This window comes from Paraburkholderia silvatlantica, assembly GCF_003096715.1.
Taxonomy (GTDB): domain Bacteria; phylum Pseudomonadota; class Gammaproteobacteria; order Burkholderiales; family Burkholderiaceae; genus Paraburkholderia; species Paraburkholderia silvatlantica.
This window is the reverse complement of sequence record NZ_QEOL01000011.1, coordinates 1-225831: the sequence shown is the minus strand read 5'-3', so window position 1 is coordinate 225831 and position 225831 is coordinate 1. Positions and strand designations below refer to the sequence as shown.

General features: G+C 65.0%; 189 protein-coding genes, 1 other RNA gene and 7 pseudogenes. 115 read left to right on the top strand and 82 right to left on the bottom strand.

Going from position 1 to position 225831, the window contains the following annotated elements; translation table 11 throughout:
- Window positions 1-292: 292 nt before the first annotated feature.
- Window positions 293-1846, bottom strand: a complete 1554-nt coding sequence (locus tag C7411_RS17025) for a Fic family protein (RefSeq protein ID WP_165822821.1) — start codon at window positions 1844-1846, stop codon at window positions 293-295.
- Window positions 1847-2406: 560 nt separating this feature from the next.
- Between C7411_RS17025 and arsN2 the strand changes: the two genes are divergently transcribed.
- The 5 genes from arsN2 to C7411_RS17000 all read left to right on the top strand — a co-directional run bounded on the left by arsN2 (window position 2407) and on the right by C7411_RS17000 (window position 8129).
- Complete coding sequence (gene arsN2 / locus C7411_RS17020; RefSeq protein ID WP_243413189.1) at window positions 2407-2958, top strand: arsenic resistance N-acetyltransferase ArsN2; 552 nt, start codon at window positions 2407-2409, stop codon at window positions 2956-2958.
- A 672-nt stretch (window positions 2959-3630) separates the two neighbouring features.
- On the top strand, window positions 3631-5298 hold the full coding sequence (gene hcp, locus C7411_RS17015; protein ID WP_110385408.1) for a hydroxylamine reductase: 1668 nt from the start codon (window positions 3631-3633) through the stop codon (window positions 5296-5298).
- A gap of 17 nt (window positions 5299-5315) precedes the next feature.
- Window positions 5316-6338, top strand: a complete 1023-nt coding sequence (locus tag C7411_RS17010; protein ID WP_110385430.1) for a 2Fe-2S iron-sulfur cluster-binding protein — start codon at window positions 5316-5318, stop codon at window positions 6336-6338.
- 154 nt (window positions 6339-6492) lie between these two features.
- A complete protein-coding gene (locus C7411_RS17005; RefSeq protein ID WP_243413188.1) occupies window positions 6493-7161 on the top strand; it encodes a helix-turn-helix transcriptional regulator in 669 nt (222 codons plus the stop codon).
- On the top strand, window positions 7158-8129 hold the full coding sequence (locus tag C7411_RS17000; protein ID WP_110385407.1) for a threo-3-hydroxy-L-aspartate ammonia-lyase: 972 nt from the start codon (window positions 7158-7160) through the stop codon (window positions 8127-8129). Before C7411_RS17005 ends, C7411_RS17000 begins: the two co-directional genes overlap by 4 nt.
- 6 nt (window positions 8130-8135) lie before the next feature.
- Here C7411_RS17000 and C7411_RS16995 read toward each other — a convergent pair whose 3' ends face one another.
- Complete coding sequence (locus C7411_RS16995; RefSeq protein ID WP_110385406.1) at window positions 8136-9011, bottom strand: LysR family transcriptional regulator; 876 nt, start codon at window positions 9009-9011, stop codon at window positions 8136-8138.
- Between the two features lie 136 nt (window positions 9012-9147).
- On the opposite strand from C7411_RS16995, the gene C7411_RS16990 reads away from it, so the two are divergent.
- The 5 genes from C7411_RS16990 (at window position 9148) to C7411_RS16970 (ending at window position 13923) form a co-directional block, all read left to right on the top strand.
- A complete protein-coding gene (locus tag C7411_RS16990; RefSeq protein WP_110385405.1) occupies window positions 9148-10470 on the top strand; it encodes an MFS transporter in 1323 nt (440 codons plus the stop codon).
- A gap of 153 nt (window positions 10471-10623) precedes the next feature.
- Window positions 10624-11265 carry a response regulator gene (locus tag C7411_RS16985; RefSeq protein ID WP_110385404.1) on the top strand — a complete coding sequence of 214 codons (642 nt, stop codon included), beginning with the start codon at window positions 10624-10626 and terminating at the stop codon, window positions 11263-11265.
- Window positions 11252-11773 carry a hypothetical protein gene (locus C7411_RS16980; RefSeq protein ID WP_116603289.1) on the top strand — a complete coding sequence of 174 codons (522 nt, stop codon included), beginning with the start codon at window positions 11252-11254 and terminating at the stop codon, window positions 11771-11773. The genes C7411_RS16985 and C7411_RS16980 overlap by 14 nt, the downstream gene beginning before the upstream one ends.
- Window positions 11774-12377: 604 nt before the next feature.
- Entirely contained in the window at window positions 12378-12812 is a 435-nt protein-coding gene (locus C7411_RS16975; protein ID WP_110385402.1) for a CHRD domain-containing protein, read from the top strand.
- 142 nt (window positions 12813-12954) lie between these two features.
- Entirely contained in the window at window positions 12955-13923 is a 969-nt protein-coding gene (locus tag C7411_RS16970; protein ID WP_110385401.1) for an alpha/beta hydrolase, read from the top strand.
- Here C7411_RS16970 and C7411_RS16965 read toward each other — a convergent pair.
- Window positions 13893-14768 (bottom strand): EcsC family protein, encoded by an 876-nt coding sequence (locus tag C7411_RS16965; protein WP_110385400.1) that lies wholly within the window; start codon window positions 14766-14768, stop codon window positions 13893-13895. The two genes, C7411_RS16970 and C7411_RS16965, sit on opposite strands and share 31 nt — an antisense overlap.
- 123 nt (window positions 14769-14891) lie before the next feature.
- Between C7411_RS16965 and C7411_RS16960 the strand changes: the two genes are divergently transcribed.
- Window positions 14892-16487, top strand: a complete 1596-nt coding sequence (locus C7411_RS16960) for an MDR family MFS transporter (RefSeq protein WP_110385399.1) — start codon at window positions 14892-14894, stop codon at window positions 16485-16487.
- Between the two features lie 87 nt (window positions 16488-16574).
- Window positions 16575-17051, top strand: coding sequence for a MarR family winged helix-turn-helix transcriptional regulator (locus C7411_RS16955; protein ID WP_110385398.1), 477 nt, complete (start codon window positions 16575-16577; stop codon window positions 17049-17051).
- A gap of 33 nt (window positions 17052-17084) precedes the next feature.
- Here the strand turns inward: C7411_RS16955 and C7411_RS16950 are convergent, their stop codons facing one another.
- A complete protein-coding gene (locus C7411_RS16950; protein ID WP_110385397.1) occupies window positions 17085-18365 on the bottom strand; it encodes an amino acid deaminase in 1281 nt (426 codons plus the stop codon).
- A gap of 127 nt (window positions 18366-18492) precedes the next feature.
- On the opposite strand from C7411_RS16950, the gene C7411_RS16945 reads away from it, so the two are divergent.
- The 3 genes from C7411_RS16945 to C7411_RS16935 all read left to right on the top strand — a co-directional run bounded on the left by C7411_RS16945 (window position 18493) and on the right by C7411_RS16935 (window position 21426).
- A complete protein-coding gene (locus tag C7411_RS16945; protein WP_110385396.1) occupies window positions 18493-19425 on the top strand; it encodes a MurR/RpiR family transcriptional regulator in 933 nt (310 codons plus the stop codon).
- Window positions 19426-19459: 34 nt separating this feature from the next.
- Window positions 19460-20941 carry an N-acyl-D-amino-acid deacylase family protein gene (locus tag C7411_RS16940; RefSeq protein WP_110385395.1) on the top strand — a complete coding sequence of 494 codons (1482 nt, stop codon included), beginning with the start codon at window positions 19460-19462 and terminating at the stop codon, window positions 20939-20941.
- Window positions 20942-21036: 95 nt separating this feature from the next.
- A complete protein-coding gene (locus tag C7411_RS16935; protein WP_110385394.1) occupies window positions 21037-21426 on the top strand; it encodes a RidA family protein in 390 nt (129 codons plus the stop codon).
- Window positions 21427-21473: 47 nt separating this feature from the next.
- Here C7411_RS16935 and C7411_RS16930 read toward each other — a convergent pair whose 3' ends face one another.
- Window positions 21474-21818 carry a helix-turn-helix domain-containing protein gene (locus C7411_RS16930; protein WP_110385393.1) on the bottom strand — a complete coding sequence of 115 codons (345 nt, stop codon included), beginning with the start codon at window positions 21816-21818 and terminating at the stop codon, window positions 21474-21476.
- The gene (locus tag C7411_RS16925; protein ID WP_110385392.1) at window positions 21815-22189 is read right to left on the bottom strand and encodes a type II toxin-antitoxin system RelE/ParE family toxin; all 375 of its coding nucleotides are present in this window, start codon (window positions 22187-22189) and stop codon (window positions 21815-21817) included. Before C7411_RS16925 ends, C7411_RS16930 begins: the two co-directional genes overlap by 4 nt.
- Before the next feature lie 469 nt (window positions 22190-22658).
- Here C7411_RS16925 and C7411_RS16920 point away from each other — a divergent pair, with 469 nt between their 5' ends.
- From C7411_RS16920 to pyrF, 11 genes are all read left to right on the top strand, one after another.
- Window positions 22659-23606, top strand: a complete 948-nt coding sequence (locus C7411_RS16920; protein WP_110385391.1) for an IclR family transcriptional regulator — start codon at window positions 22659-22661, stop codon at window positions 23604-23606.
- A complete protein-coding gene (locus C7411_RS16915; RefSeq protein WP_110385390.1) occupies window positions 23603-24628 on the top strand; it encodes a 2-dehydro-3-deoxygalactonokinase in 1026 nt (341 codons plus the stop codon). Before C7411_RS16920 ends, C7411_RS16915 begins: the two co-directional genes overlap by 4 nt.
- 124 nt (window positions 24629-24752) lie before the next feature.
- Window positions 24753-25430: a 2-dehydro-3-deoxy-6-phosphogalactonate aldolase gene (locus tag C7411_RS16910; protein ID WP_110385389.1), complete on the top strand. Its 678-nt coding sequence runs from the start codon at window positions 24753-24755 to the stop codon at window positions 25428-25430.
- Entirely contained in the window at window positions 25427-26206 is a 780-nt protein-coding gene (locus C7411_RS16905; RefSeq protein ID WP_110385388.1) for an SDR family oxidoreductase, read from the top strand. Before C7411_RS16910 ends, C7411_RS16905 begins: the two co-directional genes overlap by 4 nt.
- Before the next feature lie 152 nt (window positions 26207-26358).
- Window positions 26359-27360: an arabinose ABC transporter substrate-binding protein gene (locus tag C7411_RS16900; protein ID WP_110385387.1), complete on the top strand. Its 1002-nt coding sequence runs from the start codon at window positions 26359-26361 to the stop codon at window positions 27358-27360.
- Between the two features lie 114 nt (window positions 27361-27474).
- Window positions 27475-28983, top strand: coding sequence for an L-arabinose ABC transporter ATP-binding protein AraG (araG, locus tag C7411_RS16895; protein WP_110385386.1), 1509 nt, complete (start codon window positions 27475-27477; stop codon window positions 28981-28983).
- Window positions 28984-29006: 23 nt separating this feature from the next.
- The gene (araH, locus tag C7411_RS16890) at window positions 29007-30035 is read left to right on the top strand and encodes an L-arabinose ABC transporter permease AraH (RefSeq protein ID WP_110385385.1); all 1029 of its coding nucleotides are present in this window, start codon (window positions 29007-29009) and stop codon (window positions 30033-30035) included.
- A 78-nt stretch (window positions 30036-30113) separates the two neighbouring features.
- Window positions 30114-30926 (top strand): SDR family NAD(P)-dependent oxidoreductase, encoded by an 813-nt coding sequence (locus C7411_RS16885; RefSeq protein ID WP_110385384.1) that lies wholly within the window; start codon window positions 30114-30116, stop codon window positions 30924-30926.
- Window positions 30923-31843 (top strand): SMP-30/gluconolactonase/LRE family protein, encoded by a 921-nt coding sequence (locus C7411_RS16880; protein ID WP_110385383.1) that lies wholly within the window; start codon window positions 30923-30925, stop codon window positions 31841-31843. Before C7411_RS16885 ends, C7411_RS16880 begins: the two co-directional genes overlap by 4 nt.
- Window positions 31844-32134: 291 nt before the next feature.
- On the top strand, window positions 32135-33325 hold the full coding sequence (locus tag C7411_RS16875; protein WP_110385382.1) for an aldose 1-epimerase: 1191 nt from the start codon (window positions 32135-32137) through the stop codon (window positions 33323-33325).
- Between the two features lie 175 nt (window positions 33326-33500).
- A complete protein-coding gene (pyrF, locus tag C7411_RS16870; protein ID WP_110385381.1) occupies window positions 33501-34316 on the top strand; it encodes an orotidine-5'-phosphate decarboxylase in 816 nt (271 codons plus the stop codon).
- 64 nt (window positions 34317-34380) lie between these two features.
- On the opposite strand, the gene C7411_RS16865 is transcribed toward pyrF, so the two are convergent.
- From C7411_RS16865 to thiL, 4 genes are read right to left on the bottom strand one after another with little or no spacing between them, the layout of a single operon-like run.
- Window positions 34381-34929 carry a cupin domain-containing protein gene (locus C7411_RS16865; protein ID WP_110385380.1) on the bottom strand — a complete coding sequence of 183 codons (549 nt, stop codon included), beginning with the start codon at window positions 34927-34929 and terminating at the stop codon, window positions 34381-34383.
- 55 nt (window positions 34930-34984) lie between these two features.
- On the bottom strand, window positions 34985-35485 hold the full coding sequence (locus tag C7411_RS16860) for a CinA family protein (RefSeq protein ID WP_110385379.1): 501 nt from the start codon (window positions 35483-35485) through the stop codon (window positions 34985-34987).
- 53 nt (window positions 35486-35538) lie between these two features.
- Window positions 35539-36123: a phosphatidylglycerophosphatase A family protein gene (locus C7411_RS16855; RefSeq protein WP_243413187.1), complete on the bottom strand. Its 585-nt coding sequence runs from the start codon at window positions 36121-36123 to the stop codon at window positions 35539-35541.
- Complete coding sequence (gene thiL / locus C7411_RS16850) at window positions 36113-37102, bottom strand: thiamine-phosphate kinase (RefSeq protein ID WP_110385378.1); 990 nt, start codon at window positions 37100-37102, stop codon at window positions 36113-36115. The genes C7411_RS16855 and thiL overlap by 11 nt, the downstream gene beginning before the upstream one ends.
- 187 nt (window positions 37103-37289) lie before the next feature.
- On the opposite strand from thiL, the gene C7411_RS16845 reads away from it, so the two are divergent.
- The 3 genes and pseudogenes from C7411_RS16845 (at window position 37290) to C7411_RS16835 (ending at window position 40855) form a co-directional block, all read left to right on the top strand.
- Window positions 37290-39584 carry an NADP-dependent malic enzyme gene (locus C7411_RS16845; RefSeq protein ID WP_110385377.1) on the top strand — a complete coding sequence of 765 codons (2295 nt, stop codon included), beginning with the start codon at window positions 37290-37292 and terminating at the stop codon, window positions 39582-39584.
- Window positions 39585-40020: 436 nt separating this feature from the next.
- Window positions 40021-40290 (top strand): annotated as a pseudogene (locus C7411_RS16840) (ribonuclease); the annotation flags it as partial.
- Window positions 40291-40297: 7 nt separating this feature from the next.
- Window positions 40298-40855, top strand: a complete 558-nt coding sequence (locus tag C7411_RS16835; RefSeq protein ID WP_110385375.1) for a barstar family protein — start codon at window positions 40298-40300, stop codon at window positions 40853-40855.
- Between the two features lie 86 nt (window positions 40856-40941).
- Here C7411_RS16835 and C7411_RS16830 read toward each other — a convergent pair whose 3' ends face one another.
- The 3 genes from C7411_RS16830 to speE all read right to left on the bottom strand — a co-directional run bounded on the left by C7411_RS16830 (window position 40942) and on the right by speE (window position 43096).
- Window positions 40942-41694 carry a 16S rRNA (uracil(1498)-N(3))-methyltransferase gene (locus C7411_RS16830; RefSeq protein ID WP_110385374.1) on the bottom strand — a complete coding sequence of 251 codons (753 nt, stop codon included), beginning with the start codon at window positions 41692-41694 and terminating at the stop codon, window positions 40942-40944.
- Between the two features lie 19 nt (window positions 41695-41713).
- Entirely contained in the window at window positions 41714-42127 is a 414-nt protein-coding gene (locus tag C7411_RS16825; RefSeq protein WP_110385373.1) for a VOC family protein, read from the bottom strand.
- 105 nt (window positions 42128-42232) lie between these two features.
- Complete coding sequence (gene speE / locus C7411_RS16820) at window positions 42233-43096, bottom strand: polyamine aminopropyltransferase (RefSeq protein ID WP_110385372.1); 864 nt, start codon at window positions 43094-43096, stop codon at window positions 42233-42235.
- Between the two features lie 368 nt (window positions 43097-43464).
- Here speE and tkt point away from each other — a divergent pair, with 368 nt between their 5' ends.
- Together tkt and gap are read left to right on the top strand one after the other, a co-directional pair.
- Window positions 43465-45507 (top strand): transketolase, encoded by a 2043-nt coding sequence (gene tkt / locus C7411_RS16815; protein WP_110385371.1) that lies wholly within the window; start codon window positions 43465-43467, stop codon window positions 45505-45507.
- A 137-nt stretch (window positions 45508-45644) separates the two neighbouring features.
- Window positions 45645-46655 carry a type I glyceraldehyde-3-phosphate dehydrogenase gene (gap, locus tag C7411_RS16810; RefSeq protein WP_110385370.1) on the top strand — a complete coding sequence of 337 codons (1011 nt, stop codon included), beginning with the start codon at window positions 45645-45647 and terminating at the stop codon, window positions 46653-46655.
- 53 nt (window positions 46656-46708) lie between these two features.
- Here gap and C7411_RS16805 read toward each other — a convergent pair whose 3' ends face one another.
- Entirely contained in the window at window positions 46709-47434 is a 726-nt protein-coding gene (locus C7411_RS16805) for a FadR/GntR family transcriptional regulator (RefSeq protein WP_110385369.1), read from the bottom strand.
- Between the two features lie 354 nt (window positions 47435-47788).
- Between C7411_RS16805 and C7411_RS16800 the strand changes: the two genes are divergently transcribed.
- The 3 genes from C7411_RS16800 to C7411_RS16790 all read left to right on the top strand — a co-directional run bounded on the left by C7411_RS16800 (window position 47789) and on the right by C7411_RS16790 (window position 50745).
- Entirely contained in the window at window positions 47789-49132 is a 1344-nt protein-coding gene (locus tag C7411_RS16800; protein ID WP_110385368.1) for a C4-dicarboxylate transporter DctA, read from the top strand.
- Window positions 49133-49199: 67 nt separating this feature from the next.
- A complete protein-coding gene (alc, locus tag C7411_RS16795) occupies window positions 49200-50219 on the top strand; it encodes an allantoicase (protein ID WP_110385367.1) in 1020 nt (339 codons plus the stop codon).
- A 13-nt stretch (window positions 50220-50232) separates the two neighbouring features.
- Complete coding sequence (locus C7411_RS16790) at window positions 50233-50745, top strand: ureidoglycolate lyase (RefSeq protein WP_110385366.1); 513 nt, start codon at window positions 50233-50235, stop codon at window positions 50743-50745.
- Between the two features lie 107 nt (window positions 50746-50852).
- Here the strand turns inward: C7411_RS16790 and fur are convergent, their stop codons facing one another.
- The gene (gene fur, locus C7411_RS16785) at window positions 50853-51281 is read right to left on the bottom strand and encodes a ferric iron uptake transcriptional regulator (protein ID WP_110385365.1); all 429 of its coding nucleotides are present in this window, start codon (window positions 51279-51281) and stop codon (window positions 50853-50855) included.
- Between the two features lie 136 nt (window positions 51282-51417).
- Here fur and C7411_RS16780 point away from each other — a divergent pair, with 136 nt between their 5' ends.
- From C7411_RS16780 to C7411_RS16740, 9 genes are all read left to right on the top strand, one after another.
- A complete protein-coding gene (locus C7411_RS16780; RefSeq protein WP_110385364.1) occupies window positions 51418-52365 on the top strand; it encodes an outer membrane protein assembly factor BamE in 948 nt (315 codons plus the stop codon).
- Between the two features lie 167 nt (window positions 52366-52532).
- Complete coding sequence (gene dapB / locus C7411_RS16775) at window positions 52533-53330, top strand: 4-hydroxy-tetrahydrodipicolinate reductase (protein WP_110385363.1); 798 nt, start codon at window positions 52533-52535, stop codon at window positions 53328-53330.
- Window positions 53331-53384: 54 nt separating this feature from the next.
- On the top strand, window positions 53385-54113 hold the full coding sequence (locus C7411_RS16770; protein WP_110385362.1) for a MotA/TolQ/ExbB proton channel family protein: 729 nt from the start codon (window positions 53385-53387) through the stop codon (window positions 54111-54113).
- 12 nt (window positions 54114-54125) lie between these two features.
- A complete protein-coding gene (locus tag C7411_RS16765) occupies window positions 54126-54557 on the top strand; it encodes an ExbD/TolR family protein (protein ID WP_110385361.1) in 432 nt (143 codons plus the stop codon).
- A 154-nt stretch (window positions 54558-54711) separates the two neighbouring features.
- Window positions 54712-57306, top strand: a complete 2595-nt coding sequence (gene leuS / locus C7411_RS16760) for a leucine--tRNA ligase (RefSeq protein ID WP_110385360.1) — start codon at window positions 54712-54714, stop codon at window positions 57304-57306.
- A gap of 100 nt (window positions 57307-57406) precedes the next feature.
- Complete coding sequence (locus C7411_RS16755; RefSeq protein ID WP_110385359.1) at window positions 57407-57970, top strand: LPS-assembly lipoprotein LptE; 564 nt, start codon at window positions 57407-57409, stop codon at window positions 57968-57970.
- Between the two features lie 43 nt (window positions 57971-58013).
- Entirely contained in the window at window positions 58014-59207 is a 1194-nt protein-coding gene (gene holA / locus C7411_RS16750) for a DNA polymerase III subunit delta (protein WP_110385358.1), read from the top strand.
- 200 nt (window positions 59208-59407) lie between these two features.
- Window positions 59408-60679 carry a glutamate-5-semialdehyde dehydrogenase gene (locus C7411_RS16745; RefSeq protein ID WP_110385357.1) on the top strand — a complete coding sequence of 424 codons (1272 nt, stop codon included), beginning with the start codon at window positions 59408-59410 and terminating at the stop codon, window positions 60677-60679.
- Between the two features lie 75 nt (window positions 60680-60754).
- Window positions 60755-61177, top strand: coding sequence for a CopD family protein (locus tag C7411_RS16740; RefSeq protein WP_110385356.1), 423 nt, complete (start codon window positions 60755-60757; stop codon window positions 61175-61177).
- 154 nt (window positions 61178-61331) lie between these two features.
- Here C7411_RS16740 and C7411_RS16735 read toward each other — a convergent pair.
- From C7411_RS16735 to C7411_RS16705, 7 genes and pseudogenes are all read right to left on the bottom strand, one after another.
- Window positions 61332-61496: pseudogene (locus C7411_RS16735) on the bottom strand (HTH domain-containing protein); the annotation flags it as partial.
- A 256-nt stretch (window positions 61497-61752) separates the two neighbouring features.
- A complete protein-coding gene (locus C7411_RS16730) occupies window positions 61753-62301 on the bottom strand; it encodes a MarR family winged helix-turn-helix transcriptional regulator (RefSeq protein WP_110385355.1) in 549 nt (182 codons plus the stop codon).
- Window positions 62302-62510: 209 nt separating this feature from the next.
- A complete protein-coding gene (locus C7411_RS16725) occupies window positions 62511-62960 on the bottom strand; it encodes a hypothetical protein (protein ID WP_181431347.1) in 450 nt (149 codons plus the stop codon).
- A gap of 165 nt (window positions 62961-63125) precedes the next feature.
- Window positions 63126-63719, bottom strand: a complete 594-nt coding sequence (locus C7411_RS16720) for a carboxymuconolactone decarboxylase family protein (protein WP_110385354.1) — start codon at window positions 63717-63719, stop codon at window positions 63126-63128.
- 56 nt (window positions 63720-63775) lie between these two features.
- On the bottom strand, window positions 63776-64768 hold the full coding sequence (locus tag C7411_RS16715) for a hypothetical protein (protein ID WP_110385353.1): 993 nt from the start codon (window positions 64766-64768) through the stop codon (window positions 63776-63778).
- 354 nt (window positions 64769-65122) lie between these two features.
- A pseudogene (locus C7411_RS16710) lies at window positions 65123-66195 on the bottom strand (IS630 family transposase); the annotation flags it as partial.
- A 115-nt stretch (window positions 66196-66310) separates the two neighbouring features.
- Window positions 66311-67168: a MurR/RpiR family transcriptional regulator gene (locus C7411_RS16705; protein ID WP_110385352.1), complete on the bottom strand. Its 858-nt coding sequence runs from the start codon at window positions 67166-67168 to the stop codon at window positions 66311-66313.
- A gap of 289 nt (window positions 67169-67457) precedes the next feature.
- On the opposite strand from C7411_RS16705, the gene edd reads away from it, so the two are divergent.
- The 4 genes from edd (at window position 67458) to C7411_RS16685 (ending at window position 72209) form a co-directional block, all read left to right on the top strand.
- Window positions 67458-69380 carry a phosphogluconate dehydratase gene (edd, locus tag C7411_RS16700; RefSeq protein WP_110385351.1) on the top strand — a complete coding sequence of 641 codons (1923 nt, stop codon included), beginning with the start codon at window positions 67458-67460 and terminating at the stop codon, window positions 69378-69380.
- Between the two features lie 2 nt (window positions 69381-69382).
- A complete protein-coding gene (eda, locus tag C7411_RS16695) occupies window positions 69383-70024 on the top strand; it encodes a bifunctional 4-hydroxy-2-oxoglutarate aldolase/2-dehydro-3-deoxy-phosphogluconate aldolase (RefSeq protein WP_110385350.1) in 642 nt (213 codons plus the stop codon).
- Between the two features lie 298 nt (window positions 70025-70322).
- Window positions 70323-71684: a GntP family permease gene (locus tag C7411_RS16690; protein ID WP_110385349.1), complete on the top strand. Its 1362-nt coding sequence runs from the start codon at window positions 70323-70325 to the stop codon at window positions 71682-71684.
- A gap of 15 nt (window positions 71685-71699) precedes the next feature.
- Window positions 71700-72209 (top strand): gluconokinase, encoded by a 510-nt coding sequence (locus C7411_RS16685; RefSeq protein ID WP_110385348.1) that lies wholly within the window; start codon window positions 71700-71702, stop codon window positions 72207-72209.
- A gap of 111 nt (window positions 72210-72320) precedes the next feature.
- On the opposite strand, the gene purB is transcribed toward C7411_RS16685, so the two are convergent.
- Complete coding sequence (gene purB / locus C7411_RS16680) at window positions 72321-73709, bottom strand: adenylosuccinate lyase (RefSeq protein ID WP_110385347.1); 1389 nt, start codon at window positions 73707-73709, stop codon at window positions 72321-72323.
- 238 nt (window positions 73710-73947) lie between these two features.
- On the opposite strand from purB, the gene C7411_RS16675 reads away from it, so the two are divergent.
- The 6 genes from C7411_RS16675 to C7411_RS16650 all read left to right on the top strand — a co-directional run bounded on the left by C7411_RS16675 (window position 73948) and on the right by C7411_RS16650 (window position 79761).
- The gene (locus C7411_RS16675) at window positions 73948-74904 is read left to right on the top strand and encodes a LysR family transcriptional regulator (RefSeq protein ID WP_110385346.1); all 957 of its coding nucleotides are present in this window, start codon (window positions 73948-73950) and stop codon (window positions 74902-74904) included.
- A gap of 201 nt (window positions 74905-75105) precedes the next feature.
- Window positions 75106-76392, top strand: a complete 1287-nt coding sequence (locus C7411_RS16670; protein WP_110385345.1) for a Glu/Leu/Phe/Val family dehydrogenase — start codon at window positions 75106-75108, stop codon at window positions 76390-76392.
- 246 nt (window positions 76393-76638) lie between these two features.
- Window positions 76639-77532, top strand: coding sequence for a glutamate/aspartate ABC transporter substrate-binding protein (locus C7411_RS16665; protein WP_110385344.1), 894 nt, complete (start codon window positions 76639-76641; stop codon window positions 77530-77532).
- A gap of 89 nt (window positions 77533-77621) precedes the next feature.
- Window positions 77622-78362, top strand: a complete 741-nt coding sequence (locus C7411_RS16660; protein WP_069268437.1) for an amino acid ABC transporter permease — start codon at window positions 77622-77624, stop codon at window positions 78360-78362.
- Complete coding sequence (gene gltK, locus C7411_RS16655; RefSeq protein WP_110385343.1) at window positions 78362-79039, top strand: glutamate/aspartate ABC transporter permease GltK; 678 nt, start codon at window positions 78362-78364, stop codon at window positions 79037-79039. The genes C7411_RS16660 and gltK overlap by 1 nt, the downstream gene beginning before the upstream one ends.
- Window positions 79036-79761 carry an amino acid ABC transporter ATP-binding protein gene (locus tag C7411_RS16650; protein WP_042262564.1) on the top strand — a complete coding sequence of 242 codons (726 nt, stop codon included), beginning with the start codon at window positions 79036-79038 and terminating at the stop codon, window positions 79759-79761. Before gltK ends, C7411_RS16650 begins: the two co-directional genes overlap by 4 nt.
- A gap of 73 nt (window positions 79762-79834) precedes the next feature.
- Here the strand turns inward: C7411_RS16650 and C7411_RS16645 are convergent, their stop codons facing one another.
- On the bottom strand, window positions 79835-80743 hold the full coding sequence (locus C7411_RS16645; protein ID WP_110385342.1) for a class II glutamine amidotransferase: 909 nt from the start codon (window positions 80741-80743) through the stop codon (window positions 79835-79837).
- Window positions 80744-81110: 367 nt separating this feature from the next.
- On the opposite strand from C7411_RS16645, the gene pyrC reads away from it, so the two are divergent.
- From pyrC to rnpB, 3 genes are all read left to right on the top strand, one after another.
- Window positions 81111-82166, top strand: a complete 1056-nt coding sequence (gene pyrC, locus C7411_RS16640) for a dihydroorotase (RefSeq protein WP_110385341.1) — start codon at window positions 81111-81113, stop codon at window positions 82164-82166.
- Window positions 82163-83113 (top strand): DUF3025 domain-containing protein, encoded by a 951-nt coding sequence (locus C7411_RS16635; protein WP_373682598.1) that lies wholly within the window; start codon window positions 82163-82165, stop codon window positions 83111-83113. Before pyrC ends, C7411_RS16635 begins: the two co-directional genes overlap by 4 nt.
- 70 nt (window positions 83114-83183) lie before the next feature.
- Window positions 83184-83594, top strand: an RNA gene (rnpB, locus tag C7411_RS16630) — RNase P RNA component class A.
- Window positions 83595-83676: 82 nt separating this feature from the next.
- Here the strand turns inward: rnpB and C7411_RS16625 are convergent.
- Window positions 83677-84099, bottom strand: a complete 423-nt coding sequence (locus C7411_RS16625; protein WP_027795839.1) for an OsmC family protein — start codon at window positions 84097-84099, stop codon at window positions 83677-83679.
- Between the two features lie 635 nt (window positions 84100-84734).
- On the opposite strand from C7411_RS16625, the gene rplM reads away from it, so the two are divergent.
- The 3 genes from rplM (at window position 84735) to erpA (ending at window position 86155) form a co-directional block, all read left to right on the top strand.
- Window positions 84735-85163: a 50S ribosomal protein L13 gene (gene rplM, locus C7411_RS16620; protein WP_027795838.1), complete on the top strand. Its 429-nt coding sequence runs from the start codon at window positions 84735-84737 to the stop codon at window positions 85161-85163.
- Between the two features lie 11 nt (window positions 85164-85174).
- A complete protein-coding gene (gene rpsI, locus C7411_RS16615) occupies window positions 85175-85567 on the top strand; it encodes a 30S ribosomal protein S9 (RefSeq protein WP_028209425.1) in 393 nt (130 codons plus the stop codon).
- A 222-nt stretch (window positions 85568-85789) separates the two neighbouring features.
- Window positions 85790-86155, top strand: coding sequence for an iron-sulfur cluster insertion protein ErpA (gene erpA / locus C7411_RS16610; RefSeq protein ID WP_110385340.1), 366 nt, complete (start codon window positions 85790-85792; stop codon window positions 86153-86155).
- A 62-nt stretch (window positions 86156-86217) separates the two neighbouring features.
- On the opposite strand, the gene C7411_RS16605 is transcribed toward erpA, so the two are convergent.
- Complete coding sequence (locus C7411_RS16605) at window positions 86218-87372, bottom strand: anhydro-N-acetylmuramic acid kinase (protein WP_258365427.1); 1155 nt, start codon at window positions 87370-87372, stop codon at window positions 86218-86220.
- A gap of 261 nt (window positions 87373-87633) precedes the next feature.
- On the opposite strand from C7411_RS16605, the gene tyrS reads away from it, so the two are divergent.
- The 3 genes from tyrS to C7411_RS16590 are packed head-to-tail and all read left to right on the top strand — an operon-like array spanning window position 87634 to window position 90081.
- Entirely contained in the window at window positions 87634-88899 is a 1266-nt protein-coding gene (gene tyrS / locus C7411_RS16600; RefSeq protein ID WP_110385339.1) for a tyrosine--tRNA ligase, read from the top strand.
- Window positions 88896-89366 (top strand): D-aminoacyl-tRNA deacylase, encoded by a 471-nt coding sequence (gene dtd / locus C7411_RS16595; protein WP_110385338.1) that lies wholly within the window; start codon window positions 88896-88898, stop codon window positions 89364-89366. The genes tyrS and dtd overlap by 4 nt, the downstream gene beginning before the upstream one ends.
- 31 nt (window positions 89367-89397) lie before the next feature.
- Complete coding sequence (locus C7411_RS16590; protein ID WP_110385337.1) at window positions 89398-90081, top strand: histidine phosphatase family protein; 684 nt, start codon at window positions 89398-89400, stop codon at window positions 90079-90081.
- A gap of 162 nt (window positions 90082-90243) precedes the next feature.
- Here the strand turns inward: C7411_RS16590 and C7411_RS16585 are convergent, their stop codons facing one another.
- From C7411_RS16585 to C7411_RS16545, 9 genes are all read right to left on the bottom strand, one after another.
- Entirely contained in the window at window positions 90244-91188 is a 945-nt protein-coding gene (locus tag C7411_RS16585) for an oxygenase MpaB family protein (protein ID WP_110385336.1), read from the bottom strand.
- A 37-nt stretch (window positions 91189-91225) separates the two neighbouring features.
- Window positions 91226-92302 carry a Holliday junction branch migration DNA helicase RuvB gene (ruvB, locus tag C7411_RS16580; protein WP_110385335.1) on the bottom strand — a complete coding sequence of 359 codons (1077 nt, stop codon included), beginning with the start codon at window positions 92300-92302 and terminating at the stop codon, window positions 91226-91228.
- A gap of 98 nt (window positions 92303-92400) precedes the next feature.
- Complete coding sequence (gene ruvA, locus C7411_RS16575; protein ID WP_042262537.1) at window positions 92401-92982, bottom strand: Holliday junction branch migration protein RuvA; 582 nt, start codon at window positions 92980-92982, stop codon at window positions 92401-92403.
- Between the two features lie 107 nt (window positions 92983-93089).
- A complete protein-coding gene (gene ruvC, locus C7411_RS16570; protein WP_042262780.1) occupies window positions 93090-93632 on the bottom strand; it encodes a crossover junction endodeoxyribonuclease RuvC in 543 nt (180 codons plus the stop codon).
- 189 nt (window positions 93633-93821) lie between these two features.
- On the bottom strand, window positions 93822-95387 hold the full coding sequence (gene purH / locus C7411_RS16565) for a bifunctional phosphoribosylaminoimidazolecarboxamide formyltransferase/IMP cyclohydrolase (RefSeq protein ID WP_110385334.1): 1566 nt from the start codon (window positions 95385-95387) through the stop codon (window positions 93822-93824).
- Window positions 95388-95451: 64 nt separating this feature from the next.
- The gene (locus C7411_RS16560; RefSeq protein WP_028216158.1) at window positions 95452-95685 is read right to left on the bottom strand and encodes a Fis family transcriptional regulator; all 234 of its coding nucleotides are present in this window, start codon (window positions 95683-95685) and stop codon (window positions 95452-95454) included.
- Entirely contained in the window at window positions 95682-96749 is a 1068-nt protein-coding gene (gene dusB, locus C7411_RS16555) for a tRNA dihydrouridine synthase DusB (protein ID WP_110385333.1), read from the bottom strand. The genes C7411_RS16560 and dusB overlap by 4 nt, the downstream gene beginning before the upstream one ends.
- A 207-nt stretch (window positions 96750-96956) precedes the next feature.
- Window positions 96957-98270 (bottom strand): UbiH/UbiF/VisC/COQ6 family ubiquinone biosynthesis hydroxylase, encoded by a 1314-nt coding sequence (locus C7411_RS16550; protein ID WP_110385332.1) that lies wholly within the window; start codon window positions 98268-98270, stop codon window positions 96957-96959.
- Between the two features lie 53 nt (window positions 98271-98323).
- Entirely contained in the window at window positions 98324-99730 is a 1407-nt protein-coding gene (locus C7411_RS16545) for an aminopeptidase P N-terminal domain-containing protein (protein WP_110385425.1), read from the bottom strand.
- 271 nt (window positions 99731-100001) lie between these two features.
- Between C7411_RS16545 and C7411_RS16540 the strand changes: the two genes are divergently transcribed.
- Window positions 100002-100613 (top strand): glutathione S-transferase C-terminal domain-containing protein, encoded by a 612-nt coding sequence (locus C7411_RS16540; RefSeq protein ID WP_110385331.1) that lies wholly within the window; start codon window positions 100002-100004, stop codon window positions 100611-100613.
- An 87-nt stretch (window positions 100614-100700) separates the two neighbouring features.
- Here C7411_RS16540 and C7411_RS16535 read toward each other — a convergent pair whose 3' ends face one another.
- The 3 genes from C7411_RS16535 to C7411_RS16525 all read right to left on the bottom strand — a co-directional run bounded on the left by C7411_RS16535 (window position 100701) and on the right by C7411_RS16525 (window position 104276).
- On the bottom strand, window positions 100701-102308 hold the full coding sequence (locus tag C7411_RS16535; RefSeq protein ID WP_110385330.1) for an FMN-binding glutamate synthase family protein: 1608 nt from the start codon (window positions 102306-102308) through the stop codon (window positions 100701-100703).
- Between the two features lie 249 nt (window positions 102309-102557).
- A complete protein-coding gene (gene mnmA / locus C7411_RS16530; protein ID WP_243413186.1) occupies window positions 102558-103757 on the bottom strand; it encodes a tRNA 2-thiouridine(34) synthase MnmA in 1200 nt (399 codons plus the stop codon).
- Between the two features lie 12 nt (window positions 103758-103769).
- Complete coding sequence (locus tag C7411_RS16525) at window positions 103770-104276, bottom strand: NUDIX hydrolase (protein ID WP_110385329.1); 507 nt, start codon at window positions 104274-104276, stop codon at window positions 103770-103772.
- 287 nt (window positions 104277-104563) lie between these two features.
- On the opposite strand from C7411_RS16525, the gene C7411_RS16520 reads away from it, so the two are divergent.
- Genes C7411_RS16520 through C7411_RS16510 form a run of 3 tightly spaced genes read left to right on the top strand, consistent with a single transcriptional unit; the run spans window position 104564 to window position 107528 of the window.
- Window positions 104564-105715 (top strand): Re/Si-specific NAD(P)(+) transhydrogenase subunit alpha, encoded by a 1152-nt coding sequence (locus tag C7411_RS16520; RefSeq protein ID WP_110385328.1) that lies wholly within the window; start codon window positions 104564-104566, stop codon window positions 105713-105715.
- Between the two features lie 14 nt (window positions 105716-105729).
- Window positions 105730-106059 carry an NAD(P) transhydrogenase subunit alpha part 2 gene (locus C7411_RS16515; RefSeq protein ID WP_110385327.1) on the top strand — a complete coding sequence of 110 codons (330 nt, stop codon included), beginning with the start codon at window positions 105730-105732 and terminating at the stop codon, window positions 106057-106059.
- 14 nt (window positions 106060-106073) lie between these two features.
- Window positions 106074-107528, top strand: a complete 1455-nt coding sequence (locus tag C7411_RS16510) for an NAD(P)(+) transhydrogenase (Re/Si-specific) subunit beta (RefSeq protein WP_110385424.1) — start codon at window positions 106074-106076, stop codon at window positions 107526-107528.
- 80 nt (window positions 107529-107608) lie between these two features.
- On the opposite strand, the gene C7411_RS16505 is transcribed toward C7411_RS16510, so the two are convergent.
- The 7 genes from C7411_RS16505 to C7411_RS16475 form a co-directional block, all read right to left on the bottom strand.
- A complete protein-coding gene (locus C7411_RS16505; RefSeq protein ID WP_110385326.1) occupies window positions 107609-108295 on the bottom strand; it encodes a helix-turn-helix transcriptional regulator in 687 nt (228 codons plus the stop codon).
- An 83-nt stretch (window positions 108296-108378) separates the two neighbouring features.
- Window positions 108379-108771: a VOC family protein gene (locus C7411_RS16500; RefSeq protein WP_373682599.1), complete on the bottom strand. Its 393-nt coding sequence runs from the start codon at window positions 108769-108771 to the stop codon at window positions 108379-108381.
- Window positions 108772-108966: 195 nt separating this feature from the next.
- Window positions 108967-110295: a THUMP domain-containing class I SAM-dependent RNA methyltransferase gene (locus tag C7411_RS16495; protein ID WP_110385325.1), complete on the bottom strand. Its 1329-nt coding sequence runs from the start codon at window positions 110293-110295 to the stop codon at window positions 108967-108969.
- Window positions 110296-110616: 321 nt separating this feature from the next.
- A complete protein-coding gene (locus C7411_RS16490; RefSeq protein WP_110385324.1) occupies window positions 110617-111321 on the bottom strand; it encodes a PqiC family protein in 705 nt (234 codons plus the stop codon).
- Complete coding sequence (locus C7411_RS16485) at window positions 111318-112931, bottom strand: PqiB family protein (RefSeq protein ID WP_110385323.1); 1614 nt, start codon at window positions 112929-112931, stop codon at window positions 111318-111320. Before C7411_RS16485 ends, C7411_RS16490 begins: the two co-directional genes overlap by 4 nt.
- Complete coding sequence (locus C7411_RS16480) at window positions 112924-113586, bottom strand: paraquat-inducible protein A (protein ID WP_110385322.1); 663 nt, start codon at window positions 113584-113586, stop codon at window positions 112924-112926. Before C7411_RS16480 ends, C7411_RS16485 begins: the two co-directional genes overlap by 8 nt.
- Complete coding sequence (locus C7411_RS16475) at window positions 113583-114407, bottom strand: paraquat-inducible protein A (RefSeq protein ID WP_110385321.1); 825 nt, start codon at window positions 114405-114407, stop codon at window positions 113583-113585. The genes C7411_RS16480 and C7411_RS16475 overlap by 4 nt, the downstream gene beginning before the upstream one ends.
- A gap of 428 nt (window positions 114408-114835) precedes the next feature.
- Here C7411_RS16475 and C7411_RS16470 point away from each other — a divergent pair, with 428 nt between their 5' ends.
- Together C7411_RS16470 and C7411_RS16465 are read left to right on the top strand one after the other, a co-directional pair.
- Window positions 114836-115372 carry a YceI family protein gene (locus tag C7411_RS16470; RefSeq protein ID WP_373682597.1) on the top strand — a complete coding sequence of 179 codons (537 nt, stop codon included), beginning with the start codon at window positions 114836-114838 and terminating at the stop codon, window positions 115370-115372.
- A 54-nt stretch (window positions 115373-115426) separates the two neighbouring features.
- On the top strand, window positions 115427-115996 hold the full coding sequence (locus tag C7411_RS16465; RefSeq protein ID WP_110385423.1) for a YceI family protein: 570 nt from the start codon (window positions 115427-115429) through the stop codon (window positions 115994-115996).
- A gap of 87 nt (window positions 115997-116083) precedes the next feature.
- On the opposite strand, the gene secF is transcribed toward C7411_RS16465, so the two are convergent.
- The 5 genes from secF to queA form a co-directional block, all read right to left on the bottom strand.
- Window positions 116084-117034, bottom strand: coding sequence for a protein translocase subunit SecF (gene secF / locus C7411_RS16460; RefSeq protein ID WP_110385319.1), 951 nt, complete (start codon window positions 117032-117034; stop codon window positions 116084-116086).
- Between the two features lie 15 nt (window positions 117035-117049).
- Window positions 117050-119107 (bottom strand): protein translocase subunit SecD, encoded by a 2058-nt coding sequence (gene secD / locus C7411_RS16455; protein WP_110385318.1) that lies wholly within the window; start codon window positions 119105-119107, stop codon window positions 117050-117052.
- Window positions 119108-119274: 167 nt separating this feature from the next.
- Window positions 119275-119604 (bottom strand): preprotein translocase subunit YajC, encoded by a 330-nt coding sequence (yajC, locus tag C7411_RS16450; RefSeq protein WP_042262488.1) that lies wholly within the window; start codon window positions 119602-119604, stop codon window positions 119275-119277.
- A gap of 261 nt (window positions 119605-119865) precedes the next feature.
- Window positions 119866-121065: a tRNA guanosine(34) transglycosylase Tgt gene (tgt, locus tag C7411_RS16445; protein WP_110385317.1), complete on the bottom strand. Its 1200-nt coding sequence runs from the start codon at window positions 121063-121065 to the stop codon at window positions 119866-119868.
- 147 nt (window positions 121066-121212) lie between these two features.
- Complete coding sequence (queA, locus tag C7411_RS16440) at window positions 121213-122274, bottom strand: tRNA preQ1(34) S-adenosylmethionine ribosyltransferase-isomerase QueA (RefSeq protein WP_110385316.1); 1062 nt, start codon at window positions 122272-122274, stop codon at window positions 121213-121215.
- A 261-nt stretch (window positions 122275-122535) separates the two neighbouring features.
- Here queA and recG point away from each other — a divergent pair, with 261 nt between their 5' ends.
- The 6 genes and pseudogenes from recG (at window position 122536) to ubiA (ending at window position 128402) form a co-directional block, all read left to right on the top strand.
- Window positions 122536-124815, top strand: a complete 2280-nt coding sequence (gene recG / locus C7411_RS16435; protein WP_243413191.1) for an ATP-dependent DNA helicase RecG — start codon at window positions 122536-122538, stop codon at window positions 124813-124815.
- A gap of 150 nt (window positions 124816-124965) precedes the next feature.
- Window positions 124966-125925, top strand: coding sequence for a hydrogen peroxide-inducible genes activator (locus tag C7411_RS16430; protein ID WP_069268466.1), 960 nt, complete (start codon window positions 124966-124968; stop codon window positions 125923-125925).
- A gap of 395 nt (window positions 125926-126320) precedes the next feature.
- A pseudogene (locus tag C7411_RS16425) lies at window positions 126321-126491 on the top strand (catalase-related domain-containing protein); the annotation flags it as partial.
- A 36-nt stretch (window positions 126492-126527) separates the two neighbouring features.
- Complete coding sequence (locus tag C7411_RS37535; protein WP_165822820.1) at window positions 126528-126704, top strand: hypothetical protein; 177 nt, start codon at window positions 126528-126530, stop codon at window positions 126702-126704.
- A gap of 168 nt (window positions 126705-126872) precedes the next feature.
- The gene (locus tag C7411_RS16420; RefSeq protein WP_042262475.1) at window positions 126873-127361 is read left to right on the top strand and encodes a Dps family protein; all 489 of its coding nucleotides are present in this window, start codon (window positions 126873-126875) and stop codon (window positions 127359-127361) included.
- 177 nt (window positions 127362-127538) lie between these two features.
- A complete protein-coding gene (gene ubiA, locus C7411_RS16415; RefSeq protein ID WP_110385314.1) occupies window positions 127539-128402 on the top strand; it encodes a 4-hydroxybenzoate octaprenyltransferase in 864 nt (287 codons plus the stop codon).
- 73 nt (window positions 128403-128475) lie between these two features.
- Here ubiA and proC read toward each other — a convergent pair whose 3' ends face one another.
- The 6 genes from proC to C7411_RS16385 all read right to left on the bottom strand — a co-directional run bounded on the left by proC (window position 128476) and on the right by C7411_RS16385 (window position 135662).
- Window positions 128476-129291, bottom strand: a complete 816-nt coding sequence (proC, locus tag C7411_RS16410; protein ID WP_110385313.1) for a pyrroline-5-carboxylate reductase — start codon at window positions 129289-129291, stop codon at window positions 128476-128478.
- 22 nt (window positions 129292-129313) lie between these two features.
- Complete coding sequence (locus C7411_RS16405) at window positions 129314-130012, bottom strand: YggS family pyridoxal phosphate-dependent enzyme (RefSeq protein ID WP_110385312.1); 699 nt, start codon at window positions 130010-130012, stop codon at window positions 129314-129316.
- Between the two features lie 179 nt (window positions 130013-130191).
- Window positions 130192-131433 carry a glycolate oxidase subunit GlcF gene (gene glcF, locus C7411_RS16400; protein ID WP_110385311.1) on the bottom strand — a complete coding sequence of 414 codons (1242 nt, stop codon included), beginning with the start codon at window positions 131431-131433 and terminating at the stop codon, window positions 130192-130194.
- Window positions 131434-131451: 18 nt separating this feature from the next.
- Window positions 131452-132540, bottom strand: coding sequence for a glycolate oxidase subunit GlcE (gene glcE, locus C7411_RS16395; protein WP_110385310.1), 1089 nt, complete (start codon window positions 132538-132540; stop codon window positions 131452-131454).
- A gap of 152 nt (window positions 132541-132692) precedes the next feature.
- Window positions 132693-134198 carry an FAD-linked oxidase C-terminal domain-containing protein gene (locus C7411_RS16390; RefSeq protein WP_110385309.1) on the bottom strand — a complete coding sequence of 502 codons (1506 nt, stop codon included), beginning with the start codon at window positions 134196-134198 and terminating at the stop codon, window positions 132693-132695.
- A 48-nt stretch (window positions 134199-134246) separates the two neighbouring features.
- Window positions 134247-135662 (bottom strand): FAD-binding oxidoreductase, encoded by a 1416-nt coding sequence (locus C7411_RS16385; protein WP_110385308.1) that lies wholly within the window; start codon window positions 135660-135662, stop codon window positions 134247-134249.
- A gap of 192 nt (window positions 135663-135854) precedes the next feature.
- Here C7411_RS16385 and C7411_RS16380 point away from each other — a divergent pair, with 192 nt between their 5' ends.
- Both C7411_RS16380 and hmpA read left to right on the top strand, forming a co-directional pair.
- Entirely contained in the window at window positions 135855-136448 is a 594-nt protein-coding gene (locus C7411_RS16380; RefSeq protein WP_110385307.1) for a cob(I)yrinic acid a,c-diamide adenosyltransferase, read from the top strand.
- Between the two features lie 294 nt (window positions 136449-136742).
- Window positions 136743-137945: an NO-inducible flavohemoprotein gene (gene hmpA / locus C7411_RS16375; protein WP_110385306.1), complete on the top strand. Its 1203-nt coding sequence runs from the start codon at window positions 136743-136745 to the stop codon at window positions 137943-137945.
- Window positions 137946-138063: 118 nt separating this feature from the next.
- Here hmpA and C7411_RS16370 read toward each other — a convergent pair whose 3' ends face one another.
- From C7411_RS16370 to C7411_RS16360, 3 genes are all read right to left on the bottom strand, one after another.
- Window positions 138064-139068, bottom strand: coding sequence for a GlxA family transcriptional regulator (locus C7411_RS16370; RefSeq protein ID WP_110385422.1), 1005 nt, complete (start codon window positions 139066-139068; stop codon window positions 138064-138066).
- A 342-nt stretch (window positions 139069-139410) separates the two neighbouring features.
- Entirely contained in the window at window positions 139411-139863 is a 453-nt protein-coding gene (locus tag C7411_RS16365; protein ID WP_110385305.1) for a GDP-mannose mannosyl hydrolase, read from the bottom strand.
- A 190-nt stretch (window positions 139864-140053) separates the two neighbouring features.
- A complete protein-coding gene (locus C7411_RS16360; RefSeq protein WP_110385304.1) occupies window positions 140054-141979 on the bottom strand; it encodes a hypothetical protein in 1926 nt (641 codons plus the stop codon).
- A 661-nt stretch (window positions 141980-142640) separates the two neighbouring features.
- Between C7411_RS16360 and C7411_RS16355 the strand changes: the two genes are divergently transcribed.
- The 7 genes from C7411_RS16355 (at window position 142641) to C7411_RS16325 (ending at window position 152743) form a co-directional block, all read left to right on the top strand.
- On the top strand, window positions 142641-143645 hold the full coding sequence (locus C7411_RS16355; protein ID WP_042262450.1) for a GlxA family transcriptional regulator: 1005 nt from the start codon (window positions 142641-142643) through the stop codon (window positions 143643-143645).
- A 90-nt stretch (window positions 143646-143735) separates the two neighbouring features.
- The gene (locus tag C7411_RS16350) at window positions 143736-145271 is read left to right on the top strand and encodes a mannose-1-phosphate guanylyltransferase/mannose-6-phosphate isomerase (RefSeq protein ID WP_110385303.1); all 1536 of its coding nucleotides are present in this window, start codon (window positions 143736-143738) and stop codon (window positions 145269-145271) included.
- Window positions 145272-145314: 43 nt separating this feature from the next.
- A complete protein-coding gene (locus tag C7411_RS16345) occupies window positions 145315-146706 on the top strand; it encodes an undecaprenyl-phosphate glucose phosphotransferase (protein WP_110385302.1) in 1392 nt (463 codons plus the stop codon).
- A 62-nt stretch (window positions 146707-146768) separates the two neighbouring features.
- The gene (locus C7411_RS16340) at window positions 146769-149000 is read left to right on the top strand and encodes a polysaccharide biosynthesis tyrosine autokinase (RefSeq protein WP_110385301.1); all 2232 of its coding nucleotides are present in this window, start codon (window positions 146769-146771) and stop codon (window positions 148998-149000) included.
- A gap of 105 nt (window positions 149001-149105) precedes the next feature.
- Window positions 149106-150224: a GDP-mannose 4,6-dehydratase gene (gene gmd / locus C7411_RS16335; protein ID WP_110385421.1), complete on the top strand. Its 1119-nt coding sequence runs from the start codon at window positions 149106-149108 to the stop codon at window positions 150222-150224.
- A gap of 4 nt (window positions 150225-150228) precedes the next feature.
- Entirely contained in the window at window positions 150229-151188 is a 960-nt protein-coding gene (locus tag C7411_RS16330; protein ID WP_110385300.1) for a GDP-L-fucose synthase family protein, read from the top strand.
- Window positions 151189-151366: 178 nt separating this feature from the next.
- Window positions 151367-152743, top strand: a complete 1377-nt coding sequence (locus C7411_RS16325; RefSeq protein WP_110385299.1) for a glycosyltransferase WbuB — start codon at window positions 151367-151369, stop codon at window positions 152741-152743.
- 78 nt (window positions 152744-152821) lie between these two features.
- Here the strand turns inward: C7411_RS16325 and C7411_RS16320 are convergent, their stop codons facing one another.
- Window positions 152822-153463, bottom strand: a complete 642-nt coding sequence (locus tag C7411_RS16320; RefSeq protein ID WP_110385298.1) for a hypothetical protein — start codon at window positions 153461-153463, stop codon at window positions 152822-152824.
- Window positions 153464-153704: 241 nt separating this feature from the next.
- Between C7411_RS16320 and C7411_RS16315 the strand changes: the two genes are divergently transcribed.
- Entirely contained in the window at window positions 153705-154406 is a 702-nt protein-coding gene (locus C7411_RS16315) for a DapH/DapD/GlmU-related protein (protein ID WP_243413185.1), read from the top strand.
- A gap of 124 nt (window positions 154407-154530) precedes the next feature.
- Here the strand turns inward: C7411_RS16315 and C7411_RS16310 are convergent, their stop codons facing one another.
- The 3 genes from C7411_RS16310 to C7411_RS16300 all read right to left on the bottom strand — a co-directional run bounded on the left by C7411_RS16310 (window position 154531) and on the right by C7411_RS16300 (window position 158561).
- Window positions 154531-155673 carry a polysaccharide biosynthesis/export family protein gene (locus C7411_RS16310; protein ID WP_110385297.1) on the bottom strand — a complete coding sequence of 381 codons (1143 nt, stop codon included), beginning with the start codon at window positions 155671-155673 and terminating at the stop codon, window positions 154531-154533.
- Between the two features lie 264 nt (window positions 155674-155937).
- Entirely contained in the window at window positions 155938-157167 is a 1230-nt protein-coding gene (locus C7411_RS16305; RefSeq protein ID WP_181431345.1) for a glycosyltransferase, read from the bottom strand.
- A complete protein-coding gene (locus C7411_RS16300) occupies window positions 157164-158561 on the bottom strand; it encodes a sulfite exporter TauE/SafE family protein (protein WP_133253662.1) in 1398 nt (465 codons plus the stop codon). Before C7411_RS16300 ends, C7411_RS16305 begins: the two co-directional genes overlap by 4 nt.
- 313 nt (window positions 158562-158874) lie before the next feature.
- Here C7411_RS16300 and C7411_RS16295 point away from each other — a divergent pair, with 313 nt between their 5' ends.
- Entirely contained in the window at window positions 158875-160038 is a 1164-nt protein-coding gene (locus C7411_RS16295) for an acyltransferase family protein (protein ID WP_110385295.1), read from the top strand.
- Window positions 160039-160101: 63 nt separating this feature from the next.
- On the opposite strand, the gene C7411_RS16290 is transcribed toward C7411_RS16295, so the two are convergent.
- Window positions 160102-161325 (bottom strand): glycosyltransferase, encoded by a 1224-nt coding sequence (locus tag C7411_RS16290; protein ID WP_110385418.1) that lies wholly within the window; start codon window positions 161323-161325, stop codon window positions 160102-160104.
- Between the two features lie 412 nt (window positions 161326-161737).
- Here C7411_RS16290 and C7411_RS16285 point away from each other — a divergent pair, with 412 nt between their 5' ends.
- Window positions 161738-162985, top strand: coding sequence for an oligosaccharide flippase family protein (locus C7411_RS16285; protein ID WP_110385294.1), 1248 nt, complete (start codon window positions 161738-161740; stop codon window positions 162983-162985).
- Window positions 162986-163037: 52 nt separating this feature from the next.
- Here C7411_RS16285 and C7411_RS16280 read toward each other — a convergent pair whose 3' ends face one another.
- Window positions 163038-164234, bottom strand: coding sequence for a glycosyltransferase (locus tag C7411_RS16280; protein WP_110385293.1), 1197 nt, complete (start codon window positions 164232-164234; stop codon window positions 163038-163040).
- Between the two features lie 377 nt (window positions 164235-164611).
- Here C7411_RS16280 and C7411_RS16275 point away from each other — a divergent pair, with 377 nt between their 5' ends.
- Window positions 164612-165547 (top strand): glycosyltransferase family 2 protein, encoded by a 936-nt coding sequence (locus tag C7411_RS16275; RefSeq protein ID WP_243413184.1) that lies wholly within the window; start codon window positions 164612-164614, stop codon window positions 165545-165547.
- A 40-nt stretch (window positions 165548-165587) separates the two neighbouring features.
- On the opposite strand, the gene aroG is transcribed toward C7411_RS16275, so the two are convergent.
- The 4 genes from aroG to C7411_RS16255 form a co-directional block, all read right to left on the bottom strand.
- On the bottom strand, window positions 165588-166661 hold the full coding sequence (gene aroG, locus C7411_RS16270; RefSeq protein WP_110385292.1) for a 3-deoxy-7-phosphoheptulonate synthase AroG: 1074 nt from the start codon (window positions 166659-166661) through the stop codon (window positions 165588-165590).
- A gap of 441 nt (window positions 166662-167102) precedes the next feature.
- Entirely contained in the window at window positions 167103-168569 is a 1467-nt protein-coding gene (gene tldD / locus C7411_RS16265; protein WP_110385291.1) for a metalloprotease TldD, read from the bottom strand.
- Window positions 168570-168729: 160 nt separating this feature from the next.
- Window positions 168730-169557, bottom strand: a complete 828-nt coding sequence (locus tag C7411_RS16260; protein ID WP_110385416.1) for a carbon-nitrogen hydrolase family protein — start codon at window positions 169555-169557, stop codon at window positions 168730-168732.
- A gap of 152 nt (window positions 169558-169709) precedes the next feature.
- A complete protein-coding gene (locus C7411_RS16255) occupies window positions 169710-174173 on the bottom strand; it encodes a YhdP family phospholipid transporter (protein ID WP_110385290.1) in 4464 nt (1487 codons plus the stop codon).
- A gap of 325 nt (window positions 174174-174498) precedes the next feature.
- Here C7411_RS16255 and glnE point away from each other — a divergent pair, with 325 nt between their 5' ends.
- The gene (gene glnE / locus C7411_RS16250) at window positions 174499-177318 is read left to right on the top strand and encodes a bifunctional [glutamate--ammonia ligase]-adenylyl-L-tyrosine phosphorylase/[glutamate--ammonia-ligase] adenylyltransferase (RefSeq protein ID WP_110385415.1); all 2820 of its coding nucleotides are present in this window, start codon (window positions 174499-174501) and stop codon (window positions 177316-177318) included.
- A gap of 84 nt (window positions 177319-177402) precedes the next feature.
- Here the strand turns inward: glnE and recN are convergent, their stop codons facing one another.
- Together recN and C7411_RS16240 are read right to left on the bottom strand one after the other, a co-directional pair.
- Window positions 177403-179082 carry a DNA repair protein RecN gene (gene recN / locus C7411_RS16245; RefSeq protein ID WP_110385289.1) on the bottom strand — a complete coding sequence of 560 codons (1680 nt, stop codon included), beginning with the start codon at window positions 179080-179082 and terminating at the stop codon, window positions 177403-177405.
- 127 nt (window positions 179083-179209) lie between these two features.
- A complete protein-coding gene (locus tag C7411_RS16240; protein WP_028202022.1) occupies window positions 179210-180121 on the bottom strand; it encodes an NAD kinase in 912 nt (303 codons plus the stop codon).
- Window positions 180122-180444: 323 nt separating this feature from the next.
- Here C7411_RS16240 and hrcA point away from each other — a divergent pair, with 323 nt between their 5' ends.
- The 18 genes from hrcA to C7411_RS16155 all read left to right on the top strand — a co-directional run bounded on the left by hrcA (window position 180445) and on the right by C7411_RS16155 (window position 203926).
- Window positions 180445-181464, top strand: a complete 1020-nt coding sequence (gene hrcA / locus C7411_RS16235) for a heat-inducible transcriptional repressor HrcA (protein WP_110385288.1) — start codon at window positions 180445-180447, stop codon at window positions 181462-181464.
- Window positions 181465-181673: 209 nt separating this feature from the next.
- Window positions 181674-182741: a ferrochelatase gene (gene hemH / locus C7411_RS16230; RefSeq protein WP_110385287.1), complete on the top strand. Its 1068-nt coding sequence runs from the start codon at window positions 181674-181676 to the stop codon at window positions 182739-182741.
- Window positions 182742-182773: 32 nt separating this feature from the next.
- Window positions 182774-183181, top strand: coding sequence for an RNA-binding S4 domain-containing protein (locus tag C7411_RS16225; RefSeq protein ID WP_110385286.1), 408 nt, complete (start codon window positions 182774-182776; stop codon window positions 183179-183181).
- A 551-nt stretch (window positions 183182-183732) separates the two neighbouring features.
- Window positions 183733-184320, top strand: coding sequence for a nucleotide exchange factor GrpE (gene grpE, locus C7411_RS16220; protein ID WP_110385414.1), 588 nt, complete (start codon window positions 183733-183735; stop codon window positions 184318-184320).
- A gap of 251 nt (window positions 184321-184571) precedes the next feature.
- On the top strand, window positions 184572-186524 hold the full coding sequence (gene dnaK / locus C7411_RS16215) for a molecular chaperone DnaK (protein WP_110385285.1): 1953 nt from the start codon (window positions 184572-184574) through the stop codon (window positions 186522-186524).
- 294 nt (window positions 186525-186818) lie between these two features.
- The gene (dnaJ, locus tag C7411_RS16210) at window positions 186819-187952 is read left to right on the top strand and encodes a molecular chaperone DnaJ (RefSeq protein ID WP_110385284.1); all 1134 of its coding nucleotides are present in this window, start codon (window positions 186819-186821) and stop codon (window positions 187950-187952) included.
- 53 nt (window positions 187953-188005) lie between these two features.
- Window positions 188006-189937, top strand: a complete 1932-nt coding sequence (gene pabB, locus C7411_RS16205; protein WP_110385283.1) for an aminodeoxychorismate synthase component I — start codon at window positions 188006-188008, stop codon at window positions 189935-189937.
- Window positions 189938-190274: 337 nt separating this feature from the next.
- A complete protein-coding gene (gene frc / locus C7411_RS16200; protein ID WP_110385282.1) occupies window positions 190275-191525 on the top strand; it encodes a formyl-CoA transferase in 1251 nt (416 codons plus the stop codon).
- A gap of 46 nt (window positions 191526-191571) precedes the next feature.
- Entirely contained in the window at window positions 191572-193284 is a 1713-nt protein-coding gene (oxc, locus tag C7411_RS16195; RefSeq protein ID WP_110385281.1) for an oxalyl-CoA decarboxylase, read from the top strand.
- Window positions 193285-193368: 84 nt separating this feature from the next.
- Window positions 193369-194562 (top strand): CoA:oxalate CoA-transferase, encoded by a 1194-nt coding sequence (gene yfdE, locus C7411_RS16190; protein ID WP_110385280.1) that lies wholly within the window; start codon window positions 193369-193371, stop codon window positions 194560-194562.
- Window positions 194562-195245 carry a YoaK family protein gene (locus tag C7411_RS16185; protein ID WP_110385279.1) on the top strand — a complete coding sequence of 228 codons (684 nt, stop codon included), beginning with the start codon at window positions 194562-194564 and terminating at the stop codon, window positions 195243-195245. The genes yfdE and C7411_RS16185 overlap by 1 nt, the downstream gene beginning before the upstream one ends.
- Before the next feature lie 60 nt (window positions 195246-195305).
- Entirely contained in the window at window positions 195306-195434 is a 129-nt protein-coding gene (locus C7411_RS38630; RefSeq protein WP_258365426.1) for a hypothetical protein, read from the top strand.
- A gap of 114 nt (window positions 195435-195548) precedes the next feature.
- Window positions 195549-196823 (top strand): MFS transporter, encoded by a 1275-nt coding sequence (locus C7411_RS16180; RefSeq protein WP_110385278.1) that lies wholly within the window; start codon window positions 195549-195551, stop codon window positions 196821-196823.
- Between the two features lie 91 nt (window positions 196824-196914).
- Window positions 196915-198573, top strand: coding sequence for an NAD(P)-binding protein (locus tag C7411_RS16175; protein ID WP_110385277.1), 1659 nt, complete (start codon window positions 196915-196917; stop codon window positions 198571-198573).
- A gap of 11 nt (window positions 198574-198584) precedes the next feature.
- Window positions 198585-202163 (top strand): pyruvate:ferredoxin (flavodoxin) oxidoreductase, encoded by a 3579-nt coding sequence (gene nifJ, locus C7411_RS16170; RefSeq protein WP_110385276.1) that lies wholly within the window; start codon window positions 198585-198587, stop codon window positions 202161-202163.
- Window positions 202164-202206: 43 nt separating this feature from the next.
- Window positions 202207-203229 carry a dihydroorotate dehydrogenase-like protein gene (locus tag C7411_RS16165; RefSeq protein ID WP_110385275.1) on the top strand — a complete coding sequence of 341 codons (1023 nt, stop codon included), beginning with the start codon at window positions 202207-202209 and terminating at the stop codon, window positions 203227-203229.
- Window positions 203202-203594 carry a Rossmann-fold NAD(P)-binding domain-containing protein gene (locus C7411_RS38920; protein ID WP_110385274.1) on the top strand — a complete coding sequence of 131 codons (393 nt, stop codon included), beginning with the start codon at window positions 203202-203204 and terminating at the stop codon, window positions 203592-203594. The genes C7411_RS16165 and C7411_RS38920 overlap by 28 nt, the downstream gene beginning before the upstream one ends.
- Complete coding sequence (locus C7411_RS16155; protein WP_207786534.1) at window positions 203591-203926, top strand: GntR family transcriptional regulator; 336 nt, start codon at window positions 203591-203593, stop codon at window positions 203924-203926. The genes C7411_RS38920 and C7411_RS16155 overlap by 4 nt, the downstream gene beginning before the upstream one ends.
- A gap of 30 nt (window positions 203927-203956) precedes the next feature.
- On the opposite strand, the gene C7411_RS16150 is transcribed toward C7411_RS16155, so the two are convergent.
- A complete protein-coding gene (locus C7411_RS16150; RefSeq protein ID WP_221207019.1) occupies window positions 203957-204889 on the bottom strand; it encodes a LysR family transcriptional regulator in 933 nt (310 codons plus the stop codon).
- A 135-nt stretch (window positions 204890-205024) separates the two neighbouring features.
- Between C7411_RS16150 and C7411_RS16145 the strand changes: the two genes are divergently transcribed.
- Window positions 205025-205867 carry an oxidoreductase gene (locus C7411_RS16145; RefSeq protein ID WP_110385272.1) on the top strand — a complete coding sequence of 281 codons (843 nt, stop codon included), beginning with the start codon at window positions 205025-205027 and terminating at the stop codon, window positions 205865-205867.
- Window positions 205868-206536: 669 nt separating this feature from the next.
- Here the strand turns inward: C7411_RS16145 and C7411_RS16135 are convergent.
- Window positions 206537-207442, bottom strand: coding sequence for a LysR substrate-binding domain-containing protein (locus C7411_RS16135; protein ID WP_110385412.1), 906 nt, complete (start codon window positions 207440-207442; stop codon window positions 206537-206539).
- 162 nt (window positions 207443-207604) lie between these two features.
- On the opposite strand from C7411_RS16135, the gene C7411_RS16130 reads away from it, so the two are divergent.
- Genes C7411_RS16130 through C7411_RS16120 form a run of 3 tightly spaced genes read left to right on the top strand, consistent with a single transcriptional unit; the run spans window position 207605 to window position 209344 of the window.
- Window positions 207605-208147, top strand: a complete 543-nt coding sequence (locus C7411_RS16130; protein WP_110385271.1) for a sugar ABC transporter — start codon at window positions 207605-207607, stop codon at window positions 208145-208147.
- 6 nt (window positions 208148-208153) lie between these two features.
- The gene (locus tag C7411_RS16125) at window positions 208154-208480 is read left to right on the top strand and encodes a hypothetical protein (protein WP_110385270.1); all 327 of its coding nucleotides are present in this window, start codon (window positions 208154-208156) and stop codon (window positions 208478-208480) included.
- 18 nt (window positions 208481-208498) lie between these two features.
- Window positions 208499-209344: an MBL fold metallo-hydrolase gene (locus C7411_RS16120; RefSeq protein WP_110385411.1), complete on the top strand. Its 846-nt coding sequence runs from the start codon at window positions 208499-208501 to the stop codon at window positions 209342-209344.
- 244 nt (window positions 209345-209588) lie between these two features.
- Here the strand turns inward: C7411_RS16120 and C7411_RS16115 are convergent, their stop codons facing one another.
- The 5 genes from C7411_RS16115 to C7411_RS16095 form a co-directional block, all read right to left on the bottom strand.
- Window positions 209589-210080 carry a GNAT family N-acetyltransferase gene (locus C7411_RS16115; protein WP_110385269.1) on the bottom strand — a complete coding sequence of 164 codons (492 nt, stop codon included), beginning with the start codon at window positions 210078-210080 and terminating at the stop codon, window positions 209589-209591.
- Window positions 210077-210379 (bottom strand): type II toxin-antitoxin system TacA family antitoxin, encoded by a 303-nt coding sequence (locus C7411_RS16110; RefSeq protein ID WP_110385268.1) that lies wholly within the window; start codon window positions 210377-210379, stop codon window positions 210077-210079. Before C7411_RS16110 ends, C7411_RS16115 begins: the two co-directional genes overlap by 4 nt.
- A gap of 592 nt (window positions 210380-210971) precedes the next feature.
- Complete coding sequence (locus C7411_RS16105; RefSeq protein ID WP_110385267.1) at window positions 210972-213290, bottom strand: hypothetical protein; 2319 nt, start codon at window positions 213288-213290, stop codon at window positions 210972-210974.
- A 130-nt stretch (window positions 213291-213420) separates the two neighbouring features.
- The gene (locus tag C7411_RS16100; protein ID WP_116603288.1) at window positions 213421-218823 is read right to left on the bottom strand and encodes an autotransporter-associated beta strand repeat-containing protein; all 5403 of its coding nucleotides are present in this window, start codon (window positions 218821-218823) and stop codon (window positions 213421-213423) included.
- Window positions 218824-218975: 152 nt separating this feature from the next.
- Window positions 218976-220733 carry an ATP-binding protein gene (locus tag C7411_RS16095; protein ID WP_165822822.1) on the bottom strand — a complete coding sequence of 586 codons (1758 nt, stop codon included), beginning with the start codon at window positions 220731-220733 and terminating at the stop codon, window positions 218976-218978.
- A 142-nt stretch (window positions 220734-220875) separates the two neighbouring features.
- Here C7411_RS16095 and C7411_RS16090 point away from each other — a divergent pair, with 142 nt between their 5' ends.
- From C7411_RS16090 to C7411_RS16075, 4 genes are all read left to right on the top strand, one after another.
- Entirely contained in the window at window positions 220876-221508 is a 633-nt protein-coding gene (locus C7411_RS16090) for a response regulator (RefSeq protein WP_110385265.1), read from the top strand.
- A 31-nt stretch (window positions 221509-221539) separates the two neighbouring features.
- Complete coding sequence (locus tag C7411_RS38755; protein ID WP_110385264.1) at window positions 221540-222034, top strand: DMT family transporter; 495 nt, start codon at window positions 221540-221542, stop codon at window positions 222032-222034.
- A gap of 356 nt (window positions 222035-222390) precedes the next feature.
- Complete coding sequence (locus C7411_RS16080; protein ID WP_110385263.1) at window positions 222391-222636, top strand: AbrB/MazE/SpoVT family DNA-binding domain-containing protein; 246 nt, start codon at window positions 222391-222393, stop codon at window positions 222634-222636.
- Complete coding sequence (locus C7411_RS16075; protein WP_110385262.1) at window positions 222633-223031, top strand: PIN domain-containing protein; 399 nt, start codon at window positions 222633-222635, stop codon at window positions 223029-223031. The genes C7411_RS16080 and C7411_RS16075 overlap by 4 nt, the downstream gene beginning before the upstream one ends.
- A 697-nt stretch (window positions 223032-223728) precedes the next feature.
- Here the strand turns inward: C7411_RS16075 and C7411_RS38915 are convergent.
- From C7411_RS38915 to C7411_RS16055, 3 genes and pseudogenes are all read right to left on the bottom strand, one after another.
- Window positions 223729-224222, bottom strand: a pseudogene (locus C7411_RS38915) (DDE-type integrase/transposase/recombinase); the annotation flags it as partial.
- Between the two features lie 83 nt (window positions 224223-224305).
- Complete coding sequence (locus tag C7411_RS16060) at window positions 224306-224683, bottom strand: type II toxin-antitoxin system VapC family toxin (protein ID WP_110385261.1); 378 nt, start codon at window positions 224681-224683, stop codon at window positions 224306-224308.
- Window positions 224683-224916, bottom strand: a complete 234-nt coding sequence (locus C7411_RS16055) for a type II toxin-antitoxin system Phd/YefM family antitoxin (protein ID WP_110385260.1) — start codon at window positions 224914-224916, stop codon at window positions 224683-224685. Before C7411_RS16055 ends, C7411_RS16060 begins: the two co-directional genes overlap by 1 nt.
- 213 nt (window positions 224917-225129) lie before the next feature.
- Between C7411_RS16055 and C7411_RS38165 the strand changes: the two are divergent.
- Window positions 225130-225306 (top strand): annotated as a pseudogene (locus C7411_RS38165) (IS6 family transposase); the annotation flags it as partial.
- A gap of 61 nt (window positions 225307-225367) precedes the next feature.
- Here the strand turns inward: C7411_RS38165 and C7411_RS39120 are convergent.
- A pseudogene (locus C7411_RS39120) lies at window positions 225368-225523 on the bottom strand (AAA family ATPase); the annotation flags it as partial.
- Window positions 225524-225831 lie beyond the last annotated feature (308 nt).

The window sequence follows — 225831 nt, the reverse complement described above, 5'->3', positions numbered from 1 at the left end:
GCCCGGAATTCCGCAGGGTATGGGGTACGATGCTTGCCCATTTCCGGCACCTCCTTCTCAAAAGAATAGGTGTCCGTTTTTCTGGGTCAATCTCACTTCTGCAGGCCGGACGTCATCTTGTGCGCACCACCCGCTAACGATTTCGACGAGGGTGTCCTGTTGATGAGGGCCGGCCTGATGGAGCGAGCGGCGGCCGAGAGAACGCCGCCAGCCGCCGGTGGTCGCGCCCGGCGCACTCATTGTGCAACACCACGCCGCGGGTGGCTGGCGGGCTCCAGCTATCGGCGGCGAATCACTTGCGCGTGGGCGTCCACTGCGCCATCTCTTCGGCGATGAACTTCGCGAGCGGGGCGATTTCCCCGCCGACACTCGCCTGTTCGAGCGCCTTCATGTACTCGGTGCGCCGGCCAACGCGAACCACCGTCCACGGGTAACCGCCCGACGCGAGCAACACGTTCATCAGGAATCGGCCGATCCGCCCATTCCCGTCGAAGTACGGGTGAATGAACACGAACAGGTGATGCCCGAGAACCGCTCGAACCGCCGGGTGCGGCTCGTCTCTGATAAGGTCGAAGAGCGCCTCAAGGCAGTCGAGGATCGCGTCGCGCGGCACCGGCGTGTGCATCGAGTTGCGGATGAAAATCGGCCCCGTGCGGTAGCCCGCCAGCTGATGCGCTGCGAGTATGCCTGCCTGCACGGACGGCCCGAAAAGTTGCGCGTACCAGTGGTGGTGGTCGTGCTCCACAATGTCGCCCGCGTTATCCCCGGGGAACAGGCGCGCGATGCTCTCCTTGATCGACTGAAACGCAAGGTAATATCCGCGCGCTGCGAGCGTGTTCTTTTCCTTCTCGTGTTCCGGATCGCCTTCAGGGTCCCAGTCGCCACGGGCTACACGCTCGATGAGTTCGTCCGTGACCTGGTAGCCCTCGATGGAGAGCGAGTTATACGCGTCAGAGACGTAGCGCTCATCGACCTGCGTCAGATAGCCGGCGGCGTCCTGCCCGATCCCCGGCGGCGGTGGAAACGCGGCAATCACGGCGTCGCGCCATCTCGTCCACATGGAGCGCAGCCGGAGCACATAGGGCGAGCGCTGGCGGCTCGGTGTGAGCGACGGCTCCTGCCGCTCGAACGGGTTGACCGGCTTGATGGGGCGGCCCGCGGCCGCGAAGCTATCAACGATGCGTTTCGTCTCCTCCGGACGATTCATGAACGTGAACGCACCCGCCAGCCGCGCGGCAGCGGCGCTCTTCCCGTCGTCAGCGAGGAGCGTGGTCAGGACCTCGCTCGCATTGCGCACGAGCATCAGCGCAATTTCCGCATCGGACGCGTTGTTCACGAAGAACTGCGGGCCGACCAGACACAGCGCCTCGGCGACCGGCCACACCTGAAGGCCGCGGACCTCCACCCGGGATTTAGGCACGCGGTTCTCGTCGGCGTAGACGAACACCGACTTGCTGGCGGGCAAGTTGAGGTAATACGAGCTTCCTTCCTTGACCACCGCGACCACCTGCGCCGGTATCGTGGTGTTCCCCGTGTGCAGCAGCAGCGAAGCTTCGGGGTTCAGGCAGTAACGCTTGGCGAAGCGCTTGCCCAGGTAGCGCGAGATGAATGCCCAGTACGTTGCGTACCAGCTCGTCGACTCGCCGTCGCCGTCGCCTGGATTGCTGCAGAAGTACCAGCCCTTCATGATCGAGCGCAGAAAGCCGGTGTCGACGAGCAGGGTGCGCTGCTCGTCGGTCAGCTCCGTGTGCTCGACAACGCCGTGGTGCTTGTCCTGCAGCTTCTTGAGGGTCTTGAGTGCAGACGCGAGCTTGGCGGACCGTTTGGTCTTGGAAGAGGTGGCCATGGATGACATCGTGGGGATGGGGCGCGAAAATTACCTTGAAATACGCCGAGCTTTTACATTGATATGTCGGGACGGTTTACATTGACATAGCTGGCGGCGTTTACATTGTTATACCGCCATACGTTTACATTGATATGTAATCTGAACCCGTTTATAAGTACATGATATAACGTAACTTATGTCATTTCAACGCGGGCGATTTTCCAGACCTGTCGCGGCAAAAATTTAGGCCGAAAACAAGGTGGTTTTTGGACTGACGGGAGCGTAAATTTGCGAAAGCGAGGCTTCCGGGAACGGCCATGACTGTATTGGCCCCGTTTATTTGAACGCCAAGCCGCGACCTCTGGGCCGCCGCCGCGGCACACCGGCTCGCTGCATTTCGCCGTCGAAGTCGGCGAACGGCTGTGGTGTAGCGGTCCCCGGTTGTCAGATACTTGTACGTGTAACCGCAATTCGCAGCCTGGAGATGCGCGCTCCAGTAACCTCTTGATTTTGGTCCTAACATTGGTGTCTCCTGCTTCCGCTACTCATAGTGACGAACCGACGTTACACGGAAGCAGTTGCTCAATGCGGTTGATCGGATGCTCTGCGATGCCGGCGAGGACGTGGCGCAAACGGAGCACGCTATGAAAATAAGGTCCGCCAAAGATGACGATCTCGTCGGGATCAAAAGCCTGCTGGCGACGTGTGAGTTGCCAACAGAGGACGTCACGACCGGGCTGCTACCGGGCTTTCTCGTTGCAGTCGACGAAGGGGCAGCGATAGTTGGAAGCGTCTGTCTGGAGCCTTTGGGTGCTGATGCGTTGCTCAGATCGCTGTCTGTCGCCTTGCATCTTCGAGCAACGGGGCTCGGCAAGTCTCTGCGTCTGGCCATCGAACGGGAAGCCAGGGCGAGCAACTATGGCAGCTTGTGGTTGCTCACTACGAGCACGCCACAGTTTTTCGAGAATCACGGCTACAGCGCAGTCAAGCGGACCGATGTGCCGGATGAGGTACGTGAAACGGCGCAGTTCATGCGACTCTGCCCGTCTACCGCCGTGTGTATGAGGAAGCACTTCGCGTGCGCAATCACGCTACGCGCCATCGAGCGTGACGAACGGCTCGCTCGCTGATCGTCGACGCCAATGTATCGGGCAGGGATCGGAGGTTGTGTGGCGGACCGGCGCATGTCTTTCAGCTAACACGGGCTTCCTTTTGCTGATGGGCACGCGTGATCGCCGCGGCAATTGCTTGGGGATAACTTTTGCGCATTATTCCCCCGCACCCCCTCGTGCCAAGGAGAGATATTGTTGCTTAAACGTCCAAAACAACAAAATGCCGCAGACACCCGCTGCGCGGGCATTTGCGGTAAACGAAATGCTACCCACAGTGTGATGCTTCTCGTCGATTTTTGCGCGGAAAATGCGCTTCTAGCTACATGTACCCGCATTGTTCGAGGATATGAGATGGAGCGAAACCGCCAAATTATTGGCGCTGACTCATCTACCAACACTTTTAGTGTGGGTAACCGTTCTAATTCTGACTAACGCAGTTTTCTGTTGGTAGAAGCCCGCCCTCCCATGGAGCGCGGGCTTTTTTCTTTGCACGCACAATCTGTGCGAGTCGGGCGCCGACCCGCTGCGACGTTTTCGCACACACAGTCGCTTCTCCGCCTCGGACGACACGTTTTCTGATTTTTGTCACGGCAAAACGCCTGCCGGCGCGCCATCATTTAAAAGATGCATTTATTTTGAATCTTAAAAGATTGCTCGCGCTGTCACCCCACAAGGAAAAAGGAGAAAGCCGTGTTTTGCTATCAATGTGAACAGACCGACCGCACCCAGGCCACACCGGGGTGCGCCTCGGCCAAGGGCAACTGCGGCAAGGACGCCACGACTGCGGATTTGCAGGACCTGCTGATTTACGCGGCCAAGGGCGTCGCACAGTATGGCGCGCTCGCGCGCGGCCTCGGCAGCCCCGATCGCGAAGCCGGCCGCTTCCTGCTCTATGCGCTGTTCACAACGCTCACCAACGTCAACTTCAACGCCAGCCGTTTCGTGGCGATGCTGCGCGAGGCCGCGCAACACCGCGATCGCGTGAAGTCGGCCTGCGAGGCGCTCGCGCTCGCGCAAGGCGTCGCCGCGGCGCAGCCGGGTGGCGCAGCGCTCTGGCAACCGGGCAACGATCTCGCCGAACTGCAGGCGCAGGCCGCGCTCGTCGGCATCAAGGCCGGGCTCCCGAAGGTGGGCGAAGATGTCGTGGGCTTGCGCGCGCTCGTGCTCTACGGTCTCAAAGGCGTGTGTGCCTACGCCCATCACGCGCGCGTGCTCGGCTACGAGAGCGAAGAGGTCTATGCGGGCGTGGAGGCGGCGCTAGTGTTTCTCGCGAGCGAACCCACGCAGGCCGGCGATCTTCTCGAGCATGCGCTCGCGCTCGGCAACCTGAACCTCAAGGTGATGGAACGGCTCGATGCGGCGAACACGGGCCGCTTCGGCATGCCCGAACCCACTGCCGTGCGCGTGACGCCGGCGGCGGGCAAAGCCATCCTGGTTTCGGGCCACGACCTCGGCGATCTCGAGGCACTGCTCGAAGCCACCCAGGGCACCGGCGTGCAAATCTACACGCACGGCGAGATGCTGCCCGCGCATGCTTACCCGAAGCTCAAGGCTTATCCGCATCTGGCAGGCAACTACGGCGGCGCATGGCAGGACCAGCAATCGGACTTCGCGAACTTCCCCGGCCCGATCCTGATGACGTCCAACTGCCTGATCGAGCCGCTGCCGCAGTATCGCCAGCGCATTTTCACGACGGGGCCGGCAGGCTGGGCCGGCGTGCGCCATCTCGAGCATCATGCGTTCGCGCCGGTCGTGCAGGCCGCGCTCGCGCTGCCGGGCTTCCGGGAAACGGTGCCGGAGGAAACCATCACCATCGGCTTTGCGCGCAACACGGTGCTCGGCGTGGCCGACAAGGTGATCGACGCGGTGAAGGCCGGCCAGATCCGCCACTTCTTCCTGATCGGCGGCTGCGACGGCGCCGCGCCGGGCCGCAACTACTACACCGAGTTCGCCCAGGGCGCGCCCGACGACACCGTCGTCATGACGCTCGGCTGCAACAAGTACCGCTTCAACCGTCACGAGTTCGGCGACATCGGCGGCATTCCGCGCCTGCTCGATCTGGGTCAGTGCAACGACAGCTACTCGGCGATCCAGATCGCCGTCGCGCTCTCGAAGGCCTTCGACTGCGGCGTGAACGATCTGCCGCTCACGCTCGTGGTGTCATGGTTCGAGCAGAAGGCCGCCGCGGTGCTGCTCACGCTGCTCGCGCTTGGCCTGCGCAACATCCATCTCGGACCGACGTTGCCCGCCTTCCTCACGCCGAACGTCCTCGACATTCTCGTCGAGCAGTTCGGCATCGCGCCGATCGGCGAGGCGCAAGCGGACCTCGCCGCGGCACTCGCACGCAAGGCCGCTTGAGCGCGGGTGAAAACTTCATGAGTTATCGAATCGAGCTCACCACGCGCGACGGCCAGGCGTTCGGCTTCGCGTGCGAGCCGGGGCAGGACGTGCTGAGCGCGGCGGCGGCGGCGGATATCACGCTGCCCTCGCAGTGCCGGCGCGGCAGCTGCGGCGCGTGCCATGCCACCGTGACCGAAGGGGCGTATGCGCTCGGCGATCACAGCGTGGACGCGTTGCCGTCCGGCGACCCGCAGGCGGTTCTGTTGTGCCGCACGAGACCGGCGGCCGACTTGCGCGTCGCCGCACCGTACGACGGCACGAAGGTGCTGCTGCAGCCGGTTGCCGCGCGCACGGCGCGCATCGCCGCGCTGGAAACGATCGCCGACGACACGTGCCGTCTGGAACTGCTGCTCGACGCCGACGACACCCGCGGCAGTGCCGCCGAGTTCGAAGCGGGCCAGTTCGCCGAACTGGAGTTGCCGGAGTGCGGCGTGAAGCGCCCGTTCTCGCTTTCCAACACCAGCAACTGGGAAGGGCGGCTCGAGTTTCTCATCCGGCTGCGGCCGCAAGGCACGTTTTCGGCGTATCTTCGCGAGCGGGCGCAGCCGGGCGACGTGCTCACCGTTCATGGCCCGCAGGGCGGCTTCGGTTTGATCGCCGACAGTCTGCGTCCGCGCTGGTTCGTGGCGGGCGGCACGGGCCTCGCGCCCGTGCTCTCGATGCTGCGCCGCATGGCCGAATTCGGGGAAATGAACGACGCACGGCTCTTTTACGGCGTGAATCGCGAGAGCGAGCTGTGCCTGCTCGACGAACTGGACGCGCTTCGAGCCGCGCTGCCGCAACTGCACGTCGAACTTTGCGTGCGCGAAGCGGCCGACGGCTGGCAAGGCTCGCACAGCACCCCCGTCGACGCGCTCGCTGCCGCGCTTGCAGTGGGTGGCGCGGCGCCCGATCTCTACGTGTGCGGTCCGCCCGCGATGGTGAGCGCCGCGCAAGCGGTGGCGGCGCGCGCGCACATGCCGTCCACGCAGTTCGTCAGCGAGCGCTTCACGGTCTGAGTCGCAATGCAGTGTGTAGTTTTTCTTCGTGTCTGATTGACCTCGCCTTCGGGCGGGGTTTTTTTTCGCGCATCGGGTGGCCATGCACGGCAACTCCGGGCGATCCATTCAAGAGATTGACATTCGGTCATTAACTGTCAAAATGTCCAGCATCATGATGCCAACCCGCACAACCCGTCCCCACCATTCCACGGACGAAAACGCGCTGCTCCTGCGAGAAGGCGGGAAGATTGTCGCCGCGCTCGGCCAGACGCTCGCGCCGCTCGTGGAGGTGGTGCTGCACGACCTTACGCGGCCCGAGCACGCCGTCGTGGCGATCGCTAACAATTTGTCCGGACGGCAAATCGGCGACGCCGCCACCGAAATGGGGCTCGCGCGCATCACCGACTCCGGCTTTCCCGAAGTCGTGGCCAACTATCCGAACCGCTTTCCCGACGGGCGTCCGGCCAAAAGCACGTCCATCGGCCTCAAGAACAGCGCGGGCGAGTACGTCGCGGCTCTCTGCCTGAACATGGATGTGTCGCTGATCGGCGCGGTGACGGCGGGCCTCGGCCAGCTGATCCAGACCAGCGCGGCTGCGCCCGTGGCCGAAACGCTCGCCCCGCGCGCTGCGGGCTGCGTGCGCGAGGCGCTCGAACGCTTCGCCGCGACGCGCAACACCACGCCCATCGGCATGACGCTCGCGCAGCGCCGTGAGGCCGTGCGCGAACTCGCGGCAAACGGAATGCTGAACCTGCGTCATGCGCTTGCCGACGTGGCCACCACGCTCGGCGTGGCGCGCTCGACCGTCTACACCTACCTGCCAGCCGAAGAACGACCATGAGCACTCTGCCTATTAGTTTCGAAGATGTTGCCGCCGCCCACGAACGCCTGCGTGGCGTCGCGCACCGCACGCCGGTTCTGACTTCGCGCACCGCGAACGAACGCACGGGCGCGCAGCTTTTCTTCAAATGCGAGAACCTGCAGCGCATGGGCGCGTTCAAGTTCCGCGGCGCGTATAACGCGATCGCGCAGTTCACGCCGGAGCAGAAAGCGGGCGGCGTGATCACGTTTTCGTCGGGCAACCATGCGCAGGCGATCGCGCTGTCGGCGCGTCTGCTCGGCGTGAAGGCCGTGATCGTCATGCCGCACGACGCGCCCGCCGTGAAGGTGGAGGCCACGCGCGGCTATGGCGGCGAGGTCGTCTTTTACGATCGCTATACCGAGGACCGCGAGGCGCTCGGCAAACGGCTCGCGGCCGAGCGCGGCCTCACGCTCATTCCGCCGTACGACCACGCGCACGTGATGGCCGGGCAGGGCACCGCCGCAAAGGAGTTGATCGAGGAAACGGGCGAGCTCGACCTGCTGCTCACGCCGCTTGGCGGCGGCGGGCTGCTCTCGGGCTGTGCGACTGCAGCGCATGCGCTCTCGCCCGCATGCACGGTGATCGGCGTCGAGCCCGAGGCCGGCAACGACGGTCAGCGCAGCCTGCGCGCGGGTGAGATCGTCCACATCGACACGCCGAAGACGCTTGCCGACGGCGCGCAAACCCAGCATCTCGGCAACTTGACCTTCGCGGTGATTCGCGAGCGCGTGAGCGAGATCGTCACGGTGAGCGACGCGGAACTCGTCGACACGATGAAGTTCTTCGCGAGCCGCATGAAGCTCGTGGTCGAACCCACCGGCTGCCTCGCGGCGGCGGCGGTGCTGCACGGCAAGGTGGACGTGCGCGGCAAGCGCGTGGGCGTGCTCATCTCCGGGGGCAACGTCGACCTGCTGCGCTTTGCCGAGCTGGTTCAGGCCGCGGGCTAAAGCGCCTCAAACGAGCAGTTCCGCGAGCGCCGCGCGCGCGTTCGTCACGTGCGCGGACTCGCCCGGCCGGCCCGGCAGCAAATGAAATTCGGCCGCCGGCAGTGCAGGCAGGCCGAATGAAGCCGGGCAGGGCATCAGTCCTTCGCCAATCGACGACTCGTTCAGACACGAGATCCCCAGCCCTGCCCTGAGCGCGAGCTGCAGTCCGGCCACGCCCGAAGCCGAATGCGAAATCAGGTAGGGCATGCGCGCTTCGTCGAGCATCCTCACGACGCGGCGCTGCAACTGGCAGGTCGCCGGCAGCAGCACGAGCGGCCAGGGCGGCGTGAGCGCGGGCCGCTCGCGCAGCATTTGCGTGGCGCCCACCCACATCAGCTTTTCGCGCCGTATCGACGTGCTCTTGTGCGTGCCGCGGCCTTCCTCCGTCAGCCGCAGCGATAACCCGATGTCGTAGGCGTTATCGCCGGCGCTGCTGTCGATCACGGCGCTCGGCAGCACGGTCACATGCAGACGCAGGCGCGGATGCTGGTTCGCGAAGCGCCGGATGATCTCGGCGACGTCGTGCGGCCGGTAATAGTCCGTGATCGCAATGCGCACTTCGCCGTCGAGCGTGCGGCCGAGCATGTCGTCGAAGGCGGCGTCGCAAAGCGCGACGATGCGGCGCGCGTGGTCGAGCAGCTTCGCGCCGGCGGGCGTGGCGGACATCCCTTGCTTGCTGCGTATGAAAAGCGGCTGGCCGACGCGTTCCTCGAGCTTCTTGAGCTGCTCGCTCACCGACGACTGCGAGAGGAACACCCGCTGCGCACCCGCGGAGACACTGCCCGCTTCCGTTACGGCGATAAACGTGCGCAGCTGCGCGAGATCGAAACCGCGTGCGTTCATGGTTCAGCTTGATCCGGTGCGTGTCATGTCATTCAATAATTCGGAAATTCCGAATGTATAAATTGGAATTTCCCGCTTTTCCGATAGATGCTGCGCCTCTACGATGCCCTCGGTCAACCGCTTTCTGGAGGTCATCATGGGACGCAGTACAACGCGGGGCGCGGCACACCGCTGGAAAGTGCTCGCGGTGGGCGTGGCGGCCAACGCCAGCTTCGCGGCGGCGCTCGGCGGCATTCCCGCAACGGGGGTGTTGATCCGGTCGCATTACCGCATCGGCACGGGCGAACTGGGTGTCGTGCTCGGCATGCTGGGACTTGGCATCGTGCTAGGCGAGCTTCCATGGGGACTCCTGACGGATCGCTGGGGCGACCGGCGCGTGCTGCTCACCGGGCTCTCCACTACGGCGCTCGCACTCGTTGCGATGGCGTTCTGGGGCGCACCGGCGGGCGCGCACACGCCCAGTGCGACGGTGCTCGCGGCTGGCCTGCTCGCGCTCGGCCTGTTTGGCGCAAGCGTGAACGGCTCGAGCGGGCGCGCGGTGATGGCGTGGTTCGCCGCCCACGAGCGCGGCCTCGCAATGAGCATCCGGCAAACCGCCGTGCCGGCCGGCGGCGGGCTTGGCGCGCTCGTGCTGCCTGCGCTCGCCGAGCATGCGGGATTCGCAGCCGTCTACGGCGCACTCGCTGCGATGTGCATGGTCTCCACCGTGCTGACGATCGTCTGGTTGCACGAACCCGTGCACGAACAGGACGCCGCACGTGCGCCGCTTGTCGCTCACGAAGCGGGCGCGCGGGCACAACGCGCCGTCTCACCGCTGCGCAGCGTCACCGTGTGGCGCATGGTGACGGGCATCGGCGTGCTGTGCATTCCCCAGGTGGCCGTGCTCTCGTTCGCGAGCATTTTCCTGCATGACGTCGGCCATGCGGGTACGGCGGCAGTCAGCGCGACGCTTGCGGCCGTGCAGGGCGGTGCGGCGTTCATGCGGGTGTACGGCGGCCGTTGGACAGACCGGCACGGCGGCCGGCGTATCTGGTTGCGCGGCTGCGCGGGGCTCACCGTCGCGCTGTTCGTTGTGCTTGCCGCGTTGACGGCTTTTGCGTGGCCGGCGCATCGCGCAAGCGCAACGTTCGTCACGCTGCTCGCCGTGGTGATCGTACCTGGCGGTATCGCCGCTTCCGCCTGGCATGGCGTGGCCTTCACCGAACTCGCGCTGCTCGCGGGCAACGGTCGTGTAGGAACCGCGCTCGCCATGGGCAACACCGGCGCATTCGTGGCGTTCTTCGTCGCGCCTTCGGCGATCCCGCTGCTGTTGTCGTGGTTCGGGTGGCCTGCGGTCTGGGCGGCGGCCGCGCTTTGCGCCGCCCTGGCATGGCCCGCATTTGCGGCGCCGCGCGAGCGCAGCGATGCCGGTCGCACTGGCGGGAGTCGACAACGTGCTCGCGCGCGCGCTGCGGTTTGACTCGTGCGCACGCACAACATTAGCCTTCGGAAATCTCCGATTTCGACGGCGGCCTTTCAATGGTCAGATGAACGACCTGACTGATGTTGCGGGTTGCCGATGTGCTCACGCGGCGCATCGCAGCTACGCAAATCCACTGGGAGGAGATTCAGTATGAAGCTACGTGTTGTCCTCGCCGACGATCATCCATTCGTTTGGCCTGGCGTTCGCTCGGCGCTTCTCGCGGCAGACGATATCGAGGTCGTGGGGCAAGCGTGCGGCGCGCGCGAGTTATTGCAGACGCTCGAAGCCGTCCCGTGCGACGTCGTGGTCACTGATCTCAATATGCCGTCTGCTTCCGGCGAAGCCGCCGAAGGTCTGCAGCTCGTGCGGCGTTTGCGCCGCGACTGGCCGCATATCCCGGTGGTCGTGCTGACCGGCGTTGCGAACGCCGTCGTCCCGCGCGCGGTGGCGCACGCGGGCGTGGTTGCCATGTTGCGCAAGACCGAGCCAATGGGCGATCTCGCCGCTGTCGTGCGCGGCGCTGCCCAGGGTCTCGCCCATCTCAGCCCGGCCATCGAGCGCGAACTCGTGGCCGCCTCGGGACCGTCCAACCTGTGTTTGCCGCGCCTGACGCCGCGCGAATCGGAGGTGGTCCGCAAGTTCGCGAGCGGCAGCTCGATCACGGAAATTGTGCGCGCGTTCGGCCGTGACGTGCGCACGGTAAGCTGCCAGAAGCGTGACGCGATGGCGAAACTCGGCGTGAGTAACGACGCGGGACTCTTCGCCTACGTCAGGGCGTATGGACTTTTTTGAACCTGCTTCCGTGGCCACGCGCGAGACGCGTGCGAACGTGCAAACGGCGTGGCAGGCGGCGGGGCAAGCCGCGTCGCCGGCTTCGGAGTCCGCTTTGGAGTCGGCTTCGGAGGGGCGCGGCAGTTCCTGCGCAAAGCCCGCGGAAAAGCCTGCAAACGCCCGGACGTTCGAACCGCTGGATCTCACGCAAATGATCCAGCTTTGGGGCGGCGAGGCGACCGTGAAGACGCTGCCCGGTTCGTTCGTTTCGGCGATGCGCGACGACCTGGACGCCTTGCCGCCGCTCCTCGAACAAGCCGACGTCGCGGGCCTGCGCAAATGGCATCACCGGTTTGCCGGCGCGGTTGGCGTGCTGCAGTATCCTGCGCTGCTCGCCGAACTCGAGACGTTTCGCCGTCACATGAATGGTCACACTGCCGAGCAACTGCGCGAGGAGGGTTATGCGCTCATCCACACCTGCCAGGCGATGCTTGCCGGAATCGAGCACCAGGCCGCGCTGCTTGCGTGAATGATGTGCATCAGGAAATCGACGGACGCGGGGTAGTCGAGCGCAAAAAGCGGGCGAAAAAAAACGCGGCCGAAGCCGCGTTCAAGCTTGGAGACCCTTCGATGAAGAGTCACTTCTCGCAGTTCCTAGCTTAGTCGTGGCGCGACGAGAAATCGACATAATTTCGATCAATTAACTGTTACCGGAAGTGCTGGTAATCGCCCTGGCTGCGGCGGCGTGTCGGCGAAACCATTCGATGGCGAAATCCACGAACGAGCGTGTTGAGGGGCTACCGCCGGGGCAGTCGATGCTTTCGAAAGGGGGTGCGAAATGGCGGGTGGTTCGTCAAAAGATGGCGCCTACAAACTTCGTTATGCAAATCAATTCAGTGTGGTATCCACGTACCCTGAAAGCGCCGGCACGCGGGGCGCAGGCCAGAACGCCCCGGATGGCAGGAAGGACGTACCGGGGTTGAAGGGCGGCGCTTGCCGCGCTTTTTTATTGCACGCAGCTTACGTTGGGCCGACATCGGCGCAGCGGACGCGCCCGGCGGATTTGCTCTAGCATGTGGGAGCGCGGATTTGCGCCTTCTGGTGCAGCGCGCCACAAAAACAGGAGAACTTCCATGCATCTGCTTCGTCCGCTGCAGCTCGCTCTCGCTCTGTGTGTCCTCGCCTCCAGCGCCGCGTATGCCGATACCGTCGCGCTCAAGGCCGATCTCGAACCGTCCAGCGAAGTCCCGCCGCGCGTGAGCCAGGGCCACGGCATGCTCAACGCCACCTTCGACACGTCCACGAAAACGCTGAACTGGACGATCACCTATGAAGGTCTCTCCGGCCCGGCGGCGGCCGCGCACTTCCACGGCCCCGCGCCGGTCGGACAGAATGCCGGCGTGCAGGTACCGATTCCGAAGGGCGAACTGGCAAGTCCGATCAAGGGTTCCGCCACGCTCAACGAGCAGCAGGTCACCCAGCTCATGGGCGGCCAGTGGTATTTCAACATTCATACGGCGCAGAACCCGTCAGGCGAGATTCGCGGCCAGGTGCTGCCCGCCAATTGACCGGCACTCGATCGTTCGCCTTACTCGCCGTACGGTGCGCGCCGCGCGTTCCCGCGATCGAAGTCTGATTGCGGGACGCTATCGATCGAGCGCCGACGAGCGCAGGTTGAGCCCGTTTTGAGTGCCGCGGAGGGCTGAGCCGATGAGCTGGCAAAGCAGGCTGATCTGCAGGTTCTTGCGCCGCACTTTTCTGCCGCAAACGCGCAAGTCGATCAACGTCGCGCGCGTGCGCATGCTGACGGCAAGGCGCATCTGGACGCCGGGTGTGCCGGGCGGCTGGCGCTTGCTCGAGCAGTACGGCGCCTCCGATGTCCCAATGCGCGGCGAGTGGCTCATCCGCGAGCGCTCGCCCGCGCAGCGCACGCTCCTTTATCTGCATGGCGGCGGGTATTACTTCTGCTCGCCGCGTTCGCAGCGCGCGATTTCGTTTGGTCTGGGCGAGCGCGCTGGCGCCGACGTCTTCTCGCTCGACTATCGCCTCGCGCCCGAGCATCCGTTTCCCGCCGCGCTCGAGGACGCGTTGGCCGCGTACCGCCATTTGCTGACGCAAGGAACGCTGCCCGGCTCCATCGTGATTGGCGGCGATTCGGCGGGCGGCGGGCTTGCGCTGGCGACGCTCGTTGCCTTGCGCGACGCAGGCGATGCACTTCCCGCCGGCGCCGTGCTGTTTTCACCGTGGACCGATCTTGCGGCGACGGGCGCTTCGATACGCGAGAACGACGGGCGCGATCCCATGTTCAGCGGCGAGGTATTCGCGCGCATCGCGCCGTTTTACCTCGGCTCGGCCAGTGCGACCGATCCCTACGCGTCGCCGCTTTATGCCGACTTTCGCGGCTTGCCGCCGCTAAGCCTCTTCGTGGGCAGCTCCGAAACGCTGCTCGACGACACGCGCCGCGTCGCCGAGCGCGCGCGCGCTGCCGGCGTGGCGGTGGAGTGCGAGATTGCCGCCGGCATGCCGCATATCTGGCCGATCTACGCGCCGTTCATGCCCGAAGCGCGCCGCACGCTCGACGTCGCCGCGAGCTTCGTGCGCCGCGTGACCCCTGCGCCAGCACGCGGCGACGAGAAACCGCAGCCGCCTCAATCGAGCGAAACGTCGATCGCGTCATAAGCCGCGTGCACGGCGGCTTCGCCGTAGCGGCGCTCGAGCCGGCGCACGGTGAAGTGCCCATGCGCCACCTGCTGGAAATGGTCGATGAAGACGGTGTTGACCATGGCGCCGAGCACCGCGCCGATAGCCGGTATCGATTTCGCCGCGACCTGCTCGCTCACCTGCACGGAGAAGCGCGCGGCCACGGTCTGCATGAGCCTGAGGAGCGCGGTTGAGCCGTGCGCGGCGAAGCCCTTCGTCGCCATTTCCGACGATGCCGCCGATACCGCCTTCGCGAGCGCGCCGCGCACGATGAAATAGCCGAAGTCGGCTTCGTCGTCGGCGGCCGAGCGGCCGCCCATGCCGAACACGGTCAGACATTGGAGCTGCGTGTCGGCGCTCGCCAGATTTTCGCCTTCGCTGCGGGCGATGTCGCAAATCGAGCGAAACATCAGCGTGGTCGTGACGGGCAACTCGACCGGCAGCGCGAAAAGGCCGAACGCGCCGCCTGCCGCGCCCGTGGTTGCCACCGCGAACTTGTGCAGCAGGTTGCTCGGCTTCGCGCTCGTGCGCGATTCGGCGGTGACGGGGGCGCCTTGCCTGCCGAGCGTTTTCAATGCGAGTCCCAGGCACTTGCGCAGCGCGGTTTGCGTCGCGTCGATGACCTTGTCGTTCGCGACGCCAGGCAGCCGTGCGATCAGCTTTTCCACCGGCGCCCCCACGATCGCTGCGAGCTTCATGCCGAGCGGCGGCGTTTCGAGCTGGTGCCTCGCGCGCCGCAGCGCGTCGAGATCGGCCTCGGTGAAGGCCGCGGCGGCGCCTGCGCGGGCCGGATCTGCGGCGGTGGGTTCGGTCGTGGGTTCCATTGCGCTCCCGGATTTTCGGCAACGGCGGCGCAGGCATCGCCGCCGTCCGAGGCCCCAGTGTAGTGGATCGGAGCGTGCTATGATGATCAATCTTTGACGCGTCAACCATTGCTAGATCAAAAAATGGCCGTTCATACCGCCGCCCACCATTCGAGCGGGCAGGTTCTGCCGTTCCGGGAGTCGCTGCTCGCGATGCTCGGCGTTTCGTTCGTGACGATGCTCGTTGCGCTCGACCAGACCGTCGTCGGCACCGCGCTGCCGACCATCGTCGCCGAATTGCGCGGCTTCGAGCTTTACGCGTGGGTCGCCACGTCCTATCTGCTCACCTCGGTCATCACCGTCCCCATTTTTGGACGGCTCGGCGACTATTACGGGCGCAAGCCGTTCGTGATCGCGTCGATTGTCGTCTTCACCGGCGCTTCCGTGCTGTGCGGCGCGGCCAACAGCATGCTGTTCCTCGTGATCGCGCGCGGCTTGCAGGGCATCGGCGGCGGCATGCTGGTCGGCACGGCGTTCGCCTGCATTCCCGATCTCTTCCCCGATTCGGTCGTGCGCCTGCGCTGGCAGGTGCTCATGAGTTCCGCATTCGGTATCGCCAATGCGGTCGGGCCGTCGCTCGGCGGCTTTCTCACGCAGTACTACGGCTGGCGCTCCGTGTTTTACGTGAATCTGCCCGTTGGCCTGCTCTCGCTGTTTTTCGTCTGGAAGTATCTGCCGCATCTGCGCCACGTCGCGCACGAGGCGCGCATGCGGCTCGACTGGCCAGGCGCGCTCCTCATCGCGCTCGCGCTCGGCAGCCTGCAGCTTTTCGTGGAGCGTCTGCCGGGGCGCGGTCTCACCGCTTCGGCCATCGGCCTGCTCGCCCTCGCGCTGGCGGCCGGCTGGGCGCTCTGGCAATGGGAGCGGCGCTGCCCGCAGGCCATCCTGCCCGTCGACATGTTCCGCAACGCGAGCCTGAACGCGCTCTTCACGCTCGCCGTGCTGGGCGGCTTCACGATGTTTTCGCTGCTGTTCTACGCGCCGCTCCTGTTTCAGGGCGGCTTCGGCATGACGCCGAAGGAAGCGGGCGTCGTCATCACCCCGCTCGTGGTGTTCATCACGATCGGCAGTATCGCGAACGGGCGCATCGTCTCGCGCATTCGCAATCCGAATCTGATGCTTTACATCGGCTTCGCGATGATCGCGGCAGCGTGCCTTGCCGTGGCGCTCGCCACGCGCAACACGCCGCGCGGCCTGCTCATGGCGTTCATGATCCTGGCTGGCGTCGGCCTTGGCTTCGTCATGCCGAACCTCACCGTGTTCGCGCAGCAGACGGCGGGGCGCGAGCATCTGGGCATCGCCACCGCGCTGTTGCAGTCGCTGCGGATGATCGGCGGCATGATCGGCACGGCGCTCACCGGCACGATGGTCACGCAGCTTTATTCGAGCGGCGTGCAACGCGCGCTGGACGCCGATCGCGCCACGCACTGGCTGCCGCAGCTCGCCGACCCGCAGATCCTCATCAACCGCGACGCGCAGGCAACGCTTGTCGCCGATCTCGCGCACGCCGGGCATAATGGCGCGCCGCTGCTCGAAGCCGCGCGCGAGGCGCTCGTGGGCGCGATTCACCTGGGCATTGCCGTGGCGGCGGCGATCGCGGTGGTGTCGATCTGGCAAACCCGGCGCGTGCCGCCGGTCAAGCTGCAGCGCAAGGTGGAGCCCGTGATTCACGCGGATTGAGGCGTTCCGCCCCTGGCGGGCACCGGCACGGACACCGCCACGGATACCGGCAAACGCGCGGCAATGAAGCCGGCAGGAAAACAAGGCATGGAAATTCAGGATCGCATCGCCATCATGCAGCAGTTCGGACGGACCTACCGGGCGTTCATGTCGGCGTTCGAGGCGCAGGTCGGCCATCCGCTGCCGCGCTGGCGCATTCTGCTCGCGCTTTACGAGCAGGACGGCGAGTCGTCGCAAAAGCGGCTCGTCGAGCGGCTGCGCGTGGACCCGGGCGCGCTCACGCGCCAATTGAAGGCGCTGGAGTCGCTCGGCTGGATCGCGCGCCGTGCCGACGAGCGCGACAACCGCATCACCAACGTGACGCTGACCGACGCCGGCCGCGCCGTGACCGAAGAGGGGCTGCCGCGCCGCACCGCGTTCCTGAACGTGACGATGTCGCTGCCCGACGATGCGCTCTCGGCGCTATCGGGCGCGTTGGGGATGATGGAGGCGCGCATCGGCGAGGCGGCCGCGGCGGGGGCTGCGCTCGCGCAGGCTCGAGAAGCCGGGCCCGAAGCGGGCTGAGCCTGCAGCGCCGTTTTCAACGCGGCGCCGCGCTCAGAAGAACGTCTCGATCACTTCCGTCACGCGATATTTCGCGTCGACCATCAGCACCTGACGCCACTTGTCGAACGTGAGGCAGGGGTGCGAGATGTCGAACGCGATCATGTCGCCGACCTTCAGGTCCGCGCCTGCCGGAATCTTCAGGTAGGCGTGCTGATCCATCATCTGGAACACTTCCCAGCCTTCGCTTGCCGCCACTTCGCGCGGCGCGCCGCCGTTCGCGGGGCGATAGTGGCGCGACGGCTCCGGAAAGCCCGCGTCGAACGCGGCGTCGCGCTTGCCGAAGCCGATGATGGCGCGGCCAGGCTCCGGAATCGACTGCACATAGGCCCAGAGCTGCAGCGCAGGCAGCAGCGCCACGCCCATTTCGCGGGCCACGGGGTTGCGTGTGAGGATCTGCGACTGAGCCTGCTTGTAGACGCCCACGTCGTGCGTCAGGTAGCAGCCGGGGCGCAGCACCACGTCGATTGCGCCTGCCTGCGCGGCCGGCGCGAACTCTTGCGCGACGATGTCGTACCACGCCGAGCCCGCGCCCGAAAGCAGCGCGGGCGTGCGCGCGAAGCGGCCGGCGGCGGCCAGTTCCTGGGTGACGTTCAGCGCGTCGCGCAGGAAGGTGCGCACTTCGCTTTCTTCCTTGAGGATGCCCTCGTAGATTTCCACGCCCGCCAGCTTGAGCGAGTCGGGATAGCGCGCGATCGCCGCGAGCACGGCATTGCGCGTGTCGGTGTCGCGCACGCCGGTGCGCCCGCGCGGCACGCCCAGTTCGAGCAGCACCTGCAGCGTGCGGCCCGACGCGCGGAAGAACTCACCCAGGTGCTCCACGCCTTCCACCGAATCGACGAGGCAGAAGAACTCGAAGCTCGCGTCGCTGAGCAGCTCGGCGATGATCGCCATGTTGCGGCGGCCCACGAGCTGGTTCGCCATCAGCACGCGCGAGATGCCGCCGCGGTAGGCGGCGCGCGTCTGGTGCGCCGTGGCGAGCGTGATGCCCCACGCGCCGGTTTCGATCTGGCGGCGAAAGAGCTGCGGCGCCATCGTCGTCTTGCCGTGCGGCGCGAGCTTCACGCCATAGCGCGTGACGAAGTCCTGCATCCATTTGAGGTTGTGCTCGACGCGCTCGGCATACAGCACCGCCGCGGGCAGGCTCACGTCCTCTTCGAGTAAATTCCATTCGAGGCGCCCGGCGTCCCCGAGCGGCACGCTTGCACCGGGTACGTTGCCGAGGCCCTTGCTGTTCGGGTCGATCGTTGCACTCTGATAGTTTGTAACTTTCATTTCCCTTCGCTCCATATGCTTCATGCGTCCCAGCTCCGCCGGAGTCTCAGGTGCCGGCGTTGACTCGGAGATAGTACACAAAGTAACATCGCTTCGTGAATTGTTATTTATTAACAGACTCCCTGTCATGCATACTGCCGCCGATCCGGCCCGCTTCGACATCGTCGCGCGTATTGCGCAATGCGTGCCCGGACTGCGTCCGGCCGAGCGCGACGTGGCCGCGCTCATTCTCGACGATCTTGCCAGCGCGGCACGCGCGAGCATCGGCGAGCTGGCGCAGCGCGCGGGCGTGAGCATCGCCTCCGTTACGCGCTTTGCGAAGGCGGTGGGCTGCCACGACGTGCGCGAACTCAAGCTGCGGCTCGCCCAGGCCGCCGCCGTGGGCGAGCGCTTCCTGCGCGGCGGGGCCGCCGGCGCGTCCGAAGGCGCGGGCAAGCCGCGCGCCGCCCGTGCCAGTGCCGAAGCCGAACCGCTCGCCACGCGCGTCTACGACGAAATTCACACGGCGCTCGCGCGCAACCACGAACTGCTGTGCCAGGCACCCTTTGCGCAAGCTGCCGCGACGCTCGCGCAGGCCCGCATGATCTACGTGTTCGGCATGGGCGGCGGCTCGAGCGCGCTCGCCGACGAAATGCGCTTTCGCCTCGTGCGCCTGGGCCGTCCGGTGGCGTCGTACCAGGACAGCCTGCTGCAGCGCATGGTGGCGAGCGCCCTGTCGTCCGATGACGTGGTGCTCGCGCTTTCCGTAACAGGGCGCGTGCCCGAACTCGTGGACGCGTGCCGCATCGCGCGCGACTACGGCGCGAAGCTCGTCGCGCTCACCGCGCCGGCTTCGCCGCTCGCCGCGCTCGCGGACTGGCTCGTGCCGATCGTCGCGAGCGAGACCGATTTCATCTACAAGCCATCGTCGTCGCGTTACGCGATGATGATGGCACTCGACGTGCTCGCGACGGAGCTGGCGCTCGCGCAACCCGAAGCAAGCCGCGAGTTGCTGCGCCGCATGAAGCACACGCTGGACGCGCATCGGGGCGGCGGCGAACGCCAGCCGCTCGGCGACTGAGCGTCGAACCGAGAGCCATCCTGAGGAGACGCGCATGCATTCGCACCCCGAAGCCGCCGACACGCTGATCGTCGGCGCCATGCTTTACGACGGCACCGGAGCGCCGCCCGTCGAGCGCGACGTGGCGTTGCGCGACGGCCGCATCGTCGCGATCGGCAACCTGTCGAACTGGCTCGCGGAAACGGTGATCGAGGCCAACGCTCGCGCGCTCGCGCCGGGTTTCATCGACGTTCATACGCACGACGACACGCACGTGATCCGCGCGCCGCAGATGCTGCCCAAGATCAGCCAGGGGGTGACGACGGTGGTGGTCGGCAACTGCGGGATCAGCGCGTCGCCGGTGACGCTCAAGGGCGATCCCCCCGACCCGATGAACCTGCTCGGCGAGCGCGACGCGTTCAGCTATCCGACGTTCTCAGCCTATGTCGATGCGGTCAACGCGGCGCGGCCTGCCGTGAACGTGGGCGCGCTGATCGGCCATACGGCGCTGCGCAACAATCACATGAACGACTTGAAGCGCGCCGCCACCGGCGACGAGATCGCGGCCATGCGCGCGCAGCTCGAGGACGCGCTCGCGCACGGCGCGCTCGGCCTTTCCACGGGCCTCGCATACGGCTCGGCGTTTGAGGCTTCCACCGAAGAGGTCGCCTCGCTCGCCCAGCCGCTCGCCGCCGCCGGCGCGCTCTACACGACGCACATGCGCACGGAGTTCGACGCGATTCTCGAGGCGATGAACGAGGCGTACCACATCGGCCAGCATGCGCGCGTGCCGGTGGTGATCTCACACTTGAAGTGCGCGGGGCCTGCCAACTGGGGGCGCAGCACGGAGGTGCTCGCGTCGCTCGAAAGCGCGCGCAAGTATCAGCCGGTCGGTTGCGACTGCTATCCGTATAGCCGCAGTTCTTCCACTTTGGATCTCAAGCAGGTGACGGGCGACATCGACATCACGATCACGTGGTCCACGCCGCACCCGGAGCAGGCGGGCAAGCTCATCAAGGACATCGCGGCCGGGTGGGGCGTGTCGCAGCAGGAAGCGGGCAAGCGTCTGCAGCCGGCGGGCGCCGTGTACCACAACATGTCCGAAGACGACGTGCGCCGCATTCTTTCGCATCCGGCCACGATGGTCGGCTCGGATGGACTGCCCAACGATCCGCTGCCGCATCCGCGCCTGTGGGGCGCATTTCCGCGCGTGCTCGGGCACTACGCGCGCGACGCGGCCTTGCTGCCGCTCGAAGAAGCGGTGCGCAAGATGACGGGCCTTTCGGCGCGGCGCTTCGGTCTTTCGCAGCGCGGCGAGGTGCATGTGGGCTGGCACGCCGACCTCGTGTTGTTCGACCCCGCGAGGGTGCGCGACGCGGCGACCTTCGAGAAGCCGCAGCAGGTGGCCGAAGGCATCGACGCGGTATGGGTGAACGGCGTGCTCTCGTACCGCGACGGGCAGCCGACGGGCGAGCGCGCGGGCCACTTCGTCGCGCGCGGCAAACGCGAGGCGCAGGCCGAGGCGAACGCCTTTTAGGCAACTTTTAGGCAGGCTTCATCTATCGAATTTCGACCCCCGGCGCACGCGGCCCAACAAGCTGCGCGCGCCGCACGATCTCAAAGGAGCAAACGATGAAACGAATTGGAGCGGAAGGCGGCAAGGGCCAGGGCGGACAACATCTGCCGTTCGCGCGCGCCGTGGAAGCCGACGGCTGGCTGTACGTCTCGGGCCAAACGCCGATGGAAGGCGGCGAGGTGATCAGCGGCGGTATCGTCGAGCAGTCGCACAAGGCCATCCAGAATCTTTTCGCAATCCTCAAGGAGGCGGGCTATGGCGCGGAGCATGTGGTGCGTTGCGGCGTGTGGCTCGACGACGCGCGCGACTTCACCTCGTTCAACAAGGTGTTCCGCGAGTATTTCGGCGAGCATCCGCCGGCACGCGCCTGCGTGCAGTCGAGCATGGTGGTGGACTGCAAAGTCGAAATCGATTGCGTGGCTTACAAGGCGCCGGCGGGGAAGTAAGGGCGCAGCGCAATTGCGCGTGGCGTGACAGGAAGCGGCTGCCGGAGTTATCCCGCAGCCGTTTTTTCCTGCGTGTGGCCGTCGCGTGGGGACGCTGCGGAGATGCGCATTTCGACCTTCATGCCCGCCGCAACGGCCATGTTGATGAGCGAATCGAGCGAGAACAGATCGATCTTGCCGCGCATGAGATCGGACACGCGCGGCTGCGTCACGCCGAAGAGGGCGGCGGCTTGCGTTTGGGTCAGCTTGTTGTGCTTGATGTGCTCTTCGAGCGTGATCATGAGGTCGCTGCGCAGCGTCATGTTCTGGGCGGCTTCGGGCGTGTCTTCGAGCGCGTCCCAGACGCTGTCGAAACGCTGAAGTTGCTGGTTTCCCTGACTCTTGCGGCTCATGGTTCGGACTCCTTGTTTAGTGCGTCGCGATAGCGGCGCGCGGCAAGCGAAAGATCGATGAAGGGCGTTTTCCCGGACTTTTTCTGAAAGCAATGCAGCACGTGAATGGCATCGTGGATGTGCGCCACGTAAATCACGCGAAACGCACCATGCGTGTCGCGGATGCGGATTACACGCGCGCCGCGCCCAACGGGATTCACGGGCTTCCAGTCGTTCGGGTCAAGGCCACGTTGAACGCGCCGCAACTGCCGTCCGGCTTCCTGACGCATGGGTTCTGGAAACTTCCGGAGATCCGCGAGTGCGCTTGCGCAAAACACCAACGGCTTGGCATGAGCAAAATTATACAAAATTTTATATAGCCTCCGGAGCATTGAGCGACCCGGTATGCACCGGGCATGACGTCGCTCAAGTCTGTGCAGGCTTCGGCAGGTGCGCCCTCGATTGCGTCAACCGCCACGCGTCTTCTGTCCCTCGTTAGCCATTCGACAGAGGGCAGCCGTTTCGCCAAATTTCCCAATATATGAGCGACCCAATCACATATTGGAGAACTCGAAAAAACCTGCCTACAATCCAGACCATCCGATCAGCCGCGACTGTCACTGCGCGGCAAACAGCGTCGGCAGACCCAGATAAATCCGGCGCACGCGCAAGGCGCGGAGCGAACCGGACCGCAAAGGAGACGTTCGCCATGCTTCAGCCAGCGCTTTGCGCGGCCACGCGCCGCCCGCCGCTACCTGTCCGGGCCCCGGCCGCCCGCGCGGCGGGCCGTCTCCCGAAGCACGGTTCGCGCGCCGCCTGACGGCACGCGCCTTTCGATCGTCTCCCTTCATCGCCCTCGCCATGAACAAAGCGATGTCTTCCACGCTCGCCGCGAACCTCCCCGACGAGGCCGCGCCCGTGCAAAACGCCGCGGCAACCTCCGCGCAAGCGCTGCCGAAAGCCCGCCCCGCCGCCGATGAAATCGGCGTTGCGAGCACGTTGCTCGACGGCTCGACGCAGCAGGCCGGCACCCAGACGCTCCTGCGCGGCCTCGCAATCCTCGAAGCGGCCGCCGCCGGCGTGCGCGACCTGCGCTCGTTCGGCGCGGTGCTCGGCACGACGCGCAGCACTACGCACCGCCTGGTTTCGAGCCTCGTGCAGGCGCGCTACCTGCGCCAGGTGCAGGGCGGCTACCTGCTTGGGCCGAAGCTCATCGAACTCGGCACCATCGCGCTCGAGCAGATGCCGCTCACGGCCGTTGCCCGTGCGCATCTGCAGGCGCTCGCCGACGAAACGCTCGACACGATCCACCTCGGCGTGCGCGACGGCGACGACGTGCTGTACATCGACAAGATTCCCGGCCAGCGAGGCCTCGAAATGCGCTCGCGCGTGGGGCACCGCATGCCGCTCGCGTCCACGGGCATCGGCAAGGCGATGATGCTCGACCTCGCGCCGCAATCGTGGCGCGACCTGTTCGACGCGTCGCGCCGCACGCTGGCGGGCGTGAGCTTCCGTCCCGATCACAGCCTCGAACCCGATACCTTCCTCAAGCGCATGGCGACTTACTCCGCGGGCGGGTACACGTTCGATCTGGAGGAGAACGAAATTTCGATCCGCTGCGTGGCGGCGCCGGTGCGCGACGCTTCGGGTGCGATTGTGGCGGCGCTTTCGGTGGCGAGCACGATTCCCTACATGCCGCTCGAGCGCATGGACGAACTGATTCCAGTCGTGCAGCGCGAGGCACGTGCGATTTCGCAGGAACTGGGCTGGCGCGCGCCGCAGCCTGCCACGCGCAGGATTCGTCGATGAAAGCACGCGAGAAGTCTGCCAGCGGCGCGGCCATCGACGCCGGCGACGGCGCGAGCGCTCGCGATGCCGCGCTCATCGCGCTCGACTGGGGCACGACCTCGCTGCGCGCGTACCTGTTCGATGCGGCGGGCAAGGTGATCGCCACGCGCGTTTCGACGGCGGGGATCATGAACCTGCCCGTGCCCGCCGAAGAAGGCGGTTTCGACGCCGCCTTCGACGAAGCGTGCGCCGTGTGGCTCGCGCAAGCGCCCTCGCTGCCGGTGCTGGCTGCGGGGATGGTCGGCAGCGCCCAGGGCTGGGTGCAGGCGCCCTATGTCGAAACGCCCGCGAGCGCCCGGGCGCTGGTGGCCCGCATCGTGCGCGTGCGCGCCGCGTGCGGCGCCGAAGTCGCCGTGGTGCCGGGTGTGCTGGAGCCGGGGGCGCTGCCCAATGTGATGCGCGGCGAGGAAACGCAAATTTTTGGCGCGCTTGAGGCATCGGGCGACGAAGCCGGGCCGCAAACGGCGCTCGTCGGACTGCCGGGCACGCACGCGAAATGGGTGGTCGTGGAGGGCGAGCGCATCGCGCGCTTCTATACCTTCATGACGGGCGAGGTCTACGCGGCGCTGTGCGCCCATACGATCCTCGGCCGCACGATGAAGCATCCCGTCGAGCCCGACACCGCAGCGTTCCTGCGCGGCGTGAGCGTGGCGCGCGAGCAGGGCTGCGTGGGACTGCTGGCGACCGCGTTCAGCACGCGCACGCTCGGCCTCACGGCCCAGCTCGCCCCCGACGAGCAGCCCGACTATCTCTCGGGCCTCGTGATCGGGCACGAGCTGGCAGGCCTCGAAGCGGCGCTCGCGCGGCGCGACGTGGCGCTTGCCGGCTGCGCGCCGCAGCTGATCGGCGCCGAGGCGCTGTGCGAGCGTTACCGCATGGCGCTCGCCGCATTCGGGTGCAGCGGCGCGCATCTCGTGCGGCAGGCGACCGAACACGGGCTTTGGCGCATCGCCGTGCAGGCGGGGCTCGTCACGCCGCGCTAATCGAGTGCCGACCAGGCGAACCCGCTGCGAAACCCATGCGACGAACCCGCTGAACCGAACCAGACACGAAGCCAGGCAACAGGAAGCCCTCAGGAAGCCCACAGGAAGCCCACAGGAAGCCGACATGGAACCCGAACTGAATCTGCCCGCCCCGTACACGCCACACGCCGGCTTCGCCGCCGCGTTCGGCGCCTGCGGCATGGTCGCGATCGTGCGCGGCATCAAACCCGCCGAGGCCGCCGGGCATGGCCGCGCGCTTTATGAAGCGGGCTTCCGGATCATCGAGGTGCCGCTCAATTCGCCGCAGCCGCTCGACAGCATCGCGGCATTGCGCGAGGCGCTGCCCGACGACGCGATGATCGGCGCGGGCACCGTGCTCACCACCGAGCGCGTGCGCGACGTGCGGCAAGCGGGCGGCGAACTGATCGTGATGCCGCACGCCGACACCGGCGTGATCCTCGCCGCGAAGCTCCAGGGCCTCGCCTGCGTGCCCGGCGTCGCCACGCCGACCGAAGCGTTCGCGGCGCTCAAGCACGGCGCCGACGCGCTCAAGATGTTCCCCGCCGAGCAGCTCGGTCCGGCCGTGACGAAGGCATGGCGCGCCGTGATCCCTGCGGTCGTGCCCCTGCTGCCCGTGGGCGGCGTGAAGCCGGACAACATGGGCCCGCAGCTGGCCGCGGGCGCGAGCGGCTTCGGCCTTGGCTCCGCGCTCTACAAGCCGGGCCAGGACGCGGCGGCCACGCGCGCGAACGCGCTGGCCTTCATCGAAGGCTGGAAAGCCGTGCAAGGAGCGCAAAAGTGAACCGTCTCGCGGGCAAGGTCGCGCTCGTCACCGGCGCCGGACGCGGCATCGGCGCGGCGATCGCGCGCGCGTTCGCGGCCGAGGGCGCCGCCGTCGTGCTCGCGGAGCTGGATGGCGCGACGGCCGCTGCGATGGCGCGCGACATTGCGAACGCGTGCGCAGGCGCGCGAACGCTCGCCGTGCAAACCGACGTGACGCAGCCCGCCTCGCTGCGCGCCGCCGTGGAAGAAGCGCAACGCGCGTTCGGCCCGGTCGACGTGCTCGTCAACAACGCCGGCATCAACGTGTTCGCCGATCCGCTCACGATGACCGACGAAGACTGGCGCCGCTGCTTCGCGGTGGATCTGGACGGCGTGTGGAACGGCTGCCGCGCGGTGCTGCCGGGCATGGTCGAGCGCCGCGCGGGCAGCATCATCAACATCGCCTCGACGCACGCGTTCCAGATCATTCCGGGCTGCTTCCCGTACCCGGTGGCCAAGCACGGCGTAATCGGACTCACGCGTGCGCTCGGCATCGAGTACGCGCCGCAGAACGTGCGCGTGAACGCCATTGCGCCGGGCTACATAGAAACGCAGCTCACGCACGACTGGTGGAACGCGCAGCCCGACCCGCAAGCGGCGCGCAAGGCCACGCTCGAGTTGCCGCCGATGAAGCGCATTGGCCGCCCGGAGGAAGTCGCGATGACGGCGGTGTTCCTCGCCTCGGACGAGGCGCCGTTCATCAACGCGAGCTGTATCACGATAGATGGCGGCCGCACGGCGCTCCATCACGAATAAGCGCGCCGGAAAAATCATTCGCAGCACGAAGGAACACGAGGTTGGAGCGAATACGCAGGAATCCGCCGAAGCGCTGGCCGCGCGCCTGGGCGGGTAAAAGAAGAGGCGGCCGATACCCTTCCCGTGACTAAAGAAGACAGGAGACTGACAACATGCAACGACGCATCTTTCTGACGCTGCTGGCCGCCGCCACCACGGCCGCGATCTGCCACGCGCCTGTGACCGAGGCCGCAGACCAGGTGAAGATCGGCTTTCTCGTGAAGCAGCCCGAAGAGCCGTGGTTCCAGGACGAGTGGAAGTTCGCCGAGACGGCAGCGAAGGAAAAGGGCTTCACGCTGGTGAAGATCGGCGCGCCCTCGGGTGAGAAGGTGATGAGCGCGATCGACAACCTGGCCGCGCAAAAGGCGCAGGGCTTCATCATCTGCACGCCCGACGTGAAGCTCGGGCCGGGCATCGTCGCCAAGGCCAAGGCCGACAACCTCAAGATGATGACGGTGGACGACCGCCTCGTCGATGGCGCGGGCAAGCCGATCGAGTCGGTGCCGCACATGGGCATCTCGGCCTACAACATCGGCAAGCAGGTGGGTGACGGCATCGCCGCCGAAATCAGGAAGCGCGGCTGGGACATGAAGGACGTCGGCGCCATCGACGTGACCTACGAGCAGCTGCCGACGGCGCATGACCGCACGACGGGCGCGACCGACGCGCTCGTGGCCGCGGGCTTCCCGAAGGCGAACATCGTTGCCGCGCCGCAGGCCAGGACCGACACGGAAAACGCCTTCAACGCCGCCAACATCGCGCTCACGAAGAACCCGCAGTACAAGCACTGGGTGGCCTACGGCCTGAACGACGAAGCCGTGCTCGGCGCCGTGCGCGCAGCGGAAGGCCGCGGCTTCAAGGCCGACAACATGATCGGCATCGGCATCGGCGGTTCGGACTCGGCGCTCAACGAGTTCAAGAAGCCGCAGCCGACGGGCTTCTACGGCACCGTCATCATCAGCCCGAAGCGCCACGGCGAGGAAACCTCGGACCTGATGTACACGTGGATCACGCAAGGCAAGGAACCGCCCCTGCTCACGCTGACGACCGGCATGCTGGCCACGCGCGACAACGTGGAGAACGTGCGTCAGCAGATGGGTCTCGCTGCGAAGTAAGCGCTCGATAGAAGGGGTTCGGGGTGTTTCCCGCTGCGGGGAGGCCGGCAAGGCCCAGGCGTGCGAAGGGCGCGAAGGCTGCGCCCGCAGCGTATCGAATGAGAGGAAACCGAAGTGTCAGCGACACTGCGTTTTGACAATATCGGCAAGGTGTTCCCAGGCGTGCGCGCGCTCGACGGCGTGTCGTTCGAGGTGAACGCAGGCGAAGTGCATGGCCTCATGGGCGAGAACGGGGCGGGCAAGTCCACGCTGCTCAAGATTCTCGGCGGCGAGTATCAGCCCGATTCCGGCCGCATCCTGATGGACGGCAACGAGGTGCATTTCGCCGATGCGGCGGCCTCGATTGGCGCGGGCATCGCGGTCATTCACCAGGAGTTGCAGTACGTGCCCGACCTGACCGTCGCGGAAAACCTGCTGCTCGGGGCGTTGCCCAATGCGCTCGGCTGGGTGAGACGCGGCGAGGCGCGCAAGTTCGTGCGCGAACGTCTTGCGGCGATGGGCGTGGATCTCGATCCGGCCGCGAAACTGCGCAAGCTCTCCATCGCGCAGCGCCAGATGGTGGAGATCTGCAAGGCGCTCTTGCGCAACGCGCGCGTGATTGCGCTCGACGAGCCGACCAGCTCGCTCTCGCACCGCGAGACCGAAGTGCTGTTCAAGCTCGTGCGGGAACTGCGCGCCGACAATCGCGCGCTCATCTATATCTCGCACCGCATGGACGAGATCTACGAGCTATGCAACGCCTGCACGATCTTCCGCGACGGCCGCAAGGTCGCCTCGCACGGGAAGCTCGAAGAGGTGAAGCGCGAAACGCTCGTGGCCGAGATGGTGGGCCGCGAGATCAGCGACATCTACAACTATTCGCCGCGCGAGCATGGCGACGTGCGCTTCGCCGTGCGCGGCGTGGAGGGGCATCCGCTTAACGAAGCGGCGAGCTTCGAGGTGAAGTCGGGCGAGATCGTCGGCTTTTTCGGGCTCGTGGGCGCGGGGCGCAGCGAGCTGATGCAGCTCATCTACGGCACGCACAAGCGGCGCGCGGGCGAGATCGAGCTGGACGGCAAGCCCATTCGCGTGAAAAGCGCGAGCGACGCGATTCGCCACGGCATCGTGCTGTGCCCGGAAGATCGCAAGGAGCAGGGCATCGTCGCGATGGCGACGGTGTCCGAGAACATCAACATCAGTTGCCGACGACACTTTCTGCGCGCGGGCATGTTCCTCGACCGCAAGAAGGAAGCGGAAACGGCGGACCGCTTCATCAAGCTGCTGAAGATCAAGACGCCGAGCCGCCGCCAGAAAATCCGCTTTCTCTCGGGCGGCAACCAGCAGAAAGCGATTCTTTCGCGCTGGCTCGCCGAACCCGACCTGAAGGTCGTGATTCTCGACGAGCCGACGCGCGGCATCGACGTCGGCGCGAAGCACGAAATCTACAACGTGATCTACCAGCTCGCCGCACGCGGCTGCGCGATCGTGATGGTGTCGTCGGAGTTGCCGGAAGTGCTCGGCGTGTCGGATCGCATCGTGGTGATGCGCGAAGGCCGTATTTCGGGCGAGTTGCCGCGCAGCGCGGCGAGCGAACACGCAGTGCTCGACCTCGCGCTGCCCAGGCGCGAGGCCAAGGCTGCATGAGTGGACGGGGAGGAGTGACTGAAATGCAAGCAAGAGAAAACCTGGCGGCCGAGTCTGCCAACAGCGCCGCCAAGAGCGTCGCCGACGCGCTGATTCCGAGTGCCACCGACAAGCAGAAGTGGTGGCAGCAGATCACCGAGTACAGCCTGATCGTGATCTTCGCGGTCATGTTCATCGTGATGTCGCTGACCGTCGATCACTTCTTCTCGATCGAGAACATGCTCGGCCTCGCCCTGTCGGTCTCGCAGATCGGCATGGTGGCCTGCACGATGATGTTCTGTCTCGCCTCGCGCGACTTCGACCTTTCCGTGGGCTCGATCGTCGCATTCGCGGGCGTGCTTTGCGCGATGGTGCTCAACGCGACGAACAACACGTTCATCGCCATCGTCGCGGCCGTTGCGGCGGGCGCCGCGATCGGCTTCGTGAACGGCGCGGTGATCGCGTATCTGCGCATCAATGCGCTGATCACCACGCTCGCCACGATGGAGATCGTGCGCGGCCTCGGCTTCATCGCCTCGCACGGCCAGGCCGTGGGCGTGTCGTCGGACACGTTCATCGCCATGGGCACGGCCTCGCTCTTCGGCGTGCAACTGCCGATCTGGGTCACGCTCGTCTGCTTCATCGTGTTCGGCGTGATGCTCAATCAGACGGTGTACGGGCGCAATACGCTCGCCATCGGCGGCAACCCGGAAGCCTCGCGTCTCGCCGGTATCAAGGTCGAGCGCACGCGTGTGTGGATCTTCCTGATCCAGGGCGCGGTCACGGCGCTCGCGGGCGTGATTCTCGCCTCGCGTATCACGTCGGGCCAGCCGAATGCCGCCGAAGGCTTCGAGCTGAACGTGATCTCGGCGTGCGTGCTGGGCGGCGTCTCGCTGCTGGGCGGCCGCGCGACGATCTCGGGCGTGGTGATCGGCGTGCTGATCATGGGCACGGTCGAAAACGTCATGAACCTGCTCAACATCGACGCGTTCTACCAGTACCTCGTGCGCGGCGCGATCCTGCTCGCGGCGGTGCTGCTCGACCAGCTCAAGAACCGCGGCGGACGCGATTGAAAGCCCGCGATTGAGATCCCGCGTTTGAGATCCCGCGTTTGAAACCCCTACAGAGCGATTCATCAGGAGCCCAACACGATGTCGTCCAACGCAAATTCGCCCGCTGACGCGCTCACGCGCCACGCGCACGAAAGCTACGCGCGCTATCCGAGCCTGGCCGACCGCGTGGTGCTGATCACGGGCGGCGCGACCGGCATCGGCGCGTCGTTCGTCGAGCACTTCGCCGCACAGGGTGCGCGCGTGGCGTTCTTCGACATCGACGCGAGCGCGGGCCAGGCGCTCGCCGACGAACTCGGCGATTCGCGCCACAAGCCGCTGTTCGCCGATGTCGATCTCACCGATATCCCGGCGCTGCGCGCCGCCATCGCCGATGTGAAGGCGGCGCTCGGGCCGGTCCAGGCGCTCGTGAACAACGCGGCCAACGACAAGCGCCACACGCTGGCCGAAGTCACGCCCGAGTCGTTCGACGCCGGCGTGGCCGTGAACCTGCGGCATCAGCTCTTCGCCGCACAGGCGGTGGCGGAGGACATGAAGGCCGCGCGCGCGGGTTCGATCATCAATCTGGGCTCGATCAGCTGGATGCTCAAGCAGTCGGAGATGCCGGTCTACACGATGAGCAAGTCGGCGGTGCAGGGGCTCACGCGAGGTCTCGCGAGAGACCTTGGTCCGTACGGCGTACGCGTGAATACGCTCGTGCCGGGCTGGGTGATGACCGAGAAGCAGCGGCGCCTGTGGCTCACCGACGAAGGCCGCGAGGCCATCAAGCGCGGCCAGTGCATCGAAGCGGAGTTGCTGCCCGCAGACCTCGCGCGCATGGCGCTCTTCCTCGCCGCCGACGACAGCCGCATGATCACGTCGCAGGACATCGTCGTTGACGGAGGCTGGGCATGAGCGCAAAGGATAGCGCGTCGAACGAAGCGGTGGCCGAGCTGCTCGTCCACGCGAAATGCGAGCTGGGCGAAGGCGCGACGTGGTGCGCGCGCAGCGGCCGGCTCTATTGGGTCGATATTTCGGGCAAACGCCTGCAACGCTACGACGCCGATGCGGCCGGCGCCAAACACGTCACGTGGGAGATGCCCGAGCGGCTCGCATGCTTCGCGCTGTGCGAAGACGAGCGCACGCTGCTCCTCGGCCTCGCCTCGCAACTGGCGTTCTTCGACCTGGAGACGGGCGCGCTCGAAACCATCGTCGAAGTCGAACCCGGCGTGCCGACGCGCCTGAACGACGGACGCTGCGACCGGCAGGGCCGCTTCGTGTTCGGCACGAAGTACGAGGGCACGCCGAGGCAAGCCATCGGCGGCTTCTATCGCCTGAACCACGATCTCACGCTCGAGCGTCTGCCGCTGCCCGCGCCCGCGATCTCGAACAGCATCGCGTTCAGCCCGGACGGCTCGACCATGTACTACTGCGACACGCTCACGCGCGAGATTCGCGCCTGCGACTATGGCGCAGACGGGACGATTGCAAACCAGCGCACATTCACCACGCTCACCGACGATACCGGCGTGCCGGACGGCTCGACCGTCGACGCAGAAGGCGGCCTCTGGAACGCGCAGTGGGGCGGAGAGCGCGTGGTGCGTTATGGCGCCGACGGCGTCGAAACCGAGCGCGTAAAGATTCCCACAGCGCAGCCAAGCTGCGTTACGCTCGGCGGTGCGCTTCTGGACACGCTTTATGTCACGAGCGCGCGCGAGGAAATGCAGGAGGAGGCCCTCGCGCGCGAGCCGCATGCGGGCGGCGTGTTTTCGGTTCGAATTGGCCGCCAGGGCCTTGAAGAACCGCGGTTTCAGGGGCGCAGGCGCGCTTGAGCCCGGTGTATCAGACGCTTGCGCAAAGGCGTGCGTGCATTTTCATCAGACAATACGCGCGCACGAACAATGCGAAGCGCCGCTGGCGGCAGGCGGCATGAAGAGACGGACAGTCGTTGCAGTTCGGCAACAGATGCAGTCGATCGATATGTGCAGTTGGCTTTGCCAGTACCACTAGAAGGGCGAACACAAGAAGCGGCCACAGGCCCCGCGTGCACGCGCGGAGCCGACAGGCCACCGGTGAGCCGCCTTTTGCGGCGGCAATCAAACATGCCTCTCGAGGAGCATCTTATGAGCGTCGCGAATTCCGCTGTGCGTCGACCTACCCGTTCCACCGTTTCCGCAGGCGCCGCCGCTGCAAGCGTGCCGCCTTCCGCGTCATCCGCTGCGCCCGTCTCACCAGTTGTGTCGCCAGCCGCCGCGGCGCGCCGCGCGCGGCTCGAAGCTGCCACGCATCCGGTTTTGCCGGGGCCGAGCACCTCGGCCGTCGCGATCGGCGCGGCGGGCTCGAGCGACGTGGCGTGCGTGACGCTCGCGAACGCGTATTTGCGGCTCGACGTCGCGCCTCAGCTCGGCGGCGGAATCACGCGTTTCGACTGGCGCAGCGAAGGCGCATTCGAGCCCGTGTTTCGCCGTTGCGAGTGCGTGAGCGCGCGCATGGATCCGAACGAACTCGCGTGCTACCCGCTGCTGCCGTACTCGAACCGCATCGGCGCAGGGCGTTTTCACTTTGGCGGCCGCGATATCGAAGTGCCGCGCAATCGCGCAAGCGAACCGCTCCCGATCCACGGCGACGGCTGGCTTGCGCCGTGGAGCATCGAGAGCGCCGATCGCGAGAACGTGCGCCTCGTGCTCGACCGCAGCGACGGCGAACCGTATTCGTACCGTGCGGCGCTCACCTATGCGCTCGACGGCGCGACGCTCGCGATGACGCTGGAAGTGGAGAATACGGGCCGCGAGGCGCTGCCGTTCGGCCTTGGCGTTCATCCGTTTCTTGCGCGCGACACAAACACCGAGCTTTCGGCGCCCGCGAGCGGCCTGTGGCTCTCGGGCCAGGACTGGCTGCCGGTGCGCCACGTGCCCGCGCCGCCCGCCTGGCAGTTCGGCGTGGCCTATCCGTTGCCTGCGCAACTCGTCAATCATGCGTTCAGCGGCTGGAGCGGACGCGCCGCCGTAGTGTGGGAGCGCCGCAGGCTCTCGCTCTCGATCTGCGCGAACACCGACTACTACGTGCTCTACACGCCTCCCGGCGCAGACTTCTTCTGCTTCGAACCCGTCGATCATCCGATCAACGCGGTGAACCTGCACGGCGGCGGCGATGCGAACGGCATGACCGTGCTCGCGCACGGCGAACGGCTCGTGCGGCGCTTTGCCTTCACCGTGGAGCGCATGGACATGCGCGCCTCAGCCAGCCCGCACCGCGCCGGCGCGCGCGGCCGCACGGGTGCGAGAGGCGGCAAGGGCGCGCGCGCACGGACGTAGGGCGGTCGTGAGCTGGGCGTAGCGCGCGTCGACCACGCGCGCTCAGCGCCTGAGAGCAATCATCTCGCGGGAGCGCCGGGCGCAGGCCGCGTCAGGCGCCGCGGCGCGGCCTCATCTTCCGGGGCGGGTAAAATACGCGCCGTTTTCCCTTACTGGCTCGCCGCGAGCAACGACCATGACTTCCTTCATCCAGACCCTCGGCGCCGCCTGGCAGCGCACCGGCTCGCTGTTGTGCGTGGGCCTCGACCCTGAGCCCACGAAGTTTCCCGCTGCGCTGGCCGGCCGCAGCGACGCGATCTTCGAGTTTTGCCGCGAGATCGTCGACGCCACCGCGGCATACGCGTGCTCGTTCAAGCCGCAGATCGCGTACTTCGCGGCGCATCGCGCCGAAGACCAGCTCGAAGCGCTGATCGCCCACATCCACGAGAAGCATCCGGGCCTGCCCGTGATCCTCGACGCCAAGCGCGGCGATATCGGCAGCACCGCCGAACAGTATGCGCGCGAAGCCTTCGAGCGCTTCAAGGCCGACGCCGTCACGGTCAATCCGTATATGGGCTTCGATTCGATCGAGCCGTGGCTCGCGCACAAGGGCAAGGGCGTGATCGTGCTGTGCCGTACATCGAACCCCGGCGGCTCGGACCTGCAGTTCCTCGAAACCGGCGGCAAGCCGCTGTACCAGGTGGTGGCGGACCTTGCCGCGAACCAATGGAACGCAAGCGGCGAACTCGGCCTCGTGGTGGGCGCGACGTTCCCGAAGGAAATCGAAACCGTGCGCGGCATCGTGGGCGACATGCCGTTGCTGATTCCCGGCATCGGCGCGCAGGGCGGCGACGTCGAGGCAACCGTGAAGGCGGGCCGCACGGCGGACGGCACGGGCATGCTCATCAACTCGTCGCGCGCGATCCTCTACGCGAGCAAGGGCGAGGATTACGCACAGGCGGCTGCAACGGTCGCGAGAGAAACGCGCGACCGGATCAACGCGTATCGTTGAGCCGGGTTTGCGCCATGGCGGGTAGACGTTCCTGAATGGCCGCTGCCCTGAGCCGCTCTCGCTCCTAGACTTTCTTCGCAACTGCGGCCGCAACGGACGCCGGTTTGCCGAACAATTCGATGATCGATCGATGCAGCGGGTATTTTTCGGCGAGCGCGTTCACATCGGCGATCTCGAACTCGCTGAATTCGAACCCCGGCGCGACCGTGCAGCCGACGAGCGCATAAGTCGAGGGATCGCAGCAGCGCGCCGCGAACCAGTGTCCGGCCGGCACCACCGCCTGAAACACGGTGCCCGGATGGTCGAGCGCGTGGCCCAGCTTGCGCGTCGAGAGCACGCCGCGTTCGTCGATCGAATGAATCTCGATGGGCGAGCCCGCGTAGAAGTGCCAGAGCTCGTCGGAGCGGATGCGGTGCCATGCCGAGTAGGCGCCTTCCGCCAGCAGGAAGTAGATGGCCGTCGAGGCCGCGCGCGTACCCTCTGCGGCGGCTGCGCCGTCGCGCCGCACGAGCTTGTCGGCGCGATAGGTTTCACTGTAGTAGCCACCTTCGGGGTGCGGTTCGAGCCCGAAACGGCGGATCAATTCCTCGACTGCGGTATTCGCGGCTGCCATGGCGTGCGCCTCCTGGGTGGGGCCGGCCGGCGCGCCAGCGAGGCGCGGGCCGGTTTTATCGTTCCTGTTCGTCGATGAACGCGAGCAGCCCGCGCAACGCGTGCGCGGCGGCCTGCACGCGGATCTGTTCGCGGTCGCCCTTGAAGACCAGCGTCTCGACGCTCGTATGCAGCCGGTTGCTCCAGCCGAACGACACCATGCCGACCGGCTTTTCCGGCGTGCCGCCGCCCGGTCCGGCGACGCCGGTGATGGCGAGCGAAACTTGTGCCCGGCTGTTGCTGAGCGCGCCTTCGGCCATCGCGCGCGCGACCGGCTCGCTCACCGCGCCGTGCTTTTCGATGAGCTCGGGCGGCACGCCGATCATCTCGGTTTTCGCCTGATTCGAGTAGGTGACGAAGCCTCGTTCGAACCAGACGCTGCTGCCGGAAATGTCGGTGATGGCGGTGGCGACCATGCCGCCCGTGCAGGACTCGGCGGTCGCGAGCATGAGCCGCCCGTCGCGCAGCTTGTTGCCGACGCGGATGGCGAGTTGGTGAACGACGGAATCGGTAGACATTGCAGCAATCCGTTGGGTTGGCGGCGGCGTGGCGGCGTAGCGGTATGGTGGCGCTACACCGACATGCGCCAGAGCGCGATGACGAGCAGCGTGAAGAATGCGGCGACGATGTCGTCGAGCATGATGCCGAGGCCGCCCTTGAAGTGCCGGTCGAAATAGCGGATGGGCGGCGGCTTCACCATGTCGAAAAACCGGAAGACAACGAAGGCCCAGAGCCGCCCCTCGAAATCGACGGGCGTGATCATGAGCAGCACGAGCCAGAACGCCACGATCTCGTCCCAGACAATGGCCGAGGGATCCTCCGTGCCCAGTTTCTTCGCGGTGAAGCCGGTGATCCAGATGCCCGCAAAGAAGCCAAGGAAGATCAGCAGTCCCCACTCGGTCACCGTGAGATAGCGGTTCAGCACCTCGAAGGCCGCCCAGGCGAACAGCGTGCCGGCCGTGCCGGGCGCGAGGCGCGAGAGCCCCGAGCCGAAGCCGAGCGAAACGATGTGCAACGGATGGGTGAGCATGAACGGCGCGTCGGCGCGGCGCGCTCCAGTGGCACGGCCGAGCGTGCCGGATGCGGCGGCGTTGCTTGCCGGGCCTGCCGGAGGAGCCGGCTGACCGGCGGGCGAGGGCGTGGGGTCAGTCTGCATGGAAGTGATCGAAACCTTGCAACGTCAGATTGAGCGGCGTGCCGCCAGCGTCTCGCCAGGCGATCTCGGGGGCGGCTTGCGGCGAAGTGCGGGAAGTCATTGTACCGATGCGCGTGACGCGCACACCCGCCTGTTGCGCCGCCGCCTCGACCGCGCCGCGCTGCGCCGGCGCCGCCGTGAAACACAGCTCGTAGTCGTCGCCGCCCGCGAGCGCGCATTGCAGCTGCACGTCGCGCGGCAGGCGCGCAAGCGCAGGCGAGAGCGGCAGGGCGTCTACGTCGATCGTGGCGGCGAGGCGCGAGCGTTCCAGAATGTGGCGCAGGTCGCCGGCCAGGCCGTCCGATACGTCGAGCGCCGCGCGCGCCACGCCGCGCAGCGCGAGGCCCAGCGCCACGCGCGGTTCAGGGTATTCGAGCGCCCGGCGCAAAGGCGCGGCGTCCTGCTCGCTTATCTTCCATTCGCCGCGCATCATGCCGAGGCCCGCGCGCGCGTCGCCGGGCGTGCCGGAGACCCAGATGTCGTCGCCCGCCTGGGCGGCGTCGCGCCGAAGTGCGACATCCTGACGCACCGAGCCGAACACCGTCAGACACAGGTTCAGCGGCCCCGCCGTGGTATCGCCGCCGATCAATTCGCAGTCGAAGCGGTCTGCCAGCTCGAAGAGGCCCGCGCTGAACGCGGCTAGCCAGTCCTCGTCCGCCTTGGGGAGCGCGAACGCAAGCGTGAAGCCGAGCGGCTTCGCACCCATCGCGGCCAGGTCGGAAAGATTCACGGCGAGCGCCTTGTGGCCGAGCGCGTGCGGATCGATGTCGGGGAAAAAGTGGCGGCCTTCCACCAGCATGTCGGTCGAGACGGCCAGCATTTCGCCCGCGGCGGGCGCGATGAGCGCGCAGTCGTCGCCAATGCCCAGCGTGGCGCGCCGCGTGTTCGTGCGCGCACGCCGCGCAAAATATCGGTCGATCAGGGAGAACTCGGAAAGCATGACGAAAGGGTTATGACAGTCGGGAAATGGGCCGTCGCCGCAAAGGGCGCCCTGGCATGGCTTTCCCTTCATCGCGGTCGCGCCACTTGCGCCCGGATTGAAAGGAATGCTGTCAGGGATTGGCGCTACAATCGGTCCACTCAGCATTCGAGTTGTCATTCTAATCCGCACTAACGTCCTGCCTCCCATGTCGAATCCCGCTACGAACAAGCTTCGCGAAGCCGCCCTCGATTATCACGAGTTCCCCACGCCGGGGAAGATCGCGATCGCGCCGACCAAGCAGATGATCAATCAGCGTGACCTCTCGCTCGCGTACTCGCCGGGCGTCGCGTTCGCGTGCGAGGCGATTGTCGAAAATCCGCTCAACGCCGCGCGCTTCACGGCGCGCAGCAACCTCGTGGGCGTCGTGTCGAACGGCACGGCCGTGCTCGGCCTCGGCAACATCGGACCGCTTGCCTCGAAGCCGGTGATGGAAGGCAAGGCGGTGCTCTTCAAGAAGTTCGCGGGCATCGACGTGTTCGACATCGAACTCAACGAGACCGACCCGCACAAGCTCGTCGACGTGATCGCCGCGCTCGAACCCACGTTCGGCGGCATCAACCTCGAAGACATCAAGGCGCCGGAGTGCTTCATCGTCGAGCGCGAAGCGCGCAAGCGCATGAAGATTCCGGTCTTCCACGACGACCAGCACGGCACGGCCATCGTGGTGGCGGCGGCCTTCACGAACGGCCTGAAGGTCGTGGGCAAGGACATCAAGGACGTGAAGCTCGTCGCCTCGGGCGCGGGCGCGGCCGCGCTGGCGTGTCTGGACCTGCTCGTCGACCTCGGCCTGCCGCTCGAAAACATCGTCGTCACCGACCTGGCGGGCGTGGTCTACAAGGGCCGCACCGAGCTGATGGACCCGGACAAGGAGCGTTTCGCGCGGGAAACCAACGCGCGCACGCTCGCCGAGGTGATCGAAGGCGCCGATATTTTTCTCGGCCTTTCGGCCGGCGGCGTGCTCAAGCAGGACATGGTCAGGCAGATGGCGGCCAAGCCGCTCATCCTCGCGCTCGCCAACCCGACGCCGGAAATCCTGCCGGAGCTCGCGCTCGAAGTGCGTCCGGACGCCGTGCTCGCCACGGGCCGCACGGACTACCCGAACCAGGTGAACAACGTCCTGTGCTTCCCGTTCATCTTCCGCGGCGCGCTCGACGCGGGCGCGACCACCATCACGCGCGAAATGGAAATCGCCGCGGTGAACGCGATTGCGGAACTGGCGCGCCAGGAGCAAAGCGATGTCGTGGCCACGGCCTACGGCATCCAGGACCTGCAGTTCGGGCCCGAGTACCTGATTCCGAAGCCCTTCGACCCGCGCCTGATCGTCAAGATCGCGCCGGCCGTGGCCAGGGCGGCAATGGACTCGGGCGTCGCGACGCGTCCGATCGAGGACATGGACGCCTACGAGCAGCACCTCCAGCAGTTCGTCTACCACAGCGGCACGACCATGAAGCCGATCTTCCAGCTCGCGCGCGCCGTGGAGCCGGAGAAGAAGCGCATCGTGTACGCCGAGGGCGAAGAGGAGCGCATCCTGCGCGCGGTGCAGATCGTGGTCGACGAAAAGCTCGCCAGGCCCATCCTGATCGGCCGCCCTTCGGTGATCGAGCAGCGCATCGCGCGCTACGGCCTGCGCCTGCACGCCGGCCAGGACTACACGGTCGTGAACACCGACCACGACGAGCGCTACCGCGAGTTCTGGCAGACCTATGCGAAGCTCATGGCGCGCAAGGGCATCACGCAGCAAATGGCGAAACTCGAAATGCGCCGCCGCACCACGCTGATCGGCTCGATGCTCGTGGAAAAGGGCGAAGCCGACGGCATGATCTGCGGCACGGTCAGCACGACGCACCGCCACCTGCACTTCATCGATCAGGTGATCGGCAAGAAGGCGGGCTGCAACGTCTACGCGGCGATGAACGCACTCGTGCTGCCGAACCGGCAGATTTTCATCGTCGACACGCACGTCAACGTCGACCCGACGCCTGAGCAGCTCGCGGAAATCACCATCATGGCGGCCGAGGAAGTACGCCGCTTCGGCATCGAGCCGAAGATCGCGCTGTGTTCGCACTCGAACTTCGGTTCGAGCAACGCGCCGAGCGCCCAGAAGATGCGCGACCTGCTCGAGATCCTCCAGGAACGCGCGCCGGACCTGCAGGTGGACGGCGAAATGCACGGCGACGTGGCGATCGACGCGAACCTGCGCAAGGAGATCCTGCCCGAGTCGACGCTCGAAGGCGAAGCGAATCTGCTCGTCATGCCGAATATCGACGCGGCGAACATCTCCTACAACCTGCTCAAGACGGCGGCTGGCAACAATATCGCCATCGGGCCGATCCTGCTGGGCGCGGCCAAGCCGGTGCACGTGCTGACGGCTTCTGCCACGGTGCGTCGCATCGTCAACATGACGGCGCTGCTCGTCGCGGACGTGAACGCGGCACGTTAAGCGCTGTCGCGCAGGTCGCCGGCGACGCCGGCAACCGCGGTCCTGATAATCGGCGCGCTCCTGCGAGCGCGCCGATTTTTTTGAGTGCGAGACCCGGCTCGATATCGGGCAAGATCGCGCAAAACAAGCTTGTAAAATTTACCAGTCTGGCCCTTGCGCGGGGTCAAGCCGTGGTCCTCCTCGCCTGACTAACGTTGCTTCCAGGCATCATTAGCGATACCCTTACACCTTTCATGGTCGTCGAACACGTAACCAGGGAAGCGGGAACCAGGGGATGGCGCCTCGTCTAACTCATTGTTTCGGCGGCAGTTTGTCTAGCTTGCGGCGCGCCGCGGCGGTGGCGCTGGTCGCAACTGCCGCGCTCGCGGCAGTTGGCGCTCAGGCGCGCACGAGTCAGCCGGAAGAGGCGGGTAATCCGCCCGGCAGCATTTCGGTCAACGAACTTCCGCGTGAGGCGGTCGGCACGTTGAGCCTGATTGCAGCGGGCGGCCCGTTCCCTTACGAGAAGGACGGCGTCGTATTCGGGAATTTTGAGCGGATATTGCCGCCGCACCGGCGGGGCTACTATCACGAGTACACGGTCCCGACGCCCGGCGCGCACAACCGCGGTGCCAGGCGCATCGTGTGCGGCGGCCCACGCAGGCGGACCGACAACTGTTACTACTCCGACGACCACTACGCCAGTTTCAGGCGAATTATTGATTGACACCGGGATGAGCGGCATGAGCGATAACGTTTACGCGCACGACCCCCGGGTCGCGAGCGATCTGTTCGCGTCCGGGGAGGGCAACCTGTTCCAGCGCGTCATGCAGTTGAAGCACGACAGCGAGGCGCGCCAGGATGAGGCGGGGCTTTCATCGAACGAGGGGGCAATGAGCCTGTTTTCGACCGTGCAGCCGAATATTGTCCAGTCGATCCGGGCATTTCGCATTCAGGATCTCGCGGACGAAGCCCAGCGGCTGCAGCAGCATTTCCTCTATGCGTTCTGCGCGAATGCGCAAACCAAACAGGAAGTGCTCGAGACCATTGCCACGTCGTTTCTGTTTCCGAAGCATTTCGGCAAGAACTACGATGGCTTGTACGACTGCCTGACCGATCTGGTGCAGAAGGCTGGCGAGCAGCCGGGTTTCGTGATCGTGCTGGAAGGGCTGCCGATTGCCCAGAAGTTCGACAAGGACGGGCGGGAGACATTGCTCGACGTATTTCGCGAGGCTTCGGAATACTGGGCCGAGCGCAAGGTGCCGTTCCGCGTTTTTTATTCGTTCGCCTGACCTTCGGCTAACGTTCCGTCGCGTGCATGCGACAAAAAAGCGCAAGCCCGCCGGCAGGCGGGCTTTGTCATTTTTACCCGCAGCGCTTACCAGCCACCCCAGCGCGCGGCGAGCGCCGCGAGCACGGCGATACCCGCCGTTTCGGTGCGCAGCACGCGCGGCCCGAGCCCCACGGCGATGAAGCCGTGATCGAGCGCCGCCTCCTCTTCCTGGGACGAGAGGCCGCCCTCAGGCCCAATCAGCACCGTCACTTCGCCCGCAGGCGGTTCGGCCGGCAAGGTCGAGAACGCGACGTTGGCGCGCGGCGAGAGCAGCAGGCGCAGTTCGCCCTCGAGTTCGCCCTCGCCGGGGCGCCTGGGCAGGCAGTCGAGCCATGCGGCGATGTCGCGCGCGGGCGCGACATCGGGCAGGCGGTTGCGCCCGCATTGTTCGCACGAAGCCTGCACGATCCGCTGCCAGTGCGCGAGGCGGCGCTCGGCGCGCTCGCCCGAAAGCCGTACGACGCTGCGCGACGCGGTGAGCGGCACGAAGTTCGTCGCTCCCAGTTCGACGGCCTTTTCGATCAGCCAGTCCATCTTGTCGTTGCTGGCGATGCCCTGGGCGAGGGTGACACGGTAAGGCGGCTCGGCTTCGAAGTCGCGGTGAGGGCCGATGCGTACCTGCGTGTCGCGGCGCTCCATGCCGAGAATCTCGGCGCTGTACTCGCCGCCACGCCCGTCGAATAGCACGATGGTGTCGCCGGGCTGCAGGCGCAGCACCTGGACATGGCGCGTGACTTCGTCGGGAAGGGTGACAACCTCGTCGGATTGCAGGGCGCTGCCGACGAAAAAGCGGGGCATAGAACTATTTCTCATTGAATCAGGACAAGTGCCGAGCCAGCGCCCAGCGGTAGCCGTCGAGGTCTTCGACCTGCGCGAAACGGTCCCCCCAGAACTGGTCCTGTGGCTCGCTCAGCGATTTCGCGCCGGCTTCGAGCGCCCGCGCATAAACCGCGTCGACATCGTCGACATACAGATAAAACGATTGCGGCGCGATGGCCTGCGCGCTCTTGGGCGTGCGCGCCGTCGAACCAAATGCGCCCTCCGGCGCGAACATCACGATCAGCTGATCGTGGTACGTCATTTCCACGTGCATGATCGCGCCGTCGTCCTCCACGCTGTCGCGTACCGCAAAACCGAGCGCTGCCCGATAGAAGTCCATCGACGCGCGCGCGTCGCGCACCGTCAGATACGGGGTCAGCCACGGCACGCCGGCAGGACGGGGTGCGGTCATCGAGTCTCTCCAGATTCGCGGTTCGGATGAAGCGCTGTGTCGCTCCCGGCCAGGGCGCACATGACAAAAGCGCCTGGGACCCGCCATTCTCCACGGGCAGGACCACTAGCGTTGCAGCAATTCGCCTAGTTTATCGCGGGCTGTCCATGAACCTTTCAAGAGAGCCGCGTGCAGTCGCGGGTCGTAATAGCGCAAGCCCTCGAGCTGCCGCCCGGCTGCGCGCGCCTGCAACGTGGTCTCGTCGACGCCTGCTGGATCGAGCGCGTCGCTTGCGATCGCCATGAGCCAGAGCGAGCCGTAGAGTGGCACGTAGGCGGCAAGCGGCCGCACGACGGCGAAGGCCTCGCGCAGTCCGCCGAGCAGCGCGCCCGCACGCTGCGCATGATGGAACGGCGAGCCCAGATGGAGCGAGACGAGTGCATCGGCGCTCATCGCGCGCTTGAGCGCGGCATAGAACGCCGGTGTGTAGAGCCCGGCAGCCGGCGAATCCGGCGGGGTCAGATCGAATACGACGAGGTCGAAGCGTTCCTGCGCGGAGGCGACAAACGCAGCCGCGTCGCCGATCACGAGTGCCACGCGCGGATCCTCGAAGGCGTCGCCGCGCACCTCGGGCAAATAGTCGCCCGTCAGGCGCACCACGTCGGGGTCCAGTTCGGCCACGACGATGCGCTCGATTTCAGGGTGGCGCAACAGCTGGCGCGCCGCGCCGCCGTCGCCGCCGCCCAGCACGAGCGCCGCGCGCGGCGCGGGATGCGTGAGCGCGGCCGGGTGCGTCATGCATTCGTGATAGATGAACTCGTCGCCGGCGGACGTCATCGGGCGGCCGTCCAGCGTGAAGAGACAGCCGAGTTGCGGCGTGTCCCAGACCTCGATGCGCTGCCACGGCGTATCGGCGGCGGCGAGGCGGCGCGCGCCTGGGAAGCCGTAGAGCGCATCTGGCGCAGGATGGAAGAGGAGGGCGTCGGTCACGGAGGTCGGGATGCGCTGCTGGTGTGCCGGAGCGCGCGAAAATCGCGCAGAAAATTGGGGCCAACAGCGACATTATAGGAGGCGTGATGCGTACCCGGCCGCGACAGAAGACGGCGAGGAGACAAAGGCGCGCACAGCACATTCCCCGCGCCTTCCGGCCAGGGATTGTCCCCACGATCTGCTAGAATATTTCGCTTTGCAGCCCTCTCCGTTTGCTCCGGCCGTTTCGCGTCTCCTGGCGCCGCATGTGCGCCCGAGCGGGCGATTTGCCGAGCTTCCGGACCCCCGCGCTGCTGTGTGCGCCCGCCGTTTGCGCTGTTCGCGACCTGCGCCGCCCACGCCGCTTTTTGCACACTTCCGGACTCGACATGACGACCTCGTCCTCCGCCTCCCCCGCTACCACCCAGTTGATGGCCAACGCCATTCGTGCGCTGTCCATGGACGCCGTTCAGCAAGCGAACTCCGGTCACCCCGGCATGCCCATGGGCATGGCCGAGATCGCCGTTGCGCTGTGGTCGCGCCATCTGCGCCATAACCCGACGAACCCGCTCTGGAGCGACCGCGACCGCTTCGTGCTGTCGAACGGCCACGGCTCGATGCTGCTGTACTCGCTGCTGCACCTGACGGGCTACGACCTGCCGATGGCGGAACTGAAGAACTTCCGTCAGCTGCACTCGAAGACGCCGGGTCACCCCGAATTCGGCATCACGCCGGGTGTCGAGACGACCACGGGCCCGCTTGGCCAGGGTCTGGCGAACGCGGTCGGCATGGCGCTGGCCGAAGCGCTGCTCGCCGCGGAGTTCAACAAGGCCGACGCGAAGATCGTCGATCACCACACGTACGTGTTCCTCGGCGACGGCTGCCTGATGGAAGGCATCTCGCACGAAGCCTGCTCGCTCGCCGGCACGCTCAAGCTGAACAAGCTGATCGCGCTGTACGACGACAACGGCATCTCGATCGACGGCGACGTGGTCAACTGGTTCCACGACAACACGCCGGAGCGCTTCGAAGCCTACGGCTGGAACGTGATCCCGCACGTGGACGGCCATGACGTGGACGCGGTCGACGCGGCCATCCAGAAGGCCAAGGCTTCGGACAAGCCCACGCTGATCTGCTGCAAGACCATCATCGGCAAGGGCGCGCCCACCAAGCAAGGCGGCCACGACGTGCACGGCGCGGCGCTCGGCGCAGAAGAAATCGCCAAGTGGCGCGAAGCCGCGGGCTGGAAGTGGGAGCCGTTCACGCTGCCGCAGGAAGTCTATGCAGACTGGGACGCGAAGGACGCTGGTGCGAAGTTCGAAGCCGCATGGAACGAGCAGTTCGCCGCGTACAAGTCGAAGTACCCGGCCGAAGCCGCCGAGTTCGAGCGCCGCATGGCCCACAAGCTGCCCGCCGACTGGGCGCAGAAGGCCGCCGCGATCGTCGCCGGTGCCGATTCGCGCAAGGAAACCGTTGCAACGCGCAAGGCTTCGCAGCAGGCCATCGAAGGCCTTGCCGCGGCACTGCCCGAACTGCTGGGCGGCTCGGCCGACCTGACCGGCTCGAACCTCACCAACTGGAAGGCTTCGAAGCCCGTGCGCGCCGCCAAGGCCGGCGAGACCGGCATCCAGTGGGGCAACCACATCAACTACGGCGTGCGCGAGTTCGGCATGAGCGCGGCGCTCAACGGCCTCAACCTGCACGGCGGCTACAAGGCGTTCGGCGGCACGTTCCTCACGTTCTCGGACTACAGCCGCAACGCGCTGCGCGTGGCCGCGCTGATGAAGTGCCCGTCGATCTTCGTGTTCACGCACGACTCGATCGGCCTGGGTGAAGACGGCCCGACGCACCAGTCGATCGAACAGGTCGCGAGCCTGCGCCTGATCCCGAACATGACCCTCTGGCGTCCGGCCGACACCGTGGAAACCGCGGTGGCCTGGACCGAATCGATCGCGCACCACGGCCCGTCGTCGCTGATCTTCAGCCGTCAGAACCTGCAGTTCAACGAGCGCACCGATGCCCAGATCGCGAACATCGCCAAGGGCGGCTACGTGCTCAAGGACTGGAACGACGATATCCCGAGCCGCAAGATCATCCTGATCGCCACAGGCTCTGAAGTCGAACTGGCGATGAAGGCCGTCGAAGCGCTGCAGCGCGAAGGCATCGGCGCCCGCGTGGTGTCCATGCCGTCGACCAACGTGTTCGACAAGCAGGACGCCGAATACCGCGAGCGCGTGTTGCCCAAGGGCGTGCGCCGCGTCGCGATCGAAGCCGGCGTGACCGACTTCTGGCGCAAGTACGTGGGCCTCGAAGGCGGCGTGGTCGGCATCGACACGTTCGGCGAATCGGCTCCGGCTGGCGTGCTGTTCAAGCACTTCGGCTTCACGGTCGATCATGTCGTCGCGACGGCCAAGGCCGCGCTCGACAACTAGGCATGCGTAACGGGCCCGCCTGATCGGCAAGATCCGGTGGGCCCGCTGCCTTACGCGCCCCGCCGGGCCGCCCCAGCCTGGCGTCGGCGCCAGCACAGCACTGGTTTCAGAATTTTTCAGCCCTCAGGAGATAAACCATGACCATTCGCGTCGCTATCAATGGCTACGGCCGCATCGGCCGTAACACGCTTCGCGCGTTCTACGAGAACGGCAAGAAGCACGACATCCAGATCGTTGCGATCAACGACCTGGGTGACGCGAAGACCAACGCGCATCTGACGCAATATGACACGGCACACGGCAAGTTCCCCGGTGAAGTGACGGTCGACGGCGATTACCTCGTCGTGAACGGCGACAAGATCCGCGTGCTGGCCAACCGCAACCCGGCCGAGCTGCCGTGGGGCGAACTGGGCGTCGACGTCGTGATGGAGTGCACGGGCTTCTTCACGACCAAGGAAAAGGCAAGCGCGCACATCAAGGGTGGCGCGAAGAAGGTCATCATCTCGGCGCCGGGCGGTAAGGACGTCGACGCGACCGTCGTCTACGGCGTGAACCACAACGTGCTGAAGGCCGAACACACGGTCATCTCGAACGCATCGTGCACGACCAACTGCCTGGCACCGCTCGTCAAGCCGCTGAACGACAAGATCGGCCTCGAAACCGGCCTGATGACGACGATCCACGCGTACACGAACGACCAGGTTCTGACCGACGTGTACCACGAAGACCTGCGCCGCGCGCGCTCGGCCACGCACAGCCAGATCCCGACGAAGACGGGCGCGGCTTCGGCTGTCGGCCTCGTGCTGCCGGAACTGAACGGCAAGCTGGACGGCTACGCGATTCGCGTGCCGACCATCAACGTGTCGATCGTCGACCTGTCGTTCATCGCCAAACGCGACACGACGGTCGAAGAAGTCAACGCCATCATGAAGGAAGCGTCGGAAGGCGCGCTCAAGGGCATCCTGGGCTACAACGCCGCACCGCTGGTGTCGATCGACTTCAACCACAACCCGGCATCGTCGACGTTCGACGCCACGCTCACGAAGGTCTCGGGCCGTCTCGTGAAGGTGTCGAGCTGGTACGACAACGAGTGGGGCTTCTCGAACCGCATGCTGGACACGGCGGTGGCGTTCGCGAACGCGAAGTAAGCACGCTCTGCGCCGCATGAAAAACCGCTCCCCGGAGCGGTTTTTTTTCGTCCTTATTTTTCGATGGCGCTTTGGGACGCGGCGGCGAACGCGGGCGGAGTGGGGAAGTACACGCCCGCGCGCTGTGCCGCGTTGGCGATGTGCGCCTCGATCGCCTCGCCGGCCGCCACCGGATCGCGCGCCTTCAGCGCCACCACGATCAGGCCGTGCTCGCGATGCGTGGAGAGCACGCGCTCGCGCCGGTAGAACGGCATGCGCTGGCTTTCTTTCATGATGTCGGCGCTGCTGCGCAGGATCGATTCGATCGCCGCATTGCCGGCGAGATTCACGATCCGCATGTGGAATTCGAAGTCGAGCTGCGCGGCTTCGTCGAGTTCGTCGCAGGCGAGGGCGCCGTGCAGCGCCTCGGTGTTCGCTTCGAGCCACGCGACGTCGGCGTCGGAGACGGCGAGCGCCGCCATGCGCGCGGCGAAGCCTTCGAGCGCGTAGCGCATCTGGTAGGTGTCGGGCAGCGACGACTGATCGGCGAAACGCCATGGGTGAGCATTCGTGGCCTGCGCGCTCGTCACGTACACACCTTTGCCGGCGCGGATCGACAGCATGCCGAGCGCCTCGAGCGTCGAGAGCGCTTCGCGCAGCGACGCGCGGCTGATCGCCAGTTCCCCGGAAAGCTGGCGCTGCGCGGGCAGCAGGCTGCCGACCGGATACAGGCCGCCCTCGATCCGTTCGCGGATCGTGGCGACGGCGGCGTCGGTGACGGTGTGCGGGACGTTCTTCATCGGATGGCGCAGGCAGCTTTCGCGTGGTCTGACCGGTATTGTAGTCCCCCTCGGCGCACCCGCATGGCGCATTGCGTCAATGCCCACGTGCCGCGGGACAAGGCGTGGCGCTCTGGCCCGCAAACTGGTCAGACCGCACAAGGGTAAACACCGCGCTTCCCAGGCTTGACGCCGGTATATCGGCTTCCTACTATCCGCCATAACAGCTCTGGTCAGACCAGTCAGAACAGTTGCTTGCTCCCCCTCGCAGGCTTTGCATGGGATGGGAGCTTTGCATGGGGTCAGAGTAACCGCTAAAGCGCTAACCCTGGCCGACAGCTAGGTCGCCAAGTCCCATCGACATAGGAGAAGGTCGTGACGAAGTTCTTCAATTCGCTGTTTGGCCGCGTGGTGATCGCCCTCGTACTGGGCATCGTGGCAGGCGCGGTATTCCCCCATTTCGCCCAGTCGCTGCGCCCGCTCGGCGACGGCTTTCTCAAGCTCATCAAGATGGTGATCGGGCCCATTGTGTTCTGCGTGGTCGTGAGCGGCATGGCGCACGCGGGCGACCTGAAGAAGGTGGGCCGCGTCGGCCTGAAGTCGGTCGTGTACTTCGAGGCGATGACGACCGTCGCGCTCGTGATCGGCGCCGTGCTCGCATATGTCACGCGTCCGGGTGCCGGCATGAACGTGGATCTGCGTTCGCTCGACGCCGCGTCGCTTGCGACCTACACCGAGCACGCCAGGAGCCTGAAGGACACCGCGGGCTTCCTGCTGAAGATCATTCCCGACACCGCCTTCGACGCCTTCGCGAAGGGCGACATCCTGCAGATCCTCGTGTTCTCGGTGCTGTTCGGCAGCGCGCTCTCGCTGCTCGGCCCGAAGGCGCAGCGCGTGAACAGCCTGATCGACGAACTCGCGCAGGTGTTCTTCCGGGTGATGGGTTTCATCATCAAGCTCGCGCCGCTCGGCGTGCTTGGCGCGATCGCGTTCACGACCGGTACGTACGGCGTGGCATCGCTGAAGCAGCTCGGGCTGCTCGTGATCGTGTTCTACGCCAGCTGCATCGTGTTCGTCGCGGTCGTGCTCGGCATCGTCATGCGGCTGGCGGGCTTCAACGTGTTCAAGCTGATCCGCTACCTGCGCGAAGAACTCTCGATCGTGCTCGGCACCGCCTCGTCCGACGCCGTGCTGCCGCAGGTCATGCGCAAGCTCGAATGGATGGGCGTGAAGGATTCCACGGTGGGCCTCGTGATCCCGACGGGTTACTCGTTCAATCTCGATGGCTTTTCGATCTACCTCACGCTCGCCGTGATCTTCATCGCGCAGGCGACCAACACGCCGCTGTCGATGCACGACCTCATCGTGATCGTGCTGGTGTCGCTCATCACCTCGAAGGGCGCGCACGGCATTCCCGGCTCGGCGATCGTGATTCTCGCCGCCACGCTTTCCGCCATTCCCGCGATTCCGGTGCTCGGCCTCGTGCTGATCCTGCCGGTGGACTGGTTCGTCGGCATCGCCCGCGCGCTCACCAACCTGATCGGCAACTGCGTCGCGACGGTGGTGGTCGCGGTGTGGGAGCACGACATCGACAAGGTGCGCGCGAGGCGCGTGCTGAACCTCGACGAAGGTTTTCTCTACGTGCCGGCAGGCGACAGCGATGCCCACACCGCGCATGGCGAAGACAGCGCGCTCGGCGGCAAGCACGCGCATGCCTGAGCCCACGCGGTGCGTACCGCACCGCTTTGTTTCGATCCACTGACCCACTCAAGCGTTTGACACCATCATGGCCATTCCGACTCTCGACCCCAACGCCCCCGCCTTCACGCGCCGCTACATGAACCTCGCCGATCCGCGACTGGGCGCCCGCGCGCTGCTCGCGAGCGACGAGTTCTTCGCGCCGAAGGAGCGCATGCTCGAGCCGCAGCCCGCGGTCTTCATCCCCGGCAAGTATGACGACCACGGCAAGTGGATGGACGGCTGGGAAACGCGCCGCAAGCGCACGACGGGCCACGACTTCTGCATTGTGCGTCTCGCGCGCCCGGGCGCGATCTACGGTGTGGATCTCGACACGAGCCATTTCACGGGCAACTTTCCGCCGGCGGCTTCGATCGAGGCGTGCTACGTGCAATTGGGCGACGACGAAACGCCAGGCGACGACGCCGACTGGCAGACCATCGTCCCGGCGACGACACTGCAGGGTAACCAGCATCACTACGTCGAAGTGAACGATACGCGCGCGTTCACGCATCTGCGCGTGAATCTCTTTCCCGACGGTGGCCTCGCGCGTCTGCGCGTGTACGGCCAGCCCCGGCGCGACTGGGGCACGGTGGAGCTCGGCAGCCTCGTCGATCTCGCGGCGATCGAAAACGGCGCGTATCTCGTCGCGGCCAACAATCAGCACTTCGGGCTCGCTTCCACGATCCTGATGCCTGGCCGCGGCGTGAACATGGGCGACGGCTGGGAAACGCGCCGCCGCCGCGAACCGGGCAACGACTGGGCCATCGTCGCGCTTGCGCGGCCCGGCATCATCCGCAAGATCGAAGTCGACACGGCGCACTTCAAGGGCAACTACCCGGACCGCTGCTCGCTGCAGGCGGCGAGCGTGACGGGCGGCACCGACGATTCGCTCGTCACCCAGGCGATGTTCTGGCCGGAACTGCTCGGCGAGCAAAAGCTCGACATGGACCAGCAGCACGTGTTCGAGAGCGCGATTGCGGCGCTCGGCCCGGTCACGCACGTGCGCTTCAACATTTTCCCGGACGGCGGCGTCTCGCGCCTGCGCCTGTGGGGCGAGCCGGCCTGAACGAGGAGCCGCGATGCAGATCCTGCAGATGGAACCCCTGACGCGCGAGGCGTTCGCGCCGTTCGGTGACGTCATCGAACTCGATGGCGCGCGCCACTTTCCGATCAACGGCGGCACGACCGAGCGCTTTCACGATCTCGCCGCCATCGACGTGAACGAGGCGGGCGGGCGGCCCATCGTCAGTGTCTTTCGCGCCCAGCCGCGTGCGTGGCCCGTCGAGATCGCGATGATGGAGCGGCATCCGCTCGGCAGCCAGGCGTTCGTGCCGCTTGGCGACGCGGGCTACGCAGTGGTGGTCGCACCTGCGGGCGCGTTCGATCCGGCGGGGCTGCGCGCGTTCTGGGCCGGGCGCGGGCAGGGCATCAATTACGCCAAAGGCGTCTGGCATCACCCGTTGCTCGCCTTCGGGCGCGTGAGCGATTTCGTGGTGATCGACCGCGGCGGCACCCAGCCGAACTGCGACGAGATCGCGCTCGGGGAGCCCCGGCGGCTCGCGCAAGCCGACACGGTGCTCGCGCCTGCCTGAGGTGTGCCCGGCTCTTCCCGGAGACCGGCTCGCCAAACGAAAACGCCACGGCAGATCTGCCGTGGCGTTTCCTTTTCTGCCGCCTGCAGGCTGCAGGCGGCAAGCGCTCAGTGCTTGCGGTGCGGGCAGTTTTCCTTCGTGCACGCGCCGTACAGGGCGAGCGCATGTTCCTGGAGCTTGAAACCGCGCTCCGTGGCGATCGACTGCTGGCGCTTTTCGATTTCGGGGTCGAAGAATTCTTCAACGATGCCGCAGTCGAGACACACGAGGTGGTCGTGGTGGCTACCCTCGTTCAGTTCGAACACTGCCTTGCCCGATTCGAAGTTGCTGCGCGTGAGCAACCCGGCCTGCTCGAACTGCGTGAGGACCCGGTAGACCGTGGCGAGGCCGATGTCGAGCTCCTCGTTCAGCAGGTTGCGGTAGACGTCTTCTGCGGTCAGGTGGCGCACCGGGCTATGCTGAAAAATCTCCAGGATCTTGAGGCGAGGTAGCGTCGCCTTGAGACCGATGTTCTTGAGATCGGTTGGATTGGTCATGACGATAAGTCCCTGGAGTACAATGCTAGGTTGTTATGTTAATGCGTTTTTACCGTTCCGGGCATTTTCGCCAGAACTTCGAACGATCTTCTACAGAATACGCGCGGCTTCGCGAAAAGCCCGCACGGTGAGGGAAATGATTCCAGAATTCACAACGATCGGCCGGCGCATGCACGGCGGCCGCCTGGCGTGCACCCTGCTGGCTGCGGCCGCGTTCGCGGCGCTCGCCGGCTGTTCCACCTACAACAGCGTGACGCAGAGCATCGCCCAGAGCATTACGCCCTACCGCATCACCATCGTGCAAGGCAATTTCGTCTCGGCGGAAGCCGCGGCGCAGATGAAGGTTGGCATGTCGCGCGCCGAGGTCAGGCAGCTGCTCGGCACGCCGCTCCTCACCGACATGTTCCATGCGAACCGCTGGGACTATATCTTCTATTTCAAGCGCGGCTCGACCGCAGTGGTCCAGCAGCGCGACTTCGTCGTGCTGTTCGAAGGCGACCGCGTAGCGAGCTGGTCGGGCGGTGAAGACCTGCCGTCGAACCTCGAACTGCTCGCCGAAATCGACGGTGACCGCAGCGGCAAGAAGAAGGCCGTCGCGGCTGCGCCCGCGTCGGGCGCTTCGGCGCCGGTGGCGGCTGCAGCAGGCGCGCCTGACCAGGGTTCGAGCGCGACCGGCCCGACGGTTGGCGATACGGCGCGCACGCCGTCGTCCGAACTCGGCACCGCCACCAACGCGCTGCCGCAGGACGCCAACGCGCAGGCCGCGGCCGCCGCAAACCGCGCCACGGAAGCCGTGCAAACGCCTGCCGGCCTCACGCCTTCGGTGCGCGCGGGCAACCCGCAATCGTCGGCGCTGCCGCAGAACGTCGGCACGATGCCCTCGCAGGTGCAACTGCATCGCCAGCCGCAGCCGCAAATCCAGGGCGTGCCGCCGAGCAATCCGGTCGGCCCGGCGGCCGGCGCGCAAGGCACCGGCGACACCAATACCAGTACGACGGCGCCGTCGGGCCCCGCGCGGGATTCGTCGCTCGCCGCGCCGCCCACGGTGCCGGCTTCCGGGGCTGCTGCGGCCCCGAGCAACTGATCCGGCTGACCCAGCCGGCAAGACAGGCAGCGGGGTGCGCGAGGCGCGCCACGCTTCGATCCGGCGGCCGGGTATCACTACCGGCCGCCGCGTTTTTTGGCGGCGGCGCTTCGTGGCGCCCGGTGGCGCCCGGCACCGCGGCCAGCGACACATTGGCAGGAAGACTCATGAAAATCGCAATCGCCGGGGCATCGGGCCGCATGGGCCGCATGCTCATCGAAACCGTCCTGAATTCGCCCGACGTCACGCTCTCGGGCGCGCTCGTGCGCAAGGGCTCCGCCGCCGTCGGCCAGGATGCTGGCGCGTTCCTCGGCAAGGACACCGGCGTGCGCATCACCGACGACATCGAGCAGGTCTTCGCGCAAAGCGACTGCCTGATCGACTTCACGCGCCCCGAAGGCACGCTCGTGCACCTCGAGGCGGCCCAGCGCCACGGCGTGAAGATGGTGATCGGCACGACCGGCTTCGACGCCCAGCAAAAGGCGCAGCTCGGTGCCGCCGCGCAAAAGGTCGGCATCGTGTTCGCGGCCAACATGAGCGTGGGCGTGAACGTCACGCTCAAGCTGCTCGAATACGCGGCGCGCTTTTTCGAGACCGGCTACGACATCGAGATCATCGAGGCGCACCATCGCCACAAGGTCGACGCGCCCTCGGGCACCGCGCTTGCGATGGGCGAGGCCGTGGCGCACGCGCTCGGCCGCAATCTCGACGAATGCGCCGTGTACGGGCGCGAAGGCGTGACGGGCGAGCGCGACCCATCGACGATCGGGTTTTCGGCGATTCGCGGCGGCGATATCGTCGGCGATCATACGGTGCTGTTCGCGGGCATCGGCGAGCGCATCGAGATCACGCACAAGTCCTCGAGCCGCCTTTCCTATGCGCAGGGCAGCGTGCGCGCCGCGCGCTTTCTGCAGGACAAGGCCCATGGCCTGTACGATATGCAGGACGTGCTCGGCCTGCGCTGAGCGTTTTCCCTACGGTCCGGCGCCTCGCGCCGGACAGGCAGTGAGCGAGGTCCGATGGCAGCGGGTTCCGGAGTCATTCACTATCTGCAGACGGGCGACGCGGTCACCCACGCGGTTGCGTGGGTATTGCTCGCGATGTCGGTCGCGAGCTGGTGTTTCCTCATCATCAAGAGCTGGATCCTCCTGCGCGCGAAGCGCCAGGGGCCGCGCGCCGTTGCGCGCTTCTGGCAGGCACGCACGCTCGCAGACGGTGTTGCCGCCATGCGTGCGGTCGACCGCGAGCGCGTGTTCCTGCCGCTGGCGCAGGCGGCGCTCGCCGCGGAGGAAGCCGACGCGCCGGGCATGATGCTCGCGCGCGTGGATCGCGGCGAGCGTGTGCTGCGTGCGCTGCGCGGCGCGCTGCAGGCGTCGCAGCGGCGCCTCGAGTTCGGGCAGGTCCTGCTCGCTTCGGTTGGCAGCACGGCGCCGTTCGTCGGTCTGCTCGGCACCGTCTGGGGCATCTACCGCGCGCTCGGCAGCATCGCCGCAAGCGGCCAGGCGATGATCGAGAACGTGGCAGGCCCGGTGGGCGAGGCGCTCATCATGACGGCCTTCGGTCTCGTCGTCGCGATTCCGGCGGTGCTCGCCTATAACGTGCTGGGCCGGCTCGTGCGCCAGCTTTGCGACGATCTCGACGGTTTCGCGCACGATCTGCACGCCTATGCCTGCGCGCCAGAAGGTGCGCCGCTGCGCCGCGAAGGTGTGCAGGGCGCGATGCGCGAAGGCGCGCGCGCCGAGTCGTAGGAGGCAACGCGAATGGCATTCGGCGGACTCGAAAAGAAGCGCGATGCGGCACCGATGTCGGAGATCAACATGACGCCGCTCATCGACGTCATGCTCGTGCTGCTCGTCATCTTCATCATCACCGCGCCGCTCTTCACGCATGCGATCCGGCTCGACTTGCCGAAGGTCGCGGCCGAGCCGGCGCAGCAAACGGCGCAGACCGTCGCGCTGTCCATCGACGCCGCCGGCAAGCTCTACTGGAACGCCCAGCCCATCACGCTCGACGAACTGCGCGCGCGCTTCACGGCGGCGGGCAAACAGCCCGAGCCGCAGCAGCCCGAGCTGCAACTGCGCGCCGCGCGCGAGACGCGCTACGACGTGATCGCCCAGGTCATGGGCGCCGCGCAGCAGGCCGGTCTCACGCGCCTCGGCTTCGTGACCGAGCCGCCCGCCGGCGCGCATTGAGTACGCGACTGGACGCACGCCACTCAACGGTATAATCAGCGTTTCCTTTAAAGACGGGCCCAGCGAAACCGACGCGATCTGCCGGTATCGTGAACGGCCGGCCCGGTGCATCCGGCACCGAAACCGCCCGTTTCCAGCGTTCACCACCCACACCATGCTCGAAAAATACGTTCCCTCCGACGTCGAATCCGCCGCGCAAGGCGAATGGCGCGCCACCGACGCATACCGGACGGCCGAGAAGGCCGGCAAGCCCAAGTTCTACTGCGTCTCGATGCTGCCGTATCCGTCGGGCAAGCTGCACATGGGCCACGTGCGGAACTACACGATCAACGACGTGATGTACCGTTACCTGCGCATGAACGGCTACAACACGTTGATGCCGATGGGCTGGGACGCGTTCGGCATGCCCGCCGAAAATGCCGCGATGGCCAACAGCGTGCCGCCGGCCAGGTGGACGTACGACAATATCGAGTACATGAAGGGCCAGATGCAGTCGATGGGCCTCGCCATCGACTGGTCGCGCGAAATCGCCACCTGCAAGCCCGACTACTACAAGTGGAACCAGTGGTTCTTCCTGAAGATGCTCGAGAAGGGCATCGCGTACAAGAAGACCGGCACGGTGAACTGGGACCCGGTCGATCAGACCGTGCTCGCCAACGAGCAGGTGATCGACGGGCGCGGCTGGCGCTCGGGCGCGCTCGTCGAAAAGCGCGAAATCCCGATGTACTACCTGCGCATCACGCAGTACGCCGACGAGCTGCTGAACGACCTCGACGGCCTGGGCTGGCCCGAGCGCGTGAAGATCATGCAGCAGAACTGGATCGGCAAGAGCTTCGGCGTGAACTTCGGCTTCCCGTACGAGCTCGACGGCGAGAAGAAACTGCTGCGCGTGTTCACCACGCGCGCCGACACGATCATGGGCGTGACCTTTGCGGCGATCGCGGCCGAGCATCCGCTCGCCACGCGTTTGGCGCTTGACAAGCCGGAGCTGCAGGCGTTCATCGACGAGTGCAAGCGCGGCGGCGTGGCGGAAGCCGACGTCGCGACGATGGAAAAGAAGGGCGTGCCCACGGGCTTTAGCGTCACGCACCCGCTCACGCACGAGGAAGTGCCGGTGTGGATCGGCAACTACGTGCTGATGAGCTATGGCGAAGGCGCCGTGATGGGCGTGCCGGGCCACGACGAGCGCGATTTCGCGTTCGCGCAGAAGTACAACCTGCCGATCAGGCAGGTCATCGCCGCGGAAGGCGAGACGTACTCGCTCGACGGCTGGCAGGAATGGTACGGCGACAAGGAACGCGCCGTGTGCGTGAACAGCGGCAAGTACGACGGCCTCGCCTACACGGCGGCGGTGGATGCCGTCGCAGCCGACCTCAAGGCCCTCGACCTCGGCGACAAGCAGGTCACGTGGCGTCTGCGCGACTGGGGCATCTCGCGCCAGCGCTACTGGGGCACGCCGATCCCGATCATCCACTGCCCGAGCTGCGGCGACGTGCCGGTGCCGGAAAAGGACCTGCCGGTCGTGCTGCCGGAAGACCTCGTGCCGGACGGCACGGGCAACCCGCTCGCGAAGTCGGAAGCCTTCCTGAACTGCAAGTGCCCGACGTGCGGCGCCGATGCGAAACGCGAAACCGACACGATGGACACCTTCGTCGACTCGTCGTGGTACTTCTACCGCTACGCCGCGCCGGACGCCGTGAGCATGGTCGACGAGCGCACCGACTACTGGATGCCGATGGACCAGTACATCGGCGGCATCGAGCACGCGATTCTTCACTTGCTGTATTCGCGTTTCTGGGCGAAGGTCTCGCGCGACCTCGGCCTCGTGAAGTTCGGCGAGCCGGCGAAGAACCTGCTCACGCAGGGCATGGTGCTCAACGAAACGTTCTACCGCGAAGACGCGGCGGGCAAGAAGACCTGGTACAACCCGGCCGACGTAACCGTCACGCACGACGACAAGGGCCGCCCGATTGGCGCGACGCTCAACAGCGACGGCCAGGCCGTGGTGCTGGGCGGCGTGGAGAAGATGTCGAAGTCGAAGAACAACGGCGTCGACCCGCAGGTGCTGATCGACCAGTACGGCGCCGATACGGCGCGTCTCTTTACGATGTTCGCGGCGCCGCCCGAGCAGCAGCTCGAATGGTCGGGCGCGGGCGTGGAAGGCGCGAGCCGCTTCCTGCGCCGCGTGTGGGCCTTCGGCCACGCGAACGCCGAAGCGATCCGGTCGCGCGCCTCGTTCGATACGGCTGCGCTCACGGACGTCGAAAAAGCGCTGCGCCGCGAAGTCTATAGCGTGCTCAAGCAGGCCGACTTCGACTATCAGCGCCTGCAGTACAACACGGTCGTTTCGGCGGCGATGAAGATGCTCAACGCCATCGACGGCGCCAGGGGCGCGAGTGCGGGCGTGCAGCGCGAAACGTTCGGCGTGCTGCTGCGCGTGCTGTACCCGGTCGTGCCGCACATCGCGTTCGAACTCTGGAAGGCGCTCGGCTACGGCGACGAATACGGCACGCTGCTCGACGCACCGTGGCCGAAGGTCGACGAAAAGGCGCTGGAGCAGGCCGAGATCGAACTCGTGCTGCAGGTGAACGGCAAGGTGCGCGGCGCCGTGACGGTGGCGAAGGACGCGCCGAAGGATGCGATCGAAGCCGCCGCCCTCGCGCACGAGATGTTCGTCAAGTTCGCGGAAGGCCGCCCACCGAAGAAGGTCATCGTCGTGCCGGGCCGCCTCGTGAACGTCGTGGTCTAACGAGGCAAACCAGGGCCATGTTGAGCGGCGTAGCGCGCGAAGCATCGCGCGCGGCTGCTCAGCCGACACCGGCGACTCTGTCGCGAACCCAGGAGTCCATGTGATTCGCAGATCGTTTCTCAGGTTGTTCCCGCTCGTGGCGGGCGGCGCGCTGGTCCTTTCGGCGTGCGGCTTCCAGCTGCGCGGCGAGGAGAACTTCGCCTTCAAGCGCCTCGCCGTCGTCGGCGCGCCGCCGCCGCTCGTCGGGCGCCTCTCGCGCATGGTCGAAGGCGGCAGCGATTCGGTCGTGGTCGACTCGGTGGCCAACGCCGACGCTGTGCTGCACATTTCCGAAGGGCGTAGCTTCAGCACGCTTACGCTCAATTCGCTCGGCGCCGTGGTGGAATATCAGGTCAACTATTCGCTGAGCTACACGCTCACGAGACCGGACGGCACCATGCTGATCCAGCCGAGCATGATTTCGCTGAACCGCGCGATGACCTACAGCGATCAGTTCTCGACCGCCAAGACGCAGGAAGCCGATCTGCTGTTCACCGACATGCAGAACGACGCTGTCGACCAGCTCATGCGGCGCCTTGCCGTGCTGAAGTCGATCAACCCGACGCCTGATCAGGTTGTGCCGGGTGTCGCGCCGCGCGCACCGCTGCCGCCGCCGCCGCTGTAGTGCGCGCTGTTTCCCTCTACTGAGCGATCTTCGACCGAGCGCCATGCAACTGCGACCCGACGCACTCGAACCGCACCTCGCGAAAGGGCTGGCCGGCCTGTACGTCGTCTACGGCGACGAACATCTGCTCGCCCAGGAGGCGTGCGACCGCATCCGCGCAGCCGCGCGCGCGGCGGGCTTTACGGACCGCTCGGTGTTCACCGTCGAGCGCGGCTTCGACTGGAGTTCGCTCCTCGGCGCGAGCCAGTCGATGTCGCTCTTCGGCGATCGTCAACTGGTGGAGTTGCGCATTCCATCGGGCAAGCCCGGCAAGGAAGGCGCGGACGCGCTCAAGACGCTCGCCGCCGCCTCGAATCCCGACGTGCTGATGCTCGTCACGCTGCCTCGCCTCGACGCCGCCACGCAGAAGTCCGCGTGGTTCACGGCGCTGGCCGAGAGCGGTGTCGCGCTGAAGATCGATCCCGTCGAGCGCGCGGTGCTGCCGAACTGGATCGGCCAGCGTCTGGCGCTGCAAGGGCAGCGCGTGGCGCCCGGCGAAGACGGCCGGCGCGCGCTGCAGTTCGTGGCGGAGCGTGTGGAAGGCAACCTGCTGGCGGCGCATCAGGAGATCCAGAAGCTTGGTTTGCTTTATCCGCAAGGCGTGCTGAGCTTCGAGCAGATTCACGACGCTGTGCTCAACGTCGCGCGCTACGACGTATTCAAGCTCAACGAAGCGATGCTTACAGGCGACGCTGGCCGCCTCGCGCGCATGCTCGACGGGCTGCAGGGCGAAGGCGAGGCTTCGGTGCTGGTGCTGTGGGCCGTGGTCGAGGAAATCCGCACGTTATTGCGCATCAAGCGCGGCGTGGCGGCGGGCAAGCCGCTCGCCATGCTGCTGCGCGAGAACCGCGTGTGGGGGCCGCGCGAGCGGCTCATCGGGCCGGCGCTGTCGCGTCTGAGCGAAGCGACGCTTGAGCGCGGTCTCGCGCTCGCGGCGCGTCTCGACCGCCAGGTCAAGGGGCTTTCGGGGCAATCGCGCGCCGACTGGCGCAATGCGCTGCCGCCCGATGCCTGGGATGGCCTGTTCGAACTCGCCATGACCGTGGCCGCGCCTCGCGACAGTGGAGCGCAGGCGCGCACTGCGGCCAGTGCGCGTGGTGCTGTGGCGCCGGGGCGCGCGCAGCCAGCCAGCCCAGCCGCGGCGGCCTCAGCAGCGGCACGACCGCGCACCGCAGGGCCGTCGCGCCGGCCAGGCTAAGGCGTTCCGCGCTTGCCTGAACCGGCACTACGGCGCCTGCGTTATGCCCGCCGCGCAGCCAGTGCGGCTGCCGAGCCGCCCGGCCACGTCCAGCAAACCTTGGCGGGTGGCCTTAAAATCGGCCTGAACCGCTTTGAATCGAACCGCGCTTCGGGCAGCTCATCTGACTGCGCCTCGCGCGCCGCATGACGAAAGACACCATGGATATCGACCAGTACATGACCGACCTCGGCCGCCGCGCCCGCAACGCTTCGCGCGCGATGGCACGGGCCTCGACAGCCGCGAAGAACGCGGCACTCGAAGCGGTGGCGCAAGCCATTGAGCGCGACGCGCAGCACTTGAAGGATGCGAACGCACGCGACCTCGCGCGCGCGAAGGAGAAGGGGCACGACGCGGCGTTCATCGACCGCCTCACGCTGTCGGACAAGGCGCTCAAGACAATGGTCGAGGGCCTTCGCCAGGTTGCCGCGCTGTCGGACCCCATCGGCGAGATCAGCAACCTCAGGTTCCGTCCGAGCGGCATTCAGGTCGGGCAGATGCGCGTGCCGCTGGGCGTGATCGGCATCATCTACGAATCGCGGCCGAACGTGACGATCGATGCGGCGGCGCTGTGCCTGAAGTCGGGCAACGCCACGATTCTGCGCGGCGGTTCCGAGGCGCTCGAATGCAATACTGCGCTCGCGAAGCTGATTGGCGAAGGGCTGGCCGCGGCGGGATTGCCGCAGGACGCGGTGCAGGTGGTCGAGACCGCCGACCGCGCGGCCGTGGGCAAGCTCATCACGATGACGGAATTCGTGGACGTGATCGTGCCGCGCGGCGGCAAGAGCCTGATCGAGCGCCTGATGGCGGAGGCGCGCGTGCCGATGATCAAGCACCTCGACGGCATCTGTCACGTCTACGTGGACGACCGCGCCGATCTCGCGAAAGCGCTGAGCGTGTGCGACAACGCCAAGACACACCGCTACGGCACCTGCAACACGATGGAGACGCTGCTCGTGGCGCGCGGCATTGCGCATGACGTGCTGCCGCCGCTTGGCCGCCTGTATCGCGAGAAGGAAGTCGAGCTGCGCGTGGATGCCGCAGCGCGCTCGATTCTCGCCGACGCGGGTGTCGCTCCGCTGGTGGATGCGACCGAAGAGGACTGGCGTACCGAGTACCTCGCGCCGGTGCTGGCGGTGAAGGTGGTCGACACGCTCGACGACGCGATCGGGCACATCAACGCCTACGGTTCGCACCATACCGACGCGATCGTCACCGAAGACCACGACCGCGCCATGCGTTTCCTGCGCGAAGTCGATTCGGCGAGTGTGATGGTGAACGCCTCGACGCGCTTCGCCGACGGTTTCGAGTTCGGTCTGGGTGCGGAGATCGGCATCTCGAACGACAAGCTGCACGCGCGCGGCCCGGTCGGTCTGGAAGGGCTGACCTCGCTGAAATACGTGGTGCTCGGCCACGGTGAAGGCCGTCAATAATTACGCATCGCACGAGGCGGCGCCCGGCTTGGCGCGCCGCCTCGTTGCACAATCGCTCACGAAGAAGAAAAAATAATGTCGATGCTCTGGGTCAAGACGTTTCACATCGTGCTCATCGCCTCGTGGTTCGCGGGCCTGTTCTACCTGCCGCGCATCTTCGTGAATCTCGCGATGGAAACCGAACCGGCGGCCGTCAAGCGTCTGCTCATCATGGCGCGCAAGCTCTATCGCTTCATGACGATGATCGCCGTGCCCGCGCTGCTATGCGGCTTGTGGCTGTGGCTCGTGGTGGGGATTGGACGCGGCCAGGGCTGGATCCATGCGAAAGTGGGCGTGGTGGTGCTGCTCATCATCTATCACGCGTACTGCGGACGTTTGCTCAAGACTTTCGAGCGCGGCGAAAACCGCCGCTCCGACAAGTGGTATCGCATGTTCAACGAGCTTCCCGTGCTCGGCATGCTGGCTGCGGTGGCGCTGGTTGTCATCAAGCCGTTCTGAACCACTGACTCACTGACGTCGCCGCTGCGGCGCGTAATCCAGCTTTTTCTCCCACGCGGGCGCCGTCGGATGGCGCTCGTTGTTTCGCTGCGCATGCGGGCCGCTATAACACGCCGGCTGTCCTCCTGCTTCACGCACACGTCGGTGAAGCGATGCTGGGGCTGTGGCGTTCTGGATAGGCCGGCAGGACGGTGCCGGCCCGTATGTAGCGTCTGACCGTGTTTCTGGACACACCCAGTCGTTTGGCAATCTCGCGCAAGGAGACATGATCGCGAAAGTGCCAGCGTCGGATGATGCTCAATATAGCCACGTCGATCACTCCGTTCCCCTGCCCGTTGCCGAGCAGGTCAGTGTTCTACGTGGGTCAATATTCGATGCAAACTACCGCGCAGGGTAGGTCAGGATTCCGTGCAAATCAACACGCCGAGGTCATGCCATGGTTGCTGACCGATGTAGGCCATCGGTCGCACGAGATGCATGAAGAACTCCTTGCATGTAAGCGGTATATAGCCCGGCGCACGGATGGGCAAATGCATTGGAAGTTGGGAAGTATAGAGGAAAGGGAAAACAGTAGATCAGGCCGAAGCCTTGGTACGACCGAACGTGTGGTTGCAGTCGGGGCAGTGGCAGTTGTCAAGCACACAAATATGATCAAGCCGATTGATCAAATCGTGCTTTTCCAGTTGCGATAGCTTGCCAAGCGCGACATCCAAGCGGTGACCGTTCTCACGAATTTGTCGGGTCGCGACCTCGCGTCCGAGAGCTGTAAGCTCGACATAAATACGCCGACCATGTTGCGTATCCGGTCTTGTCTTCACCAATTCATCACGTGACAAAAGATCGAGCAGTTCGGAGACACTGGCACGAGAGACGCCCAAAATATCAACGAGGTCTCTTTGCAGAACAGCACCTTTCTTTGCCCACAGGATCATCAGCATCTGCATCCGTCCCGGGGAAAGGGCGTCGGGTCCGAGCCAATGAGCCAGATCGGCATTCACGCGCTGAACCGAATTCCTCAGTGCGAAAAGCAGGCGGATCGACAGGAAGATGTCCGGGGGCAATTCCTCGGCATAGGCCTGCATAACAAAATCAGGCGGAGAGCTCTGGTCCTTCCGTTTCAACATAGCGAAATATACTCCCGTTACCGTTCTTCATGGGCACTACGAAACGGGTAGATAAAGCAATCTAACCCTCACGGGCCCGCCAGAAGCCGCTGCGCAAGCAGACCTCGGCTGGAAAGCTCAATGGTACACGCGCGAGCGGTTTGGACGACGTCCTTGACATTGGCCGGAGTTGACTCGCTCTTCATCGAGCATGCCGGCAGGTAACGGTGTCAGAAATCCACTATGTCATCGGCTCGTTGTCCCCGATGGGTTGTTTTCACCAGAGAGCGTGTACAGTGAATTTCGTTGACGACCTGGTCTGTTCCCAAGCTGACAACACGGTGAATTTCATCGGTAAGTCCGTTGTTTACCTTTACGAGGCTGTGGATCTCGTCGGTAAGTCGTAGGACCGCCTCAGTGTCCTGAAATGTCTGAAGTGCTTGTTTGTCGGAAGCCTTCGCCAAGACTTGCTGTCCGACCATGATGACCGAGAGCAGGACCAACTGCAAAAAGGTCTGCGATATCCAGGAGATGAGCGCGAACGTGCCTTGGTGAATGGCCTCCGGTAAGCTGATCAGTGTCAGCGCGGCAAATGCATAGGCGCACCACATCGACCCAACGGACCTTGTTACGAGTACTGCCAATAAGCCATTGAAACCCACGGATTCGTTGCTCACCATGGCTGCTCCCTCAACCTGGCGCTGCCCGATTCGTGGATGAAGAGGATGTACCACGCCTTGCTCCGTTATCAGCATCTCTCAAAATTTAGCCGGGTCCCACATGCCCGGGCTTCGACGTTTAAGTTCACGGTCTTTCCGCATCCAACGCACTGCAAGCCGTTTTCATCAGGCGGGCGCCGGCACCTCAAATAACGCGAGCCCGGAGCATACCGTTTGGTACACACCCATGACAGCGACGATGTCGAACAGACCCGTCCTGCCAAAGGCCTCCTCGGCTGCCTGGTATAGCTCGTCGTCGATGCGGTGGCGAGTCGAGAGTTCGCGCGCGAGACGCGCGGCGATCCTTTCCTCGGCGCTCAGGTCATCAGGGATACCGCCAGCGGCGATTATGGCAAGAGCGTTGTCGGACAGGCCGGCTTCGCGAGCCACGTGGCCACGGGCATATAGCTCGTAATTGGCGCCCCAGATTGCGCCTACCGTAATGATCACGATTTCACGCACGCGCTTTGGAAGCGTCGTATTGGCTTCTTCCGCGTCCTGGAAATCCGACAGCTTCTCCGTCACTTCGGGGTGTAGAAGGAAGAAGTTGAACGGGCCGATCAGGCTACCGTCTTCGGTCGTCGCCTTGACCCCGATCTTGTTGGCAAACATCACCCAGCTTTTCTGCAACGCGTCGTAAAGCCCCCGCTGCGCGCTACTCAGGCTCGCCGGGTCGAAGAGCGGTAACCGCCCGCCCAGGCCTCGTTTTGATTCAGTCATCGTGGTTGCTCCTGTTTTCAGTCGTGATCACATGACTCGCATGGCCTGGTCGACCCTCAGTGTGATGCGCCGCTTTCCATGGCGAATTCGATGCGGATGAGACGGGCGGGGCGGAGAACTCCGTCCGATGGAAGCTTGATCACTCCACCGTCTGTCGGCACGTAGGCGACACGACCGTAATCGTCGGGTCCACGGCCCCAATCGATGCTGGTCGGGCCAATCAGATTGTCGGTGAAGGGATCACCGGCCGCAGCTTCCGAACCCGAGGAGCCGGGCTCGAGCGATGCGCGTTCGATGATGTGGTCCGGGTGCCGTGTGATATAGGCGACGCCGAGGTTTTCATCGAGGCAGAGGTCGTCCACATTCGCGATATCCGCGAGGTGCTCGGGCTCCCCAGCCGGTTCAAGCGTCGCGGGGTCGACCGCGACACGCATGAACAGGCCTAGCGATGAGGTCGTGTAGTAAACGTGTCTGGTCTTCGGTCCGTAGCGAAGACCGTTGATCCCCGGGAACGGGACTTCTTGAGTGTCTGAAAACTTTACCGGCGGATGCCCACCGCCCGCATTCATCGAGTCATGCTTCAGCCACACCCGTGCTGCGGCGCTGGTGCCGCCGTTCGTCAGATCGACGCGCCAGATCAGCCCCTCGACGCAGTCGGCGACAAGAATTACCCCCGGTGCGAGCAGGCAGCAGCCGTTCGGGCCGGCGGGTGGCTCGAATTGCAGAACTTTCGTGGGGTTGACCGGCTCGCCCGGCGTCCAGCCGCGCAGGTCGAAGCGGTGCAGGACGGCGTCGCCATAAGTGAAGACGTAAAAGATATCGGGCGCGGCCTCGACGAAGCTCTGGGCCAGTTGTTTCTTGTCGAAGGTATGCAGCAGAAGTGGCTCTACCGGCAGCTGACCAGTGGGAGCAGGCACGTACCAGACTTCGCATTGGGGCGACGCGACGACCAATATCGACCCATCGGCGCGTACAACCAGATTCTCTGGCATCGTGTGTTTCGGAAACTCGGCGACAGTGGTGATCTTTGTGGGAACCGGATGCATCATGCTCATTCTCCTGTAATCGCACCAAGATGTAAGGGCCCTTACATTATAAGTGCTGATCCCTTTTGTGCAAGGGCCAATGATCGTCAGATGCGCTTTGAGCCGTTCCAACGTTGACGCGCCGAAGATTAGAGGTTGATCGATCGGCTCGAGGAAGATGGCGTCGAAAAGTTCATCGACCGATGGCGAGGCTCGGAGCGCGCGACTTGATTTGAGGAGCCGTCATAACCGAGGTTGCGGTTTTGCTCGCCGCGCAGGTGGCACGCGCCTGCAGCCACGAGGTGCATACCTGCCCCAAAATGTAGAGAAGCCCAAGGGGCACTGCCATGCCCGCTGATATAGCGGGCTAGTATTCCGTCCCAGAAATAACTTGCATAGCCGAGCCACTTTCTGGAGGATTGAATTGGCAGTTGCGGTCCGTACGAACGGCCGGCCGTGTTGGTTGTACTGCTTGATATGGCGCTCGATGCTGGCAACGAGTTGGCGCACGTTCCTGAACGACCCCCGACGGATCGCCTGCTGCGTAATCAGACTAAACCAGCGTTCAACCTGATTCAGCCAGCTTGAGTAGGTCGGCGTGAAGTGCGTGTGGTAGCGCATGTGCCTGGCCAGCCACGCCCGGACTTTTGGATGCTTGTGTGTCGCGTAGTTGTCGACGATCAGGTGCACATCGAGATCCGCGGGCACCGCCAGGTCCACATGCTTGAGAAACGCCAGGAATTCCTGATGTCGGTGGCGCGGCTTACATTGCGCAATGACTTCACACGTTGCCGTATTGAGCGCAGCGAACAGAGTGGTGGTGCCATGTCGAACGTAATCATGCGTCATTCCCTCGAGATACCCCAGCCCCATCGGCAACATCGGTTGCGTCCGTTCTAGCGCCTGGCACTGGCTCTTCTCGTCGACACATAGTACGAGGGCGTTAGTCGGCGGGCTTAGGTACAGCCCCACAATATCGCGCACCTTCTCTGCGAAGTAGGGATCATTAGACAGCTTGAAGCTCTTTGAACGATGGGCTGTACACCGAACAACGACAGATATCGGGCCACCGAACTCTTCGAAATCCCTGTCCGCGCTGCAGCGGAGCGCACGCTCCAGTGCGTTGCTCCTTCCGGCTTCTCATGCAGTATTCTCGCCAGCAGTTCCGCTACCGCTTCATCGTCATGCGTGCGAGGCCGGCCTGGACGGGCTTCATCATGCAGACCGGCAAGCCCCCCTACGCAACAAACCGCTTCTTTGCCCGGCGAACCAGAGCGTGAGGATTGTCTTGATGGCGGCTGACGGTCATACGAGCCATGAGATTGCAACGCAGTGCGAAGTGACTGCACCGGCGATCACGCACTGGAAGATAGGGAACGCGAACGGCTCCTTGACAACAATTGTTCTCGTTCCAACTCCGACACGACAACTTCGATTCCTTTGCGTCCCATGATCGCCTCCTGCACGCCGTGACTCGACCATAGAACAATCTGAACTTATGCAAAGCTATTTCTGGGGCGGAATGCTAGGAATCCGTATTTTTGTGAAGCGCCTTCTGGTCGGCAGTTAGCCGTTCGCGTCCAGCCTTCTTCGCGCGATGATTTCCTTCGCATCGGCGAGTTTCTCCGCAAGCTCGGGACCGCGCTGCAGCGCGACACCCACCGCGAGTATGTCGCCGATCGCGAGATGCGAAGTCCGCGAAGTCATCGGCGAGAAAACGTCGGTATCCTCATCGACGTTCGCGTGCAGGCCTACGCTCGCGAGGCGCGCGAGCGGCGAAGTGCCGTGCGTGATCGCGATCACCTTCGCGCCGCGATCGAGCGCCGTGCGCGCGGCGTCCACGATGTCGCGCGTGCGCCCCGTGTTCGAGATCGCCACGACCACATCGCCGGGGCCGAGCAGCGCCGCCGACATCAGGAACGTCTGCGGATCCGAATACGCGACGCTCGGCATGCCGAGCCGGAAGAACTTGTGCTGCATATCCTGCGCAGCGATGCCCGAGCCGCCCGCACCGTAGAACTCGATACGCGCCGCATGCGCGAGCAGGCCGATCGCCGCGGCGAGCGAGTCCGTAGAGAGGTTGTTGCGCACCTGCACGAGCGCACCGATGGTGCGCTCGAGCACCTTGGCCGCGACGCCCGGCACCGGCTCGTCCGGGCTCACGTCGCGGTACACGGCCGGATGTTCCGTGGGCAGATCCGCAGCGACCGCCTGCGCGAGGCGAATCCTGAACTCCCGGAACCCCGAGAATCCCAGCGCATGGCAAAACCGTGCGATGGTCGGCTGGCTGACACCCGCACGCTCAGCGACCTCGGTCATCGACAGATCGAGCACCTCGCGCGGCGCCTGGATCACGTAATCGGCGAGCTTGCGCTCCGAAGGGCGCAATTGCTCGCGCATGGCTTTCACCTGGGACAGCAGCATCGGGAAACTCGCACTATGCTGAAAGATCCGTGGACTATAACGGATCGGACGTTATGTACAAAAACTACAGAATCGCCGTTTGCGTCTTTTCAGTCCGGGCGCGCATCAACGCGCAACGCCTGTAAATAATGAGACTAGACGCTCGTTTAACGTCGTACTCCCAGGGTCTTACCGGATTTGTCGTCTTGTAGTTTTTCTACTAACATCGCGCCATCGCTGTCTGGTGCGCGACATGCGCATCTGATCTGGCCCCGAGCGTCCTCGCCGTGACAAGAAGGAAGGAGATTCGATGGTTTCCCCGCATTCTCAATTGATGAAGGTCACGCAGCGCGTGATCGAGCGCAGCAAGCCCACGCGCGAGGCCTATCTGGCGCGCATCGCGGCGGCTCAGGACCGGTTCCCCGCGCGCGGCGCGCTCTCGTGCGCAAATCTCGCCCACGGCTTCGCCGGCCTCGAAGGCCGCGACAAGATCTCGATCAAGGCGATCCGTGAGCCGAATATCGGTATCGTCTCGGCGTATAACGAGATGCTCTCGGCGCACGCGCCCTACAAGGATTTCCCCGACATCATCAAGAAGGCGGCGCGCGAAGGCGGCGGCGTCGCGCAGTTCGCGGGCGGCGTGCCGGCGATGTGCGATGGCGTGACGCAGGGCAACGCCGGCATGGAGCTGTCGCTCTTTTCGCGCGAAGTGATCGCGATGAGCACGGCCGTCGCGCTCACGCACAACATGTTCGATGCGGCGCTGTGCCTCGGTGTGTGCGACAAGATCGTGCCGGGCCTCTTGATCGGCGCGCTGCAATTCGGCCACCTGCCGACCATTTTCGTGCCCGCCGGCCCGATGACGAGCGGCATTACGAACGACGACAAGGCCAAGGTGCGTCAGCAGTTCGCCACGGGCCAGTGCGACCGCGCGGCGCTGCTCGAATCGGAGGCCGCCGCGTATCACGGCCACGGCACCTGCACGTTCTATGGCACGGCCAACAGCAACCAGATGCTCATGGAAGTCATGGGCCTGCATCTGCCGGGTTCGGCCTTTATCCATCCGCATACGCCGCTGCGCGACGAACTCACCGCCGCTGCGGCGCGCCGCGTGCTCGAACTCACCGTCGAGCGCGGCAACTACATGCCGATCGGCCATGTGGTCGACGAGAAGGCCGTGATCAACGGCATCGTCGCGCTGATGGCGACGGGTGGCTCGACCAACCACACGCTGCACCTCGTGGCAATGGCGCGGGCGGCGGGCGTCATCATCGACTGGAACGACTTCGACGTGCTTTCGGACGCCGTGCCGCTGCTCGCGCGCGTCTATCCGAACGGCAAGGCCGACGTGAACCATTTCCACGCCGCGGGCGGCATCGCCTTCCTCGTGCGCGAACTGCTCGACGGCGGGTTGCTGCACGAAGACGTGAATACTGTCGCGGGCCGTGGACTGCGTCATTACACCGAGGAGCCGAAGCTCATCGACGGCAAGCTCACGTGGGTGCCGGCGGTCGAGAAGAGCGCCGACGAGACCGTGCTGCGTCCGCTGCCGACGCCGTTCCAGCCGGACGGCGGGCTGCGCCTGATGCAGGGGCGTCTGGGGCGCGGCGTCATCAAGGTTTCCGCTGTCGCGCCGGAGCGCCGCAAGGTACGTGCGCCCGCCATCGTGTTCGATTCGCAGGAAGCCGTGCAGGAAGCGTTCGACCGCGGCGAACTCGAGCGCGATTTCGTGGCCGTCGTACGCTTCCAGGGCGCGCGCGCGAATGGCATGCCGGAGCTGCACCGCCTGACACCGCTGCTCGGCGTGCTGCAGGACAAGGGCTTTCACGTGGCCCTCGTGACCGACGGGCGCATGTCGGGCGCCTCGGGCAAGGTGCCCGCGGTCATCCACGTCTCGCCGGAAACGCTGCTGCACGGCCCGATCGGCAAGGTGCGCGACGGCGATACGATCGTGATCGACGCGGCGGAAGGCGTGCTCGACGTCGAAGTGGATGCTGCCGAGTGGGACGCGCGCCCGGTTGCGCAGCCTGCGCATCAGGAACTCAATGAAGTGGGCTTTGGCCGCGAGCTGTTCGGCGTTTTCCGCGCCACCGCCGCGCCGGCGGAGCTGGGCGCGACGGTGTTCGGTCCGCTCGCGGGCGAGCAGGCCGCGCCGGCACCGGTCGCTGCGGCCGCTGCAGCCACCCCCGCGCCGGCCCACGCCGCGAACTCAATTCATCATCAAGGAGCCTGAACATGGCAAATAGCACAGTCGCCGACATCGTTCGCCTCGGTCCCGTCATCCCGGTGCTCGCATTCGATACGCCGGAGCAGGGCGAGCACGTTTCCCGCGCACTCCACGCAGGCGGCGTGAAGGTGCTCGAAATCACGCTGCGCACGAAGGCCGGCCTCGAAGCCATCGAGCGCGCCGCGAAGATCGCGCCGGACATCGTCGTGGGCGTGGGCACGATCACGAAGCCCGAGCACTGCGCGCTCGCGAAGAAGGCCGGCGCACAGTTCGGCGTATCGCCGGGCCTCACGCGCGAGATCCATCAGGCTTCGCTCGACGCGGGCCTGCCGCTGCTGCCGGGCGTGATGACGCCGACCGACATCATCGTCGCGATGGAGCTGGGCTACGAGATCGTCAAGTTCTTCCCGGCGGTTCCGGCCGGCGGGCTGAACATGCTGCAGGCCTTCCACGGCCCGTTCCCGACGCTCAAGTTCTGCCCCACGGGCGGTATCAGCGCCGAATCCGCGCCGACCTTCCTCGCGCTGCCCAACGTGGTATGCGTGGGCGGTTCGTGGCTCACGCCGAAGGCGGCGATCGCCGCGCAGAACTGGGACGAAGTCACGCGCCTTGCGCACGCCGCGAGCGAGCTGTCGCGCCCGGTGCGCTAAATGAGCGCGTCTGCATGACGCGCGTGCCGCGTGCTGCGGCGCAACGAAGGCTGGAATGCTGCCCCGCCTGAGCGTGGGGCGCGCAACGAGCCGCGCAAACGGCGCCTTTCAGGCGCGGGGTTTGCGCGGCTCGCGTGTCTTCGCGTGTCTTTCAGGCACGTTGCACCAAAAGTCGTTATAAGCTCTACAATCCCCGGCCCGGCGACGGCCGGCTTTTGTCCCGCGTGAGCCGCCGCTGCGCTCATCTGTCGCCGCACAGGGCAAAAGGACTTCGAACAACTACCTGAAGAGGAGCCTCATGGGAGTGGCCCACGGCAGCATGCTGCTGATTTACGCGCTCGTCGCGATCGCCGCGCTGATCCTGCTGATCACGCGCTTCAAGGTTTATCCGTTTCTCGTCCTGATCATCGTTTCGCTGCTGCTCGGCCTCGCCGTCGGCATGCCGATGGATCAGATCGTCAAGTCGTTCGAGACCGGCAACGGCAACACGCTCGGCCACATCGCCATCGTGGTGGGTCTCGGCACGATGCTCGGCAAGATGATGGCGGAGTCGGGCGGCGCCGAGCGCGTTGCCACGACACTCATTCGCTGGTTCGGCGAGAAGAACATTCACTGGGCCATGATGGTCGTCGCGATCATCGTCGGCTTGCCGGTGTTCTTCGAAGTCGGCTTCGTGCTGCTCATTCCGATCGCGTTCAACGTCGCGAAGCGCACCGGCAAGTCGCTGCTGCTGATCGGCCTGCCGATGGTGGCGGGCCTTTCGGTCGTGCACGGGCTGATTCCGCCGCACCCGGCCGCGCTTCTGGCCGTGCAGGCGTATCACGCCGACATCGGCAAGACCATCGCTTACGGCCTGATCGTGGGCGTGCCCACGGCGATCATCGCCGGGCCGCTTTTCGCGCTCTTCATTCACCGCTACATCAAGCTGCCGGAGAGCAATCCGCTTGCCGACCAGTTCGTGAGCAAGGCCGACCCCAAGCCCGACAGTGAACTGCCCGGCTTCGGCGTCACGCTCTTCACGATCCTGCTGCCCGTGATCCTCATGCTGATTGGCAGCTGGGCCGATCTCGTGTTCGCGCCCAGGACGTTGCCGAACAATCTGTTGCACTTTATCGGCACCTCCGACGTCGCGCTGCTGATCGCCGTGCTGGTAAGCTTCTGGACCTTCGGCGCGCAGCGCGGCTTTACACGCGAGCAGATCCAGAAGTTCTGCGGCGACTGTCTCGCGCCGATCGCGGGCATCACGCTGATCGTGGGCGCGGGCGGCGGCTTTGGCCGCGTGCTGATGGACAGCGGCGTGTCGAAGCAGATCGTCGAGCTGGCGCAGAACGAACATCTGTCGCCGCTGCTGCTCGGCTGGCTCGTCGCCGCGCTGATCCGTCTCGCGACGGGCTCGGCCACGGTCGCCATGACCACGGCCTGCGGCATCGTCGCACCGATCGCATCGGCCAGCGCCATGACCGTGAAGCCGGAGCTGCTCGTGCTCGCCACGGGCTCGGGCTCGCTGATCTTCTCGCACGTCAACGACGGCGGATTCTGGCTGATCAAGGAGTATTTCGGCATGAGCGTCGTGCAGACGTTCAAGACATGGTCGTTGCTGGAGACCATTATTTCGCTGCTGGGCCTTGGCTTGACCTTCGCCCTCGCAGCGGCGGTGTAAGACTGGGAGCAGTAAATGATTCTGATAGCGATGGGCGTGTCGGGCGCGGGCAAGACACGCATCGGCGAATTGCTCGCCGAGCGCCTCAAGTGCAGCTTCACCGACGGCGACGCCTTCCACAGCGAAGCCAACAAGAAGAAGATGCACGACGGCATTCCCCTCACCGACGACGACCGCTGGCCGTGGCTGCGTACGATTCGCGCGGCCATTGAGGAAAAGCAGCGCGCGCATGAAACGGCCGTGTTCACGTGCTCGTCGCTCAAGCGCTCGTATCGCGACATCCTGCGCGGCAACGACCGCGACGTGTGCTTCGTCTACCTGAAGGGTTCGTTCGAGGTGCTGCACGAGCGCCTGGCTTCCCGCACCGGCCACTTCTTCGACCCGTCGCTGCTGCAAAGCCAGCTCGACACGCTCGAAGAACCGGGCACGGACGAGGCGATCGAGGTCAGCATCGAGCTGACGCCCGAGCAGATCGTCGACGAGGTGATGAAGCAGCTGGAAACGCGCCGCAAGCAGGTCTCCTGATTTCGCGCTCGCGCACGATCACGCGATCACGTGATCACGTGATCGTACGGCGGTAAACGAAAAAGCGCTCGATTCGATCGAGCGCTTTTTTATGGCTTGGGTTTTGAGCGATTACGCAATGCGCTTCGCCAGTTCCGCCGCCTTGCCGACGTACGATGCAGGCGTCATCTCCAGCAGACGCTTCTTCGCGTCTTCCGGAATCGCCAGACCGCTCACGAACGTCTGCAGCGCTTCGCGCGTAATGCCCTTGCCGCGCGTGAGTTCCTTCAGCTGCTCGTACGGGTTCTCGATGCCGTAGCGGCGCATGACCGTCTGCACCGGCTCGGCCAGCACTTCCCACGTGGCGTCGAGGTCGTCGTTCAGACGCTGCGGATTCACTTCGAGCTTGTCCAGGCCGCGGATCAGCGCGTCGTACGCGAGCAGCGAGTAACCGAGCGCCACGCCGATGTTGCGCAGCACGGTCGAGTCGGTGAGGTCGCGCTGCCAGCGCGAAACGGGCAGCTTGTCGGCGAGGTGGCGCAGCGTGGCGTTCGCGAGGCCCAGGTTGCCTTCCGAGTTTTCGAAGTCGATCGGGTTGACCTTGTGCGGCATGGTCGACGAACCGATTTCGCCGGCCTTCGTCTTCTGCTTGAAGTAGCCGAGCGAGATGTAGCCCCACACGTCGCGGTCCAGATCCAGCAGGATCGTGTTCGCGCGCGCGACGGCGTCGAACAGTTCCGCCATGTAGTCGTGCGGCTCGATCTGGATCGTGTACGGATTGAACGTGAGCTTCAGGCGCTGCTCGACGACTTCCTTCGAGAACGCTTCCCAGTCGAATTCCGGATACGCCGAAAGGTGCGCGTTGAAGTTGCCGACCGCGCCATTCATCTTGCCGAGCAGTTCGACCTTCTCGATGCGCGTGATCGCACGCGCGAGACGCGCCGCGACGTTGGCGATTTCCTTGCCGAGCGTCGTGGGGCTGGCCGGCTGGCCGTGCGTGCGAGAGAGCATCGGCTGGTCGGCGTGCGTGTGCGCGAGCGCGACGAGACGTTGATGCACCGAGCGCAGCGCCGGCAGGATCACGTGTTCGCGGGCGCCCGCGAGCATGAGACCGTGCGACGTGTTGTTGATGTCTTCCGACGTGCAGGCGAAGTGGATGAACTCGCTCGCACGCTCCAGTTCCGGCTGACCCTTCACCGACTCCTTGAGCCAGTACTCCACGGCCTTCACGTCGTGGTTCGTCACGCGCTCGATCTCCTTGATGCGCGCGGCGTCGTGCGCCGTGAAGTTTTCGGCGAGCTTGAGCAGGAATTGCTCCGAGGCTGCCGAGAAGCGCGGCACTTCCGCGAAACCGGCCTGCGAGAGCGCGATCAGCCAGTGGATTTCCACCGTTACGCGATTGCGCATGAACGCAGCTTCCGAGAGCCAGTCGCGCAGCGCTTCGGTTTTCGAGGCGTAGCGGCCGTCGAGCGGGGAGAGCGCGTTGAGCGCGAAGAGGGTATCGGGACGGGTGTCGGACATGATGGGGACGTAACGTGGCGCGTTACGCTCAGTTTGCAGTCGGTTTGCGGTCGGTTGCAGTCAGATTCGAGACGGCGGGAACCGCACATTTTATCACCTTGCCGCCAGGGGCCGTGGGCGGCGCTGTCGGCAACTGACGTGGCGCGGCCGGTGCGCCGCGCGATATTCGCCGCGCCGGCGCCCAGACGTGCGAGCGCGGGCCTAGAATGCGGACTTCTCATCCGCTCGCTGGCCCCGCATGGAACTCAAATGGCTCGAAGACTTCGTCTCGCTTGCCGAGACGCATAGTTTCAGTCGCTCGGCCGAACTGCGCCACGTGACGCAGCCGGCTTTCTCGCGCCGCATCCAGGCGCTCGAAGCGTGGCTCGGCACCGAGCTGATCGATCGTTCGGTTTATCCGACGCGCCTCACCGCTGCGGGCCAGGTCTTCTACGAGCAGGCGCTCGCGATGCTTTCGCAGTTTCACGAGGCGCGCACCTTGTTGCGCGGCCACACGGCCACGCCTGCGGCGACGATCGAATTCGCGGTGCCGCACACCCTCTCGCTCACGTACTTTCCGCGCTGGCTGCAGCGCATCGAGGCGAAGCTCGGCCGCATCCACACGCGCTTGCGCGCGCTGAACGTGCACGACGCCGTGCTCTCGCTCGTGGAGGGCGGCTGCGACCTCGTGATGGGCTATCACCACCCGAGCCACCCCGTCACGCTCGACCCCGCGCGCTACGACACGCTGACGCTCGGCATCGAGTCGATCAGCCCGTACTCGGCGCCGCAGCGCGCGGGTCGTGCGCGTTACACGCTGCCCGGCACGCCCGATGCGCCCGCACCGTATCTCTCCTATACGCCGAACGCGTATCTCGGCCGCATGACCGAGGTGATCGTTGCCAACGCACCGGCGCGGCTCTATCTGGACCGCGTGTACGAGACGGACATGGCAGAAGGGCTCAAGGCGATGGCGCTGGCCGGTCACGGCATCGCCTTCCTGCCGCACAGCGCGGTCGAAGACGCCGTGGCCCAGGGCGAGCTGATCCGCCTCGACCGCGGCACGCGCGGTGTGCCGGAAGGCCAGTTCACGCTCGACATGGAGATCCGCCTGTATCGCGACAAGCTCGCGACGCAGGGCGACGATGCGCGCCAGGCGCTCGTGCGCGAGCTGTGGGAGGCGGTCAGCGAGGAACTTGCGCAGGGCAGGCGCTGACGCAGCGGCAAGCTGAACTCACGGCAGCCGCGCGAACAGACAGGCTATTTCAGTCTGCAAGGCCTGCAGCACGGAGCCTGCGACAGGTTTTTTCGACTTCGGTGACGTTATGCACGAAAAGCATAACGGGATGATCAAACGGCATTGGATTTCACGTGGGCGTTTTCTGACAATGGCACCACTTGTTCGATCGGAGCGTTCATGTCATCCCAACTGCAGTCGGTTCCTTCCTATCTCCACGCCGACGATCTCGGCCCCTGGGGCAACTATCTTCGTCAGGTCGACCGCGTGGCGCCGTATCTCGGCTCGCTCTCGCGCTGGCTCGAAACGCTCAAGCGTCCGAAGCGCATCCTGATCGTCGACTGCCCCATCGAACTCGATAACGGCACCGTTGCGCACTTCGAAGGCTATCGTGTCCAGCACAACGTCTCGCGCGGTCCAGGCAAGGGCGGCGTGCGTTATCACCAGGACGTTACGCTCTCCGAAGTCATGGCGCTGTCCGCGTGGATGTCGGTGAAGAACGCTGCAGTGAACGTGCCGTACGGCGGCGCGAAGGGCGGTATCCGCGTCGATCCGCGCACGCTTTCGCGGGGTGAGCTCGAGCGCGTGACGCGCCGCTACACCAGCGAAATCGGCATCATCATCGGACCGAACACCGACATTCCCGCGCCGGACGTCAACACGAACGAGCAGATCATGGCGTGGATGATGGACACCTACTCGATGAACCAGGGCCAGACGGCCACGGGCGTCGTGACGGGCAAGCCCATCTCGCTCGGCGGCTCGCTCGGCCGCCGCGAAGCCACGGGGCGCGGCGTGTTCGTGGTCGGCTGCGAGGCTGCGCGCCGCACGGGTCTTTCGATCGACGGTGCACGCATTGCGGTGCAGGGCTTCGGCAACGTGGGCGGCATTGCCGCGCGCCTGTTCCAGGAAGCGGGCTCGAAGATCGTCGCCGTGCAGGACCATACCGGCTCGCTCTACAACTCGAGCGGCATGAACGCAGAAGCGCTGCTCGGGCACGTTGCGAAAACGGGTGGCGTGGCGGGCTTTTCGGGCGCCGAAGTCATGGCGAACGAGGAATTCTGGAGCGTCGAAACGGACATCCTCATTCCGGCCGCGCTGGAAAACCAGATCACCGAGAAGAACGCGGGCAGGATCCGCACGAAGATCATCGTGGAAGGCGCGAACGGCCCGACCACGACGGCAGCCGACGACATCCTGCACGACAAGGGCGTGCTCGTGATCCCCGACGTGGTGGCGAACGCGGGCGGCGTGACCGTTTCGTACTTCGAGTGGGTGCAGGACTTCTCGAGCTTCTTCTGGACCGAGCACGAAATTAACGAACGCCTCGAACGCGTGATGCGCGAGGCCTTCACGGCCGTGTGGCAAGTGTCGAGCGAGCAGAAGGTCTCGATGCGTACCGCGGCGTTCATCGTTGCATGTAAGCGCATCCTGATGGCGCGCGAAATGCGCGGTCTGTATCCCTGATTGCGCGCGGTTGGCAGGCGTTGCGACGTCGCGCGCCGCGCCAGCCAGGGCGCGCAGCGAAGTGACGAATCCATGACTGCGCCGTGACAGGCTTTTGCGCTGCACATCAAGGCGCATGGAAGGCGGACGTCCTCCACAAGGGGGCGTCCGCCTTCGCACATTCAGGCGTTGCGCCAGGGTCATTCTTGATTCTTTCAAAAAAATTACTTTGATAAACTGGCGGCGGTTCCTGTACCGGAGAAAACAATGCACATCAAAAAGACCGCCGCTGCGCTCGCACTCCTTGGTTTCGTCGCCACCAGCGCTTTCGCGCAGGACGCAGGCACGCTCAAGAAGATCAAGGACACGGGCGTCATCTCGCTGGGGCACCGCGAGTCGTCCATTCCTTTTTCGTACTACGACGACAAGCAGAATGTGATCGGCTACTCGCAGGACTACGCGATGAAGATCGTCGAGGCCGTCAAGCAGAAGCTGAACATGCCTGGCCTGAAGGTCAAGATGGTGCCCATCACGTCGCAGAACCGCATTCCGCTCGTGCAGAACGGCACGGTGGACATCGAATGCGGCTCGACCACGAACAATGCCGAACGTCAGCAGCAGGCCGCCTTCTCGAACACGATCTTCGTGATCGGCACGCGCCTCATGACGAAGAAGGATTCGGGCATCAAGGACTTCGCGGACCTCAAGGGCAAGACCGTCGTGACGACGGCGGGCACGACGTCCGAGCGCCTGCTGCGCAAGATGAACCAGGACAAGAGCATGGGCATGAACATCATTAGCGCGAAGGACCACGGCGAGTCGTTCATGACGCTCTCCACGGGCCGCGCAGTGGCGTTCATGATGGACGACGCACTGCTCGCGGGCGAGCGCGCCAAGTCGAACAATCCGGGCGACTTCGTGATCGTCGGCCAGCCGCAGTCGCGTGAAGCATACGGCTGCATGATGCGCAAGAACGACCCCGAGTTCAAGAAGGTCGCCGATGACGCCATCGCCAAGGTCCAGACCTCGGGCGAAGGCGAAACGATCTACAAGAAGTGGTTCGAGTCGCCGATCCCGCCGAAGGGTCTCAACCTGAACTTCCCGATGAGCGACGACATGAAAGCGCTGTTCAAGAATCCGAACGACAAGGCGATCGATTAACACGGCCCCGGCCGGTCGACCCGCATTCAGCGTTTAGCACGGAACGGAAGAAGCGCCGCTTCTTCCGTTCTTTTTCTTGGAGTCTCCTGATGTCCTATCACTGGAACTGGGGCATACTGCTCAGCCCGGTCTCGACGGGCGAACCCACCACATACCTCGGCTGGATCCTCTCCGGTCTCTGGGTGACGGTCTCGGTGTCGCTGTGCGCATGGGTAATCGCGCTCATCGTCGGGTCGTTCTTCGGCGTGCTGCGCACGGTGCCGAACAGGTTTCTCGCGGGCGTCGGCACCGTTTATGTGGCGATCTTCCGCAATATTCCGCTTATCGCGCAGTTCTTCATCTGGTACTTCGTGCTGCCGGAGATCGTGCCGCAATCGATAGGCAATGCGTTCAAGCAATCGCCGCCGGGCGTGCAGTTCTTTTCGGCGTCGGTCGTGTGTCTCGGGCTTTTTACCGCGGCGCGCGTGTGCGAACAGGTGCGCTCGGGCATCAACGCGCTGCCGCGCGGCCAGCGTGCAGCCGGCCTCGCGATGGGCTTCACGCAGTGGCAGACGTACCGCTACGTGCTGCTGCCCGTGGCGTACCGCATCATCGTGCCGCCGCTCACCTCCGAGTTTCTCAACATCTTCAAGAACTCGGCGGTCGCCTCGACGATCGGCTTGCTCGATTTGTCGGCCCAGGCGCGTCAGCTCGTCGACTACACGGCGCAGACCTACGAGTCGTTCATTGCCGTCACGCTCGCTTACGTGCTCATCAATCTCGTCGTCATGACGCTCATGCGCTGGGTCGAGGCGAAGTCGCGCCTGCCCGGCTACATCGGAGGCAAGTGATGCATCACTTCGACTGGAGCGGCATTCCGGGCGCGCTGCCCACGCTGTGGACGGGCGCGATCATCACGTTCAAGATCACGCTGTGCGCGATCGCGGTCGGCATTCTCTGGGGCACGCTGCTCGCGCTCATGCGGCTTTCCGGCGTGAAGCCGCTCGAATGGTTCGCCAAGGGCTACGTCACGATCTTCCGCTCGATCCCGCTCGTGATGGTCCTGCTGTGGTTCTTCCTGATCGTGCCGCAGGTGCTGCAAAACGTGCTGGGTCTGTCGCCCGACATCGACATCCGCCTCGCTTCCGCGATGATCGCGTTCTCGCTGTTCGAGGCCGCGTATTATTCGGAGATCATTCGTGCCGGCATTCAGGCGGTGCCGCGCGGGCAGGTGAACGCATCGTTCGCGCTCGGCATGCGCTACGGCCAGGCCATGCAGTTCGTGGTGCTGCCGCAGGCGTTCCGCGCGATGGTGCCGCTCCTGCTCACGCAGGCCATCGTGCTGTTTCAGGACACCTCGCTCGTGTACGTGATCAGCCTCGCCGACTTCTTCCGTACCGCCACCAATATCGGCGACCGTGACGGAACGATGGTCGAGATGGTACTGTTCGCGGGCGCGTGTTATTTCGTGATTTGCGTGATCGCGTCGAGCCTTGTCAAAGGTCTTCAGAAAAAGGTCGCAAGATGATTTCAATCAAGAACGTTTCGAAGTGGTACGGCCATTTCCAGGTGCTGGCCGACTGCACGACGGAAGTGAAGAAGGGTGAGGTGGTGGTCGTGTGCGGGCCCTCGGGCTCGGGCAAGTCCACGCTCATCAAGACCGTCAACGGGCTCGAACCGTTCCAGCAGGGCGAGATCCTCGTGAACGGCGAGTCGGTGGGCGACAAGCGCACCAATCTCTCGAAGCTGCGCTCGAAGGTGGGCATGGTGTTTCAGCACTTCGAACTGTTCCCGCATCTGTCGATTACCGAGAATCTCACGCTTGCGCAGATCAAGGTGCTCGGGCGCAGCAAGGACGAGGCCACGCAAAAGGGCCTGAAACTGCTCGACCGCGTGGGCCTGCGCGCGCATGCCGACAAATTCCCGGGGCAGCTCTCGGGCGGCCAGCAGCAGCGCGTGGCGATTGCGCGCGCCCTGTCGATGGACCCCATCGCCATGCTGTTCGACGAGCCGACCTCGGCGCTCGACCCCGAGATGATCAACGAGGTACTCGACGTGATGGTAGAGCTTGCCCAGGAAGGCATGACCATGATGTGCGTGACGCACGAAATGGGCTTTGCCAAGAAGGTCGCGCACCGCGTGATCTTCATGGACAAGGGCGCCATCGTCGAGGACGACCAGAAGGAAGCCTTCTTTGCGAGCCCGAAGTCGGATCGCGCGAAGGATTTTCTGGCGAAGATCCTGCACTGAGGCTGTGCACGCTTCGAAAAAAAGCCGCGCTCGATGCGCGGCTTTTCGTTTGGGGCTGCTCCCTTCGACCGGCCTACTCGCCCCAGGTTTGCAGGGCGGCCACGGCTTCCGGGTCGATCTCGCCCGGCTGAGCGGCGCACGGTGCGCTCGCCGACGCGTCAAGCGAAGGGTTGGCGAGCTTGTCGAGCACCTTCTGCGGCACCGGCACGCTCGCCTGGGCGATCACGTCGCCGTGCTGGAACATCAGCAGGTCGCCGGGGGCGAAGCGCGTCCAGACCTCGTTGTCGGTGAGCGGCGCGGTGGCGATTACGGCTACGCGGTCCTCGGGCGTCGTGTACTTGGCGAAGTCGATGGAGACATCGGCGTCGACGAGATGGGCCGTCGAAAACGGCCAGCGCCGTACAAGATAGTAGAGATGCGTCGAGCAATGCGCGAACAGCGCCTGCCCGTTCGACATCAGGAAGTTGAAGACGCCGAACTGCGTGACCTCGCGCGTGAGCGACTCCAGCGCCGCGAACAGCTCGGCGAGCGGCGGCTGCGCACCGGGGAACGCCTTGCGCAAGCCCTGCAGCAGCAGGCAGAACGCGCGCTCGCTATCGGTCGTGCCGACCGGCTGGTAGACGCCCGACATCACCGGATTGAAGTCCTGAAGGTCGCCGTTGTGCGCGAAGATCCAGTGCCGGCCCCACAGCTCGCGCTGGAACGGGTGACTGTTCTCGAGCGCGCAGTTGCCTTGCGTGGCCTTGCGGATGTGGGCGATGGTGTTGCGCGACTTGATGGGGTAGTGCTTGACCATCTCGGCGATAGGCGAGCGCGCCGAGGCCTCGTTGTCGATGAAGAGGCGGCAGGCCTTGTCCTCGAAGAACGCGATACCCCAGCCGTCGGCGTGGTGATCGGTGGCGCCCCCGCGCGCCGCGAATCCTGTGAAGGAGAACGTGACGTCCGTCGGCGCGGCGCAATTCATTCCGAGAAGTTGGCACATGGTGCTGATGGTGCGTAATGCGACCGGGACGGCGGCTGCAGTGCCAGGCGGGACCCGCCGTCGACCCGTTACAATAATGATTTTCCAAGCATATCACCGGCCTGCGGCTCGCCAATACGAAATTTGTCGGATGCATTGCAGGCCTGCGTGGAAGGGTGCGTGCCAGGGCGCGTGCCGCGGTCGATGCAGCGCGGATTGTCGTGTGCACGCGACGGTGCGGGCAGCGCGCGGATTCGATCAGCATCGTTCGGCGCCGCGTTTTTCACCGTGATATGCCCGGAATTTCCGGCAGCCTGAGCGCGTTCCAGCGAACTTGCCGCCGTTCACTCATACCGCCGTTGGTTCACTACCGCGCCAGACTCTTGCCATGAACGCCTCCTCCCCCACGACTCTCACGCTCGCCCGCCCCGACGACTGGCACCTGCACGTGCGCGACGGCGCGATGCTCGCGGCCGTGCTGCCGCACACGGCGCGCCAGTTCGGCCGCGCGATCATCATGCCGAACCTCAAGCCGCCGGTCACGACGACCGCGCAGGCCGCCGCCTACCGCGAGCGCATTCTCGCGGCGTTGCCGGCGGGCTCGACGTTCGAGCCGCTGATGACCCTCTATCTCACCGACAACACGCCGCCCGAGGAAATCCGCCGCGCGAAGGCGAGCGGCTTCGTGCACGGCGTGAAGCTGTATCCGGCGGGCGCGACGACGAATTCGGATGCCGGCGTGACCGACCTCCGCAAGTGCGCAAAGACGCTCGAGGCCATGCAGGAAGCGGGCATGCCGCTGCTCGTGCACGGTGAAGTGACGAGCGCCGACATCGACCTGTTCGACCGCGAGAAGGTCTTCATCGACCGCGTGATGATTCCGACGCGCCGCGATTTTCCGGGTCTCAAGGTGGTGTTCGAGCACATCACGACGAAGGACGCCGTCGACTACATCCGCGCCGATCACGCCGCGCCCGGCCTGCTCGGCGCAACGATCACCGCGCATCATCTGCTGTACAACCGCAACGCGATCTTCCAGGGCGGCATTCGTCCGCATTACTACTGCCTGCCCGTGCTCAAGCGCGAGACGCATCGCGTGGCGCTCGTGGAGGCGGCGACCTCGGGCGATCATCGCTTCTTCCTCGGCACCGACAGCGCGCCGCACCCGAAGGGGCTGAAAGAGCACGCATGCGGCTGCGCGGGCTGCTACACGGCGCTGCACGCGCTCGAGCTCTACGCCGAAGCGTTTGACAATGCCGGCGCGCTTGACAAGCTCGAGGGCTTCGCGAGCTTCTACGGTGCGGACTTCTACGGCCTGCCGCGCGCGACCGAAACGGTCACGCTGCAACGCGAGCGCTGGACGCTGCCCGCCGAAGTCGAGGCAGGCGACACGCCCGTCGTGCCGCTGCGCGGCGGCGAGACGATAGGCTGGAAACTCGCTTGAACGAGGCGGGGCAGGGCGTGGCTGCGGGCGCAACGGCTGGTCTGATCGGCGCAGTCGATGCGCACGCACCGATGCCCGCGCGCGCGCCGCGCCGGACCATGCCGCTCGGCAGTTTCACCGACATCGACTGGGCCCGCCCGTGGTTCGCGCAACACGAAGCACGCGGCCGGCGCTGGCAGCAGGCCGCGCTGGCGGGATACGCGGCGTACCTGGATGAACTGAACGCCGATGCGCTGGCTGCCGCACAAAGCACGGGCCGCGGCCGGCCGCTGCGCTTCATCGCCCAGCACGACCTGCCCGAGGGCTCGGCCTACGAGGCGCATATCGCGGCGACGGGGTGCGTCCCGACGCGCCACAACCTCCACGACTTCTTCAACGCGCTCGCCTGGTTTGCGTTCCCGCGCATCAAGGCGACGCTGAACGCGCGCCAGGCCGCGGCGATCGACGTGCGGGGCGTGGGCCCCACGCGCGGCGGCGTGCGCGACGCGCTCACGCTGTTCGACGAGAACGCGGTGCTCTTCGCCTCATCGGATGCGCCGCTGATAGCGGCGTTGCGCGGCTTCGACTGGCGCATGCTGTTCGTGGCGCAGCGCGCAGGCTGGGAAGCGCCTTTCGGGGAGACGATTGGCGCGGCGCGCTGCGAAGTCCGCGTATTCGGCCATGCGTTGCTCGAAAAGATGATCTCGCCTTACGCGGCGTGCACGGCGCACGCATGGGTGGTCGAGGTGCCGCAAGCGTATTTCACGTGGCCGCGCGCGCAACGCGACGTGTATCTGGACGAGACAGTGAGCGACATGCTCGCCGCCGACGCGACGCTCGACGCGCTCAACGGGCGCAGCTTCGCACCGCTGCCGGTGCTCGGCATTCCGGGCTGGTGGGCGCAAAACGAGGACCCGTCGTTCTACGACGACACCTCAGTCTTTCGCGCCGGCCGCCGGACTCGCTAAACGCCCGCCGGGCGGCGATCGATCCGGCCCCCGGCGCAGCGCGCCCGCGCGTGCTAATATCGCGCCTCGCAAAGCAGGCCAGGCAGTCGCGGCTCCGAGGTTTCGGCCAAAGAGGCGAGGAAAGTCCGGACTCCATAGGGCAGGGTGATGGCTAACGGCCATCCGTGGCGACACGCGGAACAGGGCAACAGAGAACAGACCGCCGATGGCCCGATTTCGGTCGGGATCAGGTAAGGGTGAAACGGTGCGGTAAGAGCGCACCGCGTCTGCGGTGACGTAGACGGCACGGTAACCTCCACCCGGAGCAATTCCAAGTAGGCAGGCGCGCATCTTCGGGATGCAGGATGGGGCCCCCATTCCGTCTGCGGGTAGGAAGCTTGAGCGCGTCAGCAATGGCGCGCCTAGAGGAATGGCTGCCACGCGCGGCGCGTCTTCGGACGCGGCGTGTGCACAGAATCCGGCTTATCGGCCTGCTTTGCAGCCTCATTCATGCAAAAAGCCGGCGCGGTTCTTCGACAAACCGCGCCGGCTTTTTCTTTTGCCGCCGATTTTTGCCGCAGACCTTAAGCCGCGACGATCTCGAACGTATGCGTGATCTCGGCGGTCTTGCCGATCATGATCGACGCCGAGCAGTACTTGTCGTGCGAGAGGTTGATTGCGCGCTCCACGGTGGCCGGGTTCAGGTTCTTGCCGGTCACGGTGAAGTGGAAGTGGATCTTCGTGAAGACCTTGGGGTCTTCGCTCGCACGCTCGGCCTTGAGCGTCACGCTGCAGCCGCTCACTTCCTGGCGGCTCTTCTTGAGGATCAGCACCACGTCGTAGGCGGTGCAGCCGCCCGTGCCGAGCAGCACCATTTCCATCGGCCGCGGCGCGAGGTTGTGGCCGCCGCCTTCCGGTGCGCCGTCCATGTTGACGAGGTGGCCGCTGCCCGTTTCGGCCGCGAACGCCATGCCGTCCTGACCCATCCAGCTAACTTTGCATTCCATGTGCGTATGCCCCTGCGCGGTTTCCTGATTCAGACGGCATTGTAGCCCGCGCCTTACTGGTATGTCCGGGGAGGACACGGCGGCGCGCGCCTTATGCCCCGTGCTTGAATGTTGCGTCGCGGCACCTTTGAACAAGATGGATTTCCCTTGCGCAATTAGGGGTTTTGCTCTAGTGGTCTTGCATGCTTTTCGCGTGTGTGCTTTGCAAGCGATTGATTTTTAATCAATTTTCTGCTGGTGTACCGGTTTAATGTCATTTCACATTATGGAGTTGTATTTCGCAATGCAAATGTCCTTGCGCCGCACAACGCCCATCCGTATAATTCATTTCATTGGTTGTCGTGCTTCACGACACCTCAGCATGTCTCCTCCACCCTCCTCCAAAGAGTGGATTAAGCCCGAACAAATGCGTTCGGGCTTTTTTTCGTCTGCCGCCCTCGCTTTGGGCCGTATCCGCCCCACCGCAAGCAATTTTTTGACTCTCGGCCAAATTTCCCTTTATAATCGTAGGTTCTCCGCATCCATGCCTGCGCGGAGACGGGGAAACTCGAACCAGGGAGAGCCTGCGCCGACGTCAACGAACGTCACCATACAAGCAGGACCAAAACAGGGCACAGCATTTTTTTGGATCGATCATGAAGACTTTTTCCGCCAAGGCACATGAAGTGCAGCGCGAATGGTACGTGATTGACGCGACGGATAAGGTTCTCGGCCGTGTCGCCAGCGAAGTGGCACGCCGTCTTCGCGGCAAGCACAAGCCTGAGTTCACCCCGCACGTCGACACGGGTGATTTCATCATCATCATCAACGCCGGCAAGCTGAAGGTCACGGGCAACAAGACCACCGACAAGAAGTACTACCGTCACTCGGGCTACCCGGGCGGTATCTACGAAACGACGTTCGGCAAGATGCAGGAACGCTTCCCGGGCCGCGCGCTCGAGAAGGCCGTGAAGGGCATGCTGCCGAAGGGCCCGCTCGGCTACGCGATGATCAAGAAGCTGAAGGTCTACGCTGACGCAACGCACCCGCACTCGGCGCAACAGCCGAAGGCGCTCGAGATCTAAGGGGAGCCCACATGATCGGTAACTGGAATTACGGTACGGGCCGCCGCAAGAGCGCCGTCGCTCGTGTCTTCATCAAGTCGGGCAAGGGCGAAATCGTCGTCAACGGCAAGCCCATCGCCGACTACTTCTCGCGCGAAACGTCGCTCATGATCGTGCGTCAACCGCTGGAACTCACGAACCACGGCACGACGTTCGACATCAAGGTGAACGTGACGGGCGGCGGCGAAACCGGCCAGGCCGGCGCAGTTCGCCACGGCATCACGCGCGCGCTGATGGACTACGACGCAACGCTCAAGCCGGCACTGTCGCAAGCTGGCTTCGTCACGCGTGACGCACGTGAAGTGGAACGTAAGAAGGTCGGTTTCCACAAGGCACGTCGCCGCAAGCAGTTCTCGAAGCGTTAATTTCAGATTGGCGCCTGGCGCCTGCGCCCCTCGCGAGGTGCAGTGCTGCTGCAAAAGCCGTCCGCGCTCCGTGCGCCGGGCGGCTTTTTCGCTTTTGCCGGCGTGCCGCCCGTGTGGCGCGCAAGCAGCGACAATCTGGAGAAACCCTTGATTTTGTGGGCTTAAGCACGATATCGGGAAGAGCCCTACAATAGCGGCTAGAAGTTTTTTTGGAGAGTTCGAATGAGCGCTGTCACCGAAACTATCGCGACCGAAATGCCCGGTCCCTTCGTTTTCACCGAAGCAGCGGCTGACAAGGTCAAGCAACTGATCGACGAGGAAGGCAACCCGGAGCTGAAGCTGCGCGTATTCGTGCAGGGCGGCGGCTGCTCGGGCTTCCAGTACGGATTCACGTTTGACGAAACGGTCAACGAAGACGACACCGTGATGAACCGCAACGGCGTCCAGCTTCTGATCGACTCGATGAGCTATCAGTACCTCGTCGGCGCCGAGATCGACTACAAGGACGATCTGAACGGCGCGCAATTCGTCATCAAGAACCCGAACGCGACCACCACGTGCGGTTGCGGCTCGTCGTTCTCGGTTTGATCGATTTGCTGCAATAAAAAAAACGGGGCTTCGGCCCCGTTTTTTTATTTGTGTGCGCCCGCTCAACGCGGATAAATCGCGCCCAGCACGCGCTCGCCTGCAGCTCCGGTTACGGCCGCGAGATTGCCCGGTTCGCGTGCTACACAGCGCATCGCGAGCCACGCGAAAGCAAGCGGCTCCACCTGATGCGGCGGGACGCCGAGCGCCTCGGTGGTCGTGACCGGCACGCCCGCCACACCGCCCGTTTCGAGCGCTTCTTGCAGCGCCGCCATCAATGCCGTATTGCGCGCGCCGCCTCCGCAGACATACACGGCGCGGCAATCACTCGCGTGACGCTCGATCTCGCGCGCGACACTCATGGCGGTCAGTGCGACCAGCGTGGCCTGCACGTCGGCGGGCGTGAGCGACTCGAAGCCCTTGAGCTTGTCGTCGAGCCACCGGGCGTTGAAAAGATCGCGGCCCGTGCTCTTGGGCGGCTGCAGCTCGAAGAACGGTTCGTCCAGCAGGGCATTGAGAAGCGGCTGATGCAGATTGCCGCTCGCGGCGAACTTGCCGTTCTCGTCGTAGGGCTTACCGAGGTGCCGTTCGGCCCACAGGTCGAGCAGGGCGTTGGCCGGGCCGCAGTCGAAGCCGCGCACGGCGCCTGTCGAGGAGAGCACCGTGATGTTGCTGATGCCGCCGAGGTTGCAGACCACGCGCGTTTCTTCCTGTGAGCCGAACAGCGTCGCGTGGAACGCGGGCACGAGCGGCGCACCCTGGCCGCCCGAGGCGACGTCGCGGCGGCGGAAGTCGGCGATCACGTCGATATGCGTGAGTTCCGCGAGCAGCGCCGGGTTCTGGATCTGCACGGTGTAGCCCTTCTCCGGCCGATGCCGCACGGTCTGCCCGTGCGCGCCGATCGCGCGCACCTCCGCGGGAGGGACGTTGCTCCCGCGCAGCAATTCGTGGCAGCACACCGCATAACGGGCGGCCAGTGCGTTGCCGGCGAGCGCTTCGCGCTCGATCTCGTTCTCGCCTGGCTGCTGCAACGAAAAGAGCGCTTCGCGCAGTCCCTGTGCGAAGCCCACGAACGCCTCGGCCAGCACGACTGGCCGCTGGCCCGCCTCGAAGCGCACGGCAATGCCGTCCACACCGTCCATGCTCGTGCCCGACATCAGGCCGAAATACACGCCGTCGGCGGCGTGTGCGCTCTCGTTTCGTGCGTCGCGTGGCGCCACGTTGTGCTCCTTGATCAATGCAATTCAGTGCCCTGCGAGGGAATTATCGGCGCAATGCCGTTCGGGCGTAAGCCGAAAGGCTGACTGTTGGCAGCCTGCGCGACGTGGATGAGTCTGGCACCTGATTCCGGTTCAGGGTCGGCGCGCGCCGCGGGCAAACGCCTTGCGCGCGACCCGCACAATCTCAAACCTCGGCCCGGCGAGGCGAATCACGTAAAATTACGGTCTAGACCCAGACTTAACGACAGAACCGATCGAAGCATGAGCAACGAGTCCCACTCCAGCACCGGCGCCAGCACCGGCGCAAAAGACGCCTTTCCGGTCACCGACGAAGTCCGTCACGCGCTTGCCGTCACGAAGCGCGGCGTGGACGAACTGCTGATCGAAGAAGAATTCGAGCAAAAGCTCGCCCGCAGCGCGGCCACCGGCACGCCGCTGCGCATCAAGCTCGGCCTCGACCCGACCGCGCCCGACATCCACATCGGCCACACGGTCGTGCTCAACAAGATGCGCCAGCTACAGGATCTCGGCCACACCGTCATCTTCCTGATCGGCGACTTCACCTCGCTCATCGGCGACCCGTCGGGCCGCAACGCCACGCGTCCGCCGCTTACGCGCGAGCAGATCGAGTCGAACGCGAAAACGTATTTCGAGCAGGCCGCGCTCGTGCTCGACCGCGAAAAGACCGAGATTCGTTACAACAGCGAATGGTCGATGCCGCTCGGTGCCGACGGCATGATCAAGCTCGCGTCGCGCTACACGGTTGCGCGCATTCTCGAGCGCGAGGATTTCACGAGGCGCTTCCAGAGCGGCGTGCCCATCTCGATCCACGAATTCCTGTATCCGCTCATGCAGGGTTACGACTCGGTCGCGCTCAATGCGGACCTCGAGCTTGGCGGTACGGACCAGAAGTTCAACCTGCTCGTTGGCCGAGAACTGCAAAAGCAATATGGCCAGGAGCAGCAGTGCATTCTCACGATGCCGCTGCTCGAAGGCCTCGACGGCGTCGAGAAGATGTCCAAGTCGAAGAACAACTACATCGGCATCAGCGAGAAGCCCAACGACATGTTCGGCAAGCTCATGAGCATTTCCGACGTGCTGATGTGGCGTTATTTCACGCTGCTCTCGTTCCGGCCGATGGACGAAATCGAAGGATTCAGGCGCGAAATCGAAGCGGGCCGCAACCCGCGCGACTTCAAGGTGCTGCTTGCGCAGGAAATCGTCGCGCGCTTTCACTCGCAGGCCGACGCCGAGCGCGCGCTCGAAGACTTCAACCATCGCGCCAGGGGCGGCGTGCCGGACGACATTGCGTCGATCACGCTCGCGGGCGCGCCCCTCGCCATTGGCCAGTTGCTCAAGCAGGCGGGGCTCGTGCCGTCCACGAGCGAAGCGCTGCGCAACATCGAGCAGGGCGGCGTGAAAATCGACGGCGCGACCGTCTCCGACAAGGGCCTCAAGGTCGAAGCCGGCGAGTTCGTCGTGCAGGTGGGCAAGCGCCGCTTTGCGCGCGTGACACTTACCGCATGATTGCGCTGATCCAGCGCGTGCGCCGCGCCGAGGTGCGCGTGGCCGACGGCGGCGGCGAGCGCGTGACCGGCGCGATCGGCCAGGGGCTGCTCGCGCTGGTTTGCGCCGAACGCGGCGACACCGAGGCCAACGCCGACAAGCTGCTCGCGAAGCTGCTCGGCTATCGCGTGTTCAGCGACGCGGCCGGCAAGATGAACCTGAGCGTGCAGAACATCGACGGCAACGGCGCCGCTGGCGGCCTGCTGCTCGTTTCGCAGTTCACGCTGGCGGCCGACACGAACAGCGGTCTGCGCCCGAGCTTCACGCCGGCCGCGCCGCCCGAAGAGGGGCGGCGCCTGTTCGATTATTTCGTCGCCGCCGCGCGCGAGAAGCATCCGGGCGTCGAGACCGGCGAGTTCGGCGCCGACATGCAGGTGTCGCTCGTCAACGACGGCCCCGTCACGTTCTGGCTGCAAGTGCGCAACTGAACCATGCGCTTTTGACTACGCGCTTTTGACCATGAACACCCAGATTCTCTTTATCCGCCACGGCGAAACGGACTGGAACCGCATCAAGCGCATCCAGGGACATATCGACATTCCGCTCGCGGAAAGCGGCGAGGCGCAGGCGCAGCGACTCGGCGCGCGGCTAGCGGATGAAGCGCAGTCGGGTGCGCGGCTCGACGCCATCTGGTCGAGCGATCTGTTGCGCGCGCAACAGACGGCGCAGCCCGTTGCCGAAGCCCTGGGTCTGCCGGTGCAGCTCACCGAAGGCCTGCGCGAGCGCAACTATGGCGCGTTTCAGGGCCACGACAGCGACGAAATCGCCGAGCGCTTTCCGGACGAATACGCGCACTGGCAAACGCGCGACCCCGGCTTCGCACCGCCCGAAGGCGAGTCGCAGCGCGAGTTCTACCACCGTGTACTGCACGCGCTCGAGCCGATCCTGGCGAGGCATGCGGGCGGCCGCATTGCGTGTGTCGCGCACGGCGGCGTGCTCGACTGCGTGTACCGCTTCGCGAACGGCCTCGCGCTCGACGCGCCGCGCGCGTGGCCGCTCCTCAACACGAGTGTCAACGTCGTCGATTTCGAACGCGACGACTACGTGATGCAGGCGCGCGTCGTCGCGTGGGGCGATGTGGCCCATCTGGGTGGTGTCAGCGCCGACGACGGCTTCAGGCGCACGCCCGAGCCGGGGCGTTAACTGGGCGCGACGACGGACAACATACAACGACAAGGCGGGCAGGAAGACGCTGCTCGACGTCGTGAAGACGTAAGCACGCGAGCCGCGCGCAGTCGCATCGAGCGCCGCTGATGAAATGGCCAACCTGCGCGGGCGGGTTGGCCGTTTTTTATTGCGCAGCGCTTATTTCGCGGGCGTTGCTGCAGCCCGCCGTCGCGCGCGTTTCGAGACGCCGTTGACGAGCGCCCAGCGCAATACAGGCGCGACGGCGAGCATGCCGGGCCGCACCATGGCGCGGCGTGCGAAGGCGAATGAATCGAAGCCGAGCATCTGCTGCGCGAAGGGCGGCAACAGGTCGATGCCCGCGTTCCTGATCAGCGCGCCAGCGGGGCGCATCCCCGGGCGCGGCGCGCTCGCCTGCATGAGCACGCGCACCACTTCGAACGTGCGCTCGCTTGCGACGAGTTCGGGCTGCATTGACTGCAGATACGCAGCGATTTCGGCGCGCGAGCACGGCACGTTCGTCGCGCCCAGCAGTTCAGCAATGCGCGCGACTTCGGCGTAGTACTGATCCTGCATCGCACCGGGCAGCGCGGGATTCACGAAGCGCAAATACGCGCCGAGAAAGCTCGAAACTTCGGCCACATGCACCCAGGTCAGCAACGCAGGATCGCTTGCGCGATAGGGGCGGCCATCGGGCGCAGTGCCCGTCACGGCGAGGTGGATCCGCCTGACGCGTTCAATCAGCGCAAGCGCGTCGGCGCGGCTGCCGTAAGTCGTACCGGCGATGAACGTTGCGGTGCGTCGCAGCCGCCCGAGTATGTCGATGCGAAACGTCGAATGGTCCCACACCCCGGCGAGCGCAAGCGGATGCAGCGCCTGCAGCAGCAGCGCGCTGACGCCGCCTGCCATCATCGCGGCGAAATCGGCGTGGACCTTCCAGCAGACGGCGTCCGGGCCGAAGAGGCCGGGGTCGCCAGGCGGATTCGAGTAATCGAGTCTCGGGCCGCTGCCCGTGGTGAGATGCGTGATGTTTTCGGCGAGCGTCATGCGCAGGCGGCGCACGAGTTGACCGGCAAGGCCGGTCGGTTCAGGCGCGTTGGGAGGAAGGCCGGCGTGATCGGACATCGTGCTCTCGCTCGCGCTGCGTCGGGGCTTGCGCGCCTTATGACGCGTCCGGTTCCCAGTCGCCGCCCGTTGACGCATCGTCCGGCACCGTGAGGCCGAAGTGGCGGTAGCTCAGTTGCGTGGCTATGCGCCCGCGCGGCGTGCGCTGCAGATAGCCCTGCTGGATCAGATACGGTTCGAGCACGTCCTCGATCGTGTCGCGTTCCTCGCCGATCGCGGCGGCAAGGTTGTCCACGCCCACCGGACCGCCGTCGAACTTGTGCAGGATGGCTTCGAGCAGCTTGCGGTCCATCAGGTCGAAGCCCACGGGATCGACGTCGAGCATGCGCAGTGCAGCGTCGGCGACCTTCGCGGTGATCGCGCCGTCGGCCTTCACCTCCGCGTAGTCGCGCACGCGGCGCAGCAGGCGGTTCGCGATACGCGGCGTGCCGCGCGAGCGGCGCGCGATTTCGAGCGCGCCGTCAGGGTGAATCTGTGCGCCAAGCAGCGAAGCCGAGCGCTGCACGATGCGCGAGAGCTCGCCTGAATTGTAAAACTCCAGACGCGAGACGATGCCGAAGCGGTCGCGCAGCGGATTCGTGAGCATGCCCGCGCGCGTGGTTGCGCCCACGAGCGTGAACGGCTGGAGGTCGAGCTTCACGCTGCGCGCGGCCGGCCCTTCGCCGATCATGATGTCGATCTGGTAGTCCTCGAGCGCCGGATACAGGATTTCCTCGACGACCGGCGAGAGCCGGTGAATTTCGTCGATGAAGAGCACGTCGTTGGCTTCGAGATTGGTGAGCAGCGCCGCAAGATCGCCCGCGCGCTCCAGCACGGGGCCCGACGTCTGCCGCAGATTGACCCCCATTTCGCGCGCGATGATGTGCGCAAGCGTGGTCTTGCCGAGGCCCGGCGGCCCGAACAACAGCACGTGGTCGAGCGGTTCGGAGCGGCGCTTCGCAGCCTCGATGAAGATCTCGAGCTGGCCGCGCACCTTTTCCTGACCGACATATTCGTCGAGCTGGCGCGGGCGCAACGCGCGTTCGAACGCTTCCTCATGAGTCGAGGCGGGCGTGGCGGCGATCACTCGGTCGGCGCTGGCGTGGTTGGCGGCGAGTTTGTCGGTTTCGATCATGCAGCGATTGTACCGCGCAGACCAGGCGGCGGCGGGGCCGTCCCGGGCACCGTGATGGCGTCGCAACTAACAGCTCGCCTCGAGCGTACGCCAGGCGATCAGGCCTTGGAAAGCGCCTTGAGCGCGAGCTTGATGCCTTCTGAAACACTGGTGCCGGCGGGCACGTTCTTGATCGCGGCGAGCGCTTCCTTCTCCGAATAGCCGAGCGCGAGCAGCGCGTTGAGGATGTCGTTCGCGTGATCGGAAGGCGAAGCGGCGGCGGCCATCGCGCCGAGGTCCGCGCCGAGCTTGCCCTTGAGTTCGAGCAGCAGGCGCTCGGCCGTTTTCTTGCCGATGCCGGGCACGCGCGTGAGGCGCGCGGCATCCTGCTGCGTGACCGCCTGCGCCAGGTCGTTCACGCTCATGCCCGAGAGCACGGCGAGCGCCATGCGAGCGCCGATACCGCTGATCTTGAGCAGTTCGCGAAACGTGGAGCGTTCCTCCTGCGTGCCGAAGCCGAAGAGCAGATGCGCGTCCTCGCGCACGATCATCTGCGTGAGCAGCACGATTTTTTCGCCGGTGCCGGGCAGGTTGTAGAACGTGCTCATCGGCACGTCGACTTCGTAGCCGACGCCGTTGCAGTCGATGAGCAGGTGCGGCGGGTTCTTTTCCAGCAATACGCCGGCAATGCGACCGATCATGGCGGGTTCTGTGATGAGGGAAAGCTCAGGAGTGTAGCCCAGGCCAGGGCCGTACGGCGCGCGCGGCCAGAACGTTGGTCGCCCGGCCAGGCGCATCATTTACGCATTCAGCCTATCAACCGTCCGCGGCGTACCCGCATGCCCTTCTTCGCGAGCGCCGGCGCAAGCCCGCCGAGCGCGGCGAGCGCGTCGCCGCCGTGCGCGTGGCAGATCGCCATGCCAAGCGCGTCGGCGGCGTCGGTGCCGGGCGTGCCGGTCAGGGCGAGCAGGCGCACGACCATCTGCTGCATCTGCTCCTTGGTCGCGCGTCCGTAGCCCACCACGGCCTGCTTGAGCTGCAGCGCGGTGTACTCGGCCACCGGCACGCCGCCCGAAACCAGTCCGCAAATGGCCGCGCCGCGCGCCTGGCCGAGCAGGAGGGTCGACTGCGGATTGACGTTGACGAAGACTTTTTCGATGGCGGCCTGGTCGGGCGCGTGCTGGCGGATCAGCGTGGAAATGCCCTCGAAGATGGTGCCGAGGCGCGTGGGCAGATCGGCATCGGCGGTGCGGATGACGCCGCTTGCGACGTACGTGAGCTGATGGCCGTGACGCTCGATCACGCCGAAGCCGGTGACGCGCAAGCCAGGATCGATGCCGAGAATTCTCATGAAATGCGGGAAAGACGGATGTGCCTGCGATGGTACAACGAACGGCACCTGGGCCGCGAGCCTCGAAGGCGCGAGCGAACAGGGCGCGCGGCCCAAAGAAAAAGCCCGCGAGACGCAAGTCCGGCGGGCTTTGCACAAGCGGCGCGTCACGTGCAGGTCACGCGCCGCATGCAACCAGGGCGGCGAAGATCAGTGCCGGAAGTGGCGGATGCCCGTCATCACCATGGCGATGTTGTGCTCGTCGGCGGCGGCGATCACTTCGTCGTCGCGCATCGAGCCGCCCGGCTGGATCACGCAGGTCGCGCCGGCATTGACCACCACGTCGAGGCCGTCACGGAACGGGAAGAACGCATCCGAGGCGACTGCCGTGCCCGCGAGCTTGAGGCCCGCGTTTTCGGCCTTGATGCTGGCGATGCGCGCCGAGTCCACGCGGCTCATCTGGCCCGCGCCCACGCCCATCGTCATGCCGTTTGCGCAGAACACGATGGCGTTCGACTTCACGAACTTCGCGACGCGCCATGCGAACAGCAGATCGTCCATTTCCTTCGGCGTGGGGTGACGCTTCGTCACCACGCGCAGTTCGTGCGGCTGCACGTTCTTCGCGTCGAGCGATTGCACGAGCAGGCCGCCGCCCACGCGCTTCAGGTCGAACGCGTTATGGCCATCGCCCAGTGCGATTTCAAGCAGACGCACGTTCTGCTTCGCGGCTAACACGGCCTTGGCCGCTGCCGAGAACGACGGCGCGATCAGCACTTCGACGAACTGCTTCGCCACGGCCTGCGCCGCGGCTTCGTCCACTTCGCGGTTGAACGCGATGATGCCGCCGAACGCCGAGGTCGGGTCGGTCTGGAACGCCTTCGAGTAGGCTTCGAGCGCGTTCGCGCCGATCGCCACGCCGCACGGATTCGCGTGCTTGATGATTACGCAGGCCGGCGCGTCGAACGTCTTCACGCATTCCCATGCCGCGTCCGAGTCGGCGATGTTGTTGTACGACAGTTCCTTGCCCTGGAGCTGCGTGTAGTTCGCGAGCGCGCCGGCCGGCGTCGTGAGGTCGCGGTAGAACGCGGCGCTCTGGTGCGGGTTTTCGCCGTAGCGCAGGTCCTGAACCTTGTCGAATGCAAGGTTCAGCACCGCCGGGTAGGTGTTGCGCGACTTGTGCTCGAGCGCTTCGGTGAGGCTCGTGAGGTAGTTCGTGATCGCGCCGTCGTACTGCGCCGTGTGCGAGAACACCTTGGTCGCGAGGCGGAAGTTCGTCGCGTAGCTCACGGTGTTGCCGTTCGCGCGCATCTCTTCCAGCACCTTCGCGTAGTCGGCCGGGTCGACGACCACGGTCACGTCGCGATGATTCTTCGCCGCCGAGCGCAGCATGGTCGGGCCGCCGATATCGATGTTCTCGATCGCGTCTTCGAGCGTGCACTCGTCCTTCGACACCGTCTGAACGAACGGGTAGAGGTTCACGACGAGCAGGTCGATCGTCGGGATGTCGTGCTTTTCGAGCGCGGCCATGTGCTCGGGCAGGTCGCGGCGCGCGAGAATGCCGCCGTGCACCTTCGGGTGCAGCGTTTTCACGCGCCCATCGAGCATTTCCGGGAAGCCGGTGTAGTCGGCCACTTCGGTGACGGGGAGGCCCGCATCCGCGAGCAGTTTCGCGGTGCCGCCGGTCGACAGGATCTTGACGCCGAGATCCGAGAGGGATTTCGCGAAGTCGACAATGCCTGCCTTGTCGGAAACGGAGATGAGCGCTTGCTTGATCATGATGTGGGAGAGTTGCCGATAGATCGAGGAGTCCGCACCGAAGGTCCAGTAAAACGCAGCGGCGTTACAGCAGGCCGTGCTGCTGGAGCTTCTTGCGCAGCGTGTTGCGGTTGATGCCGAGATACTCGGCGGCCAGCGACTGGTTGCCGCCTGCCTGCTCGAGCACCACCTCGAGCATCGGTTTTTCGACGCACGCCATCACCATTTCGTAGACGTCGTGCGGATTGCTGCCGTCGAGGTCCTGGAAGTAGATGCCAAGGCTCTCGCGGACGGATTGTTCGATGTTGTGCTTGCTCATGCTGCCAGTCGATCGGTTGATTCGTCGCTGCCGTCGCTGTCGTTGTTCTCGTCGTCGACGTAGACGAGGCGCTCGGAGCGCGCCTTCTGTTCGTCGAAGAACTGGTTGACAGCGACGAGCTGCTCGCGCGTGGTGTCCAGCGTATTCATGCGATGCCGGAACGTATTGGCGCCGCAAAGGCCGCGAGTGTACCAGCCGATATGCTTGCGCGCAGTACGCACGCCCGTAAATTCCCCATAAAACGCGTAGTGGTCCTCCAGATGCTCATTCATGATCGACTGGATTTCGTCCACGCGCGGCGGCGGCAACCGCTCGCCCGTCGCGAGGAAATGCTCGATTTCGCGGAACAGCCACGGGCGCCCCTGCGCCGCGCGGCCGATCATGATGGCGTCGGCGCCCGTGAGCGCGAGGACCTCGCGTGCCTTTTGCGGCGACGCGATGTCGCCGTTCGCGACCACCGGAATGCGCGCGGCGGCCTTCACCGCGGCAATCGTTTCGTACTCCGCTTCACCGTGATAGAGGTCGGCGCGCGTGCGGCCGTGCACGGTGAGCATGGCGATGCCGCTTTCCTCGGCAATGCGCGCGACAGTGAGCGCGTTGCGATTGTCGCGGTCCCAGCCCGTGCGGATCTTGAGCGTGACGGGCACGGCGTCGGGGCCCACGCCCACGGCGTCGACCACGGCCCTGACGATGCGCGCGACAAGCGGCTCGTTCTGCAGCAGCGCCGAGCCGGCCGCGACGTTGCAGACCTTCTTGGCCGGGCAGCCCATGTTGATGTCGATGATCTGCGCGCCGTTCGCGACGTTGTAGCGCGCGGCTTCGGCCATCATGTCCGGATCGGCGCCGGCGATCTGCACGGAGATGGGTTCCACTTCGCCCGCGTGATTCGCGCGGCGCATGGTCTTTTCGCTCCTCCAGAGTTGCGCGTTGGACGCAACCATTTCGGACACCGCATAGCCCGCGCCGAGGCGCTTGCACAGCTGGCGGAACGGTCTGTCCGTGACACCCGCCATGGGGGCGACGAACAGGTTATTACGCAAGGTGTGACGGCCGATAGTGAACATGACGCGCGGGCGAGGCCGGTGCCGCGACCCGGATGGCAATCCGGCCGGCGCGGCGAACGGCGTGAATTTCAAAAAGGGGAAACGCCTATTTTAACGTAAGCGGGGTGCGAGGTCGCGCTGCGCGGACCCTGGTCTTGTTGCAGGCTGTGCGTTAAGCAAGTGCGGCGCTGCCAACATGAAATGCGATGCGACCCTTAGTTCGCCACATCAACTCCGCTGCCCAAACATCATCTGCCGCGCGAGCGCCGTCTTCACGGGAGGCGCGAATTCGAGCGCCGTGAGCGCGAGTCCGCGCAGCGTGGCGAGTGGGCCGAAATCGACGGTGAACAGGCGTGCGAGCGTATCCGTCGCGCCGATCGTCATGCGCCGGTCGAACGCGCGGCGGCCCGCGAACTCGGCGAGCGCACGCGGCGTGGCGCCGTGTTGCGCGAGGGAGTCGGCAAGGGCGTGGGCGTCGCGCAGGCCGAGATTGAGGCCCTGGCCCGCCACCGGATGCAGCGTCTGCGCCGCATTGCCGACCGCCGCGATACGGCCGTTACCGGAAACGAGCGCATCGAGCGCGTTCAGGCCGAGCGGGAACGCCGCGCGAGCGTGAATCTGCGTGAAGCGGCCCATGCGCGCGCCGAACGCCACGCCGAGTTCGGCGAGGAAGTCGGCGTCCGAAAGCTGCGTGCGGCGTTCGGCTTGCGCGGGCGAGCAGCACCACACGAGCGCGTAGTCCGCACCGTGTACGCCGCCCATCGGCAGGAGCGCGATCGGGCCTTCGCTCGTGAAGCGCTCCCACGCCACATGTGGCTGCGGGGCCGCGAGCGTCACCACGCCGACCAGCGCCGTTTGGCCGTAGTCGCGCGTGCGTTTGGGCGTACGTTTGGGCGTACGTTTGGTTTCGGCGGCCGGCGCGACGGTTTTCGCGCCGGTCTCGTCGGAATAGTCGGAATCGTCCTGTGCGTCGCGTTGCGGCGGCGCGTGATAGAGCCCGCCTTCTGCGTTCACGAGGATGTGTGTGCGCAACTGCCGCTCGACTCCCGCGCTCACGACCGGCAGCGTCACGCCGTCGTTTTCCACGACGGGGTCGTGCGCCTGCGTGTGATGCAGCCAGTGCACCTGCGTGCCGCGCACGGCGTGCGCGAGCGCCTGAACGATCGCGCCATAGCGCGCCACGTAGCCGAGCGCGGGCAAGTCGTAGTCGTGGCGGTCGATCAGCGTGCGCCCGAAATGGCCGCGCTGCGAGACATGGATGCGCTCGATCGGCGTGGCATCGTGTGGCCATGCGAGCGCTTCGAGCAGCGTGCGGCTGCCCTGCGAAACGGCAATGGCACGCGGATCGCCGGCGCTATCCTCGGGTTCGCGCGCATCGATCAGCGCGATCGAGAGCCCTTGCGTGGCGCTGCGCCGCGCGAGCCAGCCCGCGAGCGCGAGGCCCACCGGCCCCGCGCCGACGATCGTCACGTCGTAGTCGAAGTGGGCGTGCGCGTTCGCGCCGGTGGAAGTGTCGTTCGCGCTGCCGGAAACTGCGTTCATGTCGTTTGCTTCGCTTCGTGTGGAATCTTCGCGTGTTCGCACGTGCGCTTGCGTCAGGCGCCGCGCTGTGCGTCCTGCATCAGCGCTTCGATTTCATCGGCGGCAACGGGCACGTCGCGCGTAATCAACTCGCAGCCCGTTTCGGTGACGATGGCGTCGTCCTCGATGCGGATGCCGATGTCCCAGTAGCGCTCGGGCACGTCCTCGGCCGCGCGCACGTAGAGGCCCGGCTCGATCGTCAGCGTCATGCCGGCGCGCAGCGTGCGCCACGGCGGCGGAGCGTCGGCCTTTCCGGCGCTCGCCGCATCGGGACGCTCGCCGCGTTCACGATAGTCGCCCGCGTCGTGCACATCCATGCCGAGCCAGTGCCCCGTGCGATGCATGTAGAAGCGCGCGTAGGCGCGCTCGGCGATCACGTCGTCGACGCTCGCAAAACGCTGCCGGTCAATGATGCCGGTATCGAGCAGCCCCTGCGCGAGCACGCGCACCGCGGCATCGTGCGGCGCCTCGAAATTCACGCCGGCGCGCGTGGCGTCGATGGCGGCCTGCTGCGCGGCGAGCACGATGTCATACAGCTCGCGTTGCGCGCTCGTGAAGCGGCCGCTCGCGGGGAACGTGCGCGTGATGTCCGAGGCATAGCCGTTCAACTCGCACGCGGCGTCGATGAGCACGAGGTCGCCCTCGCGCGCCACCGCATTGCCTGCGGGGTAGTGCAGCACGCACGCGTTCGCGCCTGCCGCGACGATCGAGCCGTAGGCCGGCGCCTGCGCGCCGTGCTTGCGGAACGTGTAGAGCAGCTCCGCCTCGATCTCGTATTCGCGCATGCCGGGCCGGCAGGTCTGCATCGCGCGCACGTGCGCGTGCGCCGAGATTTTCGCGGCGCGGCGCATCGTGTCGAGTTCGTGCGGGTCCTTGATCACGCGCATGTCGTCGAGCAGCGGCAGCAGGTCGTACGCGGCGGCTGGCGCCGTGACGCCGCTGCGCCCCTGCGCGCGCACCGCGTCGATCCAGCGCTTCACCTGCGCGTCGAAGCGATCCGAGGCCGCGAGCGCGTAGTGCAGGGCCGGACGGTTGGCGATGAGCTGCGGGATGCGCGCATCGAGTTCGTCGAAGGCGAACGCGGCGTCGAAGCCGAACGCTTCGCGCGCGGCGTCCGGACCGAAGCGGAAGCCTTCCCACGTTTCACGCTCGACGTTCTTCGCGCGGCAGAACAGGATGGCGGCGGGCTGATTCTCGCCCGCGTTCGCGTCGAGCACGAGCAGCGCCTCGGGCTCCGTGAAGCCGGTGAGATAGTAGAAGTAGCTGTCGTGCCGATAGGGATAGTCCGCGTCGCGATTGCGCAGCGCTTCGGGCGCGGTCGGCACGAGTGCGACACCGCCGCCTTGCGCGCGCAGCGCCGCAAGCACACGTTCGCGGCGCGCGCGATAGAGCGCGGCGCCGCCGTCGGGCCCGCGCTGCATGTCGGCGGCGTCGGCCACATTGGCCGCTGGGTGGGCTTCGCTCGAGGCGGCCGGGGCGCTGTGCTTGAGGGTCGAGTCCATCGTGAGATTGTAGCGCTGGCTACACACGGACGCGCGCGCTCGCGGTCATCCTTCGGAAGCGTCGTTGCCGCCGGAGGGTGTCTCCTGCCTACATCATTTGTAGGAAAAATCCTGCACTGCAACAGACGGCGCGTCAGGAAAATGCGAATCCAACGTATACTTCGGCCGGATTCCAGAAAAGGCAGGTGGTATGAAACTCATCGGTTCGCTCGGCAGCCCGTATGTCCGCAAGGCGCGGATCACGCTCGCCGAAAAGAAAATCGACTATAAGCTGGTGCTCGAAAACGTGTGGGGCGAAGAAACGGCGATTCACGATTTCAACCCGCTCGGCAAGGTACCGTGTCTCGTGATGGACGACGGCGAGGCCGTGTTCGACTCGCGCGTGATCTGCGAATACGTCGACATGCTCTCGCCCGTGGCCAAGCTCATTCCGCCCGCAGGCCGCGAGCGTATCGAAGTGCGTTGCTGGGAGGCGCTCGCCGACGGCATGCTCGACGCGACTGTGCTGATCCGCCTCGAAGCCACGCAGCGCACGCCGGAGCAGCGCAACGAGGCGTGGGTGAAGCGCCAGGCGCGCAAGATCCACGAAAGTCTCACCGCGATGGCCAAGGGGCTCGACGGCAACCCGTGGTGCGCGGGCAACCGCTACACGCTCGCGGATATTGCCGTGGGCTGCGCGCTCGGCTATCTCGACTTCCGCATGCCGGAGCTGAACTGGCGCGAGGCGCATCCGGATCTCGCGCGCCACTTCGAGAAGCTCTCGCAGCGCCAGTCGTTCATCGACACGGTGCCGCAAGGCTAATCGGCAGTTCACAGGCAGTCGATATGAAAACGCCCGACGGCATGGCGTGCCGCCGGGCGTTTTCGTGCATGCCGTACATCGTCTGCTTCAGACGATCTTTTCCTCCGCCGGCGCAAACGAATCGCTGCGCGCGACGGGCCACCACTTCTCGTACAGCTGATAGCGATAGCGGCCTTCGAGCAGATCGCCGGGCTTCAGGTACTTGAGCAGTTCCGACATCAGCTTCACTTCATACGACGACACGCGCCGCACGATGTGGTGCGCGCGCAGATCCGAAGGGCTCGAAAGACCCGCGGCCTGAATCAGCTCCTGCAGCGCGTGCAGCGTGTTGCGATGGAAGTTGAAGACGCGCTCGCCCTTGTCCGGCACGTTCAGCGCGCGCTGGCGCACGGGGTCTTGCGTGGCGACGCCGGTGGGGCAGCGGTCCGAGTGGCACTTCTGCGCCTGGATGCAGCCCACGGCGAACATGAAGCCGCGCGCCGAGTTCACCCAGTCCGCGCCGATTGCGAGCGTACGCGCGATATCGAACGCGGTGATGATCTTGCCGCTCGCGCCGATCTTGATCTTGTCGCGCAGGCCGATGCCCACGAGCGTGTTGTGCACGAGGAGCAGCCCTTCCTGCAGCGGCGTGCCGATGTGATCGGTGAATTCGAGCGGCGCCGCGCCCGTGCCGCCTTCCGCGCCGTCCACGACGATGAAGTCGGGCAGGATGCCGGTTTCCAGCATCGCCTTGGCGATGCCGAAAAACTCCCACGGATGCCCGATGCACAGCTTGAAGCCGGTGGGCTTGCCGCCCGAGAGCTTGCGCAGGCGCTCGACGAATTCGAGCAGGCCGCGCGGCGTGGAGAATTCCGAGTGGCGCGAGGGCGAGACGCAGTCGCGGCCGATGGGAATGCCGCGCGTCTCTGCGATCTCGGGCGTGACCTTGGCCGCGAGCAGCATGCCGCCATGTCCGGGCTTCGCGCCTTGCGAGAGCTTCACCTCGATCATCTTCACCTGCGGCTCGCTTGCGAGGCGCTGGAATTTCGCGGCGCTGAAGGTGCCGTCGTCGTTGCGGCAGCCGAAGTAGCCCGAAGCGATCTCCCAGATGACGTCGCCGCCATGCTCGCGGTGATACTTCGACATCGAGCCTTCGCCGGTGTCGTGCGCGAAGCCGCCTTTCTTCGCGCCCATGTTGAGCGCGCGGATGGCGTTCGCGGAGAGCGCGCCGAAGCTCATCGCCGAGATGTTGAAGATCGACATCGAGTACGGCTGCGCGCGGTTCGCGCCGACGAGCACGCGGAAGTCGCTGCCTGCGAGCCTGGTGGGCGCGAGCGAATGGCTGATCCATTCGTGGCCCACGGCCTTCACGTCGAGTTCGGTGCCGTACGGGCGGCTGTCCACCGCGTTCTTCGCGCGCTGGTAGACGAGGCTGCGCTGGGCGAGCGAGAACGGTTTTTCGTCGGTGTCGTCCTCGACGAAGTACTGGCGGATCTCGGGCCGCACGAATTCGAACAGAAAGCGCAGATGACCCCAGATCGGGTAGTTGCGCAGGATCGCGTGGCGCTCCTGGAACATGTCGTAGAGGCCGAGCGCGACGATCAGCGCGGGCACGATTACGCAGTACCACGACAGCTGATGGAGCGCAGCCGCGGCGGCGCAGGCCGCGAGCAGCAGCACCGCGCCCCACATGGCGAGATAACGTCGGGAAAACATTGGGGGAACTCCTCGAACTTGATGTGATGCGCGCGCCTGCTCTCCTCTCGTAAAGGGGCGGTGCGCGTCAGCCGCGCGGTCGCTGCGCGCGGCTTGCGGGAATGATGCCGCAAGTTCGTGAATCTGGCCGGCAAGCGCGCAAAGCCACTCGATCGGGACTTCGGCAGGCGTCGCAAGGCGGACAAAAAAGAACGCGGCGCTCAAGGCGCCGCGTGGTGTTTTCTGACGTTTTGCGTGACGCGGCTTGCGTCACGCGGTTGCCGCCGCGGCGGGCTTCTTGCGCGGTACGCGCTTCTTTTTCTTCGGCGCCTCGGGCGGCAGCACGGCGGGCACGTGCGGCGCGAGCGTCGTCACCGCCTCGATGATGCCGCCGCCCAGGCACACGTCGCCGTCGTAGAGCACCGCCGACTGGCCGGGCGTCACGGCCCATTGCGCGTCGGGAAAGCGCAGGGTGAACTGGCCCGCGCCGAATTCGTCTGCGCGATGGAACGAGCAGGGCGCATCGGCCTGGCGATAGCGCGTTTTCGCGCCGCACGCGTGGTCCTGCGCCGGTGGCTCGCCCGCCACCCAGCTCACGTTGCCCGCGCGCAGCTCGTGCGCGAGCAGCCACGGATGATCGTGGCCCTGCACGACGTAGAGCGTGTTCGAGGCCATGTCCTTGCCCGCCACGAACCACGCTTCGCCGCTGCCGTCCTTGCTGCCGCCGAGGCCAATGCCCTTGCGCTGCCCGAAGGTGTAGAACGCGAGGCCGATATGCTCGCCCACGACGCGGCCGTCGGGCGTCATCATCGGGCCGGGTTGGGTCGGCAGATAGCGGTTGAGGAAGTCGCGGAACGGCCGCTCGCCGATGAAGCAGATTCCTGTGGAATCCTTCTTTTTGGCGTTCGGCAGGCCGATCTTTTCGGCGATCTCGCGCACCTTCGTCTTGGGGATTTCACCGAGCGGGAACATCGTCTTCGAAAGCTGCGCCTGGTTCAGGCGATGCAGGAAGTACGACTGATCCTTCGTATGGTCGAGCGCCTTCAGCAGTTCGAAACGACCGTCGCGCTCATGGTTCTGGCGCACGCGCGCATAGTGGCCCGTGGCGATCGTTTCCGCGCCGAGCGACATGGCATGGTCCAGAAAGGCCTTGAACTTGATCTCGGCGTTGCAGAGCACGTCCGGGTTCGGCGTGCGCCCCGCAGAATACTCGCGCAGGAACTCCGCGAATACGCGGTCCTTGTATTCGGCGGCGAAGTTCACGGCCTCGACGTCGATGCCGATCAGGTCCGCGACCGACACCACGTCGATCCAGTCCTGGCGCGTCGAGCAGTACTCGCCGTCGTCGTCGTCTTCCCAGTTCTTCATGAAGAGACCGACCACGTCGAATCCCTGCTCCTTGAGCAGCCATGCGGTAACCGACGAATCGACGCCGCCCGACATGCCTACCACGACCTTGCGTTTGCTCATTTCGTTGCTGCCTTAGTTCATCCTGGGCGCTGCGCCTTGCCCAGCCTTGGGTGCCGTCGCGTGCGTCTGGATGAAGTCCAGCGGCACGCGCTTGCCGGCGAGGTAATCGTCGACACAGCGCATGACGAGCGGCGTGCGGTGGCGCTCGCTCGCCGCGCGCAGCTCGTCCACGCTCATCCACACCGTGCGGACGATATCCGGATCGAGCGCGCGGTTTTGCGCCTCGGCTGTCACGCTGCCGCAGTACGTGAAGCGTACGTACGTCGCACCGCTCTCGCCGGGCGTGCCGAAGTGCGTCATATACACGCCGACCAGCGCTTCGGGCGTGAACGCATGCGCGGTTTCCTCGAGCGTTTCGCGCACCACGGCCTCGTGCAGCGTCTCGCCCGCTTCCAGATGGCCGGCGGGCTGATTCAGGCGCAGTCCGTCGCTCGTGTGCTCTTCGACGAGCAGAAAACGCCCGTCGCGCTCGACGATGGCGGCCACGGTGACGTGGGGTGCCCAGGTTTGCTCATTCATGGGCCGGTATTTTACCGGGACGGCGCGAACGCTGCCCGGGGCCGGATCGGCCCCTACAGGGGCGCCCGGCTCGCCTGGCACTGCCGACCGTCCGGTCGGACGACGCAGCGTGTTGTGTGCGTCGCACAAAGACGGGCAATTCCCGCTACAAAGGCGCCGCTGCTTTCGGTTAAAGTGGTGCCGTCGTTTGCCGTTGCAATGGATGCCGGCGCCTGAACTCCGTCGGTCTCCCTTCGCTCGATTCGAGCCAGAACAGCTAGAACAAGAAGGTCGAGGAGGAAACAACGATGCATATCGGAGTGCCTGCAGAGACGCGGGCGAACGAAACCCGCGTGGCCGCGACGCCGGAGACAGTCAGGAAGTACGTCGCCCAGGGCCACACGGTCACGATTCAGGCCGGCGCGGGCGCCGGCGCGAGCTATCTCGACGAGGCCTACACGGCCGTGGGTGCGCAGGTCGCCGATGCGGCCGCCGCCTTCGGCGCGGACCTCGTGCTCAAGGTCCAGTCGCCCACCGTCAGCGAATTGCCGTTCATGAAGCGCGGCGCGGTGCTGGTGGGCATGCTCGATCCCTTTAATGCGGAAAACGCCGCGACACTCGCCGAGGCAGGCGTGACGGCCTTCGCGCTCGAAGCCGCGCCGCGCACCACGCGCGCGCAAAGCCTCGACGTGCTGTCGTCGCAGGCCAACATCGCCGGGTACAAGGCGGTGCTCGTGGCCTCGGACCTCTATCCGCGCTTCATGCCGATGCTCATGACCGCCGCCGGCACCGTGAAAGCCGCGCGCGTGCTGATTCTCGGCGCGGGCGTGGCGGGTCTGCAGGCCATCGCCACGGCGCGGCGCCTGGGCGCCGTGATCGAGGCTTCGGACGTGCGCCCGGCCGTGAAGGAGCAGATCGAGTCGCTCGGCGGCAAATTCCTCGAGGTGCCTTACGAAACCGACGAGGAACGCGAAGCGGCCGTCGGCGTGGGCGGCTATGCCCGGCCCATGCCGCCGTCGTGGCTGGCGCGCCAGTCGGCGCTGGTGCACGAGCGCGCGAAGCAGGCGGACATCGTCATCTCGACCGCGCTGATTCCGGGCCGCGACGCGCCGACGCTCTTGCCATCGGAAACCGTGCAGGCGATGAAGCCGGGATCGGTGGTCATCGACCTCGCGGCAGGACGCGGCCCGGTTGCGGACGAGGCGAGCGGGCGGCGCGGCGGCAATTGCCCGCTCACCGAGGCCGACAAGGTCGTGACGCACCACGGCGTGCAGATCTGCGGCTACACGAACCTCGCCTCGATGGTCGCCGCCGACGCCTCCGCGCTCTACGCGCGCAACCTGCTCGACTTCCTGAAGCTCATCCTCACGAAGGAAGGCACGCTCAACATCGATCTCGCGGACGACATCGTCGCGGCCACGCTGCTGGCCCGCGACGGCCAGGTCACGCGCAAGACATAAAGGGGAGAACAGGAATGGAAGTCATCAACCATACCGTCATCAACCTGATCATTTTCGTGCTGGCCGTGTACGTGGGCTATCACGTGGTCTGGAACGTCACGCCCGCGCTGCATACGCCGCTCATGGCCGTGACCAATGCCATTTCCGCGATCGTGATCGTCGGCGCGATGCTTGCCACGGGGCTCACGGTGGGCGGGCCGGGCAAGTTCTTCGGCACGTTCGCCGTGCTGCTCGCTGCCGTGAACGTGTTCGGCGGGTTCCTCGTCACGCGGCGAATGCTGGAGATGTTCCGCAAGAAAGAGCCGAAAAAGCTCTCCTCCCCCGGCAGCAAGGAGGACGCATGATGGGGCTGAACTTCGTGAGCATGAACGTCGTTACGCTGCTTTATCTGGTGGCGTCGGTCTGCTTCATCCAGGCGCTCAAGGGGCTGTCGAATCCGAAGAGCGCGCGCGCCGGCAATGTGTTCGGCATGGTCGGAATGGCCATCGCCATTCTCACGACCCTTGCGCTGATCGTGAAGGAGTCCGCACAGTTCGGCTCGAATCTCGGGCTTGGGCTTGCGCTGCTGTTCGCCGCGCTCGTGGTGGGCGGCGGCCTTGGGGCCTATGTCGCCGCGCGCGTCGAGATGACGAAGATGCCGGAACTGGTCGCGGCCATGCACTCGCTGATCGGTCTGGCTGCCGTGTGCATTGCCTACGCCGTGGTTTCGGAGCCCGCAGCATTCGGGCTGGTCGCCGAAGACGCGCCGTATCCGGGCTTCCTGCCATACGGCAACCGCATCGAGCTGTTCATCGGCACCTTCGTCGGCGCAATCACGTTCTCAGGTTCCGTGATCGCCTTTGGAAAGCTCTCCGGCAAGTACAGGTTCAGACTCTTTCAGGGCGCGCCCGTGGTCTACGCGGGCCAGCATCTGATCAACCTGATGCTCGCGCTCGGCATGATCGGCTTCGGCATCCTGTTCTTCCTCACGCAGTCGTGGCTGCCGTTCATCATCATGACGCTGATCGCGTTCGCACTGGGCGTGCTCATCATCATCCCGATCGGCGGCGCGGACATGCCCGTGGTCGTCTCGATGCTGAACTCGTACTCGGGCTGGGCGGCGGCGGGTATCGGCTTCTCGCTGAACAACGCCATGCTGATCATCGCAGGCTCGCTCGTCGGCTCGTCCGGCGCGATCCTGTCGTACATCATGTGCCACGCGATGAACCGCTCGTTCTTCAACGTGCTGCTGGGCGGCTTCGGCGGCGAAGCGGGTGCGGCGGCGGCGGGCGGCGCGCAGGAACAGCGTCCGGTGAAGTCGGGTTCGGCTGACGATGCGGCGTTCATGCTCGGCAATGCGGAAAGCGTCGTGATCGTGCCGGGCTACGGCCTCGCGGTGGCGCGTGCGCAGCATGCGTTGAAGGAACTCACCGACAAGCTCGTGGAGAAGGGCGTGGACGTGCGCTACGCGATTCACCCGGTGGCGGGCCGCATGCCGGGCCACATGAACGTGCTGCTCGCGGAAGCGGAGGTGCCCTACGACATGGTGTTCGAGATGGAGGACATCAACAACGAGTTCGGTCAGACCGATGTCGTGCTCGTGCTCGGCGCGAACGACGTGGTGAATCCGGCCGCGAAGAACGATCCGAAGTCGCCGATCGCGGGCATGCCGATCATCGAGGCGTACAAGGCGCGCACGATCATCGTGAACAAGCGCTCGATGGCGGCGGGCTACGCTGGCCTCGACAACGAACTGTTCTACATGGACAAGACCATGATGGTGTTCGGCGACGCGAAGAAGGTGATCGAGGAGATGGTGAAGGCGGTGGAGTAAGCGCGGCTTGCTTCAAATCCACGCGAAAGGCGCGCAGCGATGCGCGCCTTTTTCATGGGCCGACGCATCGTGACGAACGCTCACAGCGAAGGGGCATTCACGCGGCGCAGATAGTCGGCGAGGCGCCGCCCGCTCACATCGGGAAATGGCTCGAGCACTTCCACGTTTTCCATGCGCGCGATGTTGAAGTTGCGGAAGTCCTCGCGCATTTCGCACCAGGCGCCTACGGTCCATTGCGCGCCCCAGTACACGAGTCCAAGCGGCCAGATGCGCCGCTGCGTATGCGCGCCGATGCGGTCGCAGTACGCAAAGCGCACGACGAGCCGCGTGTCGACAGCGCGATGCAGCGCGTCGAGCTTGTCCGAGAACGCGTGATCCATGTGATACGCCGGTGCGAACACGGCAAGCCGCTCCAGCACGGCGCGCTTTTCCGCGGGCATTGCGGCGGCGATCTTCGCGAGTGCGCCGCGTGCGCCGCTCGCGAGCGCCGCGCCGCCCCACGATTCGGCCATGCGCGCACCCACCGCGAGCGCGGTGAGTTCGTCGGCGGTGAAGGTGAGCGGCGGCAGACTCGCCGTGCGCGCGAGCCGGTAGCCAATGCCCGCTTCGCCCTCGATCGGCACGCCCGAGAGCTGCAGGTCGCGCACGTCGCGATAGACCGTGCGCGGCGAGACTTCGAGCCAGGCGGCCAGTTGCTGCGCGGTGGTGAGACGCCGGCCGCGCAGCAGTTCGGCGATGCGAAAGAGGCGGTCGGCACGGCGGGTCATGGCAGGGCGGTCGCGTAGGCGGGCGCGGTGACTGGGGTAAGCACAGATGATAGCGCCGGGCAAGCGCGGCGCCCGGCCGCGGGTTAACCGAGCTTCGGTGCGTGCAGACCGACGCGGTTGCCTTCGGTATCGATGAAGAAGCCGATATAGCCGTAGTTGTTCGGCAGCTCCACCGCTGGCCCCTGCTGCTTGCCGCCGGCTTTTTCCACCCGGTCGAGCACGGCCGTGACCGATGGCTGCGCGTTCAGATACACGAGCACGCCCTTGGGGTCGGGCTTGGCGTCATGTGGATTGAACACGATGCAGCCGCCGGTTTCCGTATCGGTGTGAGCGAACAGCGCCATCGGCACGCCGCCGACCACTTCGCGTTGCAGCGCGGTGTCGAAGGCGGTTTCGTAAAAACGTGCGGCGCGCTCCAGGTCGTGCGCGGGAATTTCGAACCACGAGATCACACGGGACAAATCGGTAGACACGATGCAGCTCCTCGAAGGCAACGGCGGACGGGAATGGCGGCAGCCGGGCGGCGGCAGCCTCGCCGGATGGCGTAGAAGCAGTGTGCCAGGGGGCTGCTGACAGCGTGCTGTCAGTAGGTTTGACGCGGTGTGACGCGCCGTGCCGCGCGAGTTTTGGCGGCCGATGGGAGCGTCACCCGCCGTGCCCGTTCGGCAATGTCAGCCGGCGTCGTCGTTGCCGGCGGCGGGGTTCGCGCCGCCGCCGGCCGGACGCTGCCGCACGCTCCCCGCGATCAGGTCGAAGCGGAACAGGCGGCATTCGAGTGCGCCGTTGTAGAGCGGCGTCTTGGCCGCTTCGCGCAGGCGCAGCTGGCCCGGCAGCTTGCGGTCCGAGGTGAGGACGAACGCGCGCCAGCCGGTGAAGCGCTGCTTGAGCGTGTCGCCGAACGCCTGGAAGAACTCGGCGTCGGGCGCCTCGTCCTTGGCGCGGCGAAAGCCTTCGCTGCTTGCGCCATCTTCGTCGCCGCGCCGCTCGCGCGCCGTCGGGCGCGCCTCGCCGCGCGCGTTGCGGCCGCGCACTTCGATACGCTCGCCGTACGGCGGATTCGCCACAAGAATGCCGGGCGCAGCCGAGGGCGGCGTCATGTTGCGCGCGTCGAGCTGCTTGAGCGTCACGCTGCCGAAGCCCGCGCGCTTGAAGTTCGCGCGCGCCTTTTCCAGCATGACGTCGGAGATGTCGCTGCCGTAAATCAGCAGATCGCCGGTCTTGCTTTGCGCGAGATTGCGCGCCGTGTTCGCCTCGCTCTTGAGGTGCCGCCATGCGGCCATGTCGGCCTGCTTGAGCGACTCGAAGCCGAAGCGGCGATCGAGCCCCGGCGCGATGTCGAGTGCGACTTGCGCGGCTTCCGCAAGGAAGGTTCCGCTGCCGCACATCGGGTCGTAGAGCGGCGTGCCGGGCGTCCAGCCCGTGAGGCGCAGGATGCCCGCGGCGAGGTTCTCGCGCAGCGGCGCGGCGCCCTTGTCCAGACGCCAGCCGCGCTTGAAAAGCGGCTCGCCGGAGGTGTCGAGATAGAGCGTGCATTCGTTCGCCGTGAGGAAGGCGAAGACGCGCACGTCGGGATAGGCGGTATCGACGCTCGGACGCGCACCGGCCTTGTCGCGCATACGGTCGCAGATCGCGTCCTTCACGCGCAGCGTGGCGAATTCGAGGCTGCGCAGCGGTGACTTGATCGCGGTGATGTCGATGCGGATCGTCTCGTTCGCCGAGAACCACTTCTCCCACTGCTGCTCGCGCGCGAGCGCGTAGATGTCCTGTTCGCTGCGGTACGGGCGCTGGGCGATCTTCAGGAGCACACGGCTAGCAATGCGCGAATGCAGGTTGGCGGCGATGCCGCCGGCCCAGCTGCCGCGGAAATGCACGCCGCCGGGCACTTCGGCGCCGACCTGGAGCGCGCCGGGCGGCAGGCGCCGTTGCGCAGTTTCGGCCAGTTCGGCGGCGAGCGCGGCTTCGAGGCCGCGCGGGCAGGGGGCAAAGAAATCGAAGGACATGAAGAAGGATGGGACGCTGCGGGGAAGGCGCTATTGTACGCGGGTTGCGGGAGCGCTCAGCCAGGGTTGCCTGTTGATGCGCCGGCTGAGCGGCGCGGTCATTTAGCGAGTCAGGCGGACGCCCTTCGGTCGGGAGATGTTCGGCGGAATCCCAGGGGCGGGTTTTGATCGTCTTGGCAGACATGGATTCTTATCGCGAAGAACGGTGCACCGTTCCGGTGCGGATCGGCTGACCCTACCGTCTTCGCGTCGATCGCACTTTATCGTCAGTCAATTTCCATCATGTCTCGCTATTTCATGGGCCGGCAGCAAACCACCGCCTCAGCCGCCTGCGGCCGCCATCTGCGGGCAGGCGATGCCCGGCGCCGGCTTTCCGCGCATGCCAGTCTTCGCGCCGTTCGCCGCCACGCTCACGCGCGGTGCGGCTGCGAGCGCGCGCACGCCGCTCGCGATCGACTGCGACAGCGCTTCGACCGCTTGCCGGTGGCCGATGACGAGCGCGTCGTAGCCGTCGCCCACCTTCTCGTTGAGCACGCTGCGGCAGGTCAGGACCGTTTGCGTGTCGAGCGCGCGTACGCTCCACACGGCGTCGATGAGCGCATGCGAGCCCGGCCACGATTCGAAGCGCTGCACGTTCACGCTCACGCGGTACACGGGCACGCCCTCGGGATGCGGCGAGCCGTAGACGTCGATGGTGCCGAGCTGCTGCGTGAGGTCGCCCGAGAGCGCGCGGCGGATCTCGTCGCCGGGCATCGAGGACCAGCGCTCCTGCTCGAGTACGCGCACCTGGTTCGCGTCGGTTTGCACGACGAACTGTGCCTTTGCGACCTGCGGCGGCACGTCCACGGGCGCCAGCTCGATCAGCCACTGGGCGTTGCCTGCGCTCGGCGCGGCGGCGGTGCGGGCCGTGTCGTCAGTCGGGCTGAGCGTGTAGAACCGGCTGGCGGGCGAACTGCAGCCCGCCAGCGCGGCTGCGATGACCAGCGCGCCGAGCGCGGCAAGGGCGGGGACGCGTCGGGGCGTCATGGCTTGTCTCCAGATTTGCCGCGCAGCAGCGATTCGGGATGGCGCTCCAGATAATCGGAGAGCGCGTTGAGCGATTGCAGCGTACGCGTGAGTTCCTGCATCGCCTGGTGCACGTCGGACTGCAGCGGCGAATCCTGCTGCAGCGTCAATTGCGCGGCGCTGAAGGTCTTCTGCGCTTCGTCCAGCGTGCCCTGCAGCTGCGGCAGGATCTGGCCGTTCACCTTGCCGAACAGCTGGTTCGCGTTCTTGAGCGACTCGTTCAGGTTGTTGCCGATCTTGTCGAACGGAATCTGATCGAGCTTCTTCGCGATGTCCGCCACCTGGAGCTGCAGCTCTTCGAGCGAGTTCGGCACCGTGGGCAGCTCCAGCGGGTCGCGGTTGACGTCGATCGTCGCGGGGCCCGCCTTCGGGAAGATGTCGAGCGCGATATAAAGCTGCCCGGTGATCAGGTTGCCGGTGCGCAACTGGCCGCGCAGGCCGCGCGCGACGAGCCGCCTGATCAGCTCCTGGCTTTGCGGCGTATGCGGCGCGGGCGCTTCACCGCGGATGCGGCGCGACAGACGCAGCGGATAGAGGTCGATCGTCACGGGCATCGTGAAGTTGTGCTGTTTCGGGTCGTATTCGATGCCGATGTCCGTCACCTGGCCGAGCACGATGCCGCGGAAATCGACCGTCGCCCCCACCGAAAGGCCGCGCAACGACTGGTTGAAGTACATGACCACGCGTTGCGGCGCGCCGTCCGGCTCGCGCATTGCCTCGCTCTCGTCGGAGGCGAGGGCGAACGTGGCGCTGTCGGGCGCCTGCGGGCCCATCGACTGTCCGGGCGGCGCCTGGAACGCGAGGCCGCCCACCACGATGGTGGCGAGCGACTGCGTGTTGACCTTGATGCCGCTCGAATCGAGCTGCACGTTCACGCCGCTTGCGTGCCACCAGCGCGTGTTGGTGCCCACGTACTGGTCGAAGGGCGCGCTCACGAACACCTGCACCGTCACCCCGGTGCCGTCCTTGTCGAGCGAATAGCCCGTTACCTGGCCTACCTGGATGCGCCGGTAGAAGATCGGCGTGCCGATGTCGAGCGAGCCGAGCGTCGAACTGTGCAGGGTATAACGATGCCCCTTCTCGTCGATGGTCACGGCAGGCGGCGCTTCCAGCCCGACGAAGTCGCTTTGCGATTCCTGCGAGCGGCCGGCGTCCGCGCCGATATACGAGCCCGAGAGCAGCGTGGTGAGGCCCGAGACGCCGCTTGCGCCCACGCGCGGGCGCACGACCCAGAAGCGGCTGTCCTTCACGGCGAAGCGCTCGGCGTCCTTGGTGAGCTCGACCGTGACGATCACATGCGAGAGGTTGGGCGAGAGCTTGATCGCGCGCACCGAGCCGATGTCCACGTCCTTGTACTTGACCTTGGTCTTGCCGGGCTCGAGCCCTTCGGCGCTCACGAAGCTGATCGTGATGGTCGGGCCGCGCGTGGCGACCGACTTGACGACGAGCGCCACGCCGATCAGCGCCGCGACGATCGGCACGATCCAGACCAGCGAGGGCAGCCAGCGCCGCGGCTTGACGATCTCCGGTTCCGGCAGATTGGGCGGGGTCGGTCCTTTCGGACTATTCATGGGGTTGATCCTGAGAGCGTTGCGCGGGTTTGTGTTTGTCTTCGTCCACCGGATCCCAGATCAAGCGCGGATCGAACTGCATCGAGGCGATCATCGTCAGGATCACGACCGAGCCGAATGCGATCGCGCCGGGGCCCGCCGTGATGACCGCAAGCGACTGGAAGCGTACCAGCGCCACGGTTAGCGTGACAACGAACACGTCGAGCATCGACCAGCGCCCGATGAATTCGACGAGCCGGTAGAGCTTCGTGCGTTCCACGGGCCGCCATGTCGAGCCGCGCTGCGCGGTGAACGCGAGCAGCGCGAGCACCGACAGCTTGAGCATGGGCACGAGAATACTGGCGATGAAGACAATCACGGCGAGCGGCCAGTCGCCGGAGGTCCAGAAGTAGACCACGCCGCTCATGATGGTGTCGTCCTCGTCGCCGACGAGCGAGGCAGTATGCATCACAGGCAGCAGGTTCGCGGGAATGTAGAGCAGCGCCGCGGCAATGAGGAGAGCCCACGTGCGCATGATGCTGTCCGGGTTGCGCTCGTGCACGGGCGAGCCGCAGCGTGCGCAACGCACGTGGCCATGCTTGCGCACGTGCGGCTGCACGTGCCCGCAGGCGTGGCAGGAGATGTAGCCGGCGTCGGCGGCGGTCTGGTATTTCATCGGGGCCCCTTGGGGAGCGGGCCGCCGTGCGGCGGCGCCGGGTCTTGCGCGCGTGCGCCCGGCTCGCGGATCTCGGGCCCGGAGACCGGGTAGGCCGATGCCGGTGACGGCGAGGCGGGCGAGTGCGGTACGTGCGGCGCGTGCGGTCCGCCCGCGCCGGCGTCACCCGCGAGGCCGCCCGGACCCGCATCGCCCTCGCGCGCCGCACGTGCGGCGTCGCGCAGGCCGTCGGCGATGTCCCAGAGTGTGCGCGCATCGAACGTGACGACCACGGTGAACATCAGCGTGAGCGCGCCAAAGGCGAAGAGCGCGGTTTCGGGAATCACGCGCGCGAGGCTCACCATTTTCACGATGGTGATGAGCACGCCCAGCATGAAGACTTCGAGCATGCCCCAGGGCCGCACGAACTGGATGGCGCGCAGCACGAAGTCGAAGCCCGGTGGAATGAAGCCGCGCCGCACCGGCAGCAGGACGTAGAGCAGCGCCACCATCTCCGTGAGCGGAAAGAGGATGGTTGCGCAGAAGACGATCACCGCGATGATCTCCATGTCCTCGTGCCACAGCACCACGAGCGCGCCGAACAGGCTCGACTCCGTCGTGATACCGTTCGCATCGAGCTCGATGATCGGGAACGACTGGGCGATGATGAAGGTGACGAGCGCCGCAACCGTGATGGCGCAGATGCGGTCGAGCTGGGATGCGGCGCTGCTGTAGAGCGTGGCGCCGCAGCGCGAGCAGCGCGCTGACTGGCGGCCGGGTAGCCGCGGTTTGCGGTAGAGCGCGTCGCAATCGTGACACGCGATCAGTTTGTCCTGGGCCATGCGGGCAGGTGACGCAAAACGACGTGAACGAGGGACGCGCGACGGCGGTACTCAGGCCGAAAGGTGCCGACAGCGCCTCGCACCATGTTACCAAACGCGCCCGCCGGCGTGCCGGAACGAGCCGCGGGCCCCCACGAGGCGGCCTTGCCGGTCATGCAGCGCTCGCGTGGCCGGCTAACGGGCTGCGAAGTGTGCCACGTTTGCGCCGTAAGCGTGTGCGAGCGCGGCGGGACCCGGCCCTTATCTCCAGATGTTTGTTGTCACCCGATCTGGATTATCTTTCGGGCATGGAGCATGCATGGCGGCGCAAGGTCGCCGCTGCCCCTTCACGAAGCCAATGACTACGCAATCAAAGCGAGACGATCATGGAAGCCTTGTCGAGATGGATTCGTTCCTGTCGGTGGCGCCCGGCGGTCGGGGCGGCGGCAGTGTGGGCCGGCGCCGCAGCGGCGCTGCTCGCGGGCGGGGCCGCCCACGCGCAGCTCGACGCGGGGAAGAGCACGATCGTCGCCGTCTCGCGCCAGATGAACGTGCCGGTCCAGGGCAGCTTCACGAAGTTCGACGCGCAGATCGACTTCGATCCGGCCAGGCCCGCGAGCGGCAGCGCGAAGATCACGGTCGACACGGCGAGCTATGATCTGGGCGACCCGACCTACAACGATTCCGTGCACGGGCGCGAATGGTTCGACGCGAAGACGTTCCCGCAGGCAACGTTCGTCTCGACCGCCATCGCGCCGACCGGAACGAACCAGTACAGCGTGAGCGGCAAGCTGACGATCAAGGGGCACACGCAGAACGTGGCCGTGCCCGTCGTGCTCACGCAGCAGGGCAGGACGCAGACCTTCGACGGTACGCTGCCGATTCACCGGCTCGCCTTCGAAATCGGCACCGGCGAGTGGAAGGACACCTCGATCGTCGCCGACGAGGTGCTGATCAAGTTTCATATCGTCTTCGCCCAAAAATAGGTCGACGAACAGATCGACGACTCCGGGGAGGCGCTTTTGAACAAGCTCGTATGGATGGCCGCAGGCAGCGCCGTGTCGCTCGCCGCGCTGGTGATGCAGGCCGCGCACGCCGCCGATACTTACCAGCTCGATCCGAACCACACGTTTCCGAGCTTCGAGGCCGACCACTTCGGCGGTCTTTCCACGTGGCGCGGCAAGTTCACGAAGACCACGGGCACAGTCACGCTGGACCGCGCGGCGAAAACGGGCACCGTGGACGTGACGATCGATCCGGCGTCGATCCAGACCGGCAATCCGCAGCTCGACCAGCATCTGGTGGGCGACGACTTTCTCGATGTCGCGAAGTACCCCGCGGCCACCTACAAGGGCACGCGCATCGTCTTCCATGGAGACGCGCCCAGGGAGGTGATCGGCGAGTTCACGCTGCACGGTGTGACGCGGCCGCTCAAGCTCGAGATCGAGTCGTTCAAATGCATTCAGCACCCCGTGCTCAAACGCGAGGTGTGCGGCGTGGAGGCCGAGGCCGCATTCAACCGCGACGACTTCGGCATGGACTCGGGCAAGAAGTACGGCTTCAGGATGAAGACCACGCTGCATATCCAGGCCGAAGGCATCAAGCAGTAGGGAAGAGCGCCAGCGCGGCGATGGCCGTTGCGCAGGCGCGAAAAAAAAGCCGGTTCGTGAGAACCGGCTTTCTTGCTGGTGCGCAGCTCAAACCTGCGCGCCCGCGTTCGGATCGTTCGGATCGTACTTTTCCTTCTTGTCCTTGATGAGGTCTTCGCGCTTCACGCCGAGCCACATCGCGAGCGCCGCCGCGACGAACACCGACGAGTAGATGCCGAAGAGAATACCCACCGTCAGCGCCAGCGCGAAGTAGTGCAGCGTCGGACCGCCGAAGAAGAACATCGAGAGCACCATCATCTGCGTACAGCCGTGGGTGATGATGGTTCGCGACATCGTGCTGGTGATGGCGTGGTTGATGACTTCGGTCACGCTCATCTTGCGCTCGCGCCGGAAGGTCTCGCGAATCCGGTCGAAGATAACGACCGATTCGTTCACCGAGTAGCCGAGCACCGCGAGCACGGCCGCGAGCACCGAGAGCGAGAACTCCCACTGGAAGAAGGCGAAGAAGCCCAGGATGATCACGACGTCGTGCAGGTTCGCGATCACGCCGGCCACGGCGTACTTCCATTCGAAGCGGAACGACAGGTAGATGACGATGCCCGCCACCACGCAGGCGAGCGCGAGCAGGCCGTCCGTCGCGAGTTCCTTGCCGACCTGCGGGCCGACGAACTCCACACGCTGCAACTGCACCTGCGGGTCTGCTGCCTTGAGCGTGGCCATCACCTGGTCGCTCTGCTGCGCCGAAGAAAGGCCCGCCTTGATCGGCAGGCGGATCAGCACGTCGCGCGAGGTGCCGAAGTTCTGCACCTGGGCGTCGCCGTAGCCGATCTTCGTGAGCGAGTCGCGCAGCGGCTCGAGCGGCACTGCCTGCGGGTACTGCACTTCGATGACCGTGCCGCCCGTGAACTCGATCGACAGATGCAGGCCACGGTGGAAGAGGAAGAACACCGCCGCAATGAAGGTAATCAGCGAGACCGCGTTGAAGATCAACGCGTGCTTCATGAACGGGATGTCTTTGCGGATGCGGAAAAATTCCATGTTCTTGACTCCGTATCAGCGGGACGAGCCGGTGTTGTTGCCGGAGCCGCCCGTGCCGCCCTGGGCATCGCGGCGGCGCACGACCGGCTTGGCGCGCGCGGCGCCCTTGGCGCCGGCTCTGGCCGGTTCGCGCTTCGTGGCGTTTGCGGCAACCGCGCGGCCCGTGTCCGTGCCGGCATCGGCGCCGGCGAGCGCGGGCGTGCCTTCATCGGGTTCCGGGCGCCACACCTGACCCACCGCGAGCGACTTGAGCTTCTTCTTGCCGCCGTACCAGAGATTCACGAGACCGCGCGAGAAGAACACGGCCGAGAACATCGACGTGAGAATGCCGATACAGTGCACGATCGCAAAGCCGCGCACCGGGCCCGAGCCGAACGCGAGCAGTGCGAGGCCGGCGATGAGCGTGGTCACGTTCGAGTCGAGAATCGTCGCCCAGGCGTGCGCGTAGCCGTTCTGGATGGCGAGTTGAGGCGGCGCGCCGTTGCGCAGTTCTTCGCGCACGCGCTCGTTGATCAGCACGTTCGCGTCGATCGCCATACCGAGCGCCAGCGCAATAGCCGCGATACCCGGCAGCGTGAGCGTGGCCTGCAGCATGGAGAGCACGGCCACGAGCAGCAGCAGGTTCACCGAGAGGCCGATCATCGAGATCGCACCGAACAGCATGTAGTACGCGATCATGAACACGGCGATGGCGGCGAAGCCGTAGATCACCGAATCGAAGCCCTTGCGGATGTTGTCCGCGCCAAGGCTCGGGCCAACCGTGCGTTCCTCGATGATGTCCATCGGCGCGGCGAGCGAGCCGGCGCGCAGCAGCAGCGCGAGGTCGGCGGCGGCCTGCGGCGTGGGCTGGCCCGTGATCTGGAAGCGGTCGCCCAGTTCCGACTGGATGGTCGCCACCGTCAGCACTTCGCCCTTGCCCTTTTCGAACAGCACCATCGCCATAGGCTTGCCGATGTTGTCGCGCGAGACGGCGCGCACCGCGCGGCCGCCCGCCGAGTCGAGGCGGATGTTGACCGACGGACGCTGATGCTCGTCGAAGCCTGCCGAGGCGTCGATGATGCGGTCGCCCGTGAAGATCACCTGCTTGCGCAGCAGCACCGGCGCGGCGTTGCCTTGCGTGAAGAGTTCGTCGCCCGGCGGCACCGGCGCATTCACGTCCGGATGCAGGCCCATCGGGTCGGCGAGGCGCGCTTCCAGCGTCGCCGTGCGGCCGATGATGTCCTTCGCCTTGGCGGTGTCCTGCACGCCCGGCAGTTCGACCACGATGCGGTCGTCGCCTTGCTGCTGGATCACGGGCTCGGCCACGCCAAGCTCGTTCACGCGGTTGTGCAGCGTCTGGATGTTCTGCTTGAGGGCGGCTTGCTGAACCGCCGTCTTCACGGCCGGCGTGAACGTGCCGACGAGCTGCACGCCGCCTTCGGGGTTGTTCTGCGATGCCCACTGCAGTTCGGTGATGCCGCCCGAGCCCGCGAGGACCTTGCGGGCCTGCTCGGCGGTATCGGCGTCGGCGAAATTGACGACCACCGACTGGTTGACGCGGTTCACGCCGCCGTCGCGAATGTTCTTGTCGCGCAGGAGCGTGCGCACGTCCGAAGCGTCGGAGTCGAGCTTCTTGTTGAGCGCGCCGTTCATGTCGACCTGGAGCAGGAAGTGCACGCCGCCGCGCAGGTCGAGGCCGAGATACATCGGCAGCGCGCGCAGCGAAGTGAGCCAGTGCGGCGAGGCGCTCTGCAGGTTCAGGGCGACGATGTACTGCGGGTCGTTCGGGTCGGCGTTCAGCGCTTTGTTGAGCGCGTCTTTCAGGCGCAGCTGGGTGTCCGTGTCGGCGACGCGCACGCGGATGTTGGCGTTCAACGACGAGTTGTCGAACGTCACGTCGGTCGCGCGGATATTATTCGCGGCGACCGCGGCCTCGACCTGGGCGAGCGTGCCCGAGTCGAGCTTGACGGTGGCTTTACCGCTCGACACCTGGACCGCGGGCGCTTCGCCGAAGAAATTGGGCAATGTGTACACGAAGCCGATGACGAGCGCCACCAGCATCACGACATATTTCCAGAGGGGATAACGGTTCATTGGTTGACCCAACGGGGGAGGGGAATGGCCTTAAGCGCTGCGCGCGCGTCCGGCGCTGCCTTCGGGGCGTACCTGCATCGACGTTTTCTGGTCAGTGGCTGCGAGGGCGGGCCGGGTGCGCGAGGCCGTTCTGTCGGAGACAACGGCCTCGGGGACTCCGTGAAGCTTTACAGCGACTTGATCGTGCCCTTCGGCAGGATGGTCGAGACCGACGACTTCTGCACGGTGATTTCCGTGCCGTCAGCGATTTCGACGCCCACATAGGCTTCGCTGACCTTGGTCACCTTGCCGACGATGCCGCCGCTCGTGATCACTTCGTCGCCCTTGGCCATGGCCGCGAGCATGTTGCGATGTTCCTTCTGGCGCTTCATCTGCGGACGGATCATGATGAAGTACAGCACGGCGAACATCAGAATGAGCGGCAGGAAGCTCATGAGGCTCGATTCGGCACCACCTGCTGCACTGCCTTGCGCGAAGGCATTGGAAATGAACGACACGTTGGTCTCTCCGTTTTTTACGATCAAAAAGCGAGCCGGTTATTCTACCACCGGCATTCATCGCGACGATGACGCAAAATAGGCTTTGCGATCAAGTGCTTATCCCGGATCCCGCGCCGATGCGACACGCGTGCGCGTGAAAACCGGGGCGGCTCGGGCGGACCGCATGCCCTGTCCGCGCCATTGCCGAGAAAGGCAATTGTAATGTTTTGCGGCCGGCACGTGACACGCCGCCTTGAGACGCCCTCGTGAGACGCCCTCTCAGTCCACGCCGCGTGCGCGCTGCGCGGCGAAGCGCTGGCGGAACGCCGCGAACGTCTTGGTCTCGATCGCCGTGCGCATCTCGCTCATCAACTCCAGGTAGTAGTGCAGATTGTGGATCGTGTTGAGCTGCGCGCCGAGGATCTCGCCCACGCGATGCAGGTGGTGCAGGTAGCCGCGCGTGAAGTTGCGGCAGGTGTAGCAGCCGCATTGCTCGTCGAGCGGGCGCAGCGAATTGCGGTGCACGGCGTTGCGGATCTTGATGTCGCCAAAGCGCGTGAAGATCCAGCCGTTGCGCGCATTGCGCGTGGGCATCACGCAGTCGAACATGTCGACGCCCGAGGCCACGCCCGCCACCAGGTCTTCCGGCGTGCCGACGCCCATCAGGTAGTGCGGCTTGTCGGCCGGCAGTTTCGGCGCGACGTGCTCCAGCACGCGCATCATGTCTTCCTTCGGTTCGCCCACCGAAAGACCGCCGATCGCGTAGCCGTGGAACGGCATCTGCGAGAGGCCGGCGAGCGATTCGTCGCGCAGGTCCTCGAACATGCCGCCCTGAACGATGCCGAAGAGCGCATTCGGGTTGCCGAGACGGTTGAATTCGTCGATCGAGCGTTGCGCCCAGCGCATCGACATGCGCATCGAATCCGCGGCTTCCTTGTGCGTGGTGGGCACGCCGTTGGTCGCGTAAGGCGTGCACTCGTCGAACTGCATGACGATGTCCGAATTCAGCACCTTCTGGATCTGCATCGACACTTCGGGCGAGAGGAACAGTTTGTCGCCGTTCACGGGCGAGGCGAAGCGCACGCCGTCTTCCGAGATCTTGCGCAGGTCGCCGAGCGAGAACACCTGGAAGCCGCCCGAATCGGTGAGGATCGGCCGGTTCCAGCCCATGAAGCGATGCAGGCCGCCATGCGCCTCGATCGTTTCGAGGCCCGGGCGCAGCCAGAGGTGAAAGGTGTTGCCGAGGATGATCTGCGCCTTCATCTCTTCGAGCTCGCGCGGCTGCGTGGCCTTCACGGTGCCGTAGGTGCCCACGGGCATGAAGATCGGCGTTTCGACCACGCCGTGATTGAGCGTGACGCGGCCGCGGCGGGCGAGGCCGTCGGTGCCGAGCAGTTCGAATTTGAGGCCGTTTTGCGGGCGTTCGCCGAGATAGGCGCCGTGCTCGGCGCGTGCGTTGCTTTGCTGACCGTCGGTCATGCGGTTGACTCCTGTGCCGCCGGAAAGTGCCTTGCATGGGACCGGAGTATGCGCTAAGGCGCCCACCCCGGATCGCCAGTCCGGCGCAGATGATGAAACGCCGCCGCGCGTTTTTCGGGTCGCGCGACGGCTTGGGAATTTTGCGTTCTACCTGTTCAGTGCGTCGTCGGTGCGTGTCAAAAGCATCGCATCGCCGTAACTGAAGAAGCGATAGCGTTCGGCAATCGCGTGACGATACGCAGCGCGTATCGTTTCGATGCCCGCGAATGCCGAAACGAGCATCAGGAGCGTGGACTTCGGCAGGTGGAAGTTCGTCACGAGCCGGTCGACCACGCGAAACGGGTAGCCAGGCGTGATGAAGATATCCGTTTCGGCCTGCGTTGCCCCAAGTGCGCGGCCTGCGCGGTCGGCGTCGCGCGCAGCGGCTTCGAGCGCGCGCATCGAGGTCGTGCCCACCGCGATCACGCGGCCGCCGCGCGCACGCGTGGCCGCGATCTTGTCGACGAGCGATTGCGGCAGTTCGTACCACTCGCTGTGCATCTTGTGCTCGGCGATGTTCTCCACGCGCACCGGCTGGAACGTGCCCGCGCCCACGTGCAGCGTGAGCGTGGCGCGCTCCACGCCCCGCGCGTCGAGCTGCGCGAGCAGGGCGTCGTCGAAGTGCAGGCCCGCCGTGGGCGCGGCCACCGCGCCCGGATTCTGCGCGAACACCGTCTGGTAGCGCGTTTCGTCGCTCGCATCGGCGTCGTGCGTGATGTAGGGCGGCAGCGGCAGACGGCCGTGCTGCTCGATCAGCGTGAGGCAGTCGTCGGGAAAGTGCAGTGTGTAGAACGGATCGACGCGCTCGCCCACCGTCACTTCGAACGCATCGGCGAGGCGCAGCACCGTGCCGGGGCCCGGGCTCTTGCTCGCGCGGATCTGCGCGAGCGCCGTGCGCGCGCCCGTCAGGCGCTCCACGAGCACCTCGATCTTGCCGCCGCTCGCCTTCTGGCCGAAGAAACGCGCCTTCAGCACCCTGGTATCGTTGAAGACGAGCAGGTCGCCCGGCGCGATGCGCGACGGCAGGTCGGAAAAGCGGCGGTCGGTCAGACGCGCGGGTTGTGTCGTGTTATCGACCTCGAGCAGACGGCTCGCGCTGCGCTCGGGCAGGGCGGTCTGCGCGATCAGTTCCTCGGGGAGGTCGAAATCGAAATCGGAAAGCTTGAACATGCGGCCTGAAGTAACGGAAATGCGCCGGAGGCCCGGCGCGCGGCGGCGCTGCGAAAGCCGAACCGTCAAACGGTTGCGCCCCAAAACGCGGCTGCAATGGCCGCCCACGCGCGGCGAGCGGCTATGATTGCGGGACGTGCGCGATAACGATGCGTGCGACGCGCCCGATGGCCAGGCCGTTGCGCTGCACGCGCCGCGCCATGCCGGAAAGCCGATATTGTACTTGCGAAGCTGCCCATGCCCCCATCCGTTAGCCGATTGATGTCCGAACCCGACTCCGCGAGCGAGGCGCCCGACGACGCGCGCACGCCCGGGGACGGCGCGCGCAGGCGGCAACCGGACGCGGCGCAAGGGGCCGCAGCGCCCGCGCGCAAGCGCGCCGCCAGGAAGTCCTCGGACCCGGCTGCGGAAAAAGCCGCAGGGAAAGCCGTGGAAAAAGCCGCGGCCAAAGACAAGCCCAGGCTCACCAAAACCGCCGACCGCCTCGCCAAACTCGGTCTGCGCAGCGACATCGATCTCGTGTTGCATCTGCCGATGCGCTACGAGGACGAAACCACGCTCACGCCCATCGGCGAACTGCTGCCGGGCGGCATCGCGCAAACCGAAGGCGTGGTGTTCGACAACGAGATCGCCTACCGCCCGCGCCGCCAGCTCGTCGTGAAGCTGCAGGATCACAACGGCGACGAGCTTCATTTGCGCTTCCTGAACTTCTACGGCTCGCAGGTCACGCAGATGGCGATCGGCAAGCGCCTGCGCGTGCGCGGCGACGTGCGCGGCGGCTTCTTCGGCATGGAGATGGTGCATCCGGCGGTAAAGGTCGTGGAAGGCGACGCGCCGCTGCCGCAGGCGCTCACGCCGGTGTATCCGTCCACGGCGGGCGTGAGCCAGGCGTATCTGCGCAAGGCGATCGACAACGCGCTTTCGCGTGCGCATCTGCCCGAACTGCTGCCCGACGCGGTGGCGCACGAGTTCATGGAGCCGCTGAATCTGCCGCCCTTGATGGACGCCGTGAAGACGCTGCATCACCCGAGCGTGAACGCTGACGAGCATGGGCTGATCGACGGCACGCATCCCGCGTGGACGCGCATCAAGTTCGAGGAACTGCTCGCGCAGCAGCTATCGCTCAAGCGCGCGCACGAAGAGCGCCGCACGCGCGCCGCGCCCGCGATGGCTCGCCACGTCGCGGGGCGCAAGCGCGACGCGACGCTGCTTGCGCGTCTGCGCGGCGCGCTGCCGTTCACGCTCACCGGCGCGCAGGAGCGTGTAGTGGCGGAAATCGCGCACGATCTCGAACAGCCGCACCCGATGCAACGCCTGCTGCAAGGCGACGTGGGCAGCGGCAAGACCGTGGTCGCGGCGCTCGCGGCGGCGCAGGCCATCGACGCGGGCTACCAGGCCGCGCTCATGGCGCCCACCGAAATCCTCGCGGAACAACACGCGCGCAAGCTGCGCGGCTGGCTCGAGCCGCTCGGCGTGCAGGTGGCGTGGCTCGCGGGCAGCCTCAAGGCGAAGGAAAAGCGCGCGGCGCTCGAAGCCGCGGCGCTCGGCACGGCGCAGCTCGTGATCGGCACGCACGCGATCATTCAGGAGGCCGTGGAATTCGCGCGGCTTGGCCTCGTGATCGTCGACGAGCAGCATCGCTTCGGCGTCGAGCAGCGGCTCGCGCTGCGCGCCAAGGCGCAGAACGCGAAGGCGCCTGGCGAGACGCATCGCGAGTTCCAGCCGCATCAGCTGATGATGTCGGCCACGCCGATCCCGCGCACGCTCGCCATGACCTACTACGCGGACCTCGACGTCTCCACCATCGACGAGCTGCCGCCCGGGCGCACGCCGATCCTCACGAAACTCGTTTCCGATGCGCGCCGCGAGGAGGTGATCGCGCGCGTGCGTGCGGCGGCGCTCACGGGCCGTCAGGTGTACTGGGTATGTCCGCTGATCGAGGAAAGCGAGACCTTGCAGCTGCAAACGGCCGTCGAGACTTACGAAACGCTCGTGGCCGCGCTGCCGGAACTCACCGTGGGCCTCGTGCACGGCCGCCTCGCTTCCGCGGACAAGGCCGCCGTCATGGATGCGTTCTCGCGCAACGAAGTGCAGCTGCTCGTGGCGACGACGGTCATCGAAGTGGGCGTGGACGTGCCCAACGCCTCGCTGATGGTGATCGAGCATGCCGAGCGCTTCGGCCTCGCGCAATTGCACCAGTTGCGCGGGCGCGTGGGGCGCGGCAGCGCCGCTTCGGTGTGCGTGCTGCTCTATACCGGGCCGTTGTCGCTCACGGGCCGCGCACGCCTGCAAACCATGCGCGAGACCACCGACGGCTTCGAGATCGCGCGCAAGGACCTCGAGATCCGCGGCCCCGGCGAATTCCTCGGCGCGCGTCAATCTGGCGCGGCGATGCTGCGCTTCGCGAACCTCGAGAACGACGCGTGGCTCATCGAGCCCGCGCGGGGAGCCGCCGATCGTCTGCTGCACGAGTTTCCGCTCGTCGTCACGCAGCATTTGAACCGCTGGCTCGGTGCCCGCGAGCAGTATCTGAAAGCGTAAATACTCCACTGCGCGGAACCTGCACGCGCCGGCGCCGTCTGACCCCTTTACGATGATCACGCCCCGCATAGGGGTGCTGGTTATTGGCGAATCCCTGCCATAGGTGTATAACTACAAACTATTGATTCACCTTCTTTGATTGGTCCCTGAATGACGCTCACTGAACTGAAATACATTGTCGCGGTAGCTCGAGAGCGCCACTTCGGACGGGCCGCGGAAGCCTGCTTCGTGAGTCAGCCGACCCTGTCGGTCGCCATCAAGAAGCTCGAAGACGAACTGAACGTGCAGATCTTCGAGCGCGGCACGAGCGAGGTGAGCGTGACGCCCATCGGCGAGCAGATCGTCACGCAGGCGCAGCGCGTGCTCGAACAGACGCTCGCGATCAAGGAAATCGCCAAGCAGGGCAAGGACCCGCTCGTCGGGCCGCTGCGCCTGGGCGTGATCTATACGATCGGGCCCTACCTGCTGCCCACGCTCGTCAAGCAGATGATCAAGCGCGTGCCGCAAATGCCGCTCATGCTGCAGGAGAACTACACGCTCAAGCTCATCGAGCTGCTCAAGCAGGGCGAGATCGACGTGGCCATCATGGCGCTGCCGTTCCCCGAAACGGGCCTCACGCTGCGGCCGCTCTACGACGAGCCGTTCGTCGTGGCGCTGCCTTCGGGCCACGCGTGGGAACAGCGCCCGAAGATCGACCCGGACGACCTCAAGCAGGAAACCATGCTGCTGCTCGGCAGCGGCCATTGCTTCCGCGACCACGTGCTGGGCGTGTGCCCGGAACTGATGCGCTTCTCGCAGAACGCCGACGGCATCCAGAAGACTTTCGAGGGCTCGTCGCTGGAGACCATCCGCCACATGGTCGCGAGCGGCGTGGGCATTACCGTGCTGCCGCGCATGTCGGTGACCGAGGTGAAGCCGCACGCGGGCGGCGTCGATTCCGGGCTGCTTTCCTACGTGCCGTTCGACGAACCTGTGCCGGACCGCCGTGTGGTGCTCGCGTGGCGCAAGAGCTTCACGCGCATGCCGGCGATCGAGGCGATCGTCGACGCCATTCACGCCTGCGAACTGCCCGGCGTGAAGAAGATCGAGGCGCCTGCCGAGGCGGCCTGACGGTCACCGCGCCGTGCGCTTTTGGGCTGCGCGGCGCGTTTTTCTTCTGCCTTTTGCCTTCCTCGGCGCCGCATTCGCCCGCGCCGCCATTCTCCAGCTCCACATTACTTGCGGCCCCAATAACCCGCGCCTATTAACCAGCGTCTATTCAATAGATTGATTAAATCAAATTATCTACATCAATAGTCTCTTGTAGACTTCCCTCTAACCGATCCCAACCGGACACTTTGGAGGAAACGATGCAAACCACCCACCCGAACACCCCCAGCACCCCGGCGCGCGCCCATTCTGGCCTTCGCACCGTGTGGTTCTCGCTGCTGGTCGACCGCGCGCTGTCGGCCTGACGGCCTCGCGCCATCCCTCGCGGATTTCACCGAATTCCAGAACTCAGACACGCACGGCATATCAACGGCGTGCCGGCGGAGATCGTGGAGCGTCAGATCGAGCACTTCCGCCGCGCCGATCCGGCGTATGCGCAAGGCGTGACCGACGCGATCGCGAAGCTGGCGAAGCAAGGACGCGGGGCGGTTTGCTGTCACGACGCTGGGACGGCGAGCCGCGCCTGAAGCAGGACCGCGAAGAAACACCATAGGAGCCCGATCATGACCCGAACGATGACGATGACCCTCAAGACCATGGGACGAGGCGAGGCCGCGGCGATGGCGCGCACGCGCGCGCAAGGCACGCAGATCGTGCGCCGCGTGGTGGGCTTCGCGATTGTTGCGAGCGGCTTCGTGGCGATCGCGACGCAGGGTCTCGCGCACCTCGCGGGACACTGAACGCGCCGCTCACGTGGCTGACCAGTAGGGTCGGATGAGCCGGCTTTCTGATATTTCCAGGCTACACTGGCGACCGATCGAGCGCTCGCGCGCGCCTGCTGAAATGCGCGCGCATCGCAACCGGTTCGTCAAGCACGCGTAGTCTCACTGCTACAGAAAGGAGTCGTCATGGCCAAAAAAGCAACCGTACAGCACGTGAATATCGGCATCAGCGACAAGGATCGCAAGAAGATCGCGGAAGGTCTCTCGCGCCTGCTCGCGGATACCTACACGCTGTATCTGAAGACGCACAACTTCCACTGGAACGTCACGGGGCCGATGTTCAACACGCTCCACCTGATGTTCGAAGGGCAGTACAACGAACTCGCACTGGCCGTGGACGCCATCGCCGAGCGTATTCGTGCGCTGGGCGTGCATGCGCCGGGCAGCTACAAGGAATTCGCGAAGCTCTCGTCGATTCCCGAGGCGGACGGCGTGCCGGCTGCGGAAGACATGATCCGCCAGCTGGTGGAGGGCCAGGAAGCCGTGGTGCGCACCGCGCGCGCGATCTTCCCGTCGACGGAAGCGGCCAACGACGAACCGACCGCCGACCTGCTCACGCAACGCATGCAGACGCACGAAAAGACCGCGTGGATGCTGCGCTCGCTGCTGGCCTGATGCCGTTGCGGCGCCCGGGCGCTGCAGCCGAAGCACGACGAGCGCGATGAAAGGCCCGCCGGATGTCCGGCGGGCCTTCATTTTGGTGCGGGTGCGGGTGCGGCTCGCGGCGACGGCGCGGCGCCTTGGCCTGCCGCCCTGGCCTACAATAGCGGCATCGTTTTTCCCGCCCCGATCATGTTCGCCCGACTCCCGCTCTATCTGCGGCTCGTCCGCATGGACAAGCCGATTGGCAGCCTGCTGCTGCTGTGGCCGACGCTCAACGCGCTGTGGATCGCATCGGATGGCCATCCGTCCCTCTCGCTGCTGATCATCTTCACGGTCGGTACCGTGCTGATGCGCTCGGCGGGCTGCGCGATCAACGACTATGCCGACCGCGACTTCGACCGCCACGTGAAGCGCACGGCCGAACGTCCCATCACGTCGGGCCGCATTCGCGCCTGGGAGGCGGTGGCGATTGCCGTGGGCCTCGCGCTCGTGTCGTTCCTGTTGATCCTGCCGCTCAATGCGCTTACCAAACAGCTTTCGGTCGTGGCGCTGTTCGTGGCGGCGTCGTATCCGTTCACCAAGCGCTTTTTCGCGATTCCGCAGGCGTATCTGGGCATCGCGTTCGGCTTCGGTATTCCCATGGCATTCGCCGCCGTGCAGGATCACGTGCCGGCGCTCGCGTGGATCATGCTCGTTGCAAACGTGTTCTGGTCCGTGGCCTACGACACCGAATACGCGATGGTCGATCGCGACGACGACATCAAGATCGGCATTCGCACCTCGGCGCTCACGTTCGGCCGCTTCGACGTGCTCGCGATCATGCTCTGCTATGCGGCCACGCTGGGCATTTACGTGTGGGTGGGCGTGACGCTGGGCTTCGGCTGGCTCTACTGGCTCGGCTGGGCGGCCGCCGTGGGCTGCGCCGTTTATCACTACACGCTCATCAGGAACCGCGAACGCATGCCGTGCTTCGCCGCGTTCCGCCACAACAACTGGCTGGGCGGCGTGCTGTTCGTAGGCATTGCGGCCCATTACGCCGTCGCGGGATTCTGAGGCCAGGTCGACGAAAAAAGCGCCGGGTGCGTGACACACCCGGCGCTTTTGCTCTCCGGACGCTGCGGCAGGCTTACTGCTTGCCGAATTCCTCGCCCATTTCCTTCGCGCGTGCGTCGGCCGCGAGCGCGCCCTTGACGATGGCGGCTTTCACGCCCGTAGCGTCGAACGACGCCAGCGCGGCGGCGGTCGTGCCGCCCCTGGAGGTCACGCGCTCGCGCAGCACGGCGGGCGGCTCGTCCGACTGCAGCGCGAGCTGCGCCGCGCCCGCGAACGTGGCGATGGCGAGCGCGCGGCCTTGCTGCTCGTCCATGCCGAGCTGGCGCGCCGCTTCTTCGAGCGCTTCGATGAAATAGAACACGTAGGCCGGGCCGCTGCCCGAGATGCCCGTGACCGCGTCGATCTTCGCTTCGTCGTCGAACCAGACTGTTTGGCCGACTGCGCCGAGCACGTCCGAGGCGAGCTGGCGGCCCGCTTTGTCCACGCTCCCGCTCGCGACGAGGCCGGTGGCGCCCATGCCGATCAGCGCGGGCGTGTTCGGCATCGTGCGCACGACGCGCGCGTGGCCGTTCAGCCAGCGCGAGAGATCGTCGATGCGAATACCGGCCATGATGCTGATGACGACCTGATTGGCGCCCAGGTGCGGGGCGATGCCTTCGGCCACAGCCTTGGCGATTTGCGGCTTCACGGCGATCAGAACCGCGTCGTACGAAGCGAGCGCGTCGTCCGCGGCGGCGCCGGTGCGCACGCCGAACTGCTCGGCGCTGCGCTTGCGGGCGTCCTCGTTCGGATCGATCGCGTAGAGGTTGCCGGCGGGAACGCCCTTGCGGATCAGGCCGCCGATGAGTGCGGAGGCCATGTTGCCGCCGCCGATGAAGGCAATTTTCATGGTGATGGAATCGTTCAGTGAATCAATGAGCGTAGTCGCGTGCGCCGAAAATTGCGGTGCCGACGCGCACGATCGTCGCGCCTTCGAGCACCGCTGCTTCGAGGTCGGCCGACATGCCCATGGAGAGCGTGTCGAGCGCGAGGCCATCTGCGCGCAGCGCTTCGAACAGCTCGCGCAGCTGGCGGTGCGGCGCGCGTTGCGCCTCGAGCGAGGTTTCCGGCTCGGGAATCGACATGAGCCCGCGCAGGCGCAGGTTGGGCAGGGCGGCGATCTGGCGCGCGACCTGCTGCGCTTCTTGTGCAGCGACGCCGCTCTTGCTGGCCTCGCCGCTCACGTTGACCTGCAGGCAGACGTTCAGCGGCGCCATGCCGGCGGGACGTTGCGCCGACAGGCGTTCGGCAATCTTCAGACGATCGACCGAATGGACCCAGTCGAAACGCTCGGCTACGGGGCGTGTCTTGTTCGATTGGAGCGGCCCGATGAAATGCCATTCGATGCTCGCGCGCAAGTCGGCGAGCGCTTCGATCTTGTCCATGGATTCCTGCACGTAGTTTTCGCCGAACGCGTGCTGGCCGGCAGCGTGAGCGGCGCGCACGTCCTGCGCAGGAAACGTTTTGGAAACCGCGAGCAGCGCCACGCTTTGCGGGTCGCGGCCGGCGTTGCGGGCGGCGGCCGCGATGCGCTCGCGGACCACTTCGAGATTGCGGGAAAGATCGGTCATCGGGCTTGAAGGCCGGCACGTGAAAGGGCGCGCGCCGCCTTTCTGGATCCAAAACGAACAGAACGACGGCCATTATACGGACTGCGCACGGCGCGAAATACTGGCCAGAAAGGCTATACCGATCGGCTGAGTGTTGGTGCGCCGCGCGTCCCGTTACGCTGGTCCCGTTCCCGATGGACTCAATTCGTCGCCAGCATATGTTCGACCAGCTCAATCCAGTGCGTGACCGGAATCGCCGTGCCGCTTTGCAGGTGCGTGATGCAGCCTATGTTGGCGGAGACGATCAATTGCGGCTCCAGCGCCTGCAGGCGGTCCACTTTCTGGTTGCGCAGCGTGTAGGAAAGGCGCGGCTGCGTGATCGAATACGTGCCTGCGGAGCCGCAGCAAAGATGGCTGTCGGCGGGCAGCCGCACGTCGAGCCCGAGCGCGGTGAGGAGCCGTTCCACGCCGCCGCGCAACTGCTGGCCATGCTGCAGCGTGCAGGGCGGATGCCAGGCCACCGTCCTGATGCTGCGGCGCCTCGTCGTGGCCACGAGCTGTTCCTCGAATGCGGGCAGCAGCTCCGAAAGGTCGCGTGTGAGCTCGACCACGCGGCGCGCTTTTTCCGCATAGGCCGGATCGTCGCGCAGCAGGTGCGCGTATTCCTTCACCGTCGCGCCGCAGCCCGAGGCGTTCATCACGATCGCTTCCACGCCTTGCTCGACGCCTTTCTCTATGTAGGGCCACCAGGCGTCGATGTTCGCGCGTGCGTCATCGAGCGCGTCGTCGGTGTAGCCCATATGCAGGCGGATCGCGCCGCAGCAGCCCGCTTGCGGCGCGACGATCGTTTCGATGCCGAGCGCGTCCAGCACGCGCGCGGTGGCGATGTTGATGTTGGGCATCATCGAAGGCTGCACGCAGCCCTGCAGCATCAGCATCCTGCGCGCGTGCCTGGCCGTGGGCCACGCGAGCGGGCGCTGGCGCACGGGCACCTTGTCGCGCAGGCGCCTGGGCAGAAGCGGCCGCACCTGCTGGCCGAGGCGCATGGCCGGTGTGAAGAGGGCGCGGCGCGGCAGCAAGCCTGCGAGCAGGCGGCGCATGACGCGCTGGCGCAGCGGACGCTTCACCATCTGTTCGGCATGCTTGCGGCCCACTTCCACGAGGCGCCCGTACTGCACGCCGGAAGGGCAGGTGGTCTCGCAACTGCGGCACGTGAGGCAGCGGTCGAGGTGCGTGAGCGTGCTCTTCGTGACCGGCGCGCCTTCCACCATCTGCTTCATGAGATAGATGCGCCCGCGCGGGCCGTCCAGCTCGTCGCCGAGCAACTGATAGGTCGGGCAGGTCGCGGTGCAGAAGCCGCAATGCACGCACTTGCGCAGGATCGCGTCGGCTTCGTCGCCGTCGGGGGTGTTGCGTATGAATTCCGCGAGGTTCGTCTGCATCGCCGCGTGTGGGTGTCGTCAGAAGTCGGAATACAGCCGGCCGCGATTGAAGATGCGGGCCGGGTCGAAGGCGGCCTTCAGGCCGCGATGGATCTTCATGAGCGGCGCCGGCAAAGGCGTGAACACCCCCGCGCTGCGGTCGTAGTCGCGCCCCGTGCGGAACATCGTCGCGTGACCGCCGGCCTGCTTCGCGCTGATGCGCACCGTCTGGGCGTCGGTTTCCGTGATCCACCAGCGCTGCGCGCCGCCCCATTCCATGAGTTGCGCGCCAGGCAGTTGCAGGGGCTCAGCGATCGAGGGCAGCGCGAGCCGCCACAGCGCCGCGTTGGGCGCAATGGACGCGAAGAACGGATCGGTCTGCTCGCGCAGGCCCGCCCAGAAGCGTTCGGCTTCCACGGCGTCCACCACTTCGCCGCCCAGGCTCGCGCGGGCTGTCTTCACCGCGGCTTCCGCGCCCGCGAGGCGTACCGCGAGCGTGCCGTTGCGCCAGGCGCTCGCCGTCATCGGCAGCGGGCGGCCGCCCCATTCGTTGAGCTTGCGCACGGCGTCGGTGCCGTTCATGTCGAATTTGAGCGTGGTTTCCGCTTGCGGCGCCGGCAGCACCTTCACCGAAAGCTCCAGCAGCAGGCCGAGCGTGCCGAGCGAGCCCGCCATGAGCCGCGAGACGTCGTAGCCCGCCACGTTCTTCACGACCTGGCCGCCGAAATGCAGCACTTCGCCGTGACCGTTCATGAGCACCGCGCCCAGCACGAAGTCGCGCGGTGCGCCCGCGCTCGCCCGCCGCGGCCCGGCAATGCCTGCGGCGATGCAGCCGCCCAGGGTGGCCTGCGCGCCAAAATGCGGCGGCTCGAAGGCGAGCATCTGGCCGTGGGCCGCAAGCGCCGTTTCGATCTCCGCAAGCGATGTGCCGGCGCGCGCCGTGATCACGAGTTCCGCCGGGTCGTAAGCGATGACGCCGCGGTGCGCGCGCGTGTCGAGAATCTCGCCTTCGAGCGCCTGGCCATACCAGTCCTTGGTACCCCCGCCGCGAATGCGCAGCGCCCGCCCATCGGCGCTCGCCGCGCGGATGCGTTCGGACCAGTCCGAGACGATGTCGTCCTCTTCCATGTCGTGATGGTCGCGCTTGTTCGTTGCTTGTTCGTTATATGGTTCGTTCGATTGTACTGAGCGAACCTCGCCTGACAACCCGGAGCGGACCCTCATTCGGGTCACGCGATATGCATAGACGGCGCGGGGCCTCGTGCGTGCTTGCGCGTCGGTCAGAAACGCGGCAACTCGGGGTGCGGCAGCAGATTCCCGCGCACGTGCATGCGCCCGTACTCCGCGCAGCGCGCCCGCGTGGGGATGCCCTTGTCGGGGTTGAGGAGCCTTGCCGGATCGAACGCGTGTTTCACCGCATGAAACGCGTCGCGCTCCTGGGGCGAGAATTGCACGCACATCGAATTGATCTTTTCGATGCCCACGCCGTGCTCGCCCGTCACGGTGCCCCCCAGCTCGACGCAGGTTTCGAGAATGTCCGAGCCGAAGGCCTCTGCGCGGTGCCATTCGTCGAGGTCGTTGCCGTTGAAGAGAATGAGCGGGTGCATGTTGCCGTCGCCGGCATGGAAGACGTTGATGCAGCGCAGTCCGTACTGCTGTTCCATTTCGTGGATGCGCGCGAGCAGCGGCCCGATCGCGCGGCGCGGCACGGTGCCGTCCATGCAGTAGTAGTCGGGCGAGATGCGGCCCGCGGCCGGAAACGCATTCTTGCGGCCCGACCAGAAGCGCAGGCGTTCTTCCTCGGTGCGCGAAATCTGGATGCGCGTGGCGCCATGCTCGCGCAGCACCGCGGTCGTGCGCGCGATCTCGTCGGCGACTTCCTCTGGCGTGCCGTCGGCTTCGCACAGCAGGATCGCGGCGGCGTCAAGGTCGTAGCCCGCGTTGACGAACTCCTCCACGGCGCGCGTGGCCGGCTTGTCCATCATTTCCAGGCCCGCCGGAATGATGCCCGAGGCGATGATGCCCGCCACGGCGTCGCCCCCTTTCACGACGTCGTCGAAGCTCGCCATGATGACCTGCGCGGTCTGCGGGCGCGGAATCAGCTTGACGGTCACTTCGGTCACGATGGCGAACATGCCTTCGCTGCCGATCATCACCGCGAGCAGATCGAGGCCCGGCGCATCGGGCGCGAGCGAGCCGAATTCGACGATCTCGCCGTCCATCGTCACGGCGCGCACGCGCAGCACGTTGTGCACCGTGAGGCCGTACTTGAGGCAATGGACGCCGCCCGAGTTCTCCGAAACGTTGCCGCCTATCGTGCAGGCGATCTGCGACGAAGGGTCTGGCGCGTAGTAAAGGCCGAAGGGCGCCGCCGCTTCGGAAACGGCCAGATTGCGCACGCCGGGCTGCACGGTGGCCGTGCGCGCGTAGGGATCGACTTCGAGAATGCGCTTGAAGCGCGCGAGCGAGAGCACAATGCCGTGCCGGATCGGCATGGCGCCGCCCGACAGACCGGTGCCCGCGCCGCGCGGCACGACCGGCACGTCGAGGCGCCGGCAGATCTGCACGATGCGTTGCACCTGCGACTCGGTCTCCGGCAGCGCCACGGCGAGCGGCAGCCGCCGGTAGGCGGCAAGGCCGTCGCACTCGTAAGCGACGGTGTCCTCCTCTCGATGCAGCAGGCAATGCGCCGGCAGCACGGCCATCAACGCCTGGACTACCTCGCGCTGGCGTTGCGCGAGCGCTTCCGGGCTCAGCTCGGGCAAGTTCGCCTCGGGTGCGTTCATGTCTCCTCCCGTCTGTTGCGCCTGGGTGCGCGTCTCCGCGCTTGTCGGTTACGCCGCCCAGCTGAAGATCTTGCCCGGATTCATCAGGTTGTGCGGATCGAGTGCGTGCTTGATCGCGCGCATTGTGTCGATGGTGTCCGCGCCGTGTTCTTCGACGAGGAAATCCATCTTGTGCAGGCCGATGCCGTGCTCGCCCGTGCAGGTGCCGTCCATCGCGATCGCGCGCTGCACGATGCGGCGATTCAGGCGCTCGGCCTCGTCGATTTCCTCGGGCTTGTCCGGGTCGATCAGGATCGCCACGTGGAAGTTGCCGTCGCCCACGTGGCCGACGATCGGGCAGGGCAGCGGCGAGGCCTTGAGATCGGTTTCCGTTTCGATGACGCATTCGGCGAGGCGCGAGATCGGCACGCACACGTCGGTCGTCACGGCGCGGCAGCCGGGCTTGAGCTGCAGCATCGCGAAATAGGCGTTGTGGCGCGCGTTCCACAGGCGGCTGCGGTCCTCGGGGCGCGTGGCCCACTCGAAGCCTTCGCCGCCGTGCTGCGCAGCGAGCTCCTGCACGAGCTGCGCCTGCTCCGCGACGCCCGCCTCGGTGCCGTGAAATTCGAAGAAGAGCGTGTGCTTTTCGCGCAGCGTGAGGTTCGAATGCTTGTTGATCGCGCGCACCGCAAGCGAGTCGATGAATTCCACGCGCGCAATCGGCACGCCGATCTGGATCGTCTCGATCACCGTGCGCACGGCCTCCGCCATCGAAGGGAATGCGCACACCGCCGCCGAGACTGCCTCGGGCTGCGGGTAGAGCCGCACTGTGATTTCGGTGATCACGCCGAGCGTGCCTTCCGAGCCGACGAAAAGGCGCGTGAGGTCGTAGCCTGCCGACGACTTGCGCGCGCGCGTGCCGGTTTTGACGACGCGACCGTCGGCGAGCACGGCGCTCAGGCCGAGCACGTTCTCGCGCATCGTGCCGTAGCGCACGGCGTTGGTGCCCGAGGCGCGCGTGGCCGTCATGCCGCCGATGCTCGCATCGGCGCCCGGGTCGATCGGGAAGAACAGGCCCGTGTCGCGCAGCGCTTCGTTGAGCTGCTTGCGCGAGATGCCAGGCTCGACCGTCACGGTGAGGTCCTCGGCGTTGATCGAGAGCACGCGGTTCATCTGCGAAAGGTCGATCGACACGCCGCCCTGCACGGCCAGCAAGTGACCTTCGAGCGACGAACCATTGCCGTAGGGAATGATCGGCACGCCATGACGGGCGCACAACTTGACGATGGTCTGGATATCCCCGGTGCTCTGCGCGAACACCACGGCGTCGGGCAGTTGCGGGTCGAACGGCGATTCGTCGCGGCCGTGATGGGCGCGTACGGCTTCGGAGGTGGAGACGCGTTCGCCGAACGCGCTGCGCAGCTGATCGAGGAGTTCGGTGGGGAACGGGCGGCGTGCGAGGGCCGGCGGCGCAGGGTGATTCACGCGGGAGTCTCCTTCGTATGGGTATGACTTCTGGTGCGGACCATTTTACGCTGAACGTCTGCGCCGCAAAGCCGCGCTCCGCATGCTGCAGTGCACGAAACCTATAATGGCCGGCGGACCTGGGCACCCTGGACCGCGCCGGGCGCGCGTGATGCGCGACCTGCGCAAATTTTCACCTGCGGAGAGCACGACATGGGCAATCGCCTGAGCAAGATTGCAACGCGCACCGGCGATGACGGCTCGACCGGGCTCGGCGACGGCAGCCGCGTGCGCAAGGACGACGCGCGCATCGCCGCGATCGGCGACGTCGACGAGCTGAACTCGCAGATCGGCGTGTTGCTGTGCGAAACGCTCCCCGACGACGTGCGCGAGGCGCTCGTCGCCATCCAGCACGACCTGTTCGATCTCGGCGGCGAGCTGTGCATACCGGGCCACACGCTCGTGGCCGACGAACACCTTGCGCGGCTCGATGGCTGGCTCGCGCATTACAACGCCACGCTGCCGCCGCTCAAGGAATTCATCCTCCCGGGCGGCTCGCGGGCGGCGGCGCTCGCGCACGTGTGCCGTACCGTATGCCGGCGTGCGGAACGCGCGGTCGTCGCACTTGGCGCCTCGGCGAACTCAGGCCCGCCCCCAGCAGATACGCCGCGACGCTACGTCAACCGGCTCTCCGACCTGCTGTTCGTGCTCGCGCGCGTGCTCAACCAGGCCGCGGGCGGCAGCGACGTGCTCTGGCGGCACGACCGGGGCGCGGGCAAGGGGGAGGGCGAAGGGGAGAGCGCGTAAGGGGAGAGCGCGTAAGGGGAAAAGGGCTCGAACGAGCGCCGCGCCGGCCGGCCAATGGGCGCTCCACCGTAGCGTCCAGTTGCGCTCCGACGTAGCGTCCAGCCGCGCCGCAATCGTCGGCAAGAGACTGTTTCCCGCACCGCAAAAGCTCCGCCGAGGCGCGCTCCATGGTCATCTGCCGCGTGTTCACGGCCGGCGCGATCCGGAAATTGCTGAGGTGCGACAAAATGCCTGGGTCGGGCTGTCGCATTAAAGATGTATCGTTAGTGCATCTTTACTACGGAGAAGCCGTATATGACTGCGCTCACCGCCGACCAGATGGCCCGCGTGAAGGCCACTGCGCCCGTTTTTGCCGAGCACGGCGCCACGATCACCAGGCATTTCTACAAGCGCATGTTTGCCGCGCACCCCGAGCTCAAGAACATCTTCAACCAGACGCATCAGCAAAGCGGCAGCCAGCCCGAAACGCTCGCCCGCGCGGTGTACGCCTACGCGGCGAACATCGACAATCTGGGCGCGCTCGGCGGCGCGGTCACGCATATCGCGCACAAGCACGCGAGCCTGAACATCCGTCCGGAGCACTATCCGATCGTCGGCCGCCATCTGCTCGGCGCAGTCGTGGACGTGCTCGGCGACGCGGTGGATCAGCCCACGCTCGACGCCTGGGCCGTGGCCTACGAGCAGCTCGCGAACATCATGATCGGCACCGAGGCGAAGCTGTACGAGGGCGCCTCGTGGAGCGGCTTCCGTCCGTTCAGGGTGATGCGCAAGCAAGTCGAAAGCGACGAGATCACCTCGTTCTATCTCGCGCCGGCCGACGGTGCGTCCGCAGGCGGCTTTGAGCCGGGCCAGTACGTGAGCGTGACGCGCTTCGTCGACAAGCTCGGTGTGGACCAGCCGCGTCAGTACAGCCTCTCGGACGCGCCCCACGGCAAGTGGCTGCGCATTTCGGTGAAGCGGGAGGCTGGCCGCGGCGACGCGCAGCCGGGCCACGTGTCGAACATCATGCATGACGGCGTGGAAGAGGGCGCGGTGATGCACGTGAGCGCGCCGATGGGCGAATTCACGCTCGACCGGAAGAAGACGTCGCCGGTCGTGCTGATGAGCGGCGGCGTGGGCATCACGCCGATGAAGTCGATGCTTTCCACGCTGCTCGCCGAGCGCAGCGAGCGCAAGGTGACCTTCGTGCATGCGTGCCGCAACGCGAAGGTGCACGCATTCCGCGACTTTCTGCGTCACGCCGTCTCCGAGTACCCGAACGTCAAGCGGGCGGTGTTCTACGAAGAAGTCGGCGCAAACGACCGTCAGGGCGTGGACTACGACTTCGAAGGGCGCGTCGATATCGGTCGCATGGAAGCGGATGTGCTGCTGCCCGACGCCGACTACTACCTGTGCGGCCCCGTCGCGTTCATGCGCGAACAGCGCGAGGCGCTCGTTGCTCGCGGCGTCGATGCTTCGCGCATCCACACGGAGATCTTCGGCTCCGGCATGCTGTAACGCTGCACGTGTGGCGTGCTGCCATTACATGCTGAGTACGCCGAACGAAAAAACGCCGCGCGAAAGCGCGGCGTTTTGCGTATGCATCGGTAAAACATGCATCGAATTGCGACCGGCATCACTCGCTCGAAGCCCGCCGGTTCACGGCGCGATACCCCGACGGCGAAATCGAGAGCCTGCGCCGGAAGATCCGCGCAAGACGCTCGCCGCGCGGCACGCCGCAGCGTTGCGCGATCTCGTCGATGGGAAGATTGGTTTGCGCGAGCAGGAGGCAACTGGCATCGAGCCGGGTACGCAGCAGATATTCGGACGGCGTGAGGCCCGTTTGCGTCTTGAAGTGGCGCAGGAAGTTTCGCATGCTCATCTGTGCGACGCGCGCCGCATCGGCCACCGAGATCGGCTGATGATAGTTCTCGCGCAGCCAGTGAGCGGCCGAACTGATCTTGCCGTTCGCGCTATCCGACTCGCCATCGTCGAGCATGGGGCCGAGCCGCTCCCACGAGCCCGGCATCGAGTCCTCGGAAACGCGCTGTGCAAGCGCCACGCCATGATTGCGCTTGACTACCTTGAGCGCGGCGACGAGCGCCTCGGAAGGCGTTACGACCGAAGCGCCGGCGTTACGCGCTTCCAGCGCACGGCGCAGCCGCTGTGCCGAGCTTGCCGTATTGCCGCCCGTGCGCAGGAAGGACACATCGGCGGCCGCGAGTACGGCGCGTCCCTCACCGAGTGCGCGGATGATGCGCACTTTCGGTGCGAGCATCTGCAACCGCGTGATGAGCCGGGCGTTGTCGCGCGCCTGAATCGCACCGGGGCCGCCGGCGATGAACAGTGTGTCGAAGCCGCTGCGCAGCGGGCCATGCAGGCTCTCGGACCATATCCGCAGGCCGCAGCCGCTGGCCACGTTGCCGCCAGGCTCGGAAAGCATGACGATCGAATAAGCAGGAAGCGTGTCGGCGCAGGCATCGTTCGCGAGACGGAACACATCGGCGAGCAAAGTCACATCCCCGAGCGGGAAGCCCTCGAAAACCAGGATGCCTATGCGTTTGGCCACGTGTCCGAACTTCAAGTGAGCGCCGCGCGGCTGGAAAGCGGTTTGCCGGCAGACCACCCTGTCGATGTGCATGGCCGGTTCCTCGCGCAGAAAGGATTCGCAGGAGTACGTTGCGTTTTTGCGCCGCGTGCCCTGGTCCGGCTGCGTGGGGCTGTTACATGCGGTCACATCACGCTCTCGGGATTCATGATAGGCCGGTGAGCCGTTGGCGCACGGCGCAGTCTGAAAATGCCGAGAAGTTGGCAGAATGGCTCGGTATGCCCGGGGCGGCCGGGGCGGTCTGGTTTGGCGCAGGTCGGGCACTGCAGGCCGTCTTCGCGGGACGGACAAGGGCGAACGCGCGTCACGCGTGAGCTTCACGCAAGCCGCCTGGGCAGCGCGAAGCGCGTGAGCCTGTCGGGTACTTGTGCGTTTTCAGCAGAAATATTGTTTCGTATTGTTGTGCACGTCGTCGCGCGTGAGTAGCTCCTCGGGCCAGAGCCACGCGTACTGGCTATGCTGATCGAAGCGCCCGACGGGCGCCGCGCTGTCCAGCATGAACGCATAGGCGAGCACCACATAGTGCGTGCCGATGCCGTTCTCCGCCGCGAAGTTGTCGGGATAGTGATGCTCGTATACACCGACGAAGCGCGCCGCCGAGCGCTGCATGCTCGCAATGCCGAGCTCTGTTTCGACGATGCGGGTGAACGCGGCGTCCAGCCGTTCGTCCTTGTGGATGCGTCCGCCTGGAACGAACCACGTGCCGCGTGCAGGGCGGTTGCGCCGCTGGCCCACGAGCACGCGGCCGTCAGCGTCGGCGACGATGAGGTCGATCGCGACGAGCGGTGCGAGCCGCACCACCTCCAGGAATTCTGTAGGTGAGAGCATGGACGAGCGTATCCGCGGGGTGTCGGTCGTGTCGATTAGATGGTCCGAAGCGCAATCGCTGCGCACACGGCGCGTGCGAGGCACGCGGCACGTTCACAAGCAGTCTAGGCGGGCGAAAATCGCGTTGCACTGTCCAGAGCCGCCTAAGTCTCGCTATCGTGGGCCAAGATGCGAGCCGCGACCCTCGCCCTCAAGGCTTCGGCGCGATGTAGCCCGCGGGCGTGACGGCATTCGATCTGGCGACCTCGGCGTTGTCCGACACCACATAGACGGGCGACTCGGTCAGGCGCAGCGGGAGCATGCCGTCGTTGTAAGTCATGGTGGTCGGGTTGCCCATCATGTCGAATACGCTAACCTGGCCCGCGCGCCCACGTGCGTCCACCTGAAGCGTGTAGTTCGCTGCGCGCGTGGCGTCGAACCCGGCCTTCGCGCTCCAGCGCGCGTTGTCGTGGCTCCACAACGCCGTGATCACCTTGCCGCCGCCCGGGCGCGCGAACGCGTAAGCGTAGACACCCGCGGGCGTGCCGCGCAGCGGCCCGAGTGTATACGTACCGTCGATCAGCCGGGTCATGGTCGCGACCGCAAGCGCGGCCGGCTTCGGACTGATGTTCGAAGCGCCATACATGCCCTTCGGATGCTCGAGTTCGAAGAACACGCCGTAGCCGGGTGTCGTCTCCGGCATGTCCGCGCCATAGAAGATGAACGTCGTGTCCGCGCCTTCGCCGAGCAGGATCAGATGCGCGCGCGCGACGACCGCGCCCTGCGCGTAGAGCGTTTGCGCATCGGGATAGTCGGTCGCGTAGTTCGTACCGATGTCGTAACTAATACCCGTTTCGGTCACGAAGAGCGGGGCGCCCGGCCTGAGCACGTCGCGCATCGTCGCGCGCAGCCCGCGCATGGCTTCGGGCAGCGAAAGCGTGCCTTTTTCGGGCGCGCCGTACAGCCGCTCCGGCGGATGAGAAGGGCTCGTGCCGAAATCGTAGTAGCCGTGGATCGTCACGCCATCGAGATATTTAGCAATGCCAATCGGTGCGAACTTCTTGAGCCACTCCGTGTTCTCCTGTACGCCTGCATAGGTCGGGCCCATCACGATCGCCGAGGGGTCGGTCGAATGGATGCCCTCATGGACGGTCTTGTAGAGATCGACGAAATGCGCATCCGTGTCTTTCCAGGGCAACCCGCCGTCCTTGTCGGGCTCCCACGTGACCTGATAGTAGTTGTGCGCCTGGCGCGGGAAGACGCGAGCCCGGATGCGCGCGGACTCCGTGCCTACGCGCGACATGTAATCGCGCAACTGGGCCAGTGACGAAGGCACGTAGCTGTGGGTTTCCTGGCCGTTCGGACTCGCCCACCCGGGAAAGCCGTCGAGCGTGATCAGCCGCATGATGTCGCCGGGCCTGAACTGGAGTTCGAGCTGGGAGGCCGCAGCGTCGAACGTATCCGGACCTTTGGGCTCCATGACGTACCAGCCCCGCTTGTCGTTGGCCCAGGCCAGACCGAGGTCGGTATAGAGCGGACGCAGGCCGTCGCCGCCGCAGCAGTGCTGTCCGGGCGCGATATATGCTGAGCCTTGCCCGCCGAAGCGGTGCAGGTCCTGGCGCGCGAAGCTGGGCGCGGGAAGTGCTGCGCTTACGTCGGGCAGCACGCCGAACGTGGTGATGCCGGCCGGCCGGGTGCCGCGCTGGGGTAAACCCGTTGAGGGCTGCGAAGCCAGCGACGCCGAGAACGCGAAGTAGCCCGCCAGCGGGAGCGTGCAGGTGAGCGACGTGACGCGCGGGCCGGCTGCCACCGTGAAGTTGCCGCTTGCCTGGGGGCGGTTCCAGGTATCCGCGACCTGCCATTGCACCTTGTCGTCGCGCGTCGCGCGCGTGGTCACGTCGATACGTACGCTCTTGCCGCGGGCAAAGAGACGTGTTCCGTCGCTGCCGGGCGTATCGGCGGAAATGGGGTCGTCGCCTGCGTCTGTCGCCGCGCGGCCGGCGGCGCTCCTGCAAACGGGCGCGTCGGCGGCGCGGCAACTCATCACCGGGAGCAGCACGCCGGGAACGCCGAGCACAAGCGCTGCGGCCGGCACCCATGAAAAAGCGCGCGAGCCGCGCGCCGGAGGAGGATTCATAAGTGCGGATGCAAGGGCTGGGCGCAATCTCATTGGCAGGTTCCTCACAGCATGAAAGGGTAAGCCTAGTTGTTCGGGCAAGTCATCTGACGCCAGCCTCCAGGCTTTTCGCGCAATTTCTCCTGGGAGCGCCGCGCGAGAGTTGTGCAGTGCTCGCGGAGCCCGATCATATAAAGCGGCTTTTTGTGAATTTTTTTATTGTGCGGCGCAAACAGGATTTAAGGGGTTTAAAATGCGCTGCGGATGCTCGAAATCGGAGCCCAAAGCTTCTTAAACATCATTTAATCAGACGAATAGCCTTGGCGTCTTTTATTGCCCGATTCGCTTCCATCCCATGCATATGCATTGATCGGAAGGCATCGAATGATTTTGTAGTAACAAAGGCGAATATACCTGCCGGTGCCGGTTATCAGGCACTTTTGGCCAATTCGATGTAATCGAACCACTTGCCTTTCACGCAGTTTGCTTTTTGTCATTTGACCTGGCGCCCAACCTTCTAATCGGTCCTCGACCGGACTAAATGCGCCAATGTCTCGCCAGTTTCGGTCAGTCATCGTTGCGGGAATATTTCTCTGCCTATGATGCACTGCACATGGAATGCTATCGAAATGCTATTACCGGGACTTTTCGCTTGGTACGGGGGATTGTTTAGGGGAAAAGCATGGCGTACGCAAGTCTGGATTTGCCGTTGTTCAGTCGCCCGCATCTAGTAACCGCGGGCATCAGTCGAGAGGTGCGTCACATCGCAATCCTGCTGTTCGACGGTTGTTCGCTCCTCGGCGCCGGTATCGTGGCGGAAGTGTTTCATGTAGCGAACGAACTCTCGACAGACACCGCTCGCAGTTCACCTTACGATGTCAGCATCCTTTCGGCCGATGGCGGCAACGTGACGTGCTCGTCGTCTGTACGGGTCTGGACAGATGGACTCGATGCACGCCACTACGTCGGTTTCGACGCGCTGTTCGTGGCGGGTGGAAAGGGCGCCTTCGCGGCCGCCAACGACGAGCGTCTCGTCGCATGGCTGCGTCGCGTGCATGCGAATACCGGCACCATTCGTCCGATTGGTGAAGGCCGTTCACTGCTCGAAGCCGCGAGTCTGTGCGGCCAGCGCACGCAGCACGAATTCGGCTCGTATGCGATGCAAACGGGACGCGAGGAAGCGGGCGGCGACGCGGGCGACCGGCTCGAATCGATGAAGAGCGCGCTCACGCTCGTCAAGCGCGACCTGGGCGTGGATGTTGCGCGCGCCGTGACTGAGCGGCTCATGCCCGATTCGGGCGGCAACCTGTTGCCGTTTCTCGGCGATGCGCTTGGCAGCGCACCGGCAGACAAAGTGCGTGCAGCCGCGCGTTGGCTGCAGGAAAACTGTCAGCGGGCCATTTCGATAGCGGACGCAGCGCAGGTCGCCGCGATGAGCGAGCGTAATTTTCTGCGCCGCTTCAAGCTGGAAATGGGCATTACGCCATCTGATTACTTACTGCATGCGCGCCTCGCGATCACCTGCAGCCTGCTTACCGATTCGGAATTGCCGGTCGACAAGATCGCGCGCCGCACCGGCATGGGCAACGGCGACCGCCTCGCCAAGATCTTTCGCAAGCGCATGATGATTTCGCCTACCGAATACCGTGAGCAAAGCCGCCGCGAGGCCGGCGTCGCTGTCACGTAACGCCGCGGTAACAACGGTCGCACTTCGTTACAAACGGGGGTCGCTATTCGCGAGCCGAAGTGATCCTGCCCGATATGAAGGAGTCCGAAGATGAATGAAAGGTCATCGATTCATGAGGGACAAAGTCAGACCCGTGCAGAAAGCGAGCAAGGTCCAGCGCGCGAAGACGCAACACCTTGCACGCGCATCGTGCCGGTGGTGCTGGCGGGCGGTTCCGGCACGCGGTTGTGGCCGATGTCGCGCGAGCATTTCCCTAAGCAGCTAATTGGCGTGGTGGGCAGCGATACGCTTTTGCAGGCAACGGTCCATCGACTCGACGGCTTTTCGTCAGAGTGGCAGGTCGCGGACGCGCCGATTGTCGTATGTGGTGAAGAACACCGCTTCGTGATCGTCGATCAGTTGCGTGCGTGCGGCATGGACGCGCGGCTCGTGGTCGAGCCGGCGCGGCGCGACACGGCTCCGGCGCTCACACTCGGCGCGGCGCTCGCGTGCGCGAACGGCGACGACGCCATTCTCATCGTGATGCCGTCGGACCATGCGATCACCGACCTGGCCGCCCTGCAACGCGCGCTCGAATGCGCGGCGCGCCATGCGCAGCGTGGCGCGATCGTCACGCTGGGCGTGCCGCCGCGTTCGCCCGAAACGGGGTTTGGCTACATCCGCGTCGGCGAGGCGCTCGCCGACGGCGCGCACCGTATCGACGGCTTCGTCGAAAAGCCCGCGCCGGAACTCGCAACGCAGTACGTCGCGCAGGGCGGCTACTGGTGGAACAGCGGCATCTTCGTGATGCGTGCGAGCGTCTGGCTCGAATCGCTGCGCGCGCTGCAGCCCGACATGCATGCGGCGTGCCTTGCCGCATTCGTCGATGGCCAGCAGGACGGCCCCGTATTCCGGCCGGCCGCCGATGCCTTCAGGGGTGCCCCGTCCGACTCGATCGATTACGCGGTCATGGAGCGGCTGTCGGCCAGCAACGGGTGGACGCCCGAAGGCGTGGTAGTCGCACTCGATGCGGGATGGTCCGACCTCGGCTCGTGGGACGCCGTGTGGGCCGCGATGGAAAAGGACGAAGACGGCAACGTCGGGCGCGGGCGCGTGGTATTCGAAGGCGCGGTCGCGACTTACGCGCACTCCGACGGCAGGCTCGTGGCTTGCGTAGGTACGTCGAACCTCGTGGTCGTCGAAACCGCCGATGCGGTGCTCGTCGCCGACCGCTCGAAAGTGCAGGACGTGAAGGGGCTGGTTGCGCGCATCAAGGCGGAGCACGCGCCCGAGGCGGCTTCGCATCGCAAGGTGCAGCGTCCGTGGGGCTTCTACGATTCGATCGATTCGGGCGAGCGCTTCCAGGTCAAGCGCATCGTCGTCACACCGGGCGCGCGGCTCTCGCTGCAACTGCACCACCATCGCGCCGAGCACTGGACGGTCGTGCGCGGTACTGCGCTCGTCACGCGTGGGGAGGAATCCTTTCTTATGACGGAAAACGAGTCCACTTACATTCCGCTCGGTGTGCGTCACCGGCTGGAAAATCCCGGCAAGGTGCCGCTCGAAATCATCGAGGTCCAGTCTGGAGCGTATCTGGGAGAGGACGACATCGTCCGTCTCGACGATACGTACGGCCGCTGCGGTTGAGCACAGCGGCACGGCCTGCAGGGAGAGAAAAAAGGGAGAAAGCATGCGCGAGCTACAAAACCTGATGGCGAGAGTGCTCGACGTATCTGCCGTAATGATCGGCGCGAGCGTGGCTTCGGAGATCCGCTTCGAAGATATCGTGCCGCGTGGCGTGAACGAAGCCTTCGTGCTGCTCTCCGCAGCCTTCGCGCTCGTGATCTTTCCGGCGTTCGAGCTTTACCAGTCGTGGCGCGGCCGCTCCAAAGCGTTGCTCGCGGGCCAGGTGTCGCTTGCCTGGCTCGTGGTGCAGGGCTGCGCACTGATCTCGATGTACTCGACGATGCACCATGTCGACGTCGTTTCGCGTCTGTGGTTCGCTTACTGGACAGCGCTCGCAGGCGGCCTGCTCATTGCGTGGCGATTCCTCGCGCACGGCGTGCTTTCGCACATGCGGCGCGCGGGCATGAATCTTCATCAGGTCGCCATTGCGGGTTCCGCTTCGCAGTGCGACGAGATCATGCGGCGCATCGATGCGGAGCCGGGCTCCGGTTTTCGCGCGAGCGCGCTTTACAACACGATGCCGCAAACGGCGCGGCCCGCGAGCGAGAAAGACGCGCCGGTGTGCGAGACGATCGAGGCGTTTGCGCAGCACATCCGCGAGCACGACGTGCACGAGTTGTGGCTCGCCCTTTCGCTGGCGGAGGAGCGCACGGTGGTGCGGCTCGTCAGCGAGTTTCGCAACGACCTCGTGAACATCCGCTTCATTCCGGACGTGCGCTCGCTGGCGCTGTTCGACACCAGTACGGTGATCGAGCTGCTCGGCGTGCCGGCGATCAACCTCGTTGCCTCGCCGCTGCCCGCGAGCGCGCAGTTCAAGAAGGCGTTGTTCGACCGTGTGTTCGCGGCGCTTGCGCTCGTGAGCCTCATGCCGCTTCTCTGCGGCATTGCGATTGCGGTGAAGTTATCCTCGCCGGGCCCGGTGCTGTTCAGACAGCGCCGCAAGGGCGCCGATGGCCGCGTGTTCACGATCTACAAGTTCCGCACGATGCGCAAGCATAAGGAGGCGCCCGGCACGGTGAGCCAGGCGACGCGCGACGACCCGCGTGTGACGCGTCTTGGCGCGTTCCTGCGCCGCACGAGCCTCGATGAATTGCCGCAGTTCTACAACGTGCTGCGCGGCGACATGTCGGTGGTCGGGCCCCGCCCGCATGCGCTCGAGCACGACGACCTTTATCAGAGCGTGGTGAAGGGCTACATCCACCGCTATCGCATCAAGCCCGGCATTACCGGCTGGGCGCAGGTCAATGGATTTCGCGGCGAAACCGATCGCCTCGAAAAGATGGAAATGCGCGTCGCGCACGATCTGTATTACCTCGGCCACTGGTCGTTCTGGCTCGACATGCGCATCATCGCGGCCACGATCGTTCACGGGCTGGTCGGCCGCAACGCGTACTGAGCGCTGCGGCGCATTCGGGCAAGCATCACCAGCAAGCAACACCAGGTTTCGGGAGAAGCAAGATGGCGATGAATTATGACGGCGCTTACTACGGCGCAGCAGGCGCCGACGAGCGATACCTAGGCGATTACCTGCAAACGATGGTGGCGAACTGGCGCGCCATCGCGGTCGTGACGCTGGCCGTCACGCTGCTGGGTGCTGCCTATGCATTCCTCGCTACGCCGACCTATCGTGCCGACGTGCTGTTCCACCTCGTCGACAAGGGCGACGCCAGCAAGAAGGACAGCAGCCTGCCGCCGCTCACGGGCATGTTCGACGAGAAGTCGACCGCGAACGGCGTGATCGAAATGCTGAAATCGCGCAACGTGACGGAGGAAACGGTACGCAAGCTGCACCTCGATATTTCAGCGCGGCCGCGCGAAATGCCCGTGATCGGCGGCATGCTCTCGGGCATCATGGGCGCGCCCTGGGCGCAGCACCTGCCCGGGTTCCTGAGGCCGTCCGGCTACGCATGGGGAGGCGGCGACATCAAGGTGTCGCGCTTCGACACGCCCGAGGCGATGTATGAGCGCGACTTCACGATTGTCGCCGGCGAAGAGCCCGGCACCTTCACGCTGCGCGACCCCGACGGCATTCCGCTTCTGCAGGGCCGCGTGGGCGAGGACGTGAGCGCCAACACGTCGGTCGGGCCGATCGCGCTGCACGTCGACAGTCTGAGCGGGCCGCCCGGAACGCCTTTCCTGCTCACGCGCGCCTCGACGCTCACCACCGTCGACCGGCTGGAGAATTCGCTGCAGATCCAGGAGGTCGGGCTGCAGTCCGGCGTGATCCGCGCGAGTCTCGAAGGCCACAACAGCAAGACGACGGCCGCGATCCTCAACAACGTGGCGCACGAGTTCATCAAACAGGATATTGCCAGCCGTTCGGCGGAAGCGGAGCACATGCTCGCGTTCCTCGACGACCAGTTGCCGCAGTTGCGCTCGCAGGTCGATGCGGCCGAGCAGAAGTACAACAAGTTCCGTAACGAGCACGGCACCGTCGATCTCGGCGAAGAAAGCCGGCTGCTGCTCCAGCAGGTGAGCGACAACAAGATCCGTCTCGAAGACCTGCGGCAGCAACGCGCAGAACTCGCGCAGCGTTTCACGGAGCATCACCCGGCCGTGCAGGCGCTCGATGCGCAGATCGGCACGCTGCAAGCCGCGCAGTCGCAACTCACGCGTAATGTGGCGCAACTGCCTGATACCGAGCAGTCCGCCGTGCGCCTCTTGCGCGACGTGCATGTGAGCACGGAGCTTTACACGAGCCTCCTGAACAGTGCGCAGCAACTGCGTGTGGCGCGCGCGGGCCAGGTGGGCGATGTGCGCGTGGTCGATTTCGCCGAAGCGCCCGATGATCCGGTGCGTCCGAAGAAGCTGCTCGTCATCGCGCTCGCGATCGGCGCGGGCCTCGTGCTGGGCGTGCTTGTCGCGTTCGTGCGCAAGTCGCTGTACGGCGGCGTCGAGCGCCCGGACGAACTCGAAGCCGCGCTCGGCGTGCCGGTCTTCGCCGTGGTGCCGCGCAGCCCGCAGCAGCTGCGGCTGCAGCATCACGTGTCGTCGCGCCGGCGCGGGCTGCACGTGCTCGCGCAGCAGAATCCGCAGGACGTCGCGGTGGAAGGCGTGCGCAGCCTGCGCACCTCGCTGCAGCTCACGCTCAACGACGCGCGCAACAACATCGTGATGCTTACGGGCTCGCGGCCCGACATCGGCAAGTCGTTCCTCTCGGTCAATCTCGCCGCGCTGGTCGCCTCGGTGAACAAGCGCGTGCTGATCGTCGACGGCGACATGCGGCGCGGCGACGTGCACTCGCACTTCGGCATCGCGCATCAGCCGGGTCTCTCCGACGTGCTGCTCGGCGCCGATCTGAATCAGGCGATCCAGCACGAGGTGCTCCCCGGACTCGATGTGCTCGCCAAGGGCTCGCTGCATTCGCATCCTTCCGAGCTGCTGATGAGTCCGCGCTTCGAGTCGCTGCTCGAAGAACTGGGGGCGCGCTACGACCTCGTGATCGTCGACACGCCGCCGGTGCTCGCGGTGACCGACTCGACGGTGATCGGACGCTACGCGGGCACGACGCTTCTCGCGATCCGCCACGGCCGCCACCCGATTTCGGAGCTCGAGGAAACGGTCAAGCGCCTGCGCATCGGCGGCGTGAACCTGCGTGGCGTGCTGCTCACCGACGTGCCGAAGACCGGCGCGTTCATCGGCGGCGGGTATCGCGGCGGTTACTACGGTTACGAAAGCATTGCAGGGTAGCAGCAGGTTGACAGCGGATCTGCGGTTGGCCGGGGGGCCGCCGCGGATAGTGGAACCACCGAAACCCGAATCCCATTTCGCTCACGCGAGGAGAGAACGATGGCGATGGCTCGCAAGGTTGCGTTGATCACCGGTATCACCGGTCAGGACGGTTCGTATCTGGCAGAACTGCTATTGAACAAAGGCTACGAAGTGCACGGCATCAAGCGGCGCTCGTCGCTCTTCAACACGGACCGCATCGATCACCTGTATCGCGACGTGCACGACCCGGAACCCGGCATCCACCTGCATCACGGCGAGCTGACCGATTCCACGGCCCTGCTGCGCGTGATCCAGCGCGTTGCACCCGATGAAATCTACAACCTTGCCGCGCAAAGTCATGTGGCGGTGTCGTTCGAGGAACCCGAGTACACCGCGAACGCCGATGGCCTTGGCACGCTGCGCATTCTGGAGGCGATCCGCATTCTCGGCCTCACGCAGAAAACGCGCTTTTATCAGGCGTCGACCTCCGAACTGTACGGCCTCGTGCAGGAAGTGCCGCAGCGTGAAACCACGCCGTTCTATCCGCGCAGTCCCTATGCGGTGGCGAAGCTGTTCGCGTACTGGACGACGGTCAACTACCGCGAGGCGCATGGCATCTACGCATGCAACGGCATCCTGTTCAACCACGAGTCGCCGCAGCGCGGCGAGACGTTCGTCACGCGCAAGATCACGCGCGCCATCGCACGCATCGCGGTTGGCCTGCAGAAGATGCTGTATCTCGGCAATCTCTCCGCCATGCGCGACTGGGGCCACGCGCGCGATTACGTCGACATGCAGTGGCGCATGCTCCAGCAAGACGAGCCCGAAGACTTCGTGATCGCAACCGGCGTGCAGTACAGCGTGCGCGACTTCGTGCGCGCGGCGGCCGAGGAACTGGGCATCACCGTGCGTTTCGAGGGCAGCGGCGTGGACGAAGTCGGCATTGTCGAGCATGTGGCCTCGCGCGACATGCGGATCGAACCGGGCGACGTGATCGTGCGCGTGGATCCGCGATACTTCCGCCCGACCGAGGTCGAGACGCTGCTCGGCGACGCCTCGAAGGCCCAGGAGAAGCTGGGCTGGAAGCCGGTTACCACGTTCCACGCACTCGTCAAGGAAATGGTGCGCGCCGACTATCAGGCTGCCCGGTGCGATGCGCTCGTCAAACTGGCCGGATTCAAGGCTCTCGAACACCACGAGTGAACGCATGGACAAGAACTCCCGAATCTTCGTGGCCGGCCACCGGGGCATGGTGGGCTCGGCGCTCGTGCGCGCGTTGCAGGCGAACGGCTACTGGAACCTTGTCGTGCGCACCCATGCCGAACTGGACCTCACCGATCAGGCCGCGGTCAACCGCTTTTTCGAGGGCGAGCACATCGACGCGGTGCTGCTCGCGGCCGCGCGCGTGGGCGGCATCCTCGCGAATTCGACGCAGCCCGCACAGTTCGCCTGGGACAACCTGGCAATCGAGACCAACGTGATCCGGGCCTCGTACAACGCGGGCGTGCAGCGCCTCGTGTTTTTCGGTTCGTCGTGCATTTATCCGCGCGAATGCCCGCAGCCGATCCGCGAAACCTATCTGCTCACCTCGCCGCTCGAGCCGACCAATGAGGCGTACGCGATCGCGAAGATCGCGGGCCTGAAGCTCTGCGAAGCGTACAACCGCCAGTACGGCACGCATTTCGTCTCGCTCATGCCGACCAACCTGTACGGTCCCAACGACAACTACGACCTCGGCAGCAGCCATGTGCTGCCCGCGCTGATCCGCAAGGCGCACGAGGCGCGCAGCAACGGCCAGCGCACGCTGACCGTCTGGGGGTCGGGCAGGCCGCGCCGCGAGTTCCTGCACGTCGACGATCTCGCCGATGCGACGATCTTCGTGCTCGAGCACGAAACCGGCGACGGCGTGTACAACGTCGGCGTCGGCGAGGACCTCTCGATTCGCGACCTCGCGCAGCGCGTGTGCGACGTCGTGGGCTTCGAAGGCGAACTGGTGTTCGACTCGACCAAGCCCGACGGCACGCCGCGCAAGCTGCTCGACGTGTCGCGCCTGGGCGATCTGGGCTGGCACGCGCACATCGGCCTCCAGGAGGGGCTCGCCCGCACCTACGACGATTTTCTTCAAACCCATGCCGCGCCGGCGTACGAGGCGGGCATGCGGGCTTGACTGGGTTTGACGGGACCGATCGCCTGCAAACGGTCGGCTCAAAAGGACGAAAGGCAAGCGTCGTCAGGTTGGTGGTGGGCGTCGTGCGCGGACCGGATGCACGACGCCCGCTTTTTTTCTCCCGGCGCGCGAGACGACTAGAAGCGTTACACAGCAGTTCAGGGACGGAAGCCACGCAATGAGAATCCTGATCTACGGACTGAATTACGCGCCCGAAATCACAGGCGTGGGCAAATACACAGCCGAAATGGCAGAACTGCTCGCGGCGCACGGCCACGAGGTGCGCGTGATCTGCGCGCCGCCTTATTACCCGCAATGGCGTGTGCATGAAGGCTATCGCGCGGGACGCTACCGACGCGAAACGTTGTGCGGCGTGGGCGTCTGGCGTGCGCCGCTGTGGGTGCCTGCGCAGCAGGGCGGCTTCAAACGCATCGTGCATCTGGCGAGCTTTGCGCTCTCGTCGCTGCCGCTTCTCGCGCGGCTTGCGGCCTGGCGGCCCCAGGCCGTCATGCTGATCGTGCCGACCCTTTTCTGTGCGCCCGGTGCGCTCATGCTCGCGCGCGCCGTCGGCGCGCGCAGCTGGCTGCATATTCAGGACTTCGAAGTCGATGCGGCATTCGATCTGGGGCTGCTGCGCGGCGGCCAGGGGTCGCGTCTCGGGCGCGCAGCCCTCGCTGGAGAACGCTGGCTGCTGCGGCGCTTCGACGTCGTCTCGTCGATATCGGCGCGCATGGTCGAGCGCGCCATCGACAAGGGTGTGGATGCCTCGCGCACCGTATGCCTGCCGAACTGGGTCGACACCCGGACGATCTTTCCGCTGCCGTATCCGAGCGCGTTCCGGCGGCGTCTCGGCATCCCGGAGGACAATACCGTCGTGCTCTATGCGGGGAACATGGGGGCGAAGCAGGGCATCGAAATTCTCGCGGACGTCGCAACGGCGCTCGCCGCGCGGCCCGATATCAGCTTCGTGTTCTGCGGCGACGGCGCGGCCAGGCGGGAGCTGATGGCGCGTTGCGAGCCGCTCCCCAACTGTCGCGTGCTGCCGTTGCAGCCGTCTTCGATGCTCAACGAGCTGCTGAACGTGGCCGACATCCACGTGCTGCCGCAGCGCGCCGACGCCGCCGATCTCGTGATGCCCTCGAAGCTCACCGGCATGCTCGCGAGCGGCCGTGCGGTGCTCGCCATGGCGCGGCCCGGCACGAGTCTCTCCGACGTGGTCTCGGATCACGGGATCGTGGTACCGCCCGAGGACAGCGAAGCGCTCGCCGCAGCGATCGTCGATCTGGCCGGCGACCCTGCGCGCCGCGCCGAGCTTGGCCGTGCCGCGCGGCGCTACGCGAAGCGCATGCTGTCACCGCAAGCGATCTTCGACGTGCTCGAAGCGAGGCTTGCCGGGCTCGCGGGCGAGGTTGCCGAGCCGGCGGGCCAGATGCAGGTCGAGCCGCAGCCCGCGGCAAGCGGCGCTGCTTCGGCGCAGCAAGGTGCGCAGCAATCCGTGCAGCGAGCGGGTAAGGGCGGATCCACGTTGCCGGAAGTCGAGCAGTCCGACGTGTGATCGAAGGCGCTTAAGGTCGCTAAAGGCCGTTTATGGCCTTGGGCGCCCTTCGGCCGCCGCTGGCAGACCTTACCAGGCTTACCAGGGCGATTTGTAGAGTTCGGAGTTGGGCTGGTCCGGCGACCCGTAGGGGCTGGCATACGGATTGCCGTAGACCTGGGCGGTCGGAGACGTTGCGCTGGCGCCGTAGTCGTACCCGGCGGCGGTCGACCGATGCGCCCCCGCCGGGGTGCCTGCCGAATTCCTCGCTACTGCGCTGCCTGCGCGAGACCTGCCGTTCGACCCGATCCTGCTGCCCGTGCCGCTTCTTCCCGAAGCGCTGCTTCTGTCGTTCCCCCTGCCGCCGTTGGCAGTCGCCACACTTGCTGCGTAATCTCCAGGCGTCACGACATGCATATGCTTTTCGTTCGTCAGCGCGTCTTCCGCGTCGTCCGGAGAGGCGCCGTTGCTGCTGTATGGGGTCACGCTGTACGGGCTGCCCGACGACATACTCGGGCCGCCGAGCAGGCGCTGTTCGTCGGATTGCTGGCGCTCCACGGGGCGGGTGGCGCCGCCGCCGCCCTGGGCGGCCCGGCTACCTGCGGTTGCGGGCGAGCCACTGGTTTGGGCGCCGTACGGGGCGTCTTGTGCAAACACCGCGCAAGGCCATGCGGCGCACGCGGCCTGCAGTGCGGCGGCGACCACAAAGGGCGCAAGCTGATGACGAAAAAAACTGGACATGGCATGGATCCCGCGCGCCGCGAACGATGCGGCGTCAAGCCTTCATGTTGCCCACCGTGCGTCGCGCCGCTGCGCCAAAACCCCTGCCGTGTCGGCCACGCGTGCGAGGCGATGCGGTGGCCGCCCGATAATGAAATCGTGGCTTGATGCGTCCCGTTGTGCGTCCCGTTGTGCGGGCCGTGAGGGCCCGCAACCAGCGGGAAGCCACCAGGGAACCGACCCGGATGGGCAAGGAGCGTTCATGACGGAAGCGGTCGAAGACATGGAGACCCTCAAAGGGAACGCCGGCGCGGCCGGGCGCGGGGAGGGGGCGGGTGAAGCGCCGCCGGCGGGCGTCGTGCCGCCGCAAGCCGCCAATGACGCACGAGCCGCGGAAATCCGCGTGATCGATTTGAGCCGTGCCGGCAAGGGCAACTATGTCGCGCGCCGCGGCAAGCTCGTGCAGGCTGCGTGGTATCTGGTCGAGACCTGCGTGCTCGACAACCGTCTGCTGCCGCTCTCCGCGCTGCGCGTGGGCTTGCTGCGCCTGTTCGGCGCGAAAGTCGGCGCGGGTTGCCGCCTCGTGCACCCCATGCGCGTGAAGGCGCCGTGGAATCTGGAAATGGGCGACAACTGCTGGATCGGCGTCGACGTCTGGATCTACAACCAGGCGCCCATTCGCATCGGCTCGAACGTCTGCCTTTCGCAGGGCGCATTTCTCAGCGCCGGCTCGCACGACATGCGCACGAACATGGACCTGCACGTCGCGCCAATCGTGATCGAGGACGGTGCGTGGGTCTCGTCGAAATGCGTGGTTCAGATGGGCGTGACGATCGGGCGCTCGGCAGTCGTCACGCCGCTCTCGGTCGTGCATCGCTCGCTGGAAGCCGGCGGCGTGTACGGCGGCAATCCGTGCCGCTTCATCCGCTGGCGCTTCGAGGAAAACAGGCCGCCCAACCCATGAGGCGGCGCCAGGCTCGCTCGTGCCAGGCGCCAGGCAGGTTTATTCAACCCAGGAGCAGGGCCTGGCCTGCTCCCGTTCAGACGCAGGCCCGAAGGCCTGCTCACGCCCGGACGAACCCCACCGGCTAGTATCCGCCGTAACCCACCGCCCGGCCCGCTGCGGCCGCCTGTGTGCTCGGCAGGATCAGGTTGATGACGCGGCTCCACTTCACCAGCGCCGACGCATCGACGAACACGACATCGTTCGGCTTCAGGTCGAACTCGTCCGCCGTGGCCATGGCTTCCGGCGAAGAGGCGTCGAGGTGGAAGACCGTGCGGTGGCCTTCCTTCTGCCCGCGCACCACGTACACCTGGGAAGCGTCGCCCGACCCCTGGCTGATGCCGCCGGCGTTGCCCAGCGCGTCGTTCAGCGAGAGATGGCCGTTATCGAACGGCAAGGGCCCAGGATGCCCGACTTCGCCCAGCACGAACACTCGGCTTTCGTTGGCCGAATACACGCGCACGAGGTCGCCGTTCTGCAGCAGGATCTTGTCCGGGTTCACGCCTTTCTTGATCATGTCGGGAATGTTCACGAGGATCGTCTTGTCGCCGCGCGTGACGCTAACCCGCGAGCGGTCGCCCGCCGCCGTGAAGCCGCCCGCGCGGTTGATCGCCTCGGGCAGCGACATCGTCATGTCGTTGAGCACCATGAGCCCGGGCGTGCGCACTTCGCCGTCTACGTACACGCGCCGGCTGCGGTACGACTCGATACGCAGCGTCACCTGGGGTTTGTTCAGGTAGTAGGCGAGTTTCTTCGCCACGAGGTCGCGGGCTTGCATCTCGGTGAGCCCGGCTACGTGGATCGGACCCACGTAAGCCACCTGGATCGCACCCGACGAGTCGACGGTATAGCCCGACTGCACCTGGCTCGCGCTCTGGTCCTGTTGCCCGTTGCTGCCGCTGCCGCCGTTGGTCGGCAGATTCATCTCGGGATGGTCCCACACGACGATGCTCAGCACGTCGCCGGGCCCGAGCGTGTACGGCTTGGGCGTACCGAACAGCGTCTCGACATTTTCCGGGATGGTCGTCGATCTCGACGCCGCTTCCTTCGCAACGAGCTCGTTGTTGATCTCGACGAGCGCGCCCGGTGGCGGTTGATCCCCCTTCGCGCCCGACGAGCGCGCGGCGTCGGTCGCGGCCTTCGCCTGGGTGACACTCGACGGCGCCTGCATGCCAGGCGAGAGCGCGCAGCCTGCAAGCAGGGCCGCGGCCGTTACCATGGTTGCCATCGCCGCCAGGGCCGCCCGTGCGCGGCCAGCCGGTAATCTGCGCAAACTGCGCGCGCTCTGCGGCGCCGTTACGTCGACGGTCTCGCCGCCGGAACAATCAGGTGTGCTGTTTAACATAGTCTTGCCCCCTTGCTAACAGGATTCGCACATCGCCACGAAAGTGCAACGCGGGCTCATCGTTCGACTCGTTATGACGTCAGCTGCGTTGCTTCGTCACCCCTGCCAATCCCTACCATTCCCGCTATCTGATGCCGCTTTTTTCGCTTATTCGGTTTGCTCCGCGGGTTCGCCCCGCGCCATGGCGCCCATCGGGCGCCCCCGGTGAAAGCGCGCGCCGGCATGCAACGGATGTTCCTGCAACAAGCCCAGCAGCGATCGCACCATGCCGTCCATCGCGAAGCGCGCGTCGAACGTGCGCCGCGCCTGGGCGCGCATCGCGTCGCGCGAGCGCTCATCGAGTGCCCGCCATGAGGCGAAGTTGCGCTGCGTGCCGGCAACCGTGTCGGGCGCAACGAGTCCCGCGCCGTCCTCATCGATTTCGCGCCAGACGCCCACCTTGTCCGAGACCAGAGCGGGCAGCCCGCAAGCCAGCGCCTCCGCCACGGAAACGCCGAAGTTCTCCTGGTGCGACGGCAGCACGAACACGTCGCTGGCAAAAAACGCGCCCCACTTCAGGCTGCCCTGCAGCATGCCCGGCCAGCTGATGCGGTGCGCAATGCCGTGCGACTGCGCCATCGCCTGCAGCGCGGGTTGCCAGTTGCTCTGGTCGGGGCCTGCCATCACCAGGTGCGCATCCGGCGTTTCGCGCGCATGGTCGGCGAACGCATGAACCAGCACGTCGCAACCCTTTTTCGGATGCAGACGCCCGAGAAACAGCACGATGCGCTTGTTGCGCAGATGCGGCGACTCCTGCAGGAAGGCTTCGCGCAACGTGTCCGGGTCCTCGCGGGGCGCATTGGTGCCGAACGGCACGACGTGCTCGTTGGCGCGGTACAGCCAGAACGATTCGCGCGCGAGCAGGCGTTCTTCGTCGGTCGTGAAGATCACGGCGGCCGCGTCGCGCAGCACGCGGAAATCGGCCCATGGCCAGTACGCCCATTTCTTTAGATGCTTGACCGGATAGGTGGCCTTGAACCACGGGTCGAGCATGCCGTGCGTGTACACGTAGTACGGCACCTGGGCGTGGCGCAGCGCGCGCCACGCGCCGAAACCGTGGTATTGCCAGAGCCCGTGCACGATCGCCGCGTCGAAGCGCCTCGCGTTCGCGCGCAGCCACGGCACGTAGCCGGGGCTGTATCCGTAGTGTCCGCGGCCCTTGCCCAGTGCGTGGAGCGGCAGCGGGAATTCGCGCACATAAGGCGCGTCGATCGGGTCGAGCGATGCCACTTCGATCTGGTGATCGAGCGCCGTCATCGCGAGACCGCTCTGGCGAACGCCCTCAATCGGGCCGCCCGAGCGCGGGTCGACCGTGGAAACGAGGTGCAGGATTTTCATCGGGGCTCCGGAGTCGCATACGTGTTGAGCGGCACCGGCACCGCCGCGGGCGCCGTAGGGCGCAAGGCAGGCTCGCGCCCGTAGGACGGGTGCAGGCGCTGGCGCTTGCGTTGAAGGTCGATGCGGTAATGAAGCTGCGAATACAGAGCGACGATCAGCCCGAGCGCGAGGCCGTACACGAGGCCCGAGAAACGCGTGCCGAGCGGATTGCCGCCGATCGACGCACCCGGCAACGCGCCGAGCACGAGCAGCGCCATGCTGAGCGGCATGAGCATCGGGTGGCGCGGCGCAATGCGGCGCCAGCGTCTGAATGCGCGGCCCGCGACGATGAGCGCGACGATCACCGCGAGCGGCATGCAGCCCCCGAACACGATACCTTCGGCGTAGAGCTGGTACACCCAGAAGTTGTGGCCCGCCACCCAGTCGCTGGTGTTGAAGTAGTCGTCCTTGCTGAAGGTCTGGTTCACGTACTGGTAATAGATGGGCGAATAGCGGTAGAGGTGGCCATAGCCCTTGCCGAACAGGACCGATTCCACCGATTCGGTGACCTGGTCGTACTGGTCGCGCATCTCCGCAATACGCGTGACCGTGGTCGGGTCGCGGTCGGACTCCGCGTTCTGCGCGGCCGTCACGCGCTGTGTCCAGTGTTCCGTGATCGACGGGAAGAGCCACGCGGTTCCCACGCCCAGCGCGACAACGAAAGAAAGCGCGATACCCGTGCGGAAAAACGATTTGATCAGATGACTGAGCGACGGCGAAGCAAGCCACGCCGCAAACATGGCGAGCAGGATGGTCGCGATGAGCAGGCTGCGCGTGACGCTCAGCAATTCGACGACGAGCGTGGCGAGGAACACGAGTACCATCGTCATGCTGAAGCGCCGGGCGACGATGAACTGGTGCAGCAGCATGGCCTGCAGCGCGAGCATGGTCGGCGAGACGATGCGAAAACGGATGTCGGCGAGCGGCCCGCCGACTGCCAGCAAGCCGAAGAAGAACGTGAACACGAGGCCCAGCACGTTCGCATAATAGAGCGCGCGCTGCATCTGCACGACGCGAATGATGTGCCACGGGCGGCACGTCGCCCAGTAGCCGAGCGCGAACAGCAGGAACGGCAGCATGACGCGCAGGTATTGGCCAATCGGATTGTGCTGCAGCACCTGCGCAATGAGACTGCCGACGAGGCTTGCCACGATCGCGCCCGTGACGAACGAGCGCAGCCGCGTCGGACGCGCGAAGCGCGGGCCGATCATCGCGAGAATGAGCGCGCCTGTCAGGGCCGGAATGACGGCCAGCCATTGCGCGCTGTGGCCGAACTGGGAGTCCGGTGCCTTGTAGTCGAAAGCGAGAGGCACGAGGCACACCCATAGCCATAGTGCAGCATGTTTGTTTCGCATCGGCGTTTCTCCCGGTGCGGTGCATAGGGTCGCATACGTTGCGCAAGATACATGCGCGCCGCACGCGTTGGCTCGACTCAATATAAAACGCCGCAAGCGGCTTGCGCATGCGCGTGGCGGGAAGCGGCTGGGTTGTGGCGGCAGGAAAAAAATTCTGATTTGGCGTGTGGTTTCGTCCACACACCTGGCCGAGAACGGCGGGAACTTGGCGCACGCTGCACGGCGCCTGTGTTCATGATGAGACCGGCAGGAGTAAATTTTTCATCGTCTGCCTTGCGCAAGAATCCGGCATGGACGCAAGCGAGGAAAGGTCATGAAGTTACTACACGGAGTGAGACTGTCGACGAAAGGGCGCTCCGTCGAGCTCGACTTCGTGCGTGGCATCGCGATCTTTGTCGTGATGGGCTATCACTTCCACACGGTGCGCACGGGCCATCCCTGGGTCAGCGTGCTCGAGTCCCCGCTAAAAAGCTTCGGCCACGAAGGCGTGAATCTTTTCTTCACACTCAGCGGCTTTCTGGTGGGCGGGCTGCTGCTGCGCCAATATTCGCAAACGGGCCGCATCGGTGCGCGCCGCTTCATCGTGCGGCGGATCTTCAAGATCTGGCCCGCGTACTACGCGCTGATTTTTTTTCACCTGCTGGCCGGCCGCCATCGGCCCGATACGTTCCTCTGGCAGAACCTCACGCACATGCAGAATTACTTCGGCACCTCCATTGCGCAAACGTGGAGCCTCGCTGTCGAAGAGCACTTCTATCTGTTCCTGCCCGCGCTCCTGATCCTGCTCGCGCATTTCCGGCTGCGCGCGAATGCGCTGATCGCCGTCATGGCTGGCCTTTGCGTGGTCGTCCTGAGCGCGCGTTGCATCGCGGTATCGCACGGCGACCTCGTCGGGGCGTTCAACTACACGCAGTACCGCATGGACAGCCTGCTCATCGGCGTCATCCTCGCGACCGTCTACTGGATGAAGCCCGACCTCTGGCGCACGCTCGTCGCCAGGAAGCGCTGGCTGTTCGGCGTCGTGGGGCTGCTGCTCGCCTGGCTCATCTTCGCGACGCCCGACGTGGCGCTGGACGAGAGCATCGGCTACACGATCCAGGCCCTCGGCTTTTGCGCGCTCATCATGCTCGTGCTCGAACATTCGGGCAGATTGCGCACGACGTGGCTGTATCGCGGGCTCGCGTGGCTCGGCGTGTACTCGTACGGCATCTACCTCTGGCATTCGCTCGCGCTCGCGCCCGGCGATTATCTGATCCACAAGGCAAGCGCGCTCGGTGTGCCGCCGCTCGCCGCCTGGCCCGTCGTGATCGTCGCGCAGTTCTTCATCGCCTCGGTGCTGGGCTATCTCACCACGCGCGCCGTCGAGTTCCCGTTCCTGCGCCTGCGCGACGCGATGTTCCCCGACATGCGCGGGGCCGTCCCTGCCGAGCGGCCCAACACGGGCGCGGCGGACAACAAGATCGAAGGCGTTGCGTGATCCTCTGTGACGGGACCGGACTGATTCGGCTTGCTTGCTATTGAATGAGGTTTTCGCGGGCGCTCATGCCAACGCGGCCTGCAGCGTGCGCTTGAACTGCTCGAGCGTGTTGCACGAAAGGAGGTGTTCGCCAGCGGGCTGCGCGGGGCCTGGGCCCGCGCGCCGCCAATGCTGCGCGAGTGCATCGAGCGCGTGCGCGATCGTGGCGGGCTCGAGGTCGCCGAGCAAGGGGCCGAGCGCACCGTCGCGGCAATACCAGCCGATCAGGCCGTCGGCGCTGGCCACCACGGGCTTGCGGAAGCGGTACGCCTGCACGAGCACGCCGCTCATGCCGTAATGCTGCTTGTAGCCGAGCCATACGGCGTCGCAGGCGGAAAAGAGTTCGCGCTCCATCTCATCGGAGATGAACTGGTTGAAGATCACCGGCGCGCTCGCGAGTCGCGGCGCGTGGGCGTCGATGAACGCGCGCGTTTCGTCGTCCTGCTGGCCCGCGATGACGAGGCACGGCGCGTCGGGCTTGTGCTCGAGCGCGAGCATCAGTTCGCGAATGCCCTTGCGTTCGCCGATCGCGCCGTACACGAGCAGATAGCGCGTATGCGCATCGAGCTTCAGCTGCTCGCGCGCGAACGCGGGGTCCATGCCTTCGATTTCGGGAAACGGGTCGGCCAGATAGCTGAGCGGTGCGGCACGCCGGGGTTTCGTCGTCGCGAACCAGTCGGGCAGCGTCGGGTCGATCGTGAAGAGTTCGCGCAGCCCGCGCGAGCGCATGGCGCGCCGAAACAGCGCCGACTTGGCCATGTCGACGAAGCGTCGGCGCGGCGTGCGCAAGCCGATGCGCGCATGATGAAACGTCATGCCCATGACGATGGCGATCCACGGCGTCTCGCCGAATGGCGAGTCGAACCCCGCGAGCGTGTAGAAGAAGTAGTCGGCGTAGGGTGCGATGACGAGCCGTACGTGCATCGTTTTGCTCACCTGACGGAACGCCCGCGCATAGAAGTTGCGAAAGCGCATATACACGCTCGCCGCGAAATGCGGGCCGGGCGGAACGGTGTGCAGGTCGAGCAGCATGAGGCGCAGATCGGGCCGCGCTTCGCGCACGATGCGCTGCGCGAGCGGATGATCGGCATATTCGGTATCGGTGACGACGAGGCAGCGGTGGCCGGCTTCCACGCACGCCTGCGCGATCCACTCGACGTAGCGCCAGCGGTGACCCGTGAAGTTCGGCTCGATAATGGCGATCCAGTCGCCGCCAACCGATGCGCGCGTGCCGGGAGGCTCGGACATGACGAGTGTGTCGGAGCGTGCGGCGGCGTCCGGGGTGTCAGTGGCAGCATTGCGATATCTGGCGATCGACGCGTTTTCCATGCGGGAGGCCCGATGAGCATTATTACGAACAAAATAGCAGTGGTGCGCAAGCGGCATGCGCCAGATTGCGGGGCAGCATGGCCGAAAAAGCCTGGGGATATGCCGATCGCTTGAAGATTCACGAATCGCTGGCTCGCGATGGGTCGGTTCATGCATGGCCGTCCCGCGGATGGCCGCCCCGTCCGATTCCACCTGGTAGATGGCGCGTCGTGGACGCCGCCGCGCGGTAAGGTCCAGAACGGGTGACGAAAACGCGTTCCCAAACATGCTTGAGGGGAACTGGGAAAAGGGCTGACGCTCCGACTCAGAGATCGACAACAGGAGAGGCATTTTGCGCGCAATGCGGCTGCCAGCCATACCGATCAAGGCCGGCTTCGGACCCGGAGCGGCGACCTGGGTGCTGCTGCAGCAGGTCGTCGTGCGCGGCCTCGTCGCCGTCAAGTTCCTCGTGATCGGGCGCATTCTCGGGCCGTCGGCAATCGGTCTCGCGAGCGTCGCGCTGCTCGCGGTCGCGATTGCCGAAGCGCTCTCCGATACCGGGCTCGCGCAAGCCGTCATACAGGGCCAGTCGTCGCCAACGCGCGCGGAGGCCGGCGCCGTCTGGACGACGCTCGCGACGCGCGGCCTGCTGATCGGTCTGCTGCTCGTGGCGAGTGCGCCGCTCATGGACGCGCAGTTCCACCTGGGCGGCGCGATCGGCCTCGTCCAGCTCGCCGCGCTGCTCCCGCTCTTGCGCGGGCTCGCCTCGCCCGCGTATTTCATCACGCAGCGCGAGCGCCATTTCCAGCATATTGCGGCGATCGAAATCTCGTCCTCGTGCCTTGACTGCGGCTTCGGCATTGCGCTCGCACTCGCTGGCGCGGGCCCGTACTCGCTGCTGCTCGGCATGATGATCGGCGAGGCCTTCAAGAGCGTCGTCACGTGGATCGCGCTCTCGCCGCGTCCGCCGATCCGGCTGCGCTGGTCGGGCATCGGCCATTACGTAGGGTTCAGCCGCTGGATCTGGGCGAGCAGCGTGATCATTCTCATCACCAACCAGTTCGACAAGGTGGTGGTGGGCAAGCTGCTCGGGCCGACGCAGCTCGGCGCCTGGCAGATGTCCTCGAAGCTCGCGCAAATGCTGCTCGCCGACGCCGCGCTCGCGCTGTCGCAGTATCTCTTCCCCACCTTCGCCGCGCATCATCGTGGCGGGCCGCAATCGGCCGCGCGCCTGTTCCGGCTGTATCTCATCGCGGCCGTGGCGGGGCTCGCGTGCGTGGTGATCGTGCTGCGCTTCGCCGCAGAGCCGCTCTTTTCGCTCGTGCTCGGCGCCGCGTGGCTGTCGGCCGTGCCGCTCTTTCGCATCTTCGTCATCAACATGGCGATCAGCGCGCTGAATTCGGTGCTCGCCTCGTATCTGCGCGCGGTGGGCGACGCGCGTGCCGTCACGGTTGCATCGCTGCTCCAGGTCGTGGCGCTCGTGGTGTCCGTGCCGCCTTCCTTGCATATGTTCGGTGTGACGGGTGTGGCATGGTCGATGACCTTCGGGCTGTCCTCGTGCGCGGCGTGGATGCTGTATCGCGTCTCGCGGCAGAAATAGGCCGGCGTGCAAAGGCGGGCGAGCGGGATTGAAGCGGGATTGAAGCGGCGATTCACGCCCGCAGCGCCGCTTCGACGATCTCGGCGAGCTGATGTCCGAGCGTAGGCGAGTTGAGCTGGCAGTACACCGCGTGCGCGGCGGCCGCGGCTGCGCGCATTTCGCCGGGCGGCATGGACCAGATGCGCCGCAGTGTGGCGCCGAGCGCCTGTGTGCCGCCGTCGCGCCCGAAGAAAAAGCCGGTGCGGCCGTCCTCGACATAGCCCGGCTCCGGCCCCATGTGCAGCGGCAGCCGGTCGTGCACGACGGGCGGCAGGCTCAACGCGAACATGTGCACGACGCTCAAGCCCGCCGAGCCCGGATAGCAGCCTACGCGGCAGCGCCGGCTGATGGTCGCGATGGCGTCGTCGTCGAACACCGCGCCATACCAGACCACGTAGCTGCGATCGCTGTATTTGCGCTTCAGGCGCTCGCCGTGCTCGCCGTCGCCGATCACGTGCAGCGTGATGTCGTTGCCTTCGGCATGAAGCTGCCCGACCACGTCGATGAGCGGTTCGATCTCCGAGCCTTCGCGCAGCCTGCCGATGAAGAGCACGCCGCTCTCGGCGCCCGTCTTGGTGGCGGGCTCCACACCGCACGAGACCGTGAGTGCGTTGTTCGCGACGACAAGCTTCGCGAGCGGGCAGCCGATCGCGACGAGCGAGCGCCGCGAAGCCTCGGTATAGCAGACGTAGCGCACGGCGAGCGCGACTGCAAGGCGGTAGCAGACCGTGCGCATGAGCCCCGCGCTCTCGTGCCGGTAGAGCCCCTGGCCGTGAATCAGCACGGGCACGCGCATCACGCGTCCGGCGAGGAGCGCAAGCCACAGCGACAGATAGCGAACGTCTGCAAAGATCAGGACTGCATCGGGACGTTCGAAAACGATGTGGCTCAGCACGCGGCTTTGCATGCGAATGCGCCGCGAGGGCAGACCCGCGAGACTCGCGATACGCGTTTCGACGAACTCGTCGCACTCGGGCTTCTCGCGCGAAAAGCCGTTGGCCTCGACTCCCTTGGAGCACGCAAACACCTTGACAGTGAAAAGTCGGTTGAGCGACTCGATGACTTCGATGCGATAGCGCGCGATCAACGGCTGCACGTAGAAGACCACTGGGCGTTCGAGCCGGGTGCCGGGTCCGGTTTCGCAAACCGTTGTCCCGGAAGAGAGGATCTCGTCTTCCGCTGGCTGGCTTCGACGTGTCGACGCAGTCATGTTGGGAGGATCTTTCCGGTGAGGCGGGTTAGTCGGTCATATTTGCGCGAATCCCTTTTAGCATTTGTAGGCGAGTCTTATCAAAAGAGGAATCCGAAAAATTCTATTGGACGGATTTACCGGACGGGGCTGCGCTATGGGTGATGCGTAATCGATAAAAGCGCAAAAATAGTGCAGTAAATGCGGATTTGATTCACAGAAAAGGAGAAGCGGTAAAAGGTTCGAAGCACGCTGTCAACGCGTGCTCGTTCACAAACAGTTGGAATCAGTCGTTGAATAGATTGTTTCGGACAACCTGAATCCGGCCCGACTAGCAGCCAAGGCCTCGTGCTAACCTCGATTCGAGTCGAAACGACCACCGGAATGCGGAGAATCCGATGACAACGCGCACGACCGATGATCTCGTGTCTTCCATGGCCTCGAAGGGCGCGAAGGCGCGCATGCGTGTCGCGGTGGTCGTCGCGACCAAGGGACGGCCAGGCGCCACCGCGTGGGTCGTGCGTCTGCTCGCGCGGCAAACGGTGCGGCCGGATCAGATCATCCTCTCGGGCAGCAGCGCAGACGACATCGGACCCTACGACGCCAACGGACTGCGCGTGGACGAAATCATCGGCACGGCGGGTTCGAGCGTGCAGCGCAATCGCGCGCTCGACGCGCTTGCGCCGGACATCGACGTCGTGATTTTCCTCGACGACGACTTCGCGCCCGAAGGTCACTGGATCGAGCTGTGCGTGGAATTGTTCGAGAGCGACGCGAAGCTCGTGGGCTTTTCCGGCCGCACGTTGCGCGACGGCGCGAACACGCAGCCGATCTCCTGGGAAGAAGCCGTTGCGCTCGTGGACGGTGCGCAGGCCGAAGTGATGCGGCGACCGCCGCTGCGGCCCTGCGTGGAACTGTACGGCTGCAACATGGCGTGCCGCGCGCAGGCTATCGCCGATCTGCGCTTCGACGAGCGTCTCGTGCTGTATGGCTGGCTGGAGGACAAGGACTTCTCGCGGCGCCTCGCGCGCCGCGGCTCGGTCGCGTACTGCGACTATCTGCTGGGCGTGCACCTCGGGCTGCGAGGCGGGCGCGTATCGGGCCGGCGCTTCGGCTATTCGCAGGTGGTCAACGCGATGTACCTGTGCAACAAGGGCGTGATGTCGCGCAAGGAAGCGACCAGCAACATCCTGCGCGCGCTCAGCATGAACTGCGTGAAGTCGGTGCGCCCGGAGGCGCATCTCGACCGGCGCGGCAGGCTCATCGGCAACGTGATCGGGATTGCCGATCTGTGCATGGGCGCGGTGCGGCCCGAGCGCGCCGAGCGGCTATGAATTCACGCGCGGCGCCGTGCGAGCGCGCCGCGCGCTGCGCTCAGTTGCCCGAACCGCGCGCAATGCGGCGCTGCTTGACCGCTTGCGCGAGGCCTTCGAGCACGCCCACGCTTTCGTCCCAGCCGATGCACGCGTCCGTGATGCTCTGGCCATAGGTCAGCTCGCAGCCTTCCTTCAGGTCCTGGCGGCCCGCCACGAGGTGCGACTCCACCATCACGCCGACGATGCGCTCGTCGCCCGCCGCCACCTGGCGGCCGATATCGGCGCACACCGGAATCTGGTTCTCGTGCTTCTTCGAGCTGTTCGCGTGGCTCGCGTCGATCATGAGGCGCGCGGCGAGACCCGCCTTGCCGATATCGCTGCATGCGGCGTTCACGCTATCCGCGTCGTAGTTCGGCGTCTTGCCGCCACGCAGAATCACATGGCAGTCCTCATTGCCCGCGGTCGAGACGATGGCCGAGTGGCCGCCCTTCGTCACCGAGAGGAAATGGTGCGGCTGCGAAGCGGCCTTGATCGCGTCGACGGCGATCTTCACGTTGCCGTCCGTGCCGTTCTTGAAGCCGACCGGGCACGACAATCCCGAAGCCAGCTCGCGGTGCACCTGCGATTCCGTTGTGCGCGCACCGATCGCCCCCCACGAGATGAGGTCGGCGATGTACTGCGGGCTGATCATGTCGAGGTATTCGGTGCCGGCGGGCAGGCCCAGTTCGTTGATCGAGACGAGCAGCTCGCGCGCGGTGCGCAGACCGTCGTTGATCTTGAAGCTGTTGTCGAGGTACGGGTCGTTGATGAGGCCCTTCCAGCCCACCGTCGTGCGCGGCTTCTCGAAGTACACGCGCATCACGATCTCGAGCTCGTTCTTGAAGCGCTTGCGCTCTTCGACGAGCCGCTTCGCGTAGTCGAGCGCGGCCTTCGTGTCGTGAATCGAGCACGGCCCGACGACGACGATCAGGCGGTCGTCCATGCCGTGCAGGATGCGGTGCATGGCGCGGCGCGATTCGAAGATCAGTGTGGAGGCGGCCTCCGAGCAGGGGAATTCGCGGATCAGGTGAGCGGGCGGCGTGAGTTCCTTGAGTTCGCGAATGCGGACATCGTCGGTGTTGTGCGGGGGCATGGTTGTTTTCTCCTGATCCTGGGTGCGTAGCGTGCGTCGTTCAGACGGTGCTTCAAATTCGGTTAGATGAAGGTGAGGCTCGAAAGTGAGGGCGAAAAACAAGGGCGAAAAAAAACCGCCAGGTTTGGCTGGCGGTTTCTCGTGTATTCGGGGTCCTGCGCGTACTATCAACCCTCTCGATCCGCCAGCGGTCTGAGATACCAAAAGAAGTAAAAGTAAAACTTCGTGGCGAACATGGCGGTCTGGGTCGGAACGTTCGTGACTTCGGTGCGTTACGTCGAAAAGGTTGTTTGCCTTTATAACCCGGCCTTCTCGTGGCTGGCAAGCGGGGTACGCTAAAAAAGCGGACTATCTGCAAAAAAATGATTCAGGTGCAGAAAATCCGCACGGTGATGCGGAATTCCCGCATCACCGTGCACGGAATGCGCGCGGGCCAGGGTCTTAAACCGTGCCGCCCACCGTCATGCGGTCGATGCGCAGCGTCGGCTGACCCACGCCCACCGGCACGCTCTGGCCCTCCTTGCCGCATACGCCCACGCCCGAGTCGAGGCGCATGTCGTTGCCGATCATGCTCACGTACTTGAGCGATTCCGGGCCGCTGCCGATGAGCGTTGCGCCCTTCACGGGGTAGCTGATCTTGCCGTTTTCGATCATGTAGGCTTCGGAGGCCGAGAACACGAACTTGCCGTTCGTGATGTCCACCTGGCCGCCGCCGAAGTTCACGGCATACAGACCGTTCTTCACCGAGCCGATGATTTCCTGCGGATCCTTGTCGCCGTTGAGCATGTACGTGTTGGTCATGCGCGGCATGGGCAGCGCGGCGTACGACTCGCGGCGGGCGTTGCCCGTCACGGGCATTTTCATGAGGCGCGCGTTCAGCGAATCCTGAATGTAGCCCTTGAGAATGCCGTCTTCGATCAGCGTCGTGCACTGCGTGGGGTTGCCTTCGTCGTCGATATTGAGCGAGCCGCGGCGGTTGGGCAGCGTGCCGTCGTCGACCACCGTCACGCCCTTCGCGGCCACGCGCTCGCCAATGCGCCCCGCGAACGCCGACGAGCCCTTGCGGTTGAAGTCGCCTTCGAGGCCGTGGCCGATCGCCTCGTGCAGCAGCACGCCGGGCCACCCCGGGCCGAGCACGACGGTCATCGCGCCGGCGGGCGCCGGGCGCGCTTCGAGGTTCACGAGCGCGGCGTGCACGGCGTCGTCCACGTACTTCGACAGGATGTCGTCGGTGAAATAGCCGTAGTCGTAGCGGCCGCCTCCGCCGCCGTTGCCGATTTCGCGGCGGCCGTTGTGCTCGGCGATCACCGTGACCGACACGCGCACGAGCGGGCGGATGTCGGCGGCGAGCGCGCCGTCGCTGCGTGCGACGAGCACCACGTCGTACTCGCCCGCGAGCGCGGCCATGACTTGCGTAATGCGCGGATCGCGTCCGCGCGCCATCTCCTCGATGCGCTCGAGCAGCTTCACCTTTTCGGTGGCGCCGAGCGAACTCAACGGATCGGACGGCAGGTACAGATCGCGGCCCGCAATGCCCGTGAGCGACTTCGCCACCTGGATTTTCTGCTTGCCGCCGCCGGCCCTGGCGATCGAGCGCGTGGCGATGGCGGCCTGGCGGATCGCTTCGGGCGAGAGGTCGTCGGAGTAGGCGAAAGCGGTGCGCTCGCCGGACACGGCGCGCACGCCGACACCCTGGTCGATGCTGAAGCTGCCCGACTTGACGATGCCTTCCTCGAGGCTCCAGGCCTCGCTGCGCGTGGTCTGGAAGTAAAGATCGGCGTAGTCGATGCGATGCGTGAAGATCTCGCCGAGCGTGCGCGTGAGCACTGCCTCGTCGAGGCCGTAGGGCGTGAGGAGCAGGTCCTTCGCGGTCGCCAGATTGCGGATGCCGGGTTCGATGATGTTCATGCGCTCTGTGGGATCAATCGATGAGTCTGTCAATGGAGATTCGGGCGCGGTGCTGCGAAATCAAGCGCCTTAAACGTAGAACACGCGTAGAACTCGCGTGGAATTCGATGGCGTTCATTCGCGGGGCCAGTTGTCGCGCGCGTTGCATGCGTTACGTGCGTCATGCGCAGTCGAGCACGCGGTGCCGCCACGCCGGAAGGCTCGCGCGCACGCTGGCGATGCGTTTGGGGTCGATGTCGCCGGCCACCACCCCTGCGCCTTCGTCGCGCACGTCGACGATCTCGCCCCACGGGTCGATCAGCATGCTGTGACCCCATGTGCGCCGACCGTTCTCGTGGGTGCCGCCTTGCGCCGCGGCGAGCACGTAGCACTGGTTCTCGATCGCGCGGGCGCGCAGCAGGAGTTGCCAGTGGGCGCGGCCGGTGGTGTAAGTGAACGCGGAAGGCACGACCATCAGTGCGCAGTCTCCCATGCGCCGATACAGCTCGGGAAAACGCAGATCGTAGCAGACCGACAGGCCGACCCGGCCGAACGGCGCCTCGAACGTGCGCACCTCGGCACCGGGCCGGATCGTGCGCGCTTCGTCGAATGATTCGGCGCCTTTTTCGAAGTTGAAGAGATGGATCTTGTCGTAGCGCGCGCGCTCCTCGCCGCTCGGGTCGAACACGAGCGTGGTGTTGAGCACGCGCGTTTCCTCGGGCGCTTTCAGCGGCAGGGTGCCGCCGATCACCCACACGCCATGGCGCTTCGCCGCATCGGCAAGAAAACGCTGAATGGGCCCGTCGCCGTGCGGCTCGCGGATCGCGAGCTTGTCGCTGTCCTTGTGACCCATGAAGCAGAAATATTCGGGCAGCAACACGAGGCGCGCGCCCGCGGCGGCGGCCTCGGCGATCAACTGGTCCGCTTCGGCGAGATTGCGCTCGCGATCGGGCGTGCTGACCATCTGCAGCGCGGCGACGCGAAACGGATCGGGAGAGGGAGCGCTCATCGGCAGATCTTGAATGGGTTCGGGGTACCTGGCGCGCATGCCGCGTGCCCGCGGCGCGGCGCACTTAATGGCAACTGGGCGCCTAATTCAGCGCACTGCGTCGGCGCACTGCGTCAGTGCGCTGCGTCAGTGCGCTGCGTCAGTGCGCTGCGTCAGTGCGCTGCGGCTGGCGCCTGCGCGTCCATCTTACCCTGATCGCCATGCAGCCGCTCGACGTGCGGTTTGGCCCACGGCCCCGTGATCGCGAAGTCCAGCGCGAACGCGTGCTCGAGCGTATGCGAGAGCACGACGTCGCCGATCAGCGCGCCGAGCCCGAAGAGCGGATTGATGATGGTCGCCGCGACCACGCCCGCGCCCGCGCTGACCGTCGGCACCACGTGCACGCGCAGGTCCTGGGTTTCGTGTGCGAGGTCCACGCTGCCCGTCATCGTCGCGCGCCCAGGTGCGGTGACGAGCCTGAAGTCGTTGGTGCTGCCAATGCCGTTCTGGATCTGCGCGGTGGCCGTCGCGCTCGTGAAGGGCAGGCCTTCGCCGATGATGTCGCGGAAGTCCATCGTTGCAAAGCGCGCGAGGCTCTGCAGGCTCAGCACGCCAAGCAGCCTTGCCACGCCCGGATCGACCTTGAGAATCTCGCCATGACGCAGGTCGAGCGCGAGGTTGCCGTTCAGCGACGGGAAGTCGATGCGCGTGGGGCCGCCTTGCCATTCCAGGTTGCCCGAGAGCGTGCCCGAGCCGTTCTTGAGCACGTGCGGCCTGCCGGCGCGTACGAGCAGCGCGCCGGCGTCCTTGATGTCGAGATGGAAGTCGAGCGCCGTGCGGCGCGGCGTTTGCATCCCGGCGGCCGCAGAGTCGTCGCCGGCTGCCGTGTCGCCCACCGCGCGCCAGTTTTCCGTGGCGGTGAGGTGCGCGTCCGGATTGCTGATGTCGAGCTGGTCGAGCTGCCAGACCGGCACGCCGTTGTCGTCGAAGTTGTGCGCATTCACCTGGAGGCGGCCGAGGTCGCGGTCGCGCACGATGAGCTGGTTCACGACGAGGTCGATCGACGGCATGTTCTGCGCGGGCTGCGACATCGCCTCACCGAGCAGGTCGTTTTCGGTGGCGGCGGGCACGGTGAGGCGCGCGAGCCGCGCTTCGAGCGTGCCGGGTGCGCCCGGCACGGCGCCCGGCTTCCACGAGACGTGGCCCGAGACCTGGTTGGAGGCGACGTTGGCCTGCCATTCGTTGCCGCGCCCGCCGGTGCGCGACGCGCCGAGCACGACGTTCTCCCAGTGCCGCTTGAGCAGCGTGAGCATGCCGACGTGGACCGCGAAGCGCGACGGCAGGAACTGGCCGACCGCGCCGTTGGGCGCGAGCGGCGACGAGGCGGCGGCAGGTGCGGCCGCTGCCGCCGCGGTGGCCGACGCCGGGCTTGGCGGCGCGGCAGCGGGGTTGACCGCCGCCGCTTCGGAGGCCGCCTGTGGGGCGGCGTTTTGAGCTTGCCTTTCTGCTGCCCTTTCTGCAGCGGTTCGCGGCGGGGGAACCGGCGCGGCCGCCGCCGTCGCCGTGCGCGCAGGCGCCGAGCCTTGCGCTTGCAAGGCTGCCGTGCCGCGCATCTGCTGCACCACGGCGCGCCAGGCGTCGGCGTCGAAGGCGGGCAGGTCGACGGCGGCGGTCACGCCTTCCGACGGCAGATCCGCGGGCCGGTTCATCCCGATCGCACCGCGCACCACTTCGGGCACGTGACCCGGATGGCGGCGCATCACGTAACGCGCGGCAAGCGGCCCGAGCGTGAGTTCCGCATGTTCGAAGGCGGCGTCGTCGGCCCTCGCATCGGCGCCGGTGGCGGATTCGGCGGGCGCGCCCGTGCCGGGCTGCAATTCGAAGTTCAGCGGCATGGGCGTGCCGGCCGCCTTGCCGAACGGCGCGGGCAGGTCGAGCGCGAGGCCCGTGAGATCGGCGTTGGCCTTCACGTCGGGCAGGCGGCCGCGCTGGCCGGCCACGGAAAGCGAGTAGGGCGCCGCGCCCGACAGGCGCCCGATCGCCGCCGCCGCCATGCCGTGCAGGTTCAGGCCGCGCGCCGCATCGACCGCCACGTCGCCCGCCACGTTCACCGCATAGTGCCCGTCGTCGCGCATTGCGCCGCTTGCGCGCAGGTCGCCGCCGAGGAAGCGCGCCGTGAGCCGGTCGACATTGGCGCTGTGGTTCGTGAAGCGCACCTGTCCGGTGAGGTTCGAGACGGGCGGCACGTTCTTCGCCGTGAGCGTGTTGTTTTCGAAGCCGATGGCGCCCGCGAGCAACACCTTCGGCATCGGATGGCGCGGGATCGTGAGCTTGAGCGCGAGCGTGGACTGCCCCTGCGCGCGCACCTTCGTGGTGGCGTGCTTCGTCATGTAACCGATCGAGCTGTTCTCCGCGTAGTCGAGCAGATCCGCGAGCGGCCCGCGCCCGCTGCCCTCGATCACGATATCGGAGCCCTTGATGCCCAGCTCCTCGATGCGCCCGCTCACGTTGCGCAGCACGAAGTTGCGATAGTGGCCGCGATCGACGTCGAAGCGCAGCTTGTTCTCATGCAGCTTGAACACGCCGTCGATGCCGTCGAAAGCGGGCCAGACGTTCGGCGCGCCGCTGCGCATCTTGCGCGGCGGGAACGGCGACGGGTCGAAGCGCCCGCCCGTGAACGGGGCAACGATGCGGAACTGGCCCGCATCGGGGTTGCGCGAGTAGGGGAATTGGGTGAGGTCGCCGTGAATCTCGATCGTCGCGCCCTTCGACAGGCCCGCCTGCAGGCCGTGGCCGAGGTAGATGCGCGTCTTCTCGGCGATGGCGGTGGGCAGGTAGCGCGGGATGGCCTTCACCCTGGCCTCGTCGAAATGTGCGACGAGGTCGAGCGAGCCGCGTCCCTTGCCGGGGTTCGTGTAGTGCGCGGTCATCTTCGCGCGCGCGTCGGCGTTCTCGACGCCCAGGTTCGCGACATCGACGGTGAACGCCTTCAGCCGGTTGCCGGGTTCGCGCCCGGCGGCCACGGTCCATTTGGCCGCGCCGTAGAGCCGGTCGAACGTGAGGCGCGGATTGTCGAACACGCCCGGCAGCGTGATGGCCACGCTGTTCGTGTCGAGGTCGATGGTGCCGTGCGACTCGTCGGCGTCGATGTGCCCCCAGAGGTTCTCGACCCCCGGCAGGCCCGCGCGCGGGTGGCCGCGCGGCGTGAGGCCCGGCCCCGGCTCCTGCGCGTTCACGCTGATGCCCTGCAGGTCGCCTTTGAAGCGATAGTGGGTGACTGGCTCGACGCCCGTGGAGCGCTGCTCGGCGGCCGCTTCGCCCGCCTCGGGCTTCGCGCGCTCAAGGGAGAGATCGTAGTTCGCCACCAGCCCACGCGGGTCGAAGCGCACGAGCGCGCCCTGCACCCGCCCGGGCAGCGGCAGCGCGCGCATGAACTCGGCGAGGATGCCGAGATCGATGCGGTCGCCGCGCACGCTCATCAACTGGCCGTGCTGGAGTGTTTGCTGACGAAAGCGCGCGTCGAGCGTCGTGAGCGCGAGCGAGCGCATGAGCGGCGTGCCGTCGTCGAGCGGCGGCTGGCCCAGTTCCGCGTGGAAGTCGCGCAGCTTGAGCGTGTAGTCGCTGGGCTGGATGCCCAGGCTCCAGTGGAAGCTCGCAACCGGCATGTCGAGGAGGGGCTGCGTGGGCCGCGTGCGCAGCGAAACGTTTGAGCCTTCCAGCGCGCCGCTCGCCTCGAGAATGCGTCCATTCGAGAAGCGCGCCCAGATCGCGTTGTCGATGCGCCCCGCGTAGGTGGCAATCGGAAAGTTGATGTAGCGCGCGAGCGTAGGCAGATCGACGGGGCCGGTCGAGAGGTAGGTGTCGCCCGTCCAGCTGATCGGCTTGCCGGCCTGCGCGTAGTGCGCGTGCGTGAAGTGCGCGCGGAAGTCGAGCGGGCCGTGCAGCACGGCGCCTTCGGCGGGCGCCTGGAGCGCGATGCGGTGATCGTAGCCGTCGTTGAGAATCGCGAGGCGAATATGCGAGAGCGCGAGGTCGGGCACGTCGCGCGTGGCGTCGTGCCAGCGCAGCGTGCCGCCGCGCAGCACGATGGCCTGCTGGCGCATGAGCCAGGTCGTGAAGGTGGCATTGCCCGTGTGTGCCGTGGGCACCGGCACGCCTGCCACGGTGAGCGTGCCGTCGTCCTCGCGCGCGATGTGCACGTCGGGCTGCTCGACCACGATGCTCGAGAGCAGCGGTTCGAGCAGCACGACCGAGCGCCACGACACCGAGGCGGTGGCGTGCGGCACGTCGAGCGCGATATTGCCGTGGCGGTCGCGGATCGTCAGACCGGTGACGTCGATGCCGGGCTGGAAGCCCGACCAGTGCGGCGCAAGCTTGCCGATGCGGAATTCGGCGTGAATCTTCGAGGAGACGATCTGCTCGATGCGCGGACGGAAGTTGTCCACGTACGGCAGCACGACATAGCGCAGCCCGAGCAGCAGGACCGAGACGATGAAATACAGGACGAGCGCGATGATCGCCAGCACGCGCAACGTGTGGCGCAGGACCGGGTGATGATGGTGCGGACCCCCTGGCTCGGTAGCCTGGCTGGCATGTCCAGATTGGGGTAGGCCGGCGTGATCGTTTCGCTCGGACATGCTGCGGCGGGTGGGGTATGGTAGCGTTGCGTTCTAACGACGAAATGTATCACAGAGGGCTGTCAGAACGACCATCCGGGGAAGCCGGGATGGCCGCGCGGCGCGTGACACGCATGATTTCTTGCACTGCAGTGGCGGCTATGCCGGGCGCATCGGCGAGGCCGGCCGCGCGAGCCGGCGGGCGGTGCATGCGTGGCGCGGGGCGAACCCTCGCGGTCGAGTCATCGGTATCGGCATCGTCATCGTCATACCGGCAACGTCATCAACCCAGGCGCGCGCGGCGAAACAACAGCGAACAGCGGGCCCTTCCGGCAAGCAGCACTTCATGACCGACATCCCTCTTCTGAGTTCCAGCTATTCCCGCTATGCAGCACGTGCTTACGCCGCGCGCCCCGGCCTGGCGGCGCAGGTCGAGGCGCTGGCAGCCGCGCCGCTCTCGCGCGAACGCATCGTCGCGCGGCTCGACGCGTTGAGTGAGCAACGGCTCGCTGCAGCAAACGCCGCACCTGGCGCGCCGCTCGACGACGAGCAGTTGAAGACGGTCCTGCGCCAGTTGCGCGTGGAAGTGATCTGCGCCGTGATGGAGCGGGACCTCGGCGGGGTGGCCGACGTCCCCGAAGTGACCGGCAGCATGACCGATCTCGCCGAAGTCACGATCCAGCGCGCGCTCGCCTGCGTGAGCGCCGACCTCGAGACGCTCTTCGGCGAGCCGCGCGGCCCGGGCGGCGAGCGCCTCACGCTCGGCGTGGTGGGCATGGGCAAGCTGGGCGGGCGCGAGCTGAACGTTTCGTCCGACATCGACCTGATCTTCGTCTACGAGGACGATGGCGAAACCACGGGCGGCCAGCGCCCGCCCATCGCCACGCAGGACTTCTTCACGCGCGTGGGCAAGCGCCTGATCGGCGCCTTGAGCGATGTGACGGCCGATGGCTTCGTGTTTCGCGTGGACATGCGCCTGCGCCCGAACGGCGACTCCGGGCCGCTCGTGTGCAGCCTCGGCATGCTCGAAGAGTACTTCTACGTGCAGGGCCGCGAGTGGGAGCGCTATGCGTGGATCAAGGGGCGGCTCGTTTCCGGCGACGACAGCGACAGCGCGCTGCGTCTTGCACGCCAGCTCGATTCGCTCGTGAAGCCGTTTGTCTACCGGCGCTATCTGGACTTCGGCGTGATCAGCGCGATCCGCTCGCTGCACGTGCAGATTCGCCAGGAAGCGCAGCGGCGCGCCATGATGCGCCCCGACAAGGCCGACGACATCAAGCTCGGGCGCGGCGGGATTCGCGAGATCGAGTTCAGCGCCCAGGTGTTCCAGCTCATTCGCGGCGGCCAGGATGCGGGCTTTCGCGTGCGCCCGACGCTCGCGGTGCTCGGCTACGCTGCCGCGCGCGGACTGATCGCGCCGCAGGTGTGCGGCGAGCTCACGCGCGCCTACAACTTTCTGCGCGACCTCGAGCATCGCCTGCAGTATCGCGACGACGCGCAAACGCATGCCATGCCTGTCGATGCCGGGGAGCGCGCGGCGCTCGCGAACTCGATGGGCTTGGCCGACTACGCCGCGCTGATGACGGCACTCGACGGCCACCGCGACAACGTCGAGCGCCAGTTCGTGCAGATCTTCTCCGACAAGGTGGGCGGCGAGGGCGGCTGCGGCGCGTCCGAAGACGGCGCGGCGGCATGGGTCTGGAGCGGCGCGCTCACGGAAGAGGGCGCCGGCGACTCGTTGCTCGAACGTCTCACGGAGCTGGGCATCGACGACCCCGCGCCGCTGCTCGCGCGCCTGCGCGGACTCTGGCAGTCGTCGCGTTACGTGGGCCTGCCCGAGAAGAGCCGCGAGCGCTTCGACAGCGTCGCGCAGCGCGCGCTCGAAGCCGCGCGCACGCTCGAGCCGCGTGAGCGCCGCGGCGACACGCTCGCGCGCATGTTCGACCTGCTCGAAACCGTGATCAGGCGCGGCGCATATCTCGCGCTGCTCTGCGAATATCCGGATGCGCTCAACCGCGTGCTCAAGGTACTGGGCGGCTCGCGCTGGGCGGCGGGCTATTTGATCCGCCATCCGCAACTGCTCGACGAACTGCTCGACGACGAGGCGGTTGCGTCGCCCTTCGACTGGCCCGAGTTCTCGCGCCTGCTGCGCGCGCGCCTCGCGGCGGCAGCCGACGTCGAGCAGCAGATGGACCTGCTGCGCCACGCGCATCAGGCCGAGGTGTTCCGCATCCTGCTCAACGACCTGGCGGGGCGGCTCTCGGTGGAGCACGTGAGCGACCGGCTCTCCGAGCTTGCCGACGCCGTGCTCGACGTGACCATCGAGACCGTCTGGAAGCAGTTCGCGAGGCGCCATCGCGAGGTGCCGCGCTTCGCGGCGATCGCGTATGGGAAGCTCGGCGGCAAGGAGCTGGGCTACGCGTCGGACCTCGACATCATCTTCCTGTACGAAGACGAGGACGAGCGCGCCTCGGAAATCTACGCGACCTTCGCGCGCCGCCTCATTACATGGCTCACCACGGCCACCGGCGCGGGCACGCTGTTCGACGTCGATCTGCGCTTGCGGCCGAACGGCGAGTCGGGCCTGCTCGTGACCGACCTCGACGCGTTCCGCCGCTACCAGCTGCGCGAAGGCGATGCGGCGAACACGGCGTGGGTCTGGGAGCACCAGGCGCTCACGCGCGCGCGCTTCTCGGCCGGGGACGCGGCGATCGGCAGCGCGTTCGAGGCGATCCGCGTGCAGGTGCTGACCACGCCGCGCGACGCCGCACCGCTCGCGAAGGAAATCGTGGAGATGCGCCAGCGCGTGGAAGACGGCCACCCGAACCGCACCGAACTCTTCGACCTCAAGCACGACCGCGGCGGCATGGTGGACATCGAGTTTCTCGTCCAGTACTGGGTGCTGCTGCACGCGGCACAGGACCCCGCGCTGATCCGCAACACGGGCAATATCGCGCTGCTGCGCGAAGTGTCGCGCTTCGGGCTCATGAGCGAGGAGGAGGCCGAGACGATAGGCTCGGCGTACCGGCTTTACCGCAAGCTGCAGCACCAGTTGCGGCTCGACGGCATGGAGAAGGCGCGCGTCGATCCGGCGCGTGTGGAGCGCGAGCGCGGGGCCGTGCTGGCGCTGTGGAAGCGCGTGTTCGGAGCGCGGGGGGAAGCTTAGCGCGCGAGCGCGAGGCGTCGATGGCCGGTGCGCTTGATGTGCCCGGTGCGCTTGATGCGCCCGATGCGCGAGGCGCAGTCTCGCTCAGGCCGCCAGCATCTCTTTCGCGTGGCGCCGCGTCGTCGCGGTAATCTCCAGCCCGCCCAGCATGCGCGCGACTTCTTCCACGCGGCCGCCCCTGTCTAGCGGCGTGACGGCCGAGACCGTGCCGCCGTTGCCGTCGCCGGACTTCGCCACCTGGAAGTGATGGTCGCCGCGCGCCGCGACCTGCGGCAAGTGCGTGACGCACAGCACCTGGCGCGCGCGCCCGAGCTGGTGCAGCAAACGTCCCACCACTTCGGCGACGCCCCCGCCAATGCCCGTATCGACTTCGTCGAAGATCAGGGTGGGCGTGGGACTCGCCGCGCTCGCGATCACGGCGAGCGCGAGGCTGATGCGAGCGAGTTCGCCGCCCGAGGCGATCTTCGCGAGCGGGCGCAGCGGCACGCCGGCATGGCCCGCCACGCGGAATTCGATCTGCTCCAGACCATGTGCGCTGCCGATCGGCTCGCCAGTCGAGCTGCTGCCGAGCGCCACGAGCGCGACCTCGAAGCTGCCGCCCGCCATCGACAGTTCCTGCATGCCTTGCGTGACTGCCGCGCCGAGCGCCTTTGCCGCCCTGGCGCGCGCCTTCGAGAGCTGACGCGCCTGCACGAGATAGGCGTCCTGCGCCTTCTGCTGCGCGGCGCGCAGGCCGTCGAGATCGGACGCGGCGTCGAGCGCCGCGAGCTGCTGGCGGCGTGCCGCGTGTTCCTCGGGAAGCGCCTCGGCCGCCAGGCGGAACTTGCGCGCCGTCGAATGCAGCGCGTCGAGCCGCCGTTCCACCTGCGCGAGATGTTGCGGATCGAGATCGAGACGTTGCGCGTAATGCGAGAGCGAGTACGCCGCTTCCTGAATCTGGATCGCGGCCGGTTCGAGCGCGGCGAGCGCATCGTTGAGTTCGGCATCGACCTCGGCGAGAGAGCGCAGCTTCGAGACGATCGAATTCAGCTGCGAGAGCATCGCCTCATCGGATTCGGATAGCGCCGCGAGCGCGCCTTGTACGCCTTCGATCAGGTTAGCCGAGTTCGAAAGCCGCACGTGCTCCGCGTTCACTTCTTCCCATTCGCCCGGCTGCGGCGCGAGCTTGTCGAGCTCGGCGAGCTGCCACGCCAGGCGTTCGCGCTCGAGCTGCAGTTCGCGGTCGCGCGACATGGCGCTTTGCAGCGCGAGACGTGCGTCGCGCGCCTCGCGCCACGCGCGCGTGACGGCGGTGGCGAGATCCGTGAGGCCGGCGTGCGTATCGAACAGTTCGCGCTGCGCGTCGGGGCGCATGAGCAGCTGGTGCGCGTGCTGGCCGTGGATGTCCATGAGCATCTCGCCCAGCTCGCGCAGTTGCGCGAGCGTGGCGGGCGTGCCGTTGATGAAGGCACGCGAGCGCCCGCCGTTGTCCACCACGCGACGCATCATGACCGTGTGCTCGCCGTCGCCGTTCGTGAGCGCCTGCTCGTCGAGCCACAGCGCGGCATGCGCCGGCACATCGAACTCGGCGGTGATGTCGGCGCGGCTCTCGCCCGTGCGCACGACACTCGCGTCGGCGCGCGCGCCGAGCGTGAGGGCGAGGGCGTCGATCAGGATCGACTTGCCCGCGCCGGTTTCGCCGGAAAACACGGTGAAGCCGCTGTCGAATTCGAGGTCGAGCGTGGCGACGATCACGAAGTCGCGAATCGAGAGGTGGCGAAGCATGGCGTCTGGTTCTGCTTTTTTTGGGTTGCCCTTGATTACCGTGGGACCGCTGGCTGTGTGGAAACCGCGTGGCTACCGCGTGGAAACTGCGTGGCAACGGACGCGCGCTTCACGCGAAGACGTGGCCCTAGTCCTCCGGATCGCCCTGCAGCGAGGGGTGCTCGTTCCAGTGCAGCTTCTTGCGCAGCGTGCGGTAATAACTGTAGCCGACCGGGTGCAGGAAGGGCACGGTGTGGCGCGAGCGGCGCACCTCGATCACGTCGTTCAGCTCCAGCGCGGTGAACGACTGCATGTCGAAGTTCACGTTGACGTCGCGGCCCGCCACGATCTGGATGCTCACCTTGCAGTCGTCGGGCAGCACGATGGGGCGGTTCGAGAGCGCGTGCGGCGCGATCGGCACGAGCACGATGCCTTGCAGCTGCGGATGCAGGATCGGCCCCTGCGACGAGAGCGCGTAGGCGGTCGAGCCCGTGGGCGTTGCGACGATCAAACCGTCGGAGCGCTGGTTGTACATGAAGCGGCCATCCACGTTCACGCGCAGTTCGGCCATGCCCGAAAAGCCGCTACGGTTGACGACCACGTCGTTGAAGGCGAGCGCGTGGTAGATCGGGTCGCCGTCACGCGTGATGCGCGACTCCAGCAGCGAGCGCTCCTCGCGCTCGAACGAACCCGCGAGCAGTTGCGGCACGACCTCCTGCATCTCGGAGAACGCGATGTCGGTGATGAAACCGAGCCGCCCGTGGTTGATGCCGATGAGCGGCGTGCGGTAGGGCGCGAGCTGGCGGCCGATGCCGAGCATCGTGCCGTCGCCGCCGAGCACGACGGCCACGTCCGCGCGCGCGCCGATTTCGGCAGGCTGCAGCGCGGGATAGCCTTGCGCGCCGATTTCCTCTGCGGTTTGCGCTTCGAACACGACCTCGAAGCCGCGCTTCGAAATCGTCTGGGCGAGCGCTGTCAGCGGCTCGGCAATGCCTGGCGTATTGCTGCGCCCAACGAGCGCAACCGTCTTGAACTGGCTCTGGATCTTCTGGATCTGCATGCCGGCATTACACCATAGTCAGGTCGCGAAAAGAACCTGGCGCAAGCCGGGCGCAGCCCGCCAGGCCTTGCGCGCCGCACCTTTCAGCCCGAAGCCGGTGACACGCCGATGACAACGCGCGATGTACCGGGCGAAGTGACGTACCGAAGTGCCGTGCTGCAGTGCGATACCGCAGTGCCGTGCCGCAGTGTCGTGCCGCGGTGTCCTGCAATACGGCCGGCGACGGCGGCCGATCCAGGCCCGCCCGCGCTGCGCGTCTGCCGCCGGGCCCGGCCTGGCGGCGCACTCGCGGCCAAAGCGCCATTAGGCTAAAATTTTGAGTCATGCTAGACCCCCGCGCACAAACCCTCCTCAAGACGCTGATCGAGCGCTACATCGCCGAAGGTCAGCCGGTCGGCTCGCGCACGCTGTCGCGCTATTCCGGCCTGGAGCTGAGCCCGGCGACGATCCGCAACGTCATGTCGGACCTCGAGGAGCTGGGTCTCGTGTCCAGCCCGCATACCTCGGCCGGGCGTGTGCCCACGCCGCGCGGCTACCGGCTGTTCGTCGACACCATGCTCACCGTCGAGCCCAGTACCGACGACGACGCGCTCACGCGCGCGGTGAAGACCACGCTGCGCCCCGGCGAGCCGCAGAAAGTGGTGGCGGCCGCCGCCAGCGTCCTCTCGAACCTCTCGCAGTTCGCGGGCGTGGTGCTGACGCCCCGGCGCAGCCACGTATTCAAGCAGATCGAGTTCATGCGCCTGTCCGACAAGCGCATCCTGCTCATCATCGTGACGCCCGAAGGCGACGTGCAGAACCGCATCATGGCGACGCAGCGCGACTTCACGCCTTCCGAGCTCATCGAAGCCTCGAATTACATCAACGCGCACTTCGCGGGCCTGTCGTTCGACGAGGTGCGCCGCCGCCTGCGCGAGGAAATCGACGCGCTGCGCGGCGACATGACCGCGCTCATGCACGCGGCCGTGACCGCCAGCACCGAAGAGCCCGAGAGCGGCGACACCGTGCTCATTTCCGGCGAGCGCAACCTGCTCGAAGTGGCCGACCTTTCCTCGGACATGGCGCGCCTGCGCAAGCTATTCGACGTGTTCGACCAGAAAACCAGCCTCCTGCAGCTGCTCGACGTCTCGAGTCACGCGCAGGGCGTGCAGATTTTCATTGGCGGCGAGTCGCAACTCGTGCCGATCGAGGAAATGAGCGTGGTGACCGCTCCCTACGAGGTAAACGGCAAGATCGTGGGCACGCTCGGCGTGATCGGCCCCACGCGCATGGCGTACAACCGCGTGATCCCGATCGTCGACATCACCGCGCGCCTGCTCTCGCTCACGCTCAGCCAGAACTGAGCGCCGCGCCGCACAGCGGGCGCCCCCAGCCTTTGCGTCGATCATCCCCGAAAGGCGTGCCGCGCGCCATCGGCCGAATGGCCAACGCGCGATGAGTGCGCGATGCGTTGCCGCGTCGCAGAGGCCGGTTTGGCCCGCCAGGGTCGCCCGCTATAATGCTTGTTTCGTGCAACCGTTGCTGCGCATTCGCGCGGCGCCACTGATCGCCTATGCGTTTCGACCTGGAGCGGCCTTCGCAGTCCGCCGCGGCGCATCGCGTCGCCGTGCTGCTCATCAACCTGGGCACGCCGGACGCGCCCACGCCGCGCGCTGTGCGCCGCTATCTCGCGCAGTTTCTCTCCGATGCACGCGTGGTCGAGATTCCGGCGCCGGTCTGGCAGGTGATCCTGCGCGCGCTGATTCTGCCGTTTCGCGGCCGCTCGTCGGCAAGGAAGTACGCGGCGGTCTGGACGCCCGAGGGTTCGCCGCTGCGCGTGCACACGCAAAAGCAGACCGACGGCCTGCGCCATCTGCTGCAGATCAACGACTACACGGTCCTCGTCGATTACGCGATGCGCTACGGCACGCCCGACATCCCGGCGATGCTGAACCAGCTCAAGCTGGCGGGCGCGGAACGCATCCTGCTCATGCCGATGTATCCGCAGTACTCGGCGTCGACCACGGCCACGGCGTTCGACGCGGCCTTCGCCGCGCTGCGCCGCATGCGCAACCAGCCGGAAATCCGCACGGTGCGCGGCTATCACGACCATCCGGCGTATATCGCGGCGCTCGCGGCCCAGGTGCACCAGTACTGGCATGCGCACGGCAAACCCGATTTCGCGGCGGGTGACCGGCTCGTGCTGAGCTTTCACGGCGTGCCGAGCCGTACGCTCGATCTGGGCGACCCGTACCACGACCAATGCCAGCAAACGGCCGCGCTCCTCATGCACGCGCTGGAGCTGACGCCGGTCGAATGCCGGGTGACCTTCCAGTCGCGCTTTGGGCGGGCGCAGTGGCTCCAGCCGTACACGGCGCCCACGCTGCGGGAGCTGGGCGCGGGCGGCGTGCGCCGTGCGGATGTGTTCTGCCCCGGTTTCACGGCGGACTGCCTCGAGACCATCGAGGAAATCGGCATGGAAGTGCGTGACGAATTCCTGCACGGCGGCGGCAAGGAATTTCACCGCATTGCGTGCCTGAATGCCTCGCCGGCATGGATCTCGGCACTAGGCGAGATCGTTGCGCAGCACCTGCAGGGCTGGCCCGTGCAGGCTCCGGCGCCGGCTGGCGCAGTGGCCTGACCCAGCGAACTGGGCGATCCGGAAAGCTTCTGATGAACTACAAGATTTCGACTGAACCTGGCGCGCGGCTGCGCATCGACAAATGGCTATGGGCCGCGCGCTTCTTCAAGACGCGCTCGCTAGCCTCCGACGCCGTGGGCAAGGGGCGCGTGCGCATTGGCGGCGACGCCGTGAAGGCGTCGAAGGACGTGCGCGTGGGCGACCTCGTCGAAATCGAGATCGATCACGTGGTGTGGGAGGTGCAGGTGCTGGGCATTTGCGAGGTGCGCGGACCCGCCAGCATCGCGCAGACGCTCTATGCGGAAACCGAAGCCGGGCGCCAGAGACGCGCGGCGGAGCAGGACCGGCGCCGGCTCTTTCGCGAACCGGCTGCCGTGTTGCAGGGCAGGCCGACCAAGCGCGACCGCCGCACTATCGACAAATTTTCGCGTGAGGGTTGAAGAGCGCTTCCATCGTGGCGTGCACGCCCCCGTATTCCGTCGTGTTTTCGTTCACGGCGCCCGACATGCAGATGGTCGTAGTTCCGGCGATGAGTACCAGCGCGACCACCGATATGGCAAAGGTCAGTTTCACGGTACTCCCCTTGGGATTGCAGCAAAACGGCCAGTTTCGGGGCCCGGTCAGCGTCTTTATGTGCGGCGATGCCGCTGAAAAATGTGCTGACCGCAGGCCCGTTCGGTGCGGTGCCGGGCTCAGGGTAAACGCGCCATGAGCAGCACCTGTTCCTGAGTGTAGGTCAGGGATGTCCCTTACTCAATTTCATTTTTGCGGCGCTGCAGTAATGGTTGTAACGAGCGATTTCGCGGTCCGGATGTCTGCATAAAAAAGCCGCGGGAGCCCCTTGAAACAAGCGATCCGGCACCCAAGTGCTGTCGCAATGTACGAAGCCTCTGTCGCGTTGGCACAACGCTCGCCGGCGCAGCAGAGCGGGGCGCGCAAGGGCGCCCGAAGCTTTGTCCCCTTTTTTCACTATTCAACGACGTTCAGCGACATGGAAAACACGCAAGAGAACCCGACGAGCCAGAACACCACGCCCGCGGACGAGGCGTCGCAGGCAGCCCAGCCCCAGCCGGCTGAAGCGGCCGGGCAGGCAGCCCAAGGCGGCGTGGACCAGAACGCTGCGGCGCTTGCCGAGGCCGCACTGGCCGAAGCCCAGGCGAAAATCGCCGAATTGCAGGACGCTTTCGTCCGCGCCAAGGCCGAGACCGAGAACGTGCGCCGCCGCGCGCAGGAAGACGTCGCCAAGGCGCACAAGTTCGCGATCGAAAACTTCGCCGAGCATCTGCTGCCGGTGATGGACAGCCTCGAAGCCGCACTCGCCCATAACTCGGACGACCTCGCCAAGGTCAACGAAGGCGTCGAGCTCACGCTGCGGCAACTGACCGGCGCGCTCGAGAAGGGCAAGGTCCTCGCCATCAACCCCGTGGGGGAGAAGTTCGACCCGCACCGTCACCAGGCCATCTCGATGGTGCCGTCCGGGCAGGAAGCGAACACGGTGGTCAGCGTGCTGCAAAAGGGCTATGTGATCGCCGACCGCGTGCTGCGTCCGGCGCTCGTGACCGTTTCGGCACCGAAGTAAGAAAGATGTAAGGAGCGCGGTGGCCTGAAGGAACCCAAAGGAAAATCCCAAAAGGCCCTGCGATTGAAAAAAATGATGGAACGCATAGCCTAAACCCCTTGAAATCGCCGTAGCGGCACTCATTTGGGCAGCAGTTCCGTATTGAAGTGGACGCCAGCCGCGCACAAGGGAAAACGCGGCTCGAGCAAGCTGACCTGCGCAGCGCGAAAGCGGCGTCCGCACAGCGACCAAATTCTGGAGATTTGACAAAAATGGGCAAAATCATCGGTATCGACCTCGGCACCACCAACTCGTGCGTGGCGCTGATGGAAGGCAATCAGGTCAAGGTGATCGAGAACTCGGAAGGCGCCCGTACGACGCCGTCGATCATCGCCTACATGGACGACAACGAAGTGCTGGTCGGCGCACCGGCCAAGCGCCAGTCGGTCACCAACCCGAAGAACACGCTGTACGCCGTCAAGCGCCTGATCGGCCGCCGCTTCGAAGAGAAGGAAGTGCAAAAGGACATCGGTCTGATGCCCTACAAGATCGTCAAGCACGACAACGGCGACGCATGGGTCGAAGCGCATGGCACGAAGCTCGCGCCTTCGCAGGTTTCGGCCGAAGTGCTGCGCAAGATGAAGAAGACCGCTGAAGACTACCTCGGCGAGCCCGTCACGGAAGCCGTGATCACGGTTCCCGCCTACTTCAACGACAGCCAGCGTCAGGCCACCAAGGACGCAGGCCGCATCGCCGGTCTGGAAGTCAAGCGCATCATCAACGAGCCGACGGCAGCCGCGCTCGCGTTCGGTCTGGACAAGGCCGAAAAGGGCGACCGCAAGATCGCCGTGTTCGACCTCGGCGGCGGCACGTTCGACATCTCGATCATCGAAATCGCGGATGTGGACGGCGAAATGCAGTTCGAAGTGCTCTCGACCAACGGCGACACGTTCCTCGGCGGCGAAGACTTCGACCAGCGCATCATCGATTACATCATCGGCGAGTTCAAGAAGGAGCAGGGCGTCGACCTCTCGAAGGACGTGCTCGCGCTGCAACGCCTGAAGGAAGCCGCTGAAAAGGCCAAGATCGAGCTGTCGTCGGGCCAGCAGACCGAAATCAACCTGCCGTACATCACGGCGGACGCATCGGGTCCGAAGCACTTGAACCTGAAGATCACGCGCGCCAAGCTGGAAGCGCTGGTCGAAGACCTGATCGAGCGCACCATCGAGCCGTGCCGCGTGGCGATCAAGGACGCAGGCGTGAAGGTCGGCGACATCGACGACGTGATTCTCGTCGGCGGCCAGACGCGTATGCCGAAGGTGCAGGAAAAGGTGAAGGAGTTCTTCGGCAAGGATCCGCGCCGCGACGTGAACCCGGACGAAGCCGTGGCCGTTGGCGCCGCGATCCAGGGCCAGGTGCTGTCGGGCGACCGCAAGGACGTGCTGCTCCTCGACGTGACCCCGCTCTCGCTCGGTATCGAGACGCTCGGCGGCGTGATGACGAAGATGATCAACAAGAACACCACCATCCCGACCAAGCACGCACAGGTCTACTCGACGGCGGACGACAGCCAGTCGGCCGTGACGATCAAGGTGTTCCAGGGCGAACGCGAAATGGCGGCGGGCAACAAGCTGCTGGGCGAGTTCAACCTCGAAGGCATTCCGCCCGCACCGCGCGGCGTGCCGCAGATCGAAGTGACCTTCGACATCGATGCGAACGGCATTCTGCACGTGGGCGCGAAGGACAAGGCCACCGGCAAGGAAAACAAGATCACCATCAAGGCGAACTCGGGTCTGTCGGAAGCCGAAATCGAGAAGATGGTGAAGGACGCCGAAGCGAACGCGGAAGAAGATCACCGTCTGCGTGAGCTGGCCGACGCGCGCAACCAGGGCGACGCACTGGTTCACAGCACGAAGAAGGCCGTGGCCGAGTACGGCGACAAGATCGACGCTTCCGAAAAGGAAAAGATCGAAGCCGCGCTGAAGGACCTCGAGGAAACGCTGAAGAGCTCGTCGGCCGACAAGGCGACGATCGAGGCGAAGGTCGAGGCGCTGTCGGCAGCGTCGCAGAAGCTCGGCGAAAAGATGTACGCCGACATGCAGGCCCAGCAGGCAGGCGCGGCGGGTGCAGCCGGCGCGGGTGCCGCAGGTGCTGCCGAGCAGGGCGCGCAGGACAACGCGGACGACGTGGTCGACGCCGAGTTCAAGGAAGTCAAGAAGGACTAAGCCGGTTCGTGGCGGTCACGACCGTTCTGCCTGATCAGCGCACGGTCGTGATCCGGTCAAAGCGGCTACGAAGGCGGCCGCATCGGTTACGATGCGTGTCAGCATTGCAGCGCCTGGCGAGCCATCCGGCTCTCCGGGCACATTTGTTTTATGGAGGCCGTTCTCTTTCAGGGGCCGCCGCGGCGTGAGAAACGCCTGTGCGGATGTTCGAGGGAGCGGCAAACGGGTCACGAGATCCAGCATTCAAGAGGAGCCGGCGCGCGCCGTGAAGCGCGAGGCCGGCGTTGAACCGATATGGCGAAACGGGATTACTACGAGGTTCTGGGCGTCGCGAAGAACGCGAGCGACGACGAAATCAAGAAGGCATATCGCAAGCTCGCGATGAAGTATCACCCCGACCGCAATCCGGACAACAAGGATGCGGAAGAGCATTTCAAGGAGGCCAAAGAGGCCTATGAAATGCTGTCGGACTCGCAAAAGCGCGCTGCTTACGACCAGTACGGCCACGCCGGTGTCGATCCCAACATGGGCGGCGCGGGCGCGCAGGGCTTCGGCGGTTTCGCGGACGCTTTCGGCGACATCTTCGGCGATATCTTCGGCCAGGCCGCGGGTGGCCGCGGCGGCCCGCGCGGCGGCCCGCAGGTGTATCGCGGCGCGGACCTGCGTTACAGCATGGAAATCACGCTGGAGCAGGCGGCGCACGGTTACGAGACGCAAATCCGCGTGCCGGGCTGGAGCGGCTGTGAAGTGTGTCACGGCTCGGGCGCGAAGCCCGGCACGAAGCCCGAAACCTGCCCGACCTGCCATGGTTCGGGTTCGGTGCGCATGTCGCAAGGCTTCTTCAGCATCCAGCAAACCTGCCCGAAGTGCCACGGCACCGGCTCGTACATTCCTGAACCCTGCACGAACTGCCACGGCGCAGGCAAGGTGAAGGAGACCAAGACGCTCGAAGTGAAGATTCCGGCGGGCATCGACGACGGCATGCGCATTCGCTCGGCCGGCAACGGCGAGCCTGGCATCAACGGCGGGCCGTCAGGCGATCTGTACGTCGAGATCCACATCAAGCAGCACGCGGTGTTCGAGCGCGACGGCGACGACCTGCACTGCCAGATGCCGATTCCGTTCACCACGGCGGCGCTGGGCGGCGAGATCGAAGTGCCGACGCTGGCGGGCCGCGCGAGTTTCACGGTGCCCGAAGGCACGCAGTCGGGCAAGACGTTCCGTCTGCGCGGCAAGGGCATCAAGGGCCTGCGTTCGAGCATCGCCGGCGATCTGTACGTGCACGTCCAGGTGGAAACGCCGGTCAAGCTCACCGAACACCAGCGCGAGATGCTCCAGCAGTTCGAAAAGTCGCTCGTGGAAGGCGGTTCGCGCCACAGCCCGCAAAGCAAGAGCTGGTTCGACCGCGTGAAGAGCTTCTTCGACTGATGCGCGTTTCCGGCGTCACCATGCAGCAAGACAAGTAGCAGGTAGTGATCGTAATGGCAGTCAATTCCGGCGGCGCGGTGGGTGATGCGGCTTTCGCGCTGCTCGACGACGGCGACTCGACGGCGCTTAGCCGCTCGAGCCGCCTTTATACGGGGTTCGTGCGCGAGCTTGCATGCCAGCGCGCGGCGGATCTCGACGCGGTGTGCGCACAGGTGAACGCCGAACTGGGCAAGGGACTTCACGCCCTCGTGACCGGCGACTACGAGTTCGGGCGCACGCTCGAATTCGCAAGGCGCGACGCGTCCTCATCCATCGAAACGCAGCACGGCCCCGCCGCGCTGCGTTTTTTATTGTTCGAACGCTGCGCAAAGCTCTCGCGCGCAGAGGCCGATGCATGGCTCGCGGCGCAGGAGGGCAATGAAGCGCCTGCGCCAGCAGGCGTGGCGGGCGTGACGACCGGCGTTGACCGCGAGCGCTTCGAGCAGGACATCGCCGCCGTGCGGGACGCCTTGCGCGCGGGCGACTCATATCAGATCAACTACACCTACCGGCTCGGCTTCGAGGCGTACGGTTCGCCGCTCGCGCTTTACAGGCGCTTGCGCGAGCGTCAGCGCGTGCGTTACGGCGCGCTGGTCGCGTTGCCGGGCGATCGCTGGGTGCTCTCGTGCTCGCCGGAGCTGTTCGTGGAGAAGCGCGGCAAGACGTTGCGCGCGAAACCCATGAAGGGCACGGCCGCGCGTGGCGCCGATGGGGAGCAGGACGCCGCCGCCGCGCGTTTTCTCGCGAACGATCCGAAGAACCGCGCCGAAAACGTGATGATCGTCGACTTGCTGCGCAACGACCTCTCGCGCGTCGCGAAGACAGGCTCGGTTCGCGTACCGGCGCTCTTCAGCGTGGAGCCCTACGCATCCGTCTGGCAGATGACCTCGACCGTCGAGGCGACGCTGCGCGAAGGCACGACATTCGCCGACGCCATGCGCGCGCTCTTTCCGTGCGGCTCGATCACGGGTGCGCCCAAGCACCGGACGATGGAGCTGATCGAAGCGCTCGAGCACGCGCCGCGCGGGCTTTACACGGGTACGATAGGCTGGCTCGACGCGCCCTCGGAGGGCGAGGCTTGCGGCGACTTTTGCCTCTCGGTCGTGATCCGCACGTTGACACTCGATGCGCCCGCGAGGGGCGCAGGCGCCACGCGGCGCGGCGAGATGGGCGTCGGCGCGGGCATCGTGCTCGACAGCGTGGCCGCCGACGAATACGAGGAGTGCCGCTTGAAAGCCCGCTTTCTGACCGATGCCGACCCCGGCATCGAATGCTTCGAAACGATGTACGCGACGCGCGCCGGCGGCGTGCGCCACGTGGAGCGTCACCTCGCGCGGCTCGCCGCGAGTGCGGCGTGGCTCGGCTTCCCGTGCGACGTTCAGGCGTTGCGGGCGCGCATCGACGAAACCTGCGCCACGTTTGCGGACGCGATTGGAGGCGCGATTGCAAACGCGATTGCAAGCGATCACGCGCCACACCGGGTGCGCCTCGCGCTCGGCAAGAGCGGGGCGGCTACACTCGCGAGCGCGCCGCTCGCGGCGCTCGCGCACGACACCGTGGGCGTGCTGCTTGCGCCGGATCACGGCTTTGCGCCGGTCGAATCCGCCGACGCGCTGTTGCTGCGCAAGACGACGCGCCGCGCCGAATTCGATCGCGCATGGCGCGAGGCCGAAGCACGGGGCGCCTTCGACATGCTGTTCTTCAACGAGCGCGGCGAGTTGACCGAAGGCGGCCGCTCGAACGTGTTCGTGAGGCTCGACGGCAGGTGGTACACGCCGCCGCTCGCCTCGGGCGTGCTGCCGGGCGTGATGCGCGGCGTGCTGCTCGACGACGAAGCGTTCGGCGCACAGGAGCGCGTGCTCACGCGCGACGACGTGCAGGGTGCCGAAGCCCTGATGCTGACGAACGCGCTGCGCGGCGCGGTGCCGGCACGCCTGATTCGATGACGCGGCCGTATGATGAGACAAAATTCCTACTTCACTGATCTTGGGCTGTTCACGATGTCCGAGGCCCTTCGATTGGCGCGCCAATCCCGATGTGGAATCAACTGACTGGAGAGCCCGTCGCCGGAAAACCGCACACCGGGTTCGGAGGGAGGGGACGGCGATCGCCGTTTCCTACCCCTGTACAACATTCCAAATCGTACGGTGGACGGTAATAGCTCGTAATGTGATCCGCGAACGACGGGTAGCGATGCGGTCAGATTTTGATTTGGATCAATGCTTTTGCTTTTCAAAAGGCGCTTAATTAACGAATGTGTTCTTACACTTCGAAGGTTGAGCGATGGAACTTCCACTTAGTGGTATCAAGGTTATCGATTTCACAGGAGTACAGGCGGGGCCGGCCTGTACTCAGATGCTCGCGTGGTTCGGGGCTGACGTCCTGAAAATCGAACTCCCTGGAAAGGGCGACGTGACCCGTCAGCAACTGCGTGACATCCCTGACAAGGATGGCCTGTACTTCACGATGCTCAACTCGAACAAGCGTTCGCTGGAGCTCAATACCAAGACGCCCGAAGGCAAGGAAATCCTGACCAAACTGCTCAAGCAGGCAGACATCCTCGTTGAAAACTTCGCACCAGGGGCGCTCGAGCGCATGGGTTTTGGCTGGGATCACGTGCACCAGTTGAATCCGCGCCTGATCTACGGGACCGTGAAGGGCTTTCCCGAAAACTCGCCGTACGGTGATCTGAAAACCTACGAGGATATTGCACAGGCAGCTGGCGGGGCGGCCTCGACGACTGGCCTGGTCGAAGGCTCGCCGCTCATGTCGGGCGCCGCGCTGGGGGACTCCAATACAGGCATGCACCTGCTGATCGGTCTTCTTGCGGCGTTGCTCCATCGCGAGAAGACGGGTGAAGGCCAGAAGGTCTACATGTCGATGCAGGACGCCGTACTGAACCTGTGTCGCGTCAAGATCCGCGACCAGCAGCGGCTGGAGCGTAACGGTGAGCTGACCGAATACCCGCAATATCCGCACAAGCCCTTTGGCGACACAGTCCCGCGAGGCGAGAATGCGTCGGGCTCTGGCGTTCCCGGCTGGATGCTCAAGTGCAAGAACTGGAAGACCGATCCCAACGATTACGTCTACGTGATCTTTCAGCCTTGGGGTTGGGAGAATGTATGCAATGTGATTGGAAAGCCGGAATGGATCACTGATCCAAAGTTCGCGACGCCCGAGGCACGCATCCCGCACCTGTTTGACGTCTATGCGGCCGTCGAGGCCTGGACGATCGACAAGGACAAGCACGAGGTCGTCGAAATCATGCGCAAGTACGAGATCCCGTGCGGGCCCGTGCTGACGACCAAAGAGTTGCTGCATGACGAATCGCTGCGTGCCAACGGCTCGATCGTGGCCGTCGAGCACAAGGAGCGGGGAACGTATTACACGGTGGGATGCCCGCCCAAGTTTTCGGCTTTTACACCGACCATCACCGCGTCACCGCTGCTGGGCGAGCACAATGAGGAAGTTCTGACGGAGCTGGGCTACTCGAAGGAGCAGATCGCAGATCTCAGGGAAAAGAAAGTGATCTGATTTTCTTTTGCAGCGAGCCACCTACTGACCAGAACGGGGATTCAACATGGCAGATACTCCTGCGCAGGCCGAACTGACGGATGGTTTCCATCTCGTGGTCCAGGCGCTGAAACTCAACGGCATCGATACCATTTACGGCGTTGCCGGAATTCCCATCACGGATCTCGCGCGCCTTGCCCAGGCTGAGGGGATCCGCTACCTGGGCTTTCGCCACGAACAGTCAGCGGGCAATGCAGCAGCGATCTCGGGCTATCTCAAGCAATGGCCCGGCGTGTGCCTCACTGTGTCGGCGCCGGGATTTCTCAACGGGCTTGTTGCGCTTGCCAATGCGACGACGAACGGCTTTCCGATGATCCAGATCAGCGGGTCCAGTGATCGCGCCATCATCGACCTGCAGCAGGGCGACTACGAAGAGCTTGACCAGATGAACGCCGCGAAGCCTTTCGCCAAAGCGGCGTTCCGCATCAACAGGCCCGAAGACATCGGGATCGGTGTGGCCCGGGCAATCAGGGCAGCCGTCTCAGGGCGACCCGGCGGCGTTTATCTGGATCTCACGGCCGCTTCGCTCGCGGCAACAATCGACGCTACAGCCGCGCAAGCGTCACTCATCAAGGTTGTCGACGCAGCACCTGTACGTGTTCCGTCGCATGAGTCGGTGGGCCGGGCGCTCGGTCTTCTGGCGAACGCGCAACGACCGCTCGTGATCCTGGGCAAGGGCGCTGCCTATGCCCAGGCCGATGATGCCATCCGGGCGTTTCTTGAAGAGACCGGTATCCCGTATCTACCGATGTCGATGGCCAAGGGACTTCTCCCCGACGACCATGCCCAGTCCGCTGCGGCTGCGCGTTCCTTTGTGCTGGGGCAGGCAGACGTCGTCATGCTCGTCGGTGCACGCCTGAACTGGCTGCTGGGGCATGGCAAGGCGCCGCAGTGGTCTGCGGACGCGAAACTGATCCAGATCGACATCGAGCCCACGGAGTTCGACAGTAACCGGGCCATTGCAGCGCCCGTGGCCGGTGACATCGCCTCGGCGATGGCGGCGTTCAGGGCTGCATTGCCTTCCACGCCGGTGCACACCCCAAAGGCGTGGACGGAAGCCATCGGGGAGCGCCGCAAGCATAACGAAGAAAAGATGGCGACGAACCTGCTGGCCAGTCCGGATCCGATGACGTTCCAGAGCGGCCTGCGCGCGGTGCGCGACGTTCTGGCGAACCATCCGGACGTCTATCTGGTGAATGAAGGTGCAAACACACTGGACTTCGCACGCAATATCATCGACATGAAGCTGCCCCGCCGGCGGCTCGACGCAGGCACATGGGGCGTAATGGGCATCGGCATGGGATATGCCATTGGCGCGGCGGTGACCAGCGGCCAGCCCGTCGTGGCAGTTGAGGGAGACAGTGCATTCGGATTCAGCGGTATGGAGATCGAAACCATCTGCCGTTACCGCCTGCCGATCATCATCGTGGTGTTCAATAACGGTGGCATCTACCACGGCGATGATGTCAATCGCAGCGGCGGTGCTGACCCGGGGCCGACGGTCCTGATGGGCTCGGCCCGCTATGACAGGTTAATCGAAGCTTTCGGCGCAAGGGGCTATCACGTGACTCGCCCGGAGGAGCTGACTGCGGCGCTGTCGAGTGCTATGGACGCAAAGGCACCGGCGCTGATCAACTGCGTGATCGATCCACATGCAGGCACGGAAAGCGGGCACCTGAAAAACCTCAATCCGAAAAGCGCGCTCGCAGCGACGAAGTAGGATGGTGCGAGCTCATATCGCTTGGGTGCGCTGCGTCCCTCTGTGGCCGGCTGCCAGTCACATCAAATCGTGATGAGAAAAACAATGGATGCTTCGTCAGCCGCAAAGACCCGCCCGGACGGCCCGTTCTCCGATGTGCTCGTCATCGATCTCACACACGTGCTCAACGGCCCCTTCGGTACCAACATCCTGACCGATCTGGGTGCGCGAGTGATCAAGGTCGAGCAGCCCGGTCATGGTGACGATACTCGGCTCCTTGGCCCTTTCGTGGACGACCAGTCACTTTATTTCAGCTTTGTGAACCGGGGTAAGGAAAGTATTGTCCTGGATCTGAAAGCGGAAGGCGACCGTGAGATATTCCTGAACATGGTGCGCAAGGCTGATGTGCTCGCGGAGAACTATCGCCCCGGGACGATGCAACGACTCGGGTTCTCTTATGAGGAGCTGTCGCGAATCAATCCGCGACTGATCTATGCGTCGTCTTCGGGCTTCGGCCAGACCGGGCCGATGGCCACATACCCTGCCTACGACACGATCGTCCAGGCCATGAGTGGCATCATCGATGCGACCGGTTTTCCGGACGGTCCGCCGACCCGCGTCGGGACATCGCTTTCTGATCTGTGCGGTGGAATTTTCATGTTCAGCGGTATTGCAAGCGCTCTTTACGATCGCGAGAAGACGGGCAAGGGTGCGCATATCGATGTTGCCATGTTCGACGCGACGCTTGCGTTCCTGGAGCATGGGTTCATGTCCTATGTCGCGACCGGGAAGGCGCCTGGGCGCATAGGCAACCGCCATCCTTACATGGCTCCGTTCGACATTTATGAGGCACGGGACAGGCAGTTCGTGATCTGTGCGGGCAATGACTCGCTCTTCCTGAAACTCTGCAACGCGATCGGTCGGCCGGAACTCATCACAGACGCACGCTTCTCAGACAATCACCATCGCATGGAACATGCCGCCGCGCTCAAGGAAGCGCTCGAAGTAACATTGCGCGCAGAGGATGCGGCCCACTGGCTGCAGGTGATCCATGAGGCAGGTGTGCCGGTGGGACCGCTGCTCGACATCGCCGAGGCGGCCGCGCTCCCGCAGACGGCCGCACGCAACATGGTGATCGAAGCTGGCGGTGTGAAAATGCCAGGCAACCCTATCAAGCTCAGCAGCTACGCCGATCCGTCGGTGCGGCCCGGTGCGCCAGCGCTGGACCAGCACGGCACGGCCTTACGCGCCGAGTTCAAAACAGACGGCGCCAGTTCTTCAGCGCAGGAAGGATCCTGATGGACATGGCTGTCGCGCCTCCGGCCGCACTCCCGCTGCGCGTCAATGTACGGCGTGTTGTCGCGCTCACCACCGTTTGCGGTTTCGTGGAGGTGATCGGGTACAAGGACGCGGGTGGGATCTATCCTGCCATCATGACGGGCAACACCGTGCAACTGGGCTGGAGCCTGGCGCAGCAGGCATGGTCCCGTTTTGCGCTGCTTGCGTTTGCCATCGGTGCGTTCTTTATCGGCTGCATGATCGCGAGCCTGATCCGGCGTCACCTGAAGCGGCCGCCACTCGAACTGTGCATCATGGCCGTGCTGCTCGTCATAGCCGGTGTCGTGCGCGGATATCCCGCGTTGCGGGTGCCGGTTGAGCTCCCGATTCTGGCACTGGCGCTCGGGATGCAGGGGGAGACCATCAGCCGCTTCGGCGCCGTCTCCCTGCAGACGCTGGTCGTGACCAACAACATGGTGAAGTTTTCCGACACGTTCATCGGTCGTTATTTCGGTGGCAGAGAAACGAAGGAGAAACGTCCTTCACTGGCGGACGTGCTTCTACCTGGCTTGGCGTGGCTGACCTATAGCCTCTCGGCCGCAGTAGGGGCCATCGTGGCAGGTCTCGTGTCGGAGCCGCTTATCATCCCTGCACTGATACTGGTCTTTGTCACGCTCGATCTGATCCGGCTACCGGACCGTTGACCCTCCCAGCGCGATCGAGCCATCAGATGTTTAACCATGCCTTAACTTAAGGACACGATCATGGCGAATACCGTGGCACTGGATACGATGATCGTCGAACAGGGCCCTGATGCGTTGATCTGTTCTGATCGTGAAGGTGCGATCGTCCGCTGGAGCAGGGCGGTCTTTTCATGGGCTCGCGTACGTTGAAAGAGACCTGGCCCGGCATCGCTGCGTGGATTGCCGCGTCCGCGTAACGCGAGCCCGTTACAGAAGCAGACCTCCCAGACTCTTTAATCTAGTCGCTAAGACAGGAAGATTCCGATGGCCAGTGTACCGTCCCGTTCTTCGCCGACCTTGACTGCTCGTGAGCCCGTGCATATTGGCTTCGTGATCGCGTGGCTCTTCTGCATCATCTTCTACTTCGTACAGTATGCGTTGCGATCGGCGCCAGGCGTAATGGTCCCGGAGCTGTCCGCGGCGTTCGGTCGCGATGCGGTCGGTGTCAGTGCACTGGTCGGCCTGTACTACTACACCTATTCGCTGTTTTCCATCATCGCGGGCGCAGCGCTTGACCGGCTCGGCGGGAAGAGTGTGATTCCGGTGGGAATCGTGCTCGTCGCCATTGGAGCGGTCCTGTTCGGTATCGGGGGCGTCCAGACGGCAGGGATTGGCCGGCTCATGCAGGGCGCCGGGTCCGCCTGCGCCTTTACGGGGGCAGTGTATCTCGCGACCCATGGTTTTCCACCGCGCTACCTTGCAACTGCAGTCGGGTTCACGCAGTGCTTCGGGATGCTTGGCGGCTCGGCTGGGCAGTTCGCCGTAGGCCCCATCATTCATGGCCTCATCACGTGGCAGCAGTTCTGGTGGCTGTCGGGCGCAGGGCTTTTTGTGATCGCGATGCTCGTGTTTCTCGCGACACCTGCCGGTCACGACGCAGGCCCTGCGAGCCAGGGTTCGTGGGCGAAGATGTTTGCCCCTTACCGGACAGTGCTGACCAACCCGCAGTCGTACCTGTGTGGCTTTTGCGCGGGTCTGCTGTTCCTGCCGACGACAATCGGCGACATGATCTGGGGCGTGCCGTTTCTGCGTAACGGGCTGGAGGTTAGCTACGCGGAGGCGGTGAACCGCGCAAGCATGGTGCCGCTCGGCTGGGTCATCGGCTGTCCGCTGCTGGGCTATCTGTCCGACCATTTCGGCCGCCGCAAGCCGGTGCTGCTCGCGGGTGCGCTGCTGATGCTCGCGTCCGGTGCGGCCATCCTCTATCTGCCGCCGGGCGTTGCACCTCGCTATGTGCTCGGCCTGTTGCTGGGTGTCGGTTCGGGTGCGGCGATGCTGCCGTACTCGGTGATCAAGGAAGTCAATCCGGATAACGTCAAGGGCAGTGCGACCGGGGCGATCAACTTCCTGGTGTTCACCTTCAGCGCCTGGCTGACACCAGTGTTCGGGCGGCTGCTCACGCACTACGCTGCCGGTGGTCCGATCAGTCTGCCCGTCTTCCGGCAGGCCGGGGCCTGGCTGCTTGGTGGCATTGTCGTCGCGATGTTGCTTGCTCTGTTTCTGAGGGAAACCGGGCCACAGGCGAGGACCACGAGATAGGTGCTCTTGTTTCTGCGACGGGTCGCGACATCCGGCATACAGAGACTGGAGCGCGAATCCGCCGATACCCTACATACGAATGGAGGTTCGAATGAACATCCGTCTGGAAAACATGAGTCCAGCCGTGGACCTGACCCGTCGGCAGGCGACGGGGCCGGTGCGCACGCAGCATCCGGTCTGGCACGATCTGCTGCCGCCGTGCAACGACGCCTGCCCCGCAGGTGAGGACATCCAGGGCTGGCTCGCACTGGCGCAGGCCGGGAAGTACGAAGCCGCCTGGCGAAGTCTGGTCACGGACAATCCGTTTCCCGCCATCCATGGTCGCGTCTGCTATCACCCATGCGAGACGGCGTGCAATCGTGGCGCGCTCGACAGTGCCGTCTCCGTGCATGCGGTAGAGCGCTTTCTCGGCGACCAGGCGCTTGAGCACGGCTGGCACGTCACGTCAGCACCGCCCACTGGCAAGCGCGTGCTGATCGTGGGTGCCGGGCCGTGCGGTCTCTCCGCAGCATGGCATCTTGCGCTGCGCGGTCATGCGGTCGAGATCCATGAGGCGGGCCCGGTAGCTGGCGGCATGCTGCACTTCGGGATTCCTGCGTACCGGTTGCCGCGCGACGTGCTGAGCCATGAGATCAGCCGGCTAGAGTCGCTCGGTATCCGGATCGTGCTGAACCGCAAGGTGGGTGACGTGCTAGCAGAAAAGGCTGCAGGCAACTTCGATGCGGTATTGCTTGCAATAGGCGCCCAGGTGGCCCGGCACATTGACATCCCGGCTCGCGACGCCGCACGGGTGCTCGATGCGGTCACTATGCTGCGCGCAACCGGCATCGGCGAGCGGCCGCTATTGGGGCGGCGCGTGGTCGTATATGGCGGCGGCAACACTGCGATGGACGCGGCACGCACCGCACGTCGCCTGGGCGCGGAAGATGCACTGATTGTCTATTACCGGGACCGGGAGCACATGGGTGCGTTGCCCTTCGAAGCTGCTGAGGCTATGGAAGAAGGTGTGCGCATCCGGTGGCTCTCGAGCATCCGGGAGGTTGACGGGACGTCGGTCCAGGTAGAAAAGATGCGTCTTGACGAGCACGGCCGCGCGCAGCCAACCGGCCAATACGAGACGCTGGAGGCCGATTCGCTAATTCTCGCAATCGGCCAGCAAACCGACACGGGATTCCTGCGCAACGTGCCGGGCATCGGCTTCGCGCCAGATGGTACGGTGATCGTCGGCGAAGATTTTCAGACGGGCTGCGCCGGCATCTTCGCGGGCGGCGACATGACACCGGCAAACCGTACGGTAACGACGGCGACCGGCCACGGCAAGCGCGCGGCCCGCAACATCGACGCGTGGCTCAACGGCGCAGCGCTCGCCAGGTCTGAACGTCACGCGATCGTTGGGTTCGATACGCTGCACCTGCCGCTCTACAGCGACGCAATGCCGTCTTTGCAACCGACACTGCCCGTCGGCGAGCGTGACAGTTTCGGGGAGGTGCTTGGCAGCCTTGACGAAGCCCAGGCTCGCCATGAGGCGCGTCGTTGCCTCTCGTGTGGGAACTGCTACGAGTGCGACAACTGCTACGCCGCGTGTCCGACCAGTGCAATTGACCGGCTCGGGCCGACCCGGGGTTATGAGGTCAAGCTTGAGCGCTGCACCGGCTGCGCAGTCTGTTTCGAACAATGTCCTTGCCACGCGATCGACATGGTGCCGGAAACGGACGTGGCAGCTATACCTGCAGGGGAGGTCCCGCGATGACCCGGAGCACAATGGACGGCAACACGGCGGTCGCGACCGTTGCCTACAAGCTGAACGAAGTGTGTGCGATCTTCCCGATCACGCCGTCTTCCCCGATGGCCGAGCTGGCGGATCAATGGACGGCGGAGGGCGTTCCAAATCTGTGGGGCAACCTGCCGGTCGTGCAGGAAATGCAGGCTGAAGGAGGTGCCGCGGGCGCAGTGCACGGCGCGTTGCAGTCGGGCGCATTGACGACAACGTTTACCGCGTCGCAGGGGCTGATGCTGATGCTGCCCAACATGTACAAGATAGCAGGCGAGCTGACTTCTACGGTCTTTCATGTGGCGGCTCGCTCACTCGCGACGTCAGCACTGTCAATCTTCGGCGATCACTCGGACGTCATGGCCGCGCGCATGACCGGCTTTGCACTGCTCAGCGCCGCATCGGTTCAGGAGGCGCACGACAGCGCACTCATTGCACAGGCCGCCACGCTGGAATCACGCGTGCCGTTCCTTCATTTTTTTGATGGATTTCGTACGTCGCATGAGTTGAACACGCTCGAACTGCTCGACGATAATGTCCTGCACGCGATGATCGACGACGGACTGATCCGTGCGCATCGCGGCCGCGCCCTGAGTCCCGAGCGGCCGTTCGTGCGCGGCACGGCACATAATCCCGACACCTATTTCCAGGCCCGCGAGGCGGTGAACCGTTATTACGATGCGGTGCCGGGCATTGTCGAAAAGCTCATGGACCGCTTTGGTGACCTGACCGGGCGTCGCTACCGCCTGTTCGAATATTCAGGCGCACCGGAGCCGGAGCACGTTGTCGTGCTGATGGGATCGGGCGCGCAAACCGTGCAGGAAACTGTCAAGACGCTTGTCGCGCAGGGCCGCAGGGTGGGCGTGCTTCAGGTGCGGCTCTACCGGCCGTTTTCTGCCGCACATCTCCTGGCGGAACTCCCAGCTTCGGTCACGCGTATCGCGGTCCTTGAACAGACCAAGGAGCCGGGCGCGTCGGGCGAGCCGCTTTACCAGGACGTGGTCGCGACGCTGGCAAACGCGTTCAGTCGCGGCGAGCGCGCATCACTGCCGCTGGTGACCGGCGGCCGCTACGGAATCTCGAGCAAGGACTTCACGCCGGCGATGGTGAAGGCCGTGTTCGATGAGCTGGAGCAATCGCAGCCGCGTCATAGCTTCAGCGTGGGGATCGAGGACGACGTCACGCATCTGAGTCTCGACTACGATCCAGCATTCGACATCGAACCGGATGACGTAACGCGTGCGGTGTTCTATGGACTGGGCGCAGACGGCACGGTCGGCGCAAACAAGAACAGTGTGAAGATCATCGGCGAGGACACCGGCAACTATGCGCAGGGCTACTTCGTGTACGACTCGCACAAGTCCGGCGCGCAGACGGTCTCGCATCTGCGATTCGGCCCGCGTCCGGTTCACGCCCCGTACCTGATCAGCCGGGCTGGCTTCGTCGCATGCCATCGTTTCGACTTCCTGGAGCGCGTGGACGTATTGCAATATGCCGCGCCGGGCGCGACTTTCCTGCTCAACGCCCCATATGCTGCCGACGCGGTATGGGCGTACCTGCCACGACCGGTGCAGCAGACGATCATCGACCGCAAGCTCAACGTCTACGTGATCGACGCGTCCGCTGCCGCGCGCGAACTGGGCCTGGGCTTTCGCGTGAACACGCTGCTGCAAACCTGTTTTTTTGCGCTGTCTGGTGTACTGCCACGCGATGAGGCCATCCTGGCGATCAAGAAGGCCATCCGTAAAACGTATGGACGGCAGGGCGAGCGGGTCGTGCAGATGAACGACGCTGCAGTCGACGGCGCGCTGGCGCGAATGCAGCAGGTGAAGGTGCCGGAGGCGGCGGATGGGGGCGAGCCTCCCCCAATCGTGCCGATCGATGCGCCGGAGTTCGTGCGCGACGTCACCGCGATGATGTTCGCGGGCAAAGGTGATGCCATTCCCGTCAGCCTGATGCCTGCAGATGGCACGTTTCCGTCGGGCACCAGCGCCTACGAGAAGCGCAACGTGTCCGACACGGTGCCACAGTGGCGCAGCGACCTGTGCATCCAGTGCGGGCAATGTGGCTTCGTGTGCCCCCATGGCGTGATCCGCGCCCGTTACTTTCACGAAGATCGCCTGGCCGGCGCCCCTGGCTCATTTCCCTCCGCGCCTGTCAATGCGCGCGGTTATCCGGAGGCGCGCTTTTCGCTGCAGATCTATATCGAGGATTGCACGGGATGCGGGCTGTGCGTCGAGGCCTGTCCGGCATACAGCGCCGTGGAGCCCGAGACGAAGGCCCTGAATATCGTGGACAAGCTGCCCGTTCTGGAAACGGAGCGCAGGAACATCCACTTCTTCGAGTCGCTTCCCGTCAATGATCGGGCCCGGGTCGACTTTGCAAACGTGCGGGGCGTGCAGTTCCTTCAACCACTGTTTGAGTTTCCGGGCGCGTGCGCGGGGTGTGGTGAGACGCCTTATCTACGCCTGTTGAGTCAGCTTTTCGGCGACCGCCTGCAGATTGCGAACGCCACGGGCTGCTCATCGATCTACGGTGGCAATCTGCCGGTCACGCCGTGGTCGAAGGATCAGGAGGGACGGGGCCCAGCGTGGTCGAACTCGCTGTTTGAGGATAATGCGGAGTTCGGGCTGGGCTTCCGGCTCGCTGCCGATCAGCATCTGGCGCTCGCGCACCGCCGGCTGAAAGAGCTTGCTCCACAGGTTGGCGAAGATCTTGTGACAGCCATTCTGGAGGCACGCCAGACGCAGGAGTCCGACATTCGCGTACAGCGCGAGCGTGTGACACTGCTCAAAACCCGACTGCTTGCGCTTCCCGCCGATGCGCGCGCAAGCGATCTGCTGTCGGTGGTCGATCATCTGGTTCGACGCAGTATCTGGCTGGTGGGCGGGGACGGCTGGGCCTACGACATCGGCTATGGCGGTCTCGATCATGTGCTTGCGCAGGGGCGCGATGTGAACGTGCTCGTGCTCGACACGGAGGTGTATTCGAATACGGGCGGACAATCGTCGAAGGCAACGCCACTCGCGGCGGTTGCCAAGTTTGCGGCCGCCGGCAAGCGCGTGCCGAGAAAGGACCTGGCATTGCAGGCGATCGCCTACGGCAACATTTACGTCGCCCAGGTCGCGATGGGTGCCAACCCACAACAGACGCTGCAGGCGTTTCGTGAGGCAGAGGCGTACGACGGGCCGTCGCTGATTCTCGCGTATAGCCATTGCATCGCGCACGGTATCGACATGCGCCAGGGTATGCACCAGCAGGCGCTGGCGACCGAAAGCGGTTACTGGCCTTTATTCCGCTATAACCCGACCATGCGACAGGTCGGCGCAAATCCTTTCCAGCTCGACTCGATGCGGCCTTCCATCACGTTGAAAGACTATGCGTACAACGAGATCCGTTACAGCGCGCTGGCTGAAAGCGATGGTGACGCGGCCGCCCATCTGCTGGATGCTGCGCAACGATGGGTCGACGAGAAGTTTCGGCAGTACGAGGATCTTGCGGCCCGGGACGGCAGCCGGTTCTGGAGCAATGCGCCGTCCATAAAGGATGCCGACAGGGTCGACGCATGATGGCCGCAGGCCGCGCCCGGACGTACGACGAGGAGAAAATGCAATGGACCTGACAACATCCTGGCTCGGGCTGGTGCTGGGCAACCCGCTTGTGGCATCAGCATCGCCCGCGAATGCGGAACTCGACCACCTGTTGCGTCTGGAGGATGCGGGCGCGGCGGCTGTCGTGTTGCCGTCGCTCTTTGAGGAGCAGATCGAAGCAGTGGGCAGTCGGCGGGAAGCGATCCTCTCGATGGGTGTCGATCACAGCGCCGAAGCTCCCCGACACTATCTCCCGCCGCTGCACATTGCCTCCGGTCCGTACGGGCTTCTTCCTGAGCGTTACCTGGATCTGGTGCATCGCGCGCGCGACCGCCTGTCGATCCCCGTGGTCGCGAGCATGAACGGGACGACACCCGGGGGCTGGCTGGACCATGGGCGGCGGCTCCAGCAGGCCGGTGCGCACGCGCTGGAGTTGAACCTCTATGCGGTACCGACCGATCTTTCGGAAAGCGGTTCAGAGATCGAGATGCGCTATGTCAGGATCGTGCAGGAACTCCACGCAGAACTCACCATCCCGCTATCCGTGAAGATCGGGCCGTACTTCACGAACGTCGGCAATATGGCGAGACGTCTCGCGGAGGCCGGAGCCTCCGGGCTGGTGGTATTCAACCGTTTTGTGCAGCCGGACATCGATCTGCACCGGCTCACCCTGTCGAGCGAGCTGGTCCTGAGCCAGCCTGCCGACATGCGCTTGCCGCTACAGTGGATCGCACTGCTGGCGGGACGTGTGCAGGCGTCGCTCGCCGCGTCCACGGGAGTAGGGAATGCCGAACAGGTGATCAAATACCTGTATGCGGGCGCAGATGTGGTCATGGTGACGTCAGCGGTATTGCGCGACGGCCCTGGCTGCTTCAGCAGGATACTGCGTGGACTGGATGAGTGGCTTGAGACGCGTGGCGTTGCATCGCTTGATGGTATCCGCGGTGCGATGAGCTTTGCACGGCTGAAAGACCCGGGGGCGTACACGCGCGCGCAGTATCTCGCCCAGCTCCAGGCGTGGAGCGGGCGCCATTTCGATGCGTAGCGGAGAGGGGGAGGCGGATTACCGTTTTTAGCAGTCAACCGTACGACCAGCGGTTTCTGGACGAGGCGCTTGAGCACCATGGAGCAGGGCTGAACGCGACATTCGTCTACCAGCAAGCGTCGCTGTCGGACCAGACGGTCTCGCTCGTGCAGGGATCAGATGCGGTATGCGTTTTCGTGAACGACAGGCTCGACCCGGCGGTACTGGAAGAACTGGCCAGGCAGGGTGTGCGCGCCATCTTGTTCCTCGACCGCATACCACAAATACTAATTACGATTAGACCGCTATGGCACGAGGTAAAACTCCCGTTCCACTCGATTTGCCGCTGCCCGCGAGCGTGGAATCACATGGCCATGGCACCATGACGAAACACGAAATGGCTTACCGTGCGCTGTGCGACGCGATTCTCGAGCGCTTGCTGCCTGAAGACGCAAGACTACCGTCGAGCCGGATGCTGGCCGAGCGCTGGAAACTTTCGCGCGGTACGGTGGAAAGCGTGTTCGACCGATTGCGTGCGGAAGGTTACGTCACGCGGCAAGGCGGTTCCGGCACGCGCGTGTGCGCAGTGATTCCCGATAGTTATCTGCATGCCTCGGCGGTGCTCGAACATGCGCCGCAACGTACCCGCGTCGTGGCGTTGTCCGCGAAACGCAACGCCAATGCGAAGCGACCGGCAAAGCCTCAAGCCATCGAGTGATCAGCTGGTTACGATCACTGATCCCGGTGTTCACTCCGCTTCAGACCGCGAAGGTTGCCGCGTTCGCAAAAGGGTCAGGAGTGCTGCCAGTACTGGAGAAATCTGCTTGCGGGACGGGTAGTAGAGGTAAAAGCCCGGGAAGGGAGCCGTCCAGTCGTCCAGCAGGCTCACCAGCCGGCCAGATGCAAGCCAGTCTGCTGCCTCGTGTTCCAGAACGTAAGCGACCCCAAGCCCGTCCGCTGCGGCGTGAAGCATGAGGTCTGGCTCGTTGAACGTGAGTGGCCCCGAAACGGCGACCTTCAACGGCTGGCCATCCCGTTCGAACTCCCAGGCATAAAGCGTGTCGGCGGACACCATCCGGTAGTTGATGCAGCGGTGCATGGCGAGGTCTTGTGGCGTTCTTGGCGCGGGATGCCGCGCCAGGTAAGCGGGCGATGTGACGACTGCCATCCGGAGTGCGGGGCCGACGCGCAACGCGACCATGTCCTTCTGCAATTTCTCTCCGAGTCGGATGCCGGCATCGAAGCGGTCCGCCACGATGTCGCGAAATCCGTAATCGATGACGACCTCCACAATTGCGTCCGGATATGTCTCGCAGAACGTGTCGAGCACGGGCCGGATAACGGCCTCGTAAGCCTGCCTTGTCGCGGTGATGCGGACGGTACCGACGAGCTGGTCGCGTGCCTGGCCCAGCTCGCTCAACGTGGCATTGATGGCCTGTAACGCCGGCTCGAGTGTCAGCAGTAGCTTCTCGCCTGCCTCCGTCGGCGCGACGCTGCGGCTTGTCCGTCCAAGCAATACGATGCCGAGCCGCTGTTCGAGCCGCTTGATTGTATAGCTCAGCATCGAATTCGACACCCCAAGCTCGGCCGCCGCGCGCGTGAAACTCCGTGTTCTCGCAACCGTCGCGAAGGCGGACAGGTCGTTAAGGCTTCCTCGCGCGATCTTTCCATTAGATTGCATGACTCGTTCGAATTGTGCGGGATGATTGAAAGGATATGCGTAACTAAAATCCAGTCAAGGTGCTGCGGCAGTCCGCTGTGGCACGGGATGCCGGTTCGTGGACGACGGCGAACGCGGCGAACGAACGGAGCGAATATGTTGAAGAAAAATGCGGTGTGGCTGATCACAGGATGTTCGAAAGGGCTGGGACGGGCATTGGCCCGATGCGCGCTCGAGTCGGGGTATCGCGTGATGGCAAGCGCGCGAGATACGGCAGCCCTTGGGGACCTCGGCCGCGAGTATGGCGACGCTGTCGCGACCGTCAGGCTCGACGTGACCCGCCCGGAGCAGGCAGAGGCCGCCGTTGCCGCCGCTCACGAACGGTTCGGCGCCGTCGACGTGCTCGTCAATAACGCCGGCTACGGATATCTGGCCGCGATCGAAGAGGGCGAGGACAGCGATGTCAAGGCGATGTTCGAGACGAATGTCTATGGAACCTGGAACATGATCAAGGCGGCCCTGCCTGGCATGCGCAGTCGCCGGGCAGGGCATATCGTCAACATCAGCTCGGTTGGTGGCCTGACAACGTTCCCGGGCGTAGGCTTCTATCACATGACGAAGTTTGCTGTCGAAGGACTCTCCGAGACCTTGGCGAAAGAGATCGGTCCGCTAGGCCTCGGCGTGACGGTTGTCGAACCGGGCGCATTCAGGACCGATTTCCGGGGCGCATCGATGAAACAGTCCGGCATGCGCCTTGAAGATTATGCGAGCACGGCCGGCAAGACTCGTGACAGCGTGCTCACTGGGCACGGAAAACAGCAGGGCGATCCAATGCGCGGCAGTCGAGCCATCATCGCTGCGCTGGAATCGGATCAGCCGCCGCTGCATCTCGTCATCGGAGGCGATGCGCTCGATCTCGTCCGCGCCAAGCTCGACGACCTGCAGCACGACTTCGACACGTGGGAGCATCTTACGAGAAGCACGAATTACGAGGCTTGAGGGAACGCGCGCGGACGCACCCGGCCCGGCTGATCCGGTGCCTCCGTGCGAGATGATGACCATGCACGTTAGTCCAAACGAGACGTTGGCAATACAGACGTGTCGGCGGAGGAACAGAAAATGGGTCGAGTTGCGCATGAATTGCCACTGCCGCCGCAAATGCGAGGGCGTTCGGTGGATGCAGATGACTTTTCGTCCGAGTTAATTATCTCGGGCGGGGAGATCGCGTGCTATGGATCGACGGTCGACTACGATTACAAAGAGACCGCGAACTAGGGTGGCGCGCTTACCGTCAGCCTCGGTGTTGACGACCAATCGCGGATCGACAGCTTTCAGCGTGAGAACATCACTAACCTTGTGATTACGCCTGAAGGAGACTTCCTCGTCTCAAACGTAAAGTTTGGCGTGCGTTTCGTACGCTCCTCGTAGTGGCTGTCAGGCGGCGGCTTTGACGCGTGCACCGGACGTTCGGAAAAACGCCGCGACTGTCCCCGTAGGGTTGAGCCGAGCCTCTTGCGACCCGAAGCAGCCCTTGGACCCAACCGGACCCGTTTGGCCGCTTGCGAGATACAACGGCCGTTCGTTGAGTCGCGGTGAGCGGAGGCCAGTTCGAAGAGAGGCGACCACTTGGCGAACAGACCCTGGCGAGTTCGCGGTTTGCGATGAGCTTCAGGTGCTGCCCTGAAGCGCCAAGCCTCGGGCTTCGTCGAGAATCCATGTCGCAAATGCCTGCAGTGGCCCCGCACTCAATTCGATTGGCTCGGGAAGAACGAGGCTGAAGTTTTTGGCGACCCCTTTACCCACCGGCCAGGGCGCAACCAAACGGCCTTGTTCAAGCTCTGTCCCGATGTAAAGGCGCGGCACCAATGCCACGCCCAAGCCGGCTAGCGCCGCCTCAATCAGCATGGAATGGAGATCGTAACGGGCACCGATCGCAGAGTTGGTCAGCACGATGCCGGACTCTTGGGCATAAAGCTGCCAGGCGTCCGGATTTTGCCGCCTGTGAAGGCGTGGCAGTTCATCCAGCGGCGTGTTCGCGCCGGCGTCCTCGAGGAGCGCCGGACTGCAGACGGGCACCAACACCTCCTCGAGCAGGTGATGCAAATGCATACCCGCCCATGCGGGATGCTCGAAGTGAATGGCTGCGTCGAAACCGCTACCTGCAAGAAGGAAGGGGTCCATCCGTTCTGCGATATGCACGGTGATGTTCGGGTGCTTGTCCTGAAAGCACTTCAGCCGGGGGATGAGCCAACGCGTTGCGAAGGTCGGAATGGCTGCGATATCGATGCTCGCGCCCTCGATGGGCTGCCCCATCAGATACAGGCTGTCGCGTTCCAGCCGATCGAGACTCTCACGAACCTGCACTGCGTATCGCGTGCCATTCGGTGCAAGCCGCACGCGATTTCCGACTCGCTCGAATAGTGCAACACCCAAAAACGACTCCAACCGAGCAATCTGACGACTGATGGCGCCCTCAGTGAGCGCCAATTCCTCAGCGGCGCGGGAGAAGCTTCCGTGTCGCGCCGCTGCCTCGAAGGCCAGGAGCGCCGAGTTGCTTGGGATCTTGCGTCGCACTGGAATCTGGCCGAGGTATTGGATGGACGGCAACTTGAGTAAAAGTCACTGAAGGCTGACTTTATTTCGATTTCCACGGGGGAAACATCGGACTAGCATTACTTTACCGCAATGAAAGTGGCGCTTGCAGCGAGATGCGCATCCGCCACCAAGGACAATCCGATGATCTACACCGTGGAATGCAGCTTCGCCGATCCCACCAGCGAGGCCGAATGGAACAACTTCTATAGTCTCGAAAAGCTGCCTGCTCTTATCTCGGTGACTGGCTTTCACACGTCGCAGCGCTTCAAGGCGACAAGCGATGGTTGCCCTGTCTACCTGGCCGTCCACACGATCGACAGTCTCGACGTTCTGACGGGAGACGAATATCGCCGCAAGGGCGGCGGTAATTTCGCAAGGTGGCAGCAACACATCACCGACTGGCATCGAAATCTCTACAGCGATATTGGTATGGCACCCGCGGTCAACGCCGACGAACTGCTCGCGCTGTGCGCAAGCGGCCCCGATTCGCTGATCCGAATGGGCCTCGACCCGTTGGCCATGCAAGCAGTTGCGCTGGAGAAGTTTCCGGAACGTCGTTGGCTCGCAAAACTGCGTCTGGGCGACGCCCGTCTTTTCGAGGGTCTTGAGGGCGTTCACCTTTACGCGCCGATGACGGAACAACTGACCAGCGCTCGAACGGCTTCGACCGCGCAGGAAAGATAGTCAGCGATGCCAAACGTCACGTTCTACTTTCACGCGGGGAAAGTGCCGTCCGACGAACAGCTTGCCGACCTGTCCGACGACTGTGTCCGACTCTGCACTAACGTACTCGAAGCAGAACTCAAAAACGTTCACGTCGTCTATGTGGACGTTCGGCATGGGCACGGACATCCCGTTTTCGTGGAAGTCCAATATCGCCTTGAGATGTTTCGCACGCCGGCAGTAATGAACTGGTTCATGGAAGCGCTCGAGAGCGCCATCGCTTGCCGCACAGGTTTCACGGCGCGCATCCGTTGTTTCGGCTACGCCGCGTCGAACATTCACGCCCGAAATTAATTGGTCTGGAGAAGCATGGTGCCCACCCTTACGTTTCCGAGTCAGCAAGTCGGCGACTTCACGATTACCGCCATCAGCGATGGCTATCTCACGGCCAGCCTCGACTACCTTTCGAATATCGACGTCGCGGAGGCCGCCAGAATGCAGGGCGACGCGGGGCAGAAGGAGCCCGCTGCCGTACATATCAACTGCTACGTGGTGCGCGGAGCGGGCCGCACCGTGCTTATCGACAGTGGCGCTGGTGGGATCAAGCAATGGGGCGGTCGCCTGAAGCCCAATTTATTGCTTGCCGGAATCGAACCGTCCACGATCGACACCGTCCTGCTCACACACGCCCATCCTGACCACGTCGGGGGGCTGCTGGATGCCGCCGGAGAGACGGCCTTTCCGGACGCACAGCTTGTCGTTCACGAGCGAGAGGTGACGTTCTGGCAGGACGACGGCAATCTGGCGCGAGCCAGCGAGCGGGCGCGCGGAAACTTCCTTATCGCGCGCCGAGTGTTCGACTGCTACAGCGACACGCTCCGTACTTTCGACGATGGGGATGTGCTTCCCGGTATCCGGGCGATGTCACTTCCGGGACACACCGACGGGCACACCGGCTATCTCCTCGAATCCGGCGATACGGGTCTGCTGGTTTGGGGAGATGTGGTTCACTTTCCTCACATTCAAATTGAGCGGCCGGATGTATCGATTGCGTTCGATCAGGACGCGTCTTTGGCCGCGACCACACGAGCCCGGCTTTTGGACCAGGTTAGTTCCGAGCGGCTTCTGATCGCCGGCATGCATTTGGGCGAAGCCGGTTTCGCGCGGATAACGCGAACGAGGGGGAAATACGGTCTGCTTTACGGGGCCGAAGCGTGAGCCCTGGCGGTCGCTGACTGTGGGGCGCTTGCTGTAGACGTTCGGCCGGCGCTTGACGAAGCACCCTGGGTGACGTCCGCCAGTCTGACTTGTCGGACCCGTGACGTACGACTGTTGCCGAGGCTGAAGCTGTCGTTCGAAGGGCAAACCGCTGAGATGGGCGACCGTCGCTTCCTGGCGACCTCTAACCGATCACGTCGCCAAATGGTCATCCACAGCCCCAAGAGGCTTGTGTCGCGCTGGATCAGAGCGCGGCCTTCAGGTCCGCCAGCGTCATCATGACGGTCATCGGTGCAAGCGGCGAGACCTCGAAGCCCAGCGCGAGATAGAAGCGGTGCGCGTCCTGGTTGAGCGCGTGCGCGATGACGCCGCGAATCCCTATTACGTCCGCTGCCTGCGCGATGCGCGCGCCGGCATCGCGCATCAGTGCCCGAGCCACGCCTTTACCCTGCCAAGCCCGATCGACGGCCAACCGTGCGAGCACGACCACGGGGATAGGATCAGGCATGTTGCGGCGGAAACGGCCTGGCGCCGCGTCGACATCGACAGCGCCCGAGGCGAGCGCGTAGTAGGCGATCACTCCCGCATCGTCGCAGACGACGAAGGTACGCGTGGCGCCGCTCGCTTGGTTCTTGAGCGCGCGACGCCTCAGCCATTCATCGAGGCTCGGTTCCCCCGACTCGAAGGCTTTGAGCACATGGTGGCTATAGAGGGGCTCTGGTGCGCGCAGCGTCATGTCGCTCCGCTGGGAGCGTCCCAGGGTGCGGGTGTGCGCATGGTGCGTTTGAGGCGCTCGTTCGGCGCAGGCGCAGCGTCGAGGCGCGCCATGAACTCGGCGAAGACCTCGGGTGTCGCTCGGACGAGCGCCGTCTCGACAAGCGTTTCCTCAGCCGCGGCGCGCGCTGCCGCGAGAATGAAGTCGGTGCGCGTCTGGCCCCGAGCAGCAGCGGCCCGGTCGATCAGATTGCGCTCGTCGGACGTGATTCGCATGTTGAGCGCCTCGCGCTTTGGAGCGACAGCGTGTGGGGTAGGCATAGAGGCCTCCCTGAAAAACTGAAGAAGGCTAGAGTATAACAGAATCGTAATGACTGCGTCATTACGGCAAGATGGCGATGCTGCCGACTGGAGAATTCAGGGCTCCGGGGGAACGGCGGATGCGGCCTCCCTCCCATGCACCCATGGCACTGTCGATACGGCTGAAAATAAGGGGGAAAGTCAGCCCGGCCCGACGCGACACCGTCTCGCGGGCTCCCGCGGCACGACGACACCCAGGCGACAGGTTCCGACCCACAAGAGACGTAGAACCCGGCGCTATCTGTGCGACCGTGTTGAGCGGTACAACGGTCATCCCTCTATCTGCAGCGGCCACCACATCCCTAGCCGACTGAGTAACTGCCAGAGCGGCGCCATCCACGGGGGCACTCGCTTAGTCGCATGCGATCGTTCGGTAAATCCCAAAAAGCCTGCGTGAGCGGCTCGGAGCGAGCAGAGCCGCCCCATTCTTGCTTCAGTTGACGGTCGCCCGCCAAAGCCGCGCAAGCTCATGAGCGGGACCGCAGGCGTGTCCGGTGGCGGCCTTAACTCGGGCTCGTCATCGCGCGACGACGAGCCCTGGATTCCGCGATGGCTACTCTTCGAGCAAACACGCATTCAATTGCTCCAGTATCGACCAGCAAGGAATTGGCATCTTCACGACCTGGGTTGCATCGCCGCCCCGTTTCACCCACGAACTGGTGACAACCCGCGACGCCTTGCGATCGATCCTGTAGTCGGCCGTGTAGATATTGCCCAGCATGGCCACAAGCAGCGTCCCGTCCGCACACGGGTATATATTGGCGACCTCGGGGCGATTGAACTGCGTGTCGAAATCGTGATAGATCCACGACGGACGCGCGATCTTGCCTCTTCGGCATTTGAGCATAGAGGCATGCGTCGCGCACGCGATGCCCCCCTTTCCGAATAGCCACACATAGTGAGCATCGACCTCGATCGCGTTGTAGCTCGTCCAGCCTTCTGGACCTTCCACGGTGAACGGCTCAGCCTGTTCCGCCACATACAACCGATTTGTGTTGCGGATCCCGCCATACGTGAGCACCGAGTTCTGTTTGCGCTGGTTGTGGCCGGTCAGGGCGTCGCCGTCCGGGTCATCCGATAAAGCACTCGCAGGAACATACACGGAGCGAATTTCCGCAAGGTCGGCCCGATTAAGCTGGATGTTCAGCCGGGTGCTCTTCCCGTCTTTCCCGATCGTGTAGTAATTCACGTAGCGCGCACGGCCCATGTCCCTGTTCTCGACCACAAGCGAAACGAGCGTCTTGGGGGGCGTGTCTTCGATACCGAATGTGCCACCGTTGAACGCAAGCCCGCTGACGTCGAGGTATGTTTCCGGGTGACTCACACCCTGGAAATCGTCGCCGATCACGGGACCGGTGTCGGACAGGTTGCCACTAACAGAATCGAGAAGAAAGTGCGAAACACGGGACGGCCCGTCCTCTACCGCCAGAAGTTCATATTGGGGGGTGAACGAGTCAATCTGGGCCTTGGGGGTGTGGATGGAGAGGCTACCAAGCCAACCGGTGTTGCTCTTATAGTCCCACGCGAGAGGGGCGGCTTTGCCGTTACCCCGGGCGACATACAGTCCAAGACCGGTCCCGCGACGTCCGACGCGCAGGTAGAGTCCACGCTCACGCGCAACAGGCCGCACGGCTGTCACGATCTTGAGCATTTCCTTTTTATCCGCTTCCCACGAAGCGGGAAGTACTTTCACGAGTGCCGCAAGATAAAGCACGGCTTCATGGCACCGACTCCGGACCTCATCGGAAAGAGGGCTTGTCTTGTTCTCCTTTCGAGTAGCGGCCAACACCGCCTCCAGTTTTTCTCGACTGATCATGCAACTGAGCATCGTGTTTGCTGTCAGCAATTCGATATAAGTCTGGCACCACACGCCGAGGACTTCAGGCCATCCGTCCTTGCTCTGATTCGACGGCTTCTTGAGATATGCCGCCACTTTCCAGTTCAAGAAAACCGGGACATCGAGTTTCGCCTGATCCCTCCCAAGTCCCCAACCGAGTGCGATTAACTCCGTCAAGAAAGCGTCGGCTTCGGTCTCGTTCGTGAGGGGCATGCCCAGAATTTCGTCGATGCTTCCTTTCGCGATCTTCCGACGCCGGTACTCGCATGTGCCGCCCGTCAGCGACTTTTCGGCATATTTCGTTGCCAGCGTCAAACTCGTATCGCTGCCGATCTTCTCCACCTGGTAGGGCTTTGTCGGCGCCTCCGAATTGAACGTGAGCCACTGACCGACTTCGACGGTCGTGCTGAAGTTCGTACCGATTCCGACGACATTTTCTGAATCATTTGCCAGGGAGACCGTACCGGGGAGCGCGACTGCCGCCATCCACTTCTTCTCACCCTCGCATTTCGAACGCAACGACGATGTGTAGCTGCTGATACTGTGACCGAAACCCTTGATCGACTCGATCTCCTCGTCGGTCTTGAGCTGATCCAGCATCTTCTGGATCTTGCTTTCAAGCGAGGGCTGCTGCGGCGCGAAAAAACTGAGAATCTGCGCCACAACCGAGAGCAGTGCGCCGATCAATACACCGACGGGCCCGCTCGTTGCCGTCGCTGCGGTCAAAATCGGGAGTACGCTCGCGCAGATGCTCATCATCGACGCGGAGGCCGAGATATAGTCGCCCTTCTTGAACGCCTTGTCGGCTGCGTAAATGCCATTCACGAGAGCCGGGAGGTTCTTTGCGATGGAGTCGCTGAGGTCTTTGTAGCGAGCGGATGTTTTTCCCTTTTCCACTGCCAACTCATATTGCGTTTGGATTCGCTCGATACTGCTTTCCAAATTCGACTTGTCGACAGGGTCCATGCCAACCAGTTTCAAGTCCAAGAGCAAATCGATTTGCGCTTTAATTTGTTGCTCTGCAGGCGTAGGCATGATGGGGTCCTCGTCTTGAATGTTGAATACAACAGTGGTGTTTTCTGCGCATGGCTCTCGATCAGGCGGTCTGCCAGGCTCAGAGAATCGAGCGGCCGGCTTGTGAGCTCAACCGGCCGCATAGGCCAGATCAGAACTGATACCCGACGCGGAGGTTGCCCTGCTGCGCCGATGCGTGCGTGGTGTTGATCACCGTGTCGTAGCTGAGCGAGACATCGAGGTTTTTCAGCGGATGCAGCGTCATGCTCGCACCCGCCGTGAGATATCCGCGCGGAAAGCTCGTTCCCGGCGCGACGAACACCGTGCCGTCTTGCGCCGCCACGTTAATCGCGCGATTCGCGTCGAGCAGCTCGCGTGCATAGCCCAAACGCAGTTCCGCGTTGACCGGCTTCAATGCATCGCCGAATGCCCGGTCGACAGTCACACCCACATACGGTTGCAGGCTGTGTACGTTATCCGTGCCGACATTCAGATCCTGCCCGCCGGCGCCGCTTTCGCCAAAACCATTCGCATGGAAGTACGCATAGCGCAGCCCGGCACGTGGGGTCACCGTCACGCTACCGAACGTCATCGGCAGGCTCGCCTGGGCGCCCGTGCTGAACTCCTGGCCCATGTGATCGCCTTCAGCCGTGGTGGCGGCGCCGAATGGCCGCTTCTGCGACAGGAAGTCGAGCCCCGCACCCAACGTAGCGGCAAGGTTCACCGGTCCGACATTGCGGGTACCGTACAGCGCCGCGCGTAGCGTATCGGTCGTGCCGGAATCGCCTGTGTTCTGCTCGTTGATGTCCGTGTGGTCGTAGCCGATCGCCACGCCTGCCGTGCCCGCGCCGAAGCGCTTGTCGAGGCCCGCAAGGAACCCATAGCGGTTGGCCTGGAAGCCGGGTTCGCCATGGGTGCCGCCGACCTTCGTCCAGCTTCCTGTCGCGTTGATCCAGCCATAGGGCTGCGCGGCCGTGGCCCGCGAGACCTGAACCATACGATCGAGCAGCGCCGTGCCCTGCGCCTGCGCGCCAAGAATGGCCGACGTGCCCACGGCTGTGTAGATGCTGGTGTTGGTCGGCGCGATCACCAACGGGTCCGCCGGGGTGAATGGCGCACTCAGCACGAGATCGACTGCATTGGCACCGTAGTCGAGCGATGGCGTCAGGGCGCCGAGGTTCGATGCGCCAGCGCTCGTGACACTGGCGAACTTGCCATTGATGCTGTTGGCCGACACCAGCGTGTAGGTCTTCGCCGAGTAAGTGCCCGGATCGTACGTAATCGCCAGCGTGCCGGCGAGCGCCGCGCTGCCGCCCACCTTCAGTTGCGAGGCCTGCGTCGGGCTGACCTCGATCGCAAGCGTCGCGTTGCTGGCCTGCGTGTAGTTTCCACCGACAGTCAGCGTGCCAATCGAGCCGCCCGGCATCACCACGCCCTGGTTGCTCACGTCGCCCGCCACCGTACCATGACCGCGCAGCGTACCCGCTGCATCAACGGAAACATTCCCGCCCAGCAACGCCGAAGGCGTATTGATGTCGCCCACTTCAAGCAGGCCAGCATTCACCTCGGTCGTGCCTGTGAACGACGAACTGCTGCCGTCCAGGATCAACGTGCCGCTACCTTGCTTGACAAGCGTACCTGACCCGCTAAACGTACCGGAGAAACTGCCGATCGCGCTGGAGAGCGTCAGCGACTGGCTGCCGAGTTTCACGCTACCCGTGCCCGAGAGATTCTGGATCGTTGCACCGGCCGTCGTTGCCGAGATATCCAGGGTGCCGTTGGCTGTGACGCTGCTCGATTGTGCGATGCTGCCTGTCCCGGACAGGAGTAACGCGCTGTCGCGATCGATGGTCGTGACACCCGCGTAGGTATTCGTTCCCGACAGCGTTTCATTGCTGCCCGACAGGGTAAGGCCACCGGCTCCCGATATCGCGCCCCCGAACGACCCGGAACCCGTTAGCACCAACCCGGCAGCACCCACCGAGACCGAACCTGTCCCCGACAGGCCGCCCATCGACCCGGAAATCTGGAGATTGCCAAAATTCACGACATTGCCTAGCGCAATATTGTTCCCACTCGACAGGATGAGCGTTGCAGCGTTGCCGATTGTCGTGGTACCCGTGTAGGTGTTCACGTTCGTAAGCGTTTCGGTACCCCCGCCAATCGTTAATCCACCGCTGCCGGAGATTACGCCGGAGAAGGTGCTGTTAGCGTTCGAGAGCGTCAGCGTCTGGCCGCCCAGTACGACATTTCCGCTACCCGACAAGCTCTGGATCGATGTACCGCTGGTACCGGAAATATCCAGCGTGCCACTGTCGGCGACGCTGGAATTTGCCACACTGCCGGTACCGGATAGTGCGAGGGTCGCGCCGCCGTTGATGCGCGTGCTGCCCGTGTACGTATTCGCGGCCGACAGCGTGAGCGTACCGCCGCTTTGCTGCACCGTGCCGTTGCCTGAAATGGCACCGCCAAACGTTACGTTATCCGAACGATTGAATGCGAGTGTCCCATTGTTGGTCACGCTGCCCGAGATTGAGCCGGTTGCGCCACCACTGCCGATCTGGAGCGTACCGTTGCTGATTGTCGTGCCGCCCGTATAGGTGTTGGTACCCGAGAGCGTCAGCGTGCCCGTGCCGCTTTGCGTCACCGAACCGCTGCCGGAAATGACGCCGCTATAACTCGAATTGGCCGACTGACCGAAAATCAGCGCACTGCTATTGGCGATGTTGCCGCTCAGGTTCGACGTATCACCCGTCAGATCAAGGGTGCCGCTGGTGATCGTCGTCGTACCTGAATAAGCGTTGGCACCCGAGAGCGTCAGCGTGCCCGTGCCGCTTTGCGTCACCGATCCACTGCCGGAAATGACGCCGCTATATCTCGAATTGGCCGACTGACCGAAAATCAGCGCACTGCTATTGGCGATGTTGCCGCTCAGGTTCGACGTATCACCCGTCAGATCAAGGGTGCCGCTGGTGATCGTCGTCGTACCCGAATAAGCGTTGGCACCCGAGAGCGTCAGCGTGCCCGTGCCGCTTTGCGTCACCGATCCACTGCCGGAAATGACGCCGCTATATCTCGAATTGGCCGACTGACCGAAAATCAGCGCACTGCTATTGGCGATGTTGCCGGTCAGGTTCGACGTATCACCCGTCAGATCAAGGGTGCCGCTGGTGATCGTCGTCGTACCCGAATAAGCGTTGGCACCCGAGAGCGTCAGCGTGCCCGTGCCGCTTTGCGTCACCGATCCGCTGCCGGAAATGACGCCGCTATATCTCGAATTGGCCGACTGACCGAAAATCAGCGCACTACTATTGGCGATGTTGCCGGTCAGGTTCGACGTATCACCCGTCAGATCAAGCGTGCCGCTGGTGATCGTCGTCGTACCCGAATAAGCGTTGGCACCCGAGAGCGTCAGCGTGCCCGTGCCGCTTTGCGTCACCGATCCGCTGCCGGAAATGACGCCGCTATATCTCGAATTGGCCGACTGACCGAAAATCAGCGCACTACTATTGGCGATGTTGCCGGTCAGGTTCGACGTATCACCCGTCAGATCAAGCGTGCCGCTGGTGATCGTCGTCGTACCCGAATAAGCGTTGGCACCCGAGAGCGTCAGCGTGCCCGTGCCGCTTTGCGTCACCGATCCGCTGCCGGAAATGACGCCGCTATATCTCGAATTGGCCGACTGACCGAAAATCAGCGCACTGCCATTGGCGATGTTGCCGCTCAGGTTCGACGTATCACCCGTCAGATCAAGGGTGCCGCTGGTGATCGTCGTCGTACCTGAATAAGCGTTGGCACCCGAGAGCGTCAGCGTGCCCGTGCCGCTTTGCGTCACCGATCCACTGCCGGAAATGACGCCGCTATATCTCGAATTGGCCGACTGACCGAAAATCAGCGCACTGCCATTGGCGATGTTGCCGCTCAGGTTCGACGTATCACCCGTCAGATCAAGGGTGCCGCTGGTGATCGTCGTCGTACCTGAATAAGCGTTGGCACCCGAGAGCGTCAGCGTGCCCATGCCGCTTTGCGTCACTGAACCACTGCCGGAAATCGTTCCCGAGAAAGTCCAGTTATCTGAGTGGTTGAACTCCAGCGTACCTCTGTCCATCAGGTTACCTGCGAGCGATGCGCCCGCGCCGCCGTTTCCAATCTTCAACGTACCACCCGCAGCAATGGTCGTACCGCCCGTGTAGGTGTTATTACCGGTCAGGATCGTCGTGCCGCTACCGTTCTGGCTAACGCTGCCAGTTCCGCTGATGTTGGCCGAGATCGTGGACGTATTCGTCTGGTTGAAATTGATCTGGCCGTTGTTCACGAGGCTGCTCAGTCCGGTGATCGTGCCGCCCGTCGTGTCATTGACCGTTGCATCACCAAGGTTGAACGTCCCGTTGCTGTTGATGGTGAACGATGCGCCAGCGAGGTTCAGCGTGCTGCCACCCCCCAGATTGAATATGCCCGTGCCGCCTGCGCCAGCACGGCCAAAGCTACCGGAGGTACCGGCATATCCACCCAGGACGAGCGATCCCGTAACGTTGGCCGTCGAATTTCCCGTTACGGTCACCGTACCGGTACCGCCTGCACCACCGCTGCCAGAGTTGTTCGTGACACCACCGCCACCGCCGTCCCCCCCCACCAGCAGGGTCGTCGCAGAAAGTGTCGCACCACTGTTAAGGGTGACCGTGCCAGCACCGCCGGCACCACCGGCACCAGCGTCGATGCCAGCACCACCACCACCACCACCCACCTGGAAGGTGGTCGCAGTCACTGTTGCAGTGCTACCAATGGTGACCGTACCAGCACCACCAGAACCGCCCGAGCCGCCATCAGCACCACCACCGCCACCGCCGCCTCCAACCAACATGCCAGAGGTTAGCGTCAATCCGATGCCATTACCGGTAACGGTGAGAGAGCCGACGGTGCCTGTACCGCCGTTGTTACCGAAGCTGGCACCGCCACCGCCACCGCCACCGACTCCGGCGTAGCTATAGCTGTTGGATTGGCTTGAGCCAGTGGAAATGGTGTCCGGGCTTGTTACCGTCGCGAGGGTTCCAACTCCCGTCCCGGCACCCGCATTGCCACCTGTACCATTCGTTCCATTGCCACCGATCGCCCCGCCTGAATCTCCACCGCCCCCATTGCCGGTCGTATCACCGCTACCACCGGCCGAGCCGCCACCGTTGCCGCCAATGTCGCCGAAACGGGTCGCGTAGAGGTCAATGTTACCGCCGCCGCCGCCGCCGAAGCCGCCACCGCCACCGCCCCCATAAACCGTGCCGAAGACGCCGCCGTTGGAGCCTCCCCCGCCGCCGCCGCCGAGGCCACCAGCGCCGCCGGCGTTGCCGCCCGTGGTGCTGGTGCCGCCGGTTCCTCCGCTACCGACTAGCAGAGACACCTGGGCATAAACCCCCTCCATTGGCGACAGCATTCCGCAAACCAGCAAGCCAACGGTTGCCACGGCCTTGCTCGATGTCTTGCCCCGTGATCGGGCCAGTTCTGATGCAACTTGCCACACCCTGTGTGTGGAGTTCCAAACCACCCGGTACGCCTGATTCATTTTTATCTTTCCCCGATACCTGCCGTGCACGCCGTTATGCCGCCAAATCCGTTTTAAAAATTCAGAAATCCCCGATTGGCGGACGGTAACGCATGGGCTCGGTCGAGGTAAATACTGCAAATGCAGTAGTCACCCACGCGCCTTCACGCAGGCTACATCTCGATCAGCGCCCGCATTTCGTGCGGATCGAGCGGCTTGTGCATAACGCGATATCCGTTCGACGAAGCGGCATTGATTCCTTCGGTCGAGGTATCGCCGGTAATGATGATCGCCGGTATCGGGCGCCCGATCGAGTCGGTTATCGCCCGGATGACGTCGACACCCGTCACGTGCCTCGCCAGCCTGTAATCGGTCACGACAAATTCCAGCAGGGAGCCATGTGACCTGGCTACCAACATTACCTGTTCCAGAGATTGCGCCGTGACAACGGTGTGTCCCCAGGCTCCAAGCAGGGTCTCCATGCTGCCCAGCACGTCACGATCGTCGTCCACGACCAGGATCGTCTTCTTTGGGCCGCCGGAGACCGCCGGTGCCTGTTGCACTTGCTCGCCGGTCCCGGATGGACGAATGTTTTGCATGACCGGCAGCCTGATGGAAAAGAGCGAGCCGCGTCCAGGCCGCGAGCGCACCTGGACACTCGCACCGAGCAGGGTGGCCGTTCGCTGCACGATGGCGAGGCCTAGCCCCAGGCCCTGTTCCCGATCACGCGCTGCATTGTCGACCTGATAGAACTCCCTGAAGATACTGGGCAGTTGATCGGATGCGATTCCGATGCCGGTGTCGAATACCTGGACCTCTACGTCCGCGCCGCGGCGCCGGCAAGCGACGAGGATGCCTCCATGGTTCGTGTAACGCACCGCGTTCGACACCAGGTTGGTCAGGATATTGCGCAGGAGAACTGCATCGGTATCCAGCCAGATTGCGGTCGGGCGAAATCTCAGTGTCAGCCGTTTCGCTGAGGCGGCGCTGAGAAACTGGCTTTCCAGCGCGTCCAGTTCCTGCTGAAGTGGAAAACAGCGCGGCTCGACTTCGATCGCCCCCGCATCGAGCCGTGAGACGTCCAGCAATACATTCAGCAACTGACACATGCCTTTCAGCGCCGTCTGCAGGCGTTCGGCGATCTCATCGAGCGCCGCGCGCCCGATGGTCGGTGCCCCGGCCATGGCGCGCAGCGTTGCGATGTAGAGGCCCAACGCATGGGCGGGCTGACGCAGGTCGTGGCTCGCGGCAGCCAGGAATTGCGATTTGCTGCGGTTGGCGATCTCGGCTCGCTCCTTTTGCTCGGTCAGTTGCCGGATCAGGCCAACGTTCTCGAAACGCAACAACACGGCGTCGCGCACCGTCCGTTGCAGGGTCCGGCTGAATGCGATGTTGACTCCCAGCAGGAACAGCGAAAGGAATCCCAGCACGGAAAACAGCGGCGTGCCATACATGAAGGAGCGAATGGCGAACGGCAGCACGGTCGGCACGGCAAAGCCAAGATAGGTCGGCCACCAGCAGGACAGCGAAGCAACCGATCCCCCCGTCATGCCGGCCAGCACAATGCAGGTCAGTACTGTCACGACGGTGTTGTCCGGCGCAAAGAACAGAATCCCCATGGAGCCCCACAGGCAGCCGGACATGGCCGAGAAGAACATGTATCGCCGGACGCGACGCATAGCTGTCGCGACAGGGTGCTCAGGCGCTCGACCATCGCGCCACACCATCACGATCCGCATGCCGGTCAGCACATAGATGGCAGTCGCCCACGCCAGCAGATCGCGTCGCAGAACCTCGTTCCACAGCAGAAGTACCGTCAGGCTGACCACGGCGATATTGCCGAAAAGGATAGGCGGCGACTGACGATATAACGTGTTGACCAGCGCCAGGCGCACATTGTCGCCATATTCGTGAGGTATTCTGTTTGCCATCTTGAACACGCGCGTCTGATCTTGTGTAACGTCAGGTTCTCGGGAAACCCGTTACGCCGCACGATGCGCCGCACCGGCGATTGCTCGGCATTGTCGCAAAAGAATGAGATATCGAGTGGCCCCAGAAAATGGTGAAAGAAAAATGAAAAAAATCGTGCTTGCCGAAGATCACGCCATGATTCGCGACGGTATGAAGCTGCTACTAATGACGAGGAGCAGCTGGTGCGTGGTGGGCGAGACAGGAGACGGGCGGATGGTCGGTCAGCTCGTGCGCGATACACAGGCGGACCTGTTATTGCTGGACCTCGATTTGCCGGGCTGCCGGGGCATCGAGCTGGCGCAACAGATCAGGGGCGAATTCCCGCAGACCAGAATTCTGGTCGTGACGGGCAACCAGAGTGCTTCCGAAGTCAGGTCTGCCATGGCGGCTGGCGTGGACGGGTACACGCTCAAACATGAAGACGGCGACGAACTTCTTCATGCGATTTCCCTGGTGCTGTCCGGCATCCGGTATGTGAGCAAGGCGCTCGCGCATACGCTGGAGATCGTGCACGACAGCGTTGCGCAATCGATCACGGCGCGGGAAAGGCAAATCCTCGTGCTGGTCGCCAAGGGACTTTCCAGCCGGGACATCGCTGAGAAACTGGATCTGAGCGTGCTGACGGTGCGCAAACACCGACAGAATCTGATGTCGAAATTGTCGTTGCACAACGTTGCCGAATTGACCGCCTACGCCATCCGGGACGGACTGGCCATGACACCGGCGGTTTCGTGACGCGCACGCGCCAGCCCCGCGGCTCACAGCGATTCGAACTCTGATCCTGTCCGCTCACGCACTCTTCGTGCAAAACCAGGCGGTCAGCCGTAGCACCCAGACACGCGTTGCGCTGCTGATGAGCAGCGAACCCGTCTTTGGTGCCTTGTTTGCAAGCGTATGGCTTGGGGAAAGGGCATCTTTGCTTACGCCAACTGGTGGCGGGGTGATCGTCCTTGCGTCCCTGCAGGCATCGATTAAGGGAAAGGATCGCCGCGATGGCGATGTCGTCCCGAATTTTGAAGAGCCGAAATGGCTAGCCCCTGATATACGAGCGCCGAGAAAGTTGGGCTTTGATGCTTTGAAAGCAGCGTTGGATGCAGAAGAAATCAGGAGATCCCTCGAAGGTCGGTTGGCAAACGCTGAGCGGCCGTTCGACCGTCCGTGTGCATTCGCCAGCGAGCGTCAGAAACTGGCCGATTGGGTGAAGTCGCCAACGGCCGCTTTATGGTGCTCCAGTCCGCAACACGCTGATTCTACTGACTGACCGCTGTGGGGAGGACCGGGCCCGATGGCAGACGCGGACGCGCCCGCTCTATCTCCGCAACGCAACAACGACTGTCAGCATCAGCCACGGAAGGCGCATGCGAAATATGAGAATCATATCGGCCAACCGTGTCCCCGCCTAGATTGTGATATTCGCCACTTATAAAAACGGAACTCGATCACCTTTCGCCATATTTGGAAGTGTCCGAACGCGATCAGCGCGAGGCTGTCGCCGCGATTGATCTCGGCGAGTGACGCGTGCCAAGGTGGGGTGTCGTTAGTCGTGTAGCGCGTGCGCCCTTGCCCTTGCATTCCGATCCTCCTTACCTTAAAGTAAGGAGGATCGGAGGTGTCACCATGACAGCAGCAACTATCACTTCAAAGGGCCAGGTCACGATCCCTGTGGACGTGCGGAATCAGCTTGGCTTGCAGTCCGGCGACCGGATCGAATTCAGCTTCAACGAGGCGACGGGCCGGTATGAGGTTTATCCGGCCACGCGGTCGCTTGCGTCCCTCAAGGGCATCGTGAAGAAGCCGGCGAAACCAGTGTCGGTCGAGGACATGAACCGGGCGATCGCCGAGCAGGGGGCATCCGCGCGATGATCGGACTGGACACGAATGTGCTGGTCCGTTATTTCGCACAGGACGATGCGGTGCAGTCGAAGAAGGCGACCGCGCTGATGGAATCCCTGTCGGCCGAGCGGCCGGGGTACGTTTCACAGGTCGCGCTGGTCGAGGTCGTGTGGGTGCTCGGGCGGTGCTACGGTGTCGAGCGCGAGCAGATGAAGGATCTCATCGACTCGATGATCGGCACCAAGGAACTGGTCATCGAAGGTGCGGACACGGTGCGAAAGGCACTTCGCGTATTCGTCGCATCTGCGAAAGCGGATTTCGTGGACTGCCTGATCGAGCGGTCCGGGTACGTAGCCGAGTGCGAGTACACCGCTACTTTCGACGTGACGGCCTCGAAGGTTGCCGGGATGCAGTTGATTAAATAAATCACGGCGCGAGCCGATAAACGGAAAACGATGGGAATTCTTCGATTGTTCGATCACATGATGGCGCGCAATGCCCCGATATCATATTTCGTTGTGTTGCTGGTCGCCGTGGCGTGCGGTGCGGACAAACGGACACTACGTCTGGAAGCTCTAGGAAAGCGCCGGCCTGGCTGGCACCCGGGAGAATTCATCATCCGTACGCGATAGCGAAAGATATCGCTAGTCCTGAAAAGAAATTGAACCGTGGTCGATTCATCGAACTTGTACGGCGCACGGCTGGCATGGGCATGACGCCCATGACGGCGAAAGGCTGGTTCAGGGCAAACGATAGTACAGATCTAACGCAAAAACCAATTGGTTATATGCTAAATCTTAATGCCGTGGGAAAGAACGTCCACATCAAAGTCGACGATCCCGAGGAGCGTTATACCGGCATTGTCGGCTCGGGACCCTTCGCGGAGAGGGAGGCCCTGCAGTGGGAATGGGTGGTGAGGTGGGATAATAGCTGGCCGCGCGACACGTCGCCAAACGAGCCGCAACTTTGGGACAGGTGGACGAAATATCTTGAGGTACCTCCGACTGGCAACGCACCCAGGCGTCCAGCCCGACGTTGTCGACGACGTCGGGAAAGAAAGTGAAGTGGTTGTGTCGCGATAAGAGAAGTGAGGCGTACGCACTCCGGTATGAATAGGAATGCTTACATGATCAGCGAGTAGAATTGCCCGGCCGCAGTTCGGATGTTTCGCTCGTCGTGCATCTGCCTTTTTCGAATCATGTGCATCAACTCGATGCCGGACAGAATGATGCGCGCGCACCGGAAACTCTTGAAACCCTTCATCGGCTTGACAATGCGTTTGACGGCACGATGGTCCTGGTCGGGTACCCCGCGCCTTGCGGCGCTTCGTTGCGTTGTCAGAGCCGTTCTTGATTCAGGCTCCTAGGTTCACCGGGTGACACCGGTGGTTCACTCCTTCTATGCGGCGCGAAGGGCGAACAACTTCTGTAAGCGACTTCGTGTCGCACCTCGATCAGGTTGTTGAGATATTTCGAGGATCAGACTTTCGTGTCCTCCGGCAGCACACCGTCGCTCTTCGTCTCCCGCACAGCACGGTGCGAGGCAGCATAGCCATCGAGCGTGATGGTCTTCGGTGGCTTGCCCTGATGTTTGATTGCCTTGCTGAAAAAGGCTTCGCGCGATCCCGAACACGCTGATTCGATCCATGATCATCTTCAGCATCGCTCACCTGTTGCCATGTATTCCGGTTAGTCAAAAATTAGATTGTGATTACAAGCTCGGAGTAGCGCCCTACGGTGTCATCATTGGTTAGCAATCGCAATGGCTCAGTAATGGCCTGCGCAACTAGTAGCCGGTCAAACGGATCGCGGTGAATATCGGGCAGATCGCGAACTGCGGCAGCGTGTGCCACCGTCACGGGCAGTTCGCGAAAGCCCGCTTCTTCCATGCGAGCTACTAGCTCATTCACGTCTGCGTCCAGCTTCCCGATTCCAGACTTGATTTCAATTTCCCAAATGCTCGCGGCGCTGACGAAAACGGCTTCTGCGCTCAACATGATGGCCTCGGCATTCTTCGTGAGTTGCTTGTCGCCGCTCATGGCCCAAAGGAAAATGTGGGTATCGATCAACAGGCGCATTACCGACCCTCAAATGTCGCCAAAACATCGTCGGGTAACGGCGCGTTGAAATCATCAGCAATCTTGATCTTCCCCTTCATCAGACCGAAGCGAAGTTTGGGCTTCTTCTCGACAGAAACAAGGCGAACCACCGGGGTTCCAGCCTTCGCGATAACAACCTCTTCTCCACTGAGGGCCGCCTCAATGAGGCGCGAAAGCTGCGACTTTGCCTCATGAATATTCACGGTTTGCATAGCACCCTCCATCGATGTGAGTCTAGTTTGGCTTAGCTAACACGAAAAAGCAATCGGCGCAGGCCTCATGGAACGTCGCAGAACATCTGCCTCAGCTTTCGATCGGACACGGCGAGATAGGGCAAACCGGGTTCTGTCGCACTAACGCGATCGCGTAGAGTCTGTCGAACCGCAACGCACGGCGAAGCATGATGGCAAAGACGAAGACGTCACGTCAAGTTCCGGACCAACGTCATGCTCGGCTTCAACCGGTTCAGGAACGCTGCAATCACTCTTGCAGGCATTGAGCTGATGCATCGCATTCGCAAGGGCCAATTCAACCCCGCGAAGCTCGGCCTCAAAGATACCGGTGCGCCCGTCGTCCGGAATGCTGTCCTGTCTGCTCGATAGGAATCCTCTCGATAGGCCTCATCTCTTCCAGACCACACCTATTTGCACCAGAGCCCTCGTGATCGGGTGAGCTCCTACGGAGACGGCCCAGTCGCCAGCGAGCGGGTTCGGCGGGCACGGGGTTCAGGGAAGACGACCGGTTGCGCAGATGGTCGGGCAGCAGATCGGCGTGCTCGCGCAGGCGATACGACGAGCCCTCGATCTGCACCACGATGGCGGAAGTCGGTGGGTGGCCTTCACCAAAGGCCTGCAACCCGTGAAACGCCCAAAACCCGGGCTTTTGCAGCCTCGCGCACAGCCTCTTCTACGTCAATCCCGCGCCGCCCGCCGAACTGTCCTCGTGCTCGCGCTGCAAAGTGTTTCCCGTTTGTCGGAAATATTTCCGGTAACAAAAAGACCCGTAATCCCCCAGGCATTGCGGGTCTCAGGGCCAGCCCTTTCAAGGTCTTGATCAAGATGTCCCGCCTTTAGCGCGTTTAAGCAGGCGAGCGGTACTGTGATGGGCACGGGCTACCGCGCCTTCGA

Excerpts from the sequence above, each read along its gene's own strand:
- C7411_RS16915 (WP_110385390.1), top strand. The coding sequence starts at position 23,603 with ATGAAAGCACGCGAGAAGTCTGCCAGCGGCGCGGCCATCGACGCCGGC.
- C7411_RS16475 (WP_110385321.1), bottom strand. The coding sequence starts at position 114,407 with ATGGCCCAGGACAAACTGATCGCGTGTCACGATTGCGACGCGCTCTAC.
- C7411_RS16955 (WP_110385398.1), top strand. The coding sequence starts at position 16,575 with ATGGAAATTCAGGATCGCATCGCCATCATGCAGCAGTTCGGACGGACC.
- C7411_RS16885 (WP_110385384.1), top strand. The coding sequence starts at position 30,114 with ATGTCGTCCAACGCAAATTCGCCCGCTGACGCGCTCACGCGCCACGCG.
- hmpA (WP_110385306.1), top strand. The coding sequence starts at position 136,743 with ATGACTGCGCTCACCGCCGACCAGATGGCCCGCGTGAAGGCCACTGCG.
- C7411_RS16320 (WP_110385298.1), bottom strand. The coding sequence starts at position 153,463 with ATGTCCAGTTTTTTTCGTCATCAGCTTGCGCCCTTTGTGGTCGCCGCC.
- glcF (WP_110385311.1), bottom strand. The coding sequence starts at position 131,433 with ATGCAGACGAACCTCGCGGAATTCATACGCAACACCCCCGACGGCGAC.
- C7411_RS16340 (WP_110385301.1), top strand. The coding sequence starts at position 146,769 with ATGGCGATGAATTATGACGGCGCTTACTACGGCGCAGCAGGCGCCGAC.
- yfdE (WP_110385280.1), top strand. The coding sequence starts at position 193,369 with ATGGATGCTTCGTCAGCCGCAAAGACCCGCCCGGACGGCCCGTTCTCC.
- C7411_RS16275 (WP_243413184.1), top strand. The coding sequence starts at position 164,612 with ATGACAACGCGCACGACCGATGATCTCGTGTCTTCCATGGCCTCGAAG.
- C7411_RS16100 (WP_116603288.1), bottom strand. The coding sequence starts at position 218,823 with ATGAATCAGGCGTACCGGGTGGTTTGGAACTCCACACACAGGGTGTGG.
- C7411_RS16080 (WP_110385263.1), top strand. The coding sequence starts at position 222,391 with ATGACAGCAGCAACTATCACTTCAAAGGGCCAGGTCACGATCCCTGTG.
- ruvB (WP_110385335.1), bottom strand. The coding sequence starts at position 92,302 with ATGATCGAAACCGACAAACTCGCCGCCAACCACGCCAGCGCCGACCGA.
- C7411_RS16835 (WP_110385375.1), top strand. The coding sequence starts at position 40,298 with ATGAGCGGCATGAGCGATAACGTTTACGCGCACGACCCCCGGGTCGCG.
- C7411_RS16150 (WP_221207019.1), bottom strand. The coding sequence starts at position 204,889 with ATGCAATCTAATGGAAAGATCGCGCGAGGAAGCCTTAACGACCTGTCC.
- C7411_RS16520 (WP_110385328.1), top strand. The coding sequence starts at position 104,564 with ATGCATATCGGAGTGCCTGCAGAGACGCGGGCGAACGAAACCCGCGTG.
- C7411_RS16910 (WP_110385389.1), top strand. The coding sequence starts at position 24,753 with ATGGAACCCGAACTGAATCTGCCCGCCCCGTACACGCCACACGCCGGC.
- C7411_RS16300 (WP_133253662.1), bottom strand. The coding sequence starts at position 158,561 with ATGCGAAACAAACATGCTGCACTATGGCTATGGGTGTGCCTCGTGCCT.
- nifJ (WP_110385276.1), top strand. The coding sequence starts at position 198,585 with ATGGACGGCAACACGGCGGTCGCGACCGTTGCCTACAAGCTGAACGAA.
- C7411_RS16950 (WP_110385397.1), bottom strand. The coding sequence starts at position 18,365 with ATGAAAGTTACAAACTATCAGAGTGCAACGATCGACCCGAACAGCAAG.
- C7411_RS16380 (WP_110385307.1), top strand. The coding sequence starts at position 135,855 with ATGGGCAATCGCCTGAGCAAGATTGCAACGCGCACCGGCGATGACGGC.
- C7411_RS16665 (WP_110385344.1), top strand. The coding sequence starts at position 76,639 with ATGCACATCAAAAAGACCGCCGCTGCGCTCGCACTCCTTGGTTTCGTC.
- ruvA (WP_042262537.1), bottom strand. The coding sequence starts at position 92,982 with ATGATCGGTCGCATTGCCGGCGTATTGCTGGAAAAGAACCCGCCGCAC.
- C7411_RS16115 (WP_110385269.1), bottom strand. The coding sequence starts at position 210,080 with ATGACGCTGCGCGCACCAGAGCCCCTCTATAGCCACCATGTGCTCAAA.
- C7411_RS16825 (WP_110385373.1), bottom strand. The coding sequence starts at position 42,127 with ATGACCGCACCCCGTCCTGCCGGCGTGCCGTGGCTGACCCCGTATCTG.
- purB (WP_110385347.1), bottom strand. The coding sequence starts at position 73,709 with ATGTCCGACACCCGTCCCGATACCCTCTTCGCGCTCAACGCGCTCTCC.
- C7411_RS16990 (WP_110385405.1), top strand. The coding sequence starts at position 9,148 with ATGGGACGCAGTACAACGCGGGGCGCGGCACACCGCTGGAAAGTGCTC.
- C7411_RS16345 (WP_110385302.1), top strand. The coding sequence starts at position 145,315 with ATGCGCGAGCTACAAAACCTGATGGCGAGAGTGCTCGACGTATCTGCC.
- thiL (WP_110385378.1), bottom strand. The coding sequence starts at position 37,102 with ATGCTTTCCGAGTTCTCCCTGATCGACCGATATTTTGCGCGGCGTGCG.
- tyrS (WP_110385339.1), top strand. The coding sequence starts at position 87,634 with ATGAGCAACGAGTCCCACTCCAGCACCGGCGCCAGCACCGGCGCAAAA.
- C7411_RS16490 (WP_110385324.1), bottom strand. The coding sequence starts at position 111,321 with ATGACGCCCCGACGCGTCCCCGCCCTTGCCGCGCTCGGCGCGCTGGTC.
- recG (WP_243413191.1), top strand. The coding sequence starts at position 122,536 with ATGTCCGAACCCGACTCCGCGAGCGAGGCGCCCGACGACGCGCGCACG.
- C7411_RS16875 (WP_110385382.1), top strand. The coding sequence starts at position 32,135 with ATGAGCGTCGCGAATTCCGCTGTGCGTCGACCTACCCGTTCCACCGTT.
- C7411_RS16515 (WP_110385327.1), top strand. The coding sequence starts at position 105,730 with ATGGAAGTCATCAACCATACCGTCATCAACCTGATCATTTTCGTGCTG.
- C7411_RS16165 (WP_110385275.1), top strand. The coding sequence starts at position 202,207 with ATGGACCTGACAACATCCTGGCTCGGGCTGGTGCTGGGCAACCCGCTT.
- C7411_RS16980 (WP_116603289.1), top strand. The coding sequence starts at position 11,252 with ATGGACTTTTTTGAACCTGCTTCCGTGGCCACGCGCGAGACGCGTGCG.
- C7411_RS16650 (WP_042262564.1), top strand. The coding sequence starts at position 79,036 with ATGATTTCAATCAAGAACGTTTCGAAGTGGTACGGCCATTTCCAGGTG.
- C7411_RS16350 (WP_110385303.1), top strand. The coding sequence starts at position 143,736 with ATGAATGAAAGGTCATCGATTCATGAGGGACAAAGTCAGACCCGTGCA.
- C7411_RS16920 (WP_110385391.1), top strand. The coding sequence starts at position 22,659 with ATGAACAAAGCGATGTCTTCCACGCTCGCCGCGAACCTCCCCGACGAG.
- C7411_RS16930 (WP_110385393.1), bottom strand. The coding sequence starts at position 21,818 with ATGAGCCGCAAGAGTCAGGGAAACCAGCAACTTCAGCGTTTCGACAGC.
- C7411_RS16770 (WP_110385362.1), top strand. The coding sequence starts at position 53,385 with ATGGCAGCGGGTTCCGGAGTCATTCACTATCTGCAGACGGGCGACGCG.
- C7411_RS17025 (WP_165822821.1), bottom strand. The coding sequence starts at position 1,846 with ATGGCCACCTCTTCCAAGACCAAACGGTCCGCCAAGCTCGCGTCTGCA.
- C7411_RS16535 (WP_110385330.1), bottom strand. The coding sequence starts at position 102,308 with ATGTTTTCCCGACGTTATCTCGCCATGTGGGGCGCGGTGCTGCTGCTC.
- C7411_RS16420 (WP_042262475.1), top strand. The coding sequence starts at position 126,873 with ATGGCCAAAAAAGCAACCGTACAGCACGTGAATATCGGCATCAGCGAC.
- grpE (WP_110385414.1), top strand. The coding sequence starts at position 183,733 with ATGGAAAACACGCAAGAGAACCCGACGAGCCAGAACACCACGCCCGCG.
- C7411_RS16545 (WP_110385425.1), bottom strand. The coding sequence starts at position 99,730 with ATGCAGCGCGGGCCCGACGGCGGCGCCGCGCTCTATCGCGCGCGCCGC.
- C7411_RS16290 (WP_110385418.1), bottom strand. The coding sequence starts at position 161,325 with ATGTCCGAGCCTCCCGGCACGCGCGCATCGGTTGGCGGCGACTGGATC.
- C7411_RS16970 (WP_110385401.1), top strand. The coding sequence starts at position 12,955 with ATGAGCTGGCAAAGCAGGCTGATCTGCAGGTTCTTGCGCCGCACTTTT.
- C7411_RS16560 (WP_028216158.1), bottom strand. The coding sequence starts at position 95,685 with ATGAGCAAGCACAACATCGAACAATCCGTCCGCGAGAGCCTTGGCATC.
- C7411_RS16255 (WP_110385290.1), bottom strand. The coding sequence starts at position 174,173 with ATGTCCGAGCGAAACGATCACGCCGGCCTACCCCAATCTGGACATGCC.
- dnaK (WP_110385285.1), top strand. The coding sequence starts at position 184,572 with ATGGGCAAAATCATCGGTATCGACCTCGGCACCACCAACTCGTGCGTG.
- C7411_RS16225 (WP_110385286.1), top strand. The coding sequence starts at position 182,774 with ATGAACTACAAGATTTCGACTGAACCTGGCGCGCGGCTGCGCATCGAC.
- C7411_RS16180 (WP_110385278.1), top strand. The coding sequence starts at position 195,549 with ATGGCCAGTGTACCGTCCCGTTCTTCGCCGACCTTGACTGCTCGTGAG.
- C7411_RS16505 (WP_110385326.1), bottom strand. The coding sequence starts at position 108,295 with ATGACCCGCCGTGCCGACCGCCTCTTTCGCATCGCCGAACTGCTGCGC.
- holA (WP_110385358.1), top strand. The coding sequence starts at position 58,014 with ATGCAACTGCGACCCGACGCACTCGAACCGCACCTCGCGAAAGGGCTG.
- C7411_RS16675 (WP_110385346.1), top strand. The coding sequence starts at position 73,948 with ATGGAACTCAAATGGCTCGAAGACTTCGTCTCGCTTGCCGAGACGCAT.
- C7411_RS16805 (WP_110385369.1), bottom strand. The coding sequence starts at position 47,434 with ATGAAGAACGTCCCGCACACCGTCACCGACGCCGCCGTCGCCACGATC.
- C7411_RS16550 (WP_110385332.1), bottom strand. The coding sequence starts at position 98,270 with ATGAACGCAGTTTCCGGCAGCGCGAACGACACTTCCACCGGCGCGAAC.
- C7411_RS16360 (WP_110385304.1), bottom strand. The coding sequence starts at position 141,979 with ATGAATCCTCCTCCGGCGCGCGGCTCGCGCGCTTTTTCATGGGTGCCG.
- C7411_RS16465 (WP_110385423.1), top strand. The coding sequence starts at position 115,427 with ATGGCCGCAGGCAGCGCCGTGTCGCTCGCCGCGCTGGTGATGCAGGCC.
- C7411_RS16355 (WP_042262450.1), top strand. The coding sequence starts at position 142,641 with ATGGCGTACGCAAGTCTGGATTTGCCGTTGTTCAGTCGCCCGCATCTA.
- C7411_RS16260 (WP_110385416.1), bottom strand. The coding sequence starts at position 169,557 with ATGAGCGCTCCCTCTCCCGATCCGTTTCGCGTCGCCGCGCTGCAGATG.
- C7411_RS16645 (WP_110385342.1), bottom strand. The coding sequence starts at position 80,743 with ATGTGCCAACTTCTCGGAATGAATTGCGCCGCGCCGACGGACGTCACG.
- recN (WP_110385289.1), bottom strand. The coding sequence starts at position 179,082 with ATGCTTCGCCACCTCTCGATTCGCGACTTCGTGATCGTCGCCACGCTC.
- rplM (WP_027795838.1), top strand. The coding sequence starts at position 84,735 with ATGAAGACTTTTTCCGCCAAGGCACATGAAGTGCAGCGCGAATGGTAC.
- C7411_RS16705 (WP_110385352.1), bottom strand. The coding sequence starts at position 67,168 with ATGCTGCTGTCCCAGGTGAAAGCCATGCGCGAGCAATTGCGCCCTTCG.
- C7411_RS16765 (WP_110385361.1), top strand. The coding sequence starts at position 54,126 with ATGGCATTCGGCGGACTCGAAAAGAAGCGCGATGCGGCACCGATGTCG.
- oxc (WP_110385281.1), top strand. The coding sequence starts at position 191,572 with ATGGCAGATACTCCTGCGCAGGCCGAACTGACGGATGGTTTCCATCTC.
- C7411_RS16365 (WP_110385305.1), bottom strand. The coding sequence starts at position 139,863 with ATGCTCTCACCTACAGAATTCCTGGAGGTGGTGCGGCTCGCACCGCTC.
- C7411_RS16900 (WP_110385387.1), top strand. The coding sequence starts at position 26,359 with ATGCAACGACGCATCTTTCTGACGCTGCTGGCCGCCGCCACCACGGCC.
- C7411_RS16780 (WP_110385364.1), top strand. The coding sequence starts at position 51,418 with ATGATTCCAGAATTCACAACGATCGGCCGGCGCATGCACGGCGGCCGC.
- C7411_RS16495 (WP_110385325.1), bottom strand. The coding sequence starts at position 110,295 with ATGTCCTTCGATTTCTTTGCCCCCTGCCCGCGCGGCCTCGAAGCCGCG.
- aroG (WP_110385292.1), bottom strand. The coding sequence starts at position 166,661 with ATGCCCCCGCACAACACCGACGATGTCCGCATTCGCGAACTCAAGGAA.
- araH (WP_110385385.1), top strand. The coding sequence starts at position 29,007 with ATGCAAGCAAGAGAAAACCTGGCGGCCGAGTCTGCCAACAGCGCCGCC.
- C7411_RS16830 (WP_110385374.1), bottom strand. The coding sequence starts at position 41,694 with ATGCCCCGCTTTTTCGTCGGCAGCGCCCTGCAATCCGACGAGGTTGTC.
- C7411_RS16860 (WP_110385379.1), bottom strand. The coding sequence starts at position 35,485 with ATGTCTACCGATTCCGTCGTTCACCAACTCGCCATCCGCGTCGGCAAC.
- C7411_RS16310 (WP_110385297.1), bottom strand. The coding sequence starts at position 155,673 with ATGGCAACCATGGTAACGGCCGCGGCCCTGCTTGCAGGCTGCGCGCTC.
- C7411_RS16485 (WP_110385323.1), bottom strand. The coding sequence starts at position 112,931 with ATGAATAGTCCGAAAGGACCGACCCCGCCCAATCTGCCGGAACCGGAG.
- C7411_RS16985 (WP_110385404.1), top strand. The coding sequence starts at position 10,624 with ATGAAGCTACGTGTTGTCCTCGCCGACGATCATCCATTCGTTTGGCCT.
- C7411_RS16430 (WP_069268466.1), top strand. The coding sequence starts at position 124,966 with ATGACGCTCACTGAACTGAAATACATTGTCGCGGTAGCTCGAGAGCGC.
- fur (WP_110385365.1), bottom strand. The coding sequence starts at position 51,281 with ATGACCAATCCAACCGATCTCAAGAACATCGGTCTCAAGGCGACGCTA.
- C7411_RS16405 (WP_110385312.1), bottom strand. The coding sequence starts at position 130,012 with ATGACCGATCTTTCCCGCAATCTCGAAGTGGTCCGCGAGCGCATCGCG.
- C7411_RS16720 (WP_110385354.1), bottom strand. The coding sequence starts at position 63,719 with ATGACTGAATCAAAACGAGGCCTGGGCGGGCGGTTACCGCTCTTCGAC.
- purH (WP_110385334.1), bottom strand. The coding sequence starts at position 95,387 with ATGATCAAGCAAGCGCTCATCTCCGTTTCCGACAAGGCAGGCATTGTC.
- C7411_RS16145 (WP_110385272.1), top strand. The coding sequence starts at position 205,025 with ATGTTGAAGAAAAATGCGGTGTGGCTGATCACAGGATGTTCGAAAGGG.
- leuS (WP_110385360.1), top strand. The coding sequence starts at position 54,712 with ATGCTCGAAAAATACGTTCCCTCCGACGTCGAATCCGCCGCGCAAGGC.
- alc (WP_110385367.1), top strand. The coding sequence starts at position 49,200 with ATGGCCATTCCGACTCTCGACCCCAACGCCCCCGCCTTCACGCGCCGC.
- tgt (WP_110385317.1), bottom strand. The coding sequence starts at position 121,065 with ATGACCGACGGTCAGCAAAGCAACGCACGCGCCGAGCACGGCGCCTAT.
- tkt (WP_110385371.1), top strand. The coding sequence starts at position 43,465 with ATGACGACCTCGTCCTCCGCCTCCCCCGCTACCACCCAGTTGATGGCC.
- C7411_RS16625 (WP_027795839.1), bottom strand. The coding sequence starts at position 84,099 with ATGGAATGCAAAGTTAGCTGGATGGGTCAGGACGGCATGGCGTTCGCG.
- C7411_RS16125 (WP_110385270.1), top strand. The coding sequence starts at position 208,154 with ATGCCAAACGTCACGTTCTACTTTCACGCGGGGAAAGTGCCGTCCGAC.
- C7411_RS16660 (WP_069268437.1), top strand. The coding sequence starts at position 77,622 with ATGTCCTATCACTGGAACTGGGGCATACTGCTCAGCCCGGTCTCGACG.
- C7411_RS16325 (WP_110385299.1), top strand. The coding sequence starts at position 151,367 with ATGAGAATCCTGATCTACGGACTGAATTACGCGCCCGAAATCACAGGC.
- dapB (WP_110385363.1), top strand. The coding sequence starts at position 52,533 with ATGAAAATCGCAATCGCCGGGGCATCGGGCCGCATGGGCCGCATGCTC.
- C7411_RS16925 (WP_110385392.1), bottom strand. The coding sequence starts at position 22,189 with ATGCTCCGGAGGCTATATAAAATTTTGTATAATTTTGCTCATGCCAAG.
- dtd (WP_110385338.1), top strand. The coding sequence starts at position 88,896 with ATGATTGCGCTGATCCAGCGCGTGCGCCGCGCCGAGGTGCGCGTGGCC.
- rpsI (WP_028209425.1), top strand. The coding sequence starts at position 85,175 with ATGATCGGTAACTGGAATTACGGTACGGGCCGCCGCAAGAGCGCCGTC.
- ruvC (WP_042262780.1), bottom strand. The coding sequence starts at position 93,632 with ATGAGAATTCTCGGCATCGATCCTGGCTTGCGCGTCACCGGCTTCGGC.
- hemH (WP_110385287.1), top strand. The coding sequence starts at position 181,674 with ATGCGTTTCGACCTGGAGCGGCCTTCGCAGTCCGCCGCGGCGCATCGC.
- edd (WP_110385351.1), top strand. The coding sequence starts at position 67,458 with ATGGTTTCCCCGCATTCTCAATTGATGAAGGTCACGCAGCGCGTGATC.
- C7411_RS16590 (WP_110385337.1), top strand. The coding sequence starts at position 89,398 with ATGAACACCCAGATTCTCTTTATCCGCCACGGCGAAACGGACTGGAAC.
- C7411_RS16090 (WP_110385265.1), top strand. The coding sequence starts at position 220,876 with ATGAAAAAAATCGTGCTTGCCGAAGATCACGCCATGATTCGCGACGGT.
- C7411_RS37535 (WP_165822820.1), top strand. The coding sequence starts at position 126,528 with ATGACCCGAACGATGACGATGACCCTCAAGACCATGGGACGAGGCGAG.
- C7411_RS16540 (WP_110385331.1), top strand. The coding sequence starts at position 100,002 with ATGAAACTCATCGGTTCGCTCGGCAGCCCGTATGTCCGCAAGGCGCGG.
- C7411_RS16075 (WP_110385262.1), top strand. The coding sequence starts at position 222,633 with ATGATCGGACTGGACACGAATGTGCTGGTCCGTTATTTCGCACAGGAC.
- C7411_RS16175 (WP_110385277.1), top strand. The coding sequence starts at position 196,915 with ATGAACATCCGTCTGGAAAACATGAGTCCAGCCGTGGACCTGACCCGT.
- secF (WP_110385319.1), bottom strand. The coding sequence starts at position 117,034 with ATGGAATTTTTCCGCATCCGCAAAGACATCCCGTTCATGAAGCACGCG.
- pyrF (WP_110385381.1), top strand. The coding sequence starts at position 33,501 with ATGACTTCCTTCATCCAGACCCTCGGCGCCGCCTGGCAGCGCACCGGC.
- C7411_RS17000 (WP_110385407.1), top strand. The coding sequence starts at position 7,158 with ATGAGCACTCTGCCTATTAGTTTCGAAGATGTTGCCGCCGCCCACGAA.
- C7411_RS17005 (WP_243413188.1), top strand. The coding sequence starts at position 6,493 with ATGATGCCAACCCGCACAACCCGTCCCCACCATTCCACGGACGAAAAC.
- eda (WP_110385350.1), top strand. The coding sequence starts at position 69,383 with ATGGCAAATAGCACAGTCGCCGACATCGTTCGCCTCGGTCCCGTCATC.
- queA (WP_110385316.1), bottom strand. The coding sequence starts at position 122,274 with ATGTTCAAGCTTTCCGATTTCGATTTCGACCTCCCCGAGGAACTGATC.
- C7411_RS16105 (WP_110385267.1), bottom strand. The coding sequence starts at position 213,290 with ATGCCTACGCCTGCAGAGCAACAAATTAAAGCGCAAATCGATTTGCTC.
- C7411_RS16095 (WP_165822822.1), bottom strand. The coding sequence starts at position 220,733 with ATGGCAAACAGAATACCTCACGAATATGGCGACAATGTGCGCCTGGCG.
- C7411_RS16130 (WP_110385271.1), top strand. The coding sequence starts at position 207,605 with ATGATCTACACCGTGGAATGCAGCTTCGCCGATCCCACCAGCGAGGCC.
- C7411_RS16960 (WP_110385399.1), top strand. The coding sequence starts at position 14,892 with ATGGCCGTTCATACCGCCGCCCACCATTCGAGCGGGCAGGTTCTGCCG.
- gmd (WP_110385421.1), top strand. The coding sequence starts at position 149,106 with ATGGCTCGCAAGGTTGCGTTGATCACCGGTATCACCGGTCAGGACGGT.
- C7411_RS16880 (WP_110385383.1), top strand. The coding sequence starts at position 30,923 with ATGAGCGCAAAGGATAGCGCGTCGAACGAAGCGGTGGCCGAGCTGCTC.
- C7411_RS16855 (WP_243413187.1), bottom strand. The coding sequence starts at position 36,123 with ATGCAGACTGACCCCACGCCCTCGCCCGCCGGTCAGCCGGCTCCTCCG.
- gap (WP_110385370.1), top strand. The coding sequence starts at position 45,645 with ATGACCATTCGCGTCGCTATCAATGGCTACGGCCGCATCGGCCGTAAC.
- C7411_RS16295 (WP_110385295.1), top strand. The coding sequence starts at position 158,875 with ATGAAGTTACTACACGGAGTGAGACTGTCGACGAAAGGGCGCTCCGTC.
- tldD (WP_110385291.1), bottom strand. The coding sequence starts at position 168,569 with ATGAACATCATCGAACCCGGCATCCGCAATCTGGCGACCGCGAAGGAC.
- hrcA (WP_110385288.1), top strand. The coding sequence starts at position 180,445 with ATGCTAGACCCCCGCGCACAAACCCTCCTCAAGACGCTGATCGAGCGC.
- C7411_RS16685 (WP_110385348.1), top strand. The coding sequence starts at position 71,700 with ATGATTCTGATAGCGATGGGCGTGTCGGGCGCGGGCAAGACACGCATC.
- C7411_RS16155 (WP_207786534.1), top strand. The coding sequence starts at position 203,591 with ATGACGAAACACGAAATGGCTTACCGTGCGCTGTGCGACGCGATTCTC.
- C7411_RS16935 (WP_110385394.1), top strand. The coding sequence starts at position 21,037 with ATGAAACGAATTGGAGCGGAAGGCGGCAAGGGCCAGGGCGGACAACAT.
- C7411_RS16330 (WP_110385300.1), top strand. The coding sequence starts at position 150,229 with ATGGACAAGAACTCCCGAATCTTCGTGGCCGGCCACCGGGGCATGGTG.
- C7411_RS16745 (WP_110385357.1), top strand. The coding sequence starts at position 59,408 with ATGGATATCGACCAGTACATGACCGACCTCGGCCGCCGCGCCCGCAAC.
- C7411_RS16055 (WP_110385260.1), bottom strand. The coding sequence starts at position 224,916 with ATGCAAACCGTGAATATTCATGAGGCAAAGTCGCAGCTTTCGCGCCTC.
- C7411_RS16185 (WP_110385279.1), top strand. The coding sequence starts at position 194,562 with ATGGACATGGCTGTCGCGCCTCCGGCCGCACTCCCGCTGCGCGTCAAT.
- C7411_RS16730 (WP_110385355.1), bottom strand. The coding sequence starts at position 62,301 with ATGTTGAAACGGAAGGACCAGAGCTCTCCGCCTGATTTTGTTATGCAG.
- C7411_RS16305 (WP_181431345.1), bottom strand. The coding sequence starts at position 157,167 with ATGAAAATCCTGCACCTCGTTTCCACGGTCGACCCGCGCTCGGGCGGC.
- C7411_RS16315 (WP_243413185.1), top strand. The coding sequence starts at position 153,705 with ATGACGGAAGCGGTCGAAGACATGGAGACCCTCAAAGGGAACGCCGGC.
- C7411_RS16790 (WP_110385366.1), top strand. The coding sequence starts at position 50,233 with ATGCAGATCCTGCAGATGGAACCCCTGACGCGCGAGGCGTTCGCGCCG.
- C7411_RS16240 (WP_028202022.1), bottom strand. The coding sequence starts at position 180,121 with ATGCAGATCCAGAAGATCCAGAGCCAGTTCAAGACGGTTGCGCTCGTT.
- C7411_RS16995 (WP_110385406.1), bottom strand. The coding sequence starts at position 9,011 with ATGAACGCACGCGGTTTCGATCTCGCGCAGCTGCGCACGTTTATCGCC.
- frc (WP_110385282.1), top strand. The coding sequence starts at position 190,275 with ATGGAACTTCCACTTAGTGGTATCAAGGTTATCGATTTCACAGGAGTA.
- mnmA (WP_243413186.1), bottom strand. The coding sequence starts at position 103,757 with ATGAGCAAACGCAAGGTCGTGGTAGGCATGTCGGGCGGCGTCGATTCG.
- pabB (WP_110385283.1), top strand. The coding sequence starts at position 188,006 with ATGGCAGTCAATTCCGGCGGCGCGGTGGGTGATGCGGCTTTCGCGCTG.
- C7411_RS16370 (WP_110385422.1), bottom strand. The coding sequence starts at position 139,068 with ATGCACATCGACAGGGTGGTCTGCCGGCAAACCGCTTTCCAGCCGCGC.
- C7411_RS16945 (WP_110385396.1), top strand. The coding sequence starts at position 18,493 with ATGCATACTGCCGCCGATCCGGCCCGCTTCGACATCGTCGCGCGTATT.
- C7411_RS16280 (WP_110385293.1), bottom strand. The coding sequence starts at position 164,234 with ATGACTGCGTCGACACGTCGAAGCCAGCCAGCGGAAGACGAGATCCTC.
- C7411_RS16940 (WP_110385395.1), top strand. The coding sequence starts at position 19,460 with ATGCATTCGCACCCCGAAGCCGCCGACACGCTGATCGTCGGCGCCATG.
- C7411_RS16975 (WP_110385402.1), top strand. The coding sequence starts at position 12,378 with ATGCATCTGCTTCGTCCGCTGCAGCTCGCTCTCGCTCTGTGTGTCCTC.
- C7411_RS38630 (WP_258365426.1), top strand. The coding sequence starts at position 195,306 with ATGGCGAATACCGTGGCACTGGATACGATGATCGTCGAACAGGGCCCT.
- C7411_RS16480 (WP_110385322.1), bottom strand. The coding sequence starts at position 113,586 with ATGAAATACCAGACCGCCGCCGACGCCGGCTACATCTCCTGCCACGCC.
- pyrC (WP_110385341.1), top strand. The coding sequence starts at position 81,111 with ATGAACGCCTCCTCCCCCACGACTCTCACGCTCGCCCGCCCCGACGAC.
- C7411_RS16725 (WP_181431347.1), bottom strand. The coding sequence starts at position 62,960 with ATGGTGAGCAACGAATCCGTGGGTTTCAATGGCTTATTGGCAGTACTC.
- C7411_RS16740 (WP_110385356.1), top strand. The coding sequence starts at position 60,755 with ATGTCGATGCTCTGGGTCAAGACGTTTCACATCGTGCTCATCGCCTCG.
- C7411_RS16390 (WP_110385309.1), bottom strand. The coding sequence starts at position 134,198 with ATGAACGCACCCGAGGCGAACTTGCCCGAGCTGAGCCCGGAAGCGCTC.
- erpA (WP_110385340.1), top strand. The coding sequence starts at position 85,790 with ATGAGCGCTGTCACCGAAACTATCGCGACCGAAATGCCCGGTCCCTTC.
- C7411_RS16965 (WP_110385400.1), bottom strand. The coding sequence starts at position 14,768 with ATGGAACCCACGACCGAACCCACCGCCGCAGATCCGGCCCGCGCAGGC.
- glnE (WP_110385415.1), top strand. The coding sequence starts at position 174,499 with ATGACCGACATCCCTCTTCTGAGTTCCAGCTATTCCCGCTATGCAGCA.
- ubiA (WP_110385314.1), top strand. The coding sequence starts at position 127,539 with ATGTTCGCCCGACTCCCGCTCTATCTGCGGCTCGTCCGCATGGACAAG.
- C7411_RS16845 (WP_110385377.1), top strand. The coding sequence starts at position 37,290 with ATGTCGAATCCCGCTACGAACAAGCTTCGCGAAGCCGCCCTCGATTAT.
- glcE (WP_110385310.1), bottom strand. The coding sequence starts at position 132,540 with ATGGAAGAGGACGACATCGTCTCGGACTGGTCCGAACGCATCCGCGCG.
- secD (WP_110385318.1), bottom strand. The coding sequence starts at position 119,107 with ATGAACCGTTATCCCCTCTGGAAATATGTCGTGATGCTGGTGGCGCTC.
- dusB (WP_110385333.1), bottom strand. The coding sequence starts at position 96,749 with ATGTTCACTATCGGCCGTCACACCTTGCGTAATAACCTGTTCGTCGCC.
- C7411_RS16670 (WP_110385345.1), top strand. The coding sequence starts at position 75,106 with ATGTCATCCCAACTGCAGTCGGTTCCTTCCTATCTCCACGCCGACGAT.
- gltK (WP_110385343.1), top strand. The coding sequence starts at position 78,362 with ATGCATCACTTCGACTGGAGCGGCATTCCGGGCGCGCTGCCCACGCTG.
- C7411_RS16060 (WP_110385261.1), bottom strand. The coding sequence starts at position 224,683 with ATGCGCCTGTTGATCGATACCCACATTTTCCTTTGGGCCATGAGCGGC.
- proC (WP_110385313.1), bottom strand. The coding sequence starts at position 129,291 with ATGAAAATTGCCTTCATCGGCGGCGGCAACATGGCCTCCGCACTCATC.
- C7411_RS16865 (WP_110385380.1), bottom strand. The coding sequence starts at position 34,929 with ATGGCAGCCGCGAATACCGCAGTCGAGGAATTGATCCGCCGTTTCGGG.
- C7411_RS17010 (WP_110385430.1), top strand. The coding sequence starts at position 5,316 with ATGAGTTATCGAATCGAGCTCACCACGCGCGACGGCCAGGCGTTCGGC.
- C7411_RS16525 (WP_110385329.1), bottom strand. The coding sequence starts at position 104,276 with ATGAATGAGCAAACCTGGGCACCCCACGTCACCGTGGCCGCCATCGTC.
- C7411_RS16690 (WP_110385349.1), top strand. The coding sequence starts at position 70,323 with ATGGGAGTGGCCCACGGCAGCATGCTGCTGATTTACGCGCTCGTCGCG.
- C7411_RS16715 (WP_110385353.1), bottom strand. The coding sequence starts at position 64,768 with ATGATGCATCCGGTTCCCACAAAGATCACCACTGTCGCCGAGTTTCCG.
- dnaJ (WP_110385284.1), top strand. The coding sequence starts at position 186,819 with ATGGCGAAACGGGATTACTACGAGGTTCTGGGCGTCGCGAAGAACGCG.
- C7411_RS16110 (WP_110385268.1), bottom strand. The coding sequence starts at position 210,379 with ATGCCTACCCCACACGCTGTCGCTCCAAAGCGCGAGGCGCTCAACATG.
- C7411_RS16585 (WP_110385336.1), bottom strand. The coding sequence starts at position 91,188 with ATGTCCGATCACGCCGGCCTTCCTCCCAACGCGCCTGAACCGACCGGC.